Annotated in this window: 198 protein-coding genes, 1 tRNA gene, 3 pseudogenes and 1 riboswitch (1 of these 203 cut by a window edge); of the genes and pseudogenes, 101 read left to right on the top strand and 101 right to left on the bottom strand. The window is 63.6% G+C overall.

What is annotated here, in order from left to right:
- The 5 genes from LI72_RS01005 to LI72_RS00985 form a co-directional block, all read left to right on the top strand.
- Positions 1-408: the final stretch of a LysR family transcriptional regulator gene (locus LI72_RS01005; RefSeq protein WP_033924016.1), read on the top strand. The gene continues 531 nt to the left of window position 1, outside the view; the window shows 408 of its 939 coding nt (coding positions 532-939); its start codon lies off the left edge, out of view; its stop codon occupies positions 406-408.
- Between the two features lie 87 nt (positions 409-495).
- A complete protein-coding gene (locus LI72_RS01000; RefSeq protein WP_033924015.1) occupies positions 496-1,407 on the top strand; it encodes a sterol desaturase family protein in 912 nt (303 codons plus the stop codon).
- Complete coding sequence (locus LI72_RS00995) at positions 1,404-2,981, top strand: tetratricopeptide repeat-containing sulfotransferase family protein (protein WP_033924014.1); 1,578 nt, start codon at positions 1,404-1,406, stop codon at positions 2,979-2,981. The genes LI72_RS01000 and LI72_RS00995 overlap by 4 nt, the downstream gene beginning before the upstream one ends.
- Before the next feature lie 17 nt (positions 2,982-2,998).
- On the top strand, positions 2,999-3,367 hold the full coding sequence (locus LI72_RS00990) for a hypothetical protein (RefSeq protein WP_033924013.1): 369 nt from the start codon (positions 2,999-3,001) through the stop codon (positions 3,365-3,367).
- Between the two features lie 125 nt (positions 3,368-3,492).
- Positions 3,493-3,828 carry a UrcA family protein gene (locus LI72_RS00985; RefSeq protein ID WP_033924012.1) on the top strand — a complete coding sequence of 112 codons (336 nt, stop codon included), beginning with the start codon at positions 3,493-3,495 and terminating at the stop codon, positions 3,826-3,828.
- Positions 3,829-3,877: 49 nt separating this feature from the next.
- On the opposite strand, the gene LI72_RS00980 is transcribed toward LI72_RS00985, so the two are convergent.
- Genes LI72_RS00980 through LI72_RS00940 form a run of 9 tightly spaced genes read right to left on the bottom strand, consistent with a single transcriptional unit; the run spans position 3,878 to position 14,887 of the window.
- Entirely contained in the window at positions 3,878-4,810 is a 933-nt protein-coding gene (locus LI72_RS00980) for a Vgb family protein (RefSeq protein WP_033924011.1), read from the bottom strand.
- Positions 4,811-4,838: 28 nt separating this feature from the next.
- Positions 4,839-6,608 (bottom strand): allophanate hydrolase, encoded by a 1,770-nt coding sequence (atzF, locus tag LI72_RS00975; protein WP_033924010.1) that lies wholly within the window; start codon positions 6,606-6,608, stop codon positions 4,839-4,841.
- The gene (uca, locus tag LI72_RS00970) at positions 6,605-10,195 is read right to left on the bottom strand and encodes an urea carboxylase (RefSeq protein WP_033924009.1); all 3,591 of its coding nucleotides are present in this window, start codon (positions 10,193-10,195) and stop codon (positions 6,605-6,607) included. The genes atzF and uca overlap by 4 nt, the downstream gene beginning before the upstream one ends.
- A complete protein-coding gene (locus tag LI72_RS00965) occupies positions 10,192-10,827 on the bottom strand; it encodes an urea amidolyase associated protein UAAP2 (protein ID WP_033924008.1) in 636 nt (211 codons plus the stop codon). The genes uca and LI72_RS00965 overlap by 4 nt, the downstream gene beginning before the upstream one ends.
- 22 nt (positions 10,828-10,849) lie before the next feature.
- Entirely contained in the window at positions 10,850-11,674 is an 825-nt protein-coding gene (locus LI72_RS00960; protein WP_033924007.1) for an urea amidolyase associated protein UAAP1, read from the bottom strand.
- A complete protein-coding gene (locus LI72_RS00955) occupies positions 11,671-12,111 on the bottom strand; it encodes a CopG family ribbon-helix-helix protein (protein WP_443018103.1) in 441 nt (146 codons plus the stop codon). Before LI72_RS00955 ends, LI72_RS00960 begins: the two co-directional genes overlap by 4 nt.
- A gap of 36 nt (positions 12,112-12,147) precedes the next feature.
- The gene (locus LI72_RS00950; protein ID WP_033924005.1) at positions 12,148-12,954 is read right to left on the bottom strand and encodes an ABC transporter ATP-binding protein; all 807 of its coding nucleotides are present in this window, start codon (positions 12,952-12,954) and stop codon (positions 12,148-12,150) included.
- Entirely contained in the window at positions 12,951-13,766 is an 816-nt protein-coding gene (locus LI72_RS00945) for an ABC transporter permease (RefSeq protein ID WP_033924300.1), read from the bottom strand. Before LI72_RS00945 ends, LI72_RS00950 begins: the two co-directional genes overlap by 4 nt.
- Positions 13,767-13,804: 38 nt before the next feature.
- Positions 13,805-14,887: a putative urea ABC transporter substrate-binding protein gene (locus LI72_RS00940; RefSeq protein ID WP_033924004.1), complete on the bottom strand. Its 1,083-nt coding sequence runs from the start codon at positions 14,885-14,887 to the stop codon at positions 13,805-13,807.
- A gap of 768 nt (positions 14,888-15,655) precedes the next feature.
- Between LI72_RS00940 and LI72_RS00935 the strand changes: the two genes are divergently transcribed.
- The 4 genes from LI72_RS00935 (at position 15,656) to LI72_RS00920 (ending at position 20,889) form a co-directional block, all read left to right on the top strand.
- Positions 15,656-18,094, top strand: a complete 2,439-nt coding sequence (locus LI72_RS00935) for a TonB-dependent receptor (protein ID WP_033924003.1) — start codon at positions 15,656-15,658, stop codon at positions 18,092-18,094.
- A 40-nt stretch (positions 18,095-18,134) separates the two neighbouring features.
- Positions 18,135-19,031 (top strand): MBL fold metallo-hydrolase, encoded by an 897-nt coding sequence (locus tag LI72_RS00930; protein WP_231562322.1) that lies wholly within the window; start codon positions 18,135-18,137, stop codon positions 19,029-19,031.
- A gap of 143 nt (positions 19,032-19,174) precedes the next feature.
- Positions 19,175-20,185 (top strand): sterol desaturase family protein, encoded by a 1,011-nt coding sequence (locus LI72_RS00925; protein WP_033924001.1) that lies wholly within the window; start codon positions 19,175-19,177, stop codon positions 20,183-20,185.
- The gene (locus LI72_RS00920) at positions 20,182-20,889 is read left to right on the top strand and encodes a hypothetical protein (RefSeq protein ID WP_081984501.1); all 708 of its coding nucleotides are present in this window, start codon (positions 20,182-20,184) and stop codon (positions 20,887-20,889) included. Before LI72_RS00925 ends, LI72_RS00920 begins: the two co-directional genes overlap by 4 nt.
- Positions 20,890-20,998: 109 nt before the next feature.
- On the opposite strand, the gene LI72_RS00915 is transcribed toward LI72_RS00920, so the two are convergent.
- On the bottom strand, positions 20,999-22,669 hold the full coding sequence (locus tag LI72_RS00915) for an MFS transporter (protein ID WP_033924298.1): 1,671 nt from the start codon (positions 22,667-22,669) through the stop codon (positions 20,999-21,001).
- 50 nt (positions 22,670-22,719) lie between these two features.
- A complete protein-coding gene (locus LI72_RS00910) occupies positions 22,720-24,117 on the bottom strand; it encodes a DcaP family trimeric outer membrane transporter (RefSeq protein ID WP_231562321.1) in 1,398 nt (465 codons plus the stop codon).
- Positions 24,118-24,307: 190 nt separating this feature from the next.
- Between LI72_RS00910 and acs the strand changes: the two genes are divergently transcribed.
- Both acs and LI72_RS00900 read left to right on the top strand, forming a co-directional pair.
- Positions 24,308-26,263, top strand: coding sequence for an acetate--CoA ligase (acs, locus tag LI72_RS00905; protein WP_033923999.1), 1,956 nt, complete (start codon positions 24,308-24,310; stop codon positions 26,261-26,263).
- Positions 26,260-26,880 carry a LuxR C-terminal-related transcriptional regulator gene (locus tag LI72_RS00900; protein WP_033923998.1) on the top strand — a complete coding sequence of 207 codons (621 nt, stop codon included), beginning with the start codon at positions 26,260-26,262 and terminating at the stop codon, positions 26,878-26,880. Before acs ends, LI72_RS00900 begins: the two co-directional genes overlap by 4 nt.
- Here the strand turns inward: LI72_RS00900 and LI72_RS00895 are convergent.
- The 13 genes from LI72_RS00895 to LI72_RS00835 form a co-directional block, all read right to left on the bottom strand.
- Complete coding sequence (locus LI72_RS00895) at positions 26,877-30,227, bottom strand: hybrid sensor histidine kinase/response regulator (protein WP_033923997.1); 3,351 nt, start codon at positions 30,225-30,227, stop codon at positions 26,877-26,879. The two genes, LI72_RS00900 and LI72_RS00895, sit on opposite strands and share 4 nt — an antisense overlap.
- A 127-nt stretch (positions 30,228-30,354) precedes the next feature.
- Complete coding sequence (locus LI72_RS00890) at positions 30,355-30,894, bottom strand: histidine phosphatase family protein (RefSeq protein WP_033923996.1); 540 nt, start codon at positions 30,892-30,894, stop codon at positions 30,355-30,357.
- Positions 30,891-31,685: an adenosylcobinamide-GDP ribazoletransferase gene (locus tag LI72_RS00885; RefSeq protein ID WP_052129375.1), complete on the bottom strand. Its 795-nt coding sequence runs from the start codon at positions 31,683-31,685 to the stop codon at positions 30,891-30,893. Before LI72_RS00885 ends, LI72_RS00890 begins: the two co-directional genes overlap by 4 nt.
- A gap of 2 nt (positions 31,686-31,687) precedes the next feature.
- Complete coding sequence (gene cobT / locus LI72_RS00880) at positions 31,688-32,686, bottom strand: nicotinate-nucleotide--dimethylbenzimidazole phosphoribosyltransferase (RefSeq protein ID WP_033923994.1); 999 nt, start codon at positions 32,684-32,686, stop codon at positions 31,688-31,690.
- Entirely contained in the window at positions 32,686-33,324 is a 639-nt protein-coding gene (gene bluB / locus LI72_RS00875) for a 5,6-dimethylbenzimidazole synthase (RefSeq protein WP_033923993.1), read from the bottom strand. Before bluB ends, cobT begins: the two co-directional genes overlap by 1 nt.
- Entirely contained in the window at positions 33,321-34,778 is a 1,458-nt protein-coding gene (locus tag LI72_RS00870; protein ID WP_033923992.1) for a cobyric acid synthase, read from the bottom strand. Before LI72_RS00870 ends, bluB begins: the two co-directional genes overlap by 4 nt.
- Positions 34,766-35,692, bottom strand: coding sequence for an adenosylcobinamide-phosphate synthase CbiB (cbiB, locus tag LI72_RS00865; RefSeq protein WP_033923991.1), 927 nt, complete (start codon positions 35,690-35,692; stop codon positions 34,766-34,768). Before cbiB ends, LI72_RS00870 begins: the two co-directional genes overlap by 13 nt.
- Positions 35,689-36,471, bottom strand: coding sequence for an ABC transporter ATP-binding protein (locus tag LI72_RS00860; protein WP_033923990.1), 783 nt, complete (start codon positions 36,469-36,471; stop codon positions 35,689-35,691). Before LI72_RS00860 ends, cbiB begins: the two co-directional genes overlap by 4 nt.
- Positions 36,468-37,385: an iron ABC transporter permease gene (locus LI72_RS00855; protein WP_052129433.1), complete on the bottom strand. Its 918-nt coding sequence runs from the start codon at positions 37,383-37,385 to the stop codon at positions 36,468-36,470. Before LI72_RS00855 ends, LI72_RS00860 begins: the two co-directional genes overlap by 4 nt.
- 50 nt (positions 37,386-37,435) lie before the next feature.
- Positions 37,436-38,188, bottom strand: coding sequence for an ABC transporter substrate-binding protein (locus tag LI72_RS00850; RefSeq protein ID WP_231562319.1), 753 nt, complete (start codon positions 38,186-38,188; stop codon positions 37,436-37,438).
- 86 nt (positions 38,189-38,274) lie between these two features.
- Positions 38,275-38,886: a cob(I)yrinic acid a,c-diamide adenosyltransferase gene (cobO, locus tag LI72_RS00845; protein WP_033923987.1), complete on the bottom strand. Its 612-nt coding sequence runs from the start codon at positions 38,884-38,886 to the stop codon at positions 38,275-38,277.
- The gene (locus LI72_RS00840; protein WP_033923986.1) at positions 38,883-39,914 is read right to left on the bottom strand and encodes an aminotransferase class I/II-fold pyridoxal phosphate-dependent enzyme; all 1,032 of its coding nucleotides are present in this window, start codon (positions 39,912-39,914) and stop codon (positions 38,883-38,885) included. The genes cobO and LI72_RS00840 overlap by 4 nt, the downstream gene beginning before the upstream one ends.
- Positions 39,914-41,854 (bottom strand): TonB-dependent receptor plug domain-containing protein, encoded by a 1,941-nt coding sequence (locus LI72_RS00835; protein ID WP_052129374.1) that lies wholly within the window; start codon positions 41,852-41,854, stop codon positions 39,914-39,916. Before LI72_RS00835 ends, LI72_RS00840 begins: the two co-directional genes overlap by 1 nt.
- Positions 41,855-41,996: 142 nt before the next feature.
- Positions 41,997-42,201: riboswitch (cobalamin riboswitch) on the bottom strand.
- Positions 42,202-42,242: 41 nt separating this feature from the next.
- Here LI72_RS00835 and cobU point away from each other — a divergent pair.
- Positions 42,243-42,764: a bifunctional adenosylcobinamide kinase/adenosylcobinamide-phosphate guanylyltransferase gene (gene cobU / locus LI72_RS00830; protein WP_033924296.1), complete on the top strand. Its 522-nt coding sequence runs from the start codon at positions 42,243-42,245 to the stop codon at positions 42,762-42,764.
- A 9-nt stretch (positions 42,765-42,773) separates the two neighbouring features.
- Here the strand turns inward: cobU and LI72_RS00825 are convergent, their stop codons facing one another.
- From LI72_RS00825 to LI72_RS00815, 3 genes are all read right to left on the bottom strand, one after another.
- The gene (locus LI72_RS00825; protein ID WP_033923985.1) at positions 42,774-46,361 is read right to left on the bottom strand and encodes an ABC transporter permease/M1 family aminopeptidase; all 3,588 of its coding nucleotides are present in this window, start codon (positions 46,359-46,361) and stop codon (positions 42,774-42,776) included.
- A gap of 14 nt (positions 46,362-46,375) precedes the next feature.
- On the bottom strand, positions 46,376-47,269 hold the full coding sequence (locus LI72_RS00820) for an ABC transporter ATP-binding protein (RefSeq protein WP_033924295.1): 894 nt from the start codon (positions 47,267-47,269) through the stop codon (positions 46,376-46,378).
- A 170-nt stretch (positions 47,270-47,439) separates the two neighbouring features.
- The gene (locus LI72_RS00815; RefSeq protein WP_033923984.1) at positions 47,440-48,012 is read right to left on the bottom strand and encodes a carboxymuconolactone decarboxylase family protein; all 573 of its coding nucleotides are present in this window, start codon (positions 48,010-48,012) and stop codon (positions 47,440-47,442) included.
- A 116-nt stretch (positions 48,013-48,128) separates the two neighbouring features.
- Between LI72_RS00815 and LI72_RS00810 the strand changes: the two genes are divergently transcribed.
- Positions 48,129-49,034 carry a LysR family transcriptional regulator gene (locus LI72_RS00810; protein ID WP_033923983.1) on the top strand — a complete coding sequence of 302 codons (906 nt, stop codon included), beginning with the start codon at positions 48,129-48,131 and terminating at the stop codon, positions 49,032-49,034.
- A gap of 30 nt (positions 49,035-49,064) precedes the next feature.
- Here LI72_RS00810 and LI72_RS00805 read toward each other — a convergent pair whose 3' ends face one another.
- A complete protein-coding gene (locus LI72_RS00805) occupies positions 49,065-50,420 on the bottom strand; it encodes an NAD(P)/FAD-dependent oxidoreductase (RefSeq protein WP_052129372.1) in 1,356 nt (451 codons plus the stop codon).
- Between the two features lie 153 nt (positions 50,421-50,573).
- Between LI72_RS00805 and LI72_RS00800 the strand changes: the two genes are divergently transcribed.
- Entirely contained in the window at positions 50,574-51,236 is a 663-nt protein-coding gene (locus LI72_RS00800) for a peroxiredoxin-like family protein (protein WP_052129371.1), read from the top strand.
- Between the two features lie 202 nt (positions 51,237-51,438).
- Positions 51,439-52,026 carry a sigma-70 family RNA polymerase sigma factor gene (locus tag LI72_RS00795; RefSeq protein ID WP_052129370.1) on the top strand — a complete coding sequence of 196 codons (588 nt, stop codon included), beginning with the start codon at positions 51,439-51,441 and terminating at the stop codon, positions 52,024-52,026.
- On the opposite strand, the gene LI72_RS00790 is transcribed toward LI72_RS00795, so the two are convergent.
- Positions 52,014-52,931, bottom strand: coding sequence for an MBL fold metallo-hydrolase (locus LI72_RS00790; RefSeq protein ID WP_052129369.1), 918 nt, complete (start codon positions 52,929-52,931; stop codon positions 52,014-52,016). The two genes, LI72_RS00795 and LI72_RS00790, sit on opposite strands and share 13 nt — an antisense overlap.
- 294 nt (positions 52,932-53,225) lie before the next feature.
- On the opposite strand from LI72_RS00790, the gene LI72_RS00785 reads away from it, so the two are divergent.
- From LI72_RS00785 to LI72_RS00765, 5 genes are all read left to right on the top strand, one after another.
- Positions 53,226-53,867 carry an NrsF family protein gene (locus tag LI72_RS00785; RefSeq protein WP_033923982.1) on the top strand — a complete coding sequence of 214 codons (642 nt, stop codon included), beginning with the start codon at positions 53,226-53,228 and terminating at the stop codon, positions 53,865-53,867.
- A 96-nt stretch (positions 53,868-53,963) separates the two neighbouring features.
- Positions 53,964-54,236 (top strand): BufA2 family periplasmic bufferin-type metallophore, encoded by a 273-nt coding sequence (bufA2, locus tag LI72_RS00780; RefSeq protein ID WP_033923981.1) that lies wholly within the window; start codon positions 53,964-53,966, stop codon positions 54,234-54,236.
- 96 nt (positions 54,237-54,332) lie between these two features.
- Positions 54,333-55,178, top strand: a complete 846-nt coding sequence (gene bufB, locus LI72_RS00775) for an MNIO family bufferin maturase (RefSeq protein WP_033923980.1) — start codon at positions 54,333-54,335, stop codon at positions 55,176-55,178.
- The gene (locus LI72_RS00770) at positions 55,175-55,927 is read left to right on the top strand and encodes an HvfC/BufC N-terminal domain-containing protein (RefSeq protein WP_033923979.1); all 753 of its coding nucleotides are present in this window, start codon (positions 55,175-55,177) and stop codon (positions 55,925-55,927) included. Before bufB ends, LI72_RS00770 begins: the two co-directional genes overlap by 4 nt.
- 89 nt (positions 55,928-56,016) lie before the next feature.
- Positions 56,017-56,655 (top strand): peroxiredoxin-like family protein, encoded by a 639-nt coding sequence (locus tag LI72_RS00765; RefSeq protein WP_197051757.1) that lies wholly within the window; start codon positions 56,017-56,019, stop codon positions 56,653-56,655.
- Between the two features lie 15 nt (positions 56,656-56,670).
- On the opposite strand, the gene LI72_RS00760 is transcribed toward LI72_RS00765, so the two are convergent.
- Entirely contained in the window at positions 56,671-57,534 is an 864-nt protein-coding gene (locus LI72_RS00760; protein WP_197051755.1) for a LysR family transcriptional regulator, read from the bottom strand.
- A 200-nt stretch (positions 57,535-57,734) separates the two neighbouring features.
- Here LI72_RS00760 and LI72_RS00755 point away from each other — a divergent pair, with 200 nt between their 5' ends.
- Complete coding sequence (locus tag LI72_RS00755; protein ID WP_033923978.1) at positions 57,735-58,637, top strand: LysR family transcriptional regulator; 903 nt, start codon at positions 57,735-57,737, stop codon at positions 58,635-58,637.
- Between the two features lie 27 nt (positions 58,638-58,664).
- On the opposite strand, the gene LI72_RS00750 is transcribed toward LI72_RS00755, so the two are convergent.
- From LI72_RS00750 to LI72_RS00740, 3 genes are all read right to left on the bottom strand, one after another.
- Complete coding sequence (locus LI72_RS00750) at positions 58,665-59,633, bottom strand: YeeE/YedE thiosulfate transporter family protein (RefSeq protein ID WP_033923977.1); 969 nt, start codon at positions 59,631-59,633, stop codon at positions 58,665-58,667.
- 206 nt (positions 59,634-59,839) lie between these two features.
- Positions 59,840-60,385: a group I truncated hemoglobin gene (locus tag LI72_RS00745; RefSeq protein WP_033923976.1), complete on the bottom strand. Its 546-nt coding sequence runs from the start codon at positions 60,383-60,385 to the stop codon at positions 59,840-59,842.
- A 16-nt stretch (positions 60,386-60,401) separates the two neighbouring features.
- Complete coding sequence (locus LI72_RS00740) at positions 60,402-61,286, bottom strand: DUF3034 family protein (protein WP_052129366.1); 885 nt, start codon at positions 61,284-61,286, stop codon at positions 60,402-60,404.
- A gap of 200 nt (positions 61,287-61,486) precedes the next feature.
- Here LI72_RS00740 and LI72_RS00735 point away from each other — a divergent pair, with 200 nt between their 5' ends.
- The 8 genes from LI72_RS00735 (at position 61,487) to LI72_RS00700 (ending at position 74,041) form a co-directional block, all read left to right on the top strand.
- Positions 61,487-62,071, top strand: a complete 585-nt coding sequence (locus LI72_RS00735; RefSeq protein WP_231562318.1) for a methylamine utilization protein — start codon at positions 61,487-61,489, stop codon at positions 62,069-62,071.
- Between the two features lie 6 nt (positions 62,072-62,077).
- On the top strand, positions 62,078-64,429 hold the full coding sequence (locus LI72_RS00730; protein WP_052129364.1) for a putative bifunctional diguanylate cyclase/phosphodiesterase: 2,352 nt from the start codon (positions 62,078-62,080) through the stop codon (positions 64,427-64,429).
- A 143-nt stretch (positions 64,430-64,572) separates the two neighbouring features.
- Positions 64,573-66,045, top strand: a complete 1,473-nt coding sequence (locus tag LI72_RS00725) for a UxaA family hydrolase (protein ID WP_033923974.1) — start codon at positions 64,573-64,575, stop codon at positions 66,043-66,045.
- A 58-nt stretch (positions 66,046-66,103) separates the two neighbouring features.
- Complete coding sequence (locus LI72_RS00720) at positions 66,104-67,375, top strand: MFS transporter (protein ID WP_033924286.1); 1,272 nt, start codon at positions 66,104-66,106, stop codon at positions 67,373-67,375.
- Positions 67,376-67,556: 181 nt separating this feature from the next.
- Positions 67,557-69,335 (top strand): IlvD/Edd family dehydratase, encoded by a 1,779-nt coding sequence (locus tag LI72_RS00715; protein WP_033923973.1) that lies wholly within the window; start codon positions 67,557-67,559, stop codon positions 69,333-69,335.
- 1 nt (position 69,336) lies between these two features.
- A complete protein-coding gene (locus LI72_RS00710) occupies positions 69,337-71,277 on the top strand; it encodes a sialate O-acetylesterase (RefSeq protein ID WP_231562317.1) in 1,941 nt (646 codons plus the stop codon).
- A 443-nt stretch (positions 71,278-71,720) separates the two neighbouring features.
- Entirely contained in the window at positions 71,721-72,647 is a 927-nt protein-coding gene (locus LI72_RS00705; protein ID WP_052129363.1) for a lipid kinase, read from the top strand.
- 92 nt (positions 72,648-72,739) lie between these two features.
- A complete protein-coding gene (locus LI72_RS00700) occupies positions 72,740-74,041 on the top strand; it encodes an Hsp70 family protein (protein WP_033923972.1) in 1,302 nt (433 codons plus the stop codon).
- A gap of 57 nt (positions 74,042-74,098) precedes the next feature.
- Here LI72_RS00700 and LI72_RS00695 read toward each other — a convergent pair whose 3' ends face one another.
- The 8 genes from LI72_RS00695 to LI72_RS18810 form a co-directional block, all read right to left on the bottom strand.
- Positions 74,099-75,031, bottom strand: a complete 933-nt coding sequence (locus LI72_RS00695; RefSeq protein WP_033923971.1) for a TraB/GumN family protein — start codon at positions 75,029-75,031, stop codon at positions 74,099-74,101.
- A complete protein-coding gene (locus tag LI72_RS18815) occupies positions 75,028-76,221 on the bottom strand; it encodes a hypothetical protein (RefSeq protein ID WP_231562316.1) in 1,194 nt (397 codons plus the stop codon). Before LI72_RS18815 ends, LI72_RS00695 begins: the two co-directional genes overlap by 4 nt.
- 97 nt (positions 76,222-76,318) lie before the next feature.
- Positions 76,319-77,458: a hybrid sensor histidine kinase/response regulator gene (locus LI72_RS00685; protein WP_033923970.1), complete on the bottom strand. Its 1,140-nt coding sequence runs from the start codon at positions 77,456-77,458 to the stop codon at positions 76,319-76,321.
- Positions 77,458-78,018, bottom strand: a complete 561-nt coding sequence (locus tag LI72_RS00680; RefSeq protein WP_033923969.1) for a chemotaxis protein CheB — start codon at positions 78,016-78,018, stop codon at positions 77,458-77,460. Before LI72_RS00680 ends, LI72_RS00685 begins: the two co-directional genes overlap by 1 nt.
- Positions 78,015-78,854: a CheR family methyltransferase gene (locus tag LI72_RS00675; protein WP_033923968.1), complete on the bottom strand. Its 840-nt coding sequence runs from the start codon at positions 78,852-78,854 to the stop codon at positions 78,015-78,017. The genes LI72_RS00680 and LI72_RS00675 overlap by 4 nt, the downstream gene beginning before the upstream one ends.
- Positions 78,839-82,213, bottom strand: a complete 3,375-nt coding sequence (locus LI72_RS00670) for a response regulator (protein WP_033923967.1) — start codon at positions 82,211-82,213, stop codon at positions 78,839-78,841. The genes LI72_RS00675 and LI72_RS00670 overlap by 16 nt, the downstream gene beginning before the upstream one ends.
- A 245-nt stretch (positions 82,214-82,458) precedes the next feature.
- On the bottom strand, positions 82,459-82,971 hold the full coding sequence (locus LI72_RS00665) for a hypothetical protein (protein WP_033923966.1): 513 nt from the start codon (positions 82,969-82,971) through the stop codon (positions 82,459-82,461).
- A 32-nt stretch (positions 82,972-83,003) separates the two neighbouring features.
- Positions 83,004-84,071, bottom strand: coding sequence for a tetratricopeptide repeat protein (locus LI72_RS18810; protein WP_197051751.1), 1,068 nt, complete (start codon positions 84,069-84,071; stop codon positions 83,004-83,006).
- A gap of 916 nt (positions 84,072-84,987) precedes the next feature.
- On the opposite strand from LI72_RS18810, the gene kdgD reads away from it, so the two are divergent.
- From kdgD to LI72_RS18685, 4 genes are all read left to right on the top strand, one after another.
- On the top strand, positions 84,988-85,917 hold the full coding sequence (gene kdgD, locus LI72_RS00655) for a 5-dehydro-4-deoxyglucarate dehydratase (RefSeq protein WP_033923965.1): 930 nt from the start codon (positions 84,988-84,990) through the stop codon (positions 85,915-85,917).
- A gap of 19 nt (positions 85,918-85,936) precedes the next feature.
- A complete protein-coding gene (locus LI72_RS00650; protein WP_033923964.1) occupies positions 85,937-86,827 on the top strand; it encodes a LysR family transcriptional regulator in 891 nt (296 codons plus the stop codon).
- 83 nt (positions 86,828-86,910) lie between these two features.
- On the top strand, positions 86,911-87,171 hold the full coding sequence (locus tag LI72_RS20235) for a carboxylesterase family protein (RefSeq protein ID WP_197051750.1): 261 nt from the start codon (positions 86,911-86,913) through the stop codon (positions 87,169-87,171).
- Positions 87,140-88,336 (top strand): carboxylesterase family protein, encoded by a 1,197-nt coding sequence (locus tag LI72_RS18685; protein WP_197051749.1) that lies wholly within the window; start codon positions 87,140-87,142, stop codon positions 88,334-88,336. Before LI72_RS20235 ends, LI72_RS18685 begins: the two co-directional genes overlap by 32 nt.
- Before the next feature lie 3 nt (positions 88,337-88,339).
- Here LI72_RS18685 and LI72_RS00640 read toward each other — a convergent pair whose 3' ends face one another.
- Positions 88,340-90,178 carry a hypothetical protein gene (locus LI72_RS00640; RefSeq protein ID WP_033923963.1) on the bottom strand — a complete coding sequence of 613 codons (1,839 nt, stop codon included), beginning with the start codon at positions 90,176-90,178 and terminating at the stop codon, positions 88,340-88,342.
- Positions 90,175-91,503: an MFS transporter gene (locus tag LI72_RS00635; protein ID WP_033923962.1), complete on the bottom strand. Its 1,329-nt coding sequence runs from the start codon at positions 91,501-91,503 to the stop codon at positions 90,175-90,177. The genes LI72_RS00640 and LI72_RS00635 overlap by 4 nt, the downstream gene beginning before the upstream one ends.
- Before the next feature lie 306 nt (positions 91,504-91,809).
- On the opposite strand from LI72_RS00635, the gene LI72_RS00630 reads away from it, so the two are divergent.
- Positions 91,810-94,617 (top strand): TonB-dependent receptor, encoded by a 2,808-nt coding sequence (locus LI72_RS00630; protein WP_033923961.1) that lies wholly within the window; start codon positions 91,810-91,812, stop codon positions 94,615-94,617.
- A gap of 168 nt (positions 94,618-94,785) precedes the next feature.
- A complete protein-coding gene (locus LI72_RS00625) occupies positions 94,786-96,267 on the top strand; it encodes an aldehyde dehydrogenase (NADP(+)) (protein ID WP_052129361.1) in 1,482 nt (493 codons plus the stop codon).
- A 749-nt stretch (positions 96,268-97,016) separates the two neighbouring features.
- Here LI72_RS00625 and LI72_RS18805 read toward each other — a convergent pair.
- The 4 genes and pseudogenes from LI72_RS18805 to LI72_RS20695 form a co-directional block, all read right to left on the bottom strand.
- Positions 97,017-100,547 (bottom strand): DUF4132 domain-containing protein, encoded by a 3,531-nt coding sequence (locus LI72_RS18805; protein ID WP_052129360.1) that lies wholly within the window; start codon positions 100,545-100,547, stop codon positions 97,017-97,019.
- A gap of 1 nt (position 100,548) precedes the next feature.
- Positions 100,549-100,968, bottom strand: coding sequence for a hypothetical protein (locus LI72_RS00615; RefSeq protein ID WP_156139421.1), 420 nt, complete (start codon positions 100,966-100,968; stop codon positions 100,549-100,551).
- A 599-nt stretch (positions 100,969-101,567) separates the two neighbouring features.
- Positions 101,568-101,855 carry a transposase gene (locus LI72_RS20700; RefSeq protein ID WP_081984495.1) on the bottom strand — a complete coding sequence of 96 codons (288 nt, stop codon included), beginning with the start codon at positions 101,853-101,855 and terminating at the stop codon, positions 101,568-101,570.
- Positions 101,856-102,117: 262 nt separating this feature from the next.
- Positions 102,118-102,555, bottom strand: a pseudogene (locus tag LI72_RS20695) (IS110 family transposase); the annotation flags it as partial.
- Between the two features lie 354 nt (positions 102,556-102,909).
- Here LI72_RS20695 and LI72_RS00605 point away from each other — a divergent pair.
- A complete protein-coding gene (locus tag LI72_RS00605; RefSeq protein WP_033924279.1) occupies positions 102,910-103,338 on the top strand; it encodes a hypothetical protein in 429 nt (142 codons plus the stop codon).
- 1,190 nt (positions 103,339-104,528) lie between these two features.
- On the opposite strand, the gene LI72_RS00600 is transcribed toward LI72_RS00605, so the two are convergent.
- The 4 genes from LI72_RS00600 to tnpA are packed head-to-tail and all read right to left on the bottom strand — an operon-like array spanning position 104,529 to position 107,144.
- Positions 104,529-104,756, bottom strand: coding sequence for a hypothetical protein (locus LI72_RS00600; protein WP_033923959.1), 228 nt, complete (start codon positions 104,754-104,756; stop codon positions 104,529-104,531).
- A complete protein-coding gene (gene tnpC, locus LI72_RS00595; RefSeq protein ID WP_033923958.1) occupies positions 104,756-106,390 on the bottom strand; it encodes an IS66 family transposase in 1,635 nt (544 codons plus the stop codon). The genes LI72_RS00600 and tnpC overlap by 1 nt, the downstream gene beginning before the upstream one ends.
- 59 nt (positions 106,391-106,449) lie before the next feature.
- Positions 106,450-106,791: an IS66 family insertion sequence element accessory protein TnpB gene (tnpB, locus tag LI72_RS00590; RefSeq protein ID WP_033923957.1), complete on the bottom strand. Its 342-nt coding sequence runs from the start codon at positions 106,789-106,791 to the stop codon at positions 106,450-106,452.
- Positions 106,788-107,144 (bottom strand): IS66-like element accessory protein TnpA, encoded by a 357-nt coding sequence (gene tnpA, locus LI72_RS00585; protein ID WP_033923956.1) that lies wholly within the window; start codon positions 107,142-107,144, stop codon positions 106,788-106,790. Before tnpA ends, tnpB begins: the two co-directional genes overlap by 4 nt.
- A 289-nt stretch (positions 107,145-107,433) precedes the next feature.
- Between tnpA and LI72_RS00580 the strand changes: the two genes are divergently transcribed.
- The 11 genes from LI72_RS00580 to LI72_RS00530 all read left to right on the top strand — a co-directional run bounded on the left by LI72_RS00580 (position 107,434) and on the right by LI72_RS00530 (position 122,441).
- Positions 107,434-108,012: an ANTAR domain-containing response regulator gene (locus LI72_RS00580; protein WP_033923955.1), complete on the top strand. Its 579-nt coding sequence runs from the start codon at positions 107,434-107,436 to the stop codon at positions 108,010-108,012.
- Positions 108,012-109,232, top strand: a complete 1,221-nt coding sequence (locus tag LI72_RS00575; protein ID WP_033924278.1) for an ABC transporter substrate-binding protein — start codon at positions 108,012-108,014, stop codon at positions 109,230-109,232. The genes LI72_RS00580 and LI72_RS00575 overlap by 1 nt, the downstream gene beginning before the upstream one ends.
- A gap of 127 nt (positions 109,233-109,359) precedes the next feature.
- Positions 109,360-110,829, top strand: a complete 1,470-nt coding sequence (locus LI72_RS00570; RefSeq protein WP_231562315.1) for a CmpA/NrtA family ABC transporter substrate-binding protein — start codon at positions 109,360-109,362, stop codon at positions 110,827-110,829.
- Positions 110,830-110,845: 16 nt separating this feature from the next.
- Positions 110,846-111,868: an ABC transporter permease gene (locus LI72_RS00565; protein ID WP_081984492.1), complete on the top strand. Its 1,023-nt coding sequence runs from the start codon at positions 110,846-110,848 to the stop codon at positions 111,866-111,868.
- Positions 111,869-111,880: 12 nt separating this feature from the next.
- Positions 111,881-113,560, top strand: a complete 1,680-nt coding sequence (locus LI72_RS00560; RefSeq protein WP_033923953.1) for an ABC transporter ATP-binding protein — start codon at positions 111,881-111,883, stop codon at positions 113,558-113,560.
- 61 nt (positions 113,561-113,621) lie between these two features.
- Positions 113,622-114,881 carry an alginate export family protein gene (locus LI72_RS00555; RefSeq protein WP_033923952.1) on the top strand — a complete coding sequence of 420 codons (1,260 nt, stop codon included), beginning with the start codon at positions 113,622-113,624 and terminating at the stop codon, positions 114,879-114,881.
- A 377-nt stretch (positions 114,882-115,258) separates the two neighbouring features.
- Positions 115,259-117,751, top strand: a complete 2,493-nt coding sequence (gene nirB, locus LI72_RS00550; protein WP_052129357.1) for a nitrite reductase large subunit NirB — start codon at positions 115,259-115,261, stop codon at positions 117,749-117,751.
- Complete coding sequence (nirD, locus tag LI72_RS00545) at positions 117,748-118,089, top strand: nitrite reductase small subunit NirD (RefSeq protein WP_033923951.1); 342 nt, start codon at positions 117,748-117,750, stop codon at positions 118,087-118,089. The genes nirB and nirD overlap by 4 nt, the downstream gene beginning before the upstream one ends.
- The gene (locus LI72_RS00540; protein WP_033923950.1) at positions 118,086-120,596 is read left to right on the top strand and encodes a nitrate reductase; all 2,511 of its coding nucleotides are present in this window, start codon (positions 118,086-118,088) and stop codon (positions 120,594-120,596) included. Before nirD ends, LI72_RS00540 begins: the two co-directional genes overlap by 4 nt.
- Entirely contained in the window at positions 120,593-121,435 is an 843-nt protein-coding gene (gene cobA, locus LI72_RS00535; RefSeq protein ID WP_081984491.1) for a uroporphyrinogen-III C-methyltransferase, read from the top strand. The genes LI72_RS00540 and cobA overlap by 4 nt, the downstream gene beginning before the upstream one ends.
- Positions 121,436-121,946: 511 nt before the next feature.
- The gene (locus LI72_RS00530) at positions 121,947-122,441 is read left to right on the top strand and encodes a hypothetical protein (RefSeq protein WP_156139420.1); all 495 of its coding nucleotides are present in this window, start codon (positions 121,947-121,949) and stop codon (positions 122,439-122,441) included.
- A gap of 288 nt (positions 122,442-122,729) precedes the next feature.
- On the opposite strand, the gene LI72_RS00525 is transcribed toward LI72_RS00530, so the two are convergent.
- From LI72_RS00525 to LI72_RS00515, 3 genes are all read right to left on the bottom strand, one after another.
- Positions 122,730-123,500: a hypothetical protein gene (locus LI72_RS00525; protein WP_033923948.1), complete on the bottom strand. Its 771-nt coding sequence runs from the start codon at positions 123,498-123,500 to the stop codon at positions 122,730-122,732.
- A 79-nt stretch (positions 123,501-123,579) separates the two neighbouring features.
- Positions 123,580-123,780, bottom strand: a complete 201-nt coding sequence (locus LI72_RS00520) for a helix-turn-helix transcriptional regulator (RefSeq protein WP_033923947.1) — start codon at positions 123,778-123,780, stop codon at positions 123,580-123,582.
- Positions 123,777-124,193, bottom strand: a complete 417-nt coding sequence (locus tag LI72_RS00515) for a hypothetical protein (RefSeq protein WP_033923946.1) — start codon at positions 124,191-124,193, stop codon at positions 123,777-123,779. The genes LI72_RS00520 and LI72_RS00515 overlap by 4 nt, the downstream gene beginning before the upstream one ends.
- A gap of 806 nt (positions 124,194-124,999) precedes the next feature.
- Here LI72_RS00515 and LI72_RS19270 point away from each other — a divergent pair.
- The gene (locus tag LI72_RS19270; RefSeq protein WP_081984490.1) at positions 125,000-125,629 is read left to right on the top strand and encodes a methyl-accepting chemotaxis protein; all 630 of its coding nucleotides are present in this window, start codon (positions 125,000-125,002) and stop codon (positions 125,627-125,629) included.
- A 298-nt stretch (positions 125,630-125,927) separates the two neighbouring features.
- On the opposite strand, the gene LI72_RS00495 is transcribed toward LI72_RS19270, so the two are convergent.
- The 3 genes and pseudogenes from LI72_RS00495 to traA all read right to left on the bottom strand — a co-directional run bounded on the left by LI72_RS00495 (position 125,928) and on the right by traA (position 130,396).
- Positions 125,928-126,554, bottom strand: a complete 627-nt coding sequence (locus LI72_RS00495) for a tyrosine-type recombinase/integrase (RefSeq protein WP_443018102.1) — start codon at positions 126,552-126,554, stop codon at positions 125,928-125,930.
- A gap of 195 nt (positions 126,555-126,749) precedes the next feature.
- Complete coding sequence (locus LI72_RS00490; RefSeq protein WP_033923941.1) at positions 126,750-127,448, bottom strand: DUF6118 family protein; 699 nt, start codon at positions 127,446-127,448, stop codon at positions 126,750-126,752.
- 10 nt (positions 127,449-127,458) lie between these two features.
- Positions 127,459-130,396: pseudogene (traA, locus tag LI72_RS18675) on the bottom strand (Ti-type conjugative transfer relaxase TraA).
- A gap of 173 nt (positions 130,397-130,569) precedes the next feature.
- On the opposite strand from traA, the gene LI72_RS19265 reads away from it, so the two are divergent.
- From LI72_RS19265 to LI72_RS00475, 3 genes are read left to right on the top strand one after another with little or no spacing between them, the layout of a single operon-like run.
- Positions 130,570-130,926: a conjugal transfer protein TraD gene (locus LI72_RS19265; RefSeq protein WP_081984489.1), complete on the top strand. Its 357-nt coding sequence runs from the start codon at positions 130,570-130,572 to the stop codon at positions 130,924-130,926.
- Positions 130,904-131,158: a conjugal transfer protein TraD gene (locus LI72_RS00480; protein ID WP_081984488.1), complete on the top strand. Its 255-nt coding sequence runs from the start codon at positions 130,904-130,906 to the stop codon at positions 131,156-131,158. Before LI72_RS19265 ends, LI72_RS00480 begins: the two co-directional genes overlap by 23 nt.
- A 25-nt stretch (positions 131,159-131,183) precedes the next feature.
- Entirely contained in the window at positions 131,184-131,366 is a 183-nt protein-coding gene (locus tag LI72_RS00475) for a hypothetical protein (protein ID WP_033923940.1), read from the top strand.
- A 7-nt stretch (positions 131,367-131,373) separates the two neighbouring features.
- Here LI72_RS00475 and LI72_RS00470 read toward each other — a convergent pair whose 3' ends face one another.
- Positions 131,374-132,276, bottom strand: a complete 903-nt coding sequence (locus tag LI72_RS00470; RefSeq protein WP_033923939.1) for a HEPN domain-containing protein — start codon at positions 132,274-132,276, stop codon at positions 131,374-131,376.
- Positions 132,277-132,382: 106 nt separating this feature from the next.
- Positions 132,383-133,270: an ArdC family protein gene (locus LI72_RS00465; protein ID WP_033924273.1), complete on the bottom strand. Its 888-nt coding sequence runs from the start codon at positions 133,268-133,270 to the stop codon at positions 132,383-132,385.
- Positions 133,271-133,703: 433 nt separating this feature from the next.
- On the opposite strand from LI72_RS00465, the gene LI72_RS00460 reads away from it, so the two are divergent.
- Positions 133,704-133,907: a helix-turn-helix transcriptional regulator gene (locus LI72_RS00460; protein WP_033924272.1), complete on the top strand. Its 204-nt coding sequence runs from the start codon at positions 133,704-133,706 to the stop codon at positions 133,905-133,907.
- A gap of 19 nt (positions 133,908-133,926) precedes the next feature.
- Here LI72_RS00460 and LI72_RS00455 read toward each other — a convergent pair whose 3' ends face one another.
- Complete coding sequence (locus LI72_RS00455; RefSeq protein ID WP_033923938.1) at positions 133,927-134,262, bottom strand: hypothetical protein; 336 nt, start codon at positions 134,260-134,262, stop codon at positions 133,927-133,929.
- A gap of 536 nt (positions 134,263-134,798) precedes the next feature.
- Between LI72_RS00455 and LI72_RS00450 the strand changes: the two genes are divergently transcribed.
- On the top strand, positions 134,799-135,245 hold the full coding sequence (locus tag LI72_RS00450) for a MucR family transcriptional regulator (RefSeq protein WP_033924271.1): 447 nt from the start codon (positions 134,799-134,801) through the stop codon (positions 135,243-135,245).
- Positions 135,246-135,760: 515 nt separating this feature from the next.
- Here the strand turns inward: LI72_RS00450 and LI72_RS00445 are convergent.
- Entirely contained in the window at positions 135,761-136,108 is a 348-nt protein-coding gene (locus tag LI72_RS00445) for a hypothetical protein (RefSeq protein WP_156139419.1), read from the bottom strand.
- Between the two features lie 4 nt (positions 136,109-136,112).
- Complete coding sequence (locus LI72_RS00440; protein ID WP_231562333.1) at positions 136,113-136,292, bottom strand: IS66 family transposase; 180 nt, start codon at positions 136,290-136,292, stop codon at positions 136,113-136,115.
- A 172-nt stretch (positions 136,293-136,464) separates the two neighbouring features.
- Here LI72_RS00440 and LI72_RS19860 point away from each other — a divergent pair, with 172 nt between their 5' ends.
- Positions 136,465-137,535, top strand: a complete 1,071-nt coding sequence (locus LI72_RS19860; RefSeq protein WP_156139418.1) for a hypothetical protein — start codon at positions 136,465-136,467, stop codon at positions 137,533-137,535.
- A 120-nt stretch (positions 137,536-137,655) separates the two neighbouring features.
- A pseudogene (locus LI72_RS19255) lies at positions 137,656-138,374 on the top strand (transposase); the annotation flags it as partial.
- Between the two features lie 247 nt (positions 138,375-138,621).
- Here LI72_RS19255 and LI72_RS00420 read toward each other — a convergent pair.
- From LI72_RS00420 to LI72_RS00355, 14 genes are all read right to left on the bottom strand, one after another.
- Positions 138,622-139,641 carry an IS110 family transposase gene (locus LI72_RS00420; protein WP_033923932.1) on the bottom strand — a complete coding sequence of 340 codons (1,020 nt, stop codon included), beginning with the start codon at positions 139,639-139,641 and terminating at the stop codon, positions 138,622-138,624.
- 80 nt (positions 139,642-139,721) lie between these two features.
- Complete coding sequence (locus LI72_RS00415) at positions 139,722-139,913, bottom strand: transposase (RefSeq protein ID WP_081984487.1); 192 nt, start codon at positions 139,911-139,913, stop codon at positions 139,722-139,724.
- A gap of 87 nt (positions 139,914-140,000) precedes the next feature.
- Positions 140,001-141,068, bottom strand: a complete 1,068-nt coding sequence (locus tag LI72_RS00410) for a phosphotransferase (protein WP_033923931.1) — start codon at positions 141,066-141,068, stop codon at positions 140,001-140,003.
- On the bottom strand, positions 141,065-142,246 hold the full coding sequence (locus tag LI72_RS00405; protein ID WP_033923930.1) for an acyl-CoA dehydrogenase family protein: 1,182 nt from the start codon (positions 142,244-142,246) through the stop codon (positions 141,065-141,067). Before LI72_RS00405 ends, LI72_RS00410 begins: the two co-directional genes overlap by 4 nt.
- A 34-nt stretch (positions 142,247-142,280) precedes the next feature.
- Positions 142,281-143,030: an SDR family oxidoreductase gene (locus tag LI72_RS00400; protein WP_033923929.1), complete on the bottom strand. Its 750-nt coding sequence runs from the start codon at positions 143,028-143,030 to the stop codon at positions 142,281-142,283.
- Complete coding sequence (locus LI72_RS00395; RefSeq protein WP_033923928.1) at positions 143,027-143,773, bottom strand: SDR family NAD(P)-dependent oxidoreductase; 747 nt, start codon at positions 143,771-143,773, stop codon at positions 143,027-143,029. Before LI72_RS00395 ends, LI72_RS00400 begins: the two co-directional genes overlap by 4 nt.
- 90 nt (positions 143,774-143,863) lie before the next feature.
- Positions 143,864-144,505, bottom strand: a complete 642-nt coding sequence (locus LI72_RS00390) for a 3-oxoacid CoA-transferase subunit B (protein ID WP_033923927.1) — start codon at positions 144,503-144,505, stop codon at positions 143,864-143,866.
- 60 nt (positions 144,506-144,565) lie between these two features.
- On the bottom strand, positions 144,566-145,549 hold the full coding sequence (locus LI72_RS00385; protein WP_052129354.1) for a zinc-binding dehydrogenase: 984 nt from the start codon (positions 145,547-145,549) through the stop codon (positions 144,566-144,568).
- Position 145,550: 1 nt separating this feature from the next.
- The gene (locus LI72_RS00380) at positions 145,551-146,438 is read right to left on the bottom strand and encodes an isocitrate lyase/PEP mutase family protein (RefSeq protein ID WP_052129353.1); all 888 of its coding nucleotides are present in this window, start codon (positions 146,436-146,438) and stop codon (positions 145,551-145,553) included.
- A 52-nt stretch (positions 146,439-146,490) separates the two neighbouring features.
- Complete coding sequence (locus LI72_RS00375) at positions 146,491-147,195, bottom strand: CoA transferase subunit A (RefSeq protein WP_081984550.1); 705 nt, start codon at positions 147,193-147,195, stop codon at positions 146,491-146,493.
- A gap of 34 nt (positions 147,196-147,229) precedes the next feature.
- Positions 147,230-148,285, bottom strand: coding sequence for an alcohol dehydrogenase catalytic domain-containing protein (locus LI72_RS00370; protein WP_231562314.1), 1,056 nt, complete (start codon positions 148,283-148,285; stop codon positions 147,230-147,232).
- 197 nt (positions 148,286-148,482) lie between these two features.
- Positions 148,483-149,673, bottom strand: a complete 1,191-nt coding sequence (locus LI72_RS00365; RefSeq protein WP_033923926.1) for an alpha/beta hydrolase — start codon at positions 149,671-149,673, stop codon at positions 148,483-148,485.
- Between the two features lie 26 nt (positions 149,674-149,699).
- Positions 149,700-150,245 carry a VOC family protein gene (locus LI72_RS00360; protein WP_033923925.1) on the bottom strand — a complete coding sequence of 182 codons (546 nt, stop codon included), beginning with the start codon at positions 150,243-150,245 and terminating at the stop codon, positions 149,700-149,702.
- 45 nt (positions 150,246-150,290) lie between these two features.
- Complete coding sequence (locus tag LI72_RS00355; protein WP_081984485.1) at positions 150,291-152,543, bottom strand: TonB-dependent receptor; 2,253 nt, start codon at positions 152,541-152,543, stop codon at positions 150,291-150,293.
- Positions 152,544-152,905: 362 nt separating this feature from the next.
- Here LI72_RS00355 and LI72_RS00350 point away from each other — a divergent pair, with 362 nt between their 5' ends.
- The gene (locus LI72_RS00350) at positions 152,906-153,439 is read left to right on the top strand and encodes a cupin domain-containing protein (protein WP_033924264.1); all 534 of its coding nucleotides are present in this window, start codon (positions 152,906-152,908) and stop codon (positions 153,437-153,439) included.
- A 39-nt stretch (positions 153,440-153,478) separates the two neighbouring features.
- Positions 153,479-154,492, top strand: coding sequence for a LacI family DNA-binding transcriptional regulator (locus LI72_RS00345; protein ID WP_033923924.1), 1,014 nt, complete (start codon positions 153,479-153,481; stop codon positions 154,490-154,492).
- 37 nt (positions 154,493-154,529) lie between these two features.
- On the opposite strand, the gene LI72_RS00340 is transcribed toward LI72_RS00345, so the two are convergent.
- From LI72_RS00340 to fabG, 6 genes are all read right to left on the bottom strand, one after another.
- Positions 154,530-155,549 (bottom strand): aromatic ring-hydroxylating dioxygenase subunit alpha, encoded by a 1,020-nt coding sequence (locus tag LI72_RS00340; protein ID WP_033923923.1) that lies wholly within the window; start codon positions 155,547-155,549, stop codon positions 154,530-154,532.
- A gap of 55 nt (positions 155,550-155,604) precedes the next feature.
- The gene (locus LI72_RS00335) at positions 155,605-156,858 is read right to left on the bottom strand and encodes a cytochrome P450 (RefSeq protein WP_033923922.1); all 1,254 of its coding nucleotides are present in this window, start codon (positions 156,856-156,858) and stop codon (positions 155,605-155,607) included.
- Between the two features lie 90 nt (positions 156,859-156,948).
- The gene (locus LI72_RS00330) at positions 156,949-157,593 is read right to left on the bottom strand and encodes a Crp/Fnr family transcriptional regulator (RefSeq protein WP_197051747.1); all 645 of its coding nucleotides are present in this window, start codon (positions 157,591-157,593) and stop codon (positions 156,949-156,951) included.
- 138 nt (positions 157,594-157,731) lie between these two features.
- A complete protein-coding gene (locus tag LI72_RS00325; RefSeq protein ID WP_033923920.1) occupies positions 157,732-158,586 on the bottom strand; it encodes a MaoC/PaaZ C-terminal domain-containing protein in 855 nt (284 codons plus the stop codon).
- 11 nt (positions 158,587-158,597) lie between these two features.
- A complete protein-coding gene (locus LI72_RS00320; protein ID WP_033924263.1) occupies positions 158,598-160,154 on the bottom strand; it encodes an acetolactate synthase large subunit in 1,557 nt (518 codons plus the stop codon).
- Between the two features lie 5 nt (positions 160,155-160,159).
- Positions 160,160-160,909, bottom strand: a complete 750-nt coding sequence (fabG, locus tag LI72_RS00315; RefSeq protein WP_033923919.1) for a 3-oxoacyl-ACP reductase FabG — start codon at positions 160,907-160,909, stop codon at positions 160,160-160,162.
- A gap of 150 nt (positions 160,910-161,059) precedes the next feature.
- Between fabG and LI72_RS00310 the strand changes: the two genes are divergently transcribed.
- The 9 genes from LI72_RS00310 to LI72_RS00270 all read left to right on the top strand — a co-directional run bounded on the left by LI72_RS00310 (position 161,060) and on the right by LI72_RS00270 (position 172,115).
- Positions 161,060-162,304 (top strand): thiolase family protein, encoded by a 1,245-nt coding sequence (locus LI72_RS00310; protein WP_033923918.1) that lies wholly within the window; start codon positions 161,060-161,062, stop codon positions 162,302-162,304.
- Between the two features lie 8 nt (positions 162,305-162,312).
- Entirely contained in the window at positions 162,313-163,731 is a 1,419-nt protein-coding gene (locus LI72_RS00305; protein ID WP_081984484.1) for an aldehyde dehydrogenase family protein, read from the top strand.
- Positions 163,732-163,833: 102 nt separating this feature from the next.
- Complete coding sequence (locus tag LI72_RS00300) at positions 163,834-164,727, top strand: IclR family transcriptional regulator (protein ID WP_052129348.1); 894 nt, start codon at positions 163,834-163,836, stop codon at positions 164,725-164,727.
- The gene (locus LI72_RS00295; protein ID WP_052129347.1) at positions 164,724-166,232 is read left to right on the top strand and encodes an AMP-binding protein; all 1,509 of its coding nucleotides are present in this window, start codon (positions 164,724-164,726) and stop codon (positions 166,230-166,232) included. Before LI72_RS00300 ends, LI72_RS00295 begins: the two co-directional genes overlap by 4 nt.
- Positions 166,220-167,014: an SDR family NAD(P)-dependent oxidoreductase gene (locus LI72_RS00290; RefSeq protein ID WP_033923917.1), complete on the top strand. Its 795-nt coding sequence runs from the start codon at positions 166,220-166,222 to the stop codon at positions 167,012-167,014. The genes LI72_RS00295 and LI72_RS00290 overlap by 13 nt, the downstream gene beginning before the upstream one ends.
- Before the next feature lie 680 nt (positions 167,015-167,694).
- The gene (locus tag LI72_RS00285; RefSeq protein ID WP_231562312.1) at positions 167,695-169,731 is read left to right on the top strand and encodes a TonB-dependent receptor; all 2,037 of its coding nucleotides are present in this window, start codon (positions 167,695-167,697) and stop codon (positions 169,729-169,731) included.
- 253 nt (positions 169,732-169,984) lie between these two features.
- Positions 169,985-170,575 carry a hypothetical protein gene (locus LI72_RS00280; protein ID WP_033923916.1) on the top strand — a complete coding sequence of 197 codons (591 nt, stop codon included), beginning with the start codon at positions 169,985-169,987 and terminating at the stop codon, positions 170,573-170,575.
- Positions 170,572-170,871: a winged helix-turn-helix domain-containing protein gene (locus LI72_RS00275; protein WP_033923915.1), complete on the top strand. Its 300-nt coding sequence runs from the start codon at positions 170,572-170,574 to the stop codon at positions 170,869-170,871. The genes LI72_RS00280 and LI72_RS00275 overlap by 4 nt, the downstream gene beginning before the upstream one ends.
- Before the next feature lie 32 nt (positions 170,872-170,903).
- Complete coding sequence (locus tag LI72_RS00270; RefSeq protein ID WP_081984481.1) at positions 170,904-172,115, top strand: serine hydrolase domain-containing protein; 1,212 nt, start codon at positions 170,904-170,906, stop codon at positions 172,113-172,115.
- Between the two features lie 189 nt (positions 172,116-172,304).
- Here the strand turns inward: LI72_RS00270 and LI72_RS00265 are convergent, their stop codons facing one another.
- The 5 genes from LI72_RS00265 to LI72_RS00245 all read right to left on the bottom strand — a co-directional run bounded on the left by LI72_RS00265 (position 172,305) and on the right by LI72_RS00245 (position 177,258).
- On the bottom strand, positions 172,305-173,555 hold the full coding sequence (locus tag LI72_RS00265; protein WP_033923913.1) for a tyrosine-type recombinase/integrase: 1,251 nt from the start codon (positions 173,553-173,555) through the stop codon (positions 172,305-172,307).
- A gap of 167 nt (positions 173,556-173,722) precedes the next feature.
- Positions 173,723-173,796 (bottom strand) — tRNA-Gly (locus LI72_RS00260).
- 105 nt (positions 173,797-173,901) lie between these two features.
- Positions 173,902-174,786 (bottom strand): NAD(+) diphosphatase, encoded by an 885-nt coding sequence (gene nudC, locus LI72_RS00255; RefSeq protein WP_033923912.1) that lies wholly within the window; start codon positions 174,784-174,786, stop codon positions 173,902-173,904.
- A gap of 24 nt (positions 174,787-174,810) precedes the next feature.
- The gene (locus tag LI72_RS00250) at positions 174,811-176,109 is read right to left on the bottom strand and encodes a serine hydrolase domain-containing protein (protein ID WP_033923911.1); all 1,299 of its coding nucleotides are present in this window, start codon (positions 176,107-176,109) and stop codon (positions 174,811-174,813) included.
- A 45-nt stretch (positions 176,110-176,154) separates the two neighbouring features.
- Complete coding sequence (locus LI72_RS00245) at positions 176,155-177,258, bottom strand: A/G-specific adenine glycosylase (protein WP_052129346.1); 1,104 nt, start codon at positions 177,256-177,258, stop codon at positions 176,155-176,157.
- A 29-nt stretch (positions 177,259-177,287) separates the two neighbouring features.
- Here LI72_RS00245 and LI72_RS00240 point away from each other — a divergent pair, with 29 nt between their 5' ends.
- The 9 genes from LI72_RS00240 to LI72_RS00205 all read left to right on the top strand — a co-directional run bounded on the left by LI72_RS00240 (position 177,288) and on the right by LI72_RS00205 (position 188,799).
- Positions 177,288-177,944: a DUF721 domain-containing protein gene (locus tag LI72_RS00240; protein WP_231562311.1), complete on the top strand. Its 657-nt coding sequence runs from the start codon at positions 177,288-177,290 to the stop codon at positions 177,942-177,944.
- Entirely contained in the window at positions 177,944-178,663 is a 720-nt protein-coding gene (locus LI72_RS00235) for a DsbA family protein (RefSeq protein ID WP_033923910.1), read from the top strand. The genes LI72_RS00240 and LI72_RS00235 overlap by 1 nt, the downstream gene beginning before the upstream one ends.
- Before the next feature lie 42 nt (positions 178,664-178,705).
- Complete coding sequence (locus tag LI72_RS00230) at positions 178,706-179,452, top strand: thioredoxin domain-containing protein (RefSeq protein WP_033923909.1); 747 nt, start codon at positions 178,706-178,708, stop codon at positions 179,450-179,452.
- Between the two features lie 94 nt (positions 179,453-179,546).
- Entirely contained in the window at positions 179,547-182,990 is a 3,444-nt protein-coding gene (locus LI72_RS00225) for an AAA family ATPase (protein ID WP_033924256.1), read from the top strand.
- A gap of 119 nt (positions 182,991-183,109) precedes the next feature.
- Complete coding sequence (locus tag LI72_RS19250; RefSeq protein ID WP_081984480.1) at positions 183,110-183,382, top strand: BrnT family toxin; 273 nt, start codon at positions 183,110-183,112, stop codon at positions 183,380-183,382.
- Positions 183,342-183,626 carry a BrnA antitoxin family protein gene (locus tag LI72_RS00220; protein WP_033923908.1) on the top strand — a complete coding sequence of 95 codons (285 nt, stop codon included), beginning with the start codon at positions 183,342-183,344 and terminating at the stop codon, positions 183,624-183,626. Before LI72_RS19250 ends, LI72_RS00220 begins: the two co-directional genes overlap by 41 nt.
- A gap of 161 nt (positions 183,627-183,787) precedes the next feature.
- The gene (locus tag LI72_RS00215) at positions 183,788-184,237 is read left to right on the top strand and encodes a hypothetical protein (RefSeq protein ID WP_156139416.1); all 450 of its coding nucleotides are present in this window, start codon (positions 183,788-183,790) and stop codon (positions 184,235-184,237) included.
- Positions 184,234-186,528 (top strand): adenylate/guanylate cyclase domain-containing protein, encoded by a 2,295-nt coding sequence (locus tag LI72_RS00210; RefSeq protein WP_231562310.1) that lies wholly within the window; start codon positions 184,234-184,236, stop codon positions 186,526-186,528. The genes LI72_RS00215 and LI72_RS00210 overlap by 4 nt, the downstream gene beginning before the upstream one ends.
- Positions 186,529-186,672: 144 nt before the next feature.
- On the top strand, positions 186,673-188,799 hold the full coding sequence (locus LI72_RS00205) for an AsmA family protein (protein WP_081984479.1): 2,127 nt from the start codon (positions 186,673-186,675) through the stop codon (positions 188,797-188,799).
- A 66-nt stretch (positions 188,800-188,865) separates the two neighbouring features.
- On the opposite strand, the gene katG is transcribed toward LI72_RS00205, so the two are convergent.
- The 7 genes from katG to LI72_RS00170 form a co-directional block, all read right to left on the bottom strand.
- A complete protein-coding gene (katG, locus tag LI72_RS00200) occupies positions 188,866-191,106 on the bottom strand; it encodes a catalase/peroxidase HPI (RefSeq protein WP_033923906.1) in 2,241 nt (746 codons plus the stop codon).
- Positions 191,107-191,401: 295 nt separating this feature from the next.
- Entirely contained in the window at positions 191,402-193,015 is a 1,614-nt protein-coding gene (locus tag LI72_RS00195; protein ID WP_033923905.1) for an amidohydrolase, read from the bottom strand.
- Between the two features lie 133 nt (positions 193,016-193,148).
- Entirely contained in the window at positions 193,149-194,180 is a 1,032-nt protein-coding gene (gene queA, locus LI72_RS00190) for a tRNA preQ1(34) S-adenosylmethionine ribosyltransferase-isomerase QueA (protein ID WP_033923904.1), read from the bottom strand.
- A gap of 107 nt (positions 194,181-194,287) precedes the next feature.
- Positions 194,288-195,022, bottom strand: coding sequence for a peptidylprolyl isomerase (locus LI72_RS20670; protein WP_443018101.1), 735 nt, complete (start codon positions 195,020-195,022; stop codon positions 194,288-194,290).
- 360 nt (positions 195,023-195,382) lie between these two features.
- A complete protein-coding gene (coaD, locus tag LI72_RS00180) occupies positions 195,383-195,883 on the bottom strand; it encodes a pantetheine-phosphate adenylyltransferase (protein WP_033923903.1) in 501 nt (166 codons plus the stop codon).
- 30 nt (positions 195,884-195,913) lie between these two features.
- Positions 195,914-196,819 (bottom strand): polyprenyl synthetase family protein, encoded by a 906-nt coding sequence (locus tag LI72_RS00175; RefSeq protein ID WP_033923902.1) that lies wholly within the window; start codon positions 196,817-196,819, stop codon positions 195,914-195,916.
- 63 nt (positions 196,820-196,882) lie between these two features.
- Complete coding sequence (locus LI72_RS00170; protein ID WP_033923901.1) at positions 196,883-197,131, bottom strand: exodeoxyribonuclease VII small subunit; 249 nt, start codon at positions 197,129-197,131, stop codon at positions 196,883-196,885.
- Positions 197,132-197,331: 200 nt separating this feature from the next.
- On the opposite strand from LI72_RS00170, the gene LI72_RS00165 reads away from it, so the two are divergent.
- From LI72_RS00165 to eda, 9 genes are all read left to right on the top strand, one after another.
- Positions 197,332-197,628: a hypothetical protein gene (locus LI72_RS00165; protein WP_033923900.1), complete on the top strand. Its 297-nt coding sequence runs from the start codon at positions 197,332-197,334 to the stop codon at positions 197,626-197,628.
- A gap of 121 nt (positions 197,629-197,749) precedes the next feature.
- Positions 197,750-199,975, top strand: coding sequence for a phosphoribosylformylglycinamidine synthase subunit PurL (purL, locus tag LI72_RS00160; RefSeq protein ID WP_033923899.1), 2,226 nt, complete (start codon positions 197,750-197,752; stop codon positions 199,973-199,975).
- Positions 199,976-200,018: 43 nt separating this feature from the next.
- A complete protein-coding gene (locus LI72_RS00155; protein WP_033923898.1) occupies positions 200,019-200,426 on the top strand; it encodes a DUF3052 family protein in 408 nt (135 codons plus the stop codon).
- The gene (locus LI72_RS00150) at positions 200,423-201,283 is read left to right on the top strand and encodes a S1/P1 nuclease (protein ID WP_231562309.1); all 861 of its coding nucleotides are present in this window, start codon (positions 200,423-200,425) and stop codon (positions 201,281-201,283) included. Before LI72_RS00155 ends, LI72_RS00150 begins: the two co-directional genes overlap by 4 nt.
- A gap of 173 nt (positions 201,284-201,456) precedes the next feature.
- Positions 201,457-202,905: a glucose-6-phosphate dehydrogenase gene (gene zwf, locus LI72_RS00145; RefSeq protein WP_033923897.1), complete on the top strand. Its 1,449-nt coding sequence runs from the start codon at positions 201,457-201,459 to the stop codon at positions 202,903-202,905.
- Positions 202,898-203,602, top strand: a complete 705-nt coding sequence (gene pgl, locus LI72_RS00140) for a 6-phosphogluconolactonase (RefSeq protein ID WP_033923896.1) — start codon at positions 202,898-202,900, stop codon at positions 203,600-203,602. Before zwf ends, pgl begins: the two co-directional genes overlap by 8 nt.
- A 34-nt stretch (positions 203,603-203,636) precedes the next feature.
- Positions 203,637-205,463, top strand: coding sequence for a phosphogluconate dehydratase (edd, locus tag LI72_RS00135; protein WP_033923895.1), 1,827 nt, complete (start codon positions 203,637-203,639; stop codon positions 205,461-205,463).
- A gap of 5 nt (positions 205,464-205,468) precedes the next feature.
- Positions 205,469-206,437 (top strand): glucokinase, encoded by a 969-nt coding sequence (gene glk, locus LI72_RS00130; protein ID WP_033923894.1) that lies wholly within the window; start codon positions 205,469-205,471, stop codon positions 206,435-206,437.
- Positions 206,434-207,057 (top strand): bifunctional 4-hydroxy-2-oxoglutarate aldolase/2-dehydro-3-deoxy-phosphogluconate aldolase, encoded by a 624-nt coding sequence (eda, locus tag LI72_RS00125; RefSeq protein ID WP_033923893.1) that lies wholly within the window; start codon positions 206,434-206,436, stop codon positions 207,055-207,057. The genes glk and eda overlap by 4 nt, the downstream gene beginning before the upstream one ends.
- 265 nt (positions 207,058-207,322) lie before the next feature.
- On the opposite strand, the gene LI72_RS00120 is transcribed toward eda, so the two are convergent.
- Complete coding sequence (locus LI72_RS00120) at positions 207,323-208,549, bottom strand: pyridoxal-dependent decarboxylase, exosortase A system-associated (RefSeq protein ID WP_033923892.1); 1,227 nt, start codon at positions 208,547-208,549, stop codon at positions 207,323-207,325.
- Positions 208,546-210,084, bottom strand: coding sequence for an acyl-CoA ligase (AMP-forming), exosortase A system-associated (locus LI72_RS00115; protein ID WP_033923891.1), 1,539 nt, complete (start codon positions 210,082-210,084; stop codon positions 208,546-208,548). The genes LI72_RS00120 and LI72_RS00115 overlap by 4 nt, the downstream gene beginning before the upstream one ends.
- 75 nt (positions 210,085-210,159) lie before the next feature.
- On the opposite strand from LI72_RS00115, the gene LI72_RS00110 reads away from it, so the two are divergent.
- The 5 genes from LI72_RS00110 to LI72_RS00090 all read left to right on the top strand — a co-directional run bounded on the left by LI72_RS00110 (position 210,160) and on the right by LI72_RS00090 (position 214,069).
- Positions 210,160-211,161: a GNAT family N-acetyltransferase gene (locus tag LI72_RS00110; RefSeq protein WP_052129424.1), complete on the top strand. Its 1,002-nt coding sequence runs from the start codon at positions 210,160-210,162 to the stop codon at positions 211,159-211,161.
- A gap of 39 nt (positions 211,162-211,200) precedes the next feature.
- Complete coding sequence (locus tag LI72_RS00105; protein WP_052129344.1) at positions 211,201-211,503, top strand: acyl carrier protein; 303 nt, start codon at positions 211,201-211,203, stop codon at positions 211,501-211,503.
- Positions 211,500-212,195, top strand: a complete 696-nt coding sequence (locus LI72_RS00100) for a hypothetical protein (RefSeq protein WP_033923890.1) — start codon at positions 211,500-211,502, stop codon at positions 212,193-212,195. Before LI72_RS00105 ends, LI72_RS00100 begins: the two co-directional genes overlap by 4 nt.
- Positions 212,192-213,013, top strand: a complete 822-nt coding sequence (locus LI72_RS00095) for a hydrolase 1, exosortase A system-associated (RefSeq protein WP_033923889.1) — start codon at positions 212,192-212,194, stop codon at positions 213,011-213,013. Before LI72_RS00100 ends, LI72_RS00095 begins: the two co-directional genes overlap by 4 nt.
- A 405-nt stretch (positions 213,014-213,418) precedes the next feature.
- Positions 213,419-214,069 (top strand): hypothetical protein, encoded by a 651-nt coding sequence (locus LI72_RS00090; protein ID WP_156139414.1) that lies wholly within the window; start codon positions 213,419-213,421, stop codon positions 214,067-214,069.
- Between the two features lie 144 nt (positions 214,070-214,213).
- Here LI72_RS00090 and trxB read toward each other — a convergent pair whose 3' ends face one another.
- Positions 214,214-215,179 carry a thioredoxin-disulfide reductase gene (gene trxB, locus LI72_RS00085; protein WP_033923887.1) on the bottom strand — a complete coding sequence of 322 codons (966 nt, stop codon included), beginning with the start codon at positions 215,177-215,179 and terminating at the stop codon, positions 214,214-214,216.
- Positions 215,180-215,399: 220 nt separating this feature from the next.
- Here trxB and LI72_RS00080 point away from each other — a divergent pair, with 220 nt between their 5' ends.
- From LI72_RS00080 to LI72_RS00045, 8 genes are all read left to right on the top strand, one after another.
- Positions 215,400-216,431 (top strand): type III polyketide synthase, encoded by a 1,032-nt coding sequence (locus LI72_RS00080; protein WP_081984477.1) that lies wholly within the window; start codon positions 215,400-215,402, stop codon positions 216,429-216,431.
- Complete coding sequence (locus tag LI72_RS00075; protein ID WP_081984476.1) at positions 216,428-216,985, top strand: isoprenylcysteine carboxyl methyltransferase family protein; 558 nt, start codon at positions 216,428-216,430, stop codon at positions 216,983-216,985. Before LI72_RS00080 ends, LI72_RS00075 begins: the two co-directional genes overlap by 4 nt.
- A gap of 56 nt (positions 216,986-217,041) precedes the next feature.
- Entirely contained in the window at positions 217,042-218,502 is a 1,461-nt protein-coding gene (locus LI72_RS00070) for a S41 family peptidase (RefSeq protein WP_033923886.1), read from the top strand.
- Between the two features lie 129 nt (positions 218,503-218,631).
- Positions 218,632-219,078 carry a ribose 5-phosphate isomerase B gene (rpiB, locus tag LI72_RS00065; protein ID WP_033923885.1) on the top strand — a complete coding sequence of 149 codons (447 nt, stop codon included), beginning with the start codon at positions 218,632-218,634 and terminating at the stop codon, positions 219,076-219,078.
- Between the two features lie 52 nt (positions 219,079-219,130).
- Positions 219,131-220,441 carry a serine hydroxymethyltransferase gene (gene glyA / locus LI72_RS00060; RefSeq protein WP_033923884.1) on the top strand — a complete coding sequence of 437 codons (1,311 nt, stop codon included), beginning with the start codon at positions 219,131-219,133 and terminating at the stop codon, positions 220,439-220,441.
- A gap of 3 nt (positions 220,442-220,444) precedes the next feature.
- Positions 220,445-220,669 carry a hypothetical protein gene (locus LI72_RS00055; RefSeq protein WP_033923883.1) on the top strand — a complete coding sequence of 75 codons (225 nt, stop codon included), beginning with the start codon at positions 220,445-220,447 and terminating at the stop codon, positions 220,667-220,669.
- A 17-nt stretch (positions 220,670-220,686) separates the two neighbouring features.
- Complete coding sequence (nrdR, locus tag LI72_RS00050; RefSeq protein WP_033923882.1) at positions 220,687-221,154, top strand: transcriptional regulator NrdR; 468 nt, start codon at positions 220,687-220,689, stop codon at positions 221,152-221,154.
- 2 nt (positions 221,155-221,156) lie between these two features.
- Complete coding sequence (locus tag LI72_RS00045) at positions 221,157-222,227, top strand: TrmH family RNA methyltransferase (RefSeq protein ID WP_081984475.1); 1,071 nt, start codon at positions 221,157-221,159, stop codon at positions 222,225-222,227.
- A gap of 48 nt (positions 222,228-222,275) precedes the next feature.
- Here the strand turns inward: LI72_RS00045 and LI72_RS00040 are convergent, their stop codons facing one another.
- A complete protein-coding gene (locus LI72_RS00040) occupies positions 222,276-222,587 on the bottom strand; it encodes a chorismate mutase (RefSeq protein WP_033923881.1) in 312 nt (103 codons plus the stop codon).
- Between the two features lie 236 nt (positions 222,588-222,823).
- Here LI72_RS00040 and rpsD point away from each other — a divergent pair, with 236 nt between their 5' ends.
- A complete protein-coding gene (rpsD, locus tag LI72_RS00035) occupies positions 222,824-223,438 on the top strand; it encodes a 30S ribosomal protein S4 (RefSeq protein WP_033923880.1) in 615 nt (204 codons plus the stop codon).
- Between the two features lie 57 nt (positions 223,439-223,495).
- Here the strand turns inward: rpsD and LI72_RS00030 are convergent, their stop codons facing one another.
- Positions 223,496-225,517 carry an alpha/beta hydrolase family protein gene (locus tag LI72_RS00030; RefSeq protein ID WP_052129342.1) on the bottom strand — a complete coding sequence of 674 codons (2,022 nt, stop codon included), beginning with the start codon at positions 225,515-225,517 and terminating at the stop codon, positions 223,496-223,498.
- Between the two features lie 157 nt (positions 225,518-225,674).
- Positions 225,675-226,487, bottom strand: coding sequence for a response regulator (locus LI72_RS00025; protein ID WP_033923879.1), 813 nt, complete (start codon positions 226,485-226,487; stop codon positions 225,675-225,677).
- A 251-nt stretch (positions 226,488-226,738) separates the two neighbouring features.
- Here LI72_RS00025 and LI72_RS00020 point away from each other — a divergent pair, with 251 nt between their 5' ends.
- Positions 226,739-227,029 carry a NepR family anti-sigma factor gene (locus LI72_RS00020; RefSeq protein WP_033923878.1) on the top strand — a complete coding sequence of 97 codons (291 nt, stop codon included), beginning with the start codon at positions 226,739-226,741 and terminating at the stop codon, positions 227,027-227,029.
- Positions 227,029-228,624 carry a sensor histidine kinase gene (locus LI72_RS00015; RefSeq protein ID WP_033923877.1) on the top strand — a complete coding sequence of 532 codons (1,596 nt, stop codon included), beginning with the start codon at positions 227,029-227,031 and terminating at the stop codon, positions 228,622-228,624. Before LI72_RS00020 ends, LI72_RS00015 begins: the two co-directional genes overlap by 1 nt.
- Before the next feature lie 68 nt (positions 228,625-228,692).
- On the opposite strand, the gene tgt is transcribed toward LI72_RS00015, so the two are convergent.
- Positions 228,693-229,835, bottom strand: a complete 1,143-nt coding sequence (gene tgt, locus LI72_RS00010; protein WP_033923876.1) for a tRNA guanosine(34) transglycosylase Tgt — start codon at positions 229,833-229,835, stop codon at positions 228,693-228,695.
- 549 nt (positions 229,836-230,384) lie between these two features.
- Here tgt and LI72_RS00005 point away from each other — a divergent pair.
- The coding region (locus LI72_RS00005; protein ID WP_197051745.1) for a hypothetical protein at positions 230,385-230,686 on the top strand (302 nt) is incomplete at its 3' end.

Raw genomic sequence — 230,686 nt, 5'->3', positions numbered from 1 at the left:
GAACGCCAGCAGCTCTATTGTGCGCGGAGCAACCCGTGGTTCGGCCATCACGTCACGCGCCTGAGCGACCTGAAGGACGAGCATTTCGTGCTGACCGGCGACGACGAGATCGAACTGATCACCAATCTGCGGCGCCGCAATGGCCTTGGCACCAAGGTCAGCGGGCTGGCCGAGGATATCAACGAGGCGCAACGGCTGATCCGCCTGGGTGTCGGCATCGGCTTCCTGCCGATCCTCGCGGCGCAAGCAGACGTGGCGAGCGGACGGCTCTGGCCGATGCTCTACGCCGATGCGGAGCCGTCCTACGATATCTACCTGCTGGCGCGGACCGACCCTGCCCGCGACACGGCCACGCAACTGTTCTGGGACGAGGTCTTCCGCCGCGTGCGCGCGATGCGCGCGACATAGATCAAATCTATGGATTTCATCGCTCAAATACCCCTGCCTTGATGACGCAACGCAGCGCAAACTCCAAGCGATGAACGGAGTTGCCGCATGACCGAAACGCTCAAGGACAAGGTGTTCAATCACGTGCCCCCGGCGATGATCGCGCTGGTGCTGCTGTTCTGGGCCTTCGCGCCCAAGGCTGTCACCGATGTGCCGTGGCTGCTGATCGTGACATCGTCGGCGATCACGGTCATCGTGCTGCTGCTCGAGTTCGTGCACGAACGCCACAGCGGCTGGCGGATGAACCGGCAGGAGTTTTTCACCGACCTGTTCTATGTCGTGCTGAGTTCCACGGTCATCGCCTGGCTGAGCAAGACGCTCGCCGAGGATCCGCTGCTGGCGCTCAAGGATTGGCTGGGCATCAGCACCACGTGGATGGCTGAGGTTCCCTGGCTGGTGCAGGTGATGATGGTCATCGTTATCCTCGAATTCGGCCAATACTGGATGCACCGGCTGATGCACAACTCGACGCCGTTCTGGCTGACGCATGCGCCGCACCATCACATTACCCAGCTCAACGCCGCCAAGGGTGCGGTGGGCAACCCGATCGAGCTGTTCCTGATCTCCTTGAGCGTGCTGGCGTTCTTCGACTTCGACACGACTGCACTGTTCGCGGGACTGAACACGCTCAACGTCATTTCGACCTTTGCGCATGCCAATGTGAAGGCCAATCCGCCGATCTGGTACTCGTTCTTCTTCACCACGATCCGCCATCACAGCCTGCACCATTCGACCGACTACGCGGCGACACGGTGCAATTATGGCAACTCGCTGATCCTGCTCGATCGCATCTTCGGCACGTATTGCGAGGGCGAAGGGGTGCTGGTGGGACAGGATGACCGGCGGCGGCTGTCGATCTGGGAACAGACCATCTTCCCGTTCCAGCCGCTGATCGACCGCTACAAGGCGCGCAAGACAGGCCCGGCAGGCGATGAAAGCGGAGGGCCTGCCGCAGCATGATCAGCACGCGGACCCGCCGGATCGATGCCGCCCGTGCCGCGCTGGACCAGGGCGACCTGTCCGCCACGCACCGCTTTGCGGCATCGCTGCTGTCCGACGATCCGCTTGATGCCGAGGGGCATTTTCTGCTGGGAATTGCGGAATCGTCGGCAGGCCGGGTGACCGCGGGAATCCGGCATCTCGAACAGGCGGTCGCGCACGAACCCACCGGCGAATATCGCGCGCAACTCGCCAAGCTCTACATCATGGTCCGGCGCGATGGTGAGGCGGCAGCGATCCTCCAGCAGGCGGAGACCGCGCCACCGGCCGATGCGCTGAGCCGCGACACCATGGGCTGCGTCTATGCTAGGCTGGGCGATCATGCCGCCGCGCTGGTGCATTTCGAGGAAGCGTCCCGGCTGCGACCCGACGATACCGAATATCGCTACAATGTCGGCGTCACGCTCAACTTCCTGGGCCGGACCCAGGCTGCGGAGGCGGCGCTCGAGGCGCTGATCGCCATCGCGCCCGATCACGCCCGCGCGCATCACCTGCTTGCCAGCCTGAAAAAGCAGAGCGCGGATCGCAACCATGTCGCCCGGCTGGGTCAGACCTTTGCGCGCGCGCACCAAGGGCGCGACCGGCTGCTGCTGGGCTATGCGCTTGCAAAGGAGCTGGAGGATATCGGCGAGCCCGACCAGGCACTCGACATCCTGTGCACCGCCAATGGCGAGCACCGCCGCTCGCTCGACTATGATTTTGCGTTCGATGCCGCCAATTTCGATGCGATCGAGGCGGCCTGGCCCAGCCTGCGCGCCAGGCCAGAGGCTCCGGCCAGCACCGATGCACCGGTGTTCATCATCGGCATGCCGCGCACCGGAACCACCCTGGTCGACAGGATCCTTACCTCGCACCCGGCGATGGAAAGCGCGGGCGAACTGCAGGCGATGCCGCTCGCGGTGAAGATCGCCGCCGGAACGCGCAGCCGCAACGTGCTCGACCCAGAGACCATCCACGCCGCCGCGCGGGCGGACATGGCCGCGATCGGACAGGATTACATGGCGCGTGCTCAGCACCATCGCCGCGACCCGGCGCTGCGCTTTACCGACAAGTTTCCCGGCAACTTCCAGTACGCCGGCTTCATCGCGCGCGCCCTGCCCTCCGCAAGGATCGTCTGCCTGCGCCGCCACCCGATGGACACGGTGCTGGCCAATTTCCGCAACCTTTTCGCGATCAGCTCGCGCTATTATGATTACAGCTACGATCTGCTCGACATCGCCGCCTATTATGTCCGGTTCGATCGGCTGATGACTTTGTGGGCGCGCGAACTGCCCGGCCGCGTGCTGGAAGTGCAGTATGAGGACCTGATCGCCGACCAGCAGGGGCAGACCGAGCGTCTGCTCAGCCATTGCGGGCTAGACTGGTCCGACGATTGCCTTGCGTTCCACGCCAACACCGCTCCGGTCTCCACGCCCAGCGCCGCGCAAGTGCGCCGCCCGATCTACACCGACTCGGTCGCGCGCTGGAAGCGTCACGCCGAGGTGCTCGAACCGGTCCGCAGGTTCTTCGAAGACCATGGCGTGGCCATCTCATGACAAGCAGGAGCCCGACGATGCTGCGTAGCCTTTCGCTCATGACCGCCGTTCTGATGGCGGGCGCGGTGGCCGTGCCCGCCGCGGCCTGCGACGGCGCCGCGCTGCGCACCCGGCTGGTTGGATGCGGTGCGGAAAGCTGCGTCGTGGTATCCGGCCACCGCACCAGCGCGGCATCCAAGGTCTTGATTAACGGGCATGAAGTGCCAGCCAGCGGACATCATCGGTGGACCGCGAGCGTACCCGTCTCGACGGTTCGCGCCTGGTCGGCACCGCATGCGCGCACCATTTCGGTCGCGGTGGACGATGCGGTTCGCGATGCCCGATTGCCGGTGGGGCTGCTGTCGCCAAAGACCGATCTGGCGATGCTGGTCGTCACGGTGAAGTAATAACGCCTCAAGGTCGAAGTAATAAAAGTACAAGAACTGGTTATATATTGAAAGTTTTCTCGTCTCCCGCTAGGATGCTTCCCAGCGGCCGCAGAGCCGTACCCGTCTTTTGCAGGAGATGAACGATGAAAACCGGCCTCGTGGCATTCGCCACCCTCGCCTTCGCGCTGACCGCCACCGGTGCAGCCGCAACCGAAAACCCCTTCGTCAAGGACAAGGCGATCCTCAACCTTCAGGGTCTCGACCTGTCCACCGCTGACGGCCAGCAGCGGCTTGCCATCCGCGTCGATCAGGCCGCCCGCACCGTCTGCGGCGAGCGCCTGTCGAGCGTGCCGCTGGCAACGCAGGTCCAGACTCAGAAATGCCGCGCATCGGTGGCTGCCGATGTCCGCTCGCAGATCGAGGCGCGTCTTGCTCGCGCAACGCCCAAGGCGGCCACCCAGGTCGCCTCGCTGCGCTGAACCATGTCCCTTCCTGTATCGCCATCGTCCCTTCGGATGGCGATACAGGTTACGGGGCAGCTGTCAGGATCGGCGCAGGCCACCAGGTCAGCGTGTGCACGTCATGCGCTGATGTCCACAAACCGCCCTCAGTGTAGCGCAGCGCGCCGCTCCCCTCTGCCTTGCCCAGCCGCGCGACAACCTCCAGTGTCTTCGGGTCAATCGCGACAAAGGTCTGGTCCTCGGTGGTGCGCAGCCACACCATGCCGGCCCCGGTATCGATATCGCCATATTTGAGCACCGCGCCAACCTTGGCGCGGCCCAGCACCTCGCCCGTTGCCGGGTCGACCTTCGCGACGGTGCCATCGCCCTGTTCCTGCACCCACACTGCGCCTTCACCCGTCGTGAGGAAGCCCGGGATGTTGCCCAGCATCGTGGTCTTGGTGACCGTGTTGGTGGCAGGGTCGATCCGCTGGACCGTCTTGCTCTCGCTGCTGACCGCCCAAAGCGAGCCAAAGCCGAACGCGAGGTACCAGGTGCCGGGGCTGACCGTGATCGTGGCGATGACGGTGTTGGTGGCAGGATCGACCCGCGTCACCTTGCCCGCCGCATGATCGCTCGCCACCCAGATCGATCCCGCTCCTGCGACCACATTGAGTTCGCCCGGGCTGGCAAGGCCGGTTGCCACTGTTGCAATCTTCTGAGCCGACTGCGTGTCGATGCGGACGAGCGCCTTCTCCTTGCAGTCCGCCACCCATAACGACCCGTCGAGGATCGCCATCGCGCCGCAGGGCTTGGACATCGGCACCCCGGCGATCTTGCCCTTGCGGGACCAGCGTTCGACGCGGCCATCGTTGGTCGCCCAGACGCTGTCGCCATCGACCGCCAGGAAATCGGCAAAGCCGGGGACGTCGATCACCTGTTCGGGATGCGCCTGCGCCATCGGCGAAAGGGCGGAGAGTCCAGCCGCAAGCGCGGCGGTGGTCATGCGAAGTTTCTGCATCAACTGCCCTTTCCAACTGTCCGAAAAATCAGGCCATTTGCGCAATGTAAGCGCGCCAGCCCCCTAGATGCGTAATGTCTTCGGCGCCGGTCAGCGCGCGCGGTTCGGCGACGAAACCCTTGACCGAAGTGCCGTCGGCCAGCGTCACCGTGCCGATCGCCAGCGGCGGCGGCACCTCGACGACGAAGCTGCCGAATTCGGCAACACCCATCTCGTACACTTCGACCTTGATCGCCGCGCCGTCCGGGCTGTGGACCAGCGCGGGCTTGGGCGGGACACTGTTGGCGATGGCATAGAGCCGATATTCGGGTGCGGTCTCGAACGCGCCGACGAAGCTCGCCTCGCGCGAGGTCAGCTGCCAGTGCAGCGGCATGTCTTTGAGATGTGCGCCGACGACGGCGAGTTTCACGGTCTGCATTTTGCCCTCCAGGTCAAGCGGGGGTGGCCCGGGAAGATCGACCACCGAAAGATAGGCATCCGCCGCATCGAGCAGCGCAAGGTCGGTATCGGCAGGGCCGATCAGGGTGATGCCAAAGCCCGTGCCATTGGCGCGCGCGCCCGCCGGAACCGCCAGCGCGGCCATGTCGAGCAGGTTGACGAAATTGGTATAGGCCCCCAGCGCGCTGTTGAGAGCGATCGGCGCGGCCTTCAGTTCGGCGACGCGATAGGTGGTGCCGGTGGTGGGGAAGACCATCATGTCGATGCTCTCCCACAATGTATCGGCATGGCGCTTGAGTTCCGCGAGGCGGTAGATGCCGTTGAACAGATCGACCGCCCTGGTCTCAAGCCCCTCCGAAACGATCTCGCGCACGGTCGGGTCGATGGCGTCGGGGTCGCTGGCGAGCAGACCGGCCAGCGCCGCCGTGCGCTCCGCCACCCAGGGGCCGCCATAAAGCAGCTGCGCGGCTTCCTGCAGCGGGGCATAGTCGATCTCGATGAGGGTACCGAGCGCGGTCAGCTTTTCCAGCGCGCGGTCGTAGAGATATTCCGATTCCAGATCGCCGAAGAACATCCGCTGGTCACGGCGCGGTACGCCAATGGTGCGGGGTGCGAGCGGGCGATCGGCCAGCGGCTTGGAATAGGCGTCCGCGGCATCGAAGCCCGCGACCACGCCGTCAATCAGCCGGGCATCGCCAGTGTCGTCAGTGAACACGGTGATGCAGTCGAGCGTGCGGCAGGCGGGCACCAGCCCGCGGTTGCTCCACCGCCCCTTGCTGGGCTTGAAGCCGATCAGATGCTGGAAGGCGGCCGGGACCCTGCCCGAGCCTGCGGTATCGGTGCCGAGCGCAAAGGCAACCAGCCCGGCCGCCGTCGCACTGGCCGACCCCGAGCTGGACCCGCCGCTGACATAGGCAAGGTTATAGGCGTTGCGCGGCGCACCATAGGGGCTGCGCGTGCCGTTGAGACCGGTGGCGAACTGGTCGAGATTGGTCTTGCCCATGCAGATCGCACCGGCGGCCAGCAGGCGTTCGACCACACATGCGGAGGCTGCAGGCCGATAGGCGAAGGCGGGGCACGCAGCCGTCGTCTCAAGCCCTGCGACATCGATATTGTCCTTGGCCGCGAACGGCACCCCGGCGAGCGGCAGCGTCTCGCCCGCCGCCACCCGCGCATCGACTGCGCGCGCAGCCGCGATCACGGCCTCGGGCGCGGTACGGCTGATCCAGATCTGCGGCTGCACGGCATCATAAGCGGCGATGCGCGCGAGGCTGTCTTCGGCGATGGCAACCGCGGTCGCCTCTCGTGCATTGACGGCCCGCGCGATGGCCCCGGCGCTGAGGCGGGCGGGCGCGGTCATGCGTGCCTCGTCAGCGCAAGGATCGGCTCGCCCGGCAGGATCGACTGGCGTTCGCGGGCATAGAGCGCGGAGATGGTTCCGGCGCCGGGGCTGTCGACGCGGCATTCCATCTTCATCGCCTCGATGATCGCGATCGCATCGCCCGCCTCGACCTCGTCGCCGACCGCGACCAGCATCTTCCACACGCTGCCACCAAACGGCGTCTCGACCAGATCGGCGCCTTCGGGCACCTCGACCTGCTCGGCAGCGACCGCCACCTCCGCCGCGTCGGTCCGGTCGAACTCGCCCAGCCTTTGCCACTCGGCGCGTTCGGCATCGAACGCAGCCTGGCGCTGCGCCTCGAACGCGGCGATGGCATCGGCATTGTCGGCGAGAAATGCGCGATAATCGGCGAGGCGGAATTCGGAGGGCTCGATGCGGATCGAGCGACGCCCGCTCGGGAAATCGCGCCGCCATTCGGTCAGCTCGTCGGCGCTCACCGGGTAGAAACGGATCTGGTCGAAGAAGCGCAGCAGCCACGGCTTGCCTTCGGTAAAGGCGTCGGTCTGGCGGTGGGTATTCCACACCTGGATCGTGCGCCCGAACAGCTGATAGCCCCCCGGCCCCTCCATGCCGTAGATGCACATATACGCGCCGCCGATGCCCACGACATTGGGCGGGGTCCAGGTGCGCGCCGGATTGTACTTGGTGGTGACCAGCCGGTGGCGCGGATCGACCGGCGTCGCGACCGGCGCGCCCAGATAGACATCGCCCAGCCCCAGCACGAGATAATTGGCATCGAAGATCAGATTCTCGACCGCCGCCGTGTCGGGCAGGCCGTTGATGCGGCGGATGAACTCGATATTGTCGGGGCACCACGGCGCATCGTCGCGCACCGCACCCATGTATTTCTCGATGGTCTCGATGATCGCGGGGTCGCGCCAGCTCAGCGGCAGATGGACGATGCGCGAGGGGATGGTGAAATCCTCCAGATCGCCCAGCCGCTCCTCCGCCGCCATCAACGACGCCAGCGCCATGCCCTGTGTCATCGTGACGCCATCGAAATGGAACTGCAGCGACCGGATGCCGGGCACGATATCGATCACCCCGGGCAGGGCCATCCGCTCGAGCTCGGTCAGCAAGGCCTGCACGCGGATGCGCAGCTCGATGTCGAGCACGATCGGGCCGTATTCGACCAGGATGTTGCGGTCTCCCTGCTGGCGATAGACGGTGCGCGGCCGCTGCGGGCTATCGCTGATGACGCCCAGGATCGGCGACAAGGTCTCGATCGGGCGCGCCGGGCTGACCATATGGCGCTCGCCGGTGGTCAGCAGCCGGCGCTGCAGGCTGTCTGCGGCAAAGGCATCATGCGCGTTGACCGGCACGAAACGCAGTTTGTCGCCCGGTGCCAGCTGGCCGATTTTCCATCGGTCGGCGGCGATCACCACGAACGGGCAGACAAAGCCGCCGAGCGAGGGACCATCGGGGCCGAGGATGATCGGCATGTCGCCGGTGAAATCGACCGCGCCGATGGCATAGGGATTGTCGTGGATGTTCGACGGGTGCAGCCCCGCCTCGCCCCCATCCTTGCGCGCCCAGACCGGCTTGGGGCCGATCAGGCGGACGCCGGTTCGGTTCGAATTATAGTGCACCTGCCAATCGGCGGCGATGAAGGTGTCGACATCCTCGTTGGTGAAGAAATCGGGCGCGCCGTGCGGGCCATAAAGCACGCGCAGCGTCCATTCGCCCGCCAGATCGGGCAGTGTCGTCAGGGCGAGCGCATTGCCCACGGGTTCGCCCGCCAGATGCAGCGTATCGCCCGCAAGCAGCTTGCGCCCGGCATGCCCGCCGAACTGGCCAAGCTCGAAGGTGCTGGTGCTGCCCAGATAAGGCGCGATGTCGAGACCGCCCGCCACCAGCAGATAGCCGCGCCAGCCGCCGCCCGAAAGCTTGCCCAGCGCCAGCGTCTGGCCCGCCGCGATATCGACCGGGGTCCCGCGGGGCACCGGCGTGCCATCGAGCGTCGCCTGAAAATCCGCGCCGGTCAGGCAGATGCGCGCGGGCGCGTTGAACAACAGCGTGGGCCCGGTGACGATGATCTCCAGCCCGGCCGTCCCTTCGGGGTTGCCGAGCAGCCGGTTGCCGAGGCGAAACGACTGGTCGTCCATCGGCCCCGAGGGCGGCACCCCGACCGACCACAGCCGCTGACGGCCCGGCCAGTCCTGCACCGTGGTCGCGGTGCCGCCGCTGACGATCTGGATGCTGCGCGGATGATAGGGGATCGCGTCGAGCGCGCGCGTCGATACATCGCCACTGACGAATTCGGCTGACCGCACCACGTCGCGCAGCCAGCGCAGGTTGCTTTCGATGCCGTCGACGCGGCTCTCGTCGAGCGCCGCCTGCATCGCGGCGACCGCAGCCTCGCGGGTTTCGGCATGGACGATCAGCTTGGCCAGCATGGGGTCATACCAGGCGCTGACGGTGCTGCCCGCCATCACCCAGGTTTCGGCGCGGATATCGGCGGGGAAGGTCACCGCCGTCAGCGTGCCCGAGGTGGGGCGGTAATCGTGCGCGGGGTCTTCGGCATAGAGCCGGACCTGCACCGAATGGCCCTGTGGACGCGTTGGCACAGAGGTCAGGAACCCAAAGTCTCCCTGCCCGCCACGCACCATCCACTCGACCAGATCGATCCCCATCACCTCTTCGGTGACGCCATGTTCGACCTGCAGCCGGGTGTTCATCTCCAGGAAGAAGAACTCGTGCCGCTCTGCATCGTAGAGGAATTCGACCGTGCCGGCCGAACGGTACTGCGCTGCCTGGCCCAGCCGGATCGCCGCAGCATAGAGCGCGCTGCGGATGCCTTCGGGCAGCAAGGGCGCCGGCGCCTCTTCGACCACCTTCTGGTTGCGCCGCTGCAACGAGCAATCGCGCTCGCCCAAAGCCACGACCTGGCCCGCGCCATCGCCGAAGATCTGCACCTCGATATGCCGGGCGCGGCGGATATAGCGCTCAAGGAACACGCCGGCGTCGCCAAAATTGCCCTGCCCCAGCCGCGCAACGGTGGCAAAGCCCTCGCGAACATCGGCTTCGGTCTCGCAAATGCGCATGCCGATGCCGCCGCCGCCTGCGGTCGCCTTGAGCATGACGGGATAGCCGATGTCCTGGGCAGCCTCAGCCGCCTCGTCCTCGTCGGTCAGCAGGCCAGTGCCCGGTGCCAACGGCACATCGTGCGCCGCCGCCAGCGCGCGGGCGCTGTGCTTGAGGCCGAAGGTGCGGATGTTCTCGGGGCTGGGGCCGATGAACACGATCCCGGCCTCGGCGCAGGCTTCGGCAAACTCAGCATTTTCGGCCAGAAAGCCGTAGCCGGGATGGATCGCCCCTGCCCCGGTGCTGCGCGCCGCCTCGAGCATCGCCGGGATATTGAGATAGCTTTCGGTCGCGCGCGCAGCGCCGATACACACCGCCTCGTCCGCCATGGCGACATGCAGCGATGCCTCGTCGGCCTCCGAATAGACCGCAACCGAGCGCAGCCCCATGCGCCGCAACGTGCGGATGATCCGGGTGGCGATCGCACCGCGGTTGGCAATCAGGACGGTGTCATAGCTCATGCGGTGACGATCATGCGCACGGGGGTGGGGTTGAAGCCGTTGCAGGGGTTGTTGATCTGCGGGCAGTTGGAGACGACCACGGTCACATCCATCTCGGCGCGCAGATCGACGGTGAGGCCCGGCGCGGAAATGCCATCGACGATGCCCAGCGATCCATCCGGCTCCACCGGCACGTTCATGAAGAAGTTGATGTTCGAGACAATGTCACGCTTGCCGCGTCCTTCCAGCAGGTTGGCCTCCAGAAAATTCTCGACGCAGGCGTGTTCGGATTTGGTGTGATGACCGTAGCGCAAGGTGTTGGATTCGCAGGAGCAGGCACCGCCAATGGTGTCATGGTAATCGACCGAGGTCGCCGCGATGGTCATCATTGCGCGGCCTTCGTTGGAACGCAGTACGGTGCCTTCGCGCAGGAATAGGTTGCCCTGCGCCGCGACCGTATCCTGCGCGCTGTAGCGCTCGGCATCGTCGTCGGTGGCGTAGAGCAGGAAATCGACCGCCTGGTTTCCTTCCAGGTCGACAATGCGCAACGTCTGCCCGGCAGCAACATGGTGCAGCCAAGGCGCACGCGCCGCCACGATTTCGTCATGGACAACCGGGCCATCAAGGCCAGCGAGATAGGGATCGACGCTCATGTTCGGGTCTGCTCCTGGCAAATCAGCGGCGGAAATAGTCTTCGACGTTCAGAAAGGCGCGCTGGCCTTCGGGGGTCGCATTGCGGATGGGGTCGTCCTGCGGCGTGACCGGCCCGCGCCACGCCGTCACGCGCAGGGGTGACACCGTGTAGGCGGGGCGCGGATCGAGCACGTGCGGCACGTTGGCGATCACCACGATCAGCTCCATCTCCGCGCGCAGGACGACGCTGCGCCCTGGTGCGAACGGACCAATATCGGGAACGATCGCGCCGTCTGCGGCAATCTTTGCGCCCTTGAACAGGTTGACGCATGGATGCACATCGCGCCGCCCCAGGCCATGCTTGCCCGCGCCCAGCAGAAAGCGGTCGCGGCCATTGGGATGGGGTCCGCTGTTGGTCCCCTCGCCATATTTCGCGGCGTTGGTGGCGGCGTTGGACGTGCCGCAGAATGCATCGTGCGTGCCAGCGTCATCCGCAACGATGCTCATCAGCACGCGGCCCATGTCGGACAGCAGCAGCTTGCCTTCGCCCAGATAGGCGTTCCACTGCACCTTGACCGTGTCGGCGACATTCAACCGCTCGGTCGGCATGTCGGCATTGAACAGCTGCAGCCCGGCGCAGGCATCGCCCCGGGTGTCGATCAGCCGCAGCCGGGTGCCTCGCGCCAGCCGCCGCGTGGCATAGCCTCCGGCAGCGATGGTCTCTTCCCACACCAGATCGTCGGCAGACACGCCATCGGGCAGGTCATCCGCCACCGGCGGCAACACCGGCATCGCTTCGACCCTGGTCCCCGCCATGGCGCGGGCGTGGTCGCGCGCGGCGAGCGGATCGCTCAATACGGCAGTCATGCGGCGGCTCCCTTGAGGCTTTCGCCCGCACCCGGCTCGTACAGCGGCGGCAGCAGGGCGGTGGTGGTGACGAGTTGCAGCTGGTGGACACCGCGCACCCGGCGCAGCGCGTCGCACAGATCGTTGAGGCGGACCGCGGGGCCCTGCACCAGCAGAACCTCGAGGGACTGGTCGTCCTCCAGGAACACGTGCTGCGAGGAGATGACCTCCTTGAGATATTCGGCCTGGGTCTGCGCCAGCTGATGGCGGACGCGGCCGCGGTCGCCGCGATAGACGATGGTGATCGTGCCGGCGAGCATCTCGTCGGGACGCGTCGTCGCCTCGTGCGCGGCGAGCGCATGGCGGATCAGCTCGGCAATCAGCTGCGATCGTGACGGCAGGCCGCGTTCTTCCACCATGATATCGAGCTGGCGGAACAGCTCGCCGGGAAGGCTCATCGAGAGCCGGGCCACGCTGGTCGGTTCGGTACTCACTTACGCGCTCTCCTGGATGACGGCGATCTCGGCGGAAGAAACGGCTGGTATCTCCGTCACTTCCGGGTCGCTCTTCTTGTCGAGTGTCAGATCGTAAACAGCGGTGGCGCCAAAGCGGTGCGGCGCGTGCGGATCATGCCGCCGCTTGTCGAGCGCCAGCACGCGGGTGCCCAGCGAGAATGCCTCGCGGATGTCGTGCGTGACCATCACGATGGTCAGCGCATAATCGCGCCACAGCGTCCGAATCAGCGCGTGCATGTCTGCGCGGATACCCGGATCGAGCGCGCCGAAGGGTTCGTCGAGCAGCAGAATGCGCGGCCGCTTGATCAGCGCCTGGGCGATCGCCAGCCGCTGCTGCATGCCCCCGGAAAGCTGCGCCGGATACTGGTTGAGCGTATCGCCCAGGCCCACAGCCTGCAGCATCTCGATCGCCTGCGCCTTGGCCTGGCTGCGTGCCGATCCGAACAGCCGGGCGGTCAGCGGCGCCTGCGCACACTCGAGCCCGAACATCGTGTTGCCCAGCACGGTCAGGTGCGGGAACACCGAGTATTTCTGGAACACGACGCCGCGATCGGGCCCACATTCGGGCGACAGCGGCGCGCCGTCCAGCTCGATGCGGCCGCGCGTCGGGCGTTCCTGCCCCAGGATGATGCGCAGCAGGCTGCTCTTGCCCGCGCCCGAAGGGCCGATGATCGAGACGAACGAGCCGGCGTGGATATCCAGATCGACCTTCTCCAGCACGATCTTGTCGCCATATTCGACCCAGACGTTCTGCAGGCTGAGGATGGGGCTGGCAGGCGCGCTCAATGGCTTGCCCCCTGCGCCCAGGGAAAGGCCTTGCGATTGGCGAACGCCAGCGTCGCATCCATCATGATCGCCAGGAACGCGATCCACGCGACATACGGGATGATCACATCCATCGCGAGATAGCGCCGGACCAGGAAGATGCGATAGCCCAGGCCCACATCCGCTGCGATGGCTTCCGCCGAGATCAGGAAGACCCAGGCCGGGCCCAGAGCCAGCCGCACCGCATGGATCAGGCGCGGCATCGCCTGTGGCAGCGCGACGCGGATCATGATCTGCCACGAACTTGCGCCCAAGGTCTGCGCCTTGACGATCTGCTCGGCGGGCAGCGAGGCGATATGCGCAGTGATGTCGCGGATCATCACCGGGGCCACCCCGATGGCGATCAGCGCCACCTTGGCGGTCTCGCCCAGCCCGAGAGCGATGAACAGGATCGGCAGCAGTGCGATCGGCGGGATGACCGCAATGCCGGTGACCAGCGGGCCGAACGTGGCGCGCACCGGTGGCAGCACGCCGAGCAGCAGGCTGACGATCAGCGAGATCACCGTGGCGATGCCCAGGCCCAGCGCCAGCCGCTGCAGGCTGGCCAGGGTATCGACCCAGAAGGTGATCTGCCCGGTCAGCTGGTCGGTCTGGAAGATCAGCAACGACATCGCCTGCGCCATCGCGCCAGGGAGCGGCAGGATCTTGTCCATCGGGTTGTCGGCGTGGCGCTGTGCGGCCATGACGATGTAGACGATCAGCAGCAAGGCGATCGGCAGGGCACCCAGCGCGATGCGTTCGCTGCGGCGCAGATGGCGGTTGACCCAGCGCATGTTCGATCCCTTCCCTGGCCTGCTGCGCGCGGCGTCGCTCAAAGCTTGCCATCGGCGGCGAGCTTCATGAAGGCATCATCGAAGCGCAGCGTCACCCGGCCCGGATCGCCCAACACCTTGCCGCCGGGGAAGGCGATGCCGACCGCGTCGGCACTGCTGGCGCCCTTGAACAAGCCCTTGGAGAAGCTGAAGTCACGTACCGCGGTCATCGTCGCCACCAGATTGGGCGAGGTTGTCGCGGCGAGCGCGGCCTTGGGGTCGGCGTAGAGAAAGGTCGTCGCCAGCTGGCTGTCGAACATCTCCGGCGTCGCACCCGAAAGCTTGGCCATCGCCGCGCGTGCCGCCTTCCCTTCGGCATCGTCGCGCTGCACCAGGGCGACGGTTTCATACCATATGCCGACCAGCGCCTTGCCCAGATTGGGGTTCGCCTTGAGCGTGGCGGTATCGACCACCATCAGGTCGAGAATTTCGCCTGGAATATCGGCCGAGCTGAACACCTGGGCCACCCCTGCCCCGCCCTTCATCACCGACAGCTGGGGGTTCCAGGCGACCGCCGCGTTGACATCGGCCGCGCCAAAGGCGGCGACGATATCGGCATCGGAGGTGTTGATCGTCTTGACGTCGGTCGACTTGAGGCCCGCCTTTTCGAGTCCACGGGTCAGCAGGTAATGCGAGACCGAAAGCTCGACCAGATAGACCTGGCGCCCCTTGATGGCGCTGAGCGAATTGGCGCCCTTGAGCAGCACACCGTCATTGCCGTTGGAATAATCGCCGACAATGATCGCAGTGGTGTCCTTGCCGCCGGCGGCGGGAATGGTGAGCGCATCCATGTTGGTGACGGTAACGCCATCGAACTTGCCCGCGGTGTACTGATTCACCGATTCAACATAGTCGTTGACCTGCACGAAGTTGATCTTGATGCCGTATTTGTCGGCCCATTTCTTCACGATGCCGGCCTGCTGAGCATAGGGCCAGGGCATCCATCCGGCGTAGATCGACCAGCCGATATTGAACTCGGTGCGCGGCTTGGCCGCGGTCTCGGGTGACTGCGAGCACGCCGCCAGCAGCAGCGCCCCCATCATCACGATCATGGTCCCGACTTTCCCCAGCAGCCTCGTCATGATTCGATCCCCTTTCGCAGTGCAGCATCACCCCATGCCCCGCGCTTGTCCATCTAAAAATATTACCAGCATGAAAAAACGTAATAACACCGGATTGCGATGCGAATCATTCCGTCGTGCCCACGCCCCTGCCCTTCCCCGTGCCCGCGAGCGCAGAAATTGGCCTGAACGGCGACAATCCGGGGTCTCTCAAGCCATCGAGTCGGAGCCGCAGAAAGACGTTCGTGCCCTGCCGATTCGCGTGTCGCTGCCGAAGCAATGCATCTGGCCGCGCCGACAGATGCGGATATCTCGCGGACGACGCGCTGGAAAAAGCTACGGAATTTCGGCGATATTGTGCGCCGCAACATGGTTTCGGTTCACACTGAGCAGGTGCAAAAATATTACGCTTGACGCATTACGTAATATCCATACCGTATTGGGTATCGCCAGATACATGGCGAATTCAGAAAAACCACTGAGCTAGAGCGAGGTTTTGTGGATCGAAGGGCAGCTTGCACGGATGCTGATCCAGGTGATGCGGTTTACCGCGTCAACCGGGTTGGCGGCGCAACCGCCCCGATCCGCCTGCCAAGCCTGGCTCGCCAAAAAGACGTGCGGACCATCGCGGTACCGTGCGCTCAATACCGCCTGCGCGTTCAGGGGCGCGGGTCACGAACTGCAACACAATCACGCCGAAAAACGGCAAACAAGGCGCCGGCATAGTCAGAGCGTCAATGGGATGGGGTGTCATGTGTGAAAGGCTCACCTTGAAAGGGGGGTCGATCAATGACGAATACTATGTTCCGCACCGCGCTGATGAGCGCAACCATGCTCATGGGCGTGAGCGCACAGCCGTTGCTGGCGCAGGATGCCGCGCAGGAAGCTGCTGACGAGAGCGATGCCGACACCATCGTCGTGACGGCGACCCGCCGCGCACTTTCGCTGCAGGACGTGCCGATCAACATCTCGGCCATCGGTGCCGAAGAGCTTGAAGACCAGCGCCTGAACGACATCCGGGACCTCGGCGCATTCACGCCGGGGATCACCATCACCGATACCGGACCGCGTGGAGCGGGCACGATCGTCATGCGCGGCCTTTCCGCCGACGATTCCAGCACCTTTGCCGACAACGGCAACAATGCCATCGGCGTGTATCTGGGCGAAGTGCCACTGTATTTCGATTTCAAGCTGATCGACATGGCGCGCGTGGAAGTGCTGCTTGGCCCGCAAGGCACGCTCTACGGACTTGGCACTCTGGCAGGCGCCCTGCGCTATATCCCCGAGCGTCCAGACCCCACCAAGATCTCTGGCAGTGCCCACGCCCGCGTGTTCGGCATGGAGGAGAGCAAGGACGTCGGTTACGTCTTCGATGGCGTGATCAATCTTCCGATCATCAGCGACCGGTTGGCCTTCCGCAGCGCCACGGGCTATTATTACGATCCGGGCTTCATCGATTATCCCTTTACGGTGCAGACCATCGGCGTTTCGCGGCCGCAGCCTGGCCCCGCCTCCAATCCGCTGGGCACGCCTGCGCAGCAGGCTGCCAATCTGCGGCGTCAGAAAGACGTCAACTTCGGCAAGACCTTCACAACCCGCAATCAGCTGGGCCTGACGCTGGACACCATGAAGGCCTATCTGACCTATGCGTTCCAGGAGGTGAAGACCGACGGCCGCCAGGCCAATGGCGGCGGCGTTCTGGGCGAAGGCCGGTATGAAGGCCCATGGCGCGTGCTGGAGCCCGCAACCCGCCGGGCGCATCTGTTGAGCCTCGAAGTCGAAGTCGAACTCGGCGATTTCGCGCAGCTGGTGTCCTCGACCGGCTACACCCGGACAAGCAACAACAGCTCGGTCGATGTCACCGACCTGCTGCTCGATCTCGACTATGGCTATGAAGGTTTCCCGGCCTTCACCGGTTTCACGCGGTCCAACGCAAGGACCCGGCAGTTCAACCAGGAAATCCGGCTGCTCTCGACCCATGGCGGCCCGTTCAGCTGGGTGCTCGGCGCGTTCTACAACAAGTCCAAGACCAGCACGAGCTATCGCGAGTTCATTCCCGGCTTTGCCGCGTCACCCACCGGCCAGGCCTTTGGTGTGATCCCCAATGCCGATGACAACGAATATGCCTCCTTCGGGCGCAGCAACATCAAGGAACGCGCGATTTTCGGCGAAGCCACCTACCAGGTGACGCCCGAATGGCAGATCACCGGCGGCCTGCGCTATTACGGCTATGATCTGCAGCGCATCGGGGGCTCGGTGCTGCCCTATTTTGACGGCCCGATCGCCAGCGATGACGATATTCCGTCCAGCCAGGGCCAAGCAAGCGCGTCCGGCGTCGTCTACAAGGCCAACACCTCGTACAAGTTCAGCGACGATGCCCTGATCTATCTGACCTACAGCACGGGCTACAGGCTTGGCGGGGCGAATACCGGGGCCGCCCCCTGCGTCCTCCCGCTCAATCTCAACCAGCAGAACATCTGCGCGCTGCCCAACGAACTGTTCTACGGGCCCGATGAGACGGAGAATTTCGAGCTCGGCGTCCGCGCAACGGCGTTCGACAAGAAGCTCTCGGTCAATCTGTCGGTGTTCCAGGTCAACTGGGATGGCATCCAGCTGGCCAGCGCGACCGAGTTTGGCGGGATCGGCATTCTGACCAACGGCGGCGCCGCACGCAACCGCGGGTTCGATTTCTCGTTCCGGGCGCAGATCACGCCGGAGTTCTCGCTGCGCGGAAACTATTCGTACCTCGATGCGCAGCTGACCGCGGATGTCCCCAACCTGCTGCAGATCCGCAACAGCCAGGTGGCCAGCGTCCGACCCAAGTTTGTCCGCGTCGGCGTGTTTGATGGCGACAGATTGCCGGGATCGGCCAAGCACAGCGGATCGTTTGCGGCCGATTACGTGGTGCCGGTGGGCGACAATGGCGAAGTCAAGTTCAACTGGACCGCGACCTACACCGGCAACATCCTGAGCCGTGTCGGCAATCGCGGTTTTGGCGAGACCTTGCCCGACTATCTGACCCATCGGGCCGCCATCACCTATCAGGTTGCCGACAGCTATGAAATCTCGCTGTTCGCCAACAACATCACCAACGAATATGCCGTCACCGGGATCAGCAACGACCGCAGCCGCTTCGGCTTCGTCAACGGCGGGATCATTTCCCGCTATTACGGACGTTCGGTGCTCACCCCGCGGGTGATCGGCATCGAAGCGCGCTACAGTTTCTGAGCGCGCTGAGGTGGCAGGCCTGAAACCCTTGATCAGGCTTGTGCCAGCAACCTTGCTGGCGGGGTGCCTCATCGGCACCCCGCTGGTCGCGGCCCCCGCAGAGCCCCTGCCCCGTCTGTTTGCCGAACGCTGGATCGATGGCACCCAGGGCGCAGAGCCGTCCGCGCAAGTCCAGGCGCTTGACGCCGATACCTTTGTCATCCGCCAGTCGATCGCGACCAATTTCGAGGCGCCGTTTCTCTATCTGCTGTTCGGCCGCGACAGGGTGCTGCTGATCGACAGTGGCGCGGAGGGCGGCAAGATCAGACCGGTGGTCGACGGGATCATCGCCGACTGGCTGGCGGCCAACAAGCGTCAGACGATCCCGCTGATCGTAGCGCACAGCCACAGCCATGGCGATCATGTCGCGGGCGATGCCGCCTTCCGCGATCGCCCGGACACCGTTGTCGTCGGGTTGAAGGCCGCCGATGTCGCAAGCTTCTTCGGCATCGGCAACTGGCCCGAGCAGATCGCGACCTTCGATCTGGGCGGCCGCGCGCTCCGCATCCTGCCCACCCCGGGCCATCAGGCCGCAGCGATCATGGTCTATGATCCCCGGCTCAAGATCCTGCTGTCGGGGGACACGCTCTATCCGGGCCGACTGTATATCCCGGTCAATTTCCTCGATGACAACCGCGCGAGCATCGACCGGCTGGCCGCTTTTGCCAAACGCCACCCGATCCGCGCGGTGCTGGGGGCGCATATCGAAATGACCCGCACGCCGGGGCGCGATTACGGCCATGAGGCGCTGACTCATCCGGACGAGCATCCGCTCGAGCTGCCCGCGGGCACCATCGCCGAATTGCGCACCGGGCTGAAGGCCCGGCTCGACAATCCGGATCAACCACAGGTGCACAACCGCTTCATCATCACCCCGGTACCACCGCGTGCCGAATGACCCCATCAATCCAGTCTATGGGAACTATACCATAATGCCGTCTGGCGTGATGGCCACGATTTTACAACGGTAGGCACCATAGCGACCTCAACCTGACCCCATCACGCACCAGGCGTCCGGGGCAAAAATGCGAGTACAGGCCCATGAACGGAGTCCGCGTAGGCAATCGGGTGATCGGAGCTCAGTCTCCCGTGACCATCGGCTGGGAAAACATCCCCCGGGTCGAGGGCGGGCCGGTCAAGCAGTTCGTGTTCACCTATTTCCAGCCGGCTGTGCTCTTCGCGATGATCGCCTTCTGGTATTATGCCCCCAACTCGATTGCCAAGGCATCGACCGCGATCGGGATCGGCATTGCCTTTCGCGTGCTGCTGCTGGCGCTGGAATGGGTCAATCCGCGGTTCGAAAGCTGGCAGCTGACCTGGAAGGAATGCGTCACCGACCTGTTCTATGTCGGGCTGGGCTATACCATCCTCAACATGGTCGACAATTACATCGGCAGCGACGTGATCATCGAAAGCGCCATCACCACTTTCGACTGGGGCAAGCTCGCCTGGTTCACCGGGCTGCCGCTGCTGGTCCAGGCCTTCCTGATCCTGTTCATCTTCGATTTCGGCCAATACTGGATGCACCGCGGGATGCACAACTGGTACCCGCTGTGGCTCACCCATTCGGTGCATCACTACATCACCCAGCTCAACATCAACAAGGGCGCGGTCGGCAACCCGGTCGAGCTGTTCCTGATCGGTATCGGTATCGGTGGCTTCTTCGACTTCCTGCCGCGCGCGGCCCTGCTTGCAGGCGCGATCGGCATGTCGATCGGCGTTTATCAGCACATCAACGTCCGCTTCAACACGCCGCGCTGGTGGCGCTATCTGTTCAACACGACCGAGCACCACAGCCTGCACCATTCGCAGGATTTCGAAGCGACCCGCAGCAACTATGCCAGCAACTTCATCTTCATCGATCGCATGTTCGGCACCTGCGTTGATGGCGAGGCCGAATTGCTGGGCATGGAAGGCGGACGGCGCATGTCGATCCGCGAGCAGATGACCTATCCTTTCACCGAAGGCTGGAAGACGATGAAGGAACGGTTCGGCAAGGCCGATGGCGCAGGCGAACTGTTTGGCGAAACGCAGCCGGTGCGGGCGGAATGAGCGAGCGCAGCCAGGTGCTCGATGCGACCGGTCATGCAATGTCCGGTCAGGACCAGTCCGGCGATGGTGGGCCCAACATGCGGAAGATCGACTGGATCTGGACGGTCCGGGGCAGCCTTGCCTTGCCTGCCGGCCAGACCGCGGACGAGGCGTTTGACCGGCTGGAGCCGTTCTTCCAGACCCATGGCACCCGTTTCGACCGCGCCGACGACACGCTGACCTTCACCAAGAAGGACCAGCTGGCACAGGACCGGATGTCGATCTACGACCATGGCATCCTGCAGGTCGAGCGCGGCGAAGCCGGGGGGGTGCTGCGCTATCGGATGGTCAGCCGCGCGCTGCTGTTCTGCTTTCTTGCGCCGCTGCTGTTCGTCGCCTTCGGGCAGATGATCGTCGGCATCGGCGTGCTCGAGGGCCCGCCGACCGCGGCCGAGAAAAAGCTGCAGGAAGAAAAGAAGAAGGCGGAAGAAAAGAAGGTGCGCACGCTGCACCCGATCGACCAGTTTCTGGGTGCGCCCGCGCCCGAAAAGCCCAAGAAGGATGAGAAGTCGAAGGCCAAGAAGGACGAGGACAAGAAGAACAACAAGCAGTCGCCGACAGCGGCCTATGTCTTCGCCGTGCTCTTCGCAATCCTCTATGGCGTGGGCCGCGTGCTCGAGGATCGGCTGATCAAGATTCGCTTCCGCCGCAACCTGATGGGCTGACGGCTCGAGGCCGCGCGGGGCCAGACACGACTCAAATCGGAATTGCAGAAACGAGCCAGCGTGCCCGGGACCACCGGACACGCTGGATCTTCCTGCTGTATCGACAGGCTTAGTCGTCGATATTGCGGCGGAAGGTTTCGGGCAGGAACAGCAGCCCGATCACCACCGTCGCTGCCGCCACCACGACCGGATACCACAGGCCGTAATAGATGTTGCCAGTAGCTGCGACCATCGCGAACGCGGTGGTGGGCAGGAAGCCGCCGAACCAGCCATTGCCGATGTGATAGGGCAAGGACATCGAGGTATAGCGGATGCGGCTGGGGAAAAGCTCGACCAGCATCGCGGCGATCGGCCCGTAGACCATCGTCACCAGCATCGCCAGCGCCCACAGGATCGCCACCACGGCCACCTTGTTGATACGGGCATTGTCGGCCTTTTCCGGATAGCCGACCGCGACCAGCCCGGCCTTCAGCTCGTCCTGGAACGCCTTGATCGCCGCCTTCTTGGCGTCGCCCTCCAGACCATCGGGATCGGGCGCGGTGAACACGGTATCGCCGATGCTGACCTTGGCCACGGTTCCGGCTGCAGCTTCGACGTTGGTGTAGCTGACGCCGGCCTTGGCCAGATAGGTCTTGGCGATATCGCAGCTGGAGGTGTCGAAGGTGTTCTTGCCGATCGGGTCGAACTGGAACGAGCACTCGTCCTGGTGTGCGGCGATGCTGACCGGTGCCGCGATCTGCGCTTCAGCCAGAGCCGGGTTAGCGGCCTGGGTCAACGCGCCGAACAGCGGGAAATAGGTCAGCGCCGCCAGCGCGCAGCCGCCCAGGATGATCGGCTTGCGGCCGATCTTGTCCGACAGCCAGCCGAAGAACACGAAGAACGGGGTTGCCAGTGCCAGTGCGATCGCGATCAGGATGTTCGCCGTTGCACCATCGACCCGCAGCGTCTTTTCCAGGAAGAACAGCGCATAGAACTGCCCGGCATACCAGACCACCGCCTGCCCCATCACGGCGCCCAGCAGCGCGATGATCACCCAGCGCAGATTGCCCCATTTGGCAAACGCTTCGGTCAGCGGCGCCTTGGAGGTGGTGCCTTCGTCCTTCATCTTCTGGAAGACGGGGCTTTCGTTGAGCTGCAGACGGATCCACATCGAGACGCCCAGCAGCACGATCGAGATCAGGAACGGCAGGCGCCAGCCCCAGGCGGCGAAGGCTTCTTCGCCGAGCGCGAAGCGGAAGCCGATGACCACCAGCAAGGCCGCGAACAGGCCGAAGGTCGCGGTGGTCTGGATCCAGCTGGTGTAAAGGCCGCGTTTGCCCTCGGGCGCGTGTTCGGCGACATAGGTGGCAGCGCCGCCATATTCCCCGCCCAGCGCAAGTCCCTGTGCCAGGCGCAGCGCAACGAGGATGATCGGGGCAGCCACCCCGATCGAGGCATAGCTGGGGAGCAGGCCGACCGCGAAGGTCGAAATGCCCATGATCCCCATTGTGACCAGAAAGGTGTTCTTGCGTCCGACCAGATCGCCGATGCGACCGAAGACGAGCGCGCCGAACGGCCTTACCGCAAAGCCTGCGGCAAAGGCGGCGAGCGCGAAAATGAAGCCTGTTGTCTCGTTGACGCCCGAGAAGAACTGCGCCGAAATATAGGTGGCCAGCAGTCCGTAGAGGTAGAAATCATACCATTCGAACACCGTACCGAGCGAAGACGCGGCGATGACCAGCTTCTCCCCCTGCGTCGCCTGGTGATGCTTGGGCAAAGCATCCTCCGGAATTGTAGCCATCATCCCCACTCCTTGCCTGTATTGTTGGAACCAGTTGTTAGATCATGTTGTCAGAAGGTATATTTCGCAGCCATTTCAACGCGGTCCATCTGTCCCTTGAGCCCGCTTGCGACTTCCCGACCGGCGTGGCGAACCTCGATGCCGATGTCGAGATTTTTGACCGGAGACCAGAAGAGATTGGCGGCGAGGCTATAGGCAGACACATTCGCCAGCCCCGGCACGGCGATGCCGCGCGGATAGTCGGCATGCTGGTAACCCGCCGCGAAGGTCGAACGCAGATTGCCGGTCCAGCCGAGCCTGAGCGAGGCAAAGCCGGCGAAATTCTCGACATTCAGCAGCCGATTGCCCAGCACGCCCCGATCGTACAGCGCATCGGGCGCGTAGCCGAGGCCAAGATAGCGGCCGATGCCATCGCCATAGGTGGCGCTGAGGCGGATATCGTGGCGCTTGTCCGGCCCGAAGGCGAACCTGCCGCCCGCCGACAGGCCCCAGCCCAGCGCCTCATCGCCGCTGCCGCCATCGTGCACCGAAAGCTGGCGCACCAGTCCGGCCAGATGCAGATCGAGCCCGGGCGCCTTGTAGACCAGTTTGCCCACAAGGTCGGGAACGCGGTCCTGATCGTTGTCGGCGAGCGCGGCATTGGTGGTGTTCACCGTTTCGGTCTGCGGGTTCTCCAGCGCCAGATAGAGGTCCAGCCCCTGCCCCAAGGGCTGGCGATATTGCACCATCATCTGGCGCACGAACACCGTGCCCTCCAGCGGCCCTACGAAATCGGTGCTCTCGGGCAGCAGCGCGGGGTTCTGGAAGGTGGTCCATTCCTGACCGATCAGAAACCGGTCGTAGGTCAGAAAGGCCCGGCGCAGGGTCGGCGTATAGGCATTGGTCGCGCGCTGCGCTCCTGGCGGTGCGGTCGCCAATGCAAAGTCGAACTCGATATGGCTCTTCACCTCCTTGCCGCCAACGGGCGTGGAACTGGTGAAGAACAGCCGGGTCTGGCGCGCATTGGCCATGAAGTCGCGGGTGGCTGACCCGCCAACCGGGATCTGCTGGGGCAGATAGAATTCCTTGCCCAAGGATCCCCCGGCCAGCATGCCATCGTCAAAGCGGGTCGCGCTGGCGACAGCCTTGACGAACCCGCCCAGCCTGAAGGTCGTGCTGCCGACGCGGAAGCCTTCGGCCGGCGCCTGGGGCTCGGCTTCGAGCGCGGCAAGCCGCGAAACCGCCTCTTCGCTGCGGGTGGATGCCTGGGTGGCGGCGGCTGCGGTTTGCGCCTGCGCATCGCGCGCCGCGACAAGGTCTGCCCGCAGCGTCGTCATCTCGGCCTCCAGCCGTGCCAGCCGCTCTTCCAGCGCCTGCTCGCGCGGCGTTTGCGCCATCGCCAGGTGCGGCGCCATCAGTGCGCTCGCCCCTAGCAGCATCAGCCATGATCGGCCCTTCGCCCTTGGCATTGTACCTCTCCTGCAAACCAGCTCCGGATTGTTCCCGGTAGTGGACGCAGTGTTCGCTCAATGGTGGTGCGTCGCCAGACAGACCATGGTCGTAAGGCTACGACCTTTGTCTAAGGTCCGGCGCGCCGCCCGTCGCCGTATCATGCCCCCAGCCCTGCGCCTCAGACGCAGCCAGACGAGGAGAGTGACCATGGCCGAGACCATCTATCCCGTGCCCGCCGACTGGGCCGCCAACGCGCTGATCACCGCGCCGGTCTACGAAGAGCGCTACCGCCAGTCGATCGAGCAGCCCGATGCCTTCTGGCGCGAGGAAGCCCAGCGCATCGACTGGATCAGGCCGTTCACCCAGGTCAGCGAAGCCAGCTTCGACGAGGCCGATTTCGGTATCCGCTGGTTTGCCGATGGCACGCTCAACCTCGCCGCGAACTGCCTCGACCGCCATCTGGCCGAACGCGGCGAACAAATCGCGATCCTGTGGGAGCCCGACAGCCCGGACGAGCCCAGCCGTTCCATCACCTATCGCGACCTGCACGAAATGGTCTGCCGGTTTGCCAACCTGCTGAAAGCCCAAGGGGTGAAGCGCGGCGAACGGGTCACGCTCTATCTGCCGATGGTGCCCGAGGCTGCGGTCGCGATGCTCGCCTGCGCCCGCATCGGCGCAATCCATTCGGTGGTGTTTGCAGGCTTCTCGCCCGAGGCTCTGGCGGGCCGCATCCAGGATTGCGACAGCCGCATCGTCGTCACCGCCGACGAAGGCCTGCGCGCAGGCAAGCGTGTTCCGCTCAAGGCCAATGTCGATGCGGCGCTCGGCCATCATTGCGAGGCAGTGGATACCGTCATCGTGCTCAAGCGCACCGGCGCGGACGTGCCGATGGTCGAAGGTCGCGACATCGACTGGGCCAGCGGCGTTGCTGCGCAATCGGCAGACTGCCCGGCAGAGGAAATGGGCGCGGAAGACCCGCTGTTCATCCTGTACACGTCCGGGTCCACCGGCAAGCCCAAGGGCGTGCTGCACAGCACCGGCGGCTATGCCGTCTGGGCGGCGATGACCTTCCAATATGTCTTCGATTACCGCCCCGGCCAGATCTACTGGTGCGCCGCCGATGTCGGCTGGGTCACCGGGCACAGCTATGTCGTCTATGCCCCGCTGATGATGGGCGCGACGACGGTGATGTTCGAGGGCGTTCCGACCTGGCCCGATGCCTCGCGCTTCTGGCAGGTGGTCGACAAGTTCGGCGTCGAGATCTTCTACGGCGCTCCCACCGCGCTGCGCGCGCTGATGCGTGAGGGCGACGACTGGGTGACGCGCACCAGCCGCAAGTCCCTGCGCCTGCTGGGATCGGTGGGCGAACCGATCAATCCGGAGGCTTGGGAATGGTATCACCGTGTCGTCGGCGAAGGCCGCTGCCCGATCGTCGACACTTGGTGGCAGACCGAAACCGGAGCCTGCATGATGACGCCACTGCCGGGTGCGCATGCGCTCAAACCCGGCTCCGCCGCCAAGCCGATGTTCGGCGTCAAGCCGCTGCTGCTGACACCCGAGGGCGAGGTGATAGAGGGTGCGGGCGAAGGCTGTCTGGTGATCGACCGCAGCTGGCCCGGCCAGATGCGCACCGTCTGGGGCGACCACGAGCGCTTCTTCCAGACCTATTTCACCACCTTCAAGGGCCTGTATTTCACCGGCGATGGCTGCAAGCGCGATGCGGACGGCTATTACTGGATCACGGGCCGCATCGACGACGTCATCAACGTCTCGGGCCACCGCATGGGCACAGCCGAAATCGAAAGCGCGATGGTCGCGCATCCCAAGGTGGCCGAAGCTGCGGTGGTCGGCATGCCGCACGCGGTCAAGGGCCAGGGCATCTATGCCTTCGTCACCACCAATGTCGAGGTCGAGCCCGACGAGGCGCTGCGCCGCGATCTGGTGCAATGGGTCCGCCATGAGATCGGCCCGATTGCGACGCCCGACATCATCCAGTTCACCCCCGCGCTGCCCAAGACCCGCTCGGGCAAGATCATGCGCCGCATCCTGCGCAAGATCGGCGAGAACGACCTGTCGAACCTGGGCGATACATCGACGCTTGCCGATCCTTCGGTTGTCGATCATCTTGTGCGCGAGAGACCGCAACTGGCAGACGCGACATAGAAACGATCCTGATCGCGGATGACCACCCGCTGTTCCGCCAGGCCTTGATCCTGGCGGTCAGCCGGGTCGCTCCGCAGGCGCAGATTCTGGAATGCGGCACATTGGCCGCCGCCGCTGCCGCCGCCAGTACGGCGCAAGGCCTGCGGCTGATCCTGCTCGACCTCAAGATGCCCGGCGCGATGGGCTATTCGGGCATCGCGCTGCTCCACGCCGAACGGCCCGAAGTGCCGATCCTGGTGGTGTCCAGTGCCGAAGGCGCGGGGGTTGCGGATGAGGCGCGGCAGTTGGGTGCGGTGGGCTTCATCCCCAAGGACAGCGATCTCGACTCGATCGAGACCGCGATCGCGCGCGCGCTGGGCGGACGAGCGCCCGCCGCTTCCGCGCCGCGCGATCCGGAACCCCTGCCCCAGGACGTGGCGGGCCTCACCCCCACCCAGCTCAAGGTGCTGATCGAGGTGATCGACGGCAAGCTCAACAAGCAGATCGCGCATGACCTCGGCATGAGCGAGGCGACGGTGAAAGCGCACATGACCACGATCATGCGCAAGCTGGGCGTGCAGAACCGCACCCAGGCAGCATTGGTCGCCCGCTCGCTGGGGCTCGATCTCAGGCACTAGGACGGTTTGGCGGCCACCTCCCCGACGCTTGCCAGAAAACCGCCGATCGCCTCTGCACCAGCCGGCTTGGCGATGATCGCCACGCCCATGGGTGCTGCGCGCCGCGAGAGCTCGGGCGATCCCTGCGCGGTGACCAAGGCTGCAGGCAGGGCGGGATGACATTCGCGCAACGCCGCGATCAGCGCCAGGCCGTCGGTCGCCGTGCCCAGATGGAAGTCGACCAGCGTCGCATCGAACGGGCCTTTTGCGGCCAGCGCAGTCGCCGGATCGCCAACGCCCGTCGCGGCATGGCCCAGAGCCTTGAGCAGACCCACCGTGCCCTCAACGATCAACGGATCGTTGTCGATCACCAGCACGTTCAAAGCGCGCGCTGGCGTCGTCTGCGCCAATGGCATGACCGGCATCCTGGCCGCGATCTGCGGCGGCGCGGCGGGCAGCAGCAGGCTGAACCGGCTGCCCCTGCCTGGAACCGAGCGGACCTCGATCTCCCCGCCCAGCAACCGCGCGATGCGCTCGCACAAGGCCAGCCCCAGACCCAGCCCTTCCGCCTCGACCTGTCCCAGCCGGGTGAACTCGGCAAAGATCGTGTCGATCTGCTCGGCCGCGATGCCCACGCCGGTGTCGATGATATCGATGCGGATGCGCGCCCCCCGCCGGCGCGTACCGATCAGCACCACGCCTTCGGGCGTGTAGCGCAGCGCGTTGGACAGGAAATTCTGCACGATCGAGCGGAGCAGGCCCGGGTCGGTATGGACATGGCCGGCAAGCGGCCCGATGCGCAGCCCCAGCCCCTTGTCTTCTGCCATCGGCACGAAGCTTTCGGCAAGGTCGGTGAGAAAAGGCTTGAGCGCCACCGGCTCCGGGCTGGGCTCCACCCCGCCCGCATCGAGCCGGCTGATGTCGAGCAGGGCGCGGATCAACCCGTCGGCAGCGCCGATCGCGCTGTCGATCCGCCCCGCCAGCATCTGCGTTCCCGGCTCGGCATCGCGGGCCAGCGCGGCGGTGAACAGGCGCGCGGCGTGGAGCGGCTGCAGCAGGTCATGGCTGGCGGCGGCCAGAAAGCGGGTCTTGTCGCGCGTCGCCTCGGCCAACTGACGATTGGCGGTGCTGAGTTCCCGGGTGCGATCGGCGACGCGCTGCTCCAGCTCGGCCAGTGTCCGTTCCAGCTCGTCGCGCACCTGCGCCTCGCCGGTGATGTCGGTGAAGCTGGTGACATAGCCGCCGCCCGGCATCGGACCGCCCACGGTCTTGATCACGCGACCGTCCTTGCGCTGCCGCTCGAAGCTGTGCGGCTGGCCGCGGCGCATATGGCCAAGGCGCTTGTCGACGTGATGCTCGATATCCTCAGACCCGAAATCGCCCAGCCGGGCATTGTAGCGGATCAGCTCAGCCACCGGCGTGCCGACGCGGACAAGGTCGGGCGGGTAGCCGAAAATGCCGAGATACTGACTGTTCCAGGCGATGAGGTTCATTTCGGCATCGACCACGCTGATCCCGGCATCGACATTCTCGAACGTGGCAGCCAGCAGTTCGCGCGAGAAGCGCAGCGACTGGCCCCGCTCGCCCAGCAGCCGCGTGACATCGGCCAGGCTCATCTGGCTGCCCGCCAGTGCGGAGGCGACCAGCGCGCGGGCCGACGATGCGCCCACCACGCGCGCAATCAGGTCGCGCGCGCGCTGTGCTGCCTCGCGCGTCACCGGCACGCCCGCGGCAGCGCCGGGAAACTCCGCCCGCGCCCGTTCGGTCCCGACAAAGCTGGCGGTGAGCCGGGCCAGATCGTCCAGATCGCTGATCTTCTGCTGCCCGCGCAGCTGCAGCAGCAAGGGTCGGGGCTGGACCTTGCGCGCAGCGACAAGGCCGTATGCCAGCAGATTGGCCCCCAGGCTCCACGCGACACCATGCACCAGCGGCGAGGCATTGCCGATGCCGAACAGCCGCAGCGGATCGGCCAGCGATCCAGCCAACGCCGCAGCCCATGGCGCGGGCAGGATCGGCGGGAGCGCCAGCGTGTACAGCCACAAGGCGAAACCGATCGACAGGCTGACGCGCCCCGCCATCGCATCGCGTCCGCCGCGCTGGGTCGCGAGGATCAGGTGCGGGGTAAACTGCGCCATGGCGGCAAAGGCGATCAGCCCGATCGAGGCCAGCGTGTTGTCCGCCGGGATCAGCAGTGCCCAGGCCAGCGATGCGGCGACGATCCCCAGGATCGACGCGCGCCGCAGCCGCAGCATCCGACGACCGAACGCGCCTTCGGCGGCATCCGAGCGATGGCTGCGCAGCAGGGCGGGAAAGATGAGGTCGTTGGACACCATTGTGGCCAGCGCCGTCGAATCGACGATCACCATCGATGCCGCCGCGCTGATTCCGCCGATCAGCGCAAGTGCCAGCACAAAGCCGCTGCCCGCCAGCGCCGGGATCTGCAGCACATACAGGTCTGCGCCCGCGCCGCCCTGGGCGAGGCTCGCCCCGGCGAGCGCGATCGGCAGCGCCATGATCGCCATCACCGCCAAATAGGCGGCAAGGCCAAAGCGCGCCCGGCCCAGCGCGCCTGCATCCTGCGCCTCGACCAGCCCCATGTAGAACTGCCGGGGGAGTGCGATGATCGCCATCAGCGAGATCAGGAAGATCACCGCAAACTCGGATGACAGCCGCTCCGGCTGGAAATTGTCAGCCAGCAGTTGCAGCCCGACATCCACCGTGCGCGCATCGGCGCGCAGCAGCAGCGTCACTGCCACCGCCGCGACCGCCGTCAGCGCGACGATCTTGATCACCGACTCCAGGCCGATCGCGTAGAGCAGCCCCTCGCTGCGCCCGGCGAGTTCATAGCGGCGTGCGCCGAACAGGATCGCGAACAGCGCGAGCAGACCTGCCGCGCCGATCATCGCGGCATCGGCAATCGGGCGGCCCGATGCGAGCGAGATCGCGCCGCCGATCGAGCGGAACTGCAGCGCGACATAGGGGATCGTGCCAACCAGCGCGATCAGCGTCACCAGCCGCGCGACGCCGCCGTCATGGCCAAAGCGCGCGGCGATAAAGTCCGATACCGTGGTCGCCTGCTCTTCGGCCACGGCCTGCGCCAGCCGCTTGAGAAACCGTGGCGCGCCCAGCAACAGGCAGATCGGCGCCAGATAGATCGGCAGATAATACCAGCCGTCGCGCACGATGCTGCCGACTGCGCCATAGAAGGTCCAGCTCGAGCAATAGACGCCCAGCGCCAGCGTATACGCGCCCTGGCGCAGCCAGGGTCGGCGCACCGCAATCCCCTGGCGACCTTCCACGACCGCAGCCACCGCAAACAGCAGCAGGATTACCGCAAGCCCGATCAATGCTGCCGATGGCAGGCTCATCTGTCGCGCCACCCTCCCCCATGCGCCGCACCGGCGCCGTAGCTTGCCGCCACGCTACGCCAGCAGACGGCCTGTCAGCAAGCCTGCCCGGCACGGGACACCGGCCCTGGCGCCGCGCCGGTGTCGATCAGAGTTCCAGCGAGGCGCCCAGGGTAGGCACCAGCGCCAGCCAGTCGCGCGGCGGCAGGCCGCTGTGCGATCCTGCGATGGCCGCGATCGGCCCGCCATGCGTGACAACCATCGTCCGCCCATCGGGCAGGCGCTGGAACGCATCCCGCGCGCGCATCGCGAGTTCGCTTGTGGTTTCGCCGCCGCCGGGGCGAAAGCCGTCGGGATCATCGATCATCCCATCCATCGCATCGCCGGTTTCGCGGTAGATCGCCGCCCAGCTGCGCCCCTCCCAGTTGCCGAAATCGCGTTCCTGCCAGGCGGGATCGGCATGGGCGGCGACGCCCGCGATCGCTGCCACGGCCTCTGCAAGGATCGCCGCGCGGCGCAGACCCGAATGCACCACGCATTCGGGCCGCCATTCGGCGAGCGAGCCCGCAAGCTCGCGCGCATGGGCTGCCCCGGCGAGGCTCAATCCCATGTCGCTTCGGCCATAGCAGCGCCCCTTCCACGCGCGCGCAACCGCGGTGTGCCGGACCAGCAGGATCTGGCGGGTCATGGCCAGGCAACTGTCGCCGCGAGCAACAGGATCAGCTGCCCGGCATAAGCGGCAAAGCCCAGACAGTCGCCGGTGCTGCCACCAATCCTGCGGATCAGCAGCGCACGAAACCATAGGACGAAGACGCCTGCGGCCAGCGCCGCGGCCAGCAGGGCAAGGGGTTCAAGCAAGGCAAAACCGAGCAGCCCCGGTAGCGCGATCACCAGCGCCAGCACGATCACGTGCAGCCCGACACCCGAGCCGATATCCTTGGCAAGTCCTTCTCCCTGCGGCGCGGGGGCGACAGATGCCATCAGCAGCACGACCAGCAGCCGCCCGAAGCAGGCCGAGGCGATGAGGGTCAAAAACGCCAGCAGCGGCGTCATGGTCTCGATCACCGCCAGCATCAGCGCTGCGCGCAAGCCGAGTGCGAGGATCAGGCCCAAGCTGCCGTAGCTGCCGATGCGGCTGTCTTTCATGATCCGCCGCACGTCGTCCGCCGTCCAGCCGCCGCCAAAGGCGTCGCAGAAATCGGCGACGGCATCCTCGTGAAACGCCCCGGTCAGCCGGGCTTCGACCGTCAGGGCTATCAGCACCGCGACCAGCGCGGGCCACAGCGCATCGGCGGCCAGCGCGATGGCGGCCGTGATCGCCCCGATCGCAGCGCCCACCAGCGGGAACCATCCCACTGCCTGCACCAGCCCCGCCGAGACCTGCGCAGGGGACAGCCGCGCCGTCCCGGGAACCGGGATCCGCGTAAGGAATTGAACGGCCAGCACCGGCGGGGCCCAGGCGGGGCATCTTACGTCCATCGTCACGCCTCGATATCCGCGAGCCGCGCGACATCGCACAGCAGCGCCGCCGCGCTGTCGAGCAGGGGCAGCGCCACCAGTGCGCCGCTGCCTTCGCCCAGCCGCATCTGCCATTCGAGCACCGGGGTGAGGTCGAGCTGCGCCAGCGCCGCGCGATGGCCGGGTTCGGCAGACAGATGGCCTGCGATCATCGCCTTGCGCGTGCCCGGACACAGCCGCTCGGCGATCAGGGCCGCCGCGGTGGTGACATAGCCATCGAGCAGGACGGGCACGCCCTGCCCTGCGGCCTCGGCGTAGAAGCCCGCCATGGCGGCAATCTCGAACCCCGCGATCGCGGCCAGCGCCGCCTTGTCGGAGCGGCCTTCCAGCCCGGCGACCGCCTGGGCCACGATATCGCGCTTGGCCGCCCGCATCGCCGCATCCGCCCCTGCGCCACTGCCGGTCGCGGTATCGGCATCGATGCCCGCGAGCGCATGGGTCAGGCAGGCGGCGGCCGTGGTGTTGCCGATGCCCATTTCGCCCGCGAGCAGCAGGCGATGGCCGGCATCCACGGCCGCCCGGGCTTCCGCTGCACCCAGCGCCCAGGCCGCATCGAACTGGTCGGTCGACATGGCGGGACCCAGGCTCAGATCGGCAGTGCCGCGAGCAATGGGCTGCGCGTTGAAATGGGCGGGCCATGGGCGGCGCGGTGGCTGGACCATGCCGGTATCGACGACGCGCACATCAACGCCATGCGCCGAAGCCAGCACGGTACTGGTCGCCTGGCCCTTGAGGATCGTCTCGACCATCGCGGTGGTCACCGCCGACGGCCAGGCGCTTACCCCCTGCGCCACCACGCCATGATCGCCGGCGAACAGCACCAGACGGCGCGGCCGTGTTGCCGGCATCAGCGACTGGCACGCCATCGCCAGATTCACCGCCAGCGCTTCCAACTGCCCCAGGCTGCCCACCGGCTTGGCGAGCGCATCGAGCTTCGCTTGAACGTCATCACGATTGATCATCAGCGCACCAGCCGGGTCGTTGCAGGGTCAAGCCGCTCCTGCCAGCCATGCCGGACAAGCTCGGGGGTTTCGGTCTCGCGCGCGGGATAGCCCAGGCACAGCAAGGCCACGAAGCGCCAGCGTTGGGGCACGTCGAGCAGCGTGTTCAGCTCTGCAGGATCGATGATCGAGACCCAGCCAAGGCCAATCCCCTGCGCGCGCGCGGCGAGCCACAGGGTATGAACTGCGGTCACCACCGACCAGCACAGGGTCTCGGGCATTGTCGCGCGGCCGAGGCCGTGCCCGGCGCCGTCCTGTTCGTCGCAGAACACCGCGACAATCTCTGGCGCCTCGCGCAGGCCGTGCAGCTTCAATCCTTCATACAGCGCCTTGCGTTCGCCCGCATAGCGCTTGCCGGCGTCCGCCTTTTGCGCATCGACCTGGTCCGCAAGCGCGCTGCGGCGTTCGGGCGACAGGATGCGCACGAACCGCCACGGCTGGGCATTGCCCACCGAAGGGCCGCGGCACGCGATCTCGAGCAGCCGGTCGAGGACCCCCTCCGGCAGGGGCCGGGTCTGGAAATGCCGGACATCGCGGCGCCAGGCCAGCAGCAGCTCCAGCGTCTCGCGAAAGGCCGCATCGAACACCGGCCCGGTCATGTTCCGTGCCCCGCGATCGCCAGCAGCCGGTCGATATCGACATGCGCTTCGAGACCCGCCGCCAGCGCATCGAGCGCTTGATCGACGCGGTATTCCTGCGCAACGCCATCGCTCTGCGCGCCCAGCCGCGAAAGCCAGGCACCGCGCTGCGCGGGATGATCGAACATCCGGTGGATATAGCATCCCGCGATCTGGCCGTCGGCGCTCACCACGCCGTCCAGCGTGCCATCGGCCAGCCGCAGCAAGGGCTGTACCGGGGCCAGCGCACGAGTTTCGCCGACATGGATTTCATAACCCGCAAAGGGTTGATCGTCACAGATGCTGCTGCCGGTGACGTCGACCACACGCTTGTCGTCGGTCAGCCGTGTTGTGACGGGGAGATAGCCCAGCCCCGGCACCGTTTCGGGTGGCCCCTCGACGCCATCGGGGTCCTCGATCATCTGCCCCAGCATCTGATAGCCGCCACAGATGCCCAGCAGCGCGCCTCCGCGCCGAACGTGCGCGGCGATGTCGATATCCCAACCCTGTGCGCGCAAAAAGCGAAGGTCCGCGATCGTCGCCTTGGTTCCGGGCAGGACGATCAGCGCCGCATCTCCGGGGAGCGGCTGGCCCGGCGGCACCATCACCAGCCGCACGCCCGGTTCGTGCGCCAGGGGATCGAAATCGTCGAAATTGGCGATCCGCGACAGCATCGGCACCGCGATGGTGACCGTGCCCCCGGTCCCTCCGGCGCTATCAAGCATCACCGCATCCTCGGCGGGCAGCTGCCGGGCCGCCGCCAGCCAGGGGATGACGCCGAGCCCCGGCCAGCCCGTGCGATGCGCGATCTCGGCATAGCCATCATCGAACAGCCGCACATCACCGCGAAATTTGTTGATCAGGAAGCCCTGGATCATCGCGGCGTCCTCGGCATCGATCACCGCCTTGGTGCCAACGATCGAGGCGATCACCCCGCCCCGGTCGATATCGCCGATCAGCACCACCGGAACGCCGGCGGCGCGCGCAAAGCCCATGTTGGCGATGTCGCCCGCACGCAGGTTGATTTCCGCCGGGCTGCCTGCACCTTCGACAATGACGATATCGGCCTCAGCCTTGAGCCGCTCCCATGATTGCAGCACCGCCGCCAACAGTTCGCCCTTGCGATGCTGGTAATCCGCCGCACCCAGCGTGCCGACCACCTTGCCGTGCACCACCACCTGCGCACCGATGTCCGACTGTGGCTTGATCAGCACCGGGTTCATGTCGATGGTCGGCGCGGCCCGGCAGGCGAGCGCCTGCAGCGCCTGCGCGCGGCCAATCTCGCCGCCCTGCGCCACGGCGGCGTTGTTCGACATGTTCTGCGGCTTGAACGGCAGCACCTTCAGCCCGCGATTGGCCAGCAATCGGCACAGCCCAGCGACCAGCACCGACTTGCCGACATCCGACCCCGTTCCCTGCAACATCACAGCAGCCATGCCAGACCTCCTACGCCAATCCAGAGCAACAGGCACGCGCGGCGATACACCCAGAGCGCGCGTTTCAGGTCCGAAGCATCGGGGGCCGGGCCATCGCCCAACCAGGCGCGGGGCGCCGGTTCGCCCTCATAGCTGACTGGACCGCCCAGCCTTCGCCCGAGCACGCCCGCCATCGCCGCTTCGGGCCAGCCGCCGTTGGGCGAGGCGTGGTGGCGGGCATCGCGCAGCATGATGCGCCATCCGCCGGGCCCGGCGAGGCACAGCAGCGCGCCAGACATCCGGGCGGGTATCCAGTTCACCAGATCGTCGGTGCGCGCCGCTGCCCAGCCGAAATGCAGATAGCGCGCATCGCGGTGACCGATCATCGAATCCGCCGTGTTCACCGCCTTGCAGATCAGCAGGCCCGGCAGGCCCGCGATCAGGAACCAGAACGCCGGCGCGACGACGCCATCGCAGAAGCTCTCTGCAAGGCTCTCGGTCGCGGCGACCGCGATGCCGTTCTCGCCAAGCGCCTTGGTGTCGCGCCCCACGATCATCGCCACCGCGGTTCGTGCCGCAACAAGATCGCCGCGCAGCAACGGGCGAGCGACCGCGCGGACATGATCGTCGAGGCTGCGCTGGGCCAGGCCCGTCGTTGCCAGCAGGATGACGAGCGCCACCGCAAAACTGTCGCCAGCCATCTGCTCGCAGGCCCAGCCGACTGCGCCGACAGTCCCTGCTACCAGCGCCAACAGGACAAGACCCATGGCGCGGCGGCGATGCGCACTGCCCGCATTCGAACGCCGCTCGAGCGCAGCAATAAGGGCGCCAATCCACATCACCGGATGGCCGATTGCTGCCAGCAGCGGCGCGGGATAGCCGATCGCCGCCTCGCCGATCAGCGCCAGCAGCAGCTGTTCGGGCCGCGCGATCATTCGCCGCGCGCCATCGGACTGGTGACGATGAACGGTACCCCGCCCGGCGTCGTTCCGAATTGCGAGGCGACACCATAGGTCTCGGCGATCCGCTCCGGCGTCAGCACCTCGGCGGGGGCACCCTGCGCCACGGTGAGGCCATCGCGCAGCAGCAGGATCTCATCGGCCACCTGGATCGCGTGGTTGAGATCGTGCAGCACCACGATCACCCCTGCGCCGTCGCGCGCAACATCGCGCAGGCACGCCAAGGTATCGAGCTGGTGCGCGGGATCGAGATTGGCGAGCGGTTCATCGGCCAGCAGCCATTGCGGCTCGCCCGCCAGCACGCGCGCCAGCAGCACCCGCGCCCGTTCGCCGCCCGACAGCGCGGTCATCGCCCGCGCGGCGAACCGGGTGACGTCGGTCGCCGCCATGGCGCGGGCGACGATCGAACGATCCGCCTCGGTCTCGCCCCAGCGCGCGCGGTGCGGATAGCGGCCCAGCCCCACCAGCGTTGCGACATCGACATCCCAATGCACATCCCCGCCTTGTGGCAGCAGGCCGATCCGCCTGGCAAGGTCGCGCCGGCCAAGCGCAGCGCGCGGCTGGCCGCTAACGAGCACCTGCCCCGCATCGGGCTCGATCAAGCCGGCCAGGCACGCGAGCAGCGTCGACTTGCCCGCGCCGTTCGGGCCCAGCACCGCGGTCACCCGACCGGGCGGGAAAACCGCGCTGACAGCATCCAGCACCCGGCGTCCGCCACGGTCGAGCGTCAGGCCATCGACGGCAAGCGAACTCATGCCAGCCTCCGGCGCATGCGCAGCAACAGGATCAGGAAGAACGGTCCGCCCAGCATCGACATCGCAATCCCCAGGCGCAATTCGCTCACTGTCGGGATCGCGCGCACCAGGCTGTCGGCGAGCAGCAGCAGCAGCGCGCCCGCCAGCGCAGAGGGCAGCAGCACCGCCGAGGGCCGGTTGCCCACGAACGGTCGCACCAGATGCGGCACGATCAACCCGACAAAGCCGATGATCCCTGCGGTCGCCACCGAGGCGCCGACGCACAGCGCAACCCCGATGACGATCAGCAGCTGCAGCCGCCGGGGATCGACCCCCATCGAGCGGGCTGCAGACTCGCCCAGGGTCAGCGCATCGAGCGTGCGCCCGGTACATGCCAGCAATAGGCACCCCAAAGCCAGCAGCGGCAGTGCCAGCTGCACATCGTCCCAGCTGCGATCGGTCAGCGCCCCCATCAGCCAGGTGACGATCTGCGAGGTCGCAAAGGGCGTGGGCGCCAGGCTGATCGCCAAGGCTGTCATCGATCCCGCGACACTCGAGAGGATGACGCCGGCGAGCGTGAACACGATGATGCTGCCAGAGCGCCCGACCAGCAACGCAAGCAGTCCCATGGTGGTCGCAGCGCCGGTGAGCGCAAACATCGGCAGCAGCCAGGGCGCGGCGGCGTAACCGAAATAGAGCGAGATCACCGCACCCAAGGCCGCGCCCGACGACACGCCAAACAGGCCTGGGTCGGCGAGCGGGTTGCGCAGATAGCCCTGCATTGCCGCGCCTGACAGCCCCAGGCCCGCGCCAACCAAGGCTGCCAGGATTGTGCGCGGCAGGCGCAGTTCGGCGATGATCGGCCAGCGCGGATCGGCGTTCATCCAGGCATCGAGTGGTATCCACACCTTGCCCGCGATCAGCGACAGCAGCATGGCTGCAGCAATGGCCGTGAGCAGCGCGATGTTGATGCCGAGTGACCGGGTCACAGCGCGCGCCTGATTGTCGCGAGATGATTCACCGCATCAATGATCGTCGGGCCGCCGCAATGCAGCAGCCGCTCGGGGTAGCGGCGCACCGCGGTGGTCTGATTGAGCCCTGCCAGCACCGGATGACCCAGCATGCGATCGCTGCGGTCTTCCGCCCCCACCGACAGCAGCACCTCGGGCGGCTGCGCGACCAGATGCTCGAGCGGCAGCACGTCCCAGCGCTTGAGGCCGTAATCTGCGCTCATGTTGCGATAGCCGGTCCGCTGCAACAGCTCGCTGGCCAGCGTTCCCTCGCCCGGCACCAGCCCGCCACCCTGCCAGATGAGCGCCGCAGGCGCTGCGCCATGCTGCACCGACGCTGCGCGAACAGCCGCATCGATCCGCGCCACCAGCGCCTCGCCGCGCTTGGGCTGGCGAACAGCCGCCGCGATCGCTCTGATCTGTGCCCTGCTTTCCGCAATGCTCTCCGGCACGCCGATCTGGATCAGATCGATGTTCATCCGGTGCAGCGCGGCAATGGTGGCAGGCGCAACATGCGCCCCGGCGATCACGATATCGGGGGCTTGCGCCACCACCTCCTCGGCCGTGCCCGAGGTTGCCGCAAAGCGCCGCGCCAGATCGAGCGGGATCGAGGTTGCGCGCGGGTCCTTCGAATAATGGCTGATCGCGGCAATCTGCCCAGGGCTGGCCACCTGCATCAGCACCGCATCGACGCACGGGTTGATCGAGACCACGCGCGGCAGAGCCACGGGACCTCGCCGCTGCGCCGAGCGATCCGCGGCGTGCGAACAGCAGCCCGCGACCGCCAATCCCAGCAACAAGGCGAAGGCACGGATCAATATTCGACGCCCTTCTGCGCCTTGAATCCGGCCTTGAACGGGTGCTTCACTTCCTCGAACTCGGTCACCAGATCGGCTATCTCGACCAGTTCGGGCTTCGCGTTCCTGCCGGTGATGCAGATATGCTTGGTGAGCGGGCGATCCTTGAGGAACGCGACGATCTCCTCGATCGGCAGCGTATCCTGCCGCAGCACGATGTTGAGCTCGTCCAGAATGATGAAGTCATACTCGGGATCGAGGATCAGCGCCTTCGATCGTTCCCAGGCGGCGCGGGCGGCCTCGATGTCGCGGGCGCGATCCTGCGTGTCCCAGGTAAAACCCTCGCCCATCACCTCGAAGGTCAGAAGGTCGGGATTGGCCTGGAAGAAATTCTTCTCGCCGGTCTCCCAGCTGCCTTTGACATATTGAACGATGCCGACCTTCATCCCCCAGCCGAGGGAACGGATGGCCATGCCGAAGGCGGACGAGGATTTGCCCTTGCCGTTGCCGGTGTGGACGATCAGCAACCCGCGTTCGAGCGTGCGACGCGCCTGCATACGCTCGCGCGCGGCCTGCACCCGCTTCATCCCCGCATTGTGGCGGGCAAAGTCTTCCTCGGTCTCGGTCATGTTTTCCTCCAGGTGGTGAGAGCCTCGTCCAGTCTGGCCCAGTCGCTCTCGTCGCGCGGCAGGCCGATCCGCAGCCAGCGAGGTTCGTAATCGAACGGACGCGTGAGCACGCCTGCCTGCGCGAGATGAACGAACAGGCGATCGCGGCGCTCGGCTGACGCCAGCGCGAAAAACGCCGTCCGCCCGACGATGGCGATGCGGTGCCGGGTCAACAGATCGGCCAGCCGCTGCGAAGCCGTGGCCAGCCGCGCCCGCTGCGCAACGTGCCATGCGGCATCGCGATAGGCCGCGAGACCGGTTGCCAGCGCGGGGCCCGAGATGGGCCAGTCGCCGATCAGCGCGCGCAGGTCTGCGCCGATCGCAGGCGGCGCGATGACGAATCCCAGCCGCAATCCTGCAAGTCCGAAGAATTTGCCGAACGAGCGCAGCACGATCAGTCCTGGCCAGTTGCAACCGGCAAGGCTGGCGGCCTCATCCGCATCGGCAAAGGCTTCATCGACGATCAGGTGGCCGCCGCGCGCTGCCATCGTCAACGCCGCCCATTCCAGCAACAGCGGGTCGGCGACCAAACCATCGGGGTTGTTGGGGCGTGCGAGCACCAGCACGTCGTGCTTCGGCGCCATGATCCCGATGTCGTCGATCGCGCACTCCGCCGCGTCGTGGCCGCCCCACATCGATGCATGGCCCGAATAGCCGGGGCGGACGATGGCCGGGCGGAACACGAACGACCGCCGCCCCAGCAGCAACCCCAGCAGCCGCATCGCCAGATCGCTGCCCGGCACCGCCACGACACGCGCGGGGTCTGCACCGAAAAAACTCGCGGCAGCGGCCTCCAGCGCCGCAAGCTCGGCGGGATCGGGCAACCGTTCTGAAGCCCCGGTGGTCGCGACCCCGGGATAGGCCCAAGGCGCGATGCCGGTGGACAGATCGGTCCATCGCGCAATGTGCGGAAAGGCGGCGCGCGCCATGTCGATGCGTCCGCCGTGGCGGGCAAAGTCATCGATCAAGGCCCGCGCCGCCTGTACCATCAGTAGGTCAACCGCACGCCAACATAGCCGGCCCGGCCCGGCGAGCCATAGCGGAACACCGTCTCATACTGTTCGTCGAACAGGTTCTCGACCCGGCCATAGATCTCGACCCGCTCGGTCAGCGGGAAAGATGCGCGCAGGTCTGCCAGCACATAGCCTTCGACCTTGCGGCTGTTGTTGGCATTGTCGAAATTCGCGCCGACATGGGTCAGCGTGATCCCGGTCTCCAGCCCGAATCCCCAGCGATAGTCGACCAACGCGGTGACGCTGTGCTGCGGGCGGCGCACCAGCTGGCGGCCGAAATTGGCGTTGCCCGGCGAGCGGTTGGTGGCATCGGTATAGGTATAATTGGCCTGCAACCGCAGCGCATCGACCGGCTGCATCATCAGCCCGATCTCGACCCCTTCGGCGCGCGCTTTCGACACATTGTCATAGGTGCCCGAAGGACGGCCCGCGCAGATGCCGGTGCGCGGCAGCGGGCACGAGATGAAGATGATCAGATCATCGGACGTGCGGCGGAAAAAGGTGGCGCTGGCCTGCAGACGGCCCTCCACCAGATCCTGCGTGAACCCGGCATCCCAGCCTTTCGACCGCTCGGGCTGCAGCAGCTGGTTGCCGAAATCGCTCTGCAGCTGGAACAGCGAAGGGGCCTTGAACCCTTCGGCATAGCTGGCGCGCAGCGTCGTCCCGGTCTGGCTGATCGCGTAGACGCCGCTGGCGCCGAGGGTCGTCGCCCCGCCAAAGCGGTTGTGATCGTCATGGCGGACCCCGCCGGTCAGCGTCAGCCCAGCAACCGGGCTGGCCACGATCTGCGCGTACACGCTGTCGATCCGCGCGCGCCCGACCGATGGCACCGCACCGAAGCTGCTGCTGGAGAAGCGCGAGGTCTCGCGCTCCAGCCCGCCGGTCAGCTGCCAGCCATCGGCAATGTCGAAAATGCCCTGATATTCTATGCGTTCGTTGCGGCCATGGCCGGCGAATGTCTCGGTCGCAGGGCCATCGAGCGCGATGCTGCGCCTCCGGGTGTCGGTATAGGCATAGCCCAGCCGGTTGCGGAAACGCCCGTCGAACAACGCGGCGTTGATGCCGGTATAGCCGACGATCTCGCGGGTGCGTGATTCCTCGTTGACGTCGCCAAAGGCAAAGTTCGGCGGCGGGAAGCCGTCGATGTTCACCCGGCCTTCGGAATACCAGCCGCGCGCATCGACCGACAGCCAATCGCTCACCGCCAGATTGACATTGCCGTTGGCGCCGTAGTTCTCGTAACCGTCCTTCTCGACGCCGCCGCGCGCCTCGCTGAACGCCGAAATACCATCGGTGCGGAAATAGCCTGCGCCCACGCTGGCCGTGAGCGGCCCTGCCTTGCCCGCAACATTGCCGACCAGTTGGCCGGTGTCGCGATAGCCATATTCGCCGCGCAGGTTGACGTTGAGGTCGTCCGTCGGCTGCCGGGTGATCATGTTGATCACGCCGCCGATCGCCTGGCTGCCCCAGAGCACGGACGAGGGGCCGCGCAGCACCTCGATCCGCTCGATATTGCCGATCAGCAGGTTGCCGAAGTTGAAGCCGCCGCCCGGCGATGACGGGTCGTTGAGCTTGATGCCATCGACCAGAGCCACGGTCTGGTCGCTTTCCGCGCCGCGAATGAACACCGATGTCGATGTGCCGATGCCACCGTTGCGCGCGATGCTGACGCCGGGGACGGTGCGCAGGATGTCGGCGACCGCCTGGGTCTGCCGCCGCTCAATCTCGGCGGAATCGATGACGGTGATCGACTGGCCGACGCGCTCGATCGGTTGTGCGGTGCGGTTCGCGGTGACGACGATCACCGGTTCGCGTTGGCTTGCCTCGGCAAGCATGTCCTGCGCCATCGCGGCAGCCGGCAGGCTGGCGCAGAGAGCGGACGCGGAAATGGTAACTTTCAGAAATGGATTAGGCATGTGTATCCCCTGTCAAACAACAAGGGGCAACGCGCGCCAATGGCACGACAGAGCTATCGCTGGCTTGTCACCCGCGCGCGCACCCCGACCGATGTCGTCACGCGAGGATGAACCTCGATCACGCTGAACACCCCGTCCGCGCAAAGGACCGACTGCGTCAGGCAGGTCTCCTGGCTCCCGGGTCATCGCCTTCGCCCCGCCTTCCCGGACGCAGAAGCATCCAGTGGCATTTCAGGGCGACCGCTATCCGGTCACAGTTGCGGGGACAGCCGCGGATTACAGGTGGATACCTGCTTCCGCGTTCCCTATTAATCCCATCTCTGGGAACCTGTCGCGTCGCCGCATTATTGCGAGTGAAAACGCTTTGCAAGGAAAATGGACGGATGCGGTGCTGACATTCATCACGGGTGGCGCGCGCTCGGGCAAGAGCGCGCGCGCGCAGAAACTGGCCGAAGACTGCGCCGGAGAGCTTGTGTACCTCGCCACCGCGCAGGCGTTCGACGATGAGATGACCGACCGGATCGCACGCCATCGCGCCGACCGAGGGCCGCGCTGGCGCACCGTCGAATGCCCGGTCGATCTGCCCGAAGCCATTGCCCGCGAAGCAGCGCCGGATCGCGTGCTGCTGGTCGATTGCCTGACCTTGTGGACCAGCAACCTGCTGCTCGCCGAGCATGATTTTGCCGCCGCCTCGCAGCGCCTGATCGACGCCCTGTCGCAGGCCCGGTCGCCGGTCATCCTGGTGAGCAACGAGGTCGGCATGGGCATCGTGCCGGACAATGCACTCGCCCGCCAGTTCCGCGACATGGCGGGACGGCTCAACCAGGATGTCGCCGCGATCGCGGATCGCGCCGAGCTGGTCGTCGCGGGCCTCGTGGTTCCGCTCAAACCCGCGCCTGGTTCCGCCTGACGCCAGCGGTCAGCCCGTCACCTCCAGCAGATTGTCGTCGGCATTGCGGTCGACGTATTTGTTGTACGGGTCGATCCCCGCATGGGTCGGGCGGCGCCTGGTAATGATCCGCAGCGTCTGCTTGCCGCTGGTGATCGGCTTGCGCTCCATCAGCAGCACGTCCTTGGCGGCAAAAGCCCCCTCGCCCGGTCGCGCAGTGAACAGACCGACATCGATGGTGTCGGTCAGTGGAGCCTCTTTCTCGACCCCCTCGCCGTCCGCGTACAGCTTTCTTGCCTCGATCGTCAGTACGGTCTCGAACCGGCCGGGCGCCAGCTGCCGCGTGGTCGCGCCGGTCGTCTTGAGATCGTACACCGTGATCCGCTCGAACAGGTCGCTGACCAGCGCGCGTTCCGCCGGGGTCCGCGCCAGCGCCTTGAGGGCATCGACCAGATCGGTCGATCGGGCATAGGGCTGGCTCTTGAAGCGATAGCGGTCGAGCAAGGCCGCGAGCGCCGCATTGACCCGGGCCTCGCCCAGCCGATCCTGAACAAGGTACATCGCCAGCGATCCCTTGTTGTAATGGATATAGCCCTGGTTCTCGACGCGGTTGAGCGACAGTTCCTCGACCACTTCGCTGCCGCGTGCGCGCAGATAGCGATCGAGCTCGTACTTCAGGAAGCGGCGGATCTGGTCCTCGCCATACAGGTCCTTCATCACCATCAGCGCGCCATATTGCGCCAGCGTCTCCACCAGCACGGTGCCGCCCTGCATGTCCGCGCTGATCAGCTGATGCGCCCAGTACTGGTGCGCCATTTCGTGCGCGGTCACATAGGTCACATAGTCGATCGCTTCGGGATCGCGGGTATCGGCGATGAAGCCGATGCGCTCCGAATAGGGAATGGTGCCCGCGAACGCCTGGGCAAAGGCCGCATAGCCCGGAAACTCGATGATGCGGGCATAATCGAACTGATAGGGGCCAAAAGCGCTGCGGTAGTAATCGAGCGAAAGCTGCATCGCCTTCAGCATGCGCTCGACATTATAGGCATGGCCGGGGTGGTACAGCACCGACAGTGCGACATCGCCCGAGCGGGCCCTGGCTTCGGCATAGCGCGCCGACTGGACCGAGAAGAACGCCAGGATCGGCGCGCGCGAGACGAAGCGGGCGGTCCGCCGGCCATCGCGGGTGACATCGGACACCTTACTGCCCGGCGCGATTGGCGTCTGGTCGGCGCTGGTCGAGACCGTGATATCGGCCATCACCCAATCGGCATCGCCGATATAGTTGCGCCGGGTCGCCGCCAGGTTTTCAAGCTTTGCCGGACGCAGCTCGGCAGGCAGGCCATATTTGCGGCGCTGGGTCCGGTCGGTGAGCAGACCGAAGCGACTCATGCCGATCAGCGGCGCAAACTGCTGGTTGTTGAGAAAGCTGCCATTGGCGACCAGATTGGTGTCGTCACCCGTGGCGCGGAAGCCCTTCTGCTGACGGCGCGTGACGAAATCCATCGCCAGCGTGGCTCCCGGCGCCATCGGCGTGGCAAAGCTATAGATGCGATACTGGTCGCCTTCGTCGTTGAGCTCCAGCCTGGCGCCCGGCACGGTGAGCTTGACCAGCCGCGTATCGACATCGCCCATGCGCACATGCAGCGTTTCGAGCGGCGCACCGGTATCGTTCACCAGCATGTAGCGTCCCTGCGCTTCCATCCGGCGCTCTTCGGGGTAGAGATCGATCCGCATCCGCATCGCGGTGGCCGACGGTTGCAGGACGTTCTCGTACTTCAGGAACTTCTTCTCATAGTCGGCCTGCATGGCGCGCATGCCGTCGCGGGTTCGGTATTCGTTGAGCACGTTCATGTTCCAGTAGAGGAACCCGCCGGTGCCGACGAACACCAGGGCCGCGCCCGCGATCAGAAGGCCGGGCACGCCGCGCAGCCGCGCAGGCGCGCGCTGCAGCCGTGCCTTCAGCCGCGTCTCGGTTCCGCGTCGCCACAACAGATGCGAGACCACGATCAGGATCAGCGCGAATGCCGACCAGTAGAGCCTCAGCCACCATCCCGCCGGTCCCCCGGCCTGGATGCCGTTCATGTCCGAGGGGGTGACGATCCCGGTCTGGCCATAGGAATAGAGCGGGTGTTCGAACCCGATACCGGACAAGGTGATCGTCGCCACAAGATACACCACCATCAGCCCCCAGCCGACATATTTGTTGGGGCTGAGCGATTGCAGGAACACGGCCAGCACCGCAGTCAGGATCATGTCCACCGTCAGCGGCAGCAGATACCAGGAGGCGAACTGGCCGACTTCGATCACCGCCCCGCCGCGCATCATCTGGATCGCGACCCCTGCCAGCATCGACACCAGCAAGGTTGCAAACAGCACCATCGCCACCGCCAGCGCCTTGGGCACGATATAGGCCCAGTTGGGCAGCGCCGTCGCATCGACGATCTCGTGCATCCGCCGGTCGCGGTCGCGCCAGACGACCTCGCCCGCGTAATAGATGGCGATGATGATCGGGATGATCGCGAACGTTCCGGTCAGCGTCTCGATGATCGTGAAGGTCACCGGCCGGGCGGGCGTGCCGTACAGCTCGTTGGCGGTCCACAGCGCCGCGCAGGCGTTGACCAGGCCGATCAGCAAAAGCACGAAGAATGCCGGGCTCTTGACCAGTTGCAGGATCTCGAAACGGCAGCGGAAGATCAATTGGGTGGCCCAGGCCCGTTCAGGATCGGTCGCAGGCAGTGTCGCGACCAGCAGCGGCGCATCGCGGCCGAGCTTGGCCTCGGTTTTCGCCTGCCGCCGCAGCTTGCGCTTGGAAATGCCCTTTTCGGCAAAGCTGAATCGCCAATAGGCAAAGGCCAGCGCGACCAGCCCCACGCCGATCGCCAGTGCGCGGTTGGCCAGCAGCACGCCATCGAGCGGCGGCGGCATCAGATTGGATTCGGCCGCCGTCCAGTAGCGGGTCGCGGTCGCGACGGCACCGATGCCGAACGGTTCGATATAGGCGACCGTCTCGCGCAGTTCGGGCCGCGATCCGACCAGCCCGACCAGCACCAGATAGCCGACCAGGAACACCACCACGCCGACATAGCTGTACATCATCGATCGCGTCACGGTGGCGACGGCAAAGAAGATCGCGGCGGTCAGGAACACATTGGGCAGCGCCAGCGCGCCATAGGCAAAGGCGTAATATTCCAGGCGGTTGGGGCCCAATGTTTCGGCGTCAAGCCAGGGCATCAGCGAGCCCAGCCACATTGCCAGCGGCACCGCGATAAACGCTATCGCGGCGGCCAGTAAAGCGCCTGCGAACCGGCCGATCAGATAATCGAACTTGCGCACCTGGGTCGATCGCACCATCGGCCCGAAGCCGCTTTCATCATCGCGGACGATGACGTTGGCGACGAAAGCGGTGGTCACGAACATGAAGAAGATCGAGAGAATCAGGTGCGTCTGCGCGATCGCCGTCGGCGCGTTGGCGTGGACGTTGCCTCCGCTGCCGATCTGGATCTGGTCGATCGTCATCGCGCCGAAGGTCAGCAGGAAGAACAGGATGGTCACCACCCAGAAGACCGGGCTGGTCATCTGGTAGCGAAGCTCGAACCCGGCAATGCGGCGGAACATGCGCGGTGCCCCCCTCAGGCCGCTTGCGTGGCGGGCGAGAGGCGGCTGCTGGCGAGGGTGGAGAAATAGACATCCTCCAGCCCGCCATCGACGCTGGCGAACCCGTCACCCGGGTCGCTGGGCGACACGATATGGATGACCGTCCGCCCGGCAAACAACCGGGTGGAGATGACGCTGTAGCGGGCGCGGTAATCGTCGAGCGCGTCACGCGCAATCGTCTTGGCCCAGATGGTCCCGCGCGTCTGCGCGATCAGGTCGTGCGGCGCGCCTTCGCTCTGGATGCGTCCAGCCGCCAGGATCGCCATGCGCGGGCACAGGTCCGCGACATCCTCGACGATGTGCGTCGACAGGATGATCACGACATTCTCGCCAATTTCGGCGAGGAGGTTGAGGAAGCGGTTGCGCTCTTCCGGGTCGAGCCCCGCGGTGGGTTCATCGACGATGATCAGCTGCGGCTGCCCGATCAGCGCCTGGGCAATACCGAAGCGCTGCCGCATCCCGCCCGAAAAGCCCGCGATCGCCTTCTTGCGCACGGCCCAAAGATTGGTCTGGTTGAGCAAAGTCTCGACCGTCGCCTTGCGGTCCGCCGCCGACGCGACCCCCTTCAGGACCGCCATGTGATCGAGCATGTCATAAGCCGAGACGCGCGGGTAGACGCCGAAATCCTGCGGCAGATAGCCCAGGGTGCGGCGCAGCTGCTCTGGCTGCGCGATGACGTCGATATCGCCGAAGCGGATCGACCCTGCGGTCGGTGTCTGCAGCGTTGCGATCGTCCGCATCAGGGTGGACTTGCCCGCGCCATTCGGGCCGAGCAGCCCGAACATGCCCTTGGGGATCGTCACGCTGACATCATCGAGCGCGCGGGTTCCGTTGGCATAGACATGCGTTATGTTGCGAAGCTCGAGCATCATCACCTCCGTTGGTGACGGAGAGGCTAGCGCGCTGTGTTACCGGTGTAAATCACCAAGACGCGGTATTCCGACGATTTTTTGCTGATCGCCGCGCCATGACAGAAACAGCGGTCCCGGCAGCGGCTGGGCAGAGCCCATTGGCGCCACCGGGATTGCCAGGCTGCCGATCAGGCCACCGTCTCGATCGCTGCCGGGGGCGTCCATTCCTGGCCCGCCATGAACGCGTCGAGCGGGGTATCGGCGAAATGGTTGGTATAGTTGGAAATCAGCTTCACCGCTGCGGCCAGGATGACATCCAGGATCGCGCGATTGTCATAGCCGGCAGCCAGAAACGCCTGCGTATCGGCTTCGGACACCCGTCCTCGCTGGCGTGTCACCTGCTGGGCAAAGCGGCGCAATGCCTCCAGCCTGACATCATCGATCGGCGTGCCTTCACGGATCGCCGCAATATGCGCAGCCTTGACGCCCGCCATCCTGGACAGGCCGCTGTGGCCCGCCATGCAATAGCCGCAGGCGTTCTCGAAGATGATGGCAAGATACACGATGTTGCGTTCTACCGGCGAAAAGGCCGTCTTTTCGAACAGCGCCCAGGTGGCAGCATAGGCTTCCAGCGCCTGCGGGCTTTCGGCCAGCACATTGTGCAGATTGGGGACGAAGCCCCAGGCATTGCGTACGTTGTCGAGAATCGGGCGCGAACCTTCGGGGGCGGTGCTGGCGGTGTGAATGGTGAACTGCGACATGCTTCATCTCCGGTGCTGTCGGCATCCGATCCATTCGAAGCCGATTGAGATGAGATAATCCGAGGTCCGATCGGCGATAATCTTGTCTTTTTGCATATCATTGATACGCTTTGCGTATGAGTAACGGTCTTCTCGAGCAATTGCGGGTGTTTGCCCGCGTCGTCGAAACCGGCAGTTTCACGCGCACCGCCGCAGAGCTGGGACTGACGCAGCCAAGCATCAGCCGCCAGATCGCCGCGCTGGAGGATCATTATCAGGCGCGGCTGCTGGAACGCTCGACCCGCCGCGTCCGCCCAACCGAGGACGGGCAGATGGTGTACGGCCACGCGCAAAGGCTGTTCGATGCCGCCGCCGATGTCGAGGCGAGCCTGGTTGCGCGCGGGCGCGATATCCGCGGCAAGTTGCGCGTGACGGCATCGGTGGTGTTCGGCAGGCTGGAGCTGCTGCCGCGGCTCGGCAGATTGATGGACCGATATCCGGGGATCGACATCGACCTGGCGCTGACCGACCGGTTTGTCGATCTGGTGGAGGACGGGATCGATATTGCGATCCGCATCGGCGCCGTCGAACAGGCCGGTTTCATTGTCCGCAACATCGGCCATACCCGCCGCATCGTGGTGGCGCATCGCGACTATTGGCAGCGCGAGGGGCTACCGCAGCACCCGTCCGACCTTTCCGACCACCAGTGCCTGATCTTTACCGGGTTGCACGAACAAGGCAGCTGGGCGTTCGAAAGCGCAGAAGGCGCGCTGGCAGTCCCGATCCACGGGCGGCTGACGATGAGCACCTCCGATGCGCTGCGCGAGGCGGTGCTGCTCGGGATGGGGCCCAGCATCACGCCGTCCTGGTTCTTCCGCGACGAGCTCGCCACCGGTGAGGTAGTCGAAGTTTTGGCGGACTATCAGGCCGCACCGCGCAGGGTGCAGGCGGTGATGCCTTCCAAGCGGCTGCTGGCCCCGCGGGTCAGGGTCTTTTCCGATTTTCTGGCGGACGAGCTGCGCGGCGATCCTCATCTGGGGTGATGCGGGATCCGCCAGTTGGCCCGCCGCCGGCTATCCCAGCCGCCGCGCGTTTTCGCCGTGTGCCAGGTCCACCACTGTCGGTGGGGGCATGCTCTTCTCGTTCGGGGCCAGGCCGGTGATCAGCCGCGCGCCGCGATCGAAGGTCAGATAGTTCCACATCCAGGTGGTCCCGACGACGAAGCGGTTGCGAAAGCCGACGAGGAAATAGAGGTGCGCGGTCGACCACAGCAGCCAGGCCGGCAGCCCCTTCATCCGGGTCCAGCCGAAATCGACCACCGCGCGCTTGCGGCCGATGGTGGCGAGCGTACCGAAATCGCGATAGCGAAACGGCCCCGGCACGGCCCGTCCGGCGAGGCGCGCGGCGATGGTGCGCCCGACATGCAGCCCCTGCTGCTTGGCGGCGGGCGCTATGCTGGGCACCGGGCGGCCGTCCGCGCGGGCGATCGCGGCCGTATCGCCGATCACGAAAATCTCGGGGTGCCCAGGCACGCTCATATCCGGCGCGACGCATACCCTGCCCGCCTTGTCGGCCGGGCTGTCCAGCCATTGCGCCGCAGGAGACGCCTGGACGCCCGCCGCCCAGATCACCGTCGCCGCCTTGATCCGATCCTCGCCGACGACGACGCCGGTGGCATCAATATGGTTCACCCGCCCGCCAAGGCGCACATCCACCCCCAGCATCTCTAGCGAGCGCCGCGCACTATGGGCGAGGTCTTCGGGGAAATTCGCAAGCAGCCGGTTGCCCGCTTCGATCAGGATGATGCGCACGCATTTGGGCGTGACATAGCGGAACTCCATCGACGTCGCATGCCGGGTCAGCTCGGCAATGGCGCCTGCCATTTCCACCCCGGTGGGGCCACCACCGATGATGACGAAGGTGAGGAATTCCTTGCGCTCGGCGACATTCTCCTGGCGGTTGGTTTCGGCGCACTCGAGCGCGAGCAGGATCTTGCGCCGTACTCTGGTGGCATCGTCGATGGTCTTGATCCCCGGCGCAAACTCGGCCCAGTGATCGTTGCCGAAATAGCTGTGCTGCGCGCCCGTGGCGAGGACAAGGCTGTCGTACTCGACCGTCGCCCCGCTCTGCAGCCGCACCATGCGGGCTTCGCGGTCGATGCCCGTGACCGTGTCGAGCAGCACGTGCATCTGCCGGTGGCGCTTGACGATGCTGCGAATGGGCGCCGCGATATCCGCAGGCGACAGTGCTGCGGTTGCCACCTGATAGAGCAGGGGCTGGAACAGGTGATGGTTCTGCCGGTCGATCAGCGTGATCTCGGCATCGACCCGGCCAAGACCGTTGATCACCGAAAGGCCGCCAAAGCCGGCACCGACGATCACGATGCGGGGCTTGCGACCGGGAAGTTGCGCAGAAGGCGTATCGGGCATGCCACCAGCCTAGGACACGCGATCCGTGCCGGGAAATGCCGCCTGTGCATCGGTTCCATGCACGGCGCGAAGCCTTCCACCATGCACAGTGCGTATCGACTAGATACGCCCGCGCCTCTTCCGTCCGGCTGGCCGGGCGTGCATAAGCCATTGATGGAACAGACCAAGCGCCTTTATGAAAAGCTGCAGTATTGCACGCTCGAAAATGCCGAGTGGACCGGGCTTTACGATGATTTTGTCGGCCGGCTGACGATGCTGGAAACTGGGCATTGCGCGCCCGAGCCGGGCATGCGCTTTCCCGATCTGCAGTTGCCCGACCACAAGGGCCGGTACCAAAGCCTGGCTGCACTGGCCGCAACCGGTCCGCTGGTGATCAGCTTCATTCGTGGCGGATGGTGCCCCTGGTGCCGGAACGAGCTGGAAAGCTGGCTCGACACCATGACGGCGCTGGAGGCCGCCGGCGGACGGCTGGTGGTCATCGTTGGCGAGGTCGCCGGGCGCGCCGACCGGATCGAGGCGATGCTCGACGGGCGGGCGATCGTGCTGTGCGACGTCGACCATGGCGCCGCGCTGGAGCTGGGACTGGCCTTTCATGCGGGGGCGGACCTGGTGCAACGCTATCTCAAGGCGGGTCTGGATCTCGCCGATATCTATGGCACCGACGCGGGCATCCTGCCCGTTCCGGCGACGTTCGTCATCGATACCCGCAGCGTTGTCCGCTATGCCTTTGTCGATCCTGACTTCCGCGTCCGCGCCGAACCGGCCGAGATGGTATCGCTGGTGCGCTCACTCAGCCAGGCCGACAGCACCACCTGAACCTCCCGCCTACCGCTCTCCCGCCTATCGCCCTCCCGCCTCCCGATCATCGCGACAGCGGACCAGAAAGCGTGTCTGCAGGCAGGCTGCATGCACGGGGCGTATCGATTTCATTCCTGCCTGATACGTTCACGCAGACCCATGCCCGGGCAATAACGGATCATCGCAGCGCGGCTCATCCGCGCCGATCCGGAGACCTGCCATGTCGATCGTCAGCCAGCCCGCCGCCCCCCATGCTGCCGCTGCCGAGGATGACGAATGGGGGCAGCTGATGGCTGCCGCGCTCGCGGGCCATGGCGGCGCCTACAACCGGCTGCTCAACGAGATCCAGCACTGGCTTCAGCGCTATTTCCTGCGCCGTCTGCCGATGGGCATGGCGGATGACGCCACCCAGGAATGCCTGCTGGCGGTGCACCAGAAGCGCCACACCTACGAGCCTGGTCGCCCCTTCCGCCCGTGGCTGGCCGCGATTGCCCGCTACAAGTGGATCGACCGGCTGCGCGCCATGGGCCGCAAGCCGACCGTCTCGCTCGACGAGGAGCTGTTCGAGCCGTCGGTCGATGGACACGAGACCAGCGTGACCAGCGCCATCGTGCTGGAGGAGCTGCTCAGCCGGCTGAAGCCCGCGCAGGTGTCGGTCATCCGCCTGGTGAAGATCCAGGGGTTCAGCATCGAGGAAGCCGCCAGCATGACCGGCCAGTCGGAATCGCTGGTCAAGGTCAACATTCACCGCGGCCTGGCCCGGCTTTCGAGCTTTGCCAATACCGCCGACGCCCCTCAGAGCGCGTAGCAGGACAGGTCATCGGCGATCGTCATCGGGCCCTGATAGGCCTGGCGAATAGCGGCCTCACCCTCGGACTGCCTGACCAGGGCACGCTGCATGTTGTGCGACAGCACCAGCAGACGGGGGTTGATCGCCGCCGCCATCTCGCCGATCGACGATGGCGGCCGATGCAGGCCACGCGGCTGCCCCTCCCCTTGCGGAATGACATTGTGGGCGATCAGCAGATCGGGCCGGCGGCGGGACAGGATGGCGACGAAGTCTTCGCTGAATTCGTTCTGGTCGCCTGCGAACACGACCATCTTGCCACGGATCTCAATCACATAGGCCAGCGCCGGAACCACGCCATGCTGCACGGGGACAGGGGTGATCGTGAGGCCGGTCAGCGCATCGGCAAAAGGTGCCGCGGGGCCTTCGGCCGGGATCTCGACCGGAACGAGCATCGGCTTGCCGGTGGTGCCGTCCAGAAACCCCGAAAGATAGCGGAACGCCCCGGTCTCAGGGTCGAAAAGCGCGCGCAGATGGGCGCCGACTCCCGGAAAATGCGCGTTGCCCTGTGGGCCCAGGATCGGCAGCTTCTCGCTGCGGTCCGAAAAGCTGCCGCTGTTCAGGATGGCGGCGAGATCGGCAGCATGATCGGCGTGGAAATGGGTGAGCGCGATGACCCGGTGATCCTCGAACCGCGCACCCGCTTGACCATATCGAACGAACGCCCCGCTGCCGGTGTCGATCACGGCAGCAGCCTTGCCATCGATCCAGATGATGGCGGATGAGCCTGCGCGCGGTCCTTCTGCGATCGGCCCGCCCGACCCCAGAATCTGGACGGCAAGCGGGCCTTCGCACGCAGCATGGGCGGGCAGCGGCGCTGCCAGGGCCCAGATCGAGGTGGCCAGACCGATTGCAAGACGCGGCATCAATACATTCCTTTTGCGGGTAAGGGCGGTCATGCGGCAGCCCGGGCTCGGGGGGGGCGTGCTCGGGGGCAACCGGCGCTGCCGCATGGTGGCCGGGATCAGGGCTCCGGACACGCAATGCCCTTCGATCCAACAGCCTGTCAGGTTACGCCGGGTGCGGCACCCGCGTCCGTTGGCCGATTTGCCGCCGGTTGTAACCGCGGCGTGCTCTGCCACGTATGACGCGGTCAACGGGCCAGTCCCCATGATCCGCGCCGGGAGATCGCGCGGCGCTCGCAGACAAAAGAGATTGAAATGACCCATCAGGCCCTTGTGCAAGCGCTGTGTGATGACCTGACCCCGGTGCGCGCGCCGCGTTTCGAGCAGCAACTGGCCCGCGCCATCGCTGCTGGCGCGCTGGCATCACTGGCGATCGTGCTGTTTTCCCTTGGCCTGCAACCGGGCTTGTCCAGCCTGGCGGCCATGGCCGCGCTGGCGCTCAAGCTGGGCAGCATGCTGGCCATTGCCGGCATCGCCGTGCGGGCCATGCGCGCGCAGGCGCGGCCGGGCCGAGCGGGCGCTCCCTTGCTGGCGCCGATCGCCTTCGTTGCGCTCGCGCTGCTCGCGATTGCCCTGGCCCAGTTGAACGGCGCACCGCTGCAGGACGGCGCCCAGCTTTGGCTCGGGTCGTCATGGCCATCGTGCTCGCTGCGCATCACCGCGCTGGCGCTGCCGCTGATCGTCGCCATCGGCTGGGTCATGCGCCAGATGGCGCCTGTCCGTCTCGCCGAAGCCGGTGCCGTGTGCGGCCTGGCGGCCGGAGCGATATCGGCGGCGATCTATGCGCTCGCCTGCACCGAGCAATCTGCCGGCTTCGTGCTGCTATGGTATTCGCTGGGCATCGCCGCAGCCAGCGCGATCGGTGCACTCGCCGGACCGCGCCTGCTGCGCTGGTGAGTGCGTGTCCGGCGTGTAACCGGCGAACCTGCCGCAGCGAACTCTCCCCTGCCAGTCAGGCACATTCCTTCAGACGACCTACCCGGAGAGAAACCCATGAAGACCGTTCCGAAAACCATCAGCCTCGCTGCAACCGCTGCTATGCTTGCCATGTCGGGCATGGGCATGGCGGCGCACGCTGCAGAAGGCGCAAAGGGCGCCAAGGACCTCGTCCACTGCTATGGCGTCAACACCTGCAAGGGCACGTCGGACTGCGCCACGGCCAAGACCTCGTGCAAGGGCCAGAACGAATGCAAGGGCAGCGGCTTCATCGCCACCACGGCCAAGAAGTGCACCGAAATGGGCGGCAGCCTGACCGAACCCAAGTAACAGGCCCGCATGACGATGCCCGGTCGGTGTCTGCGGCACCGCCGGGCCGTTTGCGCGCCAGGCTGTCATCCACCTGTCCCAGAAGGTGCCCCTTGAATGACCCAGTGCGATCTTCCTCGGTTTGGCGGCTTTGGACTGGGGATGCGATCACCGCATTATCCCGCCTATCTGTCGGGCGAGGCCCCGGTCGATTTTGTCGAGATCATCTCCGAAAACTTCATGGGTGCAGGTGGACGGCCGCTCTACACGCTCGACAAGGTGCGCGAGCGCTATCCGGTTGCGATGCACGGCGTCTCGATGTCGATCGGTTCGGCCGACGGGCTCAAGGGCGATTATCTAGCCCGGCTCAAGCAACTGGCCGACCGGATCGATCCGCTCTGGGTTTCCGATCATCTGTGCTGGACGGGGATCGATGGCTTCAACGCGCATGATCTGCTGCCCCTGCCCTATACCGCAGAGGCGCTGGACATGGCCGCTGCCAATATCGCGCTGGCGCAGGACCTGCTGGAACGCCCGCTGCTGATCGAGAACCCGTCGAGCTATATCAGCTTTGCCGATGACGTGATGCCCGAATGGGCTTTTCTGGCCGAACTTGCCGAGCGCACCGGCTGCTATCTGCTGCTCGATATCAACAACATCCATGTCAGCGCCACCAACCATGGCTTTGATGCGATGACCTATATCGATGCGATCCCCGTCTCCCGCGTCCGTCAGATCCATCTGGCCGGGCACAGCGCCGGGCGCGACGGGCTGCTGATCGACACCCACGATCACCCGGTGCCCGACCCGGTATGGGCGCTGTATGCCAAGGCGATCCGCCGCTTTGGCGATGTCGCGGTGATGATCGAGCGCGATGACGATATCCCGCCGCTGGAAGAGCTGATTGCCGAACTCGACATCGCCCGCCGCCTTGCAGGGCTAGTGGAAAGCGCAGCAGCATGAACTTGGCTCAACTGCAGCGCAATTTCAGCGGCTTCCTGCGCGGAGACGGGACGGCAGCCTTCGCCGCCGTTGCGCCATCGGCCAAGCGGGGCCTGCCGGTCTATCACTACGCCTATCGCGCCACCCTGGTCGCGACGCTGCGCGATGTCTTCGAGCGGACCCATGGCTGGCTGGGCGACGATCGCTTCGACACGGCCGCCCGCACCCATATCGCCGAACACCCGCCCCACAGCTGGACCCTGGCAGATTACGGGCTGGGCTTCAACGAAACGCTCGCCAGCCTGTATCCCGACAATCCCGAGGTGGCGGAACTGGCATGGCTCGACTGGTCGCTGCGTGCCGCCTTCAACGGGCCGGATTCGGCGGAACTGGATGTGACCGCGCTTGCCACGCAGGATTGGGATGCCGCCACGCTGGAGCTTGCCCCAACCCTCGTCTGGCGCGAGATCCGCACCAATGTCGCCACCCTGTGGCATGCGCTGGAGACCGCCTGCGACGATCCCCCCGCCGCCGAGCTGCTCGATGGTCCCGCCGTGCTGACGGTCTGGCGCCATGGCCTGATGCCGCGCTTCCAGACCGTGACGGCTAACGAGCATCGCGCCATGCTGCTCGCTGAGGCCGGCATGGCCTTCGGGCTGATTTGCGAGATGCTGGCGGCGAGCCACGACGACCCTGATGCGGCGGCGGCCGTTGCGGGCAGCATGCTGGGGCGCTGGATTGCCGAAGGCGTGCTGGTCGGCGTTGCGTGACGGGCCGACCGGTCAATGATCAGGCGCTATGGAACCGATGCGCCCAGGGCCTGTTTGCAATGCGCAGCTAGGGGTGCATGATGCTCCGCATGATCCCGGATCGGCCCAGTGACCCGTCCTTAGACCCATGGGAAGAGCCCTCCAATGCGTTGGTTGCGCAGCTGCGCGCGCGCAAGGCCGGGTCGCGCGCGCCGCGCCTCAACGATCCCTTTCCCGATTTCATGCTGCCCGACTCGCAGGGCCACCATGTCGCACTGCGCAATCTGATCGGCAGCGGACCGGTCGTGCTCGGCTTTCTGCGGGGGCGCTGGTGCCCCTATTGCGCACAGGAACTGGCAGCCTGGCATGATGCGATGCCCCGGCTTGAAGCCGAGGGCGGAACGTTTGTCGCGATCAGTGCTGAAACCGGCGGGCTTGCGGAGCGCTTTCGCTGCGAGATTGCTCCGGGCGCACGGATGCTGTGCGACATCGACCATGGGCTGGCGATGATGCTGGGGCTGGCGTTCCCCATCGGCGAGGACCTGCACCGCCTCTATGTCGATGCCGGGCTCGATCTGGCCGGCATTTTCGGCAATTCAGGGCGCATCCTGCCGATCACCGCGACCTATGTGATCGATGCCGATGGCATCGTCCGCTATGCCTTCGTCGATCCGGATTTTCGCGTCCGCGCCGATCCGGCCGCGGTCATAGCCGCGGTCGAGGCGTTGCGCGGTCAGCCGCGAGACTGAGGTGGGCCATGGCCGTCAGCGCCACGACCGCACCTTGATTGCACGCGCCAGCGCATCGGTGGCAGCCGACCGTTTGCGACCCGATACGGTGGCAAACACCGTGGTCCGCTCGATGCACAGGCTGTCCAGCGCGATCCGCTTGACCGTTGCCGGCAGTTCGTGGGTGGCGGGCACCAGCGCGCAGCCCAGCCCCGTCGCCACCAGATCGACCAGATCGCTATCGATCCGTGCAGCATGCCTGAATTCCGGCTCAATCCCCGCAGCAGCGCACTGAGCCTGAAACTCCGCGACGACATCACCATCACCAGCGATCCAGGGCATGCCCGCCAGATCCCGCCAGTCCGCCGGATCGCGCTGCGCCAGCGCACTGTCGTGCGGTGCTATGATCGCGAACGGTTGCCGGGTCATCGCAATCGTGTCCAGCCGCTCGGGCAGTTCGCGCGGCTGATGCAGCACCGCAGCATCGATATCGCCCTTCAGCAAATCCCTGAGCAGACTGGTGGCATCGGCGCTGGTCACTGAAAGCTGGAAGCCGGGCAGCGCCCCCACCACCTCGCTCAAGGCACGCCCCAGTTCGGGCGACAGCGTCCCGGCAAGGCCCAGTGCCATCGGAGCCTGCGTCTGCTTGCCGATGCCCTTGGCCAGCATCTTGGCGGCCTGCGCGGCATCGTAGGTGCGCTGGAGATGCGGCACCATCTGCCTGCCGAGCTCGGTCAGGTGGGTGAGCGACCGCTCCCGCCGAAAAAGCAGGCCGCCGAATTCCTCCTCGAGCTTCTGGATCGCCCGCGTGAGCGAGGGCTGCGTGACATTGCACTCCTCCGCAGCCCGCGTGAAGTTGAGCGTGCGGGCAGCCGCCAGGAAATATCGAACCTGATGCATTTCCATTTCAGGTGCTCCGGGCCTCGATGTCGGCAAAACCCCAATTTTTCGACGGCAGGCCGGTCTGTCTCGCAGCTGCGATACAAACTGATCTAATGCCAAACCGGCGTCAATCGCACGTATTCGACTTTCATTTAGTCAGTAATAGAATTAATGTTGCGTAATGCGTGTGGCGGACCGAAAGGGGCAGAGCGCGGATCATGGCAGAAATCTCGACCTGGATGAAAAGCTTTGTGGCCGTGACCGAGGCAGGCAGTTTTTCGACGGCCGCAGACAGGCTCGGCAGCAGCCAGTCGACACTATCCAAGCATGTCGCAGCGCTGGAGGCGCATTTGCGAACGCGGTTGTTCAACCGCACCACCCGGTCGCTGACGCTGACCACGGATGGGGCCCGGTTCTATGAAAAGGCGCTGGGGGTGCTCGATGCCATCGAGGCGGCCGAAGCCTCGGTCGGCCTTTCGGGAGAAGCCGAAGGCGTCCTGCGGATTACCGCCCCGCTGACGCTGGCCGAAAGCCGTCTGATCCCCATGCTCAAGCGGTTTCTGGCCGCCAACCCCAAGATCGAGATCGACTTCACCGCCTCGGACCACGCGCTCAACCTGGTGGCGGACAATCTGGATCTGGCGATCCGCGTCGGCCAACTCACCGACAGCCGCCTGATCGCGCGCAAGGTCGGGATGGCGCGCCGCGTGGCGGTCGCCTCTCCCGCCTATCTGGACAAGGCCGGGCGCCCGCACCATCCATCCGATCTGGCCGGGCACAACTGCCTGTCCTATTCGCTGCTGGGAACGGGAACCCGGTGGACCTTCGTCGGCGGGCTGACAGTCGACATATCCGGCAACCTCAGGGCAGACAGCCCCAATCTGCTGCGCGCCGCCACGCTCGCGGGGATCGGTATTGCCGTCAACGCGCGCTGGCTGTTCGAAAGCGAGATCGCCGACGGGCGGCTGGAAATCGTTCTGCCCACCTATGAACCCGTGCCGATGCCGATCCATATCGTTCTGCCGCCGGGTCGCCATGTGTCGGCTCGCACCCGCAGCCTCGTCGAGTTTCTCAGCCGTGAATTCGCGCTCGACAGCCTGCTCGCCACCGGCGGCCCCTGACAGGCCACGCCCGGCCCGCGCCCGCCCTCATCCCGCCGAAAGCGATACCATCGGGCGACGGGCCTTCGCCAGCCAGAGCAGGGTGCACACCGTGGCGGTCATGATGGCATAGGCGGTCAGCCCGCTCACCGTGCCGGCCGGAATCGCGGCGAGCAGCAGGCTGTCATTGCCGCCGGGGATCAATGTACCACCAAAAGCCATCACCGCCCCGCCGAGCAGCGAGCGCCCGATCGGGATCAGCGACGGCCGCTGCAGCACGAACGCGCCGGCACGCACGGCAGCGCAGATCGAGCCCGCCACCAGCGCGATCGCAATGGCCAGCGCACGGGCGTCGAGGTGCACATCCATGCTCCCGCGGACGATCGCGGCGTGCACGGCGTCCGAATAGGTCCATCGCGGCTCAAGACCAAAAAGCAGCGCGCCGCTGATCCCCATGATCAGCATGACGCGGCGGGGCCAACGGCGTGCCGTCGGGTGCAACTTCGCCTGCCGCCCCAGATACAGCCAGGCGGCAATCAGCGATATTGCAAAGGTCGCAACCACCAGCCCGCCTGCCAGCGAGGGGCTTGCCGCCAGATGCCGCGATGCCATGCTGCCGGCGAGCATGCCATACCGGTCCACCAATCCAAATCCGATCGCCAGCCCCAGAGGCAACGCCAGGAACCGCACCTCGCCCTGCCCGATGCGGGCGAGCGTGCCCAGCAGACAGGCATCATTGATGACGGCGCCGATGCCGATCAGCATGGCACCTGCCACCAATGCCGCCGATATCGGAACGTCGGCAGTGACAAGAAAGCGCGGGTGCCACAGCCAGCTCAGCGGATAGGTCACCAGCCCGGCGGCGCTGGCGGCGATCACGAAGCCGACCAGCATGGTGCCCTGCCGCCCCGAGACAAGCTCCTTCCCCGCCGTCACGGCGCAGGTGCTCCCCCGGCTGATCGACAGCCCGACCAGAAAGGCGCAGGCGACAAGGGCTAGAAGCAGCAGCACGGCCACCGCCGGCAAGATCGCTCCAGCATCAGCCGCCCGGTCCTGCCGGGCGCGCCGCGCGTTTTGCTGCCGTCCATTCTTCCCTATCCCCCATCCATGGCCTCGCAGCGTTGTTTCGCTGCGGGGAGGCGATAGGTTTCAGGTCGGCATGGCTTTGTTCAGAGGGCTGGCGGTGCACCCGGCAGGCCTTCCATCGGCCCGCCTGCGGCGCATCATCGCGTCACGACATCGCGCTTCATCGGCGCCAGCTTGGACAGAAAGCGGTTTTGCGCGGCAAAGCCGATCTTCTCTTCGACCATCGCTGCCTGAAGGTTCTCGACCAGCACGTTGAGATCATCAACCTGCAGACCGATGTCGCGGTGCGAGCTTGCCATGTCGCGCCCGGTGTAATCGCAACCGGCATTCAGGATGTAGCAGAACTGTTCGAACAGGGTGCGGCGCAACCGGACGAGGTCGTGCGCGACGAACACCTCGGAAATCCGGGGATCGGCCACCGCGAGGTCCACCATGCGGTTGACGACGCGGCGGATGCCATCCTGCCCGTGAAAGGCATCGCGCATGCCCGTGCCGGCAAAGGGCGATGCGCCTGCATTGGCGTTCGAGGCTTCATACGGGTCGACCGGCAGTTCGCCAGTCACCGGATCGCGCTGCGGTTCGGGGCGCGGCGCAGCTTCGCTGGATGCCTCTGCCTCCGGCTCGGGTGACACTGGCATCTCCTGCAATCCGGACAAGGCAAGGGCAAGAAACAGGGTGATCATGATGGCGTCCCGATCTTCAAAATGCCGCTTGCAGCGACAGAAAGGCACCGCGCTGATTGTCGGCGGTGGCGATGCTGCCAAGGTCGACATAGGCTGCGGTGACCGTGACATTGCGGGTCAACGCATAAGCGGCGAACAGATCGAACCAGTCGTCCTCGCGCGCAATTGCCAAATTGTCGGGCTTGGTGCGATATTCCCCGCCAACGACGAAGCGGCGCGAGACCTGATAGGCCAGCGATCCTTCGAACTGCGGCTTGTGATCATTGTCGGTCGCGCTACCAAAGCCCAGCAGCCCGTTCTGGTTAGCCTTGGTGAACCGAACCGTCGCGTTGGCCAGCACGCTGTGCGAAAGGAACAGCTTGGTCGCGCTGATGTAGAAGTCGGTTCCGTGCGGCGAGGCTCCGCCGACTGCGGCGACCACGGCATCGTCGCTCGACCGTTTGTGCTGCACGCCAACCGCGATCTGCGGCATCAGGCTGTCGCCATACACGACATCGCCCGCGAGCCTGACCTTCGCGCCGAAGACATCCTGGTTGAGCGTGTAGCCGCGCCCGAGCCCCAGCGCCGCGCCGATATCGATGGTGTCGAGATTCTGCCGGGCATAGCTCAGTTCCACCCGGTCGAAGAAGCCGACCGAGACACCGTAGCTGGTCCAGTTGTAGTCGGGCAGTTCGATTACCGTCCCGTGGGCCGATCCGCCGATGCCTTCCTGCGTGGCGTTGCCGGCGATCGTGCTCCAGGTGGCAAGGCCGCCACCACCGGACCCTTCGATGGTGCTGACTCCGTTGGTCAGCAAAAGCTTGCCGCCATTGCGCAGATCCTGCGCCTGGGCAGCGGTGAAAGCGGACAGTCCGAAGGCGAAAAGGCACGCAGCGCGCACAGGGAAAGACAGAGCAGGCATGCCTGCGGACCTAAATACAATATCCTAAACAACGGTTAACCATAAGCCGCGCAGCAGGCCCACAGACGTCCGCGCGATGGCGTCTGCGACAGCCGGTCGGATCAGGCTTTCCTTAACCAGTTTGTACTATTGGCCGTGCTATGCCGCACATTCGCTCTTCTGCCCTCCTCCCCTTTTCTGCTCTCATTGGCGCGCTGTTGGTGATCCCCACATCGCAAGCGGCCGGGCCTGCCACCCTGACCGTCACGGTCAAGCAAGCCAACGGGATGCCGGTCAGGGATACGGTCGTGATGGTCTACCCCAAGGCAGGGGGCGCATCCGGGCCGATCCGTTTCGGCTGGAAGAACGAGATGGCGCAGTCGAACATCGCCTTCACGCCGGGCACGCTGATCGTCCCGGCGGGCTCTGCGGTGCGCTTCCCCAATCTCGATAAGGTGCGCCACAGCATCTACAGTTTCTCCAAGGCCGCCAAGGTCGACATCCAGCTTTACGGGCGCGACGAAACCCGCACGCACACCTTCAGCGTGCCTGGCAGCGTGTCGCTGGGCTGCAAGATCCACGATCAGATGCGCGGCTATATCCGCGTGGTCGACACGCCTTATGCCGCCAAGACCGACCAGAACGGGCAGGTGAAGATCGCGCAATTGCCAGGCGGCGCTGCCACCGTCCGGCTGTGGCATCCGGCCCTGCGCACCCGCACCGGCGAGCACGAGGAAGCCGTGACCCTGGCGGCAGGCCAGGCGGTCGCGCGTTCGATCACGGTCGCGCTGCGGCCGGTCAAGTAAGCTGCCATGATCACCGCCGCATTGCCCCGCCGACGCCGCTTCCGTTCGCTCTCGACGCGCATCACCTTATGGTATGCCGTGGTGATAGCGCTCACTTTCAGCGCATTCATCGTCGTCGCGACCGGCGGTGTCGAGCGTTATGCCGAAGGCGTTGCGACCAGCGAGATGGCCGCCAATGGCGCCACGTTCGACAAGATCCTCGAACTGCAAGCGGTCCAGATGCGGACCTCTGCCGATGTGCTGGCTGCGGATTTCGGTTTTCGCGAAGCGTTTGCGGCTGGCGACGAGCCCACCATCGCCAGCGCGCTGGACAGCCTGCGCCAGCGCGCCGACGCACCGCTTGCCATCATGATCCCATTGCAGGGCGACATCATCAGCACGGGCACCACTTTGCTGCCGGCCGAACATGACGCCTTGTGGAGCGCAGTCGACTCGGGCGTCGACCGCGGCGTCTTCCAAGTCGGCGGACGATTCTACAACGCGGCTGCCGCTCCGATCCTGATACCGGACCTGGCAGGCTGGCTGGTGCTGGCGCGGCCGATGGACCGCGCGGCATTGCGCGAAATGGCCAAGCTGGCCCCCGAAGGCATGTCTGCCAGCATCCGCGCCAGCGGCACGCTGACAAACGGAGTCAGCCTGGCTCAGGCAAGCGGGAAATACCCGGTTGCGGTCGAAGTGGACGGTGAGCCGACGCTGTACTGGTCCCGCCGTCTGCCCTCGTTCGATCAGCAGATCCGGCCGCGGCTGGTGCTGCGCTATGCGCTGGGGCCGGCGCTGGACCAATATGCGCCGATCAAGTTTCTGCTGCTGGCGCTGAGTGGCCTGGGGCTGCTGGTATCGACCGCGATCGGCGCGTTCGTCGCCCGCGGCATCACCCGGCCAATCGCCGCGCTCGAGCAGGCGGCCCGCGCCATCAGCGAAGGTTCGCGCGACAAGGTGGTGGTGACCTCGCAGGACGAAGTCGGGCGGCTGGCCGAAAGCTTCAACTCCATGGTCGATTCGATCAAGGACCGCGAAGAGCGGATCACGCATATCGCGCTGCATGACGAACTCACCGGCCTTCCCAATCGCAAGCTGTTTGCCGAACAGCTGGAATTCGCGCTCGCCCGCCGCGCCCGGGACGAACGCATCATGGTGATGTATTTCGACCTCGACAACTTCAAGGCTGTCAACGACACCCAGGGCCATCCGGTCGGGGATGCGTTGCTGAAAGCCGTGGCCGACCGGCTGCGCGCCACCATGGGCGGCGCCCTGATCAGCCGACAGGGGGGAGACGAGTTCGCGATCCTGATCGACCAGATCGAACCGGGCGCCAATCTCGCCCTGCTGGCGGACAAGGTCAGCGCGGTCTTCAGCAAGCCCTTCCCGTTGACCGGACTCACCATCGAGACCAGTTCCAGTATCGGCATTGCGGTGGCGCCGGGCGATGGCGATTGCCCGGACGACCTGATCAAGAATGCCGACCTGGCGCTGTACCGGGCCAAGAACGAAGGCCGCAACTGCTCGTGCTTCTTCGAGCAGACGATGGATCTGGAGGCGCGCAAGCGTCATCAGATGGAGCTCGACATGCGCGAGGCGGTGCGTGAGGGGCAGTTCCATCTCAACTATCAGCCGCTGTTCAGTCTCGAGAAGAACCGCATCATCGGCTTTGAAGCACTGATCCGCTGGCAGCACCCTCTTCGGGGCATGATCTCCCCGGCGGAGTTCATTCCGCTGGCCGAGGATACCGGGATGATCGTGCCGATCAGCGAATGGGTGATGAACGAGGCCTGCCAGCGCGCACGCCACTGGCCCGACGACGTGCGCATCGCTGTCAACCTCTCGCCCGTCCTGTTCAAGAATGCCGGTCTGCCGCTGATGGTGATGCAGGCACTCGATGCGGCGGGCCTGGCACCCAACCGGCTCGAGCTGGAGGTGACCGAATCGCTGTTCATCGACAATGTCGAACGCACCACGACGATGCTCAATGCGCTGCGCGACTGCGGCATTCGCATCGCGCTGGATGACTTCGGCACGGGCTACAGCTCGCTCAACTATCTGCGCTCTTTCCCGTTCGACAAGATCAAGATCGACAAGAGCTTCGTCAACGACCTGGCCTCGGATCACAGCGCGCGCGCGATCATCGGCGCGATCACAACATTGGCGGGCGCGCTGGGCATGGAAACGATCGCCGAAGGGGTCGAGGACAGCGATCAGCTCGAGGCGCTCCGCTCACAGGGTTGCACCAATATCCAGGGCTATTTCTTCAGCCGTCCGGTCGCCATCGACCATGTCGATGCGATGATCGCAACCATGCGCTACGCCCGCAAGGATGCAGCCGCAGAGCCCGCATTCGACATCGCCAGCAAGGTCGCTTGAAAGCGCCTACGCTTGGCGACACTTCGCTGACCATGGCGCCGGCCTCCAGCACAACGCCCTGAAGCCCCGTCCATGCACGCCGGGGCGCGTCCGGCGCAGCAAGCTCGCTTGCATCGCCTCTTGGCGTCTGTCATTCCGTTCCGATGATATCGCTATCATCGATTCGTATTCATGCCGATGACGGCGTGGGCGTGGCCTTGCGTGATCTGCCAGCCGGTGAAACGGCGCTTGGCGTGCCATTGGGCGTCACCATTCCCCGCGGCCACAAGTTTGCGCTCAGGGCGCATCGGCCGGGTGAGGTCGTCATCAAGTACGGCCAACCGATCGGCGTGGCGACCGGCGCTATTGCGCCGGGGGATCATGTGCACAGCCACAATCTGGTCACCGCGCTCGCTGGCGAGCTGGTCTATGCCCCCGGCGCCGCCACGCTTGCAGCCGCCAAGGCAGTCGATCAGCCGCAATGGCAGGGCTATCGTCGCGCGGATGGACGAGTTGCCACCCGCAACGAAATCTGGATCCTGCCCACCGTCGGGTGCGTCGCGATCACCGCCGAACAGATCGCGCGGGAGGCCACCGCCCGCCATGCCGGGCGCGTCGACGGAGTTCATGCCTTTACCCACCCGCATGGCTGTTCGCAGCTGGGCGATGATCTCACCGGAACGCGCGCGACGCTGGCGGGGCTGGCGGCGAACCCCAATGCGGCGGGCGTGCTGCTGATCGGGCTGGGATGCGAATCCAACCAGCTCGACGCGCTGCTCGCCAGCATCCCCGAAGCTGCGCGCGCCAAGGTGCGGACGCTGACCTCGCAGGCGGTGGGCGACGAACACGCCGTTGCAGCCGGGCTGATCGATGAGCTGGTCGAACAGGCCACCAGCGCCCGGCGCGAGCCCTGCCCGCTGTCGGCGCTCACCGTCGGCCTGAAATGCGGCGGATCGGACGGGCTTTCCGGGCTGACCGCCAACCCCCTTCTCGGCCGCTTCGCCGACCGGCTGGCTGCGGCTGGCGGAACGCCGGTGCTCACCGAAATTCCCGAAATCTTCGGCGCGGAACAGGCACTGCTGGCGCGCGCCGTGGACCGCCAGACCTTTGAAGCGGGCGCAGCACTGGTCAATCGCTTCAAGCGCTATTTTCTCGATCAGGGCCAGCCGGTGTCGGAAAACCCCTCTCCAGGCAACATCGCCGGCGGCATCACGACGCTGGAGGAAAAGTCGCTGGGTGCCGTGCAAAAGGCCGGGCAGGCCCCGCTCACCCATGTCGTCGATTATGGCGACCCTGCCCCGCTGGGTGGCCTCGCCCTGCTCGAAGCCCCGGGCAATGACGCGGTATCTTCGACCGCGCTGGCCGCTTCAGGATGCACGATGATCCTGTTCACCACCGGACGGGGAACGCCGCTTGGCTTTCCGGTGCCGACGGTCAAGATCGCCTCCAACGCTGCGCTGGCATCCGGCAAACCGCATTGGGTGGACTTCGACGCCTCCATCGCGCTGGAAGACAGGGCCACCGCCGATGACCGGTTCCTCGATACCCTGCTCGCCATCGCCAGTGGCGCGCAGACCGCTGCCGAAAGACAGGGACAGCGGACGATTTCCATCTGGAAGCGCGGTGTGACACTTTAAGGCTTGTGAAACCGCCTGACCCATGCTCATGTTAGCGCAAACATAAATGGGGGATGCGATGACAGAAGCCGCAGGGCAGATAGCCAAGCCGTCCGGCAGGGTCCGCTGGATCGTCGTCGCGCTGCTCTTCACCGCGACCGCCATCAACTATATCGATCGGCAGATGATCGGCGTGCTCAAGCCGACGCTCAGCGCCGAGCTCGGCTGGAGCGAAGGCGACTTCGCGATGATCGTGTTCTGGTTCCAGCTGGCCTATGCCATCGGCTATATCAGCTTCGGCCGCATCGTGGATGTGCTGGGCGCACGGCTGGGTTACACCGTGGCGATCGCCATCTGGACCGTCAGCCACATGGCGCATGGCCTCGCCAGCGGGCTGATCAGCTTTGCGATCGCGCGCTTCGGCCTGGGTCTGGGCGAATCCGGCAACTTCCCTTCGGGCATCAAGGCAGTAACCGAGTGGTTTCCGCAGCGCGAGCGGGCCTTTGCGATCGGCCTGTTCAATGCGGGGGCCAATGTCGGCGCGATCATCACGCCGCTGCTCATTCCGTTGCTGGTGCTGTGGTTCGATTGGCGCGCAGCCTTCTACATCACCGGCATCTTCGGCGTTTTGTGGCTGATTGCCTGGCTGCGCCTGTACCGTCAGCCCGAACTGCACCCCCGTCTGAGCAGCGAGGAACTGAACTGGATCCGTCAGGACCCGGCCGATACGGGCGCTGCCATTCCCTGGTCGCGCCTGCTGTTCAAGCGCGAGACCTGGGCGTTCGCGCTTGGCCGACTGCTCATCGACCCCATCTGGTGGTTCTTCCTGTTCTGGCTGCCGGGCTATATGTTCGATCGCTACAATCTCGACCTGAAGACCTTCGGCCTGCCGCTTGCGGCGATCTATCTGATTTCCGATTTCGGCAGCATCGCCGGGGGATGGTTGTCGTCGCGCCTGATCCGGGCAGGGTTTACCGCCAATGTTGCGCGCAAGATGACGATGCTGCTGTGCGCGGTGTGCGTGCTGCCGATCTGGTTTGCCCAGTCGATCGACAATGTCTGGGCTGCAGTCCTGGTCATCGGCCTTGCGACTGCAGCCCATCAGGCGTTTTCCGCCAATCTCTTCACCCTGCCATCCGACATGTTTCCGCGCGGCGCGGTCGCATCAGTGATCGGCATCGGTGGCACCATGGGAGCGCTGGGCGGCATGGGGATGTCGCTGTTCACCGGCTATATCCTCGACACCACCAACAGCTACCAGCTGCTCTTCGCGATCTGCGCCAGCGCCTATATCGCAGCGTTGGTCGTCATCCATTTGCTCAGCCCCCGGCTGGCGCGGGTCGCCCCATGAGCCGGTGCCACACCAACCCGCTCGCACCGGCGCCGATGCTGGCGGCAATCAGCGCTATCCGCCGGTGGAATCCGGCGCACTCCCTTCCCGCCCCCGGCCTCGGGCCTGGATGCGGGCGCAGATTTGACAACGGGCGGGACCAACCTGCTTTCGATAGGACGTTACTGGAGAGTTTGAAGGCATGAACAGACAGCCCAAGCGGCCATTCCGGTCGCGCGAGTGGTTCGCAGCGCCGGGCCGCAGCGACATGGCCGCGCTCTATCTCGAGCGATTCATGAATTATGGCCTGACCCCTGCCGAGTTGATGTCGGGCAAGCCGATCATCGGCATCGCGCAATCCGGCTCGGACCTCTCGCCGTGCAACCGCATCCATCTCGACCTGGCGCGCCGGGTGCGCGAGGGCATCCGCGATGCGGGCGGCATTCCGATGGAGTTTCCGCTCCACCCGATTTTCGAGAACTGCCGCCGCCCCACCGCTGCGCTCGACCGCAATCTGGCCTATCTCGGGCTGGTCGAGATCCTCAACGGCTATCCCATCGACGCGGTGGTGCTGACCACCGGCTGCGACAAGACCACACCGGCGCAGGTCATGGCAGCCTCGACCGTCGACATTCCGGCGATCGTGCTTTCGGGCGGACCGATGCTCGATGGCTGGCACGAAGGCGAACTGGTGGGATCGGGCACCGTGATCTGGCGCAGCCGCCGCAAGCTGGCGGCGGGCGAGATCGACGAGGCCGAGTTCCTGGCGCGGGCCACCGACAGCGCCCCGTCTGCCGGGCATTGCAACACGATGGGCACCGCCTCGACGATGAACGCGGTGGCCGAAGCTCTGGGCCTGTCGCTGCCCGGCTGTGCCGCCATCCCGGCCCCCTATCGCGAGCGCGGCCAGATCGCCTATGAGACCGGACGCCGTGCGGTCGAGATTGCCTATGAGGATCTGCGCCCCTCGCAGATCCTGACCCAGGCCGCCTTCCGCAACGCCATCGCCACCGTGACCGCCATCGGCGGATCGTCCAATGCGCAGCCGCATATCGTCGCGATGGCGCGCCATGCCGGCATCGAGGTCACGCCGCAGGACTGGATGCAGGCCTATGAGCTCCCGCTGATCGTCGACATGCAGCCCGCAGGTCGCTTTCTGGGCGAGCATTTCCACCGCGCCGGCGGCGTCCCCGCCGTATTGTGCGAACTGCTGGCGGCCGGTGTGATCGACGGCGAGGCGATGACCATCACCGGGCAGACCATGGCTGCCAACCTTACGGGGCGCGAAAGCCGCAACCGCGAGGTGATCCGCGCCTATGATACGCCGCTGATGGAGCGCGCGGGCTTTCTGGTGCTGCGCGGCAATCTGTTCGATTTCGCCATCATGAAGACCAGTGTCATCGGCGAGGACTTCCGCAACCGCTATCTCTCGCGCCCCGGTGCGGAGAACATCTTCGAAGGCCGGGCGATCGTGTTCGACGGGTCGGACGACTATCACCATCGCATCAACGATCCCGCGCTCGCGATCGACGCCGATTGCGTGCTGGTGATCCGCGGCGCGGGCGTGATCGGCTGGCCGGGATCCGCCGAAGTCGTCAACATGCAGCCGCCCGATGCGCTGATCCAGCAGGGCATCATGAGCCTTCCGACACTCGGCGACGGTCGGCAATCGGGCACGTCCGACAGCCCTTCGATCCTCAACGCCTCGCCCGAGAGTGCGGCAGGCGGCGGGCTGTCGTGGTTGCAGACCGGCGACGTGATCCGGGTCGATCTCAACACCGGGCGCTGCGACGCGCTGGTCGACGCGGCCGAGATCGCCCGGCGCCAGCGGGACAATCCGGCCCCGCCGGTTCCAGCCAGCAACACACCCTGGGAAGAGCTGTACCGCGAAAAGACCGGGCAGCTGGCCGAAGGCGGCGTGCTGGAAATGGCCATCAAGTATCGCGGTACGTCGCACAAGACACCAAGGCACAACCACTGACATGCAGACAGCGCCCTTCAGACCCTCGATCAACGCGATGCTGGCAGGTGCCTGCATCCTTGCCAGCATCAGCCCTGCTCTCGCCGCAGAGCTCGACCCCGCCTTTGCATCCCACGCGGTGATCCAGCGCGACAGGCCGATCCCGGTGAGCGGCACTGCCGACCCCGGGGAAACCGTGACGGTCGAGATCGGCGCGCATGTCGGCACGGCGGTGGCAGGCCGCGATGGCCGCTTCCGCATCGTGCTGCCGGCAATGGCGGCGGGTGGCCCCTATCGCATCACGGTGGCTGCGCGCAGCGGCGCCAGTGTCGCCGAAGACGTGCTGATCGGCGATGTGTTCCTGTGCTCGGGCCAGTCCAACATGGAAATGACGATCGCGGAATCGCAGGACAGCCGCACCCAGATCGCCAACTCTGCCGACGATGGCATCCGAATGATGACCGTGCCGCGCCAGACTGCGCTCGACCCGCGCGTCACGTTCGAAAAGCCACCCCGGTGGGATGTGGCCAGCCCCCAGACGGCGGGCGCATTTTCCGCCGCGTGCTTCTACATGCTCAAGGATCTGCGCCGGACGGTCGATGTTCCGCTGGGCGCGATCCACAGCAGCTGGGGCGGAACCCGAATCAGCAGCTGGATGTCCGATGAAGCGCTCGGCCAGACCGGAGCTGCGGCAGACGTGCAACTGCGCCAGCTCCGCGCCAGGGACCCCACCAGCGCCCAGCGCGGCTTCGGCACGCGGTGGGAGGGCTGGTGGCGCGCGGCGCACAAGGATGCGCCGTGGATGCCCGATGCAAAGCGCGACTGGCGACCGGTTCCGAAGATCGGATATTGGGAGGACTGGGGCGATCCGGAGCTGGTCGAGTACAACGGCTTCATGTGGCTACGCCGCGAGCTGGTGCTCTCTGCGGCCCAGGTTGCGCAGGGCGCGACACTCGATCTGGGCCTTCTCGACGATCAGGACGTGGTCTGGATCAACGGCCGTCCGGTGGGCGGCGGTGGCAGCATCTCGACCCCGCGACGCTATGCGCTGCCCAAGGGATCGCTGAACGCGGGGCGCAATGTCATCACCGTAAATGTCAACGATCTGTGGGGCAAGGGCGGGATGGCAGGACCCGCCGATAGCATGGCTTTGACCTTGCGCGATGGCCAGCGCCTGCCGCTCGGCGAGGGCTGGTCCTATTCGCCCGACCGGCGCCGCGCGCCCGGCATGCCGCGCCCGCCCTGGGACGATACCGCAGGGTCCGGCAATCTCTACGCTGCGATGATCGCGCCATTGGGCAGCCCCGCGCTGAAGGGGGTCGCCTGGTATCAGGGCGAATCCGACACTGCGCTCCCCGGCTATGCTGACCGTCTGAGCGCGATGATCGCGGCATGGCGCGTCCAGTTCGACACGCCGGATCTGCCATTCGCGATCGTCAGCCTGGCGGGCTTCGGCACGCCGGCGGCCACGCCCAATGCCAGCGGATGGGCCGATGTCCGCAACGACCAGCGCAAGGTCGCCGCGAACGATCCGAGGGTCGGCCTCGCGCTCACCCTCGATATCGGCGATCCGTTCGATGTCCACCCGGGCGAAAAGCGCGAACTGGGCCGGCGGCTTGCCCGCACGATGCGCGCGATTGCCTATGGCGGCACGGAGTCTGCGTCAGGGCCGTCGGTACGGTCCGTCACGCGCGGCGAAAACGCGGTGGTCGTGACCTTCGACGGCGTGACAGGGTCGCTGGTGGCACGCGGCAGCCGCGAGGCGATCGGCTTCGAGCTGTGCGGCACGGATCAGGCCAGCTGCCGGTTCGTACCGGGCGTCATTCGGGGCAACCAGGTGACCCTGCCCCAGGATGGCGCCGCCGCGACACGCGTGCGCTATGCCTGGGCCGACGCACCGACCATCAACCTGTTCGATGGTGCGGGACTGCCCGCCGGTCCGTTCGAGCTGCCGATCCCCTGAGCGGTCAGTCGATGCGCAGATCGTCGTGCCCGCGCAGGGAACACCAAGCATCGCAATACCATGACCATCGCCGATCCGCACGCTGTACCGAAGGATCCGATGCGGGTGGCGCACCGGTGTCCTGGCTGCGACCCGAGGACCAATGCGCCACCCTGTCTGCGGCCTGAGACAGCTTGCTCAAGCCATGGCGCCAGAAAACCGCGTCCAATCTAAAACCGCAATATTGTTTCCGACCTATTTCCCATTTTGGAACTAAAACGCGCCGAAGCGAGACGAAAAAACAGCAGCTTTCTAAACTTCAATTATAGCGATTATTGCAGTTACCGCTCCCCCGGCCGACGGTCAGAAAAATCGGCGCAGGGGGAAGATTGCTTCGGGCCTTTGCGATCGGGTTCGCTATAGATGGCTGCCTCATGCACATCGTGTCCCTTTAGGCCCGTCCCGTGGCATCCCAGACCGGCCAGCGCATCCTGCTGCTGCTCAACGCGAAATCGCGGGAAGGCCTCGCGGCGCTGGGGCCTGTCTCCGCCCGGTTCGAAGCCGGCGGTTTTGATGTCCTTGTCGAGCCCTTCGAGAACCTGCCCGAAATCGCGCGCGATATCACCCGCCTCCACCAGTCCGCCGACGCGATCGTGGTGTGCGGAGGCGATGGGTCGATCTCGTCGGCAGCGCCTGCGGTGATCGAAAGCGGACTGCCGCTCGGCATCATTCCCGCCGGGACCGCGAATGATCTGGCGCGGACGCTGTCCATCCCGCTCGATTTTGCAGCGGCGGCCGATGTCATCATGGCTGGCCACCGGCGGCAGATCGATGTCGGGATGGTCAATGGCCATGCCTTTTTCAATGTGGCGAGCATCGGGCTCAGCAGCGAGCTGGCCCAGAAGCTTGATCCGGCAATCAAGAAGCGCTTCGGCAGGCTGGGCTATGCCGTTGCCGCGCTGCGCATCCTGACCACCGCCAAGCTGTTTGGTGCGCGGATCGTCGAAAAGGGCCGAACGACACGGGTCAAGACCTACCAGATCGCCATCGGCAATGGTCGGCTGTACGGCGGGGGCAATATCGTCGAGCAGAATGCTGCAATCGATGACGGCGCGCTGGACCTCTACAGCCTGGAAATGCGCAACATGTGGAAGCTCGCCCTGATGGTCCGCGCTTTCAGGAGCGGCACGCATGGCGCATGGAAGGAAGTCCGCACCGCGCGGTGCGTCGAATTCGATATCGAGACTCGCCGTCCGATGCCAATCAACACCGATGGCGAGATCGTCACCGCCACGCCCGCGCATTTTCGGGTGATGCCCGGTGCGATTTCGGTCTATGCGCCGCCCGATAGAGGCCCCCCTGGCGGAAGGCCCAAGCTGTATCACGGCTGACGCCAGAGGCCGCTGAACAGAGGGTTGGGAAACCGCAACGCTCTGCGCAGCCTGGCCCCACCGCCGGAAGATGCAACAACACAGGACATGTCATGACCAGCAAACGAACGACAGAGGCGCTCGGTCTCGATTTCGGCACGACCAACACCGTCGCATCGCTGGCGACGCCGGATGGCACCGCGCAGCTGGTTCATCTCGGAAGCGGGGCGACGGCCAGCGCCGTGTTCCGCTCTGCCCTGTGCTTCTGGGAGGACGAGCGGGCATGGCAGGGTGTCGCGCATGAGGCCGGGCCCTGGGCGATCGAGGAATATCTGCAGTCGCCGCTGGATTGTCGGTTCATCCAGTCGTTCAAGAGCGTGGCCGCCAGCCCCATGTTCGAACGGGCGATGATCTACAACCGCCCCTACCGGTTCGAAGAGCTGGGCGGCATCTTCCTCAAGCACCTGATCTCGCATGCCAATGGCGTGCTGGACGCACCGCCTGCCCGCGTCATTGTCGGCCGCCCGGTCGAATATGCCGGGGCCAGAGCGGACGCTCAACTGGCCCGGCAGCGCTACGACCTGATGTTCGAGGCGCTGGGCACCGAAATTCTCTATGTCTATGAACCGCTGGGCGCGGCGCACAGCTATGCGACGAGGCTCGACCAGCCTGCCACGATCCTGGTGGCTGATTTCGGCGGCGGCACAACCGACTTTTCGGTGGTCACCATTGCCGAGCCCGGCGCGCCGCGCCGCTGCGTCCCGCTGGCATCGGCGGGGATTGCGATCGCAGGCGATCAGTTTGACTATCGGATTGTCGATCATCTGGTTCTGCCGCTGCTCGGAAAAGGCAGCCAGTACCGGTCGTTCGGCAAGATTCTCGACATCCCCGGCGGGCATTTCTCGGACTTTGGCAACTGGTCGCGGCTCGCGATGATGCGCAATCGCCGCACGCTCGACGAGCTGCGGCGGCTGCAGCGCGATGCCCTATCCCCGGACCAGATCGGTCGCATGATCGCGCTGATCGAGAACGAGCAGGGATTTGCGCTGTACGACGCAGTCGGAACGCTGAAGCGCGCGCTTTCGCAGGCCGAGACGGCAAGCTTTGCCTTCTCCGGGGGCGGTGTCGAGATCGAAGCCGAGGTCGAGCGCCATCAGTTCGAACAGTGGATCGCAGCCGATCTGCTGCGCATCGAAGCCGCGATGGACAAGGCGCTGGCGCAGGCAGGCGTAGCGCCGGGCGCCATCGACCGCGTGTTTCTGACCGGCGGTTCGTCGCTGATCCCCGCGATCCGGGCCGTGTTCGAGCGCCGTTTTGGGGCAGACCGCATCGCCACGGGCGACGAGCTGACGTCGATTGCCCATGGACTTGCCCTCATCGGAATGGACGATGATCCGGGCCAGTGGGCGGATTGACGATGGCTGCCTGCGCCTGTCGAATGGTCGTCTGCTGAAGTCCCGAACCAAGCCGGCTCAGCGCCACCTGGGTCCGGCGACCGCCAGCCCCCGCGCCTCGAGCTGATCGAGCACGCCCTGTTTCTCGGCCAGCACCCCCAGCGGCACGACCGCGAGAGTCACCCCTTCGCTCGCCGCCGCCTCGGCGATCAGTCGCGTCCATTGGTCCCGGATTTCGCCGCCCAGGTCCTCATCGGCCCATGGCCAGCAGGTGTTGAGCGCGATCTCGAGCGGATTGGCCATCACCGCCGGGATATCGAACCGGCGCCAGGCATTGCCGCGGGCCTCGATGACGGCGGGGCCCGCCTCGGTCGCGGTCATCGCCGCTTCCAGACAGCCGATGTGGCTGGCGGGCGCGGCCGCTGCCAGATTGTCCAGCAGGTCTTCGCCGCGAAACCGCTCGGGCCGGACGATGGCGATGTCGGCGCGCGCGGCGGCCTTTTGCACGATATCGGTGGCATCATCGGTGGTGGCATCGTCGAAGTCGAGCCGCCGCGCCAGCAGGTCGAACGCGGACATCAGAAAACTGGCCCGATCATAATCGGCCTTGTACCGGGTCTCCAGCGCAGCCAGCCGCGCGCGCTGTTCCACCGTCAGATAGCTCGCCGCCACCTTCTTGTCGGGCAGTTTGGTGAAGCTGCCGCCGCGAAAGATCAGTCGCAGGACATCGCCGGGCGAGAATTTCGGCGCGGCACGCAGGATCACTCGGCGCGCTTCGCCGGTGGCATCGCGCAACCGCTCCGGCTCCCACGGCGTGCTTTTGGGGACCGCGCGGATTTCACCCACCAGCAGCACGGTTCCGGTCGGCGTATCGATCGTCCACATCGGTGCGCCCGACCGCTTGGCACTGACCACGATTTCATTTTCCGGCGGCGGCACCTGTGCATGTGCGGGGGCGGATGCGGCAGGCATCAGCAGGCTTGCCGCCAAGGACAGAAGCACCGTCTTCATCGCCCTGCCCGCCCGTCAACCGGTGATGGGTTGCCCGGCGAGTGCGTCACGGGCGCAGTGGCGGCCGCCTGTTCGGCGAGGCGCGCGGCATAAAGCCCCATCCGGTTTCGCACCGGGGCATCATTGCCCACATTTGCCGGCAGACCAAGGTCCGGCAGCCTCTCGCGCGCGGCCACGCTGCCGCCAGCAGGATCGGCGGCGATCGCAGCGAGAATGGCGGCACGCCTGTCGGCGGGCAGGCGCGTGTTCAGCTCGTCCGCGACCAGCCCCGCCAGGTGGGATTGCAGCGGCTCGGTATCATACAGATCGGCCACCGCAGCGATCAGCAACAGGTTCCGTGCCCGCTGGACAAGGTCCGGATCGGCAGCGGCGGGCCAGGTTTCGATCTGGCGGCGAACGCGGGCGAGCGCGCTGGCGGTTGCAGCATCGGGCGGCGTGGTCGCCATCGGCGCAATCGCCCCGGCGGGCGCCGCCGCCAGAGCAAGATCGGCGCGTGGCATCGGCGGACCGGGGTGGTTCCAGACCCATGCGGACAGGGCAAGCCACGCGGTGAACATCAGGGCATAGGGCCAGCGGCGCGGCCAGAGACTGGCCACCAGCAGCGTGACGCCCGCCGTGCCGGCGAGCGCGACGAGCGCCGAGCCGGCCGCGCGCGTCCCCGTGCCTGTCAACGCGGTCTGGATCGCCACGCTGGACCATTGCGCGGGCAACAGCACCAGCAGCCAGTCCGGCAACGCCCCCGGCATGGCCGAGGCTGTCAGCAGCATCGCCGCCTCCCCGCCCACGACGAACACCGCGATCCACCAGCCCTTGTCGGCCGCACTGCGGGCAAACAGCTTGCCCCGCGCGGCAAAGCTGATGCTGGACACGATCATTGCCAGACCGGTGGAAAACGGATGCGGCAAGGGCGGCATGCCAAGCCCGCGGGCAAGCAGCAGAAGCCCGGCGCCGGCGAGCAGGGCCAGCAGCACCCCGAGCCAGAAGCGCCCGGCGACCGCGGCGGCGATCATGCCGACACCCATCAGGCCAACCGCGAGGATCGGACCGCCCACCAATGTCAGCGGTGCAGGTGCGGGAGTGTCTGCCAGCAACGTCATCGCCAGCGCGGGCGCTGCGACCCCGGCCAGCACCACGGTCGGCCACGCCAGATAAGGCAAGGCCAAAGGCTGAGAGTGCGACAGGGGCTTCATGCGATGGACACTGGTGGAACCGCCAGCGCTTGTCGAGCAGGAACGATCGCTAGCGCCCGCCACGGGACCGAAGGCGGCCCCGCCCGTTCAGGCGCTTTCACGCAACCGTGGACAGGCAAAGCTCGAACGTGCTGCCCTCTCCCGGCGCGCTGTGTTTCAGGCGAATGGTACCGCCATGCAGTTCGACCAGCTGCTTGACCAGCGCCAGACCGATCCCCAGCCCGTCCTGCTTGATTGTGCCGTCGACATCGACCTGTTCGAAGATCCCGAAGATCCGCCCCTGCTGCTCGGGCGCGATGCCGATGCCATTGTCGCTGACCTCGATCCGGACCCCATCGCCCTCGACCCGCGCGATGACGCGGATTTCCCCCGACGCGGGGGTGTATTTCGCGGCATTGCTGACCAGGTTGCCGATGATCTGCGCCATGCGGGCGTGGTCGGCATGCAGAAACACCGGTTCTTCAGGCAGTTGCAGGTGCAGCTGATGCCCGGCCTCGTCGATCGCGGGGCGCGATGTCTCGACCGCAAAGGCCAGCACGTCGTTCAGGGCCAGCCGATCGCGCTGCAGCGAGATCTTGCCCTGCTCGATCCGCGAGATATCGAGCAGATCCTCCACCAGCCGGGTCATGTGCGTCAGATAGCGCGCCATCGAGGTGCGGATTTCGCCCTCCACGCTCTGTCCCTTGCGCCGCTCGAGCATGATCAGCCCGGCATTCAGTGCCATGATGGGGTTGCGCAGCTCGTGCCCGAGCACCGCCAGAAAACGGTTCTTCTGAAGATCGGCCTGCTTGAGCGATTCGGTCAGCGCGGCAAGTTCGTCGCGCTGCGCTGCCAGTTGCCGGCGCTGGTTATAGAGCTCCAGAAACACCCGCGCCTTCGACCGCAGGATATCGGCCTCGATCGGCTTCTGGATGAAGTCGACCGCGCCGGCCTCATAGCCCTTGAACCGCCGCGTGCCATCGCCTGCGCCAGCGGTGACGAAGATGATCGGGATATGGCGCGATCGTTCGCTGTTGCGCATGAACTCGGCCAGCTCGAAGCCGTCCATGCCCGGCATCTGCACGTCAAGAAAGGCCAGCGCATAGTCCTTGACCAGCAGCAGCTCGAGAGCCTCTTCGCCGCTGCGCGCGGTGTCGCAGCTCAACCCTTCGCGGCGCAGCAGCGCATTCAGGGCAATCAGGTTTTCCTCGAGATCGTCGACCAGCAGGATGCGGCCCGGATCATCAGCCATTGCCATCACGCTGCCTCCTGCCGCAAGTGAACGACGATCTCGTCGATGCTCAGTGACCGTGCTTGCGGGCAGGCTTCGAGCGCGGCGAGCGGCATGGTGGGCATTTCGGCCGTGCTGGGGTCCTGGACGATGGTCGTGCCACCTGCGGCACCGATCGCGCGGAGACCCCGGGCACCATCATGGTTGGCGCCGGTGAGGATGATCGCCGTCACGTCCTGCCCCAGTGCATCGGCAGCGGTCTCGAACAGCACATCGATGGCAGGGCGCGAAAAGTTGACCGGCTCGTCGGATGACAGGGCAATCGACAGGTCCTTCTCGATCAGCATATGATAGCCGGGAGGCGCGAAATAGACCGTTCCGTGCTGGAGCATTTCCTTGTCCTCGGCCTCTTTGACTTCCAGCAGGCATCGGGCCCGCAGCAAGTCGACCAGCGGGTTGTCGGCTCGCTGCGGCACGTGCAGCACGATCAGGATCGGGCAAGCGAATTCCGGCGGCAAGGCGGTCAGTATCCACGACAGCGCCTGAACCCCGCCCGCAGACGCGCCGATGACCACCGCCCTGGTCATGCCCCGGTCCGTTGGTAGATTTTTTCTTCGCGCACGAATTCGCCAAAGGCGTCGGCATGCGCCGAAAACCGCAGGCTCTCCTTCGACCCCAGCCCCAGAAAACCCCGGCGCGCGAGCGAATCGCGGAACAGTCCGACGGCGCGATCCTGCAATTCGCGGTCGAAATAGATCAGCACATTGCGGCAGGAGATCAGGTGCATCTCGCCGAAGGCCGCGTCGGTGACCAGGCTGTGGTCGGAAAACACGACCTGGCTGCACAGCGCCTTGTCGAACACCGCGCGCCCGTAATTGGCAGTGTAATAATCGGACAGCGAAGAACGCCCACCCGATTGCTGATGGTTTTCGGTGAACAGCCGGATCCGGTCGAGCGAGTACACCCCGGCCTGCGCGGCCTTGAGTGCGGACGGATTGATGTCGGTGGCGTAGAACAGCGTCTTCTTGGCCAGCCCCTCCTCGTGAAACAGGATGGCGAGCGAATACAGCTCTTCGCCATGGCTGCAGCCGGCGACCCACACCTTGAGCGAGGGATAGGTATGCAGATGCGGGATGACCTTCTCGCGCAAGGCCCGGAAATAGGAAGGATCGCGAAACATCTCGCTGACCTGAACAGTCAGGAAATCGAGCAGCCGGGGCAGCAACGTCGCATCGCGCAGCACCGCAGCCTGGATTTCCGAGATGCTCTCATAGCCCAGCTGCGCGCGCGCCTGCACCAGCCGGCGCTTGATCGAGGCGCGGGCATAATGCCGGAAATCATAGTGATAATGCTGGTACAACGCCTCCAGCAGCAGCTGGATTTCGATGTCCTCGATCGAGCTGGGCACTAGCGCGGCATCCATACCCGCACCAGCGACAGCAGCTTGTCCACGTCGATGGGCTTGGCCATATAATCGTTGGCTCCCGCATCGAGGCAGTTCTGCTGGTCATCCGGCATGGCCTTGGCGGTGAGCATGATGACCGGCAGCTTGGCCCATTTCGGGTTGCTGCGCATCGTGCGGACTGCGGTCAGCCCGTCCATCACCGGCATCATCACATCCATCAGCACCAGGTCGATCGGTTGATCGGCCCCGTCGGCGCTTGCCTCCAGCATATCGAGGGCCTCCTGGCCGTTGCGCGCGATCTTGGCGATCACGCCGCGCGGTTCCAGAACGCTGGTAAGCGAATAAACGTTCCGCACGTCATCCTCGACAATGAGCACGCGCCGCCCTTCCAGCGCGGCATCGCGATGCCGTGCCTTTTCGAGCATCCGGCGTTGCTCGGGCGGCATTTCGGCAACCACCTGGTGGAGGAAGAGCGACACTTCGTCGAGCAGCCGTTCGGGCGACTTTGCCCCCTTGATGATGATCGAGCTGGAATAGCGGCGCAGGCGCTGCTCTTCCTCGGACGTCAGATCGCGCCCAGTGTAGATGATCACCGGCGGATAGGCGCGGTCGGTATCCTGGCTGAGCTCCTCCAGCAGCGAAAAGCCCGAGGCATCGGGAAGCGCCAGATCGAGCACCATGCAATCGAACGGTTCGCTGCGCAGCAGCTCGAGGCACCGCGCCACGGTTCCCACGCCCACGGTTTCGACATCCTGCGACTTGAGCAGTTCCGACACCGCATCGCGCTGGACCTCGTTGTCCTCGACGATGAGCACTCGCCGCATCGAGGATGCAAGCTTCTGCTGCAGCCCGGCCAGCACCTCGGCGAGCCGCTCGCGCTGCACCGGCTTTTCCAGATAGCCGATGGCGCCCAGCGCCAGCGCGGTCTGGCTCTGGTCGGCACCCGAGATCACGTGAATCGGGATGTGCCGGGTTTCGTCCTGGTGCTTGAGATGATCGAGCACGGTCAGCCCCGACTGGTCGGGCAGGCCAATATCAAGCACGATCGCGCTGGGCTTGTAGTCGCGCGCGACGTCGATCGCCTCCTGCGCGGTCCCTGCGACGATGCACTGGAAGCCCATTTCGTGCGAAAGGTCGCAGACAATCGATGCAAAGGTCGGATCGTCCTCGATCACCAGCAACAGCCGTTTGCCGGTGTCGAGCGCATTGCGATCGTCTTCGATACCCGCAGGTCGCGGCCTGGCTGCCGGGCGGGGCCTGGCCGGTTGCGGGCTGGCGACCGGTGTCTGCGGCGCGGCACGCGCCTGTTCGCGCACGGGCACCCTGGAAGGATCGTAGACCGCAGGGATGGTGAGCATGAACCGGCTGCCTGCGCCGACCTCGCTGTCCACGGTGATCGCACCGCCCAGCAGCCGGGCCAGTTCGCGCGAGATAGACAGGCCCAGACCCGTCCCGCCATAGCGCCGGCTGATCGAGCCATCGGCCTGCTGGAACGCGTCGAAGATGCTGTCCTGCTGTTCCTTCGTGATGCCGATGCCGGTATCGGCGACCGTCAGCGTCACGGTGTCGTCGTCCGCCGATGCCACGGTCAGGCGCACGCTGCCCCGCTCGGTGAACTTGAGCGCATTCGACATCAGGTTCTTGAGGATTTGTTCCAGGCGCATGCGATCGGAAACCAGGGTGCGCGGGCAATCGGCGGAGAGCTCCAGCGCCAGTGTCAGCCCCCGCTCGTCGGCAATCGGCTGGAACACCTTCTGCAGATCGCCCAGCAGCCGGTCGACCGGCACCGACGCCGGCTGGATTTCGATATGCCCCGCCTCGATCTTGGAAAGATCGAGAATGTCGTTGATGAGATTGAGCAGATCGTTGCCCGACGACTGGATCGTCTGCGCAAACCGGACCTGCTCGGCCGACAGATTGCCATCGGGATTGTCACCCAGCAATTTGGACAGGATCAGCAGCGAGTTGAGCGGGGTGCGCAGTTCGTGGCTCATGTTGGCCAGGAAGTCGGTCTTGTACTGGCTGGCCTGTTCCAGCTCGCGCGCCTTGAGCTGCAAGGTGGCGCTGGCGCGCTCCAGCTCGTCGCGCTGGGTTTCGAGAGTCTGCGCCTGCTCTTCCAGCTGACTGTTGGTCTGTTCGAGTTCGACCTGCTGCAGTTCGAGCCGCGCCTGCGATTCGCGCAGCGCCGTCCCCTGCTCTTCGAGCTCCTCGTTCGAAACCCGCAGCTCTTCGGACTGCGCCTGAAGCTCGCTGGCCTGATGCTGGGTCTCCTCCAGCGCATCCTGCAGGCGTTCGCGGAACCTTGCCGAGCGCAATGCGATGCCGATGGCGCCGGACGCCTCGTCGAGCAGTTCGAGCACCACGGGATCGACGGGATCGAAAAAGCCGAGCTCGATCACCGCGTTGACGGTATCGTCGGCCTTGGCCGGGGCGATCACCAGATGGCGCGGCGCCGAGCGCCCGAGCGATGATCCGACCGTGAGATAGCCCGGCGGGACATCGTTGAGGACCATGATGCGACCATCGACCGCGACCTGGCCCATCAATCCCTCGTTGAGCGCAAACTGGCTGGGGATATCCGCATCGCCGGGCACGCCCAGCACGCTGGCGCGCCGGAAGCTGCCGCCCTCACCCTTGAACAGCGCGCCCGCCGGACTGCCCGTCCGCTCGTGCAGGAAGGCGAGGATGGCTGCGGCGAGTTCGGAAATGGTCCTGTCGCCCATCATCGCCTTGGCAAGATCAGCCTGCGCCGCCTGCAGCCACTGCTGGCGCTCGCGGCTGCGCGTGTTGCGCATGAACAGGATGAAGATCGCGATGGTCAGACCAATGCCGCTGAGGCTGGTGATGACGGCACTCACGACTGCCGCCTGCGAGGCGGCGGCCATCGCCGCAAGGCGGGTCTGGCGGATTCGCTGTTCTTCGCGGGTCATGCGGGCGACCTGATCGCGAATGGCATCCATGACATTCTTGCCGCGATCGGTGTTGAGTGCAGCCACTGCGGCCTCGACACCGCCGGTCCGTCGCACCTCGATCACCTCGGCCATGATCCGCATTCTGGCCATCACGCGGTTTTGCAGCGTGGAAAAGGTCTCCTGTTGCACCGGGTTGGCGCGGGTCAGGCGCTCGAGCTTGCGCAGCTCGTCGTCGGCCCGCGCGACACCTTCGGCATAAGGTTCAAGATAGACGTCCCGCCCGGTGAGCAGATAGCCGCGCTGCCCGGTTTCGGCATCGAGCATCGCGGACAGCACATCGTCGAGCGTGGTGAGAACGGCGTGGGTGCGCCGGATCTCGCGTTCGCTGGTACGCACATTGGCGATGTTGAGATAAGCGATGGCGGCGCTGATCACGAAAAAGGCGATGCCAACGGCCAGCCCCACGACTGCCCATCTGCCCGCAAGGCTTTGTGCATGCGACGTTCCGCTGGCTTTTTTCACGCTGTCTCTTTTCGCTATCGGCAAGGCCCCCTGCTTAGCGAAGGGCATCGTCAAAGCACAAGGACCCATTGTCCGCCATCGCAGGCACAGCTAGGCGACCTGGCAGGCCAGCAACCCGCCATGGCCCAGAACGATCACGATTACACCACGCCTTGCGGATCCTGCGGAGACGTAGTCAAAGGCGTTTTTTACGGAACGGTCTTGCACGATCCCGACATGCGGGCAGCGAGAATGATCTTGGGGCCTGCAACCTGCGCGCGCGCCTGCTCCAGCGCGGGTTCGGCATAGCCTTGCATCCCGTCTTCGCCGCCGGCGCTGGCGACCAGCGCGGACCGCCATGCGGCAATGCGGCCGTCGAGCATTTTCACCGTATAGTCTTCCGGAAAGGTTTCGCGCCCGTTTTGCGCGATACGCTCTCGAATGGCGACCCAGGTTGCCCAGCATTGGGCGAATTCGCCCGTGGTGACAGGGCTGGTGGTCGATTGCTCGCCCGCCTTGACATGGCTGGCCAGGTCAAGGCCCTCGGTGGCCACCACCCCTTTGGCGCGCGCCGTGCACAGCGCCGAGCCGGGGTTGATCCGGCAGATATTGTCCAGCCGTTCCTTGTCGGACATCGGCTGGGCAGCGACCGGCGAGGACTGAAACGCGCATATGACGCCAAGCGCGACAAGGGCAACGGGGGCATTGATCCGGTGTGTCATGGGTTCATCCTGATGGTGGAAAGGGTGAGGTTTCAGTCGGGCAGGCACACGCGGTCGCGGCCGGCGGCCGCCGCAGCGCAGTTCTCTCTGCGTTGCCGCTTCCAGGTTTCCATCGCCTGGTCGGCCAGCGAAGGTCCGGAAGGCGCAGCCGGCCGGGAGACGGCGCGACCGGTGGAGCGCGCGGACTGGCGTGCGAAGATCATGTCGGCCTCGGCCAGCTTTTCGGCCGCTCCGTCATAATTCTGCGCCGCGGATTTCTGCAGCCAATAGCGCGCCTGCTGGATGTCGAACGGCACCCCGTCGCCAGACCCATAAGCGATGCCCAGCATGTACTGCGCCATCGGCTCGCCGCGTTCTGCAGCATAGGCATAGAATTGCGCGGCCCTGGCCCGGTCTTGGGGCACCCCTTCGCCGATGGCATATTGCACGCCAAGGCTGGTGGCCGCCCAGACCGATCCGCCCTCCATGGCGCGCGCGTACCAGCGCGCCGCCTCGGCATAGTTCACGGGCACCCCCCAGCCCTTGTAGTAGATATGCGCGACATTTTCCTGCGCGGTCACATGGCCCTGATCGGCTGCCAACCGCATCCAGCGCAGATAGGCGGCAGGGTTCTTGGGCGGGTTGGTGTCCTCGGGCATATGCAGCAGGCCGACACGAAACTGCGCCTGGGCATTCCCCGCTCCTGCGGCTTTCAGCATGAAGTCGGCGCTTTTATCGGGATCGAGCGGCAGGCCCTGGCCGGTTCTGTAAGCCTGGGCGACTGCATAGAGATCGCAAGCATCGGTGCTCGTCAGGTTGAGCGGAGCGCCCGCCGGGCATTGCGGGGGACCGGGGACCTCACGCAGCATGAATGGCTGCGAACCTGCAGGCGGCGATGCGACCGGCGTGGCCGCGGGCACCGGCACGGAGGCAGCCTGCCGATGGGGCTCGGGGCATCGCTGGAACCGCTCGACATCCAGCGCCCAGCCGATGTCCTCGCTGGTCACCGACTGGCCGCTGGCAAGATCGGACAGGATCCTGCCATAGCGGGTGCAATCGATCGGCTGGGCCGCCGCATCGACCGAAATCAGGCTCGATGCAGCAACGGCCGCAAGAATCACGGTCGCAATCCTGATCGTCATACCGGTCAGCATCCGCCGAACAGTTTGCCCATCGCTGCCTCCTTCTGGTTCCAAGCGGTCTGATGGGCATTGCAAAGCAGAAGACGACCGATCGCCACACCCCGATTGGGGGGGATAGGCCGATGGGGGGACAGGTGCTGCAGATCGATCAGCTATCGGTCCTGCCGGCGCCGCCGATGCAGGAGAAAATTCGAAGCCGGAGGACATGGCTGAAGCGGACAAGCGATGAAAAACAAAGGCCTGGAGCGAGCTCTGGAGGTTCCGTCAAAGGAGGGGTTGGAGCGGGTAGAGGGAATCGAATTCCGCTTGTATAGCTCTCAAAAATAACGATATTTTTAAAGATCAGCAAAACAGGTCCATCAATCGTGCCCCCAAAATTTTTTTGTGAACGGGTTCGGTTCCAAAGCGTGGAATCCAACTCTACCGAAGCGCGATTCGTGTGACATTTTTTGACCCGCAGGTCCTCGAATTGAAAGCTATTGCGCACCAAAGCCGTGGTCTCTGTTTGGCTACACAGCCAGTCCAAAGCTGAGCCGGCGATCCAACTGGTAGATACCGAGCAATAAAGTTTAGGATAAGGGCGTTCCAGCAGGTAATCTTTGAATTTCAGCTCTCGACCCAGACCTGGACGTCCAGAATACTACGTTTGAATGTCTGAAGCCGCTGAAAGCAGCCAATCTTAGTCGCCTGCGCTACCTCGTTTGATTTGGCATTGTGAAACACAGGGTCGTTGGAAGGAATACCGACGATCTGTTCCCGTGCATCCATGCCGGACGATCTAGCCAATAGGTGCATCGGTCCATCGCGGGTTTGGTTTGGACCAGCAGGAGGCGACCAACTAAGCCCGTTGTAAGCGAAAAGACTGCGCGATGTCGCAGATGTAGAGGAGCTTGCAATGGATCCTGTAGCAATGGCACGCCGGCTTGGCGAAGGGCTGCTGTCATTTCCCGTCACGCCGTTTGCCGCAGATGGCAACATCGATTTCTCCGCGTTCCAGGATCATTGCAACTGGATGCTTCAGCATGACCTCTCCGGGCTGTTTGCCGCCGGCGGCACGGGCGAGTTTTTCTCGCTTACGCCGGAAGAGACTGTCGATGTGGTTCGTGCGGCTGGCGAAGTGCGCAAGGATGACGTGCCGGTTATTTCAGGTTGCGGTTATGGCACAGCCATTGCCACGCAGATTGCGCGCGGGGCGGAAAAGGCGGGGGCTGATGGCCTGCTGCTGCTGCCGCCCTACCTTGTGGGCTCGACCCAGGAAGGCCTTGCTGCCCATGTCGAGGCGGTGTGCCGCTCAACCGGGATGGGCGTGATCGTTTATAACCGCGACAATGCCATCCTTGAGGATGACACTCTGGCCCGGCTTTGCGAACGCAACGCCAATCTGGTTGGGTTCAAGGACGGCGTTGGTGACATCGAACTGATGCAGCGCGTCTATAACCGCATGGGTGACCGGTTGACCTACATCGGCGGACTTCCGACAGCGGAAACTTATGCCACGCCGTATCTGACAATGGGCGTGACGACCTATTCATCAGCCATCTTCAACTTCATGCCGGAATGGGCGCTGGCGTTTTATAATGCGGTGCGCACGGGCGATCACGCCTTCGTCCAATCGCAACTGCGCGATTTCGTGCTGCCCTATATTGGTTTGCGCAATCGCAGCCGGGGCTATGCTGTGTCCATCGTCAAGGCCGGGTGCCGGATTGTCGGGCGCGCGGTTGGGCCCGTGCGCGCACCATTGACCGATTTGACCGAGGCCGAACATGTTGAACTGCGCGGATTGATCAAGCGCGTTTCAAGCAAGGCACTCGCCGAAGTGAGTTGAAACACCTAGGAGCGAAGTTATGTTCGAATTGAGCCAACTTCGCTGCTTCGTCGCCGCCGCCGAAGAACTCCACTTCGGCCGCGCGGCAAGGCGCCTCAACATGACGCAATCACCGCTAAGTCGTCAGATCCAGTTGCTTGAACGCATTTTGGATGTGACCTTGCTGGAGCGCACAAGCCGCAATGTGGCACTAACGCCCGCGGGCCGCGTGTTCCTGATCGAGGCGCGGCGGATTGTCCGGCTTGCCGAGAATGCAGCGCTTTCAGCACGCCGCGTAGCGAAGGGCGATACAGGCAAAGTATCCATCGGCTTCACGGCGGTATCGGGCTATTCGCTGGTACCCCGGATCGTTGCCGATGCCGGTGCAGCGTTGCCCAACATCGATCTTGAACTGCACGAAATGGTATCAAGCGAGCAGACCGAGGCATTGCTGACCGGCATGGTTGATCTGGCCTTCATGCGTCCGCCGATCGTTCGCAGCGAATTCGACACCACGCTGGTCCTGTCCGAACCGCTGATGGTTGCGCTGCCCACTGGAGATGACCGCGCGGCAAGGGACGAACTGACACTGGCCGATCTCGATGCGCGCCATTTGGTGATGTATTCGCGCAAAGGAGCGGGCTATTTCAACGACATGCTGATGCGCTATTTTGATGAGGCTGCGATCAGCCCGCAAGTGCTGCAGCATGTCACCCAAATCCACTCGATGTTAGGGCTCGTGCGTGCAGGTGTTGCCGCTGCCATCGTCCCGCAATCTGCCGCTGACCTTCACCCTGATGCAGTCGAATTCCGCAAGCTGGTGACCAAGCCCGAAAAGCCAGTGGAATTGTTCATGGCGTGGAAGCGGGAAAACGCAAATCCCGCGTTGGGGGCAGTGCGTCGTCTATGCTTGCAAACCGTGACGGAATAACCCGCCAATCGTGACTGGCCAATCCGATCCTGTAGCGGCCACGCGCCACGGCCGCATAAAGCGTACGCGAAGGCGGCGTTCTGGTGTTTCGCGGCGTGCGTTATGGTGCAGATACGCAGCCAGTCCGTTTTGCCCGCGCGGCATTGCCAAAAGCCTGGGCCGATGTGCGGCCGGCACAGAATTATGCGCTGGCCGCGCCGCAAACCCGAGCTAAAGAGCCGACCAGCGAAGACTGCCTGTTTCTGAACATCTGGACGCCCGCGCTGGATCAGGCGCGCAGGCCGGTTATGGTCTATCTGCACGGCGGTGCACATGCACACGGCAGGATCAGATCCGCTTTATGATGGCTGCAATCTGGTCTTGCGTGGAGATGTGGTGGTTTTAGCGCTCAACCACCGCCTTGCCGGATTTGGCTATGGCTATTTTGCCAACCTTGGCGGCCCTGCCGAATCCGGCAACGTCGGCAACCTCGACATCTGCTTGGCGCTGGAATGGGTGCGTGACAACATTTCCGGGTTTGGTGGCGATCCTGCCCGGGTGATGATCTTTGGTCAATCGGGCGGCGGGGCCAAAGTCGTGTCGTTGATGGCGATGGAGCAAGCGCAGCCCTTGTTCCATAGCGCTGCAACGATGAGCGGACAGCATGTGACCGCAATTGGGCCTATGAACGCGACCCGTCGCGCTGCCGCTTGGATGGCCGCAGCCGGTACGCATGATTTTGCGCACTTCCGCAAAATGCCAATGGAACGGCTGGTTGAAGCGATGGGCGGGCCGGACCCGATTGAAGGTAAAGGTGAAATCAGCTTTGCCTCAACCCTCGATCACCGTGCCCTGAAGCGCCATCCATTCTACCCTGATGCGCCCGCAGAAGCGGCAGCGATACCGCTGATTATCGGCAATACGCATGATGAAACAGGCTATTGGCTGGCGGCCACGCTGAAGGCTGGCGATACGACATGGGATAATCTTGTCCCACGAATCACTGGGCAGATCGTTAAAGACGTCGATCCGCAATGGTTGGTCGAGAATTACCGCAGGCTCTATCCCGCCCGCACGCCGGGGCAATTGCTGCTGGCGATGTCCACCGCAACGCGATCATGGCCGGGCCATCTGGTACAGGCCGAAATGCGCGCCCGCCAAGGGACAGAAGCCGCTCCCGGCCCGACCTGGATGTACCAACTTGATTTCCCTGCGCCCGAAGCGGGCGGCGTATTGGGCGCATTTCACACGCTCGACATCGGGCTGGTCTTCGCCAACACGCATTTGCCCTCTGCCCGCACCGGCACGACGGTTGAGGCGGCAGCTCTGGCAGAACAGATGGCCGATGCATTTATCAGGCTGGCACGCAACGGCGATCCCAATGGCGGAAAACTGCCACAATGGCCGCGCTATACGCTTGAACGGCGCGAGACGATGATCTTTGACCGAGCCATCCGCGTTGAGCGCGACCCGCGCGGGGAAGAGCGCAAACTGCTCGCGCCGATCCCGTACATCAAACCCGGCAGTTAGGCTCTAACGCTTCCACGGCATCGCGAGGCTGGGCCGGTTGGCATAGCGGGTCATGCCGATGGTGAGGTCTGCGCCGCAACCGGGTGCGAGCGTGACGGTGAAGTTCCGGCTAGCCACATCACGGCGGATGCCTGATTCCGTCACAAAATCGATTCTATGTTCGCCGAACGCGCCGCCTTGCACCACCACTTCGCCCACGCTTGTCCCAAGATTGACCAATGTAACGCGGGTTTCGCGGTCAGCCATGCCGTGGACCAGCGCTGCGACATCAGCGGGTATGCCAGCGCGCTTTGCCACCGGATCGAAGTAGCGCAAGCGACAATGCAACGGCACGCCGCCTTGCGGCGGGCTGGTGCGCGACCATGATGGACGAGCGATGTGAAGGCCGCCGGTCATCGTCTGGACCAGCGCCTTGGCCATGGCAGGGTTATAGTCAAGCGTCCAATCGGCAAGGCGCGTTTCGGCCGTGGAGGTATCGGCAAGGCTGGCGGCAACGCGCGCGTCCAGCTTCTTGCGATCCTCTGCCAATGCGGTTTCGGCGTAGCCTGCATTGCGGCCCTCAAGGAACGCAATCCATGGATCGTCGCCCGCCAGCGCGCGGTCTTGCGGATCTTGCGTGGCATACCAGATTTCGAACGCGCTGGTGCGATAGGGACCGGGCTTCCAGCCATACCAACCATCTGGCCCGTACATTGTGGGGGTGGAGGCCACGCCGTCGATACGGCGTTCGGCATCATTTATCCGTTGCGACTGACGCCGCCACAGGTGCATGTATTCCATATCGCCACTGAGCAGCAGGGCATTGTAGAATGCGGTGATCGAGCGGGGCACCCGGTTGCGGTGTTCGCGCTTTCCGGTTTGCGGAACGACGGGCGAGAAGTTCCAGCCATATGTGCCGCCCCACCAGTCTGGCGCAACTTTGCCGTTCAGCCCGACTTTACTGGGAATGATTCCGCCATTGGCGCGGGTGCGCTCAGCCCACGCCTCGAAGTAATCGAGCGACCATTGCCGAAACCGGTTACCCTGCTCCAAGGCATACGCATTGAGGCCTAGTGTGGTGGCCTGCAGGTTCAGCGGATTATCGCCGACAACATCGGTATATTCTTCATAGTGCGCTAGGAACTGGGCGTAATTGACTTCACCGTGTTCCAAGTGAAAACGACTGGCGTCAAACGGGTCGCCCGCCCAATCGAGCGCCGTCGCTTTGCGCAACATCGGCCCGCGACTGCCGTTTATCAGGCTGCGGATCACGCGATGGCGCGGATCGTAATTGCCGACTGCGCGATCGCGACCGGTATAAAGATCGGCAAAACGGCGCGTGCGCATGATCAGGCGGGGGTCATCGGGCGCACTCAGGCCCATCACGTTAAAGGTCGAAAGACCCTCGGCATTGTGCTGCCAATCCATCTGGACCGGAAAATCGCGGTGATACATCCCGTCCCGGGCAATCGCCACTTCGCGGGTTTTAGCGCGGCCATATTGGCGCAAATGGCCTTCCCAGAACCGCTGCGAGAGGTCGAGAAGCTTGTTCGATGCGCCAAGCGCGTGGAGCAGCACCCAATCGTTGGTGAATTCAGCCGCATCGTCAGGGCCATCGTTAGCACCCCAGCGGACAAAGCACTTCAAGGCATCGTCGGCATCGACATAGCGCTGATAATAGACCTCGCACGCTGCGGTATGCGCGGCAAGCAGATCCCGCTGCATGCGCGCCCAGCGCGGCGCGGCCATCGGCGTGTTAAGCGCGATGGGGTCGAGCGGCTTGCGCGCTTGTGCCCAGACGGATGAAGGCAGCGCGGTCAGTGATGCAAGCCCGGCAATCACGCTTCGGCGATCAGTCTTCACGCTGGCAGTTCCAATCGGCGGATCGGGCCGACTATGACGGTATAGGCGACGATGGTGATAAGGCAGTGAAAGGCCACGAAACCTAGCGCAAAATCGAACGACCCAGTTGTCGCCACGATATAGCCGACAACAATGGGTGTGATAATGCCGGCGGTGTTGCCGAACATGTTGAACACCCCGCCGGAAAGCCCGGCAAGCTGCCGCGGAGCGACATCCGCCATGATCGCCCAGCCTAGCGAGGCGACCCCCTTGCCAAAGAACGCAAGCGACATGAGAGCGATGACCATCCATTCCTGCTTGGCCCAGACGCAGCCGAGAATTGTCGTAGCAAGCAACATGCCCGAAACGAGCGGAACCTTGCGGGCACGGTCAATATCACCGGTGCGCGCAAGGATTTTGTCTGAAATCACTCCGCCCGCAAGCCCGCCGACAAAACCGCAAATGGCCGGAACTGCAGCGGCAAATCCTGCCTGAAGGATGCTGAGGCCGCGTTCACTGACCAGATAGATCGGAAACCAGGTGACGAAGAAATATGTCAGAACGTTGATGCAATATTGGCCGAGATAAATGCCAAGCATCATCCGGCTGGCCAGCAGTCGGCGGATATTAGCCCAGTCGAACACCTTGGTTGAACCAGACACGCCTTCGAGATTGATTTGTCCACCACCATCGCGGATCAATTCAATTTCCGCAGCGTTGATTGCCGGGTGCCGATCAGGTCCGTGAATGAACAATTGGAAGATCAGCGCGGCCAAAAGACCCAACACGCCCATCACCCAAAATACTGCACGCCAGCTGAATTCATGCACCAACCACCCCATGAGCGGAGCAAAGGCGACCAGCGAGAAATACTGCGCAGAGTTGAAAATGGCCGAAGCCGTGCCACGCTCACGCGCTGGAAACCAGGCTGAAACTAGCCTTGCATTACCCGGAAATGACGGCGCTTCAGCAAGGCCCACCAAAAAGCGCATAGCAAACAGCGTTGTGACCGCCGTGAGACCCGGCAGCCAGCCGACAAAACCCTGGACTGCTGTGCAAGCTGACCAGATGGCGATTGCAGCCACATAAACACTCTTTGTCCCGAAACGATCAAGCAGCGCCCCGCCGGGAATTTGTGCCAGAACATAGGCCCAAGCAAATGCGGACAGGATGTAACCCGTTTCGACCGCATCCAGCCCGAGTTCGGAGGATGCAGCACCACCGGCAATCGAGAACGTGGCACGATCAGCATAATTCAGTGTCGTGATCGCGAAAATCAGCACGATGATGCGGTAGCGGATGCGGGTTGGCCGAGCGGCTTGGTCCGTTGGCATCATCTTCTCCATTTTGCGTTGTGTGCAACCGTCGCGCCTCTGTGTGCGCCTCATCATTGCAGAGCTTGAGGCAGTGGTAGCCAAGTCGGCAAATGCGGTCCAAGTCCAATTGCGCAGCGTTTGAGCCAATCGTTAGCTAGATCCTCACGCAGACGCTCCAACCAACGATCCCCATCGCATCAGTGCACAACCCGCAATGATTCATGCTCGATTGAGGTTGGCGTAATGCCCCCTGCGTTGTTTATCGAAAACGAGCACCGGTGGATAACTTCCGGCAACGAACTGGCCCATACGCGGCCAGATATCAGGGGATGCGAAATGGGTATATCGAAGGCTAATGCCGTGAAGGCCGCACTCGCTTGCAGTTCAGCATTTGTAACAATGGCTGCTTTTCCGGCAGTGGCGCAAGACGCCGCCCCGCCGGAAGATTCAACAGTGGAGGACTCCGCACCAGGTACGCCCGAGGAAATCATCGTCACCGGGTTTCGCGAAAGCCTGTCCAGCGCGCTGTCGCTCAAGAAGAGCCAAACCGCTGCGATCGATTCGATTAAAGCCGAAGACATCGCAGAGTTTCCAGATTTGAACCTGGCGGAATCGTTGCAGCGCATTCCAGGCGTTGCTATTACCCGCGTCAACGGTGAAGGCCGGAACATCTCGGTGCGCGGCCTGGGGCCCGAATTCACCCGCGTGCGCATCAACGGAATGGAAGCCATCGGTACAACCGGCGGTACTGATGCGTCCGGCGGCGTCAACCGTGGCCGCGGCTTCGATTTCAACATATTCTCGTCGGACCTGTTCAACAACCTTGCCGTGCGCAAAACGGCTACAGCCGATGTCGAAGAAGGCTCGCTTGGCGCGACCGTTGATCTGACCATCACCCGTCCGTTCGATTTCCGCAAGCCTACCGCCTCCCTTTCTGCGCAGGCGAGCTACAACGACCTCTCGCGCAAGACGACCCCTCGCATCTCGGGCCTGGTTACCGCAACTAACGAGGCCGAGACGTTCGGCGTACTGTTATCGATTGCGTATGAGGAACGTCGCATAAGGGAAGAAGGCGCAAATATCACGCGCTGGACTTTTGGCGGATTCAACGGCGGGTTCAATGCTGCCTCGACCCTGCCGGGTCGGACCATTGCCCAGATCAATGACAATAACGCGACCGGAAACGGGCTTTTCCATCCGCGTATCCCGGGCCTCGTTTCCTACGACATCAACCAGAAGCGCCTCGGCGCAGCCTTGTCGGTGCAGATGCGCCCTACAGAATCCACGCTGATCTCGATTGACGGGCTCTATTCGCGCCTCGACGGGACGCGCTCGGAAGCACAGCTTCAGGCGATCAGCTTCTCACGTTCCGGAACAGGGAAGCCGCAGACCATCATCCGCGACGGCGTTGTCGACAGCAACAACAACATCGTTAGCGGCCGCTTTGACAATGTCGACCTCCGCACACAGGCGCGGTTCGACAAGCTTGTTACCGACTTTTACGAAGTCACAGGCAATTTGGAGCAGGAACTGAGTGAAAATCTCAAGTTCACCGGCCTCGTCGGTTACTCCAAGTCCGCGTTCAGCAATCCGCTGCAGACCACGGTCACGCTCGACGCGCTCAATACACCAAATTTCCAGTACGATTTCTCGACCCGCTTCCCGGCCATCATTCCAGGCGTCAACGTGAATTCGCCGACGACCTATTCCTTCATCAACGGAACATCCGAAGTGCGCATCCGTCCGCAGACCGTGGACAATTCGTTCGCTACGGCCAAAGGTGCGCTGGAATGGAAAGCCAACAACATCCTGACTTTCAAGGCCGGCGTGGACTGGCGCAAGTTTACCTACGGATCAACGGAACAACGCCGCCTGCTCGGCGAAACGCGCGTCAACACGCTGACACCCGCCCAGATCGCTGCCGGAACGCAATTGTTCGAAGGCTTCGGACGCGGCCTGAATCTGCCGCAGGGCACGCCCACTGGCTGGTTGATCCCGAATCTCGATGTTTTTGCCTCGTCATTCGGCATCTATAGCGACCCGGTTTACGCCATCGGCGGCATCGAAAATGCCACCGCGCGTGGCTCGTTCGTCACCGTGAGTGAGAAGGACCTTGGGGTCTGGGGCATGACCGAGTTCAATCTTGCCGATTCAGGTGTGCCGCTGCGCGGCGATCTGGGTGTCCGCTTCGTCAACACAAAGCAATTCTCCACCGGCTATGCCAGCCGAGGCGCGACAATCACCTTCGTTACAGCCGAACGCAGCTACGACCGCTGGCTTCCTTCTGCGAACATAGTATACGATGTGACGCCTGAATTGCTGGTTCGACTTGCTGCCGCCAAGACTTTGGCCCGCGCTGGCATTTCGTCGCTTTCGCCGGGCGGCAACCTCAACATTTCGGGCGGCAACCGTTCGTTCAGCTCGGGCAACCCTGATCTGGATCCGACCGAATCCACTAACTTTGATCTGGCCGTGGAATGGTATCCTGCGAGGGGTGCCATTTACTCGGTCGCCCTGTTCCAGAAGAACATCAGCACCTTCGCCCAGAATCTGGCTGTCAGCGTCCCTTTTTCTGCTCTTGGTCTGCCAGACTCAATCCTCACCGGCACCACCGCAACTTCGACGGATGATTTCATCGTCAACAGGCCAGTCAATTCAAGTGGCGGCAAGCTGCAGGGCTTTGAAATCAACGTCCAGCAACCATTCACCTTCCTGCCAGGATTACTCAAGAACTTCGGGGCGCTCGCAAACTACACCTATGTCCGGTCGGATATAGAATACATCACATCGGCAGCCGGGACATCGACAATTACTGCACCGCTGCTTGGTCTGTCCAAAAATGCAGCAAATTTTACCCTCTATTATGAGGACAGCAAATTCTCTGTGCGTGGATCGGTTGCTTACCGCTCGAGCTACCTGACCGCCGTTCCGGGAACGGAAGGCAATGCGTGGAACGGTACCAACAGCACGACGAACCTCGACGCCCAGATGTCCTATGCGTTCACAGAAAATCTCAAGGTAAGCCTTGAGGCGATAAATCTGCTCGACACGCCAAACGACCAGTTCGTGGACGAGACCAACCGCCTGAATGTGCTCACGCGCAGCGGCCGCCAGTTCAATGTCGGAGCGAAATTCACGTTCTGATCACGCGCTCCTCCCTTGCCCCGTCCGCGTGTTGCTGCCGTGGACAGGTCCCATCATCGGCCAGGCTTCGAAACTCTGATCCGATGATGGGACCGGGCACTTTTCCCGCAGACTGCCGATCCGCAGCCCTGCGGCTTTGCACTTCCAGACAGCTGGGAATTCCTGGTCATGACCACGCTCCGATCTATAAACCCTATAACCGGAGACGCCTTTTGCGCAGACTTTCCAGTTCACGAAGAAAGCGATGTGGAACGCGCTTGCATACTGGCCGAAGCTGCATTTGACACCTATCGCGCTGCCGACCATGAAGTGCGCGCGCGTCTCCTTGAGACAATTGCCGAACAAATTCTGGCAATCGGGGACCCGCTTATCGAAGCGGCGGTCAGAGAAAGCGGATTACCCCGCGCACGTATCGAGGGGGAGCGCGGACGAACAATAGGGCAGCTGCGGATGTTTGCCGAGGTGGTCCGGGCAGGAAACTGGCTGCAGGTGCGGATTGACCCTGCCCAGCCTGATCGCACGCCCCTGCCTCGCCCGGACATCCGCATGCGCATGATCCCGCTTGGCCCAGTCGCTGTATTCGGCGCATCCAATTTCCCCCTGGCGTTTTCCACTGCGGGCGGCGACACCGCTTCGGCGCTGGCGGCAGGTTGCCCTGTGGTGGTCAAAGGCCATCCCGCCCACCCTGTAACCGGCATGTTGGTAGCCTCAGCCATCTCTCGGGCTGTCGTTGAATGCGGGTTGCCGGAAGGTGTGTTTCAGCACCTGGTCGGCCCTTCGCACGAGCTGGGCGCAGCCCTGGTGCGCAATCCTCGCATATCTGCCGTGGGCTTCACCGGATCCCGCGCAGGTGGACTGGCTCTGCTGACGATTGCCCAAGCGCGGCCTGTGCCGATCCCGTTCTATGCCGAAATGTCCAGCATCAACCCTGTGCTCATCCTGCCAGCAGCGTTGAAGGCACGTGGGGCGGAACTCGGCGCTCAATTCATAAGCTCGCTGACGATGGGCGCGGGTCAGTTCTGCACAAACCCGGGACTGATCATTGCCATAGCAGGTGACGGCCTAGATGCGTTTACGCAAGCGGCCATCGAAGCAGTACAGGCAGCACCTGCACAAGTTATGCTCACTGGCGCCATACGCGACACCTATGTAGCGCATACCGGAGCACTGGCCTCCCACGACGCTTTGGTAACACTGGCTTGCAGCGTAGACAGTGGCGATGCCCTCCGCGCCGGTAGCTACCTGTTCCGAACGACTGCAGCGCAATTTCTGGTGGAACCGGGATTGGGTCACGAAGTTTTCGGTGCATCGTCGATGCTGATTGTTTGCGATGATGTGGGTGAGCAAATGGCGGTCCTGAATGCTCTTGAAGGTCAGCTGACCGCCACCTTGCACATGGAAGCAGGCGATCATGAAATGGCGCAAAGCCTGATTCCGTTGCTTGAGCGCAAAGCCGGACGTATCCTCGTGAACGGTTGGCCCACCGGCGTGGAAGTCTGCCACGCGATGGTCCACGGAGGTCCGTTTCCGGCGACTTCAGATTCGCGCACCACTTCGGTGGGCAGCCTTGCGATTGACCGGTTCCTGCGCCCGGTCAGCTATCAAAACTTCACCGCCAGTTTGCTGCCCAAAGAACTACGCGGCAGTTAAGCAGGCTTGAGTTTACCGGATAAGTATCGTGAGCGCCGTTCAGTTCTGATCGAGGGACTATCGTTCGGGCAAATCAGGTGTAAAACCATCTGACGCTCAATCTTCATATCCCTGCGCAGGCCCGCTCTTTGACTTTTTGCGTTGTAGACCGGCATTTGGGTCTGCCTCGTTTATAGGAGCTATCCGCGGCCCGCCTGCGACCGGCGGGTGTCGCCGCCTTGGTAATCGCCTAGCCGGATGAACTCGAAATCAACGAGTTCATTTTCCGGCCGCCCGCGCAAGAACTCTAGCGCCTAGCGATCTCACCTCAAGGTCCGCTCGGGCCTGCTGACCAGCGCAAACCAAATGGGGTCCGGCGGCCCAGTCGCTGTCGTGAAGCGCAACCTGTCATGCGATCCGAGAACGTCCGCTACTGGCGAAGCCTGACGGTCAAAACGTTCATGAGGAGCGGCAGCTACGTCCCACGATGCGGCATTCAGCTTCCGGCAGCACACGACCCAGACTCAGTCATTCCCGATCATCTACGAAAACGTCTGCTTCCACCGAAAGCCGCCGTGCGGCTTTCGGGGTCGAGCCCCTTCCCCGCTGATGACTGCAGCTGGATGGAATTCCGAATTTCTCCCATGCGTGATGCGTAGCGGGCAGCACTGCTCTTCGATTGCAGCGCGGATTGGGTTCATCACCCGACCGCGACGCCTGCCTTGTGAACGAGCATGCAGCCTGACGCCCCCGGGGCTGCGCGACAGCTCTCAGATCTGGCCGAGGATGACCGGGTCGGTGATCTTGTCGTCCGCCGCCAGCAGCACCGCCTTGGAGATGATGATCGACAGCGTCCGATCACCTTCGAAGGGCAGCCACACCCTGTCGGCCGTCGCGGTGTTCTTCGGAACGATGCAGATGTGCCGTCCATTTCGTGATGCTGCGCCGGAGCCGAGGTGAATTTCGTAGGTGTGCCGGGTGCCCTTGACGACGAGCGCCTTGTCGTTGAACGACAGCTTGTCGGCAATCGCCAGTCGCGGAACGATCCGCGCGAGCATCGCATGGCGACGCTTGCCGGATTCGACCAGATCGCCGGTGTTGACGTTGCGCCAATAGGTGTCGGTCGCCTGGCCCCACTGGCTCGGGTGCTGCGCCTCCTGCCCGCGATCGAGCCAGGTCGGATCAGCGGCGATCGAGGCGACCGCCGTGAACAGGTCGCAGGAGCGCATCACTTCCGAAAACACCACGGGAGGGATTCCCGCAAGCGGCAGCGGATCGCCGGTGCTGGGCCCGCGAGCGCTGTCGGCCGCGCCGGGGACGGCGCGGAAGAAGGTCACGCGATCGGTGTTGACATAGGCATAGGCGCCGCTGTCGGTGGTTTCGGGATCGTCCCCGCCTGCGCCTTCGACCCAGTATTTGGCAACCAGACCGTGTTCGGGAAGGTGGAGGTGCCAAGGCTGGTCGTTGGCGGTGTCGAACCACACCCGCCCGGTCACAGTCCACCCGTTGAGGCGAGCAAGGTTCATCGCCTGCTGCTGCTTGAGGATGTGCGCCGCCCAGCGATTGGAATAGGTCGCAGTCGCACGCTCGGCATCGGTGAGGGCATAGACCTCGCGCCAGGCCTGCACGAAAGGCTGGGTGACGCGCAGTTCTTCCAGCCGCAGGCGCCACGCCTCGACCTCTTCGACCGGGCTCATCATCGGGTGCCACAGGCGGATCGTCGCGCCATCAAGCGCGACGGCCTTGCCGCTGCAGTCGAGCAGGCCCTCGCCTGCGGCATCGGGCAGACCCGTCACCGGGGCATGGCCCTCGTGCGCGATCTGCCATAACAGCCGCCGCGCAAAGCCGCGCATCAGGGGTTGTTCCAGATAGCGTTCGCGCCACACAGCGGCGGGCCAGCAGCGATCCTGAACGTAAAGCCGCTGCAACCGCTGGGGCTGGATCGACAGGTCGGCCTGGAGTTCCTTCAGATCAGCCTGAAGCTCTTTCATCAGCGCCTTTTCGGCCTTCATCGCTGTGGTCGCGGACTTGACCGGCTTTCCCTGCGAATTGGCCCATTCGATCCGTGCGGTGCTGCCCTCGGCGATCAGCGTCGCGCTGCCGTTTTCAAAGGCGACCACGCGGCGACTTTCTGTATCGAGGTCATGGGTCGGCACGGTCACTTCGTCGAGATCCGCGCGCGAGACGCCCGCAGCCGTCGCGGCGGCGTTGAGCTGTTCGTCGACCTTCTTGCGGATCTTGGGATACTTGGTCCGCGCCAAGATCCGCGCCAGATAGGGCACACCCGCCCCATCGGGCAGCGCGGCGAGCGCCCAGACGCAGGCATTGCCGAGCTTCTCGTTGCGGATGCCGATGCCCGGCTCGGTCACGTAGCACTTCTTGAGCGCGTACTGCACAAGCAGAGGGCCAACCTCATCGGCGGGCAGGAAGGCCGCGAAATAGATCAGCGTGCGCAGGTAATGCTCGGGGCCGATCCCGTTGTTGCGGTTCGATCCCGGCGCGTTCGTCGCGCTGAGGCCGTGCAGTTGCCGGACCCACACCGACTGGGGAACCTTGGCGACGAAGGCCCGCGCCGCCGTCAGCCACTTGGCGGTGGGCACGGTCTTGCGCATGATCTCGTCGGCGAGCGCGGCAAGCTCCTTGCCGAGGTCGGGATAGGCAGCGATCATCGGGCGAAGAGTCTCGCGCTGCTCGTGGGCGCGCATCGCGGCATCGAAATAGCAATGTGCCCACATGACGAAATCGGTTGGCGGATTGCCATAGGCGATGCGCACCGGCACGCCCGCCTCCTGCATCGCGGCGAAGATTCGCGGGCCGATCGCGGCATTGGCCTCGCCCGCGGCCTGCGCCTCGGCGACCATCTGGCCAAACTCGGCGACCTGGCGAATGTAGCTGTCATGCGGTTCGGCATAGAGCCGCGGGTCGAACAGGTCAGCGCAATAGCGCGCGAAGGCCTCTTCATCGCGGTGCGATCCGATCAGGAAGACCGGCAGTTCGCGCGGGGGCGTGCCAGTTCCAGTGCCGGTGCCGGCGCCATCTGCCCGAGCCTCCAGCCCCTCGCGCACGGCCTTCTCGATTTCGCCGCGCCATTCGCTGTAGTAGTATACCTTGCTGAGCTCGGCCAGCGCCGTCGCAGTTGCGCCTCGGGGGTGTGCGCGAACCGTAGAGAGCATTTCCTTGAGGATTAGTCGGCTAGTCTCGCGCCGGTATCCGGGCTTCTCGACCTGCAGCAGCGTGACCAACCGGGCATGGGTCCGGTCCGGATCGGCAAGCACATGCCCGCGCTTGGCCAGTTCGAAGGCGAGGTAGTCAAGCGGCGGCCGGACCCGGCCGTGGGGGTTGAACTCCTGCGCCCAGTGCTCGCCCCGCTGCACGAAGCGGGCGTGATCGTCATAGGTTTTGCCGTTGAGGATGCGATCGAGCAGGAAAGTCAGCGCAGCACCGCGCAATTCCTTGCTCCCGCCGAGCAGGGCGTCGAATTCAGCGGTCTGGCCCTTTAGCTTGTCACCGATCTTGACCTGGCCGTCGAAGATCTGGCGCAGCACATCCCCCAGCGGCGCGCCGGCTGCCGCGCAGAATTGCAGGCGCTGCACCTTGATCACCTCACCGTCCGCGTCGGCCTGGCGCAGGAACGGGATATCGGCACGCGCAAAGCCCGCCGCCTCGCGCCAGCCTTTTGCGGCGGCCACGATCCGCAGGGTCTGGCAGGGTTCGGCCGAAACCACGTCCTGGATCAATTCGCGCACGTTTTCGCGCAAGGCCGCATCGCCGGTCGCCAAGGCACGCTCGACGATGGCGGTGAGGAAATCGAGGCAGCCAAAGCTGTCGATTGACTTGCTGCGCGCAAACCAGCGATGGACCGCCATGACGTGGCTGTAGGCATCCTTGCTCAGCGCCCATTGGCGATCGGCACCAGCCAGCCTGGAAACCATGTGAGACATGACCGGCCCGAACAGGTAGGCATGACTGGCGCGTTGGTCGAATTCGTTCAGGCGGAAGGTGACGAGGCCGGTGTGCAGTTCGGCCAGCACCTCGGCCGGGTGGCGGGTGCCGATGAGCATATCGAGCACAGTGGGATATTCGTCATACCGGAACAGGCCCGGTTCCCGGCGCGTGCGCAGATAATCGAGCAATTGCCGCGCGGCCGGTGCGAGCGGGATCGCCGGGGCTCGCGCCGTTGCGGTGTGCACGGACTCCTCCACGCTGCGGGCGAAGCGGCCCAGCATGTCGACGAATTCGCGGGGGGCGGCTGCGGCGGCGTCCGGCTGGGCCTTCCCGAAGATCTTGCCGAAGAAGTTCACATCAGCCTCCCTGAAGCGGGGTAAGGAGCAGGAAGGTCGCCGCGCCGGTGCGGTCGACCTCGATCACTTGATCAAGGCTTTCGGCCTGCCGATCGTCGAGCAGGACGAAGATGCGTTGATCGAGGAAGGCCTGTTCGGCCGCAGCGCACATGCGTTCGCGGCGGCGTTCGGGAACCGCGCAGTCCCCGCCGACGAAGAAGCCGCGCACCCCTCCCTCGGTCCCGCGATTAAGCCGCGCCTCGTGCGATTCCGGTGCCGCGCGGCCCCCGGCATGCAAATCCTCGGCCGGCTTGATCCGGTCATGCCATTCAAGCTCGACGCGCGCATGCAGCAACTCGCGCACCGTCATGGTCAGCTTGCCTGCTGGCGCGTGACCCACCTGCCGCACATCCTGTCCTGCAATTTCGTCGATTAACAGCATAAAGAACGACCCCATTGGCTTGCACCACAGTCTCGCTGGAAATCCTTGAAAAATCGTAGATGAAGCAAGGGCGCCGCCCGCGATTCAGGAGGCCCTGTGCCCCATCCTATTTGCAGCCTTAGCGATCCGGTCGTTGAGACATGGTCACGTTCAAATAGTAGCGAAGGCACGCGCAACCGCGTTGGCTTACAGCTGTTCCTTCGGCGTTCGCTTGATAGTTCAGTCCCGTTAAACGATGACCACAACGGCGTCGCTTTCAGAATTGCGGCCACTGGCAGGATCCCGGCCGAAGCTGAGTGACCGATCCTAGCGAACCCGGTCAGTCAGCATGCCGCATATGAACGGCAGAAAAGTTGTCTAATTGATTCTGGCATTGCTCTTCCTTTTTCCCGTTCGCCAATGGTTGTCTTCGAGGTCATCGGACAGCTGAAGCAGCGCTTTGTCCGAGCCTTCATGATCGCGGTCGAGCGGAATAGGTGGACGTCTCTGTGTCCCAAACGAGGTTTGACCCTCTACTTTTCTGACGAGATCGTCCTGGGCATGGCTGATCGGGAAGAGAAACGCCGGGCTCAGGCCCAGCGGAACTCGGTCTCGTTCAATCAAAGCGAATGGAGTAATGCAGCGAGCTTTCGTGCGACGGCCGTTCTGGCACGCTTGGCGCCTTTAGCTTCGGCCATTCTCCGGCCCCAAGCCTGGAGCGCGAATGGCCGTTTTACTTGGCACAACGCGGAGTTGGCGGCTTCATAAAGCGCTTTTCGCAACATGGGGTCGCCAGCCTTGGAGATGTGGCCATTCGTATCGCGTTCTCCTGATTGACTGCGTCGGGGCACGAGCCCTGCATACGCGCCAACATCGTCGCTTCGGGCAAAACGGTGCGGATCTTCGATCGTCGAGGTAAAAGTGAGCGCGGTAACCGGTCCGACGCCAGGGAGCGCTCATCAGCCGGTTGCAAACCTCATCTGCCTTTGCTCGGTCATTGAGTAGCCGATTGGATGCACGCAGCTGTTCCTCAATGGCCTCCATGGACGCAATAAGTGGTGCAAACAGAGGCTTCAAATCGGGGCATTGTGCATAGAATGCAGTCAGGCGTTCGGCACGCCGGCCCGAAGTCCTGGCGGTACCCATACGCAGACCAAACAGTTTTAACAGCCCACGCAGCTGGTTGGCCAGCGCTGTCCGCGATGTGATCAGCTGCGACCGGATGCGCAGAGCTGCCCTATCGATGTGCGTGGCTGATGCCTTCATGTGGACGCGTTTGTACCAGCCAGTCCGTGCCAGTTGCGCGAGCCCTTCTGCATCGTGGACATCGCTCTTGTTTACCCGCGCGGAAAGGACACCCTTGGCATGCCGCGCACAGATGCACTCGACCGTGGCACCGCGTTCGACCAATCCGTGGTATAGGAACGTCGATAGCGTACCCGTCTCGAGGACCACGCGAACGAGATCAGGGCAATGCTTGTTGAGCCATTTGGCCAGCGCATCAGGATCACTGGCGACAACATCTCGCCGCAACACCTTACCGTCGGCATCGACCACGCAGATATGCGTCGTCTTGTCACTCACGTCTAATCCTGCATAAATCGTCATCGGTCACCCTCCTGCATTGAAGCGCCAAGGCGACTTCGTACCATGCACGAGGGTGGCTAAATCAATTACGCGGTGTCCCACGAAACGGCATTCGGCTTCCGGCAGCACTCGACCCGATTCTGTTGAAAAACTCGTCCTTGCAATGGCGCTGGAGTATTGATCCTATGTCTTCGCGAGCAAGCGGAGACGGCCGGTGATGGGCGAAGGGACGGTGGCGCAGAAAGCGCTGTTTTACAGCTTCAACCTGGAGCGGCATGTTCCACAAGATCACGGGCCACTTTTTCACCTGAGGAAGCGAAAAGCGAACGACTGTTCACGCGTTTGCGGCTGTCTCGACGGCGAAGGATGCCGCAAATGGACCTGACGCCACACCAGCGGACATTGGTCGTCGCAGGCGCACTGCTGTTCTTGCTTGGCCTACTACAAGGAGCCTTCGTGCAGAGCTTTCTGAATCCGCGTATGGCGCTCTCGGCCCACCTCACGGCTGTTCAAAGCGGTATGGCAATGATGATTGCGGGGGCCTTATGGACGTCAGCCGATCTCCGTCCGACCTTTTCCAACATCGCGCGGTGGGCAATTGTAATCGGCATGTTTGGCCTTTGGGCAGGTCTGACCGCATCAGCAATGACTGGCGCGAGCAACAATCTGCCCATTGCTGGCGCTGGACATAGCGCCGCTCAACCAACGGAGAACGTGGTTTCGATTGCCGTACTCGGAGGCAGCGTCTTGATGACGATCGGGTGGTCGATATTCGTATTGGGGTTGGTTCGCGAGAGGCGTTGAATATCAACCGCTTTCAAGCCTGCTCAACGAACGGATGAATGCCCGCAATGGCGTCGCTTGCAGAATTTCGGCTTTTGAGAAATGAACCCGCAATAGCCGCCATTCACGCCCTGAGTTGGGCAGAGGCGGTAGGCGACCCAAGGCCGGTCATCACGATAAGCGGAATGAACGTCTGGTCCCGCCGGAAGCTACCATGCGGCTTTCAGGATTGAGCCCCGATCATGCTTCCGGGATTGGGTAGCGGAAACCACAATTGTTGTGGCGGGCTTGCTGAAATGGCGCTGGCACAACCGTCGCGTCCAAGGGCGAGAAAGCGTATCGCCGCGGGATCTTGCCCGATCAACGCCGGGAATTGATAAACGCATAGGCGGCTAATGTGGCCCCACGTGAGATGACTAGAAACACGCGGGGCCTTCACAGCGGCAAACCTACGGAGAATGCCACCATGAATGCGCTACGCCTTAAAGGACCTCCACCGACTAGGGAAGCCGCCACTAGGATTGCGGAGGCATCCGACCCAAAGTCGGACGATACTCCGTTCCCGATGAACCTCCGGTAATGATTGAAGCTGCCGTTCGCGCCGGTCGAAGCGGTCCATCAGCAACGCGGCTACGGTCGGTCGTTCGCGGCCAACCGTTGTGTTCCCCAAAACCGATCATCCATGCTCGCCAGGGTGGGGATCAGGCAGCTGGGGCGCCATCCTAATCCCCGGCATCGTCCTCGTCGGGAACGTAAGTGAGGCCGAGTTCGGAGAACAGCGCCTCCATTTGCTTTCTCGACGGGGGCACTCACCTCGAAGCCGACGGCCACAACCTCGCGGTTGCATATGAAGAGCGCGATCCGCTCGTGTTGAAAGTCGGCGATCTTTCGAGGATCGCTAAACTCCGCAAGTTCTGAACAAGCCATCGGAAAAGCGCTCGAACACGATTTCCACGTTGAACCCCCTAAATTCACGGGGTGAGGAGCGCTGAAGCGGTTTCGCGCGGACAAGCCTCCAAGTATTGTTGCGGGGGACGTGTCTGCTGTTGAGACGGTTGCCCGAAAGCTACCAGTCCGCAAACGACCAAATCTCTGTCATCCGACTGTCATGGTCTGGCAAATCCAGAGTGACCGCTGTTGGCCGGACCTGCCGGTCGCCAAGTCGCGAGTGAACGGCAGAAAGTAGCCATACGGCGAGGACCGCAGGGAGGCTAGCGTTTGGCGATTTCCTGATCGGCTATGAGCGTTTCCAGGTTCTCGATGCCTTGCGTGGTGAAGGCCATGATGCCGTCTTCGTTTTCCAGGCTGTACACCCAGATTAGGCCGTCTTCGGGATCCATGCCGAGCGCAAGGTCCGCGATTTCGTCTTCGGTTTTGTCGAGGTCCCGAGCGACGAGGCCGATGGTTTGGACAGAATGGACCTTGTTGACGTGGGCCATCAGGCTGCCAGAGCAAGCCGAGTGCTCCGCCAGTTCCATGGCAGGAGCTCGTCGAGGCGGCTGACTGGATGGTCGGCGATACGGGCCAGGATGTCGGCGAGCCAGGCCTGGGGGTCGACGTCGTTGAGCCGACAGGTCTGGATCAGCGAGTAGGCGACCGCAGCGCGTTGCCCGCCTCGATCTGAACCACAGAACAGCCACGACTTGCGTCCGAGTGGCACGCAGCGCAGGGCTCGTTCAGCAGCGTTGTTCGACAGACAAACCCTGCCGTCGGCGAGGAACCGGGTAAATGCCGCCCAGCGCCGCAGCATGTAGTTGATGGCCTTGGCCAGATCATGGTTGCGCGAAATCCGGCCAAGCTGGAGGTTCAGCCAGTCATGGAGCTCTGCCATCAGCGGGGCGCTGAGTTCCTGGCGAAGAGCGTGGCGCTCGGTCGGGCTTCGGCCATTGATATCGCGCTCAATCGCGAACAACGCGTCGAGTTTTTGCACGGCCTCGAGTGCGATCGGATAGACCACGCCGACCTTCTCGCCGCGGCTCTTCTTGCGCGCTGCACCTTCAACGTCGGCAAGCTCGAAGAACTTTCTCCTCGCATGGGCAAAGCAGCCCGCCTCGAGGATCGGACCGGAATCGCGGTTCGGAGCATAGAGCTCGTTGTAGCCAGCATAGGCGTCGGCCTGCAGAATGCCGGACCATTGCGCAAGGTGACGCTTGGGATGATCGCCGCGCCGGTCGCGCGAATAATGGAAGATCACAGATGGTGGATCGTTCCCCCCGAAGGGGCGATCATCGCGGACATAGTTCCATAATCGGCCGGTGATGGTCTTGCCTTTGGCCCTGACCGGCACGGTCGTATCATCGCCGTGGAGCCGCTCAGCAGCAAAGGTGTGCCCCTCGATCAGGCGAAAGATCGGCATCAGCACCGCGCAGATCGCACCAATCTGGTCGGCCAGGGTCGAAACGCTGAGTGGCACACCTTCGTTGGCGAAGCGCTCGGCCTGACGATGCAATGGCTGATGCTGACCATATTTGTCGAACAGCAGCATGCCGAGGAATCCGGGGCCGAACATCCCGCGTGGCGTAACGTGGAACGGTGCCGGTGGCTGCGTGATCTTCTCGCAGTCTCGGCAGGCGAACTTCTCGCGCACCGTTTGAATGACTTTCCACTGGCGCGGGATCACCTCGAGCGTCTCAGTCACATCCTCGCCGAGCTTCGACAGGCGGCTGCCACCGCAGGCTGGGCAGGCACACGGCACGGGAATGACGACACGCTCACGCGGCAGATAATCGGGCAGCGACTTCTTCGTCGGCTTACGCCGCTCGAAGGCTGCAATGGTTGCAGTCTTCGCCGCCGCCGCTTCGGCTGCAGGCTCGTCCTCGGCGGCATCGGCTTCGAGGTCTTCGAGTTCCAGTTCACCTTGGGCGAGCAGCCGCTCGGTCCGTTCGGCGCTGGGGCCATACTGCTCGCGTCGCAGCTTGGCGTTTTGCAGCTTGAGATGGGCAATCATCGCCGCCGTGGCGTTCTCTCTGGCCCGGGCATTGGCCTCAATCTGATCAATCTTCTGCAATGCTGAAGCCAGCATCACCTTGAGCGCTTCAACATCGTCCGGAAAGGGTGGAACGGCGGCTTCCATGGAGTGAGTGAATCACTGCCGGCCCAGCAGATCAAGCCGAAAATGCGGGACTTTGCACCCTATCCGGCGCTCTGCGGCCGCCAGGTATATTGCGGGTTACGCCAGTCGATCCCCTCAAGCAGGCAGGCCAACTGCGCGGTGGTCAAGCTTACCACACCGTCCTTCGCGGAAGGCCAGACGAAACGCCCCTTCTCGAGTCGCTTGGCGTAAAGTGACATGCCGATGCCATCGTGCCAGATAATCTTCACCAATGATCCGGAGCGGCCGCGGAAGACCCAAAGATCACCGGCGAACGGATCCTTGAAGAAGTGCTGTTGCACCTGGGCGGCCAGACTTTGCATCCCGCGCCGCATATCGGTGTGCCCCATTGCGATCCAAACCCGCGCGCCCGATGGGATCATCGCACCGCCCTCAGCGCCGCGGCCGCGAGCGCTGGCGGTGCCGACGCCGAAATCCGAAGCCGTCCTCCGTCCGCCAGTTCCAGCACGATCGCCGCTTCTGGCTCCGCAGCCGGCCCGCACGGTAGCTCCAATGACGCCGCATCCTCGATCACTGCCGGTGCAAAAGCAGACTGTGCTCGCCTCATCGCCTCACGGCGCCAAATGTAGATCAGCCCCCGCGATATGTCATACCGCCGAGCGACCCGGGCAACGATAGCGCCCGGCGCAAAGGCCTCCCGAAGGATCTCCAAGCGTTCTTCATCCGACCAGTCACGGCGCCGGCGGACGTCCGAGACCACCGCTACCCGCGCCATGCTGCCCTACGTGCGTCCATATGTACGTCCATAAAGACGTCCTGAGCACACAGGCTCAAATCAGCAAGCGGCTCTCACCGGACAGATACGGCAGAAACGTCCCCCGATGCGGCGTTCCGCTACCGGCAGAAGACGACCCAGAATCGGTCGTTGCCACGATCTGGCATCATTGTCTTCTTATTCCAAAAGCTGCCATCCAGACCGTCTTCATGCGAGCTTGCACAAATTGCCAATGCTGCACTGCACAATTGCCTTGAAATCCACATTTGCTCCGTGCACTGCTAATGCCATGCGGATCGCCATTGTCGATGAAAGTGCCAGTCGTGCGGCGGTGATCCGTGAAGGGCTTGCAGCCTTGGACGATAGTGAAATCTTCGTGGTGACCGAGCGGCGCGGATTGGTGGCCCGGATCGGTGAAATAGCCCCCGACATTGTCCTCATGGATCTGGGAAACCCCTCGCGCGACGTGCTTGAGGAATATTTTGCCGTCAGCCGGGTGCTGGGTCGCCCCATCGCGATGTTCGTCGATGAAAGCGACGACGAATCGATTGCGGCCTCGGTCGATGCAGGGGTCTCTTCCTATGTCATCGATGGTCTTGCCCCGCATCGCATCCGGCCGATACTCGATCTTGCGGTGAGACGTTTCAACGCCTTCGCACGGCTCCAGGCGGATCTGGCCGAGGCGAAAGGCAAGCTGGCGGAGCGCGAACTGGTGGACAAGGCCAAACGCATCCTGATGGATAGCCGTGGCGTCACCGAGCCGCAGGCCTATACGGAATTGCGCAAGGCCGCGATGAACCAGGGCAAGCGCATCGTGGACATTGCCGAGGCGGTTGTCACCGCGCACCAGTTGATGGGAGGGAAATGATGGCGGCAACGACGGCCCCTGGAGAATTCACCCTCGGCTTTCTGCCGTTGGTCGATGCCTGTCTGCCTATCCTCGCGCTGGAACATGGCTTTGCCGAAGCCGAGGGCCTATCATTGCGTCTGGTGCGCGACATGAGTTGGGCAACGGTTCTTGATCGGTTGCTTTACGGCCACAGCGATGCTGCGCATCTCGTCGCCCCGCTGGCGATTGCCACGGCGCTGGGCCGCGGCCGCCCGGCACAGCCACTTTCGGTGCCATTTGTGCTGGGGCTCAATGGCAATGCGGTAACGATGCGGCCGGACCTTGCACGGGCCGTCAATCCGGCAGGCGGGCTTGGCGACCCCACCGCGGTTGGCGCAGCGCTGAAGGCTCATATCGCGGCCACCGGAGAACCGCTCCGGCTCGGGGTCGTTCACCGATATTCCAGTCACAATTACATGGTGCGCTATTGGCTGGCGGCCTGCGGCATACGCCCCGATCGCGATGTGGAGATCACCACGGTCGCTCCGCCATTCTGTGCGGATGCGCTGGAATTTGGCGAGGTGGATGCAATCTGTGTCGGTGAGCCATGGAACAGCGTGGCCGTGGAACGGGGCGCTGGCGAAATCGTCTTGGCGACCGCACAAATATGGCGGCGCGGGGTCGAAAAGGTGTTGGCCTTCCGCGAGCCCGTGATGGAGGAACGGCGCGGCGACGCAGAAGCGCTGATCCGCGCCTTGCGCAAGGCGGGTGAACATTTCGTCGATCCCGCGCATCTGGATGCCAATGCAGCAATTCTGGCGCAGAGCGAATATCTTGATGGCAATGCCGCGCTGATCCGCCGCGCCATATCTGACCGGCTGCTGCTGTCGCAGGGCGGCGAAGTGTTGCATTATCCCGATTTCATGTTCCAGCATCGCGAGGCGGCAAACTTCCCCTGGGTTAGCCAGGCGGAGTGGCTGTACAGCCAGATGGTGCGCTGGGATGGCATGGAGTTTGATGCTGGCGATGCCCGCAAGGCGGCGCGGGTGTTTCGCCCGGATGTCTACCGCAGCGCATTATTGGGCACGAACGACCCACTTCCCGGCGCCAGTTCGAAGGTCGAGGGCAGCCTGTTGAAGCCCACTTCGGTGAGCATGCAACAGGGTGTTATTACTCTGGAAAACAACAGTTTTTTTGATGGAATCGCGTTTGACCCGATACTGCTGGAAACCTATATCGCCGGGCAGCGGCACCAATAATATTTTGCTGCGATGCAAAAATCGCTTGCCGAACACGGTACGAATCATTTAGCCTTGCAGTCACAGCAGGACGGTACCTTCCAAGGATGGGGGGACAGACAACCGCCCGGCACATCATTTCCATCGCGTGGCAAAGTCGCCGCCCAGACCTTCCCTCTCGGGATGCGTTCGGGCGGCTTTTTCGTTTTTGCCGCGCCGCAATCGAGGGGTCGGTTACATGAGCGGACGAAAAGCATTCAATCGGCGAGCAATTGTCGTGGCGGTGATGGCCAGCATTGCTGTCGCCGGTTGCGGGAAGGGTGGTGAAGCGCCGGAGAAACTCGCCGTTTCCGCGGGTGCTGTGGAAAAGCCGGCTCTCAAGCTTGGATTCATCAAGCTGACGGACATGGCACCGCTTGCCATTGCGCAGGAGAAGGGCTTCTTCCGCGAGGAAGGGCTCAGCGTCACACTCGAACCGCAGGCGAATTGGAAAGTACTGCTCGATGGCGTCGTTGGCGGCCAACTTGATGGCGCGCACATGCTGGCGGGTCAGCCCATTGCCGCAGCGGCGGGCATTGGCGCCAAAGCGAAGCTGATTGCTCCGATCAGCCTCGATCTCAACGGCAATGCCATCACGGTGTCGAACAAGATCTGGGGGCAGATTGCACCTGGCTTGCCAAAGGGGGCTGATGGCAAGGTCAAGCATCCGATTTCGGCGGTGGCACTCAAGGGCAAGAACCTGAAATTCGGCATGGTCTTTCCCTTCAGCCCGCACAATTACGAGTTGCGCTACTGGCTGGCAGCGGGCGGGATTGAGCCGGGTTATTATCTGCCCGGCGACACGGCTGGCACGACCTCGGCGCAAATACAGATTTCGGTAACACCGCCGCCGCAGATGCCCTCCACGCTCGAGGCTGGCACGATCGACGGCTATTCGGTGGGCGAACCATGGAACCAGGCAGCGGTTAAAAAGAAGATCGGTGTGCCGATCATTACCGATGACGAGATTTTCAAGGGCAATCCCGAAAAGGTCTTTGGTCTGACCGAGAAGTTTGCAGCCAAGAACCCCAGGACAGTCAAGGCCTTGCTGCGCGCGATCATCAAGGCGCAGCAATGGCTGGATGCAGAGGACGGCAAAAACCGTGCCGAGGCGGTCAAGATTCTGGCGATGCCGCAATATGTGGGCGCTGATGTGGATGTCATCGGCGCAAGCATGACCGGCAAGTTCACTTTCGCGCCTGGCGATACGCGCCCTGCCCCCGATTTCAACGTGTTCTTCAACCAGTTTGCCGGTTATCCCTTCTATTCCGATGCGGTCTGGACACTGACCCAGATGCGCCGTTGGGGTCAGATTCCCACCGACAAGCCGGATCAGTGGTATTTCGACACTGCCAAGGCCGTCTATCGGCCCGACCTGTATCTGGCCGCAGCAAACGAGCTGGCCGAAAAGGGTGTGATCCCCAAGGCGGCCATCCCGGTGACTGATGGCTATAAGCCGGAACAGTCAGGCTTTATCGATGGCCTGACGTTCAACGGAAAGCAGCCGAACGCCTATCTGGCCAAGTTCACCATCGGTCTGAAGGCCGGACAGAAGGTCACGCCTGCGGGCGTCAAATGAGCCGGGAGCAGATACGATGACCGCGATCGCATTGCGTAAGGACGTATTTGTCGGCACTCAGGCCGAAGACACGGAGGACAAGGCCACCCTTATCTCCGAAGCAACAGCGGAGGCCGGTTTGGACCCTGTCACCAAGCCTGAAAGGACGTTGCCATTGGGGATCAAGCTGCCCTCGGGCCGAGAGGCGTTTGATGCGCTCTGGCCGCCACTGGCCGGGATTGGCGGTTTCCTCATGCTCTGGGCGCTGCTGGCGCCGTTGGTCCAGACATCGCTTGGCACCCTGCCCGGACCCGGTGATGTATGGGGCGCGTTTCTGGGCCTGCTCGATGAGGCGGCTGCATCGCGTACGGCTGCACAGGAGGCGGTTGCCGCAGGCTATGCCTATACCGGCCCCCCGACCTTTATCGACCAGATATTCACCAGCCTTGAGACCGTAGCAGCAGGGTTCACGCTGGCCACGCTGTTTGCAGTGCCTCTGGGCCTGGTCGCGGGCATGTCAAAGCGGGTTAACGCGGCCATCAACCCATTGGTACAGGTGATGCGGCCGGTCAGTCCGCTGGCCTGGCTGCCCATCGTCACGATGGTAGTCTCTGCATCGGTGACCAGCGATGATCCGACCCTGGCCAAAAGCTTTATCATCTCTGCGGTCGTTGTCATGCTCTGCTCGCTCTGGCCGACACTCATCAATACGGCCATCGGCACCGCCAGCATCGACAAGGATTTGATCGCGGTTGGCCGGGTGCTGCGCCTGGGATGGTTTGCCAAGCTGCGGCGCCTCGTGCTGCCTTCTGCCTTGCCCTTTATCTTTACGGGGATGCGCCTGTCGCTGGGTACGGGCTGGATGGTCCTCATCGCAGCCGAAATGCTCGCGCAGAATCCCGGCCTAGGCAAGTTCGTCTGGGACGAGTTCCAGAATGGCTCAGAAAAGTCGTTGGCGCGGATCATGGTCGCCGTGGTGGTGATCGGGCTGATCGGTTTTGCGCTCGACCGCGTGATGATGGCGCTCCAGGCCATTGTCAGCCGCAACCGCGCCGTCTGAGGAGGAACGCAGATGGCTACGATCCTGTCACTGAAGGATGTTCGCAAGCGCTATACCGGCAAGAATGGCGGAGTCAGCGAAGTGCTTGGCGGCATCGACCTCGACGTGGAGGAAGGTGAATTCATCGCGATCCTAGGCTTTTCCGGCGCGGGCAAGACTACGCTGATTTCCGCGATTGCAGGGCTGGTGGAGCCAGATGCCGGCCAGATATTGCTGCATGGCAAGGCGATCGACGGACCCGACAAGGATCGCGGCCTGGTGTTCCAGTCCTATTCGCTATTCCCTTGGCTGACGGTCGAGCAGAATGTGGCGCTGGCCGTCGATGCCGTCCACAAGGACCGCAGCCGGGATGAGCGCGCGGCGCTGGTGCGGCAGAAGGTCGAACTGGTCGGCCTGTCCCATGCGATGGAGCGCAAGCCTGCCCAGCTTTCCGGCGGGATGCGGCAGCGCGTTTCGGTGGCCCGCGCCCTGGCCATGGAGCCGGAAATCCTGCTGCTGGACGAGCCGCTTTCGGCGCTGGACGCCCTCACCCGGGCCAAGCTGCAGGATGAGATCGACCGCATTCGCGAGGAAGAAAAGCGCACCATCATCCTGGTTACCAATGATGTCGACGAGGCGCTGCTTCTTGCAGACCGCGTGGCCGTGCTGACGCCTGGCCCTGCGGCCAGGATCGGCCGGATATTCCCGGTGACCCTGTCACGCCCGCGCGATCGCGAAGCCATGAACGACAGTGCCGATTACCAGAGAATGCGCGCAGAGATCGTGCGTTATCTTGGCGATCTTGCAGGCGTCAAAGCCGCAATGGGCACCGATTTCGGCCAATTGCCCAGCGTGACGCCGCTGGACCTGGCTCCGCCGCCCAAGGCTTATCAGGACGCGGCAAAAAAGGGTTCGACCCGGCGCTATATGGAGTTCTGGAAGCTCCACAAGGTGTACCCCACGCCCAAGGGGCCACTGACCGTGGTCGAGGATTTCAACCTGATGATGGACAAGGGCGAGTTCATCTCGCTCATCGGTCACTCAGGCTGTGGCAAGTCGACCGTGCTGACCATGGCAGCGGGGCTGAACGCGATCAGCAAGGGCGGTATCATCCTTGATAATCGTGAAATCGATTTTGCCGGACCAGACAAGGCGGTGGTCTTCCAGGCTCCCAGCCTGATGCCATGGCTGACCGCGCGACAGAATGTCGCTTTGGGGGTTGAGCGGGTCTATCCGCACGCAACCCGCTCAGAACGGCGCGAGATCATCGACTATTATCTCGATCGCGTGGGGCTTGCCGATGCCAGGGACAAGACGGCAGCGGAAATGTCAAACGGAATGCGTCAACGTGTCGGCATTGCCCGCGCCTTTGCCCTTTCCCCGCGGCTGCTGCTGCTCGACGAGCCGTTCGGCATGCTGGACAGCCTGACGCGCTGGGATCTGCAAGACGTGCTGGTCGAGGTTTGGAACCGCACCAAGGTGACAGCCATCATGGTGACGCATGACGTGGACGAGGCGATCCTGCTGGCCGATCGGGTAGTGATGATGACCAACGGCCCAAATGCGACCATCGGCAAAGTGCTGAAGGTTGATCTGCCGCGCCCGCGCGACCGCAAGGAATTGCTCAAGCACCCGGATTTCTATGCTTACCGGCAGGAAGTGCTGCGCTTTCTGGCCGAATATGATCACGGGCCTAAGGCCCATGCCGCCTGAGCAGGCGAGCCGATAGAGAGGATGCCTGATCGGCCCTTATGAGGGGGATCAGGAGGGAAATATGAAAAGGACTGTCATAACGGCGGCGCTGCTCGCGTCGTCGATCGGCTTCGCGCACCCTGCGTTTGCGGCTGGAACACCTGCTTTTGGCGACCCGGTGCCGGTAGGGGAAGGGCTGACGCTCGATCCCATTATCGATGCACGGCTCCGCTATGAAGGCGTTGACCAGCCGACGGTGGATGCCGATGCGCTGACCTTGCGAATGCGCACGGGGCTGGAGCTTCACCATGCACCTTCGCACCTTTCCTTCTTGATCGAAGCGGAAGGCACGCTGGGATTGGTCAACGATTACAACGCCTTTCCCTTTCCTCTGCCCTTGAGTTCGCAGCGCAGGCCGCAATTTGCCGTGGTCGCCGATAGCGAGAGCATCGATCTCAACCGTGCGCAGATCATGTACAAGGTGAAGAATTTTGCGCTGACGCTGGGGCGGCAGCGGATCAATCTTGATGACCAGCGTTTTGTCGGTTCGGTTGCCTGGCGGCAGAACGAACAGACCTTCGATGCCGTCCGGGCCGAAGCGACCATCGGGCCGGTCAGCCTGGATGCGACCTACGCGATCCAGCAGGATACGATTTTCGGGTCCGAAGCCGGCCCGCGCCGGGCGTTGGACGGCGATTTCGCGTTCCTGCAGGCCAGTACGAAACTGGGGCCGCTGACCGTAAAGGGCTTTTCGTACATCATCGACTATGATGAGGCCCTGGCCTTCGCCAATTCCTCGCAGACCTATGGCGGACGCCTTTCGGGTAGCGTGCCGCTTTCCGAGGCGGTCAAGCTCAACCTGCTGGCGAGCTATGCCCGGCAGAAGGACCTCGGCCGCAATCCGGTCGCCTATGAGGCGGATTTCGTGCTGGGAGAGATTGGGGTGAGCTACCAGGGCTTCACCCTGACTGGCGGCTATGAAAAGCTGGGCGCGGACAAAGGGGCAAACAAGGCCTTTCAGACGCCGCTGGCAACCTTGCACAAGTTCAACGGTTGGGCCGACCTGTTCCTGACAACACCAGGCAATGGCCTTGAGGACCGATATGTTACGCTTGCCAAGCAGTTTCCCAAGGTCACCATGGTGCAAGGGCTCAATGCTATGGTCACCTATCATGATTTCCGCAGCGATGTCGGCAATGTGCGGTTCGGCACTGAATGGGATGCAAGCATCGGTTTCAAAACGAAAAAAATTGGCTGGTTGGTGAAATATGCCAATTACGATGCCAATAGATTTGGCGTTGACCGCCAGATCTTGTGGTTGCAGGCAGAGATCGTGTTTTGATCGTCTGTCCCGGCATACCGGCTTATCATGGGGTTGATTGATCATCCCGGTCCTTGCAGCAGGACAGCGTCTTCCCGGTGTTGAAGGATGATGCGATGAGCGAGGCCGGATCTGCCGGAAGGTGCTTCTGCAAAGACCGTCGCCACTGTGCTGCACTGCAAAATAAACACTTGCAGTGCAGCGCCAGAATCGGTTAGCCTTATCACACGTGGTTACAGCGCCGCCCAATGCCGGGCGGATCCGCGCAGGACCATAAAGAACAACATCGCGTGGCAATGACGCCGCCCAGACCTTCCCTATCGGGATGCGTTCGGGCGGCTTTTTCGTGTTCGCGCTTTAGACCGAGGAAGACCTGAGTGAACGCGCCTTCAACCCTGATGGAAAAGGACCGCACTGCGACCGCAAAAGAGCGGCTGGTGGTGATCGGCAACGGCATGGCCGGGTGCCGCGCGGTCGAGGAAATGCTGGCCCGCGATCCTGCGCGCTTTGATGTGACGATCTTTGGCGCGGAACCGCGCGTGAATTACAATCGCATCATGCTGTCGCCGGTGCTGGCCGGCGAAAAGGCGTATGAGGACATCATCATCAATGGCGCAGGCTGGTATGCCGACAATGCGATCAAGCTTGTGTCCGGCGACCCGGTGGTCGCGATTGATCGCGCCAGCCATACCGTGGTTTCGCAATCGGGCCGCGTCGAACCTTATGATCGCCTGCTGATCGCCACCGGTTCTGACCCTTTCATCCTCCCGGTGCCAGGCCACAACCTGCCGGGTGTGGTAACGTTCCGTGACCTGGACGATGTCAGCAAGATGCTGGCGGCGGCCGACCGGGGCGGATGTGCGGTGGTGATCGGCGGCGGCCTGCTTGGGCTTGAAGCGGCCCATGGCCTTTCGCTGCGCGGCATGAAGGTCACCGTCGTTCATCTTATGCCGACACTGATGGAGCGGCAGCTGGATGAGGCGGCGGGCTATTTGCTCAAGACCGAACTGGAAAGGCGCGGCCAGATGATCGTCACCGGCGGCGATACGGCGGAAATATTCAGCCATGATGGCCATGTTGCGGGTGTCAGGCTGAAGGATGGGCGCGAATTTGCAGCCGATATCGTCGTGATGGCGGTGGGCATCCGCCCGGCAAGCGGCTTGGCCAAGGCGGCCGGACTTGAGGTTGATCGCGGGATCATAGTCAACGACCATATGGTCACAAGCGACCCGGCCGTCATGGCCGTGGGCGAATGCGTGCAACATCGCGGAGCCTGTTATGGCCTTGTCGCCCCGCTTTGGGAAATGTGCCGCGCACTTGCCGATGCGGCCTGCGAAAAGCCTTCAGGCTATGAGGGGTCGGTCACCTCGACCAAGCTCAAGGTTTCCGGCATCGACCTGTTTTCTGCCGGAGACTTTTCGGGTGGCGAAGGCGCAGAGGACATCGTGATGCGCGACGCGGCGCGCGGGGTGTACAAGCGCGTGGTTGTGAAGGACAACCGGCTGATCGGCGCGGTCCTCTATGGCGATACGGCGGACGGAAACTGGTATTTCGACCTGCTTAAAAAAGGCGCGGATATTTCCGGCATCCGGGAGGCGCTGATTTTCGGTCAGGCCTTTGCCAGCGGAGGTGCCCTGCTGGACCCTAATGCCGCCGTTGCAGCGCTTTCCGACGATGCGGAAATTTGCGGCTGCAACGGCGTTACCAAAGCCAGAGTGATCGAGACCATTGCTGCGGGAGCATGCAGCCTTGATGCCGTGCGCAGCGGTTGCAAGGCATCGGCCAGTTGCGGAAGTTGCACTGGCCTCGTGGAAAGTCTGTTGACGCTGACTTTGGGGGGTGAGGTTCAATCAGGCCCCAAGACGTTGTGCAAATGCACCAGCTTCACCCATGATGACGTGCGCCGCCTGATCCTTGAAAAGAACTTGCGCGCCATCCCCAATGTTATGCAGGAATTGCATTGGACCACGCCCGACGGCTGCTCCTCGTGCCGACCGGCGCTCAATTACTATCTGCTCTGCGCATGGCCCGGCGAATATGAGGATGACCAGAAGAGCCGTTTCGTCAATGAGCGCCTGCACGCCAACATTCAGAAGGACGGCACCTATTCTGTCGTCCCGCGCATGTGGGGTGGCCTTACCAACCCGCGCGAGCTGCGCGCCATTGCCGATGTCGTCGAAAAGTACAACGCCCCGATGGTCAAGGTCACGGGAGGGCAAAGGCTCGACATTTTTGGGATCAAGAAAGAGGATCTGCCTGCCGTATGGGCGGATCTGAATGCCGCAGGAATGGTTTCCGGCCACGCTTATGGCAAATCGCTGCGCACGGTAAAGACCTGTGTCGGCAGCGAATGGTGCCGCTTTGGCACCCAGGATTCGACCGGACTGGGCGTCAAGATCGAGCGCATGACCTGGGGGTCATGGATGCCGCACAAGTTCAAGATTGCCGTCTCTGGCTGCCCCAGAAATTGCGCCGAAGCCACGATCAAGGATTTCGGAATCGTCTGCGTAGAAAGTGGCTATGAGCTGCATGTCGGCGGCAATGGTGGAATCAAGGTTCGTGCTACCGATTTGCTGTGCAAGGTGGCGACCGAGCAGGAGGCGATGGACGTCTGTGCCGCCTTTATCCAGCTCTACCGCGAACAGGCGCACTATCTGGAGCGCACCGCTCCCTGGATCGAGCGGGTAGGACTGGACCATGTGAAGGCGGGCCTGTTCGATGACCCCGGCAGCGTCCAGCGTCTCGCCGCCCGGTTCCACCATTCGCAGACCTACTGCCAGGACGATCCATGGGCCGAACGCGCGGGAGGAAAATATGCAGAACTGCACCAGCACCTTGCCGAAGTGCGGCCGCTGACGATGGAGCCGCAAGCGATGGAGACCGTGCGATGATCGGGGAATGGCTTGATATTGGCAAGGTGGAGCAAATTGCCCCCGGCACAGCGCGCACCCTGCCGGTACGCGGTGCCGATGAAATCGCGGTTTTCCGGACGCAGAACAACGAGTTCTACGCGCTGGTGAACAAGTGCCCGCACAAGCAGGGACCATTGTCCCAAGGCATCATCCACGGAAATGTCGTCACCTGCCCGCTGCATAGCTGGAACATATCGCTGCAAACTGGCGAGGCTCTGGGCGAGGACAAGGGGTGCGTGCCCAGCATCCCGATGCGGGTTGATGCAGGGCGCATGTATCTGCTGCGCTCTGCCGTGGTTGGGCAGAAGGCGGCTTGAGCCAGGTTCGCACCACCTGCGCCTATTGTGGCGTCGGCTGCGGCATCAGCGCCGAGATTGTCGGCGAGCGCTCGGTCAACATCAAGGGCGACAAAGACCATCCTGCCAATTTCGGCAAGCTCTGTTCCAAAGGGACGCATCTTGGCGAAACGGTGGGGCTGGAAGGACGGCTGCTGTATCCCATAGTTGGCAACCGGCGCGCAGGCTGGGACGAAGCGCTCGATCTGGTGGCTGGCAAGATGCGCGAGTGTATCGCTGAGCATGGACCGGACAGCGTGGCATTCTACGTCTCGGGGCAATTGCTGACCGAGGATTATTATGTCGCCAACAAGCTGATGAAAGGCTTTGTCGGCAGCGGCAATATCGACACCAACAGCCGCCTGTGCATGGCGAGCGCGGTTGCCGCCCATAACCGCGCGTTTGGCGAGGATGTCGTTCCGGTCACCTATGACGATCTGGACGCGGCGGACCTCATCTTGCTGGTGGGATCGAATACCGCCTGGTGCCATCCGGTGATCTGGCAGCGCATCGAGGCGGCACGCGACAGGCGCGGCACGAAAATCGTGGTCATCGACCCGCGCCGGACCGAGACAGCCGAACAGGCTGACCTTCACGTCCCCGTCCTTCCTGACGGCGACGTTGCGCTGTTCAACGCGCTGGGCGTGGAAATGGCGCGGCGCGGGCTGGCAGAGTGCGAACTGACGGACGCCGATCATGGCATCGATGCGGATACCTTCAGCCAGCTTGCCGATCTTGTCGCATCGCACCCAAAGATGGTCACCGTGTTTTCGATGGGGGCCAACCAGTCGGTAGCGGGGACCGACAAGGGCAATGCGATCATCAATCTGCACCTTGCGACGGGTCGCATCAATGCGCCTGGCATGGGGCCATTTTCCATGACCGGTCAGCCCAATGCGATGGGTGGGCGTGAAGTCGGCGGTCTGGCCAATATGCTGGCCTGCCATCTCGGTTTCTCCGACGCAGAACGTGCCGATGTCGCCGCCTTCTGGCAAGCGCAGCGCCTGTGCGAAGGGCCGGGCCTGAAAGCGGTGGACCTGTTCCGCGCGGTGCATGATGGCCGGGTGAAATTCCTCTGGGTCATGGCGACCAATCCGGCTGTATCGATGCCCGATGCAGGTTTTGTGCGCCAAGCGCTGGCACGATGCGAAACCCTGGTCGTCTCGGATGTGCTTGCACACACCGATACTGCCGCATTTGCACATATTCGCCTGCCCGCGCTGGCCTGGGGGGAAAAGGACGGGACGGTTACCAATTCAGAGCGCCGGATCAGCCGCCAGCGGGCGCTCTTTGCTGCGCCGGGTGAGGCACGGGCGGATTGGGCCATCATGGCCGATGTTGCGCAGCAGATGGGCTTTGCCGGATTTGGCTGGGCCAGTGCGGCAGCGGTCTTCCGGGAATATGCTGCCATGACGGCGCTTTCAGTCAAGCATGGCAAGGTGCTGGACCTCACCGGCAAGGCAGGCGTTTCGGACGCCGAATATGCAGTGATGGAACCGTTTCTCTGGGGCGGGCACCATCCCATGGCGGGCCGCAAGATGCAGCAGGTGCCGGTCGATGTGCGCCGCCGGCCTGGCGATCCCGACTTCCCGCTGCGGCTCAACACCGGGCGTTACCGCGACCAATGGCACACGATGACGCGCACTGGCCTTTCGCCCACCTTGTCACAGCATCGGCGCGAGCCATTGCTGGAGGTTCACCCCGGCGATGCCGCAGACTCCGGACTGAAAGAGGGCGCCTTGGCCAGGGTGGTGACAGCATCAGGTGCATCTCTCTTCCGGGTCCATGTGAGCGAGGCGCAAAGCCGGGGGCAGGTGTTTGTGCCCATGCACTGGAGCGACGCCATGGCAAGCGGCGGGCGTGGCAATCTGCTTCCCGACCAGTCGGTCGATCCCGTTTCCGGCCAACCGGGTTTCAAGAACAATGCGTGCCGTATCGAGCCGGTTGAGAGCGATTGGCGCGGCTTTCTGCTGCGCAGCGATGCCATTGTTCCGCAGGGCCTTGTGTGGTGGAGCCGCTCGGCTGTCGCCCCGGGCTGGCTTTATGAGATGGCGGGCCAAGGTGCGGTGGACGCAGACGCGCTGCTGCCGACAGGCGAACAGGTGGAAGCTGTTGACACGGCGCGCGGTATGCGGCGGCTGGCGGTGCTTGATGCGGAAGGGATGCTTAAGGCGGCGCTGTTCGTGACCCGCAAGGGACAATTGCCCCCGCGCGAGTGGATTTCCGGCCAGCTTGGCGCGCGTGGTGCGGCGTTGCCTGAACTGCTTGCCGCCCGGCCCAGCATGCCCGCGCCTGATCGCGGCCCTGTGGTCTGCGTCTGCCATGGTATCGGCGAAAACCAGATCGCAGCCCTGGTTGCACAGGGCGCAGACAGCGTGGCCGAAATTGGCCAGGCCTGTGGTGCGGGTACGAATTGCGGATCATGCCGCCCCGTCCTCGCTAGAATGCTGCGCAACTGGACCGACACATGCAGGGAGGCTGCAGAATGAACGACTTTCCATCAGGCATGGTGTGGCTGGTCGGTGCTGGCCCGGGCGATCCCGAATTGCTCACTCGCAGGGCAGAACGGTTGATCGGCATGGCAACGATCGTGTTTCACGATGCGCTGGTGGGGCTGGGCGTGCTCGAACTTGCCTCTTCGGGCGCGCGGCTGGTGCATGTCGGCAAACGATCAGGCAGGCATTCCAGGGACCAGCGGACCATCGACCAGATGATCGTCGATGCCGCGATGGCTGGCGAGCGGGTGGTGCGCCTCAAGGGCGGTGATCCTGCGATCTTCGGCCGCGCGACCGAGGAATTGAGCGCTTGCCGGGCGGCAGGTGTGCCGGTGCGTATCTGTCCCGGTATAACCGCGGCCAGTGCGGCAGCGGCCAGCCTCGGGGCATCACTCACGCTGCGCGGCCTGGCACGCAAGCTGACCTTCGTGACCGCGCACGTCCGGGCTGGGCAGGAACTGGACCTGGATTGGGCAAAGCTGGCCGATCCGGAGGCGACGCTTGCAGTGTATATGGGCAAGGCGGCTGCGAGCGAAGTTTCAGGCCAGTTGATCGCAGCCGGACTGGCGGGCGATACCCCTGTTGCGCTGGTCGAATCCGCCAGCCTGCCAGAAGAGCGCCAGTTCCATACCCGGCTCGATCTGCTGCCATTGGTTGCGCGCGCTGCGTTGGGCGATGGACCCGCGCTACTGCTCATTGGCACTGCAATCCAGGCAGATCTTGCAGAAAATACACTCGCTGCGAGCAGCCGCCGTAGGCCCGGCCCGGCCTGCACTTTTGGCATCAAAAAGGGCATCAACCAGTCACTATCCGCGAGCTGTCCGCAGTTGTAACGCGCTAGGTATTCGTAGCGGTGTTCATACCAAGCGGGAAGCAGGATTTGGCGGCTTGAACCAGTCCAACCGAACCTGGCGGCGGGTTTTCGGCTGCATTGCCAAGGCGCATCATTGGATTCCTTGAATTGCTTCCTCTGGTACAATTCTCCAGCAGGACCTGGCCACTGTCGCGAAGCTTGCAATCCATCTCGAGAATGAACAGCGCGCGATCGCGCAGGCAAGACGCGATTGTCGGCTTTTGGTCAAAAGCCGCCATTTAGCGACGCGAAAGGAACGGCGGCTTTGTCCCACGATGCGGCATTCCCGTTCGGCTGCAGTCGACCCAAGAGCCGGCCACTCTCGGACGGCGAGTTAAGTGTCATGTTGCGCCACAAGCAGCCATTCCGTTTTTGGGATCGCGCAATGAACGTGCTCATGACCGAAGCTGGGTGGTTTTGCGAATGTCCGCTTTTGACGAACCAAGCACTTGACGTTTATGTTAGATATCGAGGTCACGAGGAGACGGGCAATGTCGACGATCGTTCGAGGCTATTGGTTTTATTGGCTGCTCGTTCCCTGCCTGATCGCCGCCTGGCAATTGTCGCTGACGCCCGAAGCCCTCGCTGATCCTCTGACCTTGGAGCGCGTCTATCTGATTGACTGCGCCTTGCTGCTCCCAATCCTGTATTTTCTTTATCTCCGCTCGCGTGCCACGCTTAAAGCAGCAGTCTTCCGGTCTTTAGCGCTTGGCGCTGCTGCTTTGAGTTATGCCGCGTGGCTGATGCCAGAGGGGACGGGGCAGGTGTTGCCCTTCCTGAGTTGGCTGCGCTGGACGGCATTGCCGCTTATTATCGCAATCGAACTTGTCGCGTTCGTTGCGCTGATGCGCTATCTTTATGGATCTGAGCCTCATGAAGAAGAACTCGTAAATCAGGGTATTCCGCCGCTAGTGGTAAAGCTCCTCCTCATGGAAGCCCGTTTCTGGAAGCGTGTGTTCCGTCTGATCACCGGGAAGAGCGACTAGATCATCTCATCCTCATCCAGCTCAGCCGTGGTCAACGCATGTTCAGGATCTTCGGCTGAAGACTTCAATGATTATGTGCGGCATCAAGGCGCAAAGTCGACGCGAAATTCTACCGTCTGAACGTCCGCGTCCGGCGAGCCCAGCGTTTGGTCCTATTGCCGGACTTGGGCTCGATTGCTGACTGGGAGGAAATTTGTCACAAGCGGGGCAAAACCGGCATACCGCTTTTGGGCCTGCGGATTGGTCCCGGTTATTGCCGAAGATGGGCGCAGAGCGGAAGGGTGGATTCTATCCGTCGCGCTTCCCCGGCAGGAGCGACGAATCAGATTTTTCGGCCGCATGTCGGACCGCAGCGACTGAACTCCCAGCGACTGTCAGCGCCAAGAAGCCGGTCACAACTGAATCTACGGCCATCAGCGCCCAATCGAAAGCTGCACCGCCGAAATGGATGGCGGCGTAGCCGAGTGCATAGTGCACGGCCATCAGCGGGAGTGTGCCCGCGATTATCAAGACGACGGTGCGCCAAAATGAACCATGCATGATACGGATCGACTGGAGGGGACCGATTGCGGCGTTGCCAACTGCCCAGGCCACTCCCCACGCCATGAGATAGATCCCCAAGACACCGCCGGCCAAACTGAGTGATGCGTTAATTGCCCCAGCGACGATCTCGTCGGCAATGCCAAGCAGCTGGCTCCACGGTGAGCCAAACAGGCCCCAATATGCTTGCCCCGCTCCGAGCGCAAAGATCACGGACCACAGGCCGGCTGCGGGCCATTCGATCCGACGTGCGGCCGCAGCATCATCTCCGAAAAGCACAAAGCGAGTGAGCCAGTATCCCGGGAGCAAAAGAGCAACTACCTTGGCAAACCCGAATTGCGTTCGGAGTGGATCGGCTGCGAACGCAGCGGCCCCCTTAGGACTGGTATACATCCCTCCCTGCATCTCAACGACGTGCTGCGCGAACTCGACCAGGACTGGGATCGAAAACAGGACGGGGCAGGCCAAGGCGAACGCCCAAGCCCAGCTGTAGATCGACTTGATGTCAGACTTAAGCATTCGACGAGCCTCCGCTTACTGCAACGCGCCTGCCGTCACAGAGGCGGGAATGGCCCCGCCCGGGGTTGAGGGGATGGCGTCAATCGCGCCACGGATTGAAGAAGATCGCTTCGACGGGCACGCCAAAAAAAGCTGCAAGCCGATACGCCATCGGGAGTGACGGATCGTATTTGTCGGCTTCAATCGCGATGATCGTCTGGCGTGATATTTCGAGCGCGTCGGCTAGCTCGGCTTGCCGAAGTCCGCGTCCCTTGCGAAAGTCTCGCAGGCAGTTCTTCACTCTGCCTCGCCTCGGCCACGATAGCGCCAGATCAGCCAAGCAATCGCGTAACCAGCGAACTGCCCAAAAAACACGTAAGATGCGCCGAGGCTAAGTTCGTCGTGGCGACCGAAGGTGGCAAGCAGATAGGCCACAGTGACAAGAGCGCCGGACAGTCCGCCCCACCACCAGCTAACGAGCTGACCCTGCCGCTGAACATCATCAATGCGCCGCCACCACAGCCAAGTCGTGGCAAGAAGAAGCCCCCAGAGGCCGAGCGCAGCTGACAAAGCCAAAGCCGGATTGTCGACGCCCGTGCCGGTCGGCACTGCCTTGCCGATCAATATGCCAGCAACAGCAGCCACCCCAATGCCCATGGCATACAGCAGTCGGCTTCTCATTTCGTATGACACGTTCTGCAATTCCTCGACCATGATGAATGTTCAGACCTTTTGACATTTCGCCCGAAATGTCAAACTCTTTTTACATTCGGCGATTCGGGATGTCGGTCAGGCGAAGCGCATGGGGTAAGGTCATGGAACGAAGTGAGCGGCAGATGGCTGCTAAGGGGTCGATTCCGGAACGGCAGGAATTTTCCAGAAGCCGGGCAAAGCCGCCATTCGCGGCCCGAGTTGCCACCTGTCTGCTGCCGACCCAAGAGCGGTCGTTCCCGTTCGGAGAAGTGAACCTATGCTTTTGCCGGAAGCTGATAGGCGGCTTGGCGTCGATCCAGGCTTATTCGTTCATCTTGGCCAACATTAATTCATACTACTAGCACAAGCTGCCGATTATCGTAATATTTATTGCCGCTAAAGAACCGGTCGAGCCGGGCGATTTTAATTATGATTGCAATAACTATATTGCAACTCGGCCATCCGGTAAAAACATGAATCATTTTATAGGCCCGGAAACTTAAAGCAATATTTATTTAGCGAATATAATTTGAATCACAATTTTTAGCGGTAAAAACAAACAAGACCCAGACAGCGAAATCAAGGAAATGGAAGTTCAATCTTAGTTAAACAGTAAAGACGGCACTGGCTTGCTAGCCCTCGCTTAACTAAGTCGTAACCAAATTTGTGCTATCCGCAGCGCCTAAGGCATCGACTAACGAAGGACCCTATCACCGTGATCAAAAATCTCTCGATCAAGGGGGCCCTTAACCTCCTAAGCCGAACTTCGATCATCCTGGCTCTCGCCGTTAGTGGCATCGGTCCAGGCGTCTGCCGCTGATGCCAATATGTTGCAGAACTCCATCGCAGTTGTGGCCAGCAGTGCTCGTGAGGGCGAAGCGATTGTTGGCAATGCCGTTGCTGCAATGGAACAGATCGAGCAAAGTTCGCAGAGAGTTGCGCATATAGTGACTCTGATTGACGGGATCGCTTTCCAGACCAATCTTCTTGCGCTGAATGCTGGTGTCGAAGCCGCGCGCGCTGGAGAAACCGGCAAAGGCTTTGCAGTGGTCGCCAACGAAGTCCGCGCGCTTGCGCAACGCTCGGCGGATGCCGCCAAAGAAATCTCCGCGCTTATCGCCAGTAGCACTAGCCAAATTGTCGCAGGAGTTGAACTGGTTGGAAAGAGCGGGGAACGGCTGAACGAGATTTCAGCTGCCTTGGGTCAGACAGTAGACCTTGCGGCTAGAATTAACGAGGCGAGCGGCAAACAGGCTTTGAGCGTAAATGAGGTTTCGGTTCAGGTCAGCGCTATGGACAAGATGACCCAACAGAACGCTGCTATGGCGGAGCAAAGCAACGCGGCTGCCGGCAGTCTTTCTTCATCGGCTACGGATCTGACCAATCTGGTCACTCAGTTCAAGCTACCGCGATCAATCGCATCCGGGCGTACTGTCGCGCTGCGCAAAGCCGCATAAATTGCCTGCTGCCAGCCTGAGTTTCGATGGTACCTGGAACACCTGCCTCCTCGATGAAGCGCCAGCCTGTTTCAAGAATACCGCTAAAGTAGAGCCGTATTTCCGTATCCATCCGGCGTAAGACGCTTTGTGCGAGGGGGTAATGAGCGTCGTTAAGTGTGCTCTTTTGAATGACCATTCCCGCCACGTGAATGACTGGTTGCGGCGCAATCGGTCGTTTCAGGCCGGATTGACGAACGGCAGTTTTGTCCCAAATGCCGCAGAACCAGCTCCCCGTCAGAGACGAGGAGCTGATAGGTCAAATTTCGGTATTTTCGGCGAGGGCCAGTGCGTCTTCCACGTCGATCCCAAGGTAGCGTACTGTGTTCTCGATCTTGCTATGACCGAGAAGGATCTGGACAGCGCGCAGGTTGCCTGTTGCCCGATAGATTATAGACGCCTTCGTTCGCCTAAGCGAATGGGTGCCATACTCGCTTCGCATCAGGCCGACCGCCGTAACCCAATCATCCACAAGCCGGGCATACTGGCGCGTGCTGAGATGCTCAGCATGATTGACGCGGCTCGGAAAGACAAAGTCGTCGACCGTACCGCCTCGGCGTTCGAGCCATGTCAGCAAACTCGCTCGAGCGTCCGCAAGCAATTCGAACTGAACCGGGCGACTTGTTTTCTGCTGCATCACGATTGCGCGAGTCCGGATCTGTCCTCCGCTGACAATGTCTCCAATTTTCATCCGCACCAAGTCGCAGCCGCGAAGCTTGCTATCGATCGCGAGATCGAACAGCGCGCGATCCCGCAGACGACGGTTCTGGTTGAGGTAGAATCGGATCTGCCATACTTGCTTTGGCTTCAGTGCACGCTTCGCGCCGACGGTCCTTCCCGCATTCCAGGCCTGACGCTTGGTTGCAACGGTTTCAGATTCAGTCATTTCCATGTTCGTTCTCCTATTGCCAGATTGGCGCTTTGAAGAACGGTTCGCAGACTCGCGGATGTGAATCACTCCAAGCTGATCGATTACAGAATAAGTAATCAGGCTGAACACCTTGCCAATCGAAGAACGTCGGCTTCTGCGAAGTCCTTGTGTTTCCGGAGATGTTTATAGTCATTGAGCAACGCTGCCGCTTCAATTCGGTTTCCCCCGCACTTCAACCGAGCATCCGACGCTCCTAAGCTTCCGCTCCCTCGCCCGCTTCGCACATGTCTCGATCGCCTCGGCATTGTTCAGCACGAGTTGATTGGCCGCCAGGATATCACGCCACTGACCGGGGTCCGCGACAGACATCAACCTCTGCCCTGCTTGCCATCCGTCACGATGCAGCGCCGATACCGCCCGCCACTCTGGCCAGTGCCAGGCCTCGGGAACCATCCAGTCGATCGCTGGCGGGATGGTACAACCGCCTATCGATCCGAGAACAAGCGCAAGGCCTGCCGCACCTGCCAGCCACTGGTTCTGCTGCCGCGCTGTACGTGCCGAGGCGGTCATGGTTGCGAGGTTGCTTGTCGCTTTCTGCATATCCTGCCGGGCGGTGACCAACGCTGCATGATCCTCTATGCGACTGTCGCGCCCTGCCGCCGTGATCTGATTGGCGATTTCGTTTGTGGTCAGCAGCAACGCAGGCTTGTTCGACAGCGTGATGATGGCCTCACGCATACGCTGGGTAATGGCATGGATCTTCGCCAGCTCAGCGCTGTAGTCGCGGCTGAGCAGATCCTGCTGCCCCTCGGCAACGCCGTCGACCGAGGTTGTGAGCATTCCAAGCCGCTGCGCGATCATCTCGAGCGCCTGCTCGATCGGGATCTCGTCGGGTTCAGGTTCTGACATGGCATAATGCCTACAGCCCGAGCCCCCGCGAACGCGAGGGGTCGATACAGTCTGCAAGGTCCTGCGACAGTGATCTGCCTCTCACTGGGTCCAGCCCCAGTTCCACGCGGCGGTTCCGCAGCAGCGACTCAAGCTGCGGATCACGTTCAAGGCTGTGGGCCATTGCACCAAGATGACGTTCGACCTTGTCGGCATTGAGATAGTCCTGATCCTTGAGCATGCGCTGCATCTGCCGCGAGCGTGTCTGCCATTCGTGGACGAACTGGTCGGCTCTGGCCTGTTCTGCCAGGCGCGCCGCCTGCTGCTGGTGCATCCCCTCGATGGTCCGGTCCAGGTTGCCAGACAGGGCTTCGGGGATCAGCGAGCGGTCGTTGACCAGCGCACGACCCAGGTCCAGCACATATCCACGGCCCATTGCTTCAAGCGTCCGGCCTGCCTTGTCGAGCGCAGCCTGCTGATAGTCGAGCGAGCCCAGTCCCTGGTCGTGCAAGGTCAGGATATCCTGCGCCGCACGCGTGTACTGCTGCACCGCCTTTTCCAGCGGTGTCTGCTCAGGTCCCGGTTTGAACAGATCTGCGCTGACCCGCAGTCCCAGCTGACGCTCGCGCTGTGGCGAGGTCTCCTTGCTCCCGAGCAGATCAGCGAGCGCACCGGTGCGGCTGACCCTGATCCGGGTCTGTCTGTCGCGCCCTGGTTGTTTGAGCTCCCTGCCCTGCTGGGCCTCGTCTGCCTTATCGGACTTGCGGGTATAATCGCTCGCCATGTCCTTGGCCCGCTCGCGCGACAGCGTGCGGGTGAGCGCCTTGCGATCGGCAAAGTCGTCCTTGCCGTAATGCAGATCGACCTCGGTGCGATGCCGCGACAGCGCGACATAGGCCCCGTGCCGGTCCATGCCTGGCGTCGCCAGTACCTGGACCTTGTCGACGGTCATGCCCTGCGCCTTGTGGACGGTTGCCGCATAGCCATGATCGACATGGGCATAATCCTTCAGGTCGAACGCCACGGCCCTGCCATCGTCGAGCATCACTGCCATGCGGACCGATGACAGGCTCTGCACGGTACCGAGCGATCCGTTCTTCACGCCAAGCTCGCGTTCGTTCTTCAGGAACATGATCCGGTCACCGCTGGCAAAGCTGCGCTGACCACGCTCTACGTTGATGTCGATTTCCTGCCCCAGCGCGCCGCTGGCGCGCATGCGCTCCCTCACCTCTTCGTTGAGCGCCTTCACCTCGTCATTGGTGTGCGTGAGGATGATCCGGCTGGCCTTGGGATCGGCCTTCCGATCCTGATCCCAGGCGTCGACCAGCGCGGTGCGCGCAGCTTCGCGGGTCTCCGCGACATAGACGTGGCCACCTTCCTCATATCGGGCCAGCGCCTCGCCTGTTCTGCCCGTCGCAAGCTCGCGCGTCGCATCGCGCTGCCAGTCGGTCTGCTGCCTGCGGATACCGCTGATTTCGACAGCGCCATGGCGCTCGGCTGTTGACCGGAACGCGGCGCCTGCTTCGATCGCCTGTAGCTGCTCGGGATCGCCGACAAGCACGACTTTTGCACCGCGCTGTTCGGCCTCCGACATCACGCGCTCGAGCTGGCGCGTGCCGAGCATTCCGGCTTCGTCGATCACCAGTACATGGCGATCGGTGAGCAACTCCCTGCCCTGCTCCCATTGATACTCGAGGCTGGCAATGGTGCGCGATGCGATGCCTGAGCCGTGCTCCAGGCCTTCAGCCGCGATGCCCGAGAGCGCAGCACCTTGGACCTGGTATCCGGCGAGCTCCCAAGCCTCCCTTGCCACGCCCAGCATCGCGCTTTTTGCCTGTTCCGGCATAGCCGATGACATTGCTGAGGCCGCGCGGGCTGGTCACATGTTCGAGCGCCCCGCGCTGCTCGGGCGACAGGTCGAGCCCGCGCTGTTTTGCGTGATCAAGCGCACGTTCCCTTTGCAGGTCCATCACCGGGTGGTTGCGCTTGGCATCGAGCCCGGTGGAAGCCAGCTCAAGTCGCCGTTCGGTCTGGATCATTGACCGGCTGGTGAACCGCTCCTGGCCCTTGCCATCTAACCCAAGTTCAACAAGTTCGGGCGCGTTCTTCACCGCCGACATCACCTTGTCGAACTGGTCCTTGTCCTCGCTGTTCCTGTGCACGAACATGGCAAGGTCGCGGGTGGTGAACGTCGCCTGCCCGCGTGTGATCGCCTCGATCGCGATGTTGGGATCGGCGATGATCTTTTCGCCGTTCGATCGCGCAATAGCGTGATGCTCTTCGAGCCGTTCGCTGCTCAGCCCCTCGCCCGCCATCCGCGATGCGGCAGGACCGATCTTGTGCTGAGGTTCCAGATCGATGCCCTGTGCTTCCAGTGACCGGTGATCGATCCGCGCGTCGATATCGAGTTCGGCCAGGCGTTCATTGGCAATGTTGGCCCAGGCTTCGCGCCAATGGGTCAGCAGATCGGTGCGGTTCCAGTCTCGGGCCTTTGCGCCGAAGCCAACGGTTCCGTCTTCAGCGATTTCGATTTCGCGCGTGGTCAGCATGACATGCGCATGCGGCCTGGGTTGGCCATCCTCGCCAATGTCCCAATGGACATTGAGATCTGCGACCATGCCGCGGTCAACGAACTCGGCCTGAACAAAGTCCCGCGCCAGCTCGATGGCCTGTTCTTTTGTCAGCTCTCGCGGCAGCGCGAACTCGATCTCGCGCGACAGCTGCGCGTCCTTGCGCAGCTCTGCAGCCTCGACGTCGTTCCAGAGACCTTCCCTGTCCTTCCAGGCCTCGTCCGCGCCATCGGGTAGCATCACCTCGCTGTGCACTACCCCTGCCTTGTTGGTGAAGTCGTGGTGCCGATCGAGGCGCTGATCGTGCAGTCGTGAGCCCGAACGATAGGCGGCGGCAGCCAGCGCCGATGCGCCGGTGCTTCGCGATATGACTTTGGCTGAGAGGTGATAGATCGCCATGGCGACATACCATTTACGCCATCCAAGCGACGTCGGCACGACGTATAAGCGCGCCCTCAACCGATTTGATCGCTCTCGGGATGACGGGGTCTCACTATGACCCAGCCTGTTGGCGTGGCGACAACATTGGCATAGCTGGTGGGTCCTTCACACACAATGAAGGGACATGACCCATGCGCAGACCGAGAGACTTTGACGCCGAGCTTCAGGCGCTGAGCGACAGAGCAAAGGCGCTGAAGGCAGCGCGGCTGACCCAGCTAGGCGAACTGGTCATCGCCACCGGTGCTGATGCGCTCGGCACCGAGGTTCTGGCTGGCGTTCTGCTCGCCGCTGTCGGTAACGATGACGCTTCCAGGAAGGAGGCGTGGCGCAAGCGAGGCGCTGCGTTCTTTCAGCAGCGGACCGGGCGACAAAAGGCAAAGCAACAATCAACTGCAGCAACTGGCGGCAGTTCTGACAGCCAGCCGGGCGGCGCTGCGCAAAACACAGGCGCAGCGCAACCGGCTGATGCTGGCCAGGGCTCGCAATGACAACCGGGACTGGCAGGTGAAGCGGCGCGAGCGGACACGGCGGCTGATCGAGCTAGGCGGGCTGGTTGCGAAATCCGGATTCGACCAGCTGGTCGATGATGACCGGGCGGTGATCTACGGCATGCTGGTCGAGGCGGCTGCCAAGGTCCGCGATGCCGGTGGACCGCAGCAGATCACGCTATGGCGCAGGCGCGGAGCGCGAGCCTTTGCGCAAAACCAGTTGGCGTCGTGACGATGATATCGCATAGGTTCAACCTATGAGTGAGGCAATCAACGAACTGGTGCTCGGCGTGCTTGCTCGCGCGCCGCAGTGGGTGAGGCAGGATCTGCTGTCTTCGGATCCTATCGTCCGCGCACGAGCCGAGGAGACGCTGGCAGCGATGATCAGCAGCGCACTGGCCGACAACGAAAACAGTGGGCCGGGAAGCAAGGCTGCCTGAGGCCCGCCTAGTCGTCCGTCGCCAGGCGGCGTTCGCACACCTTGCGGACCAGATCCTGCAGGATTGCAACGCGTGTCCCCAGCCAGTTCAGCTCTTCGTCGCTGACCTTGTAGTGCGGCGAGTATCGCGCGTTGACATAGGCCTGCCGCAACAGTTCGAAGCACCGGCGACTGAACCGGTCGTCGCGCGGCCAGGCCTCGATCAGCTCGGACGCAATCTCCTCGGCATGGCCGCGCAGAAAGCCGAGCTTGTGCGACTTCGGGCTGTACAGAGTCAGGACCAGCAGCGTGCAATGGTACGCCCGTTCGGCTGCTTGGTGGAGATTGAACGCTGCTTCGTTGTAGTTCTGTCTTTCGATCAAGAACTGCGCCGAAGCTAAGAACGCGTCCGCACTGGGAAGCCATTTGTCAAAATGCTTCTGCGCCTCTACACGCGCGGCAGCATGGGCGAGCTTTGTTGGCGCTGCAAACGGAAAACCTTCAGCCTCGTAAAGCGCGATGCCCTGAGTAGCAATGTCGGTGAAAAACGGACGGCCCTGCTCGAGCTGCTTGTTCACATCCTTGAGGCTGTGAACAATGAAGCTGACCGGCGCGCTCAGCGTCTGCGTGATGGTCATCTCGCGCATCAGCCGGTCATCGGCGGTGGCCCAGTAATCGACGACATCGGTTAGGCGCTCGTCGTTGACCACGACGAGCAAATCGTAATCGGATTTGTAGCCGCCGACCGGATCATCGACCCAGTCGCCGCGCGCATAGCTGCCGTACAGGATGACCTTGAGGATCCGGCCCTGCTTCTTCCAGGGCGCGGTGGTATTGCCGATCGCAGTGGCAAACTCCTCGAACAGGATGCGCACGGCAGCCTGCAGCTCCTGCTGCTTCTGACCAGGCAGATGATCAATATCGGTGCGCATGATTTCACCCTGTAGCGACGACCGTTCGTTGGCAAGTTGGAAGCTTGGATTTCACCTGCACAACTGCCTCCATTCTCGTGGCATTGGATGAGGGAAAGAGACGCCATCATGACGTCTCTCCCTTGAGGTTCAGCAGATAGTCCGCAGCCTTGCTGGCTGCACTGGCTGCGCGGAAGATGGCCTTGTCATCTTCGCGCAGGACGGTGAGCCAGGATGCGATGTAATCGCTGTGGCGAACGGTCGGCGCAATGCCGAGCGATGCGCAGGTGAACGCGGCGGCCATCTCGGCAACAAGCTCTTCGCGGGCATAGGGCGCAGAGCCGAAGGCACCCTTCTGATCGCGATCCAGCCTGCTGGCATGGCCGGTCCAGTGACCGAGCTCATGCAGAGCGGTGCGGTACCAGTTGATCGGCTCGTGATACGCTGCCTGCGGCGGCACCTGCACGAAGTCGTGCACGGGGCTGTAGAAGGCAGCGTCACCGCCGATGTTGAACATGGCACCGCTGGCAGTGATGATCGCGTCGGCTTCGGCGATGGCGAGCACCGGATCGGGTGCAACCGGGGCTGCGGTCATGTATTCGGGCAGACCCTCGCACTGATCGATGTTGAACACCGTGAACCGCTTGAGGAAAGCAACTGTTCTGGCTTCGCGGTCTTCGCCGCGCGCCTGTTCGGCTTCAGCCTTCGGCGTGAACCGGTCGGCATAGCAGACGGTCGTGCCCTTCTCGCCTTTGCGGACTTTGCCGCCAGCGGCCTTGGCTTGGCGATAGGTCAGCCAACGCTGCGTGCCGTAGCCCTTCATGACAACTTCGGCCCAGAGGATCAGGACGTTGATGCCCGAGTAGCGCCGATCTGTTGCTAAGTTGTGCGGCATGGTGCAGCCGCAGAGCGATGTGTCCCAGGGCTGTACCCAAGGGAGCCGTCCTTGCTCCAGCTCGGCGATGATGCGGTGTGTGACCTCGCTATAGAGGCTGTTGCGGGTAGTGTTTTCCATGGCCTTGTCTCCTTCCATCCGGCCCCGGCCCGAAAGGGGCGCTGGGGGGCGGCGAAAGAGAGCTGGCAGCCACGCTGCAACGGACGGCGCGCATGCGCTAAGCACCGCAACGAAGTGGAGGACCCGCAACGCGGGTTGCGCGCTGGCCTGGCGTGGCTAGAGGCGATTGACGGCACCCGGTGTCCCGCCCAAGCGGGGCAAACGCCGCAGCTTTGCTGCGACCGCAGATGCGCTGCTGGACCATTGCGATGGAGTGAGATGCCGTGAGCAGAAATAATCTGCTTTCGCTGCCATTTCCGGCACATGCCGGCAGCGCTCCCCTGCCCTACCGCCTGCGAAATCGCCGCAAGTGGCTCGATTGACGCGCAGCGGCACATCGCCATTCTGCGTCGCAAGCAGGGGCAGATCACATCACAGGATGGAGACAACGGCCATGGCATCCCATGCACCCGACAGGTTCTTGAGGCTCAACACCGTGCTTGATCGCACCGGGCTGTCTCGGGCGACGCTGTATCGCAAGATCCAGGCGGGCACGTTCCCCAAACAGGTCAAGCTCGCCGAGCGGTGCTGCGGATGGCGGGAATCGGCTATCGAGGAATGGCTGAAGAACCCGATGTTCTATGAGGTTAGCGACTGACGATCAGCAAGCGCGGCTATCATGCGGCATGACGGTCAAGCTCCGGGAACAGAGGCAAAGGCGCAGGCTCTGACTGGTCGATCATCGCGCTGCAGTAAAGGCCGACATTGATCCATTCGACAGACCAATGGAGATCGACGCGTTCACCTTCGATCCGCACAAGGGCAGCGCCCTCGCGCGCTACTGACCAAGTGCACCGCAGCTGTTCGTCATAGGTACCCAACAACAAGGTGCCATCGCTGACCCCGACCAGAAAGCGGTCATCATCGTCGAACGGGACATGCAACACGGCCTCGATATCACCGCTGACCTGCAGGCGCGGATAACCCGGCACAGGCAAAATCGTGATGCTCATCGCAGAATCGCCTTTCCTACTTGAGAACAAATATAGAACATGACTCCATAGGAAGGAGTCTGCAATGGTCATTATCGATGGATCGTTTCTGCTGGGGTTAGCAGCTGTGCTGACCAGCCTCGGCACGCTGTGGCGGGTTTTGCGTGGTCGCCCTACCCCGCAATGTCCATATCTCCACGTTTGCCGAAGGACATCCTGTGAAACGTGTCTCAACTGCACGAGGGCAAAGGATAAACGCGACTAGACGGTGTTGAAACAAGCCGTAGCAGCGGCGAATCTGTGGAGATATTCTCCATCAATGCGGACGCCGGATCAGGATAAAATCGAATTTGCGATCATTGCACTGACAATCATTGCTGCCGCCCTCGTTTCGCTTACGCAGCTTTATATATCGACAGTTGCAAAACCATCGATCGCGGGACATCGCGCCATTCATCCACAGCTTTTATTCAAACTTGCGAAAAATCTGTCTCGCTTGTTGATCATACCGACGATAAGCGTTGTTGACGCTAAAGAACATCATCGAGGACGCACCTATGACAGAACATTCGCAAGAGCAGCTGATTACGCTTACAGCAGATATCGTGGCGGCGCATGTTGGCAATAACAGTGTCGCATTGGGGGACATCGCTACGCTGATCGCGAATGTTCATAAGGCACTGGCTGGCTTGTCGACGGCTGAAGCTCCGGAACCGGAAGAAGTGCGTCCTGAGCCTGCAGTATCGATCCGGTCATCGGTCAAGCACGACTATCTCGTGTGCCTGGAAGACGGCAAGAAGATGAAGATGCTCAAGCGCCATCTGTCAGTTCACTACAATCTCACACCAGCTGAGTACCGCCAGCGGTGGGGCTTGCCAGCCGACTACCCGATGGTCGCGCCCGCCTATGCCGAAAGGCGTCGTGAACTCGCCAAGACGATTGGGCTTGGGCGCAGCCCTAAGGCCGGTCGTGGGCGCATGAAGGCAACCACTGCTGCAAAGTGAGGCAGTTTTAGCGGCGTTTCGGGCAGCCGGGCCGGAATATGCGGTTCGGTTGCCTAGCTTTTGAGATTGGCTCAGTGGGTACTAAGCAATGCGTGACAATCGTGCCATCCAACGCATTGATAGGCCCCACCGATACTCGCAGTTCATTGAGGCTCGCCGCACTGCCCTGAAAAGTCCGAATCTGGGACGAAGCAGTCGTTCTGCGCTCGCCACTTGAATGACGGCTTTCGGCGAGAGCCGACGCGCCAGCTTGCACGGATGCCATCGTCGATTGACAGAGTTGGGCCGTCAGCAGAACGACAGCTCTCACACTATAGATTGGCATAGCCGACCTACTTTGACCAAAACGCTCCGCCCAGTTCGCTTCCGCTGTCGGTGCCCCACGCTGGACAGCCATAACGGATATGAGTCGCCGTTTTTACTACCCTGGCATCGCCTGATCGTCGATCTCCGCCTGCAACCACCCGCGATGTCCTGTACGCTACTACCTTCGGCCTGACCCCCTGGCCGCGCAATCAAGTAACTGGCGCGAAGCGCCGCTGCCATTCGAACTCATCCAAACCGATTCGGGCTAGATCGTTCGCTATGCGGTTAGCAAAGCGTAGTGCGATCGACACGCGAAGGTCGGCCATCCAAGCGAATGTCTCGCCCGACGAGGCTGTGAACGTGAAGTCTTCCGCTGCAAGACTGCTTAAAACTACCTTGGCATCGGCGTCAGGGGCAAAAGTTGCGGTCACGATGTTAGCTGCCTTAGTCTCGAGTCGGAGACAGACCTCAGCGCCCGCAACATCCTTCACCACGAGATCAAAAGCTACTTCATCTCGGTGAAGCGCTGCGAAAATAAACTGCGTCGGTTTGTCCAAGTGCTCATCTGAGTAGCGGGATCGGCTTGGTGCCTCGAACCTCGCTCTCGATGGCATAGATGTCAGCAAAGCGCTGCAGCACCTCAGTGGTAACCGGCCACTTGTCGGCGAGATCGAAGAACTTGCGACGGACGTGTGACCAGCAAAACGCGAGAGTAATCTGCTCCTGCCGCTTGGAGAGCAAGGTAACCAACCATCATTGCCTCCGCTTATTACGGGGGCATTGAATCAGACAGTAGCCTCAAAGGCGAGGGTTTGCGAGGTGCCCAGCTTGTTGGAGTGCAAGTGATCTTGTATGCAGACCTCAACAGCTGCGTAAACGATAGAGGAGCATGGCTATGCCAATAAAGCGAATTATGATCACTACTGCAAGCATGTCTTTAGCTCTTTTTTATTCAAATATAGCTATTGCCAAAGGGTTTCCGCTTCAAGGCAGCAACATATACCAAGGAACATACCAATGTTCCCAAGGATTAACCCCTTTCGAGATCGATGCTACCGGCATTGGATACGGATTGCCGGGAAAATTTATTTTCGGAGGAGGTCGTATTCCTCTGGGTGAATTTGAGTTTCAAGTGCAACATCTATACGATGATAACTTTCGTCTTATTCCTATTCGCTGGGTAAAGCAGCCATATAACTATGGGATGATTCCGATCGACGTCCAAATCATCAATGGTAGATTGACTGGTCGGATACAAATGCAGGGTTGCGGTTCAATTGAAGGAACTCTGACGTCGGCCTCCATCACCAAAAATACGATACAGGCTTCCTCCGATCCTGAGCAGCAAAAAGTCCTTACGCTCTTAGCTGACGTTTTAAGGGAGGATGCGCTTCATTGGGGGTGGAATACGCTGGATTCCACAGTGCCGGTATATCTTGATCGAACCTCGAACAGTGTGAACAGAGATGAAAAGATTGGGTATACATATAGTGGCGGCAAGTCAGGTTGGATGATAGGCCGATTTAATTCCAATGGTCAGCTTGAATGCATCATTTTCCATGATGAAGGCTTGTGCAGGCAACCTCGAACGCGAAAGCAGTATCAAGCTTGGGTTGACGCAAGGGAGGCAAAAAGAAAGAAAGAGCTCGCCATAATGTCCATTTATTACGTGAAGGAGCTGCCAAACACCCCAGAGCAGCGTTGTATCGAGCAATCTAATTCAATAGATAATTTAACTCAGATGGTCGAGATTTACGAAGGCAATACTCTAAAAGACATCCAACATGAAGACGCGGGCTCAGTGATCCATGTCGCTTATCAGAACGTCTGTAAGCGGCCGATCAAAGTGCAGGAACAGACCAGAAATCCACTTATTGGCTGGCAAAACGTTGGGTTCGGTGAAAGGGTTATTAAGCCCGGCGAGAAAAGAGAATTCAGGTCAAGCACGGTTTCTAGGGATGCCCGGGTGCTTGTAGTGCCGTAACGCTTTGGCGATTGTGCACTTTACAAACCCAAGCTTGTCCGCCGTCAGCGCCCATGGCACAGATTTGCGGTTGTGATTTAAGGAGGATCTGGGCTTCGTCGTAGTGACGAAGGAACGAAGATGATGCCCAGATCCTCCAATGCAAAATCGTCGGCGAAGGCCCCTGCTGAGCAGGTGGTGAAGGACATCCGGCGGCAGACGCGGCGCCATTTTTCGGCCGAGGACAAGATCCGCGTCGTGCTGGAAGGCCTACGCGGCGATGACAGCATCGCCGAGCTGTGCCGCAAGGAGGGCATCGCCCAGAGCCTATACTACACTTGGTCGAAGGAGTTTATGGAAGCGGGCAAGCGCCGCTTGGCGGGCGACACTGCCCGTGCCGCGACCACCGGCGAGGTGCAGGATCTGCGCCGCGAAGCCCGTGCCCTGAAGGAATGCGTTGTCGACCTGACGCTCGAAAACCGCTTGCTGAAAAAAAGCATGATCGCGGATGGGGGAGACGACGCATGAGATATCCCGCCTCCGAGAAGCTCGAGATCATCCGGGTCGTCGAGCAGTCGCACCTGCCTGCCAAGCGCACGCTGGACCAGCTCGGCATTGCCCGCCGAACGTTCTACCGCTGGTATGATCGCTACCTCGAAGGCGGGCCGGAAGCCTTGGAGGATCGGCCATCGGCGCCGAGCCGGGAGTGGAACCGCCTCGGTGACGACATCCAGGACCAGATCATCGAAATGGCGCTGGAAGCTGACGCGACCGATCTCAGCCCGCGCGAACTGGCGGTGCGGTTTACCGACGAGAAGCGCTACTTCGTGTCAGAATCCATGTGTGGACGACCCCTGCGGCGCAAGAGCTTTTGTTTAGCGATGAGCACCGGTCGGGTGCATCCATGTGTTCGGCCTGTTCGTGCAGCACCGCATGGCTGCTGGCCCTGATGAAGTCCGCAGGTTGGCTCCCTAATCACGTCATCGCGCTCGAAGCGCTGTGACCCCCTGGGTTTTGCCGACCCCCGGTCTGACCGGTTTGTCATCACTACTCAGCGACTCCTGCGCCATCCTGCTCCCGTGCGTAACACGGCAGCGCGGATGACGGTCACGCGGTTGCGGCCGCGTAGACTTCTTTGCGCGACATGACCGCCCAAGCGATGCGCGCTGTTTTGTTGGCGAGCGCGACTGTCGCGATCTTCGCAGGCTTGCGCTCCAGGAGCTGCGCCATCCAAGGCTGCCGATCAGCGTTTTTGCGCGTCATACGCATCACCGCTGTCGCGCCGACCACAAGCAGCCGTCGTAAGTAGCCGTCGCCCTGCTTGGTGATTCCGCCCAGCCGTTCCTTGCCGCCAGAGCTATTCGCTCGGGGCGTGAGCCCTAGCCATGCTGCGAACTGGCGTCCGGATCGGAACAGAGACGCATCTGGCACAGCGGCCGATATAGCTGACGCGGTGATCGGGCCGATGCCCGGGATCGTGGCGAGCCGCCTGCTCGTCTCGTCGGCGCGGTGCCACGCGAGGATTTGCGCTTCCAGTCTATCGATCTCGCTGGTGAGCGCTCTCAGCTGAGCAGCGAGCCCGTGCAACGCAGAACGAGCATGGGCAGGCAGCTCTTCTTGTCGCTCATGCAGCGCCTTCAGCATCGCGGTTACGCCACCCGCACCAATACCCGTCACGATACCGTACTCAGCGAGGTGGCCCCGCAAGGCATTGATGAGCATGGTCCGCTGCCGCACCATCAGGTCGCGGCTCTTGTGGAGCATCAATACCGCCTGCTGTTCGACGGTCTTCACCGCAACAAACCGCATCGTCGGTCGCGTCACCGCCTCGCAGATCGCCTCGGCATCTGCTGCATCAGTCTTCCCACGCTTTACATAGGGCTTTACATAGGCGGGCGGCATCAGCCGGACCTCGTGGCCCAGTGCGATCAGCTCGCGAGCCCAATGATGGGCCGATGCACATGCTTCCATACCAACAAGGCAGCTTGGCAGATCGGTGAAGAAGCCGATTACCTCTGTGCGCCGACGCTTGCGCCGGATGAGAACGGCGCCATCGCTCCCGATCGCGTGAACTTGAAAAACACTCTTCGCCAGATCCAAACCGACGGTAACAATCTCCTGCTTCATTTGCCGACTCCTAGACGTGGACCTACAACGGCCCATCATTGCACAGCTAAGCTCGTGCAGGACTCGTCCACGCCATCACGTCACTTGCTGTTTTCTTGCTCCAGCAATTTCAGGCGCCAGACATTGGACACCTCAAAGCCGCCGCACTTGGCACACAGCTCGTAGAGCGTCGTCGGGTTCAGTACGTGCTTGCGGTAAGCCTCGGCCGTCGACAGTGCGCCTTTCTGCTCCTTGATCATCCTGATGATCTGTTTCTCTGTGAAACGGCTCATCCTCAGTCGTCTGCTCGTTCGAGGGGGACAGCCTCTACATCAAACCGTAGGAGCGTGCGGGGAACGGGTCGCGTTCGCACAGCAAACTCAGCCCATGGCCCGCTCGGCCTGCTGCCAGGCGAGAGCGGTGAGTTCGGGCAGCACACGCACACGCTCATGCGCCTGCGCGCTGGAGGCGGTGCCGCGCAACACTCGGCCCTTGATCCCGTGGAAGATCGCCGCAAGCCGAAAGAAATTGAACGCCATGTAGTAGCCGTAGTGCGGCATCGACGCGCGGCCGGTGCGAGTGCAATAGGTGGCCAGGTAATCCTGCTCCGGCGGGATGCCGAGCGCGGCGATATCGGCGCCGGCAAGCCCGGCGACGATGTGCGGCGGCATGTGGTACATCATGGCATTGTAGGCAAAATCGGCACCGGGGTGGCCCAGCGTCGACAGCTCCCAGTCCAGCACCGCGAGCACGCGGGGCTCGGTGGGGTGAAAGATCATGTTGTCGATGCGGAAATCGCCGTGGATGATGCTGGTGGCGTCATCTTCGGCGGGAATGTTCGCCTGAAGCCAGTCGATCACCCGGTCCATGTTCGCGTCCCGCCCGGCGTCCACGTCCTCGAGGTACTGTTGCGACCAGCGGCGGATTTGCCGCTCGAAGTAACTTCCCGGGCGGCCATAATCGCCGAGCCCGACGGCCGCGTAGTCGACCTGGTGCAAATGGGCGAGGGTCGCGTTCATGGCATCGAAGATCGCGGCCCGTTCGTCCGGGGCGACGTCGCTGACCGTCGCATCCCAGAATATCCGTCCCTCGACCATGTCCATCACGTAGAACCAGCTGCCGATCACCGCATCGTCGGTACACAGTCCATGCACGTGAGCGACCGGAAAGCCCGCGCTTTCGAGCGCCTGTAGCACCCGCGCCTCGCGGTCTATGGCGTGCGCACCCTTGAGCAGCGGGCCCGGTGGCTTGCGGCGCAGGACGTAGGCACGCTCCGGGGTATCGACCCGGTAGGTGGGATTGGATTGACCGCCCTTGAACTGCCGGACCGTCAGCGGCCCGGCAAAGCCGTCCACATTGGCTTGCATCCAGCGGGCCAGCGCAGCCTCGTCGAAGGCAAAGCCGTCGCGTACCTGAGTGGTGCCGATATTGGCTGCGGCCTCGGTCATGCCGGCCGCCCCTGTGCAAACTCGCGCTTGATCTTCTTCGCGAGGCTCCACTTGTGGACCTCGGTCGGTCCGTCATAAATGCGGAAGGCCCGCACTTCGCGGAAGATCTGTTCGACGATGGTGTCACCGGTCACGCCCGTGCCGCCCATCACCTGGACGCAATTGTCGGCGACCTTCATCAGTTGTTCGCTGACCGCCACCTTGGCCATGGAGCTTTCCTCCGTCCCCGCGTGGCCGGCGTCCAGCACCGAGGCGGTCCAGTCGATCATCAGCGCACACTGGCGCAAGGCGATACGGTTCTCCGCGAGCATGAAGCCGACGCCCTCGTGATCGATCAAGGACTTGCCGAAGGCCTGCCGCGTGCAGGCATAGGCCGTGGCGATCTCCTGGGCACGGATGCAACCGCCAAGCCAGCGCATGCAGTGCGACAGGCGCGCAGGGGCGAGGCGGATCTGGGCATATTTGAAGCCCTCACCCGAATGGCCGAGCATCTGCCCGGCCGGGACGCGCAGGCCATCGATGCGGACCACGGCATGACCGCCGGGCATCGAGCTGTCGATCGTATCGAGCACCCGCTCGATGCGGATTGCCGGATCGGGTAGATCGACCAGGAACAGGCAGGCACCATCGTCGGACCTGGCCATGACGATGCCGACCCGTGCCCCTTGCGCGCCCGTGATGAATGCCTTGCGGCCGTTGATGACCCAGTGATTGCCATCCTGATGGCACGTGGTCTGCATCATCGAGGGGTCGGAACCAGCCCCGCCATCGGCGGCAGGCTCGGTCATGAAAAACGCCGATCGGGCCTCGCCGGCCACCAGCGGAGCCAGAAAGCGCTTTTTCTGCTCGGGACTGGCGACGCGGCCGAGCAGATACATGTTGCCCTCATCGGGCGCGGCGGTGTTGCAGGCGATCGGCCCGAGGGGCGACAGGCCAGACGGGATGAGCACAGCAGCCGTCTCGCGCTGGGTCAGATGCGATCCGTCGGGCAGGATGTGCGGGGTAAGCACCCCCGCGGCCCGCGCCTTCGCGCGCAGCTCTGCAACCAGATCTTCGCTGGGGCCGTGTCCCTGCACGACAAGACGCGGGTCCTGTTCATACGGGATGACCTCTTGGCGCACGAACAGCTCGACCCTTGTGGCGATCTCCTGCGCCCGGGCGCTGACATCTGCATTCATCGCGGACTTTCCTCATGATCTGACATCGTGCCGGTCACAGGCTGCTGACCAGATGGCCTCCATCGACTTCGATGACCGACCCAGTCATGTAGGATGAGGCATCCGAGGCCAGCAGAAGCAGCGGCCCGTTCAGTTCGTCGAGCTGGCCGAGACGGCGCTGGGGGATGCGGCGGAGCATCGCTTTTCCGGCGTCGGACTGCCAGAAGCCGGCGTTGATCTCCGTCTCGAAGTAACCCGGCGCCAACGCGTTAACCCGGACGCCGAAGCGCGCCAGTTCAAGCGCGGCGACCTTGGTCAATTGGATGACAGCCGATTTTGAAACGGCATAGGCCGCCACGCCGCCGGCCTGTCTCAGCCCGAGGATCGAAGCGATGTTGATGATCGAGCCTCCTCGTCCGCGGGCCTTCATGGCTGTGGCGGTCTTCTGGCTCAACAGGAACAGGCCTTTGATATTGGTGCCCATCACAGCGTCCCAATCGGCCTCGCCATGATCGAGGAACGGCGCCTCGTGCGCAATGCCCGCATTGTTGACGAGGATATCGACCGACTCCAGCATCGGCGCCAGCGCGGCGATGCTTTCGCTGTCGGTCAGGTCGAGGGTGACCGTCGTGCAGGTGCCGCCCTGCGCTTCGATGGCCGCCGCCGTTTGCGCCAGGTTCTGCGCGCGCCGCGCCGCGATGATCACCCGCGCCCCGGCACCAGCCAGGACTTTGGCGAAATGCTGGCCCAGCCCACTCGAGCCGCCGGTGACCAGCGCCGTCTTGCCGTCGAGCCGCCCGATCACTGGAAAGCCCGCCCGGCATCGGCGATATAGTTGCAGCCGATCATGCTCGACGCCTCGTCGCTCAGCAGAAACAGGATCACGTTTGCGATCTCGACGGGATCGGACATCCGCCCAGTCGAATAGCGCCCCAGAAAGGCCGCCGCCTCGCTCTCGCTCTTGTCGTTCAGATAGGCGCTGGTCATGGGCGTATCGACCACGCCCGGGCATACGCTGTTGACCCGGATAGCCGGCGCCAGCTGGGCCCCGATCACCTTGGAAAACTGGACCAGGCCCGCCTTGGCGGCCGAATAGGCGGCGCTGCTGACGCCCGGGCGGATCGCGGCGAGCGCCGCCACATTGACGATCGCCGCGCTACCCGCGGCCCGCAGATGCGGCAGCGCAGCGCGGCACACCAGATAAGGTGCCGTCAGGTTCGAGCGCAGGCTGTCTTCCCATTCGTCGAGCCCGAGGTCATCCAGCGGGGTGGTTGCCAGGACGCCGACGGCATTCACCAGCCCGTCGATCCCGCCCATGTGCTGGGCGGCGCGGTCGATCGCGGCACGGATCCCGGCCTCGCTCCGTGCGTCCGCGGCTGCGGCGAAACCCTGCGTGAGCGCGGCGACCTCCTCCAACGGCTCGGGCCGGCGCCCGATCACCGCAACGGCTGCACCCTCCTGCGCGCAGCGAATGGCCGTGGCCCGCCCGATCCCGGTACCGCCGCCGACCACGACGATCTTGCGGCCTTCCATGCGCTCTCTGGTCATACGACTTTCCTTGACTCTAATCCTTCGTCTCCGGTGCCCCTTTGCTGGGCGGCCGGAGCGCGGCTGCGGCTGGCTGGGGTCGATCTCAGGTCAGCACGCGACATCGTAATTAGCCTCGGTCAGAGCCCGGACCTCCGCCGCGCTCACGCCCGGCGCCAGCTCGATCAACGCGAACCGGCTGTTGCGGTCGGCCCGCCGGAACACGGCGCGATCGGTCACGATCATGTCGACCACGTTCGAGCCGGTCAGCGGCAGGGTGCAGCGCTTGCGGAACTTGGGCGTGCCGTCGCGCGCTACATGGTCCATGAGGACGATGATCCGCCGCACCCCGGCCACAAGATCCATGGCGCCGCCCATGCCTTTCACCATCTTGCCCGGGATCATCCAGTTCGCGATGTCCCCGGTCTCGGCCACCTCCATCGCGCCCAGCACCGAAAGGTCGATATGGCCGCCGCGCACCATGGCGAAACTGTCCGCCGAGGAGACATAGCTGGTGCCGGGGAGCTCGGTGATCGTCTCCTTGCCCGCATTGACGATATCGGGATCGACATCCGCCTCCAGCGGATAGGGGCCAAGGCCGAGCATGCCGTTTTCCGACTGCAGGGTGACATGGATGTCAGGCGGCACGTTATCGGCCACCAGCGTCGGAATGCCGATGCCAAGGTTGACGTAGAAGCCGTTCTGCAGCTCGCGCGCCGCACGCGCGGCCATCTGGTTGCGATCCCAGACCATATCATGCCCTTTCGTATCTGGACGCGGTGCCCCGCTGCATCGTGATTCGGTCACGGTAGGTCATGGCGTCACCGCCAGCAGGGTCTTGCCGAAATGGGCGTTGGCCGCGACATGGCGATGGGCCTCGGCCGCCTGTTCGAGCGGGAAGAAGCGGTCGATCACCGGCTCGAGCTGCCCTCTCTGGAACGCCGGCAGCACATCGGCGGCAAAGGCTCGGGCAACCGCAGAGCGCTCTTCCAGGCTGCGCGAGCGGAAGGTCACGCCGCGCAGGGTGATCCGCCGAAACGCGAGCAGATTGATGTCGAGCACGTCGGTGCTGCCGCCCAGCCGGCCGACGGCAATCATCCGCCCCCCGATCGCGGCGCTCGAAAGGTTGGCGGTCAGTGCGCCGCCACCTACCAGATCGATCACCAGATCGGCGCCGCGTCCCCGGGTCGCCGCCATGACGTTTTCGGCCAGCGCGTCTTCGCTCACCAGCGCAGTATCGAGCCCGATCTCGGCTAGCCGGACCAGCTTGGGCTGCGACCTTGCAACACCGATGACCTGGCTGGCGCCGAGCAGCCGGGCCAGCTGGATGGTGGCAATGCCGACACCGGCGGTCGCGCCGTTAACCAGAACCGTCTCGCCCTGGCCCAGCGCGCCTACCGTCACCAGCGCGTTGTGGGCGGTCATGTACCAGGCGGGCAGACCGGCCGCGGTCGCCGTGTCGAAACCATCGGGCACGCGGACGGCGAGCCGCTCATCAACGATGGCATATTCGGCATAGCCCGCCGGCGCGAGCGCCATGACCCGGTCGCCGGGGGCAAACGCGGTAACATCTGCGCCCGCAGCGACCACCTCGCCCGCGAATTCTCCCCCCGCGACCCGGTGTTCGTTGCCCCCGAAATGCTCTGCGGATAGGCGCAGGTCGGCGCGGTTGACCCCTGCGGCCGCCACCCGCACGAGCAGGTCCGAAGGGCCGCAGACCGGGATCGGAAGATCGCGGGGGACCAGCCGGGACACCCCATCTGCGCCTTCGATCACCATGGCCTTCATCATTGCCATGTCAGCGCCCTCCGCCGGGCAGACCGTTCAGGTCCTGCCAATGTTCAAGCCGTGTCGCGGCGTTGATCGTGGCACGGGCTGCGGGGTCGACCCGGTAGGGAGCGGCAGCACCATCACCGGCAATCCCCGCCGTCAGCTCCGCCAGCGCGTTCTGCATGGCGAGGCAGGCCGGAGCGAGCATGGCATGGGGGTAGATGATCAGGTCGAAACCGGCGGCATGAAGCTCGGCCGGGTTCATGGTGGGCCAGCCGGCGGTGCCGTATTGTACGGCCACCAGCGGCACGTTGCCGAAGGCCTGACCGACCCGCCAGAGATCCTCGTCGGTCCGGATGCCGGCCACGAACAGTCCGTCGGCGCCGGCCAACAGATAGGCCTCTGCCCGGCGCAGGGCGGCATCGACGCCGGCAAGCGCATAGATGTCGGTTCTGCCGATGATCCAGAAATCACGCGAACGCCGCACCTGAACCGCCGCGCGCAGCTTGGCGAGAATGACGTCCTCCTCGCACACCGCCAGTGCGGCCTCCTGCCCGGGGCGCTTCACTGGCGCTTCCTGATCCTCGATCGTCACGGCCGCCACACCCAGCGCCTCGTAGGTCTCGACCATCCGCACCACGGCCTTCACGTCGCCATAGCCGTTGTCGCCATCGACGAGGCAAGGCAGATCGGTCACCGAAAGCATGTCGCGCACTCCGGCGCCGATGTCCGCAAGCCCGGTCATGCCGAGGTCGGGCAGCGCATATCTGGCTGCCAGCAGGCTCGACCCGGCCACACTGAAGCCCTCAAGGCCCGCCATTTCGATCAGCCGCGCTGACAGCGCATCGTGCGCCGCGGGCAGGATCAGCGGCTGCGACGTTCGATCAAGCGCTGCAAAGGACCTGGGAGAACTCAACTTGCAATTCCTTCTGCGGCCGCGGCGGGCCGTGCCGTGGCGGCCACCGTGCTCATGCCATCTGCCGCGTGATGCGTTTCTCGATCCGCTTCTCGTTGTGGGTCGAACCAACCATGCGCTGGACGTAGATCCCCGAAGTGTGGACGTGGTCCGGGTCGATCGCTCCGGTCGGTACGACCTCCTCCACCTCGGCGATCGTCATGCGGCTGCAGGTCGCGACCATCGGATTGAAATTCCGCGCAGTCTTTCGATAGACGAGGTTGCCGGATCGGTCCCCGCGCCATGCCTTGACGATCGCCAGATCGGCCTTGAGGCCGGTTTCGAGTATGTGACGCTCACCGTCGAACAGGCGCACCTCCTTGCCTTCCGCGACAAGGGTGCCCACGCCGGTGCGCGTGTAAAAGCCGGCAATGCCCGCGCCGCCAGCGCGCAGTCGCTCTGCCAGAGTGCCTTGCGGGTTGAACTCAAGCTCGAGCTCGCCGCTGATGAACTGGCGCTCGAATTCCTTGTTTTCGCCCACGTAGGACGAGATCATCTTCCTGACCTGACGGCTCTGCAGCAGCAGTCCGAGGCCGAAATCGTCCACCCCGGCATTGTTCGAAATGATTGTGAGGTCGCGCACGCCGCTGTCGCGGATGGCCGCGATCAGGGTCTCGGGAATGCCGCAGAGACCAAACCCGCCGGCCGCAATCGTCATCCCCGAAAACAACAGGCCGTCCAAAGCCGCCGCTGCATTGCTGTAGACCTTGTCGATCATCGCGCCCACCATGGCGTCACGCGTCGCATTTGCTTCATTGCCGGACCACGATGTTGGTGAAGCCGCCCTTGCGCTGGTCGAGCGCGTCAATCGCTTCGTTGACCTCGTCGATCGAGAAGCCAAGTGTCTCGAACACGCTCATCCGCAGCATGCCTGCCTTGGCGAGATCAGCCATCATCTGGCCCTCTCCGGTGGTGAACCAGCGCGAACCGATCAACCTCTTCTGATTGACCATCAGATCGGTCGAATCCACCGGCAGGTCGGTATGGACGCCCCCGGTGTTCACGAAGGCCCCGCCCCGCCTGACCGCCAGCAGCGTGCGCATGCCTTCTTCGGCGGGTGCCATCGCGCCCAGACATTGCATGGCCACATCGACCCCGTAACCATCGGTTTCGGCCATGACCGCCGCCACGATGTCTTCGTCCATTCCGTAGGTGAGGATGCGTTCCGGTGCGATCGACTTGAGGTGTGACAGCAGGGCCCGGTTGCGCCCGGTGGCGAAGATCTTGGATGCCCCCAGCGCGAGTGCGGAGATCACGGCCCCGACCCCGAGGACCCCGGTCCCACCATCTACCAGCGCGGTCTGTCCCGGACCGAAGCCCGCCTTGCGGAAGCCGGAGAACGCGGTTCCGGTGTAGCCGAAACGCGTGGCCCCCTCGAAACTCAGGTTGCCGGGGAGCTTGACCAGATTGCGCGCGGGGGCGACTAGAAACTCGCCGAAACCCCCATAGGGGTAATCTTCGAAGGTCTGCGCCGAGCCCGGCTCGAACCCGAAATACCCCATGAAGGTGTAGGAATCGCAGAATATATCATTCCCCAAACGACAGGGGCGGCACGTCCCACATGACAGGCCCGGATTGACGTAGACCCTATCGCCGACCTTGACGTCTCCACGAACCTGCGAGCCCACTTCAACAACGATCCCGGCGGAATCCAGCCCGTAAATCGCCGGTAGCTTCGGCAAGGGCAAATGCGGAAACCACGAGGAAAAGTTGCGGATCACGTTGGGCAGGTTGGGCAGAACGCAAGCGGCCTTCACGTCGACAAGAACGTCATGCTCGCGCACCGCGGGCATGGGCACCTCATCCACTTGGAATCGTCCTTCGCGATCATGAAGGCGGGCCGCGCGCATCGTCTTTTGAAGCATCATTCTCTCCGATTATACAGGGGCGGCCGAACAGGTCCGCAGAAACAACAGGATCGTCGTGTCGGTGCTTACCATGCGCCGCTTCCATTCTCGGCGACCGCAAGCCGATGCGTTCCGGGGCAACGCCAGCGCAGGCACATTCAGGCGACCGCGCCTTCCAACAGGTCACGCGCACGGAGCCATTGGGTCACGGTGCTTACCGCTTCGGCGATCTGATCGGGCTGATTGGCATAATAATGCGTCGCTTCCTTGATCACGTGGAATGTCTTGTCAGACGAGGCTGCGGCGGCATAGATTCCGCCCGAATCCGGTTGGGGAACGCCATCGTCAGCGCTGCCTTCGATCACCAGCAGCGGGGCCTTCATGGTTGCCGCACATTTGTACCCGTCAGCCCGGCTGTCATCGAGCGACCACTGTGAGAGCCACGAACGCAAAGTCGAAAACCGCGCCAGTCCGATCGGTCCCGAATTGACCGGTTCGGGATCACCGAGCGCACTGCTGCCCGGCTTGCGGTCGTTGGGATCGAGCGCGGGATCGCGAAACCGCAGGTCGGCCCAGGTGCGGTGCACGACGAACCCCCGCTCCATCTCCTTGCCGCCCCGCGCCTTGAGATCCGCAAGCGTCGCCTTGACCCAGGCCGTGATCCGCCGGATCCGGGCCTTTTGCGCCTCGCGGTAACGGGCCACATATTCTGCCGAATAGGGTGGCTGGTTAGGGTTGCGCGGATCGTACATGTCTAGCGCGACATCGCGACGGTCCGGATCATTCTCGTCGAGCACCGACGGATCGATGATCTCGGCGAGGTTCAGCGCGCGGCCGGCATGAGCCGACTGGAAGATGACAGCGTCGGCCGGAATAAGCTCGGCACCCGCGATATCGACCGGGTCACCAGCCGGTGTCTCGGTGATCGTCGGATGCTCGGCCTGCGACTGGTAGAACATCGACAGCGCGCCGCCGCCGCTCCACCCCAGCAGGACCACGCGCTCATAGCCCCAGACCTCCTTCGCGTGACGGACGTAGGCCCCCAGATCGAGAATCACCTTTTCCATGATCAACGCGGTGTCGTTCTTGGGATAGCGGCTACCGCCACACAGGACGTGCAGGCCCGCCTTCGCGAACGCCGTCGGCACCGGAAGCAGGTGGAGCGTGGAACTGGGGTGCATCATGATGAGCAGGGTCTTCGAGGGCCTGTCCTGCGGACGCAGCAGTATGCCCTCGAGATGGACCGTGCCTTGGGTGCCGTTGAAGCCGTAGGTTTCGGCAAAACGATTTACTTCGGTGTAGCTGAGATGGATCCACTCGTAATCCACCGCCTTCTGATCTTGCGACATTTTATGTTCCTGGAGAGGGATTGGGGTCAGGCCGCGACGGCCGCCTTGCGCTCGCTCCAGAGCTGGAGATCCTTACGGGCATCGCGCTTGTGCCGTTCCCACTCAGTGGCGTTTTCATCGGAGTAGGCGATGAATTCGAGCCGATAGCCGTTGGGATCGTGGAAGTAGATCGACGTACAGACGCCGTGATCGACCGGGCCATCGAACTTGATGCCCTTCTCGATGAACCGCTCCCGCCATTGCAGGATATCGTCGATCGAATTGACCTTCATGGCGAAGTGCAGGTCCATGCCCCACTGGGTCTTGAAATCGAAGTCCGCGCCGATCACGTCAAAGAACGCAATGTAGGATGGCGTGCCCGGCTGCGGACTGCCGATATCGAAGAAGAGATGGAGATATTGCAGCGCCTCGCCCGTAGTGGGATGACGCTCGTTGATCATCGCCACTTCGAGCGGGAACCCCAGCAATCCCTCGTAGAAATCGCAGGTCTCCTGCGCATCACGGCAGCGATAGGCTGCATGATCGAGCCCGAACACTTCGGGATGCGACGGATCAATCGGACGTCTGGTCATCTGTCATATCTCCTGTAGGCCCCGCAGGCGAAGTCCCTGCGTTGATCAGAAGTTGTACGTCACCCGCACGCCGTAGGTACGCGGCGCGCCAATGGCTCGAGCGGAAAAGTTTCCGTTGAACAGCGTGTTGATGCTCCCCTGATAGACATCGCTGTTGCCGATATTGCGGATGTAGCCGGTAATGGCGAAGCGATCATCGGCCGGCTTGTAGGTGAGGTCGGCGTTGACCACGACGTAACCCTCCGCGATCGTGTTCGGCCCAAAGAAGTCAGCTGCAAGGAAACGTTTCGTCGCAAACTGAGCGCTGGCCCCGGCGACGATGGTGCCGCCGTTGGACAGGTCGAAGTTGCGCAGGTAGCTGACGTTGCCCGACCAGCGCGGCGTCCGCACCGTCGGCAAGCCGGAACAATCGACGGTGACTGTGGGCGCGGCACTTGCCGGACCAACATCGCAGCCGGTCACGAGCGAGGGTGCCAGGAAAGCGGGGTACTGGACAAGAAACCTCTTGTAGTTCGAATCGATCCAGGAAACCGTGGCGCTCAGGGTATCGGCCTGCGTTGGCTTGAAGATCAAGTCGACGTCGATGCCATGCGGGTTCGCAGCGCCAGCATTGCGCGTGGTGAACGCTGCGGCGCCAGAACTGGTAAAGCCAACCGCGGAAACCTGCAGGTTCTTGTAGTCCCAATAATACCCCTCGACGTTCAACTGCAGCTTGTTGTCGAAAAAGCGATTGCGCACCCCGAAAGTGTATGCGGTCAGCGTCTCGGGATCGAACCTGTTGTCCGGATCGGCGGCAATGAAGAACCCGCCAGACTTGAAGCCACGGCTGACGGTTGCGTAGAGCATCGACTGCTCCGCAAGATCATACTCAAGGCCGGCCTTCCACGTAACCACGCTCGTGCTAACGCTGTTGCTGATGGTGTATTGCGGCCCGGGTGCAACGATCGTCTGGTCGGTGATCGTCCCCCTCAAGTCTTTGCGTTCGTCGGTGTAACGAAGGCCGCCGATGACCCGGAAGCGATCCGTCAGGCTCAAGGTTGCCTCGCCGAAAGCGGCATAGCTGCGCGTTCCGATATCGCTGATATCGTTGTTGACCCGAAAGCCTGTGATAAAGTTCGATGCAAGAAGATCGAAAGTCGCGCTGCTATCGAGATCGAAATAGAACCCGCCAACGACCCACTTGAACGAACCGGACTGGCGGCCCAGACGCACTTCGAGCGAGGTCTGCTTGGCGCGTTCATCGGCAATCAGCGGAAATCCGTTTGCATTCGTGCGCTGCCGGAACGTCTGCTCGCGGTAGGCTGGCAATACGGTCAGCGTTGCAAAGTCGCCAAGATCGACGTTCAGCTCGGCGCTGACATTGTACATGTCGTTGTCGAGGAAGGTATCCTGAGTCGGCTCGATAACAAAGCCAGGGATCGGCGGCCCGAAGGATTTGAGCACGGCCACACTTGCAGGGTCGGTGATGGACGTGCGCGTCGGCCTGCCCGGGGTCAGCGGCCACAGCACAGCGCCCGCACCCTTTCCACCCTGATGCGCATAGTCACCCGACACCCGCAGGGACACCCCTTCGCTCGGCTCCCAGAGCATTTGCAGACGCACGCCCTGCTGCTTGTCGTCGTCAGTTCCATCGGACAGATAGCCGTCACGGTCGATAACCTGAAAGGCGCCGCGTACGGCGAGCGTGTCGCTGAGCGGGACATTGAGCGCGCCGGCGAGTTGGACCCTGTCGTAGTTTCCGTACTCGCCGGAAATGTAGCCGGATATGCCATTGAAGTCAGGGCGGGCAGTGATCAGGTTTATGGCGCCACCGGTGGCGTTGCGGCCGTACAGCGTTCCTTGCGGTCCCTTGAGCACCTCGATCCGCGCCAGATCATAAAAGTTCGTTCCGATGGCGGAAGCGCGCTCGATATTCACGCCATCGATTGTGTAGAGCACGGCAAGCTGAGCCAGCGCATTGGCCGAGAAGTCACCCACGCCGCGAATGAAGGTCTGGGTGCTCGCGCCGGATTGGCTGACGGACAGCCCGGGCGCAAAGGTCGCGAGTTCGCGCGGCGAGGCGACACCGGTCCGCGAAATTTCTTCAGCGCCCACAACCTGGATCGACAGCGAAGACCGCTGGAGATTTTCGGAGCGCCGCTGCGCCGTGACGATGATCTCGGCGACACCTTCATCCTTTTCGGCCTGAGGAGCAGCCGAGGCAGTCGACGGATCGGCCGCCGACGTCTGCGCCTGAGCCGCGCCTGCGACGCCGCAGGCCAGGGCAAGCACTGCCACACTGGATAGAAACCTCTTCATCACGCTCTCCCCTTGCCGGTTTTTTTGCCGTGCAGATTGCAACACCCACGATGCCAGCAGATGTTACGATGCTATGCTAACGTTAGCACGCCAAATTTTTGTTGCAAGCGAATTAGAGTGTTTCACGAAAATCATTTTCATGTTGCCATTTTGATAATCCTTTCAGGCTGTTGCCCCACCGTTACCGATCGTCGGAAAGGTTGACCCTGCGACGGGATTCGTGCGAACGATTGCACTCAAATGTGGCCGGGCAGGACTCGATCGAGCAACTGGATCGACCGTTGCGACAGACCAGCACGCCAGAATCGTTGAGCGCACGCGAACAACGGTGCGCGAAGATAGGGAAGAGAGGAGAGCAACAGATGCGTTACGTGATGACATACCATGATGCGGGCAAAGCGTGCTTGAAGGTGGCGGACGAGCCTGCCGAAAGACTTTCGCTCGATCACACACCTGGCATGGCCATCGAACGGATCTGGTCTACGGCGGGCACGCCGACCATTGGCAGGAACGAAACTGCCAATCCCAATGATGGCGTGGGCTTCCTGCCGCACGCGGGCCAGACCGCCTTTCGCCTTTTGACCTTCCCGCCCGACGCACTGTTCCTGTCGCTCGGCTTCGACATGGCCGCTTCCCTGGCGGAATTTGCCGACAAAATGCCGGAGATGGCGAGGTTGCGCGAGGCCGACGACCCGGCTATGCATCGGACTGAAACGGTCGACTATGTCATCATCCTCGAAGGAGAGGTCTGGCTGGAGGTCGACGACGGGCAGCAGGTGCTCTTGCAACAGCACGACATCGTAATTCAGAACGGCACACGCCATGCTTGGCGCAACCGGAGCGACAAACCGGTGACCATGGCAGTGTTGATGGTCGGCGCCGAACGAACCACATGACGCCGTGAATCAGGTATGGACCACAGGAAACGGACTGGAATGACAACCGCGCGCGAACTGGCAACTGCGCTGAACCTCTCTGTCTCGACAGTGGGACGTGCCCTCGCAGACGACCCGCGCATCAGTTCGCGTACAAAGCAGCGCGTTGTCGAGGCAGCGACCAAATCGGGCTATCTCGTAAACCATGCCGCACAGATGATGCGCGGTGTCCCCAGCAAGCTGGTCGGTCTGGTAATCGGCGATCTGGGCAACAGCCAGTACAGCGTTGGTGCGCAATCGCTTTCGCGCTGTCTTGAGGCCGAGGGCTACCAGCTCGTACTGTCGGAAACCCGTGATGATCCGGCCTCCGAACTGCGCCATGTCCGTCAATTGTGCAGCGCGCGTGCGGCGGGGATCGTGATCGTGCCAACCGAACGGCCGCTGCCCGAAACACAGCGCCTTCTTCAGACCGTCCCCTATGTCCAGTGGATACGGCGTCATCCCGCTCTGATCGACCAGTGGTTCTGCTTTGACAACACCCGGGCCATCGAAAGCGCGACACGCCACCTGCTGGACCTAGGGCACTCGAGGATCGGCTACATCGGCCCCTATGAGGACAGTTTTGCCGGGCGCGAAAGACTAGCTGGCTTCCTCCACGCCCAGCATCTGACGTCTGCTGACCCCACCCTCACGGTCTTCGGCCCGGGCGGCGACACGCGGTTCGGGCAGGAGGCGGCCCAGCGACTCCTGCAACTCGACATTCCGCCGACGGCGCTCGTCCTCGGGTCGCTTCAGATAACGCGCGGCGTTCTCGACGAGCTTGTCGGCCGCGCAATCCGCATACCTGACGAGCTGTCGGTGATCGGTTTCGGCGACGAACCTGGCTTTAGCTGGTGGTCGCCGGGTCTCACCACCATCGCAGTCCCCAACGAGCACATCGCGACCTCTTGCGCACTTTGGCTTCTGCACAAGCTGAAAAGGGAGCGGGAATGCAGTGCCGAAGAGAATTTCGGATCGATCACGCCTGGCAGCCTGGTGATACGCGGCAGCACGGCCCTGGCAAGGGGGAGCTAAGGCGCCTCGCCAGCGGGACCGTGTGAGAGATCTCCCCCTAGGCGGCATCCCCTGCCAGCTTCTCCTCCAGGACTTTGCGTGCGCGGCCCGACGCTGCATCACTGGTCAACCAGATCGGCTTCAAATCTTCGAGACGCTTCGATCCCATATATCGCTGTTGCGCCTCGATCATGGGCTTGTCTTCCCGCTCGAAAGCCTGTTGCGTCAGGTCGTGCAGCCGCTTGCTAAACTCTGAGTCCTCGCGCTTGAAATCACGCGCCACTCTCCAGAAATAATGACAAGTGGTCTCTGTTTCGGGAGTGACGAGATGGGCGGTGATCAGCGTGAGGCCAGCGCTTTCCGGCTCCCCCGGCGGCGTTGCGCCGACTTCTACCGACAAATTGGCAGGTGCGTGCCACCGCGTGATCGACCGGTGATCGACATGGTCGGGCGCGCCCTCGCCGAAGCCGAAGCGGAACAGCGGCGAGATCGGCTCGCCCGGCCGCCAGTTGCGACCGATCACGACCTCACCTTCCTGACTGACGCTGAACTGGGTCCGGCGGTTGAAGCCTTCGGTGGCCAGCGCGGGATGGAGGAATTCGGCATGACTGAGATCGAGCAGATTGTCAGAGACCAGGGTATACGCGGCAGCCACAGGCATCATGTCCTCGACCGTCGCCCAATGGCCAGGATCGTCGAACAGGTCGAACCGGACGATGGCACTTTCGTCGGGCTCCCGGTCGCCGAACCAGACCCACAGGATGCCATTCACCTCGCGAAGGGGATAGATAAGGTTCCGTGCGCGCGGAAGCTTGCGGTCGCCCACGGGATTGTCGACGCAGGCACCATCCGGACCGAAGCGGAGGCCATGGTAGGGACAGCGGATCGCATCGCCGAAAACCTGACCCTGGTGCAGCGGTGCCGACCGGTGCGGGCAGCGATCGCTCATCGCGACCGCCGTGCCATCTTCGGTGCGGTAAAGCACGACCGGCTCGTCCAGCATGGTGCGAACGATCGGCTTGTCGCCCAGCTGACCGCTGAAACCCGCCGCGTACCAGGTGTTCCTCAAGTATCCCATTGTGCCGTTTCCTCTCCTTGCGGTCCTTGCCGGACTCTTCGTGTTGCGGCCTGCCTTAGCGGTGCATAAGGTAGCGTATCGGGAGCGATTTCAGCCCGCCAACAAAGTTTGTTTCGAGCCAGCGTGGCTCGCCTGAAATTTCGAGGCTTTCGATCCTCGGCAGCAGCTTTGCGAACAGCGCGCGCATCTCCATCTTGGCGAGGTGCTGACCAAGGCAAAGATGCGGACCATAGCCGAATGCCAAATGCGGATTGGGCGCTCGGTCGATCCGGAACGCAAAGGGGTCGTCGAACACGTCCTCATCGCGGTTGGCGGACGGGTAGGACAGCATCAGGGAATCGCCTGCCTTGATCTCGCACCCCCTGAGAAGGCAGTCTTCGGTCGCGGTACGAAAGAAATGCCGCACGGGCGAAGTCCAGCGAATTCCTTCCTCGATCGCCTTGGGCAGAAGATCAGGATCGGCGGTGAGTCGCTCACGCTGATCCGGATTTTCGGCGAGCGCGTGCATCAGACCCGAGATCGAGGAACTGGTGGTGTCATGCCCGGCCACTGCCAAGAGAAAATAATAGGAGTTGCGGTCGAAGTCCGAAATCGGCGCATCGTTGACCGTCGCGTCCGCCAGCAGAGAGACGATATCGTTGCGAGGGTTCTTCCGCCGCTCGGCGGTGAGGACGTTGAAGTATTGGAATAGCTCTGAGGCGGCCGCGCCAGCTTCGACCTTGCCCTCGGCAGCGACCGACGGATCACTGGCGGCGAAGTGTTGCTGAGTGAGCTTCAGCATCAGACCCAGGTCTTCCTCGGGAACACCGAGGATCAGCATAACCACACGCAGAGGAAACCAGACCGCGATATCGGCCGCAAAATCGCACTCACCATCGAGCTGCGTCATCTTGTCGATGAAGCTGTCGGCGATTTCGCCGATCGACTCGTCAAGTTCCTTCAGCCGCTTGGGCCCGAACCACGTTTGGGTCAGGCCTCGAAAATGGCGGTGATCGGGCGCATCCATCTGGATCAGTGAACGGATCGGCTGAACCGAACCGGTTCGGCGACGGATCTGCTCTTCAGCCTCTGCCGAACGCAGCGCGGTACGCGGAGCGCTAACAAACCGCTCGGCCTGCTTCTCGATTTCCATGATGTCTGCATGGCGCGTAATGGTCCAGAACGGACGGTAGCCTTCGGGCTGAGTCCAATGTACCGGATCCTCATGGCGCAGCCGCGTCAGCAGCGCATGAAACGCGCGATCGTCGGCATAGGTGCGCGAATCCGCGAGCGCGTCATCGAGAGTGGGTGATGTCACGGTGGCATTCATGGCTGTCTCCCTCAAGACGGTGAGCGTGGTTCCGCCGGAACCATGGTCGATCTGGAGGAGATGGCTACCCTGCAACCGCCCGTGGGTCTGTCACCTTGGCGACACAGCTGTCGATTGCAGTCGGTCTTTGTCGTGCAAGACAATCGCGCCCTTGCGCAGAGAAATCAGCCCCCCGGCCTGCAATTCGCCAAGCACCTTGTTGACCCGCTGGCGCGACGCGCCGGCAAGCGCGGCCAGTTCGATCTGCGAAACGGCAACTTCGATCATTCCATGCCCGCCATGGGCCGTGTCATTCCCTCTGGCCAATTCGATCAACCGCCTGATGACCCGATCGCGCAGACTGCACAGGTGGAAGGCGACGAGCTGTTCGCTCGCCACCCGCATCTGCCGGGCAAACAAGCGGATGAGCGCGTCGTTGAACGAGGGGTGGATGCTCCGCAAACGACTAAAGGCGCCATGGCCAACCACGTCCAGTTCCACCGAAGTTACCGCCTCTGCGGAATGCGGCCGGGCTTCACCATCGACCAGACTGCTCACGCCAAAGAAATCGCCGGGGCCGAACTGAAGAAACACCGCTTCCCGGCCATCGGCATCTCTGACAAGCAAGCGGACATGCCCAGTGACAATGCGATACATCTCGCTGCCGCTGGCGTCCTGCTCATAAATGCCCTGCCCTGCCGCGTAGGTACGACGGAGCATCGCAGCAACCAAGTCACTCGCGGCCTCGGGGGCCATCCAAGCTGTCAGGTCAAAGGGGCTAGACATGGCCGTCTGGCGCTCCGCATTGTCACGCTGCCACCGATAGTGGAGCACCGGGGGGCGGACTGCGCACCATATCGCACTCAGCCAACGATACCCCGCAGGAGCACCGTGTCAGCATCTAAGGCTTGCCCAGCCGCAATCAAGAACAACCACACCCCGCTCGGCGGAGCGCACCTGGAAGGCGATGCCATCGGGAGCGACTCGCCACAGAGCGACCTCGAGCGTCTCGCCCGGATAAACCGGCGCGGTGAAGCGGCAATCCAGACCCGCGAGCCGTTCAGGACGACCTTCGCACGCCCACGAAAGGATCATTCGCCCTGCAAACCCGTAAGTGCACAAGCCATGCAGGATCGGTCTTTCAAGGCCGCCCGCTGCTGCCACGGCGGGATCGACATGAAGAGGATTAAGGTCCCCCGAGAGGCGATAGATCAGGGCTTGCTCGGGCCGCGTGTCAGCTACCAGAATTGCATCAGGTTTGCGATCTGGCACCTTGCGCGGTGCTGGCAACGCCTCGCCATGCGATCCGCAACCACCATCGCCCCGAAGAAATGACACTTGCCGAACGGTCGCCAGCAAGGCGCCGTCAGACTGGTCGTAGATGGTGCGGGTGGCGCGCAGCAGGCAGCCCTTTTCAGCCCCCTTGTCGACGATGGCATCGATCCGGAACTCGCCCCGGACTTCACCCTCAACCGGAAGAGGCTGATGAAAAATGCAAGATTGTTCAGCGTGGAGAACGCGCCGCCAGTCGATCCCGTACTCCGGTTCCATTTGCCAGAAGCCGGGATAGGCGAGGATCACGGCCATGGTTGGCAAAGCCGAAAGATCCGGCTCGTAAACGAAAGACAGCTCGCGCCCGCCTTTGTCATGCCCTGCGCCGACGCCGAGGGCATAGAGGATGGTGTCACGCTTCTCGTATCGATGGAGAATGGTCCGAGCGGGGCGGGCGAGGAGCGATTTGGGATCCATCGGGCGCGTCCTCAGAGGTCAACCTGGATGAGATAGGGGCCCGCACAGTCGATGGCACGGGCCAACTCGCTGGCGAAGGAGGCTACGTCGTCGGCGCGGCCTGCCTCGACCCCCTGCGCAGAAGCGAGTTTGACCCAATCGATATCGGGCGCGCCAATCTCGAGCATCGCCCGGGCCCGCGGTCCGGGAACGCCCGAGCCGGTATTGCGGAACTCGTTTTCGAGGATCGCGTAGCGGCGATTGGCGAAAACGATGATGGCGATCTTCAGGCCTTCACGCGCCATGGTCCATAGCGACTGAGGGGTGTACATTCCGCTGCCATCGCCTTCCAGCGCGATAACCTGTCGATCGGGCGCCGCGACAGCCGCCCCGATCGCGCACGGCAAGGCGAACCCGATCGAGCCTCCCATGATGCTGAGCCAGTCGTGGGGTGCTGCGGTTGCGGTAGGCGCGGCAAAACCACGACCTGTCGTGACTGACTCGTCGACCACAATGGCCTGCTCAGGCAATAGCGCCGCAAGCACTTCGCCGATCGTTTCGGGAGTCAGCGCGCCGCCGACCGGTGCGACGGCAGTGCGCGACATGACCGGCGCAGGCGGTGTTGCCATCGCACCCAATGCCTCGCACAGCATCTCGAGCGCCTGCTCGGTCGGATTGCCCACGGGGACCAGTTCCAGCACCTTGCAGCCGTCGGGTGCTATCCGGCTCGGCATGTCCGGGTATGCGAAGAAGGCGATCGGATCGGCAGAGCCCGCAAGGACCAGTGTCTCGACGTCGGCAAGCCGGGCAACGGCCGCACTGACGGGGGTCGTTGGCAACCGGTCCACCCTGACCCGCCCCGCCCCGCGCTCATGCCGTTGATTGTACCCCTCACTGAGCAGTCGACATCCCGTGTGCGCCGCGATCCGGCCGGCCAGTTCGAGCGACCGGCCCCGCACCGCGTCGCCGCCAAGGAACAGCATCGCCGAGGGCCCTCGGCTGAGCGCTTCCGCTGCCGCTAGGATCGCGGCGGCATCGGGCAAAGGCACGGGCGAGAGGGGCAAAGTGTCGGCAAGGGCGGCGCCGGGCAACCACGACAAGTCGGCGGGCAGAATGAGGGTAGCAATCTGGCCGGGCGTCGAAGAAGCAAAGGCCACGGCGCGCGCGGCATCGCGGGCCAGATCGTCCGGACTGTGCGGCAGCAGCACGTGGTCCGAGATCGACGCGGCAATGTCCTCCAGCCGCGAGCGCAGCGGCGATTCAAGGCCTCGGTGATATGTGGCGTGTTCACCCACGATGTTGACGATGCCTGCGCGGCCCTTGCCGGCGTTGTGCAGGTTGGCCAGGGCGTTGCCGAGACCCGGACCGAGGTGCAGGAGGGTTGCCGCCGGTCGCCGCGCGATGCGGTAATAGCCGTCCGCGGCGCCCGATACGACTCCTTCGAACAGGCCTAGAATGCAGCGCATCCGCGGCTCGCGGTCGAGCGCGCCGGTGAAATGCATTTCCGATGTGCCCGGATTGGCGAAGCAGACGTCCACGCCGCCCCTGACCAGACTTTTGACAAGTGTGTCGCCGCCGGTTCCACCCATCCCGGTCATCCGTAACGACCACCGCAGACGTGCAGGACATCGCCGGTAATATAGCCAGCGGGCTCGGAGGCGAGAAAGACTACGGCCGCGGCAACATCATCGACCGTACCCAGCCGCGGCAGGGGCAGGCTAGCCTCGGCATTGGCCTTGATCTTCTCGAAATGGCGCAGGTTGCGCACCGCCTCCGTGTCGATAATCCCCGGTGCTACCGCGTTCACGGTGATGTTGTGCCGGCCATTCTCGAGCGCCATGGCCCGAGTAAACCCAAGCAATCCCGCCTTGGCCGAGGAGTAATTGGCCTGGCCCGGATTGCCAAGGTAGGCGCGCGACGCGATGTTTACGATCCGCCCGGCGCGCCGTTCAATCATGCCCGGCAGGACCGCCTTGGTGCACAAGAAGGCGCCCTTGAGAATCACGCCCACCACAGCGTCCCAGTCTTCTTCGGGCATGCGGTCGATCCGGTTATCCCGCGTGAAACCGGCGTTGTTGACGAGAATATCGACCGCCCCGAACCGCTCAGCCACCGTGGCTACCGCGGCCGCGACCGATGCCGCATCGACGACGTTCACGGCGACGGCCATGGCCTCGAAGCCCAGTCCGCGCAGCTCTTCGGCTGTCGATTCGGCCGCGTCAGGCACGATGTCGGCCACCACGACGCGGGCACCCTCTTCTCCGAACATGGCCGCTGTCCGCTTCCCGATGCCCCCTGCCGCGCCAGTAATCAAGGCCGCTTTCCCTTGTAGGTGAAATTTCATTTCACATCCTCGACCGTGTCAAATTGAACCGTAAATAGGGGTGTTTGCGAGGAATACGATCGCATCCCCCATCCGTCAAACCCGAATTGCATTTTTTCGAAAATCATTTTTGGCTTTTCAAATCTGTCGTGGCAGGTATGAAAGCGCCCCATGAGCAACACGAGCATCATCGGCGTCGGCATGACGCCTCTGGGAAAGCATCTGGACAAGTCGGTCCGCGATCTGGCCGCCGAAGCGGTGACCGCGGCCCTAGCCGATGCCGGCATCGAACGCGACCGGATCGAGGCCGCCTGGTTCTGCAACACCCGCCAGGGTGCGCTGGAAGGCCAGCACGGCGTCCGCGGCCAGGCCTCGCTCCGGGCCTACGGCTTCGAGAGCATTCCGATCTTCAACACTGACAACGCCTGCGCCAGCTCGAGTTCGGGGCTCATGCAGGCCTTCGCAGCGGTGGAGGCCGGCCTGTTCGAGACGGTGCTAGTCGTTGGTGCCGAGAAGATGAATTATCCCGAGAAGCGGGAGGCCATGTTCGAGGCGTTCAAGGGCAGCTGGGACCGTGAACTGGCCGACACCCATCTCGCCAGCCTGCTTGCCATCGGCGATGGCATTGCCGTGCCTGAAGGGGTTGTGGAATCGCCCGAACGGTCGGTGTTCATGGACATATATGCCGCACAGGCCCGCTTCCACATGAAGACCTTCGGCACCACGAGCCGCCAGATCGCGGCCGTGGCCGCGAAGAATCACAACCACTCGGTGCTCAATCCCTATGCCCAGTACCGTTTCCCGATGACGCTCGATGCGGTGCTGAACGACCGGATGATCGTCTGGCCCATCACGCGCGCGATGTGCGCTCCGATGAGCGACGGGGCCTGCGCCATTGTCCTGAGTTCCCGCCGCACGGCCGAAAAGCATATGGGGAACCGGGCGATCCACCTGCGGGGCATCGGCGTTAGCAGCAGCAGCAACCGGACCGCCGAGCAGTATGACCGGCACCTCACCCGCGTGGCGGCAGACCGCGCCTATGCCATGGCCGGACTGGGGCCGGAAAGCGTTTCGGTGGCCGAACTGCACGATGCCTCGGCCATCGCCGAGATTCTCCATAGCGAGAATGTCGGGTTCTGCGCCTATGGCGAAGGCGGAGCCCTCGTCGAAAGCGGCGCGACGCAACTGGGCGGACGGCTGCCGATCAACGTGTCGGGCGGTCTCTTGTCCAAGGGCCATCCGATCGGGGCCACCGGCGCCATCCAGCTGTTCGAACTGGTCACCCAGTTGCGCGGCGAAGCGGGCGAGCGGCAGGTCGAGGGCGCGCGGATCGCTCTCGCGGAAAATGGTGGCGGCTTTCACGGTCTCGAAGAAGCCGCCTGCGTCGTGACCATCCTCGAGGCGGTTGGGAGGTGAGAACGACGATGAGCGATGCAATCTCCTTCGACACCTTCAAACTGGCGATCAACGGCTGGCTTGAGGACGCGTCCGGCAGCTTCGCCGTGGTCAATCCGGCGACGGAAGCGGTCATCGCCCAAGCCCCGGACTGCAGTGCCGAGCAACTCGACAAGGCCGTAGCGGCGGCCCGCAAGGCGTTCCGGAGCTGGAAGGTCGTTCCCCTTGCCGAACGTGCGGAGATGCTCCGCGCCGCGGCCGCGCGGCTGACCGAGTATCTCGAACCCCTGACCGCGCTGCTCACATACGAGCACGGCAAGCCGCTGGCCGACGCCCGTGCGGAAATCCAGAATGCGGCGCGCTGGTTCAACGCCTTTGCGGATATCGACCTGCCCGTCGAACGGCGCCCCGAACCGAACGGGCGCGTGGCTGAGATCAGGCGGGTCCCGGTTGGCGTGGTGGGCGCGATCGCGCCGTGGAACTTCCCCGTTTCGCTCGCCGCCTGGAAACTTGCACCTGCGCTTCTGGCCGGCAATACCGTCGTGCTGAAGCCGTCGCCGTTCACACCGCTGACCACGCTGAAGATCGGCGAACTGCTGCTCGACCTGTTCCCGGCCGGGGTGCTCAACACGATCGCCGGCAGCGATCATCTCGGGCCGCTGATGTCCGGGCATCCCGATATCGACAAGATCGCCTTCACAGGGTCGACGGCGACCGGCAAGGCGGTCATGCGCGGCGCGGCCGGAACCTTGAAGCGGCTGACGCTCGAGCTGGGAGGCAACGATCCGGCAATCGTGCTGCCCGACGCCGATGTGGACGCGGTGGCCGAACGCCTGTTTTGGGGCGCATTCGCGAATGCCGGGCAGATCTGCGTTGCCGCCAAACGGGTCTATGTGCACGATTCGATCTACGACCGTTTCGCGGCGAAGATGGCCGAACTGGCGCGGAACAATCCGCCAGCGCCGGGCGATGCGGCAGGGACACGGATCGGGCCGGTGCAGAACCGCCAGCAGTTCGAACGGGTCAAGGCGATGATCGAGGAGGCCCGAAACACCGGGCTTCGTCTGATCAGCGATCCGGGGGCGATGACCGGCCCCGGCTACTTCATTGCGCCGACGATCGTCGACAACCCCCCTGAGGACGCCCCGGTGGTGAAGGAGGAACCGTTCGGTCCGCTGCTGCCGCTGCTGCGTTACACCGACATCGCCGATGCCATCGCGCGCGCCAACGACAGTGAATATGGCCTGGCAAGCTCGGTCTGGAGCGCGGACCCAGACAAGGCCGCGGAGGTCGGGCGCCAGCTCGAAGCGGGCACCGTGTGGATCAACACCATTCTCGGCATCACCCCGTCGCTGCCCTTCGGCGGGCACAAGCAGTCGGGGATCGGCGTCGAGAACTCGGAGGCCGGGCTGCACGAATACACCAACCTGCAGGTGATCATCCGCTGAGATGGAAAGCTGGCTGCCCTGCCCTTGCTCTGGTCCATGCCCTTGCCTGCGGCATGGCCCTGCCTGCATAGCAGGCTGGGCAACAGGCAAGAGGAACACTCCATGAAAGGCGAACGCAGCGCAGGTGCACGCGGGAAATTCCGGCAGTCGCGGGATGCAGACCTGTCCTTCTCGGTGGTCGAGCAGGGCGAAGACAACCAGATCATCGCGGCGCTCTCGCGGGGGCTCGCGGTGCTCGATGCCTTCAGCCGGGCCGACACGAGCCTCGGCAATGCCGAACTGGCCGCACGCACCGGGTTGACCAAGTCCACCGTGTCGCGGCTGGCCTACACGCTGGCCCGACACAACTACCTCCAGTTCGACCCGCATTCCCGGGAATACCGGTTGGGGGTCGGCGCGATCACACTGGGCGCAGTTGCGCTCGCGATGACCAATGTCCGCACGCTGGCGCTGCCGTTGATGCGCGAACTGGCCGCCGGCAGCCGCTTCAACGTGGGTCTGGGCACGCGTGTGGACCGGCAGATGGTCTACACCGATGCCTGCGAAGGCGACGCCCTGATCTCGCTGCGGCTGCTACCCGGCTCGCGGATACCCATTGCGACCAGTGCGATGGGACGGGCTTATCTGGCCAGACTGACGCCGGGGGAACGCGAAGCGGTGCTTGCAGAGCTTCGGCCCCGCTACGATGACGATTGGCCCACCGTCCTTGCGGGCGTCGATGCCGCCGTCGCCGAATACGAACGCTATGGCTACTGCAGCAGCATCGGCGACTGGCACAAAGACATCAACGGGATCGCGGTGTCGATTGTCACGCCGCCGGGCGAACCCGTCCGCATCTTCAATCTGGGCGGCCCGGCCTACGCGCTATCGGAGGCGGAGCTGCGCGAAACCCATGCGCCGCGACTTCTCGCTGCCGTTCGCACAATCGAGGATGCCCTCGGGATCCATGACGCCCGCTTGCAGGGCGGACCGTGTCGTCAGGAGACAGTCGCTTGAGCGCGCAGATAAGCTGTTCCGGTTCCGGTGTTAAGGGAGCGACGTTCGATGCCCAGGTCGCGCGGGTCAGCGGCGGCCTTGCCGTGCTGGGCATCGGGCCGGGTGACCGCGTGGCCCTGATCCTGCACAACAGCGTCGAGTTCGTTGAAATCACGATGGCGGTTGGCCGGCTGGGGGCCTTCGCGGTGCCGATCAACTGGCACTTCGCCCTTCCCGAGATCGAGATGTTGCTGGACGATTGCGAGCCGGCGGCCATTTTGGTCGGCGCATCGCTGTCGGGCCTTGTTCCGGCGCGCTGGCGCGAACGGGCGACCATCATCCTTGTTCCGCAGGGCGCGGAGGCGGATGCCGAGGCGGATGGAAACCTCTCGTTCCCCGCTTGGCGCGATGCCTCTAGTCCCTACACCGGACCCGAGGCCACCGCCCCGGGCAGCATCGTCTACACCTCGGGGACCACGGGGCGGCCTAAAGGCGTCAAACGGCAGGCCGCAACGCCCGAACAGCGCCGTGCGATGGCAGAGGTCAGGGCCACGCTCTTCCAACTTTCGCCGGAAAGCCGCGTGCTCGTGCCCGGACCGCTCTACCACAGCTTTCCGAACCAGCTTGCGGTGTCGGCCGTGCAGGTCGCGGAACATCTCGAAATCATGCCGCGCTTCGATGCCGAGGGCCTGCTGCGGCTGATCGAACGCGAACGCATCACGACGGTCGGCGTTGCGCCGATCATGTTCGTCCGCCTTCTGCAATTGTCCGAAGACGTGCGTCGTTCGTACGACCTCTCTTCGCTACAATGGGCCATCCACGCTGGCGGCCCCTGCGCGCCCGAGGTGAAGCGGGCCATGCTCGAATGGTGGGGCCCGATCGTCGCCGAGTATTACGGCGGCACGGAAACGGGCCCGCTGACGCTTTGCACCGGGCCCGAATGGCTGAGCCATCCGGGATCGGTCGGAAAGCCGCTCGCGGGGGCGCGCCTTCGCATCGTCGACGCCGCCGGGGACGATGTCCCGCCTGGCCAGCCCGGCGAGATTTACGGCCGGCTCGACGCCTATCCCGACTTCACCTATCACAATGACGAGGAAAAACGTCGAGACGTCGGTGTCGGCGATCTCGTTTCGCTGGGCGACATCGGCTTCCAGGATGCCGAGGGCTACCTCTATCTGTGCGATCGCGCCCGGGACATGATCGTGTCGGGGGGCGTGAACATCTATCCGGCCGAAGTCGAGGGCGCGATCTTCGCGCTTGAGGGCATCGATGACTGCGCCGTTTTCGGAATCCCGGACGCCGAGTTCGGCGAGTCGGTCGTCGCCTATGTGGTGGGCAGTGTCACGGATACGGCGGCCCTGCGCCAGTCGCTGCGGGCCCATGTGGCCGGCTACAAGGTCCCCCGCGACATTGTCGTCGTGCCCTCGCTTGATCGCGATGCATCCGGGAAACTGAAGAAGAACCGGCTGCGCGAGGCCTATCTCTCTCAAGTGGCACAAAAGCGGGAGCAGCCATGTTCGACCTGACCGGACGTGTAACCTTTGTCACGGGCGGCGCCCAGGGAATCGGGCGCGCGATATGCCTGATGCATCATGAGCGCGGCGCGAAAGTCGTCGTCGCCGACAAGAACGTCAATGGTGCGGGCGAAACGCTCCGCCTGATCGAGCAGGCAGGGGGATCGGGGCTGGCCGTGCAGCTTGATGTGTCTTCGGAGGATGCATGGGCAGATGCCATCGAGGCGGTCCGCCAGAACTATGGTCGGCTCGATGCCCTCGTCAACAATGCCGGCTTCATGAAGCCCGCGCCCTTCGAGACCGTGCCCCATGACGACCTCAGGACCAGCCTCGCGGTCAACGCCGAAAGCGTCTTCCTAGGCTGCCGGGCGGCCCTACCGCTGCTGCGCCAGACGGCGGAATCGCAGGGCGTGTCGCCGGCGATCGTGAACATATCGTCGGTCTTCGGCATGATGGCCGGGCCGGCTCATGTGTCCTATTCCGCGAGCAAGGGCGCGATCCGTGGCATGGCGAAGGGGCTGGCTGTCGAACTCGCCCGGCACCAGATCCGAGTCAATACGGTCTTTCCGGGGCCTGCCAACACCGAACTGCTCGCCAATGCGGTTCGCGCCACCGCGGCGGCCGGGAACAATTCACCAGAGGAGCGGATGAATGTCCTGATAAAGGCGCACCCGATGGGCCGCCTCGCCGAACCGGGCGACATCGCGGCCGTTGTGACCTTTCTGTGCACCGATGCCTCGGCCTTCATGACCGGAGCCGAACTCGTCGTCGATGGCGGATTTTCGCTTTTGTAAATCGCGTCTTTGTCCCGCCCTCACAGCACTACGATGATCAGCTCCCTAGGTAGACGATCCAGCTTTCCGCCCCCCAGCCCGGCTGCCGATGTACAGGCATGATCGGGGCAGTGCCGGGCACTCTGAGTAGCGCGACGGAAACAATCGGTTGACGAACAGCCACTTCGCTGAGCTTCGGCGCCCTCCCGAGTGCCCCCCAATCGTCGCGGATGGATATGGATGTGTGTGGACACGTAATGTCCTTTACCTAGTGCATGAGGCTGGGTGAAACTACCTCCTCCTATCCCATCGCATCGGAGCCTTTTTTAGCCTGCTGAGGCACTGTTCGCATCGATTAACCAGGAACGGAAGAGTGCCTCTCCGGCCCCAGCCTAACAGGTTTATTCTTGTGACCTGCTGCTCCATATTTCTACAAGACTCTGAGCGGGCCAGTACGCGAGAAAGGAATGGCGGATTTGCGCGGAAAGCTGACGCTGACATCAACGGCGCTGCATGTCTTGAGTTGGTCGACTGCTGCCAAATGATGATGTTACCTACTGGCATTACAAATGCCGCAAACCTGCTGTATCGGTCGTAGGGTGACGATGGCCGTGTCGCCTGACTGAACTACGTAGGGGGTGCGAGCCGTGAGATATCGTTGGTGGGCGTTTTCGAGTGCCGCAATTCTGGCGTCATTCCAAGTGGCCGCAGCAGCACACGTATCGATCGAAAACATGGCGCAGGACGACGATTCGTTAGCGCGTGAGCGCGACATTCAGGGTGCAAACCCGGACGACACGATTATCGTTTACGGCCGAGCCGTCCAGCAGATCGGCGTCGCCAGATCCGGATCGCAAGGGACGATCGGCTATGCTGATTTCGAAAACCTGCCGATTTCTCGCACCGGCGAGCTCGTGGAGAACGTTCCTGGCGTCATCGCCACGCAGCATTCGGGAACGGGCAAGGCCAACCAGTATTTCCTGCGCGGGTTCAACCTCGACCACGGCACCGATTTTGCCGGTTTCGTTGATGGCGTGCCGATCAATATGCCAACCCACGGACACGGCCAGGGCTATCTCGATTTCAACTTCATCATCCCCGAGACGGTTGAGCGGATCGACTTTCGCAAAGGGCCCTATTTTGCCGATGTCGGCGATTATTCGGCTGCCGGAACTATAGCGTTCAAAACGTATGACACCTTGGAGCCCTTCGCGCAGGCTACGCTCGGAATGTTCGGATATTATCGCGCGACCGCCGCTGGCAGTGCGCCGTTGGCATCCGGAAACCTGCTGGTCGCCATCGACGGCACATTTTCGAACGGGCCATGGCTGCTCGACGAGAACCTGGAGAAATACAACGGCCTGATCAAGTTCAGTACGGGCACGCCAGGCGATGGCTTTTCCGTGCAGTTGAACGGCTATCATGCCCGCTGGGATTCGACGGACCAGATTCCTGAACGCGCAGTGCAAGGCGGGCTGATCGACCGTTTCGGCTTCATCGACGATGATGTCGGCGGCAAGACCACGCGCGTCGGGCTGGTCGCCAATGGCGCATTCGGCGGTCTGAAGCTCAATGCGTTTGCCACCTATTATGACCTGACGCTGACGTCGAACTTCACCTATTTTCTCGACGACCCGTTCAATGGCGACGAGTTTCAACAGGCAGACCGGCGCGCGATTTTTGGAGGAACGGCAAGCCAACGCTGGGAAATGGTGAGCATGCCGCTACCGGTGGTGCTCACGGTCGGCGGAAGCGTCCGATACGACAGGATCGACCGCGTCGGCCTGTTTCGCAGCGCCGAGGCCCGACCGATCGCCACCGTTCGCAGCGACAAGGTCGATGAGCTCGCAGCCGGGCTGTTCGTCGAGGCCGAAGTCAAGCCAACCGACCAGCTACGCGTGTATCTTGGCCTGCGCGGCGACTATCTGGGTTACGATGTCGATGCGGGTCTTGCAGCGAACGCCGGCAGTGGCTCGGATGTCTTGCTGGCGCCCAAGGCAGGGATCGCGTGGCGCGCAGCAGACGGCGTCGAACTCTATGCAAATTATGGCGAGTCCTTCCACACCAACGATGTGCGCGGAGCCACCATCTCGGTCGATCCGGTGTCGGGCCTCCCGGCTGACCGGGTGCCCTTGTTCGCGCGCGCCAAGGGCACCGAGATCGGCGGGCGTATCGAACGCGATACGTTCAACCTGGCCCTGGTGGGCTTTTACCTCGATCTGGAATCCGAACTGGTCTTTGTCGGCGATGCCGGCGCAACTGAGCCCAATGATGCCACGCGGCGCTATGGAGTCGAAGCCAACGCTTTCTGGCGCCCGGTGCCTTGGCTGGCACTGGATGCTGCCTATGCCTACACTTATGCCAGGTTCAGAGGCGTGCCGACAGGTTTGAGGCGTATTCCCGGATCGGTCGCCGAAGTCATTTCAGGCGGTGTCACTGCAAGCCCGGTCGCCGGTCTCGACATAACGCTGCGGGTTCGCCACTTCGGCAGGGCTCCCCTGATTGAAGACGGCTCTGTTTCATCCGACCCGACCACGCTCATCAATCTGGCGGCCTATTACACATTCGGATCGATCCGCATCGGGGCAGAGCTTTTCAACCTGTTCGATGCCCAGGATGCCGACATCACCTATTTTTACGAATCGCAATTGCCTTCGGAAACCGCCTCGGTCGCGGACCGTCACTTTCATCCGGTGGAGCCACGCCAGGTACGGATATTGGCGCGCTGGAGCTTTTGAAGACCGAACTAGCGCTTTTGCAGTCCTCTTCCCGACCGTCCTGCCTTGACGCGCTCTAATGGCAGGTTCTGTCAGGAACAGACCTTCATGTTGGCCAATGCGAACGACTGATTGTGGGTCGGGAGCAGCCGGTTAAAGCGATCGGCTTCGTGGCGCAAGGCTCGCGCTTAATGCCTCATTGCTCCTTGGCTTTCGCATCCAGCCGATGCAAACTGCTTTGCCATGAAAAGTGATTTGCGTTATCGTCGCAAACATGGAACCACTGATGATCCTCCGCAACGACCTGCACGAGTTTGAAGCACTGATTGCTGCCGGCCGCCGCGCCGCCGCCCTCGACGGGCGTCATCTGCTCGGCTGGGGTCTGGCCGCCGCGCTCGCGCTCGCTCTGCAATACGCCGCCGAAGTCGGCGACTGGTTGCCGAGTAGGCTGCTATGGCTGTGGCAGCCGCTCGCACTGTTCGGCTTCGTGGCGGCGATCTTTGTCGCGCCCCGCGGAGCAGGGCGCAGGCTCGGGCATCCGGTGGCGCGTGCCTACACCCTCGCTTTCGGCATCGCCGGTGTGGCGCTGGCCGGTTTCCTCGTAGCGGCAGGCGCAGGCTCGCGTCCGGAAGGACTGGTCGCCATTTTAGTGGTCACCGGAGTGCTTGGCACGGCGTTCATTGCGATCGGTCTCGCGACGCGGTTGCGTTGGATGATGCTGCCGGGTGTCGGCTGGCTTTCGCTCGCAGCCTTCTACGCCATTGAGCAAGCAGTGATCCCGATCGACTGGCTGCGTCTCGCACTCGCCTTCGCAGTGCTGCTTGCGCTCCCAGGCGCTGTCCTGATCGCGAGGGCTGACCGATGAAGCCCTTCGACTACCGCGCACTCGACGAGGTGCTGCACGGCCGGGTGCGTCTCGGTATCATGGCTTTCCTCAAAGGGTCGCGCCAATCGGACTTCGTCGAGCTACGCAAAGCGCTGGAGCTGACCGACGGCAATCTCGCCACTCAGCTGCGCAAGCTTGAGGACCATGGCCACGTCCGCATCGACAAGGGCTATTTCGGCAAACGCACGCGCATGACCGTGACCATCACCGAACAGGGCGACACGGCGCTCGATGCCTATCTCGACCGACTGCGAAGTCTGTTCCCCGACGGCTGATTAAGCCAGCCCACACTGAACCGGAGACCAAGATGACGAAACGTTGGCTAATGCTGGCGGCCGCGCTGGTGCTTTGCATTCTCGGCGGATGCGCCGGGCACGGTAAGAAGGTCGCGCTTCCTGCATCGCCAGCACCCTATACAGAGACCCTGAGCGAAGAGCGCTGGCGTGATGCCGCCCAATCTGGCCGCAAGACGCTGGAGGAAGCCCGTGTCCGCTATGGCCTGCCGGCGCTGTCGGTTGCTGTCGCCTATGACGGCGAGGTCGTTTGGGCAGCGGCGAGTGGCTGGCGCGATCTTGAAAGCCGCACGCCCGCGAGCCTCGCCACGCGCTACCGCATCGGCAGCACGTCAAAGGCCTTGACCGCAACAGCGCTCGCCCGGCTGGTGGACAAGGGCGCGATGAGCCTCGACGCACCCGCCAGCACTTGGACGAGCGACCTGCCGAACCAGCAGTGGTTCGCGCTCACCCCGCGCCAGCTCGCCTCACACACCGCCGGCATCGTAGATTACGACCAGAACCGCGACCTCGCCGGCCTGTTCCACTCGATCCGCGAGCGCAAGCAGTTCGACAGCATCAACGATGCGCTCTCGGTTTTCGACGGCAATAAGCTCAAGTTCGCGCCCGGCACGGCCTTCCGCTACACGAGCTTTGACTTCGTCTTGTTCTCGGCCCTTATGGAAAGGGCAAGCGGCACAGCGTTCCTCGACCTTCTCGACCGCGAGCTCTCTCACCCGCTCGGCACCACCAGCCTATCGGCCGACTACCAGGACCGCGCAGTGCCTGATCGGGCGACCTTCTACTGGCGCAAGGACGGCGTCCTGAAGCCGTGGGGGGGAGTCAACCACAGCTACAAATGGGCCGGCGGCGGTCTAATCGCTTCGTCGAGCGACCTCGCAAGGATCGGATCGGCGTGGCTCGATCCGGCCTACATCATCCCCGCCACGCGCGATGCGTTCTGGACGCCGCAGAAGCTGGCGAACGGCGAAGTCAACGAACAGAGCTATTCGATCGGCTGGCGTGCCAATCCTAACAGGCGCCTGCTGGGGGAGGACAACCCTGTCTGGAACGTGCATCACGGCGGCGTCTCGAAGGGCGCCTACAGCTGGCTGGTGGTCTACCCGGAAAAGCGCCTCGTCGTTGCGCTCAACGCCAATGCCCGGCTCGACGACTTCGGTGACTTCAGGGTGATCGAGCAGGCGGTAAGTCGATCGTTCCTCACCATACTGAGCGAAGGGGCATAGTGCTGCACGCGAGGCCGTCTTCGTAGTTCGCTCTCAGGCTGCTATCGTCTTATCCGGACATAAACTGTCCCGATCCGAATGACCGCCCCTAGGTCGAGGGCTGCCGTTGCCGAGTGGCAGATCGTACGTCCGCTCTCCACCACTCGCCACCCAAAAACCGTCATTCAGCTAACGGCCCAATTCCAGCCTTTAGCCTCGAGCTAGCTGTGGAAACTTAGGCCGGAGAACCTTCGCCCCATCCTTGAGTTGGTCGAGATGATCGGACCAATGCTGCATCATACGCACCCGCTCTTCCCAATACTGCCCGCGCGTATAAGCCCTCCGCACGGCATTGGCTTCCACGTGGGCAAGTTGTCGCTCGATGGCGTCACTGTTCCAGGTTCCCATCTCATTGAGTAGTGTGGCTGCCATGGCGCGAAAGCCGTGCGCGGTCATTTCGTCCTTTGTGTAACCCATTCTACGCAACGCGCCGTTGATGGTGTTGTCCGACATTGGTCGATTGACTGACCGCAATGATGGAAAAAGATAGATGCTATAGGCTGCGTCGTGCTCGATCTGGCGCAAGATTTCCAAAGCTTGGCGCGATAACGGCACCGCGTGGGGCCTGCGCATCTTCATCTTGTGCGCAGGGATCGTCCAAACCTTACGGCCAAAATCGAACTCCGCCCATTCGGCATGACGAAGCTCGCCAGGACGAACAAAAACGTGGGCGAGGAGCTGCATGGCGATCCGGGTCAGAACATCGCCCTCGTAGTCATCAATTGATCGTAACAAAGCCCCTGCTTCGTTCGGCGTGGTGATCGCAGCGCGGTGCACAACCTTGGGCGTCACCAGCGCGCCACGAAGATCAGCGCACACGTCGCGCTCGGCCCGCGCCGTTGCGATGGCAAAACGGAAAACCTGACTGCAGGTGGTCCGCACGCTTGTTGCGGTATAGTACCGCTTGGTCCGCTCGATTTTCTTAAGTGCAACCAGAACCTCATGGGCCGTGATCTTCGATATCGGTCGCCGCCCGATGGTGGGCGTCACCAGACCAAGTTGCCACTCGTACTTCTTGATCGATGCAGCGGCTCTGTCCTCGAGCTTGACCTTCTCCAACCATTCGGCTGCCACAAACTCAAAGGAGTTGGACGCCGCAACGCTGTCAGCGATTTTGTCCAGCTTGGCCTGGTCGACCGGATCGATGCCGTCTGCGATCAAGCGTCGGGCCTCAATGAGGCGCTGCCTGGCGTCTGCCAGACTGACTTCCGGATATCGGCCAAACGACACCGTCCGCTGGCTACCGAAATGACGGTAGTTCATCCGCCAGTATTTTGTGCCGCTGGGCTTCACCAGAAGGTACATTCCGTCCCGATCAGACAGCTTGTAATCGATGGTTTTCGGCTTTGCGCGCGCAATTGAAGCCGCTGTAAGCCCCGGTTTTCTGGCACTTCCCGCCATTGTGATGGACCTTTCGCCAGCAAGTTTTGCTGCAGGTCCATCAAAAACCCCATCAAACGGCTAATGTGCAGGGGAACATTACTGGAACTGCTGGGAAAGCATATCACAAAAAAGCGCTAAAAAAACAGCTGCTTAAGCGACGTTTTCGGACCTCCTGAGAGAGGCCTTGGAGCGGGTAGAGGGAATCGAACCCTCATAGCCAGCTTGGAAGGCTGGAGCTTTACCACTAAGCTATACCCGCACACGTGGTCGCGTTCGCGATGCGAGGGCGCTCATGCCACTTGCCAGTTGTATCGTCAATATCTGGTTTGCACCCCTGCGGTGAGGCGCGGTGCGGCCCCCTGCCCTATTGCTGGTCCAGCCAGTGCTTGAGCAGGTCGTGCGCGATCGCGAACGGCGGCGGGGCGATGAACGGCGCGCTGTCGTCGCCCGCCATCGCGGCGCGCACCTCGGCCGCGCTGAACCAGCCTGCTTCCTCGATCTCGGTGGTGTCGAGCGTCAGCTCGTCGCTCAGCGCCTCGCTGGTGCAGGCGATCATCAGCGATGACGGGAACGGCCAGGGCTGGCTGGCGACATAGCGCACGTTGCGCACGCGGATGCCGGCTTCTTCCCAAAGCTCGCGCGCGACGGCCTCTTCCAGCCCCTCGCCCGGCTCGACGAACCCCGCCAGGGCCGAAAAACGGCGCGGGGGAAAGCGCGGCTGACGCCCGAGCAGCACCTTGCCCTGATATTCGGACAGCATGATCGTCACCGGATCGACGCGGGGGAAATGCTCCGCGCCGCAACCGGTGCAAGTGCGCGACCATCCGCCCTTGCTCATCGCGCTGCCTGCCCCGCACAGCGAGCAGAAGCGGTGCCGCGCGTGCCAATCGACCAATGTGCGCGCGCCGCCATAGAGCGCCAGCTCCTCGGCGGGCAGGCTGGCGAGCACCTGCCAGACGCGCGGGTTGTAATGCAGGCCGGAGCCGGGATTGCCGCGCTGCAGCTCGGCAAAATGCGCCTTGTCGTCGATCAACCCGAGAAAGATCAGCTCGCTGTCGGGCGCGGCATCGGCCAGGCTTCGCCACGCCAGCCTGCCATCGATCCCCACCGGCGGGTCCAGCCCCTCGAGCGTGAGCAGCCGGGCCTTCCAGTTCATGTACCCGGCTAGCCGATCCGGATCGACACGCACCTGATCGGCACGATCGATCTGCCCCCCAGTCAGCGCCGGGGCAATCAATGACAGCGACATATCGGTTTCCCCCTGGCCTGCCGGTCAGCCCATCGCCTGCAGCTGGTCGTAGACCATCTTGGGGAACTCGCGCTGGAAGGGATAGGTTTCGGCCGGCATGTACTGGGTATAGCCCGATGCGCGGAAGCCGCGGACATGATCGACGAACGCCACGGTGCCTGCCGCGCCGCCCCAGCCATAGGTGCCTGCGGGTCCCTTGTCATTGCCCAGCCCCACGCGGCCGCCCGCGCCAAAGCCCTGGCCTTCGACCCAGGTGCCCTTGGTGACGGCAGTGCTGGGCAGCAGGTTCGACATGCCCATCAGCGCGGTCGCTTCGGACATCACGCGCTTGCCATCGAGCTGGCCCTTGCCGACCAGCATCGCGAGGAACCGGTCATAGTCATGCGCGGTGCTGACCAGCCCGGCGCCGCCGAACGGAAACGCGGGCGGTGTGGTGAAGATGCTGTCCTGCGCCGGATCGACGGGAATGAGCGCACCCGAGAAGGGAACATAATTGGTGCTGAGGCGCGCGACCTCGCTCTGCGGGACCATCCAGTAGCTGCTCTTCATGCCCAGCGGATCGAACAGGTTCTTCTGGAAGAACGCGCCCAGTTCCATGCCAGAGGCAACCTGGATCACATAGCCCAGCAGGTCGAGCCCGATCGAATAGCTCCAGATCGTGCCCGGCTCGGCGATCAGCGGCAACGAGGCGACACGGCGGGCGAACTCGTCGATCGGCGGCGTGGGTGCGGGCATCGGGAAGCCCGGGATCGGCGTCTTGCTGACGGCCGCAGGGTTGATGCCCAGCCTGTTATACTCTTCGAGCAGCGGCCCCTTGGTGACGATGTTGTAGCCAAGGCCCGCGGTATGCGTCATCAGGTGGCGCGGCGTGATCAGCGTCTTGGCGGGTACGGCATCCAGGCTGTTGGCCGGATCGGTCAGCACCTTCATGTTGGCAAATTCGGGGATCAGCTCGGCAATCGGCTGATCGAGCCCCAGCTTGCCCTGTTCGATCAGCATCATCGCGGCCATGCCGGTGATCGGCTTGGTCATCGAATAGACCCGCCACAGGGAATTGGCATCGACCGGAACGGGAATGTCGAGCGCGAGATTACCCGCGCCGATCAGCGCTGCCGGCTGCGCGCCGAAGCCGATCGAGACCAGCATGCCGGCGACCTTTTTGCTGCTGACATAGTCTTCCACCTGTTTGCGGATCAGCGCGAAATCACCCGTTGCCATCGCGCGGGCATAGCCGGGCATCGCGGCGAACAGGCCGAGCAGTCCTGCCGAACCCAGCATGTGGCGACGGCTCAACTGCGGCATCTGGCTCAAAACCTTCGACATATCATACTCCCGTTGTTCCGGACCGGCGCATTGCGCCGCCCGGCTTTATCGATGCTGAATGGCGATCGCCGCGGCCTTGGCGAACAGCGTCGGCAGACCCGCCTCAGCAATCTCCTCCACCGGCCACCAGACGGCACCATTCAGGTTTTCAATGGCAACCTTATCGATTTGAGGGCCGCGATAAAGCGCCAATGCAAGCCCGAGCGAAAAATGCGTGAAGACATGCGCCACCGCGGCATCGATCCGCTGCCACTGTCCCGTCACCGGTGGCTGCGCATTGCCATCGCTGCGGGCCGACCAGCCATCATCGGGCAATGCCCGCATGCCGCCGAGTATACCACTACCCGGCCGCTGGATCAGCAGCACCCGACCATCCTGCTCGATCCACCAGGCGGTGCCGATACGCTGCGGCCGCGCCTTCTTGGGCGGCTTGACCGGAAGCGATTCGGCAATGCCAGCGCCGCGCGCCGCGCAGTGCTGCGCCAATGGGCAGAGCAGGCACGATGGGCTGCGCGGCGTGCAGATGGTCGCGCCCAGGTCCATCATCGCCTGGGCGAAATCGCCGGGCCGGGCGGCCGGGGTGATATCGGACACGCATGCTCGGATCTGGATGCGGGCGGCCGGCAGCGGCGTCTCGATCGCAAACAGCCGGGCGGTTACCCGTTCGACATTGGCATCGACCACCGCCGAGGGCCGGTCGAACGCGATCGCTGCCACGGCGGCCGCGGTATAATCGCCGATGCCCGGCAACGCGCGCAAACCGGCTTCGGTATCGGGAAAGCGGCCCTGATGGTCTGTGGCAATCGCTCGGGCGCAGGCGATGAGATTACGCGCGCGGGCATAATAGCCCAGCCCCGCCCAGGCGGCGAGCACGTCTGCATCGGGCGCGGCGGCGAGCGCCTCGACATTGGGCCAGCGGCTGGTGAAGCGCTCGAAATAGCCGGTGACCGCAGCCACGGTGGTCTGCTGCAGCATCACCTCGGACAGCCAGACGCGGTACGGGTCTGGGCGCACCCCTGCCCGGCGGTCAGAGGGCGAAACGCGCCACGACAGGTTGCGGGCATGGGTGTCGTAATGCGCCAGCAGCGCCCCTGCGATCGCCCCCGGCTTCGGTTCATCCACAATTTTCTCGCGACACTCGACGGGCATGGCCCGGCTATGCCATGGTCGGCTGCGATATGGAACGCGATAAGCCCACCGCTGTAAAGCCGCGCAAGAAGACCGCGCAGGCTCCGGCGCGCCCTGCGCGAATGCGTGGCGGCGAGGCGCGCGGTATCGCCGATCTGATCCCAGCGATCGGCGAGACCAGCTTTCGCAAGTTCGGTTTCATCCAGAGTTCGCTGCTCAGCCGCTGGGCCGAAATCGCGGGCCCCCGCTACGCCAGCATGGCCAGCCCCGAATCGATCGCCTTCGCGCGCGGCAAGAAGGCCGAAGGCACGCTGCATCTCGTCGTCACCAGCGCGACGGCGATCTTCATGCAGCATGCCGAGCCCGAGATCATATCGCGGGTTAACCGCTTCTTCGGCTATGAGGCCGTGGCGCGCATCCGCTATCGCCACGGCGCACTGACCCGCCCGAAGCGACCCGAGCCGCGTCCGGCAACGCCGCCCTCGCTCAAGCCGATCAGCATTGCGCCTGCCGACGGGCTGAAGCCGATTGGCGACCCCGAATTGCAGACCGTGCTGGAACGCCTTGCGCGCTCCATGGAAGAGAAGGAAGCGCGCGAGGCCGCCGCGACCCTGGCCGCCGACCGTGCAGCCCCTGTTCAGCTGAAAAGCGACAATCTGAAACCCGTGCGCCTGTTTGCGCCGCCACCATCCGATGAGGTTCATTGATGACTGCGCCCTCGCGCCCTCTGCTTGCTCTTTCCGCCATCGCCCTTGCTGCCGCCAGTGCTCTTTTCACGGGCGAACCGGGGACGGCGCAGACCGCGGCTGCCACCGCATGGGCCGACAAGGTCAGCCAGAGCCAGGTCGGCGGGCATGTGCGCGGCAATGTCGCTGCGCCGCAGAAGATCGTCGAATACATGAGCTACACCTGCCCGCATTGCGCTGCGTTCGAGCAGGAATCGAACCCGGCGCTGGCGACGGGATTCATCGCCAATGGGAAGACCAGCATCGAGGTGCGCAATTTCATCCGCGATCCGGTCGACCTGACCGTTGCACTGCTGGCGCGCTGCGGCGAGCCGCGCAGCTTCTTCCGTCGCCACAAGGGGCTGCTCGCCAGCCAGAAAACCTGGCTGGGCAAGGCCGGCAGCCTGGGCCGCGAAGGCCAGGCGGCCTGGTATCAGGGCGATACCAGCACCCGGCTGCAGCGGATCGCCAGCGACCTTGGCCTCTATGACGAATTGCGCCGCCACGCCCCGCTCGCCACCGATGCGCAGATCAATGCCTGCCTGATCAACAAGGCCGAGCAGAACAAGGTGCTGGCGATGACCAAGTTCGCGACCGAAACCGTCAAGGTGCAGGGCACCCCCAGCTTCACCCTCAACGGCAAGCTGCTCGCCGATGTCTATGACTGGAAAAGTCTGGAACCGCTGCTGGCCAGCCGCTAGAGCACAACCCGTTTTCACGTTCATCGCAAGGACCAAGCCTGTATGAAGCGTATTGCCAGCCTGATCGCCCTGCCCCTGATGCTGTCGCTCGCCGCCTGTGGCGGAGAGGCCGATACCGGTGCCGAGGGTGCCGCCAGCGGCGAGCCGATTGCCGCCATTCCCGCGCCCGCCGGCAAGAACTGGTCCGAAACGGTGACCAAGACCGACAAGGGTTATTATGTCCTTGGCAACCCCGAAGCGCCGATCAAGCTGGTCGAATATGCCTCGCTGACCTGCAGCCACTGCGCCGACTTTGCCGAGACCGCGTTTGCGACGATCCGCGACAAATATGTCGCCAGCGGCCGGGTGAGCTTCGAACTGCGCAATTTCGTGCGCGAGCCGCTCGATCTCACCGCATCGATGCTGACCCGCTGCGGCCCGGACGAGAGCTATTTCGCGCTGACCGAGCAGGTGCTCGCCAACCAGGCCGATATCTTCACCAAGGCGCAGGCGATGGGCCAGCAGCGGTTCGAGGCCGTTCTCGCGCTGCCCGACAACCAGCGCTACGTGGCGCTCGCCGAAGGCACGGGCCTGACCGACTTCTTCGCGCAGCGCGGCATCTCGCGCGATCAGGCCAACCAGTGCCTGACCAATATCGATACCGCGCGCGCGCTGGCCGACAACACCGGCATCGCCACCCGCGAAGACAAGATCCAGGGCACGCCCACCTTCTTCCTCAACGGCCGTCAGGTCGAATTCACCGGCTGGCCGGCGCTGGAAACCGAGATCCAGGCGATGGGAGCGCGCTGACGCATCAATGGACGAAGGGGGGTTGATCGTTGACGAGAACGGCGCGGTGGCAACACCCGGTCCGCCGGTCAACGCCCCCGCCTTCACCGCCCCCATGCGGTTCCGGCGGCTGAAGCTCAGCGGCTTCAAGAGCTTCGTCGAACCGGCCGAACTGCGCATCGAACCCGGGCTCACCGGGATCGTCGGCCCCAATGGCTGCGGCAAATCCAATCTGCTCGAGGCCATTCGCTGGGTGATGGGCGAAAGCTCCGCCAAGTCGATGCGCGGCGGCGGCATGGAAGACGTGATCTTCGCCGGAACCGCGACCCGCCCGGCGCGCAACTTTGCCGAGGTCTCCCTGCTCACCGAAGTCAGCCAGCCGGTTCTGGCAGCCATGTCGGTCGAGGATGGCGAGCTCGAAGTTATCCGCCGGATCGAACGCGGTGCAGGCAGCGCCTATCGCGCCAATGGCCGCGACGTGCGCGCCAAGGACGTTGCGCTGCTGTTCGCCGATGCCGCCACCGGAGCGCACAGCCCTGCCCTGGTCAGCCAGGGGCGGATCGCGGCGGTCATTTCCGCGCGCCCAGTCGAGCGGCGCCAGATGCTCGAGGAGGCAGCCGGCATCGCCGGGTTGCACGTCCGCCGCAAGGATGCCGAGCAGAAGCTGCGCGCGACCGAGGGCAATCTGGAGCGGTTGCAACAGGTGCTGGGCGATATGGAGGCGCGCGCTGCGACACTGACGCGGCAGGCACGCGCGGCTGAACGCTATCGTGCGCTCAGCCAGCAGATTGCGGTAGCAGAGGCACGCGCTTTGTTCGCCCGCTGGCGCACGGCCGCCAATGCCGCCAAACAGGCCCGCGCCGAAGCGGCTGCGGCAGACACCGCCGTCGAAGCTGCGCAACAGGCGCAAACCGAGGCTCAGGCGCAGCAAAGGCAGGCGATCGAAGCGCTCGCGGATGCGCGCAGCGCGCTGCAATCGGCGCGCGAGGCGAGCCAATCGCTCTCGCACCGCCTTGCCACCCTGGTGGCAGAGCGCGACGCTGCCCTGCAGCGCCTGGCCGATCTCGACCGGCAGCAGGCGCGCATCGCCGAAGACAGCGCGCGCGAGGACCGGCTGACCCACGATGCGACCGCTGCGCTTGAGCGGCTGGAGGCGGAAAATACGCGGGTCCAGGCCGATATCGCCGCCGAGGAATCGCGAGGCCCTGCCCTCGTCCATGCGCAGGACAATGCCGAACGCGCCGTTCGCGAGTCCGAGGTCGCACTGGCGCAGGCGCGCGCCGAACTCGCGCGCGCAGACGCTGACATCAAGGTCGCCCAGGCGGCGCTTGCCACCGCAGAAGCCCGCGATCGCCGTGCGGCCGACGAACTGGCGCGGACCCTGGCGCAACTCGCGGCCCTGGGCGATGCGGCAGAGCTGGAAACGCTGCGTGACGAGGCGCAGGCCGATTGCACGCGTCTGGCGGCGGACAAGGCGAGCGCTGCGACAGCGCTGGCGCAGGCCCAATCGGGCCGCGATGCGCTGGTCGACGCCCGCGATGCTGCGCAGACCGAGCTCGCGGCGCTGCGCGCCGAACTCAATGCGATGACGCGCGAGATCGACGCACTGGCCCGTGACCTGGCCAAGAAGCCTGGCGGGGCCGAGCGCGCACTCGATCAGGTGCAGGCGGACAAGGGTTATGAAAAGGCGCTCGCCGCAGCCTTGGGCGAGGACCTGAGCGCTGCGATCGGGAGCGCCAAGGGCGATGGCCGTTTCTGGACCGGCAGCGAAGGTCCGGCGGATCGTCCTGCGCTTGGCCATGGCACTGTCTGGCTGAGCGATCATGTCCGCGCACCCGATGCGCTGACGGCCCGGCTGTCACTGATCATGGTGGCGGATGCCGATGACGGACAATCATTGTCGCCCGGGGTCCGGCTGGTGACGCGCGATGGGCGAATGCGGCGGTGGGACGGGTTTGTATCGGTCGGCGATGGCGCAAGTGCGGCGGAACGGCTCGAGCGGCGCACGCGGCTGAGCGAGCTGGAAGCGGCCCGACCAGACCTCGCCGATCGACTTGCTGCGGCTGAGACAGCGCTTGCCGTGGGCCAGCAGCAGCTGGCCGCGCTGCAATCGCAGATCGCAGACCAGACCCGTGCGCTCAATGCTGCCGAAGCCGCCGAACGCCAGGCGCTGCGGGACCGCGACCAGGCCGAACATGCCCTGCAACGCGACGCCGAGCGCCGCGACGATCTGTCCGAGCGGATCGAGCGATTGGCGGCGGATGCGCAAAGCGCGCAGGCCGACCTGCAGGCAGCCCAGGCTGCCCGCTCCGCCCTACCCGATGGCGCGGTGCAGCGCGAACAGGTGGCGCTGCTGACCGATCGCACCCAGACATCCCAGACCGCGCTACGGTCGGCGATGGCGGCTATCGCCGCGCAGGCGCAGGCGGTGTCGGCGCTGCGCGAGCGCCGGGCGAGCGTGCGCGCCGAGATCAAGGGCTGGCAGGGCCGATCGGGGGAGGCTGCGCAGCGGCTGCGCGACATGCAGGCTCGTGCCGCCGAACTGGCTGAGGAGCGCGGCACGATCGCTGGCCGACCCGAAATACTGGCGCAGGATATCGCGCACCTCGAGCAGGCAGCCATGGAGGCCCGCGCTGCTCAAGCAGCAGCAGAAGCTTCGTCACAGACGACTGAAAAGGCACTGGCCGAGGCCGAGCGCCTCGCCTCAACTACCGCCGAGACCCTGGCGCTCGCGCGCGAGCAGCGTGCCGGCGCCAGCGCGCGCGCCGAGCATCAGGACCAGCGCCGCATCGAGTTGGCGCAGGGCTGCGGCGAGCGCTTCCAATGCCCCCCGCCGGTGCTGCCCGAGCGCTTCGACTTCGATCCCGAACACGTCGCCGCACCCGAGGCCGAGACGGCGGAACACGACCGTCTGCACGAGGCGCGCGAACGGCTGGGCGCGGTCAATCTGATCGCTGCCGACGAGCTGGCCGCGCTGGAAAGCGAGATGGCGACGATCCGCACCGAACATGAGGAGCTGGTCGAAGCGATTGCGCGGCTGCGCGGCTCAATCGGCGCGCTCAACCGCGAAGGACGACAGCGGCTGCTGGCCGCCTTCGCCACCGTCGATGGCCATTTCCGCACCCTGTTCGCGCGGCTGTTCAACGGCGGCAAGGCACATCTGGAACTGATCGACAGCGACGATCCGCTCGAGGCGGGGCTCGAAATCATGGCCCAGCCGCCGGGCAAGCGGCTGTCATCGCTGACCTTGCTGTCCGGGGGTGAGCAGGCCTTGACTGCGGTCGCGCTGATCTTCGGCCTGTTCCTCACCAACCCCGCGCCGATCTGCGTGCTCGACGAGGTCGACGCGCCGCTCGACGACGCGAACATCGACCGCTTCTGTGACCTTCTCGACCACATGGCGGTGGTCACCGACACGCGCTACCTGATCGTCACCCACAATGCCGTCACCATGAGCCGCATGCACCGCCTGTTCGGCGTGACCATGGTCGAGCAAGGCGTGAGCCGCCTGGTCTCGGTCGATCTGGGCGGCGCGGTGGATCTGCTCGCGGCGGAATGAATTGACAAAAGGGGATTTTGTAGTTACATAAATGAGACGACCCACATGTTTTAGGAGGCTCCCCATGGACTACCACAACCAGATGCTACCACCCGGCATCGTTGCCAGGAACTTGGGAAATGAAAGTATTCTACGACAGCGTTAAGCGTGAAAAGACGCTAAGCGAGCGCCAGCTCGATTTTGCCCGATTCAACGAGGTCATTGAGGGTCCGACTTTCACACAAGAGGACACTCGGTATGATTATCCAGAACCCAGGTATCAAACTTACGGGCTTTTGGATGGAAGATTGGTAATGGTAGCGTGGACTCCGATCCCGCATGGCGCTCGTGTCATCTCCATGAGGAAATGCAATGAGCGAGAGCAAGCCAAATTTAACAGCCGACTGGGATGACGACGATCTGCCCGAATGGACCGACGATCAGTTTGATCGGGCGGAGTTGCGGATCGGCGGCAAGCTCATCCGCCCCGCCGATGGCACCCTTACCAAGCCCGGACGGCCCAAGTCGGAGAACCCCAAGCAGCAAGTGACCCTGCGGTTGGACAGCGCGGTGCTGGAGGGCTTTCGCGCCACCGGCCCGGGGTGGCAGAGCCGGATCAACGCCGAACTGCGCAAGGCCCTGAAGCTCGACGGCTAAGCCAACCTACCCGGCCCCGGCGGCTGCCACTGGACAAATGTTCAGGCGGGCGTGCTGATCGTCACAGACTATTGTCCCTGATATGGCAAATGACCGGTTAACGCCGCTTGACTTGCGCCGTTACCGATACGACCATTTTGACGGGGGTAATGAACTGCGACATGACACTTCCGGACACACTGCCTGACGCGCTGTCTGACATGCGCGCCGCGAACCTCCATCTGCAGGCGACGATCGATGGCCTGCGTCAGTCGCTGGAAGCGGCAGCGGCAGAAGCGGACCGGCGCATCACCCGGGCGCAATCTGACGAGGCGGCGCGGATCGGCGATCTGACGACCACCATCCACCAGATGCGCGATCAGCTGGAGGCCCAGCAGCAGACGCATGACCGCGCGCTGCAGGTCGAGCGCGCGGGCGCGCAGGCCGAGATCGGCCAACTGAAGGGCAGCATCGATGCCTTGCGGCTGACATTGGACAGCGAACGCCTTGCCGCCGAACAGGCTCGGCTGAGCATGGAAGCCGATCACGCACTCGAACGGCAGGCGCTGCAGCAGCAGATTCAGGCGCTGCGCGACCAGATGGAACAGATGATGGGGCACAGCGCAGCATGACACCTCCCGCCGCCGACACGCTGACCCGCCCGATGACCGACAGCCAGCGCACCGCCGCGCTACGCCGCACCGAAGTGCTGCTGGAGGTCACGCGCAAATGCGCGACGATGACCCAGATCGATGGCGTGCTCGCCATGCTGGTCGAGTTGACATCGCGCGAACTCAACTGCGATCGAGGCACCTTGTTCCTCAACGATCCCAAGACCGGCGAGCTCTATTCTCGGTTCGCGCAGGGCAGCCAGAGCCTGGAGATCCGCCTGCTCAACACTTCGGGGATCGCGGGCCATGTCTTCCAGACCGGGGAGTCCCTGCTGGTCGAGGATGCCTATGCCGATCCGCGCTTCAACAGCACGGTCGATCAGCGCACCGGTTACAAGACGCGCAACATCGTCTGCGTCCCCGTGCGCACGCCGCTGGGCCAGATCATCGGCGTGATGCAGAACATCAACAAGCACGAGGGCGATTTCACCGGCGAAGACGTTTCCCTGCTCGAGGAAATGACCAGCCAAGCCACGGTGTTCCTGCAGAGCCTGCAGTCGATCGAGGAGATCGAGCAGGTCCGCGCCAAGGAGCTCGCTTTCCTGTCGATGATTTCGGAAATCAGCTCGGAAGTCGACCTGACACGGCTGCTTCAGCGCGTGGTGGCCGAAACAGTGCGGATGTTCGAAGCCGAACGCGCAACGATCTTCATCCATGACAAGGCGACAGACACCTTGTTCTCGCTGTTTTCGGCCGGTGGCAAGGTCAACGAAATCCGCTTCCCCTCCAGCGTCGGGATTGCAGGCACCGTGTTCACCACTGGGCAGAGCCTCAATATCCCGCATGCCTATGCCGATCTGCGCTTCAATCCCGCGTTCGACCGGCAGACGGGGTTCTTCACCCGCTGCATCCTGTGCGTGCCGATCGTCAACAAGCAGGGCGAGGTCATCGGCGTCACCCAGGTGCTCAACAAGAAGACCGGCGCGTTCACCGACAAGGACGAGCAGCAGCTCAAGACCTTCACCGGCCAGATCGCCATCGCGCTCGAAAATTCCAAGCTGTTCGACGACGTCCAGCGGATGAAGCTGTACAATGAATCCGTGCTGCAGAGCATGTCGAACGGCGTGCTGACGCTCGACCCGCTGGGCAAGGTGATCACCTGCAACCAGGCGATCGAGCGCATCTGGTCGTGCAAGGCCGCCGACATTCAAGGCAGGTTGCTTGCAGACTTGCTGGGCGAGGAAGGCGGCTGGATCCTGAACCGTATCGAGCGGGTCAAGCAGGACAAGGCCAGCGACGTGTTCCCCGATGCCGATGTCGCACTGTCCGGCGTCCACAAATCGGTCAACCTCACGATCATGCCGCTGGTGTCGGAGAGCGACGATTCCAAGCTCGGGTCGATGCTGATGGTCGAGGATATCAGCAGCGAAAAGCGCATGAAATCGACCATGTCGCGCTACATGGACCCGGTCATCGCCGCGCAGATGATGGATGGCGATGCGCTCGATCTGCTGGGCGGGGTGAGCGCCGAGGCGACGATCATGTTCACCGATGTCCGCGGCTTCACCACCATCACCGAGGAATATGGCGCGCAAGGGACGGTGTCGTTCCTCAACGAATATTTCAGCCTGATGGTCGATTGCATCACCGCGCAGGGCGGCATGCTCGACAAGTTCATCGGCGATGCGATCATGGCCTGCTTCGGCCTGCCGATCGCGCATGACGACGATCCGGATCGTGCTGCGCGTGCTGCGGTGAACATGATCCGCACCTTGTGGGAATGGAACGCGCAGCGCCGCGACAAGGGATTGAAGACCGTCGACATGGGGGTCGGCATCCACACCGACAACATCGTCTCGGGCAATATCGGCAGCCCCAAGCGGATGGACTATACGGTGATCGGCGATGGCGTGAACCTGGCCAGCCGGCTGGAAAGCGCGTGCAAGGCCTATTCCGCGCGTATCCTAGCGAGCGAGAGCACCGTCGCCAAGTTCAACGGCACCTACCGCATGCGCGACATCGACCTGGTGGTGGTCAAGGGCAAGACAGCGCCAGTCCGCGTGTTCGAGCTGCTCGATTATCACGACGCCCAGACCTTCCCGGCGATGCGCGACGTACTCGGCCATTTCGAGGACGGAATGATCGCCTATCGCGCGGCGCGCTGGGACGAGGCCATCGTGCGCTTCGAAAAATGCCTTTCGCTCAACCCCGGCGATGGTCTGTCGCGCACCTATGTCGACCGCTGCCGCCTGATGCAGGCTTCTCCGCCGCCAGGCGAATGGGACGGTGTCTGGGTGATGAAGGACAAATAGCGCTCCGGATCGGCGCAGCCTTTCGCAACGAACGGGCGTTTCGCGGGTTAGCTGTCGACAGCTCTCTTCCGGCGTCCACCGCTGCGCCCGTTTCCGTTGGGAATTAATGGGCAGAGCCTGGGCGCCTCCGTGCTAGGCGCAACCATGACCCCACCATCGCACGACGCTTCCGTCCGCTCCGTTCCAGACCAGCCCATCAGCACTCCGCCCGATCCGGTGGCACGGCGCAAACGGCGGCTGCGCATCGCACGCAATGTCGCGATCGGCGTGGTGGGAACCCTGTTTGCGATCTGGCTGATCCTGTTCATCACCAAGGGGCGGTTCCTCAAGGGGCCGGTCGAAGGCATCGCCTCCTCGCTTACCGAGCGCGAGGTCGCCGTGAAAGGCGACTTCCAGCTGTATTTCGCACCCTTCAAAATCAAGTTCCTCGCCGAAGGGCTGACGGTTTCGAATCCCGATTGGGCAACCCGGCCCTATCTGTTTACCGCTGAGCGGGTCGACACCCGCATCGCGCCACTGGCGCTGCTGCTGGGCAACTGGCGATTTTACTGGCTCGACCTGACCGATGGCGCGGTCGATCTCGAATGGAATGCCAAGCGCACCGCCAACACCTGGACCTTCGACAGCAGCGGCGATGCCAAGCCGCTGGAACTGCCGACGATCGATCGCGCGGTGCTGCGCGACACGACGGTGCGATATCGCGACCCTGTGCTGCAATTGCTGACCGATCTCGATTTCGCCTCTGTTAAATCCAACGATGCGAAGATCGGCGAGGCAGTGCGGTTCACCGGCGATGGCACGCTGCGGGCGACACCGTTCACGCTCAAGGGCGCGTTGCTGACCCCCGATGCCACGGTGCAGCGCGGGCAGAACAAGCTGGAGCTGCAGGCGCGCGCGGCCAACAACGTCATCGATATCGCGGGCACCCTGCCCAGCCTGGCCGATATCGAGGGCGTTCCGCTCTCCACCAAGGCCCGCGGTCGCAATGCCGCCGAGCTGCTGAGCATCATCGGCGTCATCATCCCGCGAACGCGCATCTACAAGCTGACCGCGACGCTGGTGAAGCGAGACCGCGAATACCGGTTCACCGGCCTCAAGGGCACATTCGGGGCGAGCGATATTGCGGGCAAGTTCACCGTCGATATGGCGGGCGACCGCGTCCACATGGATGCGGACCTCGCGACGAAGACACTCGATATCATCGATGTGTCACCCTTCATCGGGTACAATCCGGATGTCGTCGCCGCCCGCGGCGTTCAGGCAGCCGCCGCAGAAAGCGGCGCAGCCCCTGCCCGGCTGCTGCCCAATGCCAGCCTGCGGGCCGAAGGGCTGCGCGCGTTCGACGCGGATGTCCGCTACACGGCGGCCAGGCTGCGATCGGACAGCATCCCGATCAGCGACATTTCGGTCACCGTCGATCTCGACGATGGCATGCTCAAACTCTCGCCGCTGGCGCTGACCATGGCACGGGGCAAGCTGACATCGGACATCGCCATCGACTGGCGGCGGCGGCCGGCGCGCACGCGCTATGACATCCGCCTCGCCGCGACCCCGATGGCGCGTTTGCTCAGCGGGTTTGGCGTGGCCGAGGCCGGCACCACCGGCACGGTCAAGGGCCGCATTCAGCTGACGGGCGATGGCGATGCCTTGCACGATTCCCTGGCCACAGCATCGGGCCGCATGGCGTTCGTGATCCCCAAGGGCACGTTCTGGACCCGCAATGTCCAACTGGCGGAGCTCGATTTCGGGACTTTCGTGCAGAAGATGTTCGAGGACAAGCTGAAGCAGCCGGTGCAGATCAACTGCGGCCTCGTCGCGTTCACCGTGCGCGGCGGCGCGGCAGCGGCCGACCCGATCCTGATCGACACGACGAAAAACGTCATCACCGGGCGCGGCGGTTTCAGCTTTGCCACCGAGCAGATGAACATGGCCTTCCGCGCGGATGGCAAGAAGTTCAGCCTGGTCTCGGGCCAGTCGCCGGTACAGATCGGCGGCTATTTCTCTGCCGCGAAGCTGAACGTGATCAGCCCCGAACTGCTGGGCCGGGCTGGTGCCGGGCTGGGACTGGCCGTGCTGGCTGCCCCCCCAGCCGCGCTGCTCGCCTTTGTCGATGTGGGCGATGCCAAGTCCGCCGCGTGCGGCCCGGTACTGCAGGGCGCGACCGCCGCCGGACAGCGCACCACCAAGGGCAAGGCACGTGACGATGTCGGCAATGGCAAGAGCGCAAAAACGGGCCAGAAGGATGACAAGAAGTTCCTCGGCATCTTCTGACCCGCCTACAAAAAAGGCGGCGCAGGGGTTAACCCGCGCCGCCCTGTGGAGGTCAGAGGAAAAGTCTTACATCAGACCGAGGTTCATCACCTTGGTCCAGGCGGCAACGAAATCTGCCGCAAACTTCTGTTCGCCATCGCTCGCGGCATAGACTTCAGCCACCGCGCGCAGTTCCGAGTTGGAACCGAACACCAGATCGACCGGGGTCGCGGTCCACTTGAACGTGCCCGACTTGATGTCGCGGCCTTCGTAAAGCCCGGCATCGGTCGGCGACTTGGCCCACTTGTTGTTCATGTCGAGCAGGTTGACGAAGAACGCGTTGTTGAGCTGTCCCGGCGTCGCGGTGAACACACCGTGCTTGGCACCACCGGTGTTGGCATCGAGCGCACGCAGGCCACCCACCAGAACCGTCATTTCCGGCACCGTCAGGCTGAGCATGTTGGCGCGATCGACCAGCATGTCCACCGGCGACATCACGCTGCCCGCGGCATAATAGTTGCGGAAGCCATCGGCCGTGGGTTCGAGCTGTGCGAACGAGTTCACATCGGTCTGGGCCTGGCTGGCATCACCCCGGCCCGGCTTGAACGGGACGGTCAAGCTGTGACCGGCCTTGGCTGCTGCCTGTTCGATCGCCGCATTACCCGCCAGCACGATCAGGTCAGCCAGCGAAATCTGCTTGCCACCCTTCTGCGCCTTGTTGAACGATGCCTGGATACCCTCTAGCTTGCTAACCACCTTGGTGATTTCCGCCGGATTGTTGACCGCCCAGTCCTTCTGCGGGGCCAGCCGCACGCGACCGCCATTGGTGCCGCCGCGCATATCGGTGTCGCGATAGCTCGCAGCCGCCGCCCAGGCGGTGCGGATCAGCTCGGGACCGGTCAGACCGCTGCCCAGCACCTGCGACTTGAGCGATGCGACATCATTCGCATCGACCAGAGGGTGAGTCACGGCCGGAACCGGATCCTGCCAGATCAGATCGACCTTGGGTGCGTCTGCTCCCAGATAGCGGGTGCGCGGGCCCATGTCGCGGTGGGTCAGCTTGAACCATGCGCGGGCAAAGGCGTCGGCAAACGCATCGGGGTCCTTGTGGAACCGTTCGGACACCTTGCGGTAGCCCGGGTCCATCTTCATCGACAGGTCGGTCGTGAACATGATCGGCGCGTGGCGCTTGGTCTTGTCATGCGCGTCGGGGACCAGGTTGGCGGCGTTCTTGTCGCTGGGGATCCACTGGATCGCGCCTGCCGGGCTGCGCGTCTGCACCCAGTCGAAGGCGTAGAGGTTATCGAAATACTGGCTGGTCCAGGCGATCGGGTTGACCGACCATGCGCCTTCCAGGCCGCTGGTGACGGTATCCACGCCCTTGCCGGTGCCGCACTTGTTGGTCCAGCCGATGCCCTGCTGCTCGGTCGGCGAACCTGCGGGGTCCGCGCCGATGCACTCCTCGGGCTTGTGCGCGCCATGCGCCTTGCCGAAGGTGTGGCCCCCCGCGATCAGCGCGACGGTTTCCTCATCATTCATCGCCATCCGGCCGAAGGTTTCGCGAATGTCGGCCGCCGCTGCCAGCGGATCGGGGTTGCCGTTGGGGCCTTCGGGGTTGACGTAGATCAGGCCCATCTGGACAGCCGCGAGCGGCTTTTCCAGCTGACGGTTGCCGTGATAGCGATCGGCAGCGAGGAACTTCTTCTCGCGGCCCCAATAGACCTTGTCGGCTTCCCAATCATCGGTACGGCCGCCGGCAAAACCGAAGGTCTTGAAGCCCATCGATTCCAGCGCAACGTTGCCGGTCAGCACCATCAGGTCGGCCCAGCTAATCTTGCGGCCATACTTCTGCTTGATCGGCCACAGCAGGCGGCGGGCACGATCGAGATTGGCATTGTCGGGCCAGCTGTTGAGCGGCTCGAAACGCTGCTGGCCGCCACCCGCACCGCCGCGGCCATCGGCCACGCGATAGGTGCCGGCGCTGTGCCAGGCCATGCGGATGAAGAACGGGCCGTAATGGCCGTAATCTGCCGGCCACCAATCCTGCGAGGTGGTCATCAGCGCTTCGATGTCCTTCTTCACCGCGGCGATGTCCAGCGACTGGAATTCCTTGGCGTAATCGAAGTCAGCGCCCATCGGGTTCGATTCGCGGGCATGCTGACGCAGCGGGGTGAGGTCGAGACGTTCGGGCCACCAATCCTGGTTGGTGTTCGCGGCAGCCGGATTGACGGGCATGGCCGCCTGGGTGCCTGCCGTCTCGGCGAAGGCCGAGGGGGCAGAAAGGGTGAACGCCAGTAAGGCAAACACGGACACAGAGGTACGAGTCATGGGATTTCAGTCTCCTGCAAAGCGGCGGTTTGGCCGTTCATTCGACGTTAAGCCCAGACTGGGTGATCGGGAAAACTGAAATTCCTGATCTATGTTAGTGAAAGATTAGATCACCGCACGTGACGGCCGTTCCATCGAACGCGCCGCGACGTCCAAAAAACAGAACCCATATTCGTTTTTGCAGGCGGTCAGCGAAACAGCGCGCAGACAACCCCTGCCATCGGTGGGAATCGCCTGTGGCTGTGCCGTCGCACGCAGGTGCGGCAGCGCAGATCAGCCGCAAGCTTCAGCGATGTTACTGGTCTGCGCTGCTGTCTGCCGGCTTTTCGAGCATCGGAAACGGGATGCCCAGCTGCTCCAGATAGGTGGGGTAGCGCGCCGGATCATAGTAATGCTTGCTCAACTCGGGCTTGTAGCGCGCCATGATGTCCGCGTTGATCTCGATCGCCGGCTTGTCGTTGGCGCCGATCATCGGCACATACTGCTGCGCCTTGGTCTGGACATTGGTGAAATAGTCCTTCGCCGCCTGGCGCAGCTTGGCATCGGTGAGGATATCCAGGCTGGTCATGGCCACGACCTTCGCACCCGCCACCACGCCCTTGTGCGCGATCGGGGTCGCCATGGCGATTGCATCGGTCCAGTTATGCCCTGGCAGATCGGGAATGTTGGCCGGATAGCGGATGGTGATCGTGGGGACGGTCCAGGACACGTCGCCGATGTCGTCCGATCCGCCACTCTTGGGCTCCGCCAGGGGCGGCTCGAACTTCTTGAGCTCGACGGCAAGGCCTTCCTGCTTTGGCGCCTTTGCATTGAGCTGCACCAGCTTGGCGAACGCCTGTTCGTCGACGGTCCATTTGGGCAGCCCGACCTTCTGGATGTTCGCGTTCGCCGCCTCCGCAATCGGCCGGTTGAAGTGCCGCGGCGCCGCGGTGCCGATGATCCGGCGCGTGACCGTCGTTCCGGTCATCTTGGCGGCGCCTTCCGAAATCTCATTGCCGATATCGAAGCTGTTCTGGATTTCCTTGAAGCCCTGTTCGCGAAAGAAATACCAGACCGACGCCACCGACGGCACGACATTGGGCTGATCGCCGCCATCGCTGATGACGTAATGCGAACGCTGCTCGGGCCGGAGATGCTCGCGCCGCATGTTCCAGCCCATGTTCATCAGCTCGACGGCGTCGAGCGCGGAGCGACCACGCCATGGCGCGCCGGCCGAATGGGCGCTTTCGCCGTTGAACGTGTATTCCACCGAGACCAGACCGGTGCCCATGGGCTGGCCCCATGCCGTCTCGAGATTGCTGCCGACATGCGTGAAGATCACTGCATCGACATCCTTGAACACGCCATCGCGCACCATGAACGCTTTGCCCGCGACCAGCTCTTCGGCGACTCCGGGCCAGAGCATCAAGGTCCCTGCGATATTGTGCCGCTTCATCAGGTCCCTGACCGCGAGCGCCGCGACGATATTGACCGCCTGGCCCGAGTTGTGCCCTTCGCCATGCCCCGGCGCCCCCGCCACCAACGGCTCGCGCCAGGGCACGCCCGGCTTCTGGTTGGCTTTCGGGATACCGTCGATGTCGCTTCCCAGAGCGATCACCGGGCCACCGGTGCCGTGGGTCCAGGTGGCCACCCAGCCGCTCGGCAATCCGGCAACGTTGCGCTGGATCGTGAAGCCTTCCTTCTCGAGGAGCGCGGTCAGATATCGGGCGGTCTCGAATTCCTGGAATGCCAGTTCGCTGAAGCTGAACAGCGAATCATTGATCTCCTGCGCCAGCTTGGCCCGCGCCTCGATTGCCTCCACGGACTGGGACTTGAGCGCACTGACGGGCGGTGCCGCGAACGCGGCTGGCGCTGCCGCGCAGCCTAGCAGGCATGCCAAAGCCCAGATAGCCGACCTTTGATTGAACATGCTGCCCTCCCGTTGCGATGAACCCCCATTGGTATCGCTCCACCCGGCAAAAGCAATGCGTTGCGCTCAGGGAGTGTGTGCGCAGAGCAGAAAACCGGCTGCTGATGGGTGAGCCACCGCTCCGGATCGGACCTCAGGGGAGCAGCAGCGAGGAATCCCCGTAGGAATAGAACCGGTATTCGTTTTCGATGGCGTGCGTATAGGCCGCTTTCATCACATCCAGCCCCATCAGCGCCGAGACCAGCATGAACAGGGTCGACCGCGGCAGGTGGAAATTGGTCATCAGGCCGTCGATTCCCTTGAAGCGGTAGCCCGGCGTGATGAAGATCGCGGTGTCGCCCTCGAACGGGTGGATGATGTTGTCCGTGTCGGCAGCGCTCTCGATCAGGCGCAGCACGGTGGTGCCCACCGCGATGACCCGGTTGCCGCGCGCGCGCACCGCGTTCAGCCGGGCGGCGGTCTCGGCATCGATCCGCCCCCATTCGGCGTGCATCTGGTGGTCGGCGGTGTCATCCGCCTTGACCGGCAGGAATGTGCCCGCGCCGACATGCAGCGTCAGCGTGGCATGCTCGATCCCGGCTGCGGCCAGCTCGGCCATCATCCGATCGGTGAAATGCAGCGATGCGGTGGGCGCTGCGACCGCGCCGTCCTTTTGCGCAAAGCGGGTCTGGTAATCCTCACGATCGGCTTCGTCGATCGCGCGCTTGGCGGCGATATACGGCGGCAGCGGCATGGTGCCCGTGCGCTCGAGCAGCAGTTCCACCGGCTCGTCGCCCTGGAACGCCAGCGTGATCGAACCATCGTCGCCGCGCGCTTCGACATCGGCCAGCACGCCTGCGCCGAAATCGACGACATCGCCCACCCGCAGCCGCTTGGCGTTGCGGACGAAGGCCTGCCAGCGGCGCAGATCGAGGCGCTTGTGCAGCGTCGCGCCGATCCGCGCCTGCCCCTCCAGTTTCACGCCCTCCAGCTGCGCAGGGATGACGCGGGTGTCGTTGAACACTAGGCAATCGCCGGGCGCCAGCAGGCGAGAGAGATCGCGGACCGTGGCGTCGGCCATGCCATCTGTGCGCACGCACAGCATCTTGGCCGCATCGCGCGGGCGCACCGGACGCAGGGCTATGCGTTCGGAAGGAAGGTCGAAATCGAAATCGTCAACGCGCATCGCGCGCCCCTAGCACCAATGCGCTTTCCGGCGAAAGCCGGAATCCTGGCGCGATGTTGCGCTATCCGGTTCCTGGGCTCCGGCGTTCACCGGAGAACCGGAAATGTTCAGTTCTTGATCGGCGCGTTGAGATCATCCACCGAAATCGCGCGTTCCGCCGGCTTGGCCGCTGCGGCGAAATTGGGCTGCGGCTTGTTCTGCGACTTCAGCGAGGCCTGCAGGATGCGGGCCGGCTCCGAGGGCGGCTCGCCGCGCGGAATGGCGTCGACATATTCCATGCCCGAAAGCACGCGACCGAAGTTGGTGTAGCTGTTGTCCAGCGAGAAGCGCGGATAGAACACGATGAAGAACTGGCTGTTGGCGCTGTTGGGATCCTGCGCACGGGCCATCGACAGGCTGCCGCGCAGATGCGGGAACTTGTTGAACTCGGCCGCGACATCGGGAAGGTCCGATCCGCCCGTGCCGGTGCCAGTCGGGTCACCGGTCTGCGCCATGAAACCCTCGATCACCCGGTGGAAGATGATGCCATCGTAAAAGCCCTGCCGCGTGAGCGTCTTGATCCGCTCGACATGGTTCGGGGCGATTTCGGGGTAGAGCTGGATGGTCACGCGGCCACCGGTCGACAGGTCGAGAAACAGGATGTTGTCGGGATCGGCCTTGTCGGGGGTCGGAACCAGCGGCGCTGCAAGCACCGAGGCATCGGCGGCGTTGTTGTCGCGCTGATCCTGCGCTTCCTTCTCGGCGTTCCGCGCAGCCTTGCGGGCTTCCTTGCTCTTGTCCTCGGAGGCCTCTGCTTCGGCCTTCGCAGCCTTGCGGGCTTCCTTTTCGGCAGCCTTGGCGATCCGGTCCTCTTCCTTCTGCGCTTCCTTGGCCGCCTTTTCGGCTTCCTTTTCCTGCTCCTTGCGGATCTTCGCCGCTTCCTTCTCGGCCTCGCGCGCGACGAGTCCGGCTGCCTTGTCAGCCTCCAGCTGCGACTGGCCGGCCGTCGTGGCGTCCTGCGCTTGGACGGTCATAGGGGCTAGCAGCATCGGGATGAACGACAGGGCAGCAAGCGATTTGAAGATGTTGGGCATATAACCGGGCATTCCTGTTCCATTCAGCCGGGGTGGCGCAGCTGGGCCTGCCCCGTTTCGGGCACGGCTATAGCTAAAGCATCTGAGCCTGTCATGAATGAACTTGGGGGCCGCGCGCTGTGCGCTGCGTCACCCCTTCAGCCCGGTTTCGCGCACGCGGCTTTCGACATCGACCCGCACCGCATCGGTCACGAACCGGTGGATCTGCCCGCCATAGATCGCGATTTCCTTGACCAGGCGCGAGGCGATCGGCTGCAGCGAAACATCTGCCATCAGGAAGACGGTCTCGATCCGGTCGTTCAGCTGGCGGTTCATCCCGGTGAGCTGATATTCATATTCGAAATCGGTGACGCCGCGAATCCCGCGGATCACCACCGAAGCGCCCTGCGCCTCGGCAAAATCCATCAGCAGCGAACTGAAGCCCACCACCGTGATGTTCGAATCCTCGATATTGGCAACCTCGCGGCGCACCATCTCCATCCGCTCATCATCGGAGAACATCGGGCTTTTGGCGATGTTGGTGGTGACGCCGATGATCAGCCGATCGACCAGCTTCGCGCCGCGCCGGATGATGTCCATATGGCCCAGAGTGATGGGATCGAACGTCCCCGGATAAACCCCTATGCGCATCGGCCTGCTCCTTTGGTGCCGCTGTTGCGGTCAGTTGTCGCGTTCGACGATATAGCGGGCCAGTGCGCGCAGCAGATCGGCCTCGCGTCCATAGCTGGCAAGATGGCCTACCGCCTGATCGACCAGGAAAAAGGCCTGTTCGCGCGCGCGCTCCAGCCCGAGCAGCGACAGGAACGTCTCCTTGCCCGCCGCCGCATCCTTGTGCAGCGCCTTGCCCGCGAGTGCCTCGTCGCCGACCTCGTCCATGATGTCGTCGGCAATCTGGAAGGCAAGGCCGATGTCGCGGGCATAAGCGCGCAGCGCAGTGCGGCCCTCGATCGGCACATTGCCCAGAATCGCGCCCATCTCGACCGAAGCGGCAATCAGCGCGCCGGTCTTCAACCGCTGCAATTTGGTGACGGTGGGCAGATCAAACCGCGACTTTTCCGCCTCCAGATCCATCATCTGGCCGCCCGCCATGCCATTGGGGCCGCTGGCCTCTGCCAGCGTCATGATCAGCTCGGAGCGGATGAACGGCTCGGGGTGCGATTGCGCGCCGGCCAGGATCTCGAAGGCCAGGGCATGCAGCGAATCCCCTGCCAGCACCGCGACCGCATCGTTGAACGCCTTGTGCACCGTCGGCTTGCCGCGCCGCACATCATCGTCATCCATGCATGGCAGATCGTCATGAATCAGCGAGTAGACATGGATCGCCTCGACCGCGCAGGCGACGCGGACCGCCAGTGGCCGATCGACATTGAACATCGCTGCCGTTGCCGTGAGCAGCAACGGGCGAACGCGCTTGCCGCCGCCGATCGCCGCGTGGCGCATCGCTTCATACAGCACGGCCCGCGGATCATCCGGCACAGCCAGCAACGCATCGAAACACGCGTCGACGTCCTGCGAAATCTGGCGGAACGCTTCGGACAGCATGGTGTCGTTGATCGTCGTGGTCATCGTCTCTGCTCCCCTGCCCCGGTCTCGTCGCCGGATTGTCTGCCTGCGCGCATGCTCAAGCCGTCAGCCGGCATCGAAGGGCATGGTGCCCGCCGCCTGACCATCGGATCCGACGCGAATCTTCTCGATCCGCGCCTGTGCCGCGTCGAGGCGCTTCTGGCAGTGGCCTCGCAAAAGGTCACCGCGTTCGTACAGGCTGATCGAGGCATCCAGCGGAACATCGCCCGATTCCAGCTGGCGCACGATGACCTCCAGCTCCTTCAGGGCATCTTCGAACGACAGATCGGCGGGAACGGCATTGGCTTCAATCATGCACACAGCTTTGACCGCTGGCCTGCGCGTGGTCAAGGCGATTGCAGATGCGACTGCCCGACCGGGGCTGCAGTTTCATATGTTGCAACTGCGAAGAAATTAATTGCATTTGCCAGATTTCCTAGCCTTTGACATGTTGCATTGCACAATAACAGAGGATGATGACGGCAGTTCAATTCCAAAGAACAGGGACCAACATCATGAAAAAGCACAGCCTTCTCGTTCTTCCCTTCGCCCTGATGGCACTGCCCGCAGCCGCGCATGCCGCCGAGCCGGAGCACGTCACCTTCGAACATGCCGGCGACCGTTATGTCTACACCGTCAAGACGGTGGGCAATCACAAGATCATCGACGGCACCGAAACCCGCTCGGGCAAGCGCTTCACCCTGCGCGTTTCGGACAAGCGCGTCACCGGCACCGTTGGCGACAACGAAGTCCGCTTCCACCGCAGCGCGGTCACGCCGCTTGCCGAAACCGAAACGGCCAGCGACCGCTGACACCCTGACGCGGGTTCGTCGCCTGCTGCGAGCCCGCGCCGGATACAAATTGCATGGGGCCTGATTTTCCCCGCATTCTCCCCCTTCCCCGATCGCGCACAGCCGCGTAAAGCGCGGGGCCATGAGCGAGACCCAGACAGCGCCCGTGGCGACCATCACCCCCGAAATCGTGGCCGAACATGGCCTGAAGCCGGACGAATATCAGCGCATCCTGGCCGCTCTCGGTCGCGAGCCCAATCTGGTCGAACTCGGCATCTTCTCGGTGATGTGGTCCGAGCATTGCAGCTACAAGAGCTCGCGCGTGCACCTGAAGACCCTGCCCACGACCGGACCTCAGGTGATCTGCGGTCCTGGCGAGAATGCAGGCGTGGTCGATATCGGGCCGGGCCCGGACGGCAAGCCGCTCGCCGCCATCTTCAAGATGGAGAGCCACAACCACCCAAGCTACATCGAGCCCTATCAGGGCGCGGCGACCGGAGTCGGCGGCATCCTGCGCGATGTGTTCACCATGGGCGCTCGCCCGGTGGCGCTGATGAACGCGCTGCGCTTCGGGCGGCCCGATCACCCCAAGATGAAGCACCTGGTGCAGGGCGTGGTCGCCGGCATCGGCGGATACGGCAATTGCGTCGGCGTGCCGACGGTGGGCGGCGAGACCAATTTCGACCCTGCCTATGACGGCAACATCCTGGTCAACGCGATGGCCGTGGGCATCGCCGAGCAGGACAAGATCTTCTATTCCGCAGCTTCGGGCGCGGGCAATTCGATCGTCTATGTCGGCTCCAAGACCGGCCGCGATGGCATCCACGGTGCGACCATGGCCTCGGCCGAATTCGGCGAGGACAGCGAGGAAAAGCGCCCCACCGTCCAGGTCGGCGATCCGTTCACCGAAAAGCTGCTGATCGAGGCATGCCTCGAGCTGATGGCCTCCGATGCGATCGTCGCGATCCAGGACATGGGCGCTGCGGGCCTCACCTCTTCCAGCGTCGAGATGGCGAGCAAGGGCGGCGTCGGCATCGAGCTTATCCTCGACAATGTGCCCCAGCGCGAAACCAACATGACCGCGTACGAGATGATGCTCTCGGAATCGCAGGAACGCATGCTGATGGTGCTCAAGCCCGGCCGCGAGGATTTCGCCGAAGCCATCTTCCGCAAATGGGAACTGGATTTTGCGGTCATCGGCCATGTCACCGAGACCGGCCATATGGTGCTCAAGCACAAGGGCGAGACGGTGTGCGACATTCCGCTCGGCCCGCTCGCCGACGACGCACCTGCCTATAACCGGCCTTATGTCACCACCGCACCGCCCGAGCCGCTGGGCACCGTGCCCGACAGCGTCGATCTGGCCGCCGACCTGACCGCGCTGATGGCCTCGCCCGCGCTCGCCAGCCGCAGCTGGATCTGGCAGCAGTACGACCATATGGTGATGGCCGACACCGTGCAGATTCCGGGCGGCGATGCGGGCGTCGTGCGCATCCATGGCACCAACCGCGGGCTTGCGATCACCACCGATTGCACCCCGCGCTATTGCTTTGCCGATCCGTTCGAAGGCGGCAAGCAGGCGATCGCCGAATGCTATCGCAATCTCGTGAGCACCGGCGCGCGGCCGCTCGCCACCACCGATTGCATGAACTTCGGCAACCCCGAACGGCCCGAGATCATGGGCCAGTTCGTCGGCTGCATCGAGGGCATGGGCAAGGCCTGCCAGGCCCTCGACATGCCGATCGTCAGCGGCAATGTCAGCCTGTACAACGAGACCACCGGCCCCGACGGTATCGCCCGCGCCATCCTGCCGACCCCCGCCATCGGCGCGATCGGCCTGATCGAGGATCTGGGCAAGATGGCCACGCTGGCGTTCAAGGCGGCAGATGAAGCGATCGTGCTGATCGGCGGTCAGGACGATCATGAACTTGGCCAGTCGCTGTGGCTCGACGTACTGCACGGCCGCCGCGAAGGCGCGCCGCCGCAGGTCGACCTGAAGGCCGAACGCGCCGCCGGCGTCGTGATCGCCGGGCTGATCGCCAGCGGCGCCGTCAGCGCGGTGCACGATTGCTCGGATGGCGGCCTGGCCGTGGCCGTCGCCGAAATGGCGCTCGCGTCCGGCATCGGCGCAGCCCTCTCGGCCGAGGGCGATGCAGGCTTCTGGTTCGGCGAAGGCCAAGGCCGTTATGTGGTGACGGCAGCCGATGCCGATGCGGTGCTGGCGGCGGCGAAAGCGGCTGGCGTAAGCGCGCAGATGATCGGATCGACCGGCGGCAGCGCGGTGGCCTTCGGCAGCAGCAGCGCGGTCGAAGTCGCCGATCTGCGGGACCACCACCTCGCATTCTTCCGCGACTGGATGGAGGCCTGAACCCTCCGTCCGGGCGCCGGGCTTTTCGCAGGAAGGGCAAGGCATGACGACGGGCTATTCGGCTACGCCTCTGGCCCGCAAGCTGGGGCTGAAACCAGGCATGCGGGTGTGGTTCGATGCCATGCCGCAGAGCGTCCAGGCCGAAATTGGCGCCGAGGTCGAAGATCTTGCGCCGGTAACCTCGCCTGATCAGGGTTTTGCCGCAGCCCATGTGTTCACCACCGAGCGCGCGGTGCTGGAGCGCGAACTGCCTCGGCTGATGGCGGTGATGGACCGGGATGGCTTCATCTGGGTGAGCTGGCCGAAAAAAGCCGCGAAGATGGATACCGACATCACCGAGGACGTTATCCGCGCGGTGGCTCTGCCCATGGGGCTGGTCGATGTGAAGGTGTGCGCGGTCGATACCACATGGTCCGGGCTCAAGCTCGTGATCCGCAAGGAGCTCTGGTGATTTTCAATTTTCGCATCTTCGTGCTGATGGCGCTGCTGGCCTGCAGCCTTGCCCCCCAGCCCGCGCTGGCCTGGGGTGACTTTGGCCATCGCACCATCGCCGCAATTGCCGAGGCGAACCTTTCACCACGCGCCAAGGCGCGCATGAATGCGCTGTTTCGGGCCGAAAAACTGCTCGCGACGCCTGATTGCCCGCTGCGCAATATCGGTGATGCCAGCGTCTGGGCCGACTGCGTCCGCCGCGACGAACTGCGCTGGGGCTACACCGCGCCGTGGCATTATGTGAACATGGACATCTGCAAGCCTTTCGACCTCAAGGCCAATTGCCCCAATGGCAATTGCGTCGGCGCGCAGGTGACTCGCAACGAGGCGCTGCTGGCCGATGCCAAGCTGCCTGCGCATGTCCGGCTGGAGGCGCTCGCGTGGCTAGTGCACATGATGGGCGACATGCACCAGCCGATGCACGGCGGCGATCGTGGCGACCTGGGCGGCAACCGGGTGAGCGCGGCTTATGGCATCGTCGAAGGGCGGATGAACCTGCACCGGCTTTGGGATGGCCCCATCGCCGAACGCGCGATCACGCAAGGCGCACCGATGGTCCGCCGCTACAGCGTCGCCGAGCGCGAACCCCATCTCGGCGGATCGGTCGAGGACTGGGCGCTCGAATCGTGGAGCATCGCACGCGATACCGTCTACCCGACCGCGCAGCATGGCCCGGCCTGCGGCCCCGCCCTGACACGCGACCAGCGGGCGCGGCACGACGAGGCAGACATCGAGGCGCTGATCCCGGTGGTCCGCACCCAGGTGCTGCGGGCGGGGCTGCGGCTGACCGCGGCGCTGGAACGCGCGCTCGGCTAACCCTGCTCAGACATGCCACAATGCCCTAGCGGAAACCCTGAGTCAGCTAGCATTGCAATCGTTTGCATAACGCTGCATAGCTATACATGAGCAACAGCGGTGGACATGCGCGCGGGCCGACCTTAACAGGTGGACCGCCTGCAAAACCGCGGATAATCAGGATAGGAAAACCGATGGCGAATGCGCAATCCCGGACGCTGCTTCTGTTTGGCGCAACAGGTGACCTGTCCAAGCGGATGCTGCTTCCCTCGCTCTATGCGCTGCACAGCGACGGCCTGATCGCGCCCGATCTCAGGATCATGGGCACCGCGCGCAGCGAGCTCGACGATGCCGGTTTCCGCGCGCTTGTCGGTGAAGCGCTGGCGCAGTTCCTGCCCGACGAACGCCAGGACGAAGCCAAGATCGCAAGCTTTCTGGAACGGGTGAGCTACCAGCCGCTCGACGCCTCGAAGCTCGATGGCTTTGCCGCACTCGCCGACCGGCTGGGGGACATATCGGGCGGCATGTCGATCTTCCTTTCGACCGCGCCGTTCCTGTTCACGCCGACCATCCAGGGCCTAAAATCGGCAGGCCTTGCAGGCGAGATGGTGCGCATCGGCCTGGAAAAGCCGCTGGGCCACGACCTAGCCTCGTCCTGTGCGATCAATGACGCGGTGGCGCACGCCTTCCCCGAAAGCCGCACCTTCCGCATCGACCATTATCTCGGCAAGGAAACCGTGCAGAACCTGATGGCGCTGCGTTTTGCCAACATGATGTTTGAGCCCCTGTGGAACGCCAACGGCATCGAGCATATCCAGATCACGGTGTCCGAAACGGTCGGGCTCGAAGGCCGCCACGGCTTTTACGACGATACCGGCGCGCTGCGCGACATGGTGCAGAACCACATGCTGCAGCTGCTCGCGCTGATCGCGATGGAGCCCCCGGCAGAATTCGACGCGACCTCGATCCGCGATGAGAAGGTCAAGGTTCTGCGCTCGTTGCGCCCGGTCTCCCCAGGCGAGGTCGTGCGCGGCCAGTATGGCGCGGGCGCGGTGTCCGGCTCTGCCGTGCATTCCTATTCGGATGATCTGGGCAAGGCCTCCGACACCGAAACCTTCGTGGCGATCAAGGCGCATGTCGACAACTGGCGCTGGCAGGGCGTGCCCTTCTACCTGCGCACCGGCAAGCGCCTGGCCGAACGGCGCAGCGAGATCGTGATCCAGTTCAAGCCTGTGCCGCACAACATCTTTGCCCAGCGCGGCGGCAGATTGTCTGCCAACCGGCTGGTCATCCGGCTGCAGCCGGAGGAATATGTCCGCCTGCTGGTGATGGCGAAGGAGCCGGGGCTCGATCGCGGCGGTCTTTCGCTGCGCGAGGTCCCGCTCGACCTGTCGCTCACCGCCGCCTTTTCGATGGCGCAGCGGCGTATCGCCTATGAACGGCTGCTGCTCGACCTCGTCGATGGCGAGCCGACCCTGTTCGTTCGCCGCGACGAGGTCGAGGCGCAGTGGCGCTGGATCGATGCGATCCGCAGGACCTGGGCCGAAAACAATATCGCACCGAAAAGCTATGGATCGGGCAGCTGGGGGCCAAGCGCCGCCATTGCCCTGACCGAACGTGATGGGGTTAGCTGGAATGACTGAGATCGAATGGTGGGATTATGACGATGCCGCCGAAATGGCAGGTGCGCTGGCTGGCGACATCGGCTTCATTATCGAGAACGCGATCGACGCGCGCGGCAATGCGGTGATCGCGCTGGCCGGCGGCAGCACGCCGCAGGCCGCCTATGCCAAGCTCGCCGAGGCGAAGATCAACTGGAAGAAGGTCACGATCATCCCCACCGATGACCGCATCGTGCCGATGGGCGATGCGCTGTCGAACGTGACGATGCTGGCCAAGACCTTCCTGCCCAAGGGCGCGCGCGTCATCCCGATCATCAGCGAGGCGGCGAGCGACTACAAGGCGTGCGGCAACGCTGCCAATGCCCGGCTGGCCGATTTCCACTGGCCGCTCGACCTGTGCCTGCTGGGCATGGGAACCGATGGGCACACCGCCTCGATCTTCCCCGGACCCGATCTGGAAGAGGCGCTCGCCGGGCCGGCCGATCGTCGTGCCCTGGGCATGATGCCCGATCCGCTGCCCAAGGACGCGCCTGTGGCTCGGGTCACCCTGTCGCTGCCGGCGATTGCGTCCGCTCGTGCGTTGATGATCGCCATCACCGGCAAGGACAAGAAGAAGGTGCTGGAGACTGCGATCAAGCAGGGCGATGCATCGGCCTATCCGATCGGCAAGGTGCTGAGCGCGGTCGAACTGCCCGTCGACATCCACTGGGCGAAATGACCCGGCCGGTCATCCGAACCGAAAAGAGACAATCATGACGACGCTTCACCCCGAACTCGAACGGATCACCCAGCGGATCATCGAACGCTCGCGCCCCGGGCGGCAGGCGTATCTCGATTTCATCGCCCGCGAACGCGACAAGGGCGTGCATCGCCCCACCCTGTCGTGCGGCAATCTGGCGCATGGTTTTGCCGCATCGGGCGAAGACAAGGCTGCGATCCGGGCGGGCAAGGCGATGAACATCGGCATCGTCACCGCGTATAACGACATGCTGTCGGCGCATCAGCCCTATGGCCGCTACCCCGAGCAGATCAAGATCTTCGCGCGCGAAGTCGGCGCGACCGCGCAGGTCGCAGGCGGCGTGCCCGCGATGTGCGATGGCGTGACCCAGGGTCAGCTCGGCATGGAACTGTCGCTGTTCAGCCGTGACACCATCGCCATGGGCACCGCGGTGGCGATGAGCCACGGCATGTTCGAGGGCGCATTGATGCTGGGCATCTGCGACAAGATCGTCCCCGGACTGTTCATCGCGGCTGCGCGCTTTGGCCACGTGCCGACGATCTTCGTGCCCGCCGGGCCGATGCCGTCGGGCCTCGCCAACAAGGAAAAGCAGCGCATCCGCCAGCTTTATGCCGAAGGAAAGGTGGGCCGCGAAGAGCTGCTCGAGGCGGAGGCTGCCAGCTACCATGGCGCGGGCACCTGCACCTTCTACGGCACCGCCAATTCGAACCAGATGATGATGGAGATGATGGGGCTGCACGTACCGGCTTCCGCCTTCATCAACCCCGGCACCAAACTGCGCCAGGAACTGACCCGCGCCGCCACGCACCGTGTCGCGCAGATCGGCTGGGATGGCGAGGATTACCGCCCGTTCGGCCATTGCGTCGATGAAAAGGCAATCGTCAATGCGTGCATCGGCCTGCTCGCCACCGGCGGATCGACCAATCATGCGATCCATTTGCCCGCGATGGCACGTGCGGCGGGCATCCATATCGATTGGCAGGACCTGAGCGAACTGTCCGCGATCATCCCGCTGCTGGCCCGCGTCTATCCCAATGGATCGGGCGACGTGAACCATTTCCATGCGGCCGGCGGCATCGGCTTCATCATCCGCGATCTGGCCGCCAACGGCCTGCTGCACACCGACATCCTCACCGTCTCGGGCCAGTCTCTGCTCGATTATGCAGTCGATCCCATGCTCGATGATGCAGGGGCGCTGGCGTTCGTGCCCTCGCCCGAGGTTACGCGCGACGAGGCCATGCTGCGCCCGGTCAGTGCCGCCTTCCAGCCCGATGGGGGCATGCGGCTGGTCGAGGGCAATCTGGGCCGTGGCGTCGTCAAGACCAGCGCGGTCGACCCGGCCCGCTGGACCATCGAGGCGCCCGCGCGGGTGTTCGATGATCAGGATGCGGTCATCACCGCGTTCAAGGCAGGCGAACTCGACCATGATGTCGTGGTCGTGGTGCGCTTCCAGGGTCCTCGTGCCAACGGCATGCCCGAGCTGCACAAGCTGACCCCGTCGCTGGGCGTGCTGCAGGATCGCGGGTTCAAGGTCGCGCTGGTCACCGATGGCCGCATGTCGGGCGCGTCGGGCAAGGTGCCAGCCGCGATCCATCTGTGGCCCGAGGCCTGCGATGGCGGGCCGCTGGCACGGATCCGGGACGGCGATGTCGTGCGGCTCGACGCAGTCGCTGGCACGATCAGCGTTCTGATCGACAACAGCGACTGGGAAACGCGCCCCTCCGCCTCGCAGCCCGCGCAGCCGATGGGCACCGGGCGCGAGATGTTCGCCCTGATGCGCGCTGCGAGCGACAATGCCGAAGCGGGCGCGAGCGCGATGCTTGCAGTGGCGGGGCTGTAAACCACATGCAGATCGTCACTGCCGATATCGGCGGCACCCATGCGCGGTTTGCGCTGGCGACCATCGAGGATGGCCGCGTCACCCAGTTGGGCGAACCGGTCACGCTGAAATGCGCCGAATATGCCAGCCTCCAGACCGCCTGGGAGGCGTTTGGCGATAGCATCGGGCAGCCCCTGCCCCGCGCCGCGGCGATTGCGCTGGCGACGCCCATCCGCGGCGAAGTGCTCAAGATGACCAACAACCCCTGGGTCATCCGCCCGGCGATGGTGCGCGAGAAGCTGGGCGTGGACGAGTTCACGCTGATCAATGATTTCGGCGCGGTCGCCCACGCGGTGCAGCATTGCGATGCCGCCAGCTTCTCGCATCTGTGCGGCCCGGCGGGCGATCTGCCCGGCACCGGCGTCATCACTGTGATCGGTCCTGGCACGGGCCTGGGCGTCGCCTATGTCGTCCGCAGCGCCGATGGCTACCGCGCGGTCGAAACCGAAGGCGGCCATGTCGATTACTCGCCGCTCGATTCGATCGAGGATGCCATCCTCGCGCGCCTGCGCCGGCAGCATCGCCGCGTGTCGGTGGAGCGAGTGTGCTCAGGGCCTGGCCTTGCCGAGATTTACGAGACATTGGCCAGCATCGAGGGCCGCGCGGTGGTGAACCGGGAAGACAAGGAATTGTGGCAGCTGGCACTGTCGGGTGACGACAGCCTGGCAACCGCCGCGTTCGACCGCTTCTGCCTGAGCCTTGGCGCTGCTGCAGGCGATTTTGCGCTGGCGCAGGGCGCAGCCGCAGTGGTAATCGCCGGCGGCCTTGGTCAGCGGATCGCCGACCGTCTGCCGCAGTCCGGGTTCGAGGAGCGCTTTGTCGCCAAGGGCCGGTTCCAGCGGTTGATGGAGACGACTCCGGTCAAGCTGATCGACCATCCCCAGCCCGGCCTGCTCGGGGCCGCCGCCGCCTTTGCCCAGGAGAATGCCGCATGACCGCTAGCCCCGCCGCCATCGAGACGATCATGCTGACTGCACCGGTGATCCCGGTGATCGTCATCAACGATGTCGCCGATGCCGTGCCGATGGCCCAGGCGCTGGTCGCAGGCGGCCTCAAGGTGCTGGAAGTCACGCTGCGGACACCCGCTGCGCTCGAGGCGATCACGCTGATGAAGCAGGTTGAAGGCGCGATCGTCGGTGCCGGTACCGTCATCGACACCAAGACGCTCGATGCGGCGCTGAAGGCCGGATCGGAATTCATCGTCTCGCCGGGCCTCACCGAGAGCCTGGGGCGCGCAGCGGTCGAAAGCGGCATCCCCTTCCTGCCCGGCACCGCCAATGCGGGCGACATCATGCGCGGCCTCGACCTGGGCCTCACCCATTTCAAGTTCTTCCCGGCGATGGCGGCTGGCGGCATTCCGGCGCTCAAGGCGCTGAGCGCACCCTTCGGCCAGTGCAAGTTCTGCCCCACCGGCGGCGTGACGCTGGAGACGGCGGGCAACTGGCTCGCCATCGATCCGGTGCTGTGCGTCGGTGGCAGCTGGATGATCCCGGCAGGCGCGGTCGATCCGGCCGCCATCCAGCGCAATGCCGCAGCGGCGTTCGCGCTGACTTAGAGCACTTTCCGACCATTCTGGACCACCGTGATTGCCGCAGGAAGCTCCTCGGCAAGGAGCATTGCGCCGGGCGGGCTGGTGGCCCGTCCAACCAAGGCGACGCTGTCCGTGGGGCATCCTTCGGCAACCCTAACGGGGCGGGCCCCTTGTGGCCGATTGCGGCGTCTCTCGTTGGTCACTATGCGCCTGCATGGCTCCCTCCTCGATCCTTGCACTCGGCCAAAATCGGCTCCGTCCCGGTGACCCAGAATGGTCGGCAAGTGCTCTAAACCAGCAGTTCCGCTGCCTTGCCATGGCCGAGGAAATCGGACGGGCTGGCGGTGGCACCATAGGCACCGGCGCAGAATACGGCGACGAGATCGCCCACTTGAGCTGCGGGCAACAGCGCCTTGTCGGCCAACCGGTCGAGCGGGGTGCACAGGCAACCGACGACATTGGCCTCTTCGGCAGGCTCTGTATCGAAGCGGCTGGCGATCGCGACCGGATAGTTGCGCCGCACCACGGTGCCGAAATTGCCGCTGGCGGCCAGCTGGTGATGCAGACCGCCATCGGTGACGAGATACAGCTCGCCATGGCTGGTCTTCCTGTCGACGATGCGGGTCAGGTACACCCCCGCCTCGCCCACCAGCCAGCGGCCGAGCTCCATTGCGAAATGGGTGTCCGCCAGCGTCGCGGGCAGCGCGGCAAAGCGTTCGCTCAACGCCGCGCCAACCTTGGCGATGTCTACCGGCGTGTCTCCCGGGAAATAGGGAATGCCCATGCCGCCACCGAGGTTGAGATGCTCGAGCGGCGCGCCTGCCTCTTCCGCCAGCGTGGCTGCGAGATCGAGCGTCTTGCCCTGGGTTTCGATGATCGCATCGGCATCGAGCGCCTGGGACCCTGCAAAGATATGGAAGCCACGCCAGTGCGCGCCTTCGCCCAGAATGTGCTTCACCAAGGCGGGCACGCGGTCCTGATCGATACCGAACGGCTTGGCCCCGCCGCCCATGCGCATGCCCGATCCGCGCAGGTCGAAATCCGGATTGACCCGAACCGCCAGGCGCGGCTGCACGCCGATTCGCTGGCCGATGGCGAGCGCGCGGTCTGCTTCGCCCTCGGATTCGAGGTTGAGCGTGACACCGGCGGCAATCGCCGCCTCAAGGTCACGGTCGCGCTTGCCGGGCCCGGCAAAGCTGATTTTCGAAGGGTCTGCCCCCGCCGCCTGTGCCAGCACCAGCTCGCCCGCTGACGCGATATCGATGCCATCGACCAGTGAGGCCATTAGCTGCAAGACAGGCGCGAACGGATTGGCCTTCATCGCATAATGAATCGACAGCCGCTGCGGCATTGCCGCGCGCAGCGACGCGACGCGCGCGCGCAGCAGGTCCGACGAATAGACGAAGCACGGGCTGTCGCCGGCGCGTTCAACCAAGTCGCTCGCCTTGATGCCCTGCACCGCCAGCTCGCCATCGATGGCTGCAAAGCCCGGTGGAATGGGTCCCAAAGGCTTCATGCGAAACGTTCCTCGATCCGGGCGACCAGCAAAGCGCGGTCAATCTTGCCATTGGGGTTCTTGGGGAAGCTGTCGAACAGCTCGATGGTCTTGGGCAGCATGAACGCGGGCAATTCCCGTTTCAGCGCAATCATCAGGTCGTCGATCAGCTGGTCGGGCTGCGGTACCAGCGCGGGGCGCACCAGCAGCAGGATCGCCTGGCCCAGCTGCGGATCGGGCACGCCCAGCGCCACCGCCTCGGCGGCAAGCCCGGTCGATGTCGCCGCATCCTCGATCTCCGCCGGGCTGATCCGGTTGCCCGAGGACTTGATCATCGCATCGCGCCGCCCGACGAAATAGAGCAGCCCTTGTTCGTCGCGCCGCACTCGGTCGCCCGACCACACGGCCATGCCGCCATGCACCGAAAAGCCGGGCGCGGGCTTGAAGCGTTCGGCGGTGCGCACCGCATCTTGCCAATAGCCCTGCGCCACCAGCGGCCCTGCATGCACGAGCTCGCCCTCTTCGCCCGGAGCCGCATCGTCGCCCGCATCGTTGACCACCAGGATCTCGGCAAAGGGGATCGCCGTGCCGATCGAGGTCGGGTTGCCGTCGATCAACGCGGGGTCGAGAAAGGTCGAGCGGAACGCTTCGGTGAGGCCGTACATCGCAAAGATGCGCGTCTCGGGGAATATGCCCCGCAGCTGCTTGACCAATGCCGGGCTCAGCGCGCCGCCGCTGTTGGTCAGCCGCCGCATCGTCGCCGTCACCTCAGCGGGCCATGCGATCTCGACCAGCTGCGTCCACAAGGGCGGGACCGCAGCGAGCGTGGTGATGCTGTGGCGCGCACACGATTTGATGACATCGCGCGGCATCAGATAATCGAGCGGTGCTGCCGCCCCGCCCGCCGCCCAGGTGGAGAGCAGCTGGTTCTGGCCATAATCGAAGCTCAGCGGCAGCACGCACAAGGTGCGGTCGTCAGCCTCCAGCCCCAGATAGTTCGCGACGCTGATCGCGCCGAGCCACATGTTGGCATGGCTGAGCATCACCCCCTTGGGCTTGCCGGTGGAGCCCGAGGTATAGAGGATTGCCGCCAGGTCGTGCGGATCGTGTGCGGAAGCGGCCATGCCGGTTGCGCCTGCCTTCCAGGCGGCCTTGGCAACATCGTCCTCAATCACCGTGCATGCATCAGCCACATCATCCGCGATCAGCGTGGCGATGCGGGTCGGATTGGATATCAGCAGCTTCGCGCCGCTATCGGCCAGGATATGGGCGACCTGCGCGCGCTTGAGCACCGGATTGATCGGCACATGCACCAGCCCTGCCCTTGCGGCAGCGAGCGGCATCAGGCAGGTGGTCTCGTTCTTGGGAAGCCATGTCGCCACCCGGTCGCCATGCGTCAGCCCTTGCGTGGTTAACCAATGGGCAAGCAAACCGATACGCAAGTTTAACGTGTCGTAGCTAAGGGTCTCTTCGCGCAGCAGCAATGCGCTGGCAGAGCCTTCGCCTCGAAGCGCCAGATGATCGAGCGGTTGCGGAGTGGGATCGAGAGAAATCACGAACGGCCTGGCTTATTGGGAAGACGCGGTATCATGGGGTTCATGACGTTGAATGATGAATATCATGATAACCCCATGCCTGCGATAGCGCACCGGGTTTCTGCTGCCTGTGACCCAGATCGCATCGGCCTGTTCGATCGCGCCTTGTGGTTCGACGGCCTGCACCGTCATTGCCTGGCCGATCACGCCCCGCATATTGCCTATGCCGCGATGGACGGCGACGCGGTGAAGCTGCATCTGGTCGACAATGGCCGCTCGGGCCTCATGGCCATGGCCAACTGGTACAGCTTCATCTGGCGCCCGGTCTTTGGCGGCGCGCCCGATGCGGCGCGCAAGCGGACATTGATGACCCGGGTCGCGAAAAAGCTCAGCCAGACGACCCACCGCATCATCATGTCGCCCGTGCCGGACGAATGCGGATCGGCCCGGCTGATCGCCGAAACCTTCGCCAGCGTCGGCTGGACCGTGCGCCAGGAACAATGCAACGAGAACCATGTGCTGTATCTCGGCGGCCGCAGCTTCGACGACTACTGGGCCACCCGCCCCGGCCAGCTGCGCTCGACCGTCAAGCGCAAGGGCAACAAGGGCGTGGTCACCCTGCGCATCGAGACCCGGTTCGACGCGCAGGACTGGGCCGATTACGAGACGATCTACGCGCGCAGCTGGAAGCCCGAAGAGGGCAACCCGGAATTCCTGCGCTGGCTCGCCCAGCGCGAGGCCGAGGCCGGACGGCTGCGCATGGGCATCGCCAGCATCGATGGTCAGGCGGTCGCGGCGCAGTTCTGGACGGTGGAAAACGGCACCGCCTATATCCACAAGCTGGCGCATGACGAACGCCATATCCAGGCCTCGCCCGGCACGCTGTTGACGCACGCCCTCTTCCAGCATGTCATCGACACCGACCGCGTCGACCTGGTCGATTTCGGCACCGGCAGCGATGCCTACAAGCGCGACTGGATGGAGGCTGTGCGGCCGCGCTACCGGCTCGAACTGATCTGGCCGCGGTCGCCCAAGGCCTGGCCCTACATGGCCAGGAGCCGCGTCGCAGGGCTTGCCGCCCGTTTTTCAAAGGACTAAGGCCGCTTGCACAGGGCAAGGGGGAAGGCCGCAAAGGCCATGGCCAGCGAGGGATATGTGAGCGAAATCGAGACCAGCGGACACAGCGACGCCATCGAAACCGTAGTGCGTCAGGTGCTGCGCGACATTCTGGGCCTGTCGCAGGAGCAGGTGGCGGGCTTCGACCGCGACACCGAGCTGTTCGGCGCGCTGCCCGAGCTCGATTCCATGGCGGTCGCAGGCCTGCTCACCGAGATGGAAGACCGGCTCGACATCCTGATCGAGGATGACGAGGTCGACGGCGAGCTGTTCGAGAATTTCGGCAATCTGGTCGATTTCGCGCGGGCCAAGGCCGCCGCGTGATTGGGGCTTACCGGTTCGACGGCAACGACGAACTGTGCCTGCGCTTCGGGCCGGACGATGCACCGAAGCTGCTGATCCTGCCGCCGCTGTTTGATGAGGCCAACCGCGTGCGCCACCTGATGGTGGAGTGCGCGCGGACGCTGGCCGAACTTGGCGTCGCCAGCCTGCTGCCCGATCTTCCCGGTTGCAACGAAAGCCCCGCCCCGCTGGAGCATGCCAGCATCAGCCTGTGGCAAGCCGCGCTCATCGCGTGCGCCGAACAACTGGGGCCCGTCAGCCATGTCGCGTCAATCCGGGGCGGCGCGCTGATCGACGGCGCGCTGGGCGACCTGCCCCGATGGCGGCTGGCCCCGGTCAAGGGCGGACAGCTGCTGCGCACGATGCTGCGCACGAAGATTGCCAGCGACCGTGAAGCGGGCATCACCAGCAGCAGCGACGCTCTGATGGAAAGCGCACGCGCGCACGGCATCGAGCTTGCGGGCAACAGCCTCTCGCCCTGCATGATCTGCGAGCTCGACAGCGCAGCCCCGGCGGGCGGAGGCGCGATCCGGCTGGTGCGCTTTGCCGACGATCCGCTCGAATGCGACGGACGCATTGACGGCGCACCGCTGTGGCTGCGCGCCGAGCCTGCGCACGATCCCGCGATGGCGGCGGCGATGGCGCAAGACATCGCGGGCTGGATGCGCGGATGAGGCAGCATTTCACCTTTGCCTGCGCGGGCGAGACACTGGCCGCAACGCTCGACGAGGCGGACGGCGCCACCGGGCTGCTGATCGTCAGCGGGGGCAACGAAATCCGCTCGGGCGCGCATGCCGGGATGACGGCGCTGGCCGCGGCGGTCGCGGCGGCAGGCCATCCGGTGATGCGCTATGACCGACGCGGCATCGGCGACAGCAGCGGCGCAAACGCGGGTTTTGGATCCAGCGCCGACGATATCGCCGCAGCGGTGCAGGCGATGCGCGCGCGCGTCCCTTCGCTCACCCGGCTGGTGGCGTTCGGCAATTGCGATGCGGCGAGTTCGCTCGCGCTTTACGGACCGGCGGCGGGCGTGGACGCGCTGATCCTCGCCAACATGTGGACGCTGGAGACCGACGGCGCCGAGAGCGACGAGGACGAAGCCGCTGCGACGATGACCGCAGGCGCGATCCGCAGCCGCTATCTTGCCAAGCTCAAAGACCCGCGCGAACTGTGGCGGCTGGCGAGCGGCGGGGTCAACCTCGGCAAGCTGGTGCGCGGATTGCGCCAGGCGACCGCGAAGGCCGAGGTCACCGGGCTGGCGGCGCGGCTGGGTGCGGCGCTGGCTGCGATGCCGCTGCCGACGAAGCTACTCGTCGCCGAACACGACCGCACCGCTTTGTGGTTCCTCGAACACTGGGACAGCGAAGCCTTCACCCCCGCCCGCGCCAATCCGAACATCACGATGGCCCGCCTCGACAGCGGCTCGCACAGCTTTGCGAGCGCCGACGACAAGGCATGGTTGCGGGCGCGGATACTGGAGGCGCTTCAATAGCATCCGTTGTTCGGCAAAAGCCGGAGCCCAGGAGGTAGGTTACACGATAACCGCACTGGATTCCGGCCTTCGCCGGAAAACAGCAGAGCGAACAAGGTAAAGCGCAATCAACCCACCCCCGCTCAGCCTGAGCCTGTCGAAGGCCTCGCGCCAACCGACCCGGATACCAACCCGTCACCCTGAACTCGTTTCAGGGCCCACTTCTCCCGGCGCGCCGTCGGCTGTTGGAGCACGATGCGTCCTGAAACAAGGTCAAGATGACGGACGAGGATAGCGGCTAGGGGGCGTTTCTGGAAAACAGCTTATCCATCAAACAAGAAGCCGCTGCGGCGAGAATAGAGCAGTGCAATTTTTATTTCCGCATATTACCATGACCGCATGCAAAGCGGCACGGCGATAGCTGTCATGACAGCCACACTGATGGCGATCTGTGTAGCATTGGGCACCGCAACCTCCGGCGGTGGGCCGAACCGGCTCGAGGGTGTCAAAGGGATCATGTATGTCCGTAGCGTAGAGCATGGCCGGCTAGCGTTGCTTGGCGACTGCCCACTCGAGCGCGAAATTATTATCGAACGAACAGGTAAAGCTCGAATAAGTTGGTATGTCCAAAACTCTCTTTTCCATGGATGTGGAAGGGCCATAGCTTATGCGCCTGACAGGGATGACGAGGAAATTTCAGAGGAGCCAAAGGTCGCTCGCATCGAGCTCAATCTAACGTCGGCAGAGATTGACCGTATTATTGATAAGCTAAATCAGCTATCCTGGAACATAAAATGGAGCACAGTCGATGAATTAATCATCGCTCATGCGATTGGATGTGCAGATACCGGTTCTGATTCATTCCCAGATCGAAAATTATTTATCGATAAATCCAAAACTCAGACAGCGTATCTGGCGGTAGACGAGGATATGGTACCAGATAGCGGCACCTGTATTTCCAAAGAGAAAGCAAATGCTTTGAAGCTTGACGCCGCCTTCGCCCCGTTCGTACCTTTACTGCCGGACAAATATGAGCTTAACCCCGAGGTTGCGAGCCGCCTCTATCGTAAAGAATGAGCCGCGCTCAGCAAACCTAGCCACCCAAATTCTCGCCGCCAACATATGTCGTCAACCCGCGAAGGCGGGGGTCCCGCTTCTACTCGATGTTCGCGCAATAGCGGGATTCCCGCGTTCGCGGGAATGACGGGGAAATACTGCGGTTTACTCCGCCGCAATCGCCTCGAAGTCCGCTTCCGCGAGGAACCGCTCGACATCCAGCGCGGCCATGCAGCCGGTGCCCGCCGCGGTCACCGCCTGGCGGTAGACCTTGTCCATCACGTCGCCGCAGGCGAACACGCCAGGGACGCTGGTGAACGGCGTACCCGGGGTCACTTCGATATAGCCGTCACGGTCGAGCGGCAGGTGACCCTTGAACAGTTCGGTGGCAGGCGCGTGGCCGATGGCGACGAAGCCGCCGTCGACCGCGAGGTGCGAGGTTTCGCCGGTCACCGTGTCCTTGAGGTCGATGCCGACAAGGCCATGGGGCTCGCCGCCGCCGACGAAGCGCTCGACGCCCTTGTTCCACAGAACATTGATCTTGGGGTTGGCGAACAGGCGCTCCTGCAGGATCTTTTCGGCGCGCAGCGAATCGCGGCGGTGGATCAGCGTCACATTGTCCGAATGGTTGGTGAGGTACAGAGCCTCTTCGACCGCGGTGTTGCCGCCGCCGATCACCGCAACCTTCTTGCCGCGATAGAAGAAGCCGTCGCAGGTCGCGCAGGCTGAAACGCCCTTGCCGCCCAGTTCCTGCTCGCCGGGTGCGCCGAGCCACTTGGCCTGCGCGCCGGTGGCGATCACCAAAGTCTCTGCCTCGTACACCGTGCCGCCATCGCCGGTCAGGCGGAACGGACGGCGCGACAGATCCACCGAAACGATGGTGTCATAGATCATCGTGGTGCCGACATGTTCGGCCTGCGCCTGCATTTCCTGCATCAGCCAAGGGCCCTGCACGACATCGCGGAAGCCGGGATAGTTCTCGACATCGGTGGTGATGGTCAGCTGCCCACCCGGCTGCAGACCCTGCACGACGATGGGCTTGAGGCCCGCGCGCGCGCCATAGATCGCGGCGGAGAGACCTGCGGGGCCGGAGCCCAGGATCAGCATGCGGGTCTTGATCGTTTCGGACATGGCAAAGCGGCTTTCTGATGAATGACGGATACGGCATGTGGAACGCGGTGGCTCCGCCCGCAAGAGGCGCAGCACGGACACGCGGCACAAGATTAAGTTGGCCCGAGGCTAAAGCAATTTGTCGCGGGCCTGCCAAGGTGGATTCGCGAGGCGGGCGCGATTGTGCCGCTCCCCGTTCTATTCCCTTGCCAAGGCCCCGGCGCAGCGCCACCTAAAGCCGATGTTGCCCCGCATCCAGTCCATCGCCACCCTGGTTCCGCCGCATGCGATCACCCAGCACCAGGTCCGCGATGTCGTGGCGAGCGCGAGCCCTCGTGGTCTTCCCGCGCGCGTCGCGGCGATCTATGACAGCACCGGGGTGAACAGCCGCGCGATCGTGCAGCCGCCCGAATTCTATCTGGGCAGCGCCGATTTCCCCCAGCGCAATGCGGTGTACCTCGCCGAAGGGCAGAAGCTGCTGGAGCAAGCGGCGAGCAAGGCGCTGGCCAGGGCCGGGCTCGCCCCGGACCAGATCGACGTCATCGTCTGCGTGTCCTCCACCGGCATCGCCACGCCATCGATCCCCAGCCAGATGCTGGAACCGATGGGCTTCAGGCCGAACGCGATGTGCCTGCCCTTGTTCGGCTATGGCTGTGCGGGCGGCGTGCTGGGGCTGCAGGTCGCAGCAGACATGGTCCGCGCGGACCCCGGACGCCGCGTGCTGTTGCTCACGCTCGAACTGTGCTCGCTCGCCTTCCGCTTCGGCGATATGGAAAAGAAGGCGATAATCGCGTCCACCCTGTTTGCCGATGGCGCGAGCGCGGTGGTGGTGTCGGCGGATGGCGACGGCCCGGCGCTCGGGAATTTTGCCCAGCACACCTGGCCCGACAGCCGCGCGATGATGGGCTGGGATGTCGACACGATGGGCTTGGGCCTCATCCTGTCGCGCGACCTGCCGAGTTTCGTGCGCGAGCATTTCGCCCCGGTGGTCGATGGCTTTCTGGCGCGCGAGGGGCTGGACAAGGCCAGCCTCACCGAGCCCGCATGCCATCCCGGCGGGCGCAAGGTGATCGATGCGCTCGAAGAGTGTTTCGACCACCTGCCGCAGGGGCTGGCGATGACCCGCGGGGTGCTGGCCGATCATGGCAACATGTCGTCGCCCACGGTGCACTTCGTGCTCGAGCGGATTCTGGCGAGCGGCGCAACCGGCCCGCTGCTGATGACCGCGCTCGGCCCCGGCTTCACCGGTGCGATGGGGGTGCTGCACCGATGATGGGCATCGCCGAGCTTGCGCCTTTTGTGTGGACGCCCGGCTGGGCGGCGGCCTGGGCCGTTCTCGCGTTGCTCACCGCGCAAAGGCTGCTGGAGCTGGTCTATGCCCAGCGCAACACCAAGGCGCTGCTGGCGCGCGGCGCGGTCGAATTTGGCCGCAGCCATTATCCGCTGATGGTCGGCATCCACGCGAGCTTCCTGCTCGCCTTGTGGCTGATCACGCCGCCGCAAGCGCCGATGCTGTGGCCGTTGCTGGTCGTCTTCGCGCTGCTGCAGATCGCCCGGCTGTGGGTGCTGGCAACGCTGGGGCCCTACTGGACCACACGGATCATCTCTTCGCCCGATTTCCCGCGAATCAGCGGCGGCCCCTATCGACTGGTCCGGCACCCGAACTACTGGGTAGTGACGCTCGAAATCCTCACGATCCCGCTGATCTTCGGTCATTTTCGCATCGCGATGCTGTGGACCGTGCTCAACGCCGGAATCCTGTTCGTCAGGATCCGCACCGAGAACCTGGCGCTCCATCAGCGAGAAACGCAAAAACCTGTCGCCTGAGCGCGCGTGCCGCCCTAATGTACGGGTCATCACCGTTCGTTTGGACACACAGATACATGCGCCATCTCGTCGGCCTGCTGGCCAGCTCTGCCCTGCTGCTCACCGGATGCGGAGGTGGTGGCGGCAACAGCGCATCTGCGCCAACGCCCACTCCGGTGGCAGCGGCCCCTGCCCCCAGCCCGACGCCCAGCCCCACCTGTTCGCTTGCCAACCGCCAGACCTTCGCCCGAGAGGTGCTCGACGAATGGTATCTCTTCCCCGAACTGCTGGTGACCAGCGCCAATCCCGGCAGCTTCACCACGGTGCAGGGCTATATCGATGCGCTCACCGCCACCGCCCGGTCGCAGGGCAAGGACCGGTTCTTCACCTTCATTACCTCGATCGCGGAAGAAAATGCCTTTCTCGCGAGCGGCGAGAGCGCCGGGATCGGCATCCGTCTCGCGATCGATGCGACGGCCCGCCGGGTGTTGATCAGCGAAGCCTTTGAAGGTGCGCCGGGCCTGGCCGCAGGGATCGACCGGGGTGACGAGATCACGGCGATCGGCACCAGCAGCGCCAACCTGCGCACCGTCAGCGATATCATTTCCGCCGAAGGCTCGGCGGGCGTGACGACCGCGCTGGGCCCCAATACTGCCGGCCTCACCCGGGTGCTGCGGCTGGCACGCAATGGCGTATCGCGCGAGGTCAGCGTGACCAAGGCGGTGTTCGATCTGCCCGCCGTCTCCAGCCGCTATGGCTCGCGGATCATCCAGGATGGCGGCCGCCAGATCGGCTATATCAACCTGCGCACCTTCATTTCCTCGGCCGATGCGCCGCTGCGCCAGGCCTTTGCCAGCTTCCGCAGCGCGGGCATCACCGAATTCATCATCGATTTTCGCTACAATGGCGGCGGGCTGGTCTCGACGGCGGAGCTGATGGGCGATCTGCTGGGCGGCAACCGCTCTTCCAGCGAGCTGTATTCCGGCGTTCGCTTCCGGGCATCCAAGGCATCGCGCAACGAGAATGTGTTCTTTGCCCCGCGCGCCGAATCGGTGAGCCCGGTCAAGATCGCCTTCATCGGCACCGGTGCCACCGCGTCCGCCAGCGAACTGGTGATCAACTCGATGGCCCCCTATTTCGGCCGCAATCTCGCGCTCATCGGGGCGAACACCTTCGGCAAGCCGGTCGGGCAGATCGCGCTCGATCGCAGTGCCTGCGACGACCGGGTGCGCGTGGTCGCCTTCAGTTCGGTCAACAGCCGCAACCAGGGCGAATATTTCAACGGCCTGGCCAGCACGCTCGACGTCACCTGCCAGGCGGCGGACGACCTGACCCGGCCCCTGGGCGATCCGCAGGAAGCCTCGATCCGTGGCGCGCTCGATTTCCTCGCCGGGCGCAGCTGCACCGCGATCACCTTGAGCGGGCCATCGGGCAATATCGCGGGCCAGTCGCAGCGCGGCATGATCGCCAGCGACCGCGAATTGCTGGTTCCCGACGCCCCCAGCCCGGCGCAGCGGGAGGTGCCGGGGCTGTTCTGAGCCATCTGGCCCCGTCATAAAACTGCCACCGACCCACAATCACTGGTGGCATCGCGCCGCACGGTCGCCTAGATAGCGCGCGAAGCGGGGAATCGCCCGCGGCCCATGAACTGACCCGGATCGCTGATCATGACCCTGTCCCCCCGCACCATCGCGCTGGCATCCGATCATGCCGCGGTCGGCCTCAAGGCAGAGCTGGCCGCGTGGCTGCGCGAGCAGGGCCATAGCGTCACCGACCTTGGCCCCGACAGTGCCGACAGCGTCGATTACCCCGATTACGGCTTCAAGCTGGCCGATCATGTCGCAGGCGGCCAGGCCGAGTTCGGCGTCGCCCTGTGCGGATCGGGAATCGGCATCTCGATCGCGGTCAACCGCAACCCGGCCTGCCGCTGCGCGCTTGTCTCCGACCATCTTTCCGCCAGCCTGTCGCGCCAGCACAACAACGCCAACGTCATCGCGATGGGTGCGCGGCTGATCGGTATCGATACCGCCAAGGACTGCCTTGCCACCTTCCTTGCCACGCCCTTCGAGGGCGGCCGCCACGAAAGGCGCGTCGCCAAATTGACCCCGGCCTGATACAACCCGAATCCCAGTCCCCCAAATGGGGCCTGTCCCGATGGAGCCTTGAATGTCCACCAACCCTGCGATCCATGAAATTCGTTCTTCCGGCTTTTTCAGCGAAGGCCTTGCCGCCACCGACCCTGCCGTGGCCGCTGCCATTGCCAAGGAAGTGCGCCGCGAGAAGAAACAGATCGAGCTGATCGCATCGGAAAACATCGTCTCCAAAGCGGTGCTGGAAGCGCAAGGATCGGTGTTCACCAACAAGTATGCCGAAGGCTATCCCGGCAAGCGCTATTACCAGGGCTGCGAGCCTTCGGACGATGTCGAGAAGCTCGCCATCGATCGCGCCTGCCAGCTGTTCGGCTGCGCCTATGCCAATGTCCAGCCGCATTCGGGTGCGCAGGCCAATGGCGCGGTGCTGCTGGCGCTGATCAAGCCGGGCGACACCATCCTGGGCATGTCGCTCGATGCCGGCGGCCATCTGACGCACGGCGCGCGCGCCGCGATGTCGGGCAAGTGGTTCAACGCCATCCAGTATGGCGTCACCCCCGACACGCATTTGATCGATTATGACGAAGTCCGTCGTCTGGCGCTGGAGCACAAGCCCAAGCTGATCTTCGCGGGCGGCTCGGCCTATCCGCGCCACATCGATTTCGCCAAGTTCCGCGCGATTGCCGATGAGGTCGGTGCCTATTTCCAGGTCGACATGGCGCACTTTGCGGGACTCGTCGCCGCAGGCGTCCACCCCTCGCCCTTCCCGCACGCGCATGTCGCCACCACCACCACGCACAAGACGCTGCGCGGTCCGCGCGGTGGCATGATCCTCACCAATGACGAGGCGCTCGCCAAGAAGCTCAACTCGGCGGTGTTCCCGGGTCTGCAGGGCGGCCCGCTGATGCATGTCATCGCCGCCAAGGCCGTCGCGTTCGGCGAGGCGCTGACGCCTGAGTTCAAGAGCTATTCGCGCGCGGTCATCGACAATGCCAAGGCGCTGGCCAGCCGCCTCAAGGAACGCGGTGCGGACCTCGTCGCGGGCGGTACCGACACCCACCTGGCGCTGGTCGATCTGCGCCCGCTGGGCGTCACCGGCAAGGATGCCGACGAGGCGCTCGAGCGTGCGGGCATCACCTGCAACAAGAACGGCATCCCCTTCGATCCGCTGCCGCCGACCAAGACCAGCGGCATCCGCGTCGGCAGCCCTGCGGGCACCACGCGCGGCTTTGGCGTCGCCGAATTTCGCGAGATCGGTGACATGATTGCCGACGTGCTCGATGGCCTGCGCCAGAAGGGCGAACATGGCGATCCGGAAGTCGAGGCCGCTGTCCGTCAGCGCGTCGAAGCGCTGTGCGACCGCTTCCCCATCTATCCGGAGCTTTGAACCATGCAGAACCCTGACGATCCGAACAATGGTGGCGACCTGCTCGGCGATGCGCGCGAGGAAATCGTCGGCATGGCCAAGCAGGGCATGGCGCACCCTTCGACCAAGCCGGTGCTGACCGCAGGCGCGATCGGCGCTGTGGCGGGCGCGGTGCTGCCGGTGGTGAGCTGGCCCGTGGGTCTGATCGCCGGGGCAGGCTTCATGCTCTACAAGCGTCTGCGTCCCTGAAGGGCATACGCTAACCGATGAGATGCCCCTTTTGCGCGCACGAAAACAGCCAGGTCAAGGATAGCCGCCCCACCGAGGACGGAGCGGCTATCCGTCGTCGGCGCCAATGCGAAAGCTGCGGCGCGCGCTTCACCACGTTCGAGCGCATCCAGCTGCGCGACATCATGGTGGTCAAGAGCGAGAACCGCCGTGAGCCGTTCAACCGCGCCAAGATCGAGAAATCGGTCGCAGTCGCCTGCCGCAAGCGCGGCATCGACCAGGAGCGGATCGACCAGCTGGTCTCGGGCATCCAGCGGCAGATCGAGACCTCGGGCGAAAACGAGGTCCACTCGCGCGACATCGGCGGAATGGTGATGGACGGGCTGCGCGTGCTCGACAGCGTTGCCTATATCCGCTTTGCCAGCGTCTACCGCGATTTCAGCGAAGCCAAGGACTTCGAGGAATTCGCCAGCACCGTCAAAGACGTTGGCGGCGGCGGCGCCTGATCATGCCATTTTATACCTATATCCTGCGCTGCGGCGACGGATCGTATTTCGTCGGCCACGGCGAAAATCTGGACGCGGATGTCGCGGCGCACCAGACGGGCAATGTCCCCGGCTATACCAAGGCGCGTCAGCCGGTCGAGCTGGTATGGAGCGAAGACTTCGCCACTGCGGACAACGCGCAGGCGGTCGACAAGCAGATCAAGGGCTGGAGCCGCGCCAAGAAGGAGGCGCTGATCCGGCAGGATTACGGCGCACTGTCCGAACGCGCACGCAAGATGCTGCTTGGCAAGAGCAAGGCGGCGCGCAATCTCCAGTCTGCAAGGGACGCCATGCCGGGTGACCTGCGCAAGCCCATCGTGATCCTGGTCCGGCCGCAGCTGGGCGAGAATATCGGCAAGGCGGCGCGCGCGATGCTCAACTTCGGGCTGACCGAACTGCGGCTGGTCGCCCCGCGCGATGGCTGGCCCAATCCGTCAGCGGGCCCGGCGGCGTCGGGCGCGGACATCGTGCTCGAACAGGCGCAGGTATTCGAAACGGTCGCCGATGCGGTCGCCGACTGCAATCATGTCTATGCGACCACCGTGCGCAAGCGCGGCGTCACCAAGCCGGTGGTGACCCCTGCCGTCGCCGCCAGCCAGATCGTCACCGCGCCGGGACGCAGCGCGATCCTGTTCGGCCCCGAGCGCTCGGGGCTGGAAACCGAGGACGTCGCCATCGCGCATGCGATCCTCACCGTGCCGATCAACCCGCAGTTCGGGTCGTTGAACCTGGCGCAGGCGGTGATCCTGGTGGCGTACGAATGGTCCAAGACCGGCGGCGGCGATAGCGTATCATCACCCACCGAGGTCGAGCTCGATCCGCCCGCGCCGATGGAAGAGCTGGACGGCATGTTCGAGCAGTTGTGCTCAATGCTCGAGGCGAAGAACTATTTCTTCCCCGAAGGCCGCGCCTCGATGACGCGGCGGACGCTGCGCAACCTGCTGACCAAGCCGCAATGGAACAGCAATGAGGTCCGCACCTTCCGCGGCGTGCTGAGCACGCTGGCCAAGGACAAGCGCAAGCCGGTGGAGTGATCAAGCAGTTGAGCTTGGGGGGCAGTGAGAGATTCGGTCTACTTCTCCCTACCGCCGCAGCAATTCCCAATGCTCGCCCTCATAGGCGATCGAGGCCTCGACCAGACGCTCCCAGAAGTCTGCGACCAGCCCCACCGGCACGCCCGCATCGAACGCTGCGGCCTTGGCCTGGGCGATGACCTGGGCCTTGCGCGCCTCGTCGCGCACTTGTGCACGCTCTGGCTTGATCCGGGCGGCGGCGCGCATGTAGCCGAAGCGGGTTTCGAGCAGCGCGATCAGTTCGCGGTCCAGCGCATCGACGCCCGCGCGGACATCGGTCATGGTTATGCAGTCTTCGGGCGATTTGATGGTGTCTGACATGGCTCCCGCATAATCTCCCGGTCGGCGCCTGTCGAGGCGGGTCGAGGCGATGAGCGGCGGGTTGACTCTTTGTCCCCGTGTCGCCATAGGCCGCGCTTCGCAATTGGCCCTGCACCCCCGGTGAAGCAGCGGCCGCATGGTGCATGTTCGGCTCCATGGCGCGAATCCGGGACAAACCTGGCCTTTTCGGGGCCGGCCCCGCCCGATCTCTCGGGCAGCAAATTGGAGAAACACACGTGTCGAAGCGTAACAGTTCGAAGTACAAAATTGACCGCCGCATGGGCGAGAACATCTGGGGCCGCCCCAAGTCTCCCGTCAACAAGCGCGAATATGGTCCCGGCCAGCATGGCCAGCGTCGCAAGGGCAAGGTTTCGGACTTCGGTCTGCAGCTGCGCGCCAAGCAGAAGCTCAAGGGCTATTACGGTGAAATCACCGAAAAGCAGTTCAAGAAGAACTACACCGAAGCCAGCCGCATGAAGGGCGATACCAGCCAGAACCTCATCGGTCTGCTGGAACAGCGCCTCGACATGGTCGTGTATCGCGCCAAGTTCGCGCCGACCATCTTCGCAGCGCGCCAGATCGTCAGCCACGGCCACATCCGCGTCAACGGCGTGAAGTGCAACATCGCATCGCGCAAGGTGAAGCCGGGCGACGTCGTGTCGCTGGGCAAGAAGGCGCAGGAAATGGCGCTGGTCATCGAAGCGCAGAGCCTGGCCGAGCGTGACATCCCCGATTATGTCGCGCCCGATGGCACCGACAAGATCACCTTCACCCGCATTCCGACGCTCGACGAAGTGCCGTATCCGGTGAAGATGGAACCGAATCTGGTCGTCGAATTCTATTCGCGCTGATCGGATCCAACCGACCGAAACACGAAAAGGCGGGCCAAGCGGCCCGCCTTTTTTGTATCACAATCCGGCAAAGGCCTTTGCGATGAACGCCGCGCTGGTGCTGAGCATCTCTGCGCGGATATCCCCATCTTCCAGGTAATGGTCGCGGTTCTTGTAGACGTGCAGTTCCGTTCGGCGCCCCGCGTCCTTGAGCTTGGCGTCCATCAGCCTCGTGTGGCCGATGTCGACATTGCGGTCGAGATCACCATGGAACATCAGCACCGGGGCCTTGAAGGCCGCTGCGTTCTGCGCCGGCGAGCCTTCCTTGATATGCTTGCCCTCGCCCAGATAATTGCGCAGCGCGACATAGTCCGACCAGCCATAGCTGTCGCTGCGCAGCAGTGCGAGATCGGTCACAGGCGCGATGGCGACGACGGCCTTGAACAGGTCTGGCTCCAGCACGTTGGACTGCAACGCCGCATAGCCGCCATAGGACCAGCCCACGATCGCCATCCGCTTGGCGTCGGCGCCCTGCTTGGCAAGCCAGTGCGCGCCATCGTTGATGTCGGCAATCGCGGTCTGCCAGTCCTGGAAGGCGTTGCGCTGCAACCAGCCCTTGCCATAGCCCGATGATCCCCGAAAATTGGGTTGCAGAACCGCGTAACCCTGCTGGGCATAGAATTGGGACAGCCAGTCGAAACGCCAGTAATCGCGGGATTCGGGCCCGCCATGCGGCATGACGATCACTGGCAGCCCTGCGACATCGGCTTTGCCGGGTGGCAGCGTCAGATAACCCGGGATCGCGGTCCCATCGCGCGCCGGGTAGCTGATCGACTGCATCTTGCCGAGCGCCACCTGCTCGAGCCCCGGTCGCAGCGCGAGCAGATTGCCCAGCGTCTTGGCATCCCGGTCGAACAGGAACAGTCGGCCCGCGTTGGTGTCGCTGCCGGCCCATATCAGCATCTTGCGCTCGTCTTCGCTGGATTCGACCACCTGAATGATGGGCAGATGCGGTATCGCCTTGCCCAACTGGTCGACCATTTTCTGCACATCGGCATCGATATAGTGGATCTTGCTGGCATCGGTCGCATAGCGCACGCCGATCACCCGTCCGCGCCTGCCGATCCGCGCGAAGCCGCTAACATCGACTTGCGGATGCGCAAAGACCAGCGTTTCCGTGTCATTTCCATCCAGCGAACGCTTGAACGCGGCCAGGCGACCATCCACGCGGTTCAGCCCGTAGACGATGTTGAGCGCCGGATCGACGGCATAGGGGTCAAATCCCTGCCGGTCCTTGTCCACAGTGCTGAGCGGCAGCCATGCCTTGCTGTCGGCCTTGCGGTAGTAATAGCGCCGCAAGCCGATTTCGGCACCTTCGCGTGACGAGACCGCGCCCTTGATCCGCACTCTGCCAAAGCCGTCCGAGATGAACTCCGAAGCTTCGAGGTCAGGCTGCTCGACCGTCCGGCTGCGCAATGTGCGGGTGTCCACCAGATCGACGCCAATGCCCGCCTTTTTCTGGGTGATCAGCGTTCCCGCGCCCGAAGACGCGATCCCCTCCTGCGGGATATAGTCGCGCACCATCAGAACATGCCCGTCCTCGGACGGATTCCAGTCGATGACATTGCCCCCATTCAGGGCAACGCCCAGCCGCATGCCCGATCCGCTCTTGCGCACCCCGAGCACTTTCACTTCACCACCCGCCGCGTCGACGGCAATCATCCGGGACGCATAAAGCGCCCGGCCTTCCACCATGACCGATGCGATCAGGCTGCACACCAGCCGATCGTTCCCCGACCAGTGACAGGATTCTATTCGTTCAGGTTCGCCATCAACGCGGAACACGCCGCGCGGGGTCTGGGGAGTGGGGAACAGATCCGCGACCATCACCGCAACACCCTGGCCGCGAGTCGGGGAAAGGTAGACCAGCCGCTTGCCATCGGGCGACAGGCTGGCATCCTTGACCATCTCGAGTGCACCGAACTGCTGCGCCATGTCAGCCGTTTGCGGTGCTTGCTGCTCCTGCGCCACCAGCCCGGCGGGCGCGGCAGCCCCCAGCAGAACGGCGGTCAACGCTGCAACCCTGATCGAAAAACGCATCCCGGATTCACTCCCCTTGGCAGTCATGGGAAGGAAACTGACGCGGGGCCAAGCAACAGGCAAGCGCCATGGTGAACATTCAAACAAAAAAGGCGGGCACAAGGCCCGCCTTTTCATGAAAGATCAAATTATCTTCAAAATGGAGTGATTTGGAAGATTACACCATCTCGGGATCGAAGAAGAACAGCGCCTGGCTGATTGCCGCGCGGACCGTGTTGCGGTGGAACGGCTTGGTGATCAGGAACGCGGGCTCGGGGCGTTCGCCGGTCAGCAGGCGCTCGGGGAAGGCAGTGATGAAAATGACCGGAACGGCGATTTCGCGCAGAATATCGGCCACCGCATCGATGCCCGAGCTGTCGTCGGCCAGCTGGATATCGGCCAGCACCAGACCCGGCTTGTGCAGCCGCGCCTGCTCGACCGCTTCGTCGCGGGTGACGGCGATGCCGGTGACATCATGGCCCAGATCGCGCACGATCGTCTCGATATCCATCGCGATGATCGGTTCGTCCTCGATGATCAGCACCTTGGCCTTGATCTGGCTGTCGATCTCGCTGAGCGCTTCGCTGACCAGGCCCGACACGGTGCGATCATCAAGGCCCATCAGATAGGCGGTATCCGAATTGGAAAAGCCTTCCATCGCGGTGAGCAGCAGCGCCTGACGCGACAGCGGCGGAATGCGGCCCAGCCGCTGCTCTGCCAGCAGGCGGCGGGCGTCATCGTCGGCATCGGGATAGGCATCGAAGCTGTCCGATTCATGCCGGTTGTCATGCGTCGAGCTCCAGATCACCTGGAACACGCGGTACAGGCCAAGCCGCGCATCGACGTCGCTGGGAAACTGGTCAGGCGCAGCGATGATCGCCTGCAAGGTGGCCTTTACATAGGCATCGCCATGGTGCTGATCGCCGGCAAGAGCCCGGCTGTAGCGCCGCAACAGCGGAAGATGGGGAGCGAGCGTCTGGCCCAGGGACATGAATTGAAACTCCTTAATCGGCAGGTGCCGTGTCTATGGCCTTCGGGCCCCCGTGTCAAAACCGGGATAACCGCAGGGATGCCGGATGTGAAACGTGACAAACCGAACCTCAGGCAAGGAACAATCTGCGCCGCAGTTTGTTTCCTCGTGTGAGACGTTTATGCTCAATCCCGCACGATTTTGCGGGCTTGGCAGGGTTGGGACGGCTTGCTAAGCCCATTTCGGGACGGAAATTCAACAGGCGGGATGGGATGCTCGTGCATCGTAAAAATGACGATCAGTCCGGCGGGAAGAAACCCGTAGCCGGGGACACCGGCCCGAACGGGGAAGCGGCCAAGCCTCGGCTTGTCGACGCACCCCTTTCTGCCGAACCGGGCCCTTCCGATCCGACGTCGCTTGATGGCAGCGGGGAAGCCGACGCTTCCGCAGGTGAGGACGGCAAGACGCACATGATCGGCGACGCGCTGAAATCCGTTTACCAGCGTACGTTGGAAGAGGAGATTCCAGACGATTTTCTGGATTTGCTCAAGCAGCTGAAATAATGCCCACGACCAGCCGGGCCCAGCTGCCTTTCCTGGCGCCGATTGCACGCCTTTCCATCGGCACCCGATTGTTCTTCATTCTGGCCGTCACGCTCCTGCCGCTCGCGCTGGGTTCGGTGATCGCCAACCGCAGCCTGGCCGATACCGCCACTGACGAACGCAACCGCCTTCTCCAGAAGAATGTCGACGATGCCGGCCTGCGCCTCAACGCGGCCGTTGCCAATGACATGGCGATTCTCAGCGCCGCCGCCTCGCAGATCGCGCTGGGAGAAGATCCTGCCAAGATCTGCCTGAACCTGCGCGAACAGCTGGGAGCCCAGCAGACCCGCTTTGCCGCGCTGCTCTATGCCGCCAACAGTGGGCCGCCCTCGTGCCAGATTGGCGCGGTGCCCAGGAGCATGCGCGACGCCTCCACCAGCGCCGGGGCCGCAGCCGCCAGCCTGTCGCTGCAAGCCAACGGCGCAATCTTCACGATGCGCGGCCGCGTGTCGGTGGCCCGCGCGGTAGCCTTCTATCCCGCCGACAGCCTGTTCACGCTCGCCGATCCGGTCGACGACGTGCCGCTGTCGCAATTCGAGCTGCGGTCGCAATCGACCGTCCTGCCGCTGACTGAAATCCCAACGAACTGGCAGCGGCGGCTGAACGCGCTGATGACCGCACAGGGCGATATCTCCGGGCTGAACCTGGATCTGCGCTATGTGCGGCCCAAGCAGAGCCCGCCCGAGTTCCTCGCGCAGATCATCCCATTCATCACGTTGCTGGCTGCCGCGCTGATCGGCTGGCTGGTGGTCAACTTCATGCTGATCCGCCCGCTCACGCAATTGCAGCGCAAGGTGCGGATGTACGAAACCGGCGAGCAGCTGGCTCCAATGGCGCGCACCGCGTTCAACGCCAGCGAAATCGAGGAGCTCGATCAGGGGTTTGTCGCGCTGGCGCACAGGGTGTCAGTCGATCGTGAGGCACTGGACGAAGGGCTCAAGCAGCAGATCATGCTGACCCGCGAAGTGCACCACCGCGTCAAGAACAACCTCCAGATCATCGCCAGCCTCATCAACCTCCACGCCCGCACCGCCGATTCCGATCAGGCCAAGCTGGCATATGGCAAGATCCAGCGGCGCGTGGATGCGCTGGCGGTGGTGCATCGCAATCACTTTGCCGGAACCGAGCACAACGAAGGTATCAACCTGCGCGCGCTGGTGGGCGAACTGGCGGGCAGCTTCGAACATGCCGGCAATGGCCATGCGTCCGACAGCCCGGACATCATGATCGATATCGACAACGTCCAGGTCAGCCAGGATGTCGGCGTGCCGATCGCGTTCCTGCTGACCGAAATTCTGGAGCTGATCCACCTCACCCGCCCCGAAGCCCCGATCCGCATTTCCGCGGTGCGCAAGAGCGACGAGCCCGCCAAGATCGTGCTGCGCATCGCATCGCCCGCGCTGGGCCCCAACCCCGAGCTGGAAGCGATGCTGGCCGACGGAATCGACCGCGTGATGACCGGCCTCGCCCGTCAGCTGCGCGCACCGCTAGACCGCGATACGGCGTTTGAGTGCATCGCAATCGCGGTACCGGTGTTCGTTCCGGCCAAGATCTGAAGGTTGTGACGGTTCCGGCGCAGGCCTGTGTCGGAATATCGCGCTGCTGACCGGATATCTCAGCGCCTTCAGCCTTGCCGGGCGGAATATCTGGCCCGGAAGTCGTTGCCGAACTGTGCCATTCGCCCCTCGCCGATGGCAGCGCGCATGCCCGCCATCAGGTCCTGGTAGAAGCGCAGATTGTGCTCGGTCATCAGCATCGCGCCCAGCATCTCACCCGATTTGACCAGATGGTGCAGATAGGCGCGGCTGAAGCGGGTGCAGGCGGTGCAGCCGCAGGCCTCGTCCAGCAGGGCCTGATCCTCGGCATGCCGGGCATTTCGGATGTTGATCGGCCCGTCCCAGGTGAAAGCCTGGCCGTTGCGACCCGAGCGCGTCGGCAGCACGCAATCGAACATGTCGACCCCGCGCTCGACCGCGCCGACCAGATCGTCGGGCTTGCCCACGCCCATCAGATAGCGGGGCCGGTCATCGGGCAGCTGGCCGGGCGCATAGTCGAGCACGCCGAACATGGCCTCCTGCCCCTCGCCCACTGCAAGCCCGCCGATCGCATAGCCGTCAAAGCCGATATCGCGCAGCGCATCGGCTGACTGGCGGCGCAGCTGTTCGTCGAGCGAGCCCTGCTGGATGCCGAACAGCGCGGCGCGTGCCGCATGATCGCCGCCGCTGTCAAAGCCCTCGCGCGACCGCCGCGCCCAGCGCATCGAGCGCTCCATCGCCGCGGCCTGCACATCGCGCTCGGCGGTGGCGGGCACCAGCTCGTCGAACGCCATCACGATATCCGACCCCAGCAGCCGCTGGATTTCCATCGAGCGCTCGGGGCTCAGCATATGGCGCGAGCCATCCAGATGGCTGCGGAAGGCGACGCCCTCTTCGGTGATCTTGGTCAGCGCAGACAGGCTCATCACCTGATAGCCGCCGCTGTCGGTGAGGATCGGGCGCGACCAGTCCATGAAGCGATGCAACCCGCCCAGCTTCGCCACCCGCTCGGCGCCCGGACGCAGCATCAGGTGATAGGTATTGCCCAGGATGATGTCGGCACCCAGCGCACGGACTTCCGCCGGCTTCATCCCCTTCACCGTCGCGGCGGTGCCGACCGGCATGAACGCGGGCGTGCGGATATTGCCGCGCTGCATGGCAATCTCGCCCAGCCGCGCCTTGCCGTCGCGCGCGGTGATCGAAAAGGCGAATCTGGGCTGGCTCTCGGTCATGGCCGCGCGCCTTAGCCGCTTTGGCTGAGAGGGGCAAAGGTTTGACGAACATGCCGAGCCCGCGCACCCCGCCGTCGAGTCGATCCGTGGCGTAGCGCTCCTGCCCTCAACACCGGGAAGGGGTGCAGCCCGTATTCCAAAAGCAGCCGTACCAATAAAATGGATGCGGTCCCTGTCAGTACTCACCCCCTTTATTTGGGGGATGAGTCAGTTTTGGCACACGAGGCCACCCAGCCAACCCGCTTACTCTGACAGAATAATAACTTACGTTATATTTTTTGTTGGGAAGCCGTAATTTGTCGAAAAATCACGTCATAATGAGGCTTAATACCAAGCGCTATGCCGTATTTTGCCTTGGATTTCCGGAAATTCTGCAAATTTGATCGACAAACCTTTCCATGGCAATACACATTTTTGCAAGATACTAAAAAACATTTGGGGTTTTTTAGTACAATGTATTAGCGTCTGACGATTGCGACTCTATTGGAGTCGGCTTTCTAGAGATTTTTTCCACAAATATGGGGCTATTACTGCCCCACATCCGGGGCCATGCCGATGACTGCTGCAATACTCGAATACAAGACCGATCGATGTGGGCTTGCTGACCTGATTATCGAGCGCTTGGTTGCCGCCAGGGATGATCTTCGAGCGCAATTCGTAGCCTCGGAGCCAGACATCGGCTATTTCTACATCGATGACGTTCTTCCCGCCGAAGTGGCATCAGCAATTTACGCAGTATTTCCCGCACCCGAGACGATGACGCTCAAGAATTCGCTGCGGGAGCGCAAACTGATCGCTGCGCAGATGAATCGTTACAACCCGATCCTAGGCTGTGTTGACAAAAGGGATTC

The organism is Sphingomonas sp. 35-24ZXX, from assembly GCF_000786215.1.
Classification (GTDB): Bacteria; Pseudomonadota; Alphaproteobacteria; order Sphingomonadales; family Sphingomonadaceae; genus Blastomonas.
This window is presented reverse-complemented; position numbering and strand designations above follow the sequence as displayed.

What these genes read in the sequence shown, in the direction of transcription:
- LI72_RS01000 (WP_033924015.1), top strand. Translation starts at nt 496, where the DNA reads ATGACCGAAACGCTCAAGGACAAGGTGTTCAATCACGTGCCCCCGGCG.
- LI72_RS00995 (WP_033924014.1), top strand. Translation starts at nt 1,404, where the DNA reads ATGATCAGCACGCGGACCCGCCGGATCGATGCCGCCCGTGCCGCGCTG.
- LI72_RS00990 (WP_033924013.1), top strand. Translation starts at nt 2,999, where the DNA reads ATGCTGCGTAGCCTTTCGCTCATGACCGCCGTTCTGATGGCGGGCGCG.
- LI72_RS00985 (WP_033924012.1), top strand. Translation starts at nt 3,493, where the DNA reads ATGAAAACCGGCCTCGTGGCATTCGCCACCCTCGCCTTCGCGCTGACC.
- LI72_RS00980 (WP_033924011.1), bottom strand. Translation starts at nt 4,810, where the DNA reads ATGCAGAAACTTCGCATGACCACCGCCGCGCTTGCGGCTGGACTCTCC.
- atzF (WP_033924010.1), bottom strand. Translation starts at nt 6,608, where the DNA reads ATGACCGCGCCCGCCCGCCTCAGCGCCGGGGCCATCGCGCGGGCCGTC.
- uca (WP_033924009.1), bottom strand. Translation starts at nt 10,195, where the DNA reads ATGAGCTATGACACCGTCCTGATTGCCAACCGCGGTGCGATCGCCACC.
- LI72_RS00965 (WP_033924008.1), bottom strand. Translation starts at nt 10,827, where the DNA reads ATGAGCGTCGATCCCTATCTCGCTGGCCTTGATGGCCCGGTTGTCCAT.
- LI72_RS00960 (WP_033924007.1), bottom strand. Translation starts at nt 11,674, where the DNA reads ATGACTGCCGTATTGAGCGATCCGCTCGCCGCGCGCGACCACGCCCGC.
- LI72_RS00955 (WP_443018103.1), bottom strand. Translation starts at nt 12,111, where the DNA reads ATGAGCCTTCCCGGCGAGCTGTTCCGCCAGCTCGATATCATGGTGGAA.
- LI72_RS00945 (WP_033924300.1), bottom strand. Translation starts at nt 13,766, where the DNA reads ATGCGCTGGGTCAACCGCCATCTGCGCCGCAGCGAACGCATCGCGCTG.
- LI72_RS00940 (WP_033924004.1), bottom strand. Translation starts at nt 14,887, where the DNA reads ATGACGAGGCTGCTGGGGAAAGTCGGGACCATGATCGTGATGATGGGG.
- LI72_RS00935 (WP_033924003.1), top strand. Translation starts at nt 15,656, where the DNA reads ATGACGAATACTATGTTCCGCACCGCGCTGATGAGCGCAACCATGCTC.
- LI72_RS00925 (WP_033924001.1), top strand. Translation starts at nt 19,175, where the DNA reads ATGAACGGAGTCCGCGTAGGCAATCGGGTGATCGGAGCTCAGTCTCCC.
- LI72_RS00920 (WP_081984501.1), top strand. Translation starts at nt 20,182, where the DNA reads ATGAGCGAGCGCAGCCAGGTGCTCGATGCGACCGGTCATGCAATGTCC.
- LI72_RS00915 (WP_033924298.1), bottom strand. Translation starts at nt 22,669, where the DNA reads ATGGCTACAATTCCGGAGGATGCTTTGCCCAAGCATCACCAGGCGACG.
- LI72_RS00910 (WP_231562321.1), bottom strand. Translation starts at nt 24,117, where the DNA reads ATGCCAAGGGCGAAGGGCCGATCATGGCTGATGCTGCTAGGGGCGAGC.
- acs (WP_033923999.1), top strand. Translation starts at nt 24,308, where the DNA reads ATGGCCGAGACCATCTATCCCGTGCCCGCCGACTGGGCCGCCAACGCG.
- LI72_RS00895 (WP_033923997.1), bottom strand. Translation starts at nt 30,227, where the DNA reads ATGAGCCTGCCATCGGCAGCATTGATCGGGCTTGCGGTAATCCTGCTG.
- LI72_RS00890 (WP_033923996.1), bottom strand. Translation starts at nt 30,894, where the DNA reads ATGACCCGCCAGATCCTGCTGGTCCGGCACACCGCGGTTGCGCGCGCG.
- LI72_RS00885 (WP_052129375.1), bottom strand. Translation starts at nt 31,685, where the DNA reads ATGGACGTAAGATGCCCCGCCTGGGCCCCGCCGGTGCTGGCCGTTCAA.
- cobT (WP_033923994.1), bottom strand. Translation starts at nt 32,686, where the DNA reads ATGATCAATCGTGATGACGTTCAAGCGAAGCTCGATGCGCTCGCCAAG.
- bluB (WP_033923993.1), bottom strand. Translation starts at nt 33,324, where the DNA reads ATGACCGGGCCGGTGTTCGATGCGGCCTTTCGCGAGACGCTGGAGCTG.
- LI72_RS00870 (WP_033923992.1), bottom strand. Translation starts at nt 34,778, where the DNA reads ATGGCTGCTGTGATGTTGCAGGGAACGGGGTCGGATGTCGGCAAGTCG.
- cbiB (WP_033923991.1), bottom strand. Translation starts at nt 35,692, where the DNA reads ATGATCGCGCGGCCCGAACAGCTGCTGCTGGCGCTGATCGGCGAGGCG.
- LI72_RS00860 (WP_033923990.1), bottom strand. Translation starts at nt 36,471, where the DNA reads ATGAGTTCGCTTGCCGTCGATGGCCTGACGCTCGACCGTGGCGGACGC.
- LI72_RS00855 (WP_052129433.1), bottom strand. Translation starts at nt 37,385, where the DNA reads ATGCTGCTGTCGCTGATCGCGGGCAAGGTGTGGATACCACTCGATGCC.
- cobO (WP_033923987.1), bottom strand. Translation starts at nt 38,886, where the DNA reads ATGACCGAGACCGAGGAAGACTTTGCCCGCCACAATGCGGGGATGAAG.
- LI72_RS00840 (WP_033923986.1), bottom strand. Translation starts at nt 39,914, where the DNA reads ATGGTACAGGCGGCGCGGGCCTTGATCGATGACTTTGCCCGCCACGGC.
- LI72_RS00835 (WP_052129374.1), bottom strand. Translation starts at nt 41,854, where the DNA reads ATGCCTAATCCATTTCTGAAAGTTACCATTTCCGCGTCCGCTCTCTGC.
- LI72_RS00825 (WP_033923985.1), bottom strand. Translation starts at nt 46,361, where the DNA reads ATGTTCCGCCGCATTGCCGGGTTCGAGCTTCGCTACCAGATGACCAGC.
- LI72_RS00820 (WP_033924295.1), bottom strand. Translation starts at nt 47,269, where the DNA reads ATGCTCGAGCTTCGCAACATAACGCATGTCTATGCCAACGGAACCCGC.
- LI72_RS00815 (WP_033923984.1), bottom strand. Translation starts at nt 48,012, where the DNA reads ATGTCGCAGTTCACCATTCACACCGCCAGCACCGCCCCCGAAGGTTCG.
- LI72_RS00810 (WP_033923983.1), top strand. Translation starts at nt 48,129, where the DNA reads ATGAGTAACGGTCTTCTCGAGCAATTGCGGGTGTTTGCCCGCGTCGTC.
- LI72_RS00805 (WP_052129372.1), bottom strand. Translation starts at nt 50,420, where the DNA reads ATGCCCGATACGCCTTCTGCGCAACTTCCCGGTCGCAAGCCCCGCATC.
- LI72_RS00800 (WP_052129371.1), top strand. Translation starts at nt 50,574, where the DNA reads ATGGAACAGACCAAGCGCCTTTATGAAAAGCTGCAGTATTGCACGCTC.
- LI72_RS00795 (WP_052129370.1), top strand. Translation starts at nt 51,439, where the DNA reads ATGTCGATCGTCAGCCAGCCCGCCGCCCCCCATGCTGCCGCTGCCGAG.
- LI72_RS00790 (WP_052129369.1), bottom strand. Translation starts at nt 52,931, where the DNA reads ATGCCGCGTCTTGCAATCGGTCTGGCCACCTCGATCTGGGCCCTGGCA.
- LI72_RS00785 (WP_033923982.1), top strand. Translation starts at nt 53,226, where the DNA reads ATGACCCATCAGGCCCTTGTGCAAGCGCTGTGTGATGACCTGACCCCG.
- bufA2 (WP_033923981.1), top strand. Translation starts at nt 53,964, where the DNA reads ATGAAGACCGTTCCGAAAACCATCAGCCTCGCTGCAACCGCTGCTATG.
- bufB (WP_033923980.1), top strand. Translation starts at nt 54,333, where the DNA reads ATGACCCAGTGCGATCTTCCTCGGTTTGGCGGCTTTGGACTGGGGATG.
- LI72_RS00770 (WP_033923979.1), top strand. Translation starts at nt 55,175, where the DNA reads ATGAACTTGGCTCAACTGCAGCGCAATTTCAGCGGCTTCCTGCGCGGA.
- LI72_RS00765 (WP_197051757.1), top strand. Translation starts at nt 56,017, where the DNA reads ATGATCCCGGATCGGCCCAGTGACCCGTCCTTAGACCCATGGGAAGAG.
- LI72_RS00760 (WP_197051755.1), bottom strand. Translation starts at nt 57,534, where the DNA reads ATGCATCAGGTTCGATATTTCCTGGCGGCTGCCCGCACGCTCAACTTC.
- LI72_RS00755 (WP_033923978.1), top strand. Translation starts at nt 57,735, where the DNA reads ATGGCAGAAATCTCGACCTGGATGAAAAGCTTTGTGGCCGTGACCGAG.
- LI72_RS00745 (WP_033923976.1), bottom strand. Translation starts at nt 60,385, where the DNA reads ATGATCACCCTGTTTCTTGCCCTTGCCTTGTCCGGATTGCAGGAGATG.
- LI72_RS00740 (WP_052129366.1), bottom strand. Translation starts at nt 61,286, where the DNA reads ATGCCTGCTCTGTCTTTCCCTGTGCGCGCTGCGTGCCTTTTCGCCTTC.
- LI72_RS00730 (WP_052129364.1), top strand. Translation starts at nt 62,078, where the DNA reads ATGATCACCGCCGCATTGCCCCGCCGACGCCGCTTCCGTTCGCTCTCG.
- LI72_RS00725 (WP_033923974.1), top strand. Translation starts at nt 64,573, where the DNA reads ATGATATCGCTATCATCGATTCGTATTCATGCCGATGACGGCGTGGGC.
- LI72_RS00720 (WP_033924286.1), top strand. Translation starts at nt 66,104, where the DNA reads ATGACAGAAGCCGCAGGGCAGATAGCCAAGCCGTCCGGCAGGGTCCGC.
- LI72_RS00715 (WP_033923973.1), top strand. Translation starts at nt 67,557, where the DNA reads ATGAACAGACAGCCCAAGCGGCCATTCCGGTCGCGCGAGTGGTTCGCA.
- LI72_RS00710 (WP_231562317.1), top strand. Translation starts at nt 69,337, where the DNA reads ATGCAGACAGCGCCCTTCAGACCCTCGATCAACGCGATGCTGGCAGGT.
- LI72_RS00700 (WP_033923972.1), top strand. Translation starts at nt 72,740, where the DNA reads ATGACCAGCAAACGAACGACAGAGGCGCTCGGTCTCGATTTCGGCACG.
- LI72_RS00695 (WP_033923971.1), bottom strand. Translation starts at nt 75,031, where the DNA reads ATGAAGACGGTGCTTCTGTCCTTGGCGGCAAGCCTGCTGATGCCTGCC.
- LI72_RS18815 (WP_231562316.1), bottom strand. Translation starts at nt 76,221, where the DNA reads ATGAAGCCCCTGTCGCACTCTCAGCCTTTGGCCTTGCCTTATCTGGCG.
- LI72_RS00685 (WP_033923970.1), bottom strand. Translation starts at nt 77,458, where the DNA reads ATGGCAATGGCTGATGATCCGGGCCGCATCCTGCTGGTCGACGATCTC.
- LI72_RS00680 (WP_033923969.1), bottom strand. Translation starts at nt 78,018, where the DNA reads ATGACCAGGGCGGTGGTCATCGGCGCGTCTGCGGGCGGGGTTCAGGCG.
- LI72_RS00675 (WP_033923968.1), bottom strand. Translation starts at nt 78,854, where the DNA reads ATGGATGCCGCGCTAGTGCCCAGCTCGATCGAGGACATCGAAATCCAG.
- LI72_RS00665 (WP_033923966.1), bottom strand. Translation starts at nt 82,971, where the DNA reads ATGACACACCGGATCAATGCCCCCGTTGCCCTTGTCGCGCTTGGCGTC.
- kdgD (WP_033923965.1), top strand. Translation starts at nt 84,988, where the DNA reads ATGGATCCTGTAGCAATGGCACGCCGGCTTGGCGAAGGGCTGCTGTCA.
- LI72_RS00650 (WP_033923964.1), top strand. Translation starts at nt 85,937, where the DNA reads ATGTTCGAATTGAGCCAACTTCGCTGCTTCGTCGCCGCCGCCGAAGAA.
- LI72_RS18685 (WP_197051749.1), top strand. Translation starts at nt 87,140, where the DNA reads ATGCACACGGCAGGATCAGATCCGCTTTATGATGGCTGCAATCTGGTC.
- LI72_RS00635 (WP_033923962.1), bottom strand. Translation starts at nt 91,503, where the DNA reads ATGGAGAAGATGATGCCAACGGACCAAGCCGCTCGGCCAACCCGCATC.
- LI72_RS00630 (WP_033923961.1), top strand. Translation starts at nt 91,810, where the DNA reads ATGGGTATATCGAAGGCTAATGCCGTGAAGGCCGCACTCGCTTGCAGT.
- LI72_RS00625 (WP_052129361.1), top strand. Translation starts at nt 94,786, where the DNA reads ATGACCACGCTCCGATCTATAAACCCTATAACCGGAGACGCCTTTTGC.
- LI72_RS00615 (WP_156139421.1), bottom strand. Translation starts at nt 100,968, where the DNA reads ATGCTGTTAATCGACGAAATTGCAGGACAGGATGTGCGGCAGGTGGGT.
- LI72_RS00605 (WP_033924279.1), top strand. Translation starts at nt 102,910, where the DNA reads ATGGACCTGACGCCACACCAGCGGACATTGGTCGTCGCAGGCGCACTG.
- LI72_RS00600 (WP_033923959.1), bottom strand. Translation starts at nt 104,756, where the DNA reads ATGGCCCACGTCAACAAGGTCCATTCTGTCCAAACCATCGGCCTCGTC.
- tnpC (WP_033923958.1), bottom strand. Translation starts at nt 106,390, where the DNA reads ATGGAAGCCGCCGTTCCACCCTTTCCGGACGATGTTGAAGCGCTCAAG.
- tnpB (WP_033923957.1), bottom strand. Translation starts at nt 106,791, where the DNA reads ATGATCCCATCGGGCGCGCGGGTTTGGATCGCAATGGGGCACACCGAT.
- tnpA (WP_033923956.1), bottom strand. Translation starts at nt 107,144, where the DNA reads ATGGCGCGGGTAGCGGTGGTCTCGGACGTCCGCCGGCGCCGTGACTGG.
- LI72_RS00580 (WP_033923955.1), top strand. Translation starts at nt 107,434, where the DNA reads ATGCGGATCGCCATTGTCGATGAAAGTGCCAGTCGTGCGGCGGTGATC.
- LI72_RS00575 (WP_033924278.1), top strand. Translation starts at nt 108,012, where the DNA reads ATGGCGGCAACGACGGCCCCTGGAGAATTCACCCTCGGCTTTCTGCCG.
- LI72_RS00565 (WP_081984492.1), top strand. Translation starts at nt 110,846, where the DNA reads ATGACCGCGATCGCATTGCGTAAGGACGTATTTGTCGGCACTCAGGCC.
- LI72_RS00560 (WP_033923953.1), top strand. Translation starts at nt 111,881, where the DNA reads ATGGCTACGATCCTGTCACTGAAGGATGTTCGCAAGCGCTATACCGGC.
- LI72_RS00555 (WP_033923952.1), top strand. Translation starts at nt 113,622, where the DNA reads ATGAAAAGGACTGTCATAACGGCGGCGCTGCTCGCGTCGTCGATCGGC.
- nirB (WP_052129357.1), top strand. Translation starts at nt 115,259, where the DNA reads ATGGAAAAGGACCGCACTGCGACCGCAAAAGAGCGGCTGGTGGTGATC.
- nirD (WP_033923951.1), top strand. Translation starts at nt 117,748, where the DNA reads ATGATCGGGGAATGGCTTGATATTGGCAAGGTGGAGCAAATTGCCCCC.
- cobA (WP_081984491.1), top strand. Translation starts at nt 120,593, where the DNA reads ATGAACGACTTTCCATCAGGCATGGTGTGGCTGGTCGGTGCTGGCCCG.
- LI72_RS00530 (WP_156139420.1), top strand. Translation starts at nt 121,947, where the DNA reads ATGTCGACGATCGTTCGAGGCTATTGGTTTTATTGGCTGCTCGTTCCC.
- LI72_RS00525 (WP_033923948.1), bottom strand. Translation starts at nt 123,500, where the DNA reads ATGCTTAAGTCTGACATCAAGTCGATCTACAGCTGGGCTTGGGCGTTC.
- LI72_RS00515 (WP_033923946.1), bottom strand. Translation starts at nt 124,193, where the DNA reads ATGGTCGAGGAATTGCAGAACGTGTCATACGAAATGAGAAGCCGACTG.
- LI72_RS19270 (WP_081984490.1), top strand. Translation starts at nt 125,000, where the DNA reads ATGTTGCAGAACTCCATCGCAGTTGTGGCCAGCAGTGCTCGTGAGGGC.
- LI72_RS00495 (WP_443018102.1), bottom strand. Translation starts at nt 126,554, where the DNA reads ATGACTGAATCTGAAACCGTTGCAACCAAGCGTCAGGCCTGGAATGCG.
- LI72_RS00490 (WP_033923941.1), bottom strand. Translation starts at nt 127,448, where the DNA reads ATGTCAGAACCTGAACCCGACGAGATCCCGATCGAGCAGGCGCTCGAG.
- LI72_RS19265 (WP_081984489.1), top strand. Translation starts at nt 130,570, where the DNA reads ATGCGCAGACCGAGAGACTTTGACGCCGAGCTTCAGGCGCTGAGCGAC.
- LI72_RS00480 (WP_081984488.1), top strand. Translation starts at nt 130,904, where the DNA reads ATGCTGGCCAGGGCTCGCAATGACAACCGGGACTGGCAGGTGAAGCGG.
- LI72_RS00475 (WP_033923940.1), top strand. Translation starts at nt 131,184, where the DNA reads ATGAGTGAGGCAATCAACGAACTGGTGCTCGGCGTGCTTGCTCGCGCG.
- LI72_RS00470 (WP_033923939.1), bottom strand. Translation starts at nt 132,276, where the DNA reads ATGCGCACCGATATTGATCATCTGCCTGGTCAGAAGCAGCAGGAGCTG.
- LI72_RS00465 (WP_033924273.1), bottom strand. Translation starts at nt 133,270, where the DNA reads ATGGAAAACACTACCCGCAACAGCCTCTATAGCGAGGTCACACACCGC.
- LI72_RS00460 (WP_033924272.1), top strand. Translation starts at nt 133,704, where the DNA reads ATGGCATCCCATGCACCCGACAGGTTCTTGAGGCTCAACACCGTGCTT.
- LI72_RS00455 (WP_033923938.1), bottom strand. Translation starts at nt 134,262, where the DNA reads ATGAGCATCACGATTTTGCCTGTGCCGGGTTATCCGCGCCTGCAGGTC.
- LI72_RS00450 (WP_033924271.1), top strand. Translation starts at nt 134,799, where the DNA reads ATGACAGAACATTCGCAAGAGCAGCTGATTACGCTTACAGCAGATATC.
- LI72_RS19860 (WP_156139418.1), top strand. Translation starts at nt 136,465, where the DNA reads ATGATCACTACTGCAAGCATGTCTTTAGCTCTTTTTTATTCAAATATA.
- LI72_RS00420 (WP_033923932.1), bottom strand. Translation starts at nt 139,641, where the DNA reads ATGAAGCAGGAGATTGTTACCGTCGGTTTGGATCTGGCGAAGAGTGTT.
- LI72_RS00415 (WP_081984487.1), bottom strand. Translation starts at nt 139,913, where the DNA reads ATGAGCCGTTTCACAGAGAAACAGATCATCAGGATGATCAAGGAGCAG.
- LI72_RS00410 (WP_033923931.1), bottom strand. Translation starts at nt 141,068, where the DNA reads ATGACCGAGGCCGCAGCCAATATCGGCACCACTCAGGTACGCGACGGC.
- LI72_RS00405 (WP_033923930.1), bottom strand. Translation starts at nt 142,246, where the DNA reads ATGAATGCAGATGTCAGCGCCCGGGCGCAGGAGATCGCCACAAGGGTC.
- LI72_RS00395 (WP_033923928.1), bottom strand. Translation starts at nt 143,773, where the DNA reads ATGACCAGAGAGCGCATGGAAGGCCGCAAGATCGTCGTGGTCGGCGGC.
- LI72_RS00390 (WP_033923927.1), bottom strand. Translation starts at nt 144,505, where the DNA reads ATGGTCTGGGATCGCAACCAGATGGCCGCGCGTGCGGCGCGCGAGCTG.
- LI72_RS00385 (WP_052129354.1), bottom strand. Translation starts at nt 145,549, where the DNA reads ATGGCAATGATGAAGGCCATGGTGATCGAAGGCGCAGATGGGGTGTCC.
- LI72_RS00375 (WP_081984550.1), bottom strand. Translation starts at nt 147,195, where the DNA reads ATGATCGACAAGGTCTACAGCAATGCAGCGGCGGCTTTGGACGGCCTG.
- LI72_RS00365 (WP_033923926.1), bottom strand. Translation starts at nt 149,673, where the DNA reads ATGTCGCAAGATCAGAAGGCGGTGGATTACGAGTGGATCCATCTCAGC.
- LI72_RS00360 (WP_033923925.1), bottom strand. Translation starts at nt 150,245, where the DNA reads ATGACCAGACGTCCGATTGATCCGTCGCATCCCGAAGTGTTCGGGCTC.
- LI72_RS00355 (WP_081984485.1), bottom strand. Translation starts at nt 152,543, where the DNA reads ATGAAGAGGTTTCTATCCAGTGTGGCAGTGCTTGCCCTGGCCTGCGGC.
- LI72_RS00350 (WP_033924264.1), top strand. Translation starts at nt 152,906, where the DNA reads ATGCGTTACGTGATGACATACCATGATGCGGGCAAAGCGTGCTTGAAG.
- LI72_RS00345 (WP_033923924.1), top strand. Translation starts at nt 153,479, where the DNA reads ATGACAACCGCGCGCGAACTGGCAACTGCGCTGAACCTCTCTGTCTCG.
- LI72_RS00340 (WP_033923923.1), bottom strand. Translation starts at nt 155,549, where the DNA reads ATGGGATACTTGAGGAACACCTGGTACGCGGCGGGTTTCAGCGGTCAG.
- LI72_RS00335 (WP_033923922.1), bottom strand. Translation starts at nt 156,858, where the DNA reads ATGAATGCCACCGTGACATCACCCACTCTCGATGACGCGCTCGCGGAT.
- LI72_RS00330 (WP_197051747.1), bottom strand. Translation starts at nt 157,593, where the DNA reads ATGGCCCCCGAGGCCGCGAGTGACTTGGTTGCTGCGATGCTCCGTCGT.
- LI72_RS00325 (WP_033923920.1), bottom strand. Translation starts at nt 158,586, where the DNA reads ATGGATCCCAAATCGCTCCTCGCCCGCCCCGCTCGGACCATTCTCCAT.
- LI72_RS00320 (WP_033924263.1), bottom strand. Translation starts at nt 160,154, where the DNA reads ATGGGTGGAACCGGCGGCGACACACTTGTCAAAAGTCTGGTCAGGGGC.
- fabG (WP_033923919.1), bottom strand. Translation starts at nt 160,909, where the DNA reads ATGAAATTTCACCTACAAGGGAAAGCGGCCTTGATTACTGGCGCGGCA.
- LI72_RS00310 (WP_033923918.1), top strand. Translation starts at nt 161,060, where the DNA reads ATGAGCAACACGAGCATCATCGGCGTCGGCATGACGCCTCTGGGAAAG.
- LI72_RS00305 (WP_081984484.1), top strand. Translation starts at nt 162,313, where the DNA reads ATGAGCGATGCAATCTCCTTCGACACCTTCAAACTGGCGATCAACGGC.
- LI72_RS00300 (WP_052129348.1), top strand. Translation starts at nt 163,834, where the DNA reads ATGAAAGGCGAACGCAGCGCAGGTGCACGCGGGAAATTCCGGCAGTCG.
- LI72_RS00290 (WP_033923917.1), top strand. Translation starts at nt 166,220, where the DNA reads ATGTTCGACCTGACCGGACGTGTAACCTTTGTCACGGGCGGCGCCCAG.
- LI72_RS00280 (WP_033923916.1), top strand. Translation starts at nt 169,985, where the DNA reads ATGGAACCACTGATGATCCTCCGCAACGACCTGCACGAGTTTGAAGCA.
- LI72_RS00275 (WP_033923915.1), top strand. Translation starts at nt 170,572, where the DNA reads ATGAAGCCCTTCGACTACCGCGCACTCGACGAGGTGCTGCACGGCCGG.
- LI72_RS00270 (WP_081984481.1), top strand. Translation starts at nt 170,904, where the DNA reads ATGACGAAACGTTGGCTAATGCTGGCGGCCGCGCTGGTGCTTTGCATT.
- LI72_RS00265 (WP_033923913.1), bottom strand. Translation starts at nt 173,555, where the DNA reads ATGGCGGGAAGTGCCAGAAAACCGGGGCTTACAGCGGCTTCAATTGCG.
- nudC (WP_033923912.1), bottom strand. Translation starts at nt 174,786, where the DNA reads ATGTCGCTGTCATTGATTGCCCCGGCGCTGACTGGGGGGCAGATCGAT.
- LI72_RS00250 (WP_033923911.1), bottom strand. Translation starts at nt 176,109, where the DNA reads ATGTCGAAGGTTTTGAGCCAGATGCCGCAGTTGAGCCGTCGCCACATG.
- LI72_RS00245 (WP_052129346.1), bottom strand. Translation starts at nt 177,258, where the DNA reads ATGCCCGTCGAGTGTCGCGAGAAAATTGTGGATGAACCGAAGCCGGGG.
- LI72_RS00240 (WP_231562311.1), top strand. Translation starts at nt 177,288, where the DNA reads ATGGAACGCGATAAGCCCACCGCTGTAAAGCCGCGCAAGAAGACCGCG.
- LI72_RS00235 (WP_033923910.1), top strand. Translation starts at nt 177,944, where the DNA reads ATGACTGCGCCCTCGCGCCCTCTGCTTGCTCTTTCCGCCATCGCCCTT.
- LI72_RS00230 (WP_033923909.1), top strand. Translation starts at nt 178,706, where the DNA reads ATGAAGCGTATTGCCAGCCTGATCGCCCTGCCCCTGATGCTGTCGCTC.
- LI72_RS00225 (WP_033924256.1), top strand. Translation starts at nt 179,547, where the DNA reads ATGCGGTTCCGGCGGCTGAAGCTCAGCGGCTTCAAGAGCTTCGTCGAA.
- LI72_RS19250 (WP_081984480.1), top strand. Translation starts at nt 183,110, where the DNA reads ATGAAAGTATTCTACGACAGCGTTAAGCGTGAAAAGACGCTAAGCGAG.
- LI72_RS00220 (WP_033923908.1), top strand. Translation starts at nt 183,342, where the DNA reads ATGAGCGAGAGCAAGCCAAATTTAACAGCCGACTGGGATGACGACGAT.
- LI72_RS00215 (WP_156139416.1), top strand. Translation starts at nt 183,788, where the DNA reads ATGACACTTCCGGACACACTGCCTGACGCGCTGTCTGACATGCGCGCC.
- LI72_RS00210 (WP_231562310.1), top strand. Translation starts at nt 184,234, where the DNA reads ATGACACCTCCCGCCGCCGACACGCTGACCCGCCCGATGACCGACAGC.
- LI72_RS00205 (WP_081984479.1), top strand. Translation starts at nt 186,673, where the DNA reads ATGACCCCACCATCGCACGACGCTTCCGTCCGCTCCGTTCCAGACCAG.
- katG (WP_033923906.1), bottom strand. Translation starts at nt 191,106, where the DNA reads ATGACTCGTACCTCTGTGTCCGTGTTTGCCTTACTGGCGTTCACCCTT.
- LI72_RS00195 (WP_033923905.1), bottom strand. Translation starts at nt 193,015, where the DNA reads ATGTTCAATCAAAGGTCGGCTATCTGGGCTTTGGCATGCCTGCTAGGC.
- queA (WP_033923904.1), bottom strand. Translation starts at nt 194,180, where the DNA reads ATGCGCGTTGACGATTTCGATTTCGACCTTCCTTCCGAACGCATAGCC.
- coaD (WP_033923903.1), bottom strand. Translation starts at nt 195,883, where the DNA reads ATGCGCATAGGGGTTTATCCGGGGACGTTCGATCCCATCACTCTGGGC.
- LI72_RS00175 (WP_033923902.1), bottom strand. Translation starts at nt 196,819, where the DNA reads ATGACCACGACGATCAACGACACCATGCTGTCCGAAGCGTTCCGCCAG.
- LI72_RS00170 (WP_033923901.1), bottom strand. Translation starts at nt 197,131, where the DNA reads ATGATTGAAGCCAATGCCGTTCCCGCCGATCTGTCGTTCGAAGATGCC.
- LI72_RS00165 (WP_033923900.1), top strand. Translation starts at nt 197,332, where the DNA reads ATGAAAAAGCACAGCCTTCTCGTTCTTCCCTTCGCCCTGATGGCACTG.
- purL (WP_033923899.1), top strand. Translation starts at nt 197,750, where the DNA reads ATGAGCGAGACCCAGACAGCGCCCGTGGCGACCATCACCCCCGAAATC.
- LI72_RS00155 (WP_033923898.1), top strand. Translation starts at nt 200,019, where the DNA reads ATGACGACGGGCTATTCGGCTACGCCTCTGGCCCGCAAGCTGGGGCTG.
- zwf (WP_033923897.1), top strand. Translation starts at nt 201,457, where the DNA reads ATGGCGAATGCGCAATCCCGGACGCTGCTTCTGTTTGGCGCAACAGGT.
- pgl (WP_033923896.1), top strand. Translation starts at nt 202,898, where the DNA reads ATGACTGAGATCGAATGGTGGGATTATGACGATGCCGCCGAAATGGCA.
- edd (WP_033923895.1), top strand. Translation starts at nt 203,637, where the DNA reads ATGACGACGCTTCACCCCGAACTCGAACGGATCACCCAGCGGATCATC.
- glk (WP_033923894.1), top strand. Translation starts at nt 205,469, where the DNA reads ATGCAGATCGTCACTGCCGATATCGGCGGCACCCATGCGCGGTTTGCG.
- eda (WP_033923893.1), top strand. Translation starts at nt 206,434, where the DNA reads ATGACCGCTAGCCCCGCCGCCATCGAGACGATCATGCTGACTGCACCG.
- LI72_RS00120 (WP_033923892.1), bottom strand. Translation starts at nt 208,549, where the DNA reads ATGAAGCCTTTGGGACCCATTCCACCGGGCTTTGCAGCCATCGATGGC.
- LI72_RS00110 (WP_052129424.1), top strand. Translation starts at nt 210,160, where the DNA reads ATGCCTGCGATAGCGCACCGGGTTTCTGCTGCCTGTGACCCAGATCGC.
- LI72_RS00105 (WP_052129344.1), top strand. Translation starts at nt 211,201, where the DNA reads ATGGCCAGCGAGGGATATGTGAGCGAAATCGAGACCAGCGGACACAGC.
- LI72_RS00095 (WP_033923889.1), top strand. Translation starts at nt 212,192, where the DNA reads ATGAGGCAGCATTTCACCTTTGCCTGCGCGGGCGAGACACTGGCCGCA.
- LI72_RS00090 (WP_156139414.1), top strand. Translation starts at nt 213,419, where the DNA reads ATGACAGCCACACTGATGGCGATCTGTGTAGCATTGGGCACCGCAACC.
- trxB (WP_033923887.1), bottom strand. Translation starts at nt 215,179, where the DNA reads ATGTCCGAAACGATCAAGACCCGCATGCTGATCCTGGGCTCCGGCCCC.
- LI72_RS00080 (WP_081984477.1), top strand. Translation starts at nt 215,400, where the DNA reads ATGTTGCCCCGCATCCAGTCCATCGCCACCCTGGTTCCGCCGCATGCG.
- LI72_RS00075 (WP_081984476.1), top strand. Translation starts at nt 216,428, where the DNA reads ATGATGGGCATCGCCGAGCTTGCGCCTTTTGTGTGGACGCCCGGCTGG.
- LI72_RS00070 (WP_033923886.1), top strand. Translation starts at nt 217,042, where the DNA reads ATGCGCCATCTCGTCGGCCTGCTGGCCAGCTCTGCCCTGCTGCTCACC.
- rpiB (WP_033923885.1), top strand. Translation starts at nt 218,632, where the DNA reads ATGACCCTGTCCCCCCGCACCATCGCGCTGGCATCCGATCATGCCGCG.
- glyA (WP_033923884.1), top strand. Translation starts at nt 219,131, where the DNA reads ATGTCCACCAACCCTGCGATCCATGAAATTCGTTCTTCCGGCTTTTTC.
- LI72_RS00055 (WP_033923883.1), top strand. Translation starts at nt 220,445, where the DNA reads ATGCAGAACCCTGACGATCCGAACAATGGTGGCGACCTGCTCGGCGAT.
- nrdR (WP_033923882.1), top strand. Translation starts at nt 220,687, where the DNA reads ATGAGATGCCCCTTTTGCGCGCACGAAAACAGCCAGGTCAAGGATAGC.
- LI72_RS00045 (WP_081984475.1), top strand. Translation starts at nt 221,157, where the DNA reads ATGCCATTTTATACCTATATCCTGCGCTGCGGCGACGGATCGTATTTC.
- LI72_RS00040 (WP_033923881.1), bottom strand. Translation starts at nt 222,587, where the DNA reads ATGTCAGACACCATCAAATCGCCCGAAGACTGCATAACCATGACCGAT.
- LI72_RS00030 (WP_052129342.1), bottom strand. Translation starts at nt 225,517, where the DNA reads ATGCGTTTTTCGATCAGGGTTGCAGCGTTGACCGCCGTTCTGCTGGGG.
- LI72_RS00025 (WP_033923879.1), bottom strand. Translation starts at nt 226,487, where the DNA reads ATGTCCCTGGGCCAGACGCTCGCTCCCCATCTTCCGCTGTTGCGGCGC.
- LI72_RS00020 (WP_033923878.1), top strand. Translation starts at nt 226,739, where the DNA reads ATGCTCGTGCATCGTAAAAATGACGATCAGTCCGGCGGGAAGAAACCC.
- LI72_RS00015 (WP_033923877.1), top strand. Translation starts at nt 227,029, where the DNA reads ATGCCCACGACCAGCCGGGCCCAGCTGCCTTTCCTGGCGCCGATTGCA.
- tgt (WP_033923876.1), bottom strand. Translation starts at nt 229,835, where the DNA reads ATGACCGAGAGCCAGCCCAGATTCGCCTTTTCGATCACCGCGCGCGAC.